Consider the following 230,686-nt stretch of genomic DNA (forward strand, 5'->3'; position numbering starts at 1 on the left):
AGGTGGTCTTGTCGGGAGCGATCATGCCCGCGCGCGCGCCGGCCTCGATCGACATGTTGCAGATGGTCATCCGGGCCTCCATCGAGAGCTTCTCGATGGCGGAGCCGCGGTACTCGAGCACGTAACCCTGACCGCCGCCGGTGCCGATCTTCGCGATGATCGCCAGGATCAGGTCCTTGGCGGTTACGTCGGCCGGCAGTTCGCCCTCGACCGTGATCGCCATGGTCTTCGGGGGTGCCATCGGCAGCGTCTGGGTGGCCAGGACGTGCTCCACCTGCGACGTACCGATGCCGAAGGCCAGCGCGCCGAACGCGCCGTGCGTGGAGGTGTGGCTGTCGCCGCAGACCACGGTGGTGCCGGGCTGGGTCAGGCCCAGCTGCGGTCCCACCACGTGGACGACGCCCTGCTCGACGTCGCCGAGCGGGTGCAGCCGTACGCCGAAGTCCGCGCAGTTCTTGCGCAGCGTCTCCAGCTGGACCCGGGAGACCGGGTCCGCGATCGGCTTGTCGATGTCGAGGGTCGGGGTGTTGTGGTCCTCGGTGGCGATGGTGAGGTCGAGCCGCCGTACCTGGCGGCCGCTCTTGCGGAGGCCGTCGAAGGCCTGCGGGCTGGTCACCTCGTGCAGCAGGTGCAGATCGATGAAGAGGAGATCCGGCTCGCCCTCGGCGCGCCTGACGACATGGTCGTCCCAGACCTTCTCCGCAAGTGTCCTACCCATCGCTTTCCCTTCGGCCGGCGTCTTCGCCGGCCCATCTAGAGATTCGGATCGCCCTCGCCTCGACCCCCGTACGGGGCGGTGACTGCGGGCCGTTGTGCGGCCTCCCCCACAGATTCGCAAGTTCCGGGAAAAATTGAACTTGCGTTTCACAGAGTGAGACGCGAGTATCGACGCATGGACAACTCTAGTGGCGTCGGCGTTCTCGACAAGGCAGCTCTGGTACTGAGCGCTCTGGAGTCCGGTCCGGCCACCCTCGCCGGGCTGGTCGCGGCGACCGGGCTCGCACGACCCACGGCACACCGGCTCGCCGTGGCACTGGAACACCACCGGATGGTGGCGAGGGACATGCAGGGCCGGTTCATCCTGGGCCCGCGGCTGTCGGAACTGTCCGCCGCGGCGGGCGAGGACCGGCTGCTGGCCACGGCGGGCCCCGTGCTCACGCACCTGCGCGACGTGACCGGCGAGAGCGCCCAGCTCTACCGCCGCCAGGGCGACATGCGGATCTGTGTCGCCGCGGCGGAGCGGCTGTCCGGACTGCGGGACACCGTTCCGGTGGGCTCCACGCTCACCATGAAGGCGGGCTCGTCCGCGCAGATCCTGATGGCCTGGGAGGAGCCGGAGCGCCTGCACCGCGGCCTCCAGGGCGCCCGCTTCACCGCGACCGCCCTGTCCGGTGTACGCCGCCGGGGCTGGGCCCAGTCGATCGGCGAGCGCGAGCCGGGTGTGGCGTCGGTGTCGGCGCCGGTGCGCGGCCCGTCCAACCGCGTGGTCGCGGCGGTCTCGGTCTCCGGACCGATCGAGCGGCTGACCCGCCACCCGGGCCGGATGCACGCCCAGGCGGTCATCGACTCGGCAGCGCGCCTCTCGGAGGCACTGCGCCGCTCGGGCGGCTGAGGGCCGCAACAGCCCCGGCCTGGGGAGACCGGGGCGGACTGAGGACCCGGCCCGAGGGAAGAGACCAAGGCGGCTGAGGACCTGCGAGCGGGCCGGTGCGCCGCCCCGCTCATATGCGCTCGGCGTTCTTCTTCCCGGAGTACCGCAACCGCAGCCGCAGCCCGGTGTCCACCGTGCGGATCTCCACCGACTCGCAGAGGCTGCGCATCAGCCACAGCCCGTCGAACGGCCCGGCCCGCACACCGGGCGGCGCGAACCCCGCCCAGGCCGGCGGGGCCGCCGGTCCGGTGGCGAACAGACCCCGGGCGACGATGCCGGGCTCCTCCCAGGCGCACCCCCGCACCTGCCGCCCCGTGGACGAACGGGCAGGCCAGCGCTTCGTCGGCGACGATCTCGGCCATTGCCAGGCGCGCCCCCACGAGGCCGGCCGCCGCGGCGCCGCCGCGCACGAAGGCGCGTAGGGCGGCAGGCGCGGCCGGTCCGTCCAGCCGGTCCACGCTCGGGGGCGGCGGGTCCAGCGGTGCGTCCGCCGCCCCGTACGCGTCCGGATCGACATACGCCGCGCAGGGCAGGATCTCCGTTCCGGCCGCGTGTCCCGGGTGGGTGGCCCGGGCAGCCGCGGCGACGCCTTCGGGGACCAGCCTGGTGTCGTACGGACAGAACATCCAGAGGCCGGCGCCCGCGAGCAGCACCTTCAGCCCGGACTCCATGCGCTTCCACTCCGCGATCCGGCGGGCGGACTTGCCCGCCCACAGGGGCTCGGCGATGAGCCGGGCCCGCCGGCCCGGCACCTCGCGGCGGTTCACGTAGCGCAGGAACGAGGAGACACGCTCCACGGGCCTGCGGCCGAGGTAGGCCGTCTCCGCCGTGCCGAGGCCGTGGGCCCGCGCGCCGAGGACGTCGTGGAGCGGTTCGATGGCGGCGGGCGTGGGCGCGGCAAGCGCCGGCTCCCCCGCCCCCAGCACCTCTCCTGCGATGGGAAGGGCCCCCGCGAGGAACGCCTCGTCGCCGTCGTACGAGGAGGTGTGGTGGGCGAAGCCCGCGCCGTTCGCACCACCGTCGGTCGCCATGGCCGTCTCCCCGGCGCGGACCGGAGGTCTCGTCCCAGTCGGCCGGCGAGATCAGTTCACGCGGATGCGGAGCGGGACCCGCCGGCTCCACCCGGCTTCCCGCAGCACGTGACCGGGCGAACGCCATCAGCAGCCGCAGCCCGCCGAGATCGAGGAACTCCAGCCGGGAAAGGTCGAGTTGGATGCCCCCCGTCGACCTGCTCGACCACTTCCAGGGCGGTACGGAGGTGCCGGTGGCCCTGCGCGTCCACGACACCTTCGATGCGGAGCCCGCCCGGCCGGCGGACCCGGACGACGCATAACTCCGCGGTGCGCACCAGGGGTTCCAAGGCCGGCGCTCCCCGGGTGAGCGGGTGCGAAGGCTGTGCGGTACGCGGCACGGCGCAGTGCTCCGCACGGACCCGGTCCGCCCGTCCGGCATGCGAGAAGGCCCCCCGCGCAGTGCGGGAGGCCTTCTTCGTACGTACCCCCGACCGGATTCGAACCGGCGCTACCGCCTTGAGAGGGCGGCGTGCTAGGCCGCTACACAACGGGGGCCTTGCAGAAATGAGCTCTGCGAGCTGGGCTACCAGGACTCGAACCTAGACTAAGGGAACCAGAAACCCTCGTGCTGCCAATTACACCATAGCCCATGGTGGTTTAGACCAATGCGGTTTAAACAGTACCCCCGACCGGATTCGAACCGGCGCTACCGCCTTGAGAGGGCGGCGTGCTAGGCCGCTACACAACGGGGGCCCTAGCGATCCTCGCGTCATCGCATCCGGGAGCGACCCGAAGGCGATGGAAAGAAAGGATCTGTACCCCCGACCGGATTCGAACCGGCGCTACCGCCTTGAGAGGGCGGCGTGCTAGGCCGCTACACAACGGGGGCCTTGCAGACTGCTGCATGCACTTCAACAGCTCCTGCGAGCTGGGCTACCAGGACTCGAACCTAGACTAACGGAACCAGAAACCGTCGTGCTGCCAATTACACCATAGCCCACCAAAACTCAACCCCCTGGTGGGGGTTTGTTTGGTTTGCGCTTCCCGGCCGGACCTTTCGGCCCTCTCCGGCGGCGCAGAAAGAACATTACCCGAAGGTGGACGGCGCTCCAAAACGGGTATCGCCCCGCAACAGGCCAGGTAGCTGCTCAAGGCCGGTGATCCGGACGAGCTCCGGGCGGCCGCCGACTCCGCCGCGGTCGAGCCAGATGCCCGCCAGGCCGGCGGCGTCGGCGCCCCGGGCGTCGATGTCGGGCTGGTCGCCGACGTACGCCACCTCGTGCGGGGGCAGGTCGAGCGCGTCGCAGGCCGCGTGGAACGCCTCGGCCGCGGGCTTGGAAAAGCCCAGCTCGGCGGCGCACAGCAGCGCCTCGAAGCGGTCACGCACGCCGAGGATCCGCAGCTTGCGGTCCTGGTTGTGGATGCTGGAATTGGACAGCACGGCGTGGCGGTAGTCGTCCGCCAGGACGTCCAGCGTCGGAACGGTGTCGGGGAACAGCTTCCAGGCGGCCTCGTAGTGGGTGACGTACCGCAGGAACCACTCGTCCGCCGCGTCGTCGCTCAGCGGCGTGCCGAGGAAGGACCGGACGCGGTCGCGCCGCTGTTCCTCGAAACCGGCCTCACCGGCGGCGAACCGCGCCCAGTGGAGCTCGGTGAGCTCGCGCCAGCGGTCGAGGGCCTGGTCGACGGAGCCGTACCCGTCCAGCAGGCCCTCGGCCGCGAGGTGATCACGCATGCCTGCGGTGTCGGCGCTCGCGTAGTCGAAGATCGTGTCGTCGATGTCCCAGACCACGGCGCGAATCGGCATGCTCCGACGGTACCCGCGGCACCCGCCCCCGGCCGGGGGTTCGGGGGCGGCCTCCGAGGAACACCGTGCCGATGCCCCGGACCACGGCGCGAACCGGCATGCCCCGACGGCACGCGAAGGGCCCGGAAGCCGGTGCGGCTTCCGGGCCCTTCGTGCGTACGGGCCGCGCTTACGCGGTGAGCTTCGCCAGGGCCGCGTCGATGCGGGCCAGGGTCTTCTCCTTGCCCAGGATCTCCAGGGACTCGAAGAGCGGCAGGCCGACCGTGCGGCCGGTGACCGCGACGCGGACCGGGGCCTGGGCCTTGCCGAGCTTCAGGCCGTGGGCCTCGCCGGCGGCCAGGACTGCCTCCTTGAGGGACTCGGGGCTGGTCCAGTCGGCCGCTTCGAGGTTGGCGCGGGCGGTGGTGAGGAGCGGGACCGGCTCGCCCTTCATCGCCTTCGCCCACGACGCCTCGTCCTCGACCGGCTCGTCGAGGAAGAGGAAGTCGACGTTGGCGGTGATGTCGGAGAGGACCGTCACGCGGGTCTGGGCGTGCGGGGCGATCGCCTCGAAGGCCGCCCGGTCGAAGGACTCGGGCTTCCAGTTGGCGTACGGCGCCTTCAGCCACGGCTCGCAGGCCGCGATGAAGTCCGGTAGCGACAGCTTGCGCAGGTGTTCCGCGTTGATGTGCTCGCACTTCTTCAGGTCGAAGCGCGCCGGATTGGCGTTGACGTCCTTGACGTCGAAGGCGGCGACCATCTCCTCGATCGTGAAGATGTCGCGGTCCTCGGCGATGGACCAGCCGAGGAGGGAGAGGTAGTTCAGCAGGCCCGCGGGGAGGAAGCCGCGCTCGCGGTAGAGGTTGAGGGACGCCTCGGGGTCGCGCTTGGAGAGCTTCTTGTTGCCCTCGCCCATGACGTACGGAAGGTGCCCGAACTGCGGGATCTCCTTGGCGACGCCCAGTTCGATCAGCGCCTTGTAGAGCGCGATCTGGCGCGGGGTGGAGGACAGCAGGTCCTCGCCGCGCAGGACGTGGGTGATCTCCATCAGCGCGTCGTCGACCGGATTGACGAGCGTGTAGAGGGGGGCGCCGTTGGCGCGGACGATGCCGTAGTCCGGGACGTTGTCCGGGTTGAAGGTCAGCTCGCCGCGGACCAGGTCCGTGAAGGTGATCGGCTCGTCGGGCATCCGGAAGCGCACGACGGCCTCGCGGCCCTCGGCCTTGTACCGCTCGATGCGCTCGGCGCTGAGGTTGCGGCAGGTGCCGTCGTAGCCGGACGGCTTGCCGGCCGCGCGGGCGGCGTCGCGGCGGACCTCCAGCTCCAGGGCGGTGCAGAAGCACTCGTACGCGTAACCGCCCGCCATGAGCTTCTGGGCGACGTCCTTGTAGATGTCCATCCGCTGCGACTGGCGGTACGGGGCGTGCGGGCCGCCGACCCCGGGGCCCTCGTCCCAGTCGAGGCCCAGCCAGCGCAGCGAGTCGAGCAGCTGGTTGTACGACTCCTCGGAGTCGCGGGCGGCGTCGGTGTCCTCGATGCGGAAGACCATCGTGCCGCCGTTGTGCCGGGCGAACGCCCAGTTGAACAGGGCGGTGCGGACCAGGCCCACGTGGGGGTTGCCGGTCGGCGAGGGACAGAAACGTACACGTACGGGTGCGCTAGCCACGCTTGATCACCTTGTTGGTGAGAGTGCCGATGCCTTCGATGGTGACGGCGACTTCGTCGCCGACGTTCAGGGGTCCGACTCCGGCCGGGGTCCCCGTGAGGATGACGTCGCCCGGGAGCAGCGTCATGGCCTCGGAGATGTGCACGACCAGGTCCTCGACGGAGCGGATCATGTCGCTCGTGCGTCCGAGCTGGCGCTGCCGGCCGTTGACCGTGCACTGGATGGCGAGATCGCCGGGGTCGAGATCGGTCTCCACCCAGGGGCCGAGCGGGCACGAGGTGTCGAAGCCCTTGGCCCTGGCCCACTGCTTCTCGCGCTGCTGGACGTCGCGTGCGGTGACGTCGTTGGCGCAGGTGTAGCCGAGGACGACGTCCTTGACGCGCTCGCGCGGGACCTCACGGCACATGCGGCCGATGACCACGGCCAGTTCGGCCTCGTGGTGCAGCTCGCTGGAGAAGGAGGGGTACGCGATGTCGTCACCCGGGCCGGTCACGGAGGTGGACGGCTTGAAGAAGGTGAGGGGCGCGTCCGGACGGCCCTGATCGTCGAAGACGGCGTTGCCCAGTTCCGCCGCGTGCTCCGCGTAGTTGCGGCCGACGGCCACGACCTTGCTGGGGAGCACGGGCGGCAGGAGCCGGACCTTGCTCAGCGGGACCTTGACGCCGGAGAGCTCGAAGTCGGCGTACGGGATGCCCTTGATGATGTCGAGGACGAGATCTGCCTCTGCGCCTGGGGCGCTGGGACCCTCAACCGCGCCGAAGGCGACATTGCCGTCGATGGAGAACCTGGCGATGCGCACGGGATGCTGCCGCCCCTTACTTGCTGGCTGGCCGGAGACTGACGCTCCAGGCTAACGCGGCCGAGGGGCCCCGCCTCCCGTGTCGCCGCCGCGTCCGGCTAGGCGGCGGGGGCTTCCATGAGGATGGTCCGGCGCGGGTTGGCGGTCTCGGAGGGGAGCTCGACGGGGTGCTCCGGCCGCTCGGCCGTCTGCAGGTCCGTGGCGTCCTCGAGGTGCGCCAGCGTGGTGCGGCGCGGGTTGGCGGTGCTGCGGAACATCGTCGTGGTGTTCATCTGCTGTTCAAGCCTTGTCGGTAGGGGCGCCCGTCGGCCGGGCGCGGTGATTGTCGGATTCGCCATCCCTGCAAAGCGTCAGGCTAAACACCCGCTTCCCCGTCAAAGATGTGAAGCAGACGGGAACAGTGTGTGAGTTTCCTCACGAGATGGCAGGCATATCGATCATTTCGGGCGGGACTTTCGGGCCAAGGAAACGGACATTGCGCCACTGAAGGCATCATTCCGCTCCTGATCATCAGGACTGGGACACCCACCACCCCCAAGCATCTCACTCCCTTTTGCCCCCTTTCGACCCGAACTGTTTCTACACCTTGTCACGCATCCCTCACGCCGTGTCACGCCGGTCGCGGCCCGACACGCGGGCCTTGTTGGAGATCCGGCACTGTGCTGGAATTCCCCGGACCGCCGCGAGATTCCAGCCGGCGCGCAGGGCGCACAACGCAGCGCCGAGTGGCGGTGGGAAGGGGAGAAGCGCCGGTCACTCACGACCACCCATGGGGCCGTTCGGTGCCCCACGACTCGACACCGTTCCGCCGTTCACGCGGAGGAACGCCTGGTCCAGAGGTTGCGACGCTAGTGCAGGGACGTTTCAAGAGGGATGGCAGCGCTGCGGCGGAGCAGGAGCCACGCGGGACCGACCGCGGATCCTCGCCCCAGCACGCCCAGAAGCACGCGTCGGCCGCGGCCGGCGACGGTGGCGGCGACCGCGGCGCGCGTACCGCGGCCAAGGGCGGCGGTGAGCAGGCGGCTCAGGCGGCTCCCGTGAGAGCCAAGGAGCCCACTTCCACGGGCTCGCGAATAGCCCTGCGCAACTGGCGCATCAGCACCCGTCTGGTCTCCCTGCTGGCCCTGCCGGTGGTCGCGGCGACCACGCTCGGCGGTCTGCGCATCAACGAGTCCATGAACGACATGGAGCAGCTGGAGCACATGCAGCTGCTGACCGACATGACCAAGCAGGCGACCGAGCTCGCCGCCGCGCTCCAGGAGGAGCGCGACAAGTCGGCCGGTCCGCTCGCCAACGGCACCAGCCCCGCCGACTTCAAGGTGAAGGGTCCCCGGGACAAGACCGACCGGGCCAGGGACGCGTTCATCGCCGGTACGAACAACATCGAGACGGAAGGCGACGAGAGCCTCCGGAGCATCCGCGTCAGCCTCCGGGACATCGCGGGCCGGCTGAACTCCATTCGCCAGATCCGTGAGGACGCGTACCAGAAGACGTCCAACTCGCAGACGGTCAACAACTACAGCCAGCTGATCACCTCGCTGCTGAGCCTCTCCCAGGACATGGCGCAGGCCACCTCCAACCCGGAGATGATCAAGCGGACGCGCGCCCTGGCGGCCTTCTCCTCCGCCAAGGAGTACGCCTCCATCCAGCGCGCGATCATCGCCGCGGCGCTGCCGGCCAACAACCGGGAGACGGGCAAGCTCAACGAGGGCGACCGCCTCTTCGCCAAGTCCGCGATGGAGAGCGAGGACGCGGCGCGCAATTCGTTCGCCTCCGTCTACGTGGGCGACGCCGAGGAACTGACCGCACCGCTGGACACCGGCAAGCCCGACATCGAGGCCGCCGACAAGTACGCGCACCGGATTCTGCAGACGTCGGGCGGGCTCAGGCGTGAGCTCCCGCGTTCGTACATGGACTGGACGGACGCGGACTCCAACAAGATCCAGGCCATGAAGCAGATCGAGACCACGCTCCTCAACGAGATGGAGCAGAAGGCTCGTGAGCTGCGCGACGAGTCGCAGCAGGACGCCATCCTCAACGGTGCGCTGATCCTGCTCGTCCTCGGTGTCTCGCTCGTCGGCGCGTTCGTCGTGGCCCGCTCCATGATCCGCTCGCTGCGCCGGCTCCAGGACACCGCCACCCGGGTCGCCCAGGACCGTCTCCCCGAGCTCGTCAAGCAGCTCTCCGAGGCCGACCCGCAGGACGTCGACACGTCCGTGGAGTCCGTCGGCGTGCACTCGCGCGACGAGATCGGCAAGGTGGCCGCGGCCTTCGACGACGTGCACCGCGAGGCGGTCCGCCTCGCCGCCGAGCAGGCGCTGCTGCGAGGCAACGTCAACGCGATGTTCACCAACCTGTCGCGGCGTTCGCAGGGCCTCATCCAGCGTCAGCTCTCGCTCATCTCCGAGCTGGAGTCGCGCGAGGCCGACCCCGACCAGCTTTCCTCGCTCTTCAAGCTCGACCACCTCGCGACCCGCATGCGCCGCAACGGCGAGAACCTGCTCGTTCTCGCCGGTGAAGAGCCCGGCCGCCGCTGGACCCGGCCCGTGCCGCTCGTCGACGTCCTGCGTGCCGCCGCGTCCGAGGTGGAGCAGTACGAGCGCATCGAGCTGTCCTCGGTGCCGGGCACCGAGGTCGCGGGACGCGTCGTCAACGACCTCGTGCACCTCCTCGCCGAGCTGTTGGAGAACGCCACGTCGTTCTCCTCTCCGCAGACCAAGGTCCGCGTCACCGGTCACGCGCTGCCCGACGGGCGGGTGCTCGTCGAGATCCACGACACCGGCATCGGCCTGTCGCCGGAGGACCTCGCCGCGATCAACGAGCGGCTCGCCTCGCCGCCCACCGTGGACGTCTCGGTCTCGCGCCGCATGGGTCTGTTCGTGGTCGGCCGCCTGTCCCTGCGGCACGGCATCCGCATCCAGCTGCGTCCCTCCGACTCCGGTGGCACGACCGCGCTGGTCATGCTGCCCGTCGATGTCGCCCAGGGCGGCAAGCAGGCTCCGACCAAGACCGGCGCGGCGGCCCAGCCGCAGGTGCCCTCCGGCCCCGGCGGCCGTGGGCCGGCCGACGGCGCCCGTCCCGGTCCCGCCGGCGGCTCCGCCCCGGCGGGACGGCTGCCCGCCGGTTCCGGTGGTGACGCGCGCGGCCAGGTCGCGGGCTCCGGTCCGCGTGCGGCACTGCCCGGGCGCGACGGGGGCCAGGGTCCCGGTCAGGGCCGGCAGCCCGGCTCCGCTCCGGGCCGGTCCGGTCAGGGCGGCGGTCTTTCCGGTGCCTTCGGCGGCAGCCGGCAGGCCGGCAACCGCGAGCGTCCCGGCGTACGCCGGAACGCCTTCCAGAAGGGCGACCCCGCCCAGGGCGGTCAGGGGGCGGTGCGCAGCAGCCGCCGTCCCGTGGCGGCCAGGGCCAGCGTGCCGAACTGCCCGGCTCCGCCGCCCCGCAGCGTCCGCAGACCACCAGCTGGGGCACCGACCAGCCGCGCGGTCACGAGGAAGCCGCGGACCGGCAGGGCCCCGGCTCGACCGCCGAGTTCCAGCGGCCGGACTTCGACGGACCGCCGCCCGCCTCCACGGGCCTGTTCGAGCGTTCCGACGTACGCGGTCCCGTGAACCAGCAGGCGACCGGGCAGTACGAGCGTCCCGGCGCCCGCGGCGCGCAGGACCCCGCGTCCACAAGCCAGTTCGCCGGGCCCGGGGCGAACGCCCCGCAGGGCAGCGGCCCGGCCGGCCAGTACCAGCGGACCGAGCTCCAGGCTCCGCAGGACCCCGCGTCCACCGCGCAGTTCGCCGCACCGGACTTCGGTGCCCCGCAGCAGGCCGGCCCGGCGGGCTACGGCGGCCAGATCCAGCCGCACGGCCAGGGGCAGCACCCGGACCAGGGCGGGCCCCAGGGCCTCGGCCCGGTGGCGCCGCGCCGGCACGGCCGCGAGAACACGGGGAACCCCGCGAACCCCGGCGGCGCGCCGCGTCCGCCCGTCGCGAGCGTGCCTCCGCAGCAGCCGCAGCACGAGCTGCCGCCCGCCCCCGGGCCCAGCGACGAACGTACGCCGCTCTTCGACACGCTCGAGTCGAACTGGTTCCAGCAGGGCGAGCAGCAGCAGGCTCCCGCCGTGCCCCAGCAGCAGTCCGGGCGGCCGGCGCAGCAGTCCTCTGCCGCGCACGCCGCCACCCCTCCGATGCCGCAGCGCGCCCAGGCGCGTGACACGGGTGCCGCGAGCAGCACCACCAACGGTACGAACGCCACCAACGGCGCCGCCTGGCGCACCTCGCCGAACGACGAACTCGTAAAGCAGGCCGAGCGGGTCAAGAAGCCCGCAGCCGGCGGTGTCACGACCTCGGGTCTGCCGCGTCGCGTCCCGCGCGCCAATCTGGTGCCGGGCACCGCGCAGCAGCAGAACCACCAGACCGGTCCGCAGGTCTCGCGTGCGCCTGACGACGTACGCGGCCGGCTGACCAATCTTCGTCGGGGTATCCAGCAGGGTCGCCAGGCCGGCAGCAACGGCTCGACGACCGGCAGCTTCACCATTGACCCCACTCACCAGCAGGAGCGTTAGTTGAGTCCGATAAGCCAGGCGGCGCAGAATCTGAACTGGTTGATCACCAACTTCGTGGACAACACCCCAGGGGTGTCCCACACGGTGGTGGTCTCCGCCGACGGACTCCTTCTGGCGATGTCCGAAGGCTTCCCGCGCGACCGTGCCGACCAGCTGGCGGCCGTGGCCTCCGGCCTGACCTCGCTGACCGCGGGGGCGTCCCGGATCTTCGAGGGCGGGGCTGTGACCCAGACCGTCGTCGAGATGGAGCGCGGCTTCCTCTTCCTGATGTCCGTGTCCGACGGCTCCTCGCTGGCCGTACTCGCCCACCCCGACTGCGACATCGGCCTCGTCGGCTACGAGATGGCGCTGCTGGTCGACCGGGCCGGCAGCGTCCTCACCCCGGACCTCCGTGCGGAGCTTCAGGGCAGTCTTCTCCACTAGACCGCGCACCGCAGATATTGCCGAGAACAGACCGTAAAGGCCGCGCACAGCCCCCCACCCCGGCCCCGTCAGACCGCAGGCTCATTCCCTGTTGTCATGCCCGGAGGATCGATCCATGACCCCGCCCCCCGCCTCTCGTGATCCGTACGGGACGCGTTACGACGCGTCGTACGACCAGGAGGGCGACCAGCCGCTGGTACGTCCGTACGCGATGACCGGCGGCCGGACCCGGCCGCGCTACCAGCTCGCCATCGAGGCACTGGTCAGCACCACCGCCGATCCCGCACACCTGTCCACGCTGCTCCCCGAGCATCAGCGGATCTGCCACCTGTGCCGTGAGGTCAAGTCGGTGGCGGAGGTGTCGGCACTGCTGTCGATGCCGCTCGGCGTCGCCCGGATCCTCGTCGCCGACCTGGCGGAGGCCGGCATGGTGGCGATCCACCAGCCGGGCAATGGAGAGGCCGGCGGCACGCCGGACGTCACGCTGCTGGAAAGGGTGCTCAGTGGACTTCGCCAGCTCTAGCGGCGGGACGGCCCGCGCCACGACTTCCGCGAAGATCGTGGTGGCGGGCGGCTTCGGCGTGGGCAAGACCACGTTCGTCGGAGCCGTCTCGGAGATCGACCCGCTGCGCACCGAGGCCGTGATGACCAGCGCGAGCGCCGGCATCGACGACCTCACGCACACCGGTGGCAAGACCACCACCACGGTGGCCATGGACTTCGGCCGCATCACCCTGGACCAGGACCTGATCCTGTACCTCTTCGGTACGCCCGGTCAGGACCGCTTCTGGTTCATGTGGGACGACCTGGTGCGCGGCGCGATCGGCGCCGTGGTGCTGGTGGACACCCGCCGTCTCGCCGACTGCTTCCCCGCCGTCGACTACTTCGAGAACAGCGGGCTGCCGTTCGTCATCGCCCTCAACGGCTTCGAGGGGCATCAGCCGTACACCCCCGACGAGGTGCGCGAGGCCCTGCAGATCGGCCCGGGCACCCCGATCCTCACCACCGACGCCCGCCACCGCGCGGACGCCAAGAGCGCGCTGATCACGCTCGTCGAACACGCCCTGATGGCGCGACTCAAGTAGTCCGTGCTATACGGCAGTTGTCGTGACGGCGCCCGGGGCGGATTGTGTCCTTCGACACTCTCCGCCCCGGTGTTCATAACGTTTCGAAAGAGAATTGCCCCGCCACGGCCACCGCGCGCGTTCGCGCGGTGCCGCTGCGCTCACATTGACTCCGCCATTTGACGCCGCTCGTTCTTTTTGACCGTTTTATCTGAGGCTTACACCACTCGGAATGGCCGGTTCTCGCTGTTTGGAAGGCAGCCGCTTGCCGTGCTGGAATTCGTCGAACTCCCGAGTAGTACGGCCCTGAACGAGAAAAACGGCACAGCGTAGGTGTCGGCGCCGAGAGGTTGTTGGTCGAGTGAGGCGTAGCAAGACGAGCTCCGCACAGCAGCAGGCGCGGGGCAACTTCACCCCGCCGCCGCGAACAGCGACGTCGCCCGCGGCCTCGCCCACCGCCCCTGCCGCCCCCGCGAGCGGCGACAGCAGCGGCAGCGGCCGGTTTTCGCCGCGCAACTGGCGCGTGCCCACCAAGCTGAACGCGATCCTGCTCATACCCGTGCTGGTCGGTCTCGTCATGGGCGGCTTCCAGGTCAAGGGGTCGATCGACACCTGGCAGGAAGCCCAGGACGCCGAGAAGACCGCGCTCCTGGTGCGCGCCGCCTCCGAGTACGGCCAGGCGCTGCTCAACGAGCGCGACCTGACCGCCGCCCCGCTCCTCCAGGGCAGGCGCACCAGCTCCGAGGTCACCGAGGTCCGCGCCGCGACCGACGCCGCCGCGAAGAAGTTCCACGCGGCCACCAAGAACCTCCCCGAGGGCCAGGGCCTCGAACGCCGCCTCGACCTCTTCGCGAAGGAGGAGCCCAAGCTCCCCGCGCTGCGCAAGGCCGCGTACACCCAGGCCTTCGACCCGGTGAAGACCGAAGAGGGCTACACCGCCGTTCAGCACTCCCTCATGGAGCTGTCGAACGAGCTCGGCCTGGGCACCGGCAACATCACCGCCTACGGCCGTACGGTCTACGCCATCCAGCTCGCCAAGGCCGCCGGGTCGCTCCAGCGCTCCATCGGCACGCACCTCCTGGTCCGCCCGAGCGGTGACCCGGAGAAGTTCGCACAGCAGACGGTCGCCTTCAACTCGTACAACTACCTGGAGCAGATCGCCCTCGGCGAGTACGTCTCCGGTGGTACGCAGGAGGACACCGACAAGCTCGAGCGGGTCATGAAGGAGAAGGCGGAGGACGGCGCCAAGAAGCTCGCCGCCGCCAAGCACCAGGCCGACCAGGCCGGCGTCCCCTTCAAGGCTCCGCCGAGCAAGGGCGGTTCGGTCCTCGACGGCATGGCCGAGCAGATCGGCAAGGGCAGACCGGCCGGTCTGAAGGAGAAGGGCGTCACGCCCGAGTTCTGGATGGCCGCCGCCACCGCCAAGTTCGATGGCTACAGCGAGATCGAGACCGACCTCGTCGACAAGGCCGTGAACGAGGCCGCCACGATCTCGTCCGACGCCAGGACCGACGCCATCGTCAACGGTCTCGTCGTGATCATCGCGCTGCTCGCCTCGGTCCTCCTGGCCGGCATGATGGCCCGTCAGATGAGCAGTGCGATGAGCCGGCTGCGGACCGCCGCCTTCGGCATCGCCGAGCAGCGCCTGCCGATGCTGGTCGACCAGCTCTCCCGTGCGGAGCCGGGCCGCGTCGACACCCGCGTGGAGCCGATCCCGATCACCACGCACGACGAGATCGGCGAGGTCGCCCGCGCCTTCGACCAGGTGCACCGCGAGGCCGTCCGGCTCGCCGCCGAGCAGGCCATGCTGCGGGGCAACATCAACGCGATCTTCACCAACCTCTCGCAGCGCAACCAGTCCCTGATCGAGGGCCAGCTGACCCTGATCACGCACCTGGAGAACAACGAGGCCGACCCGGACCAGCTGGAGAACCTCTTCAAGCTGGACCACCTCGCGACCCGTATGCGCCGCAACGGCGAGAACCTCCTCATCCTCGCGGGTGAGGAGCCCGGCCGCCGCTGGAACCAGCCGGTCCCGCTGGTCGACGTGCTCCGCGCGGCCTCCTCCGAGGTGGAGTCGTACGAGCGCATCGAGCTCAGCGGCGTACCGGAATCGGAGATCCACGGCCAGGCCGTGACCGACCTCGTGCACCTGCTGGCGGAGCTGCTGGAGAACGCCACCACGTTCTCGTCGCCGCAGACGAAGGTGCGCGTCACCGCGACCCGGCTGCCCGACGGCCGCGTCATGATCGAGATCCACGACAAGGGCATCGGCCTCACCGCCGAGGACTTCGCGGACATCAACCACAAGCTGGCGAACCCGCCGACCGTGGACGCCGCCGTCTCGCAGCGCATGGGCCTGTTCGTGGTCGGCCGCCTCGCGGACCGGCACAGCATCCGTGTCCAGTTGCGCCCCTCGGGCGAGCAGGCCGGCACCACGTCGCTGGTCATGCTGCCGGACGCCATCACCCACGGTGGCGGTGGCGACGCGCTGCCGCAGGACGCCTTCACGGTCTCCTCGATCATTCCCGAGCAGCAGCAGGCGTTCGAGAGCGCCCCGATGCGCACCGCGGCCGAACTCGGCTTCGACGATTCGCGTTACGGCTCCGAGGAGCCGGACGAGGCGCAGCTGGACCCGGTGGGCCGCTCGTTGATACGCGAGGAGCGGCGTGCCCAGTTGGGGGCACAGGTCACCGGTGACCGTCCGCTGTTCCGTGACGAGGTACCGCAGCAGGCGTCGTACGAGGACCCGCAGCAGCAGTACGAGCAGCAGCCCCAGCAGCCGGTGTACGGCCAGCAGGGGTATGACGACTACCCGGCTTACCAGACGTATCCGGAAGCCGAGTACCAGGAGCCCGCAGCACCGCAGGCGGCGTACGAAGAGGGGTACGATTCCGCTTCCCACCAGGGGAACTGGCAGGATCAGGGCTCTTACAACGGTACGTACGAACAGGAATTCGGATCGGAACCGGAATCTGCTCAGGACGCTCCCGCGAACGGCCGGGAACGCGTAGGCTTCGACCGTCCGGGTACCGCCCCGGCCCCCGCCCACGAGTTGACCGACGCGGGCCTTCCGCGGCGCGGCGGCCAGCAGCACTGGCAGCCCACCGAGGAGCCGGCCGGGCAGTCCGCCGGGCAGGAAGCCGCGCAGCAGCAGGGCGCGGACGGGAAGGGCGGCACCGAAGAGTGGCGTTCGTCGAACGACGAGCGCTGGCAGCGGGCGGAGAAGCTCCGTGAGCCCAAGGCGGGCGGAGTCACCTCCTCCGGTCTCCCCCGGCGGGTGCCCAAGGCCAACCTGGTCGAGGGAACCGCGGAGCAGACCCCGCAGGGCGGCCCCCAGGTCTCCCGCGCTCCCGAGGACGTACGGGGCAGGTTGAGCAACCTGCGCCGCGGCGTCCAGCAGGGGCGGAACGCGGGAACGGACACGAACACAGCGGCCACTTACGATCAGCACGGTGGCCATGGCAACACCTACAACCAGGAGCGTTAGTGTGAGCCCGATGAGCCAGGCGGCGCAGAATCTGAACTGGTTGATCACCAACTTCGTGGACAACACCCCCGGGGTGTCCCACACGGTGGTGGTCTCCGCCGACGGACTCCTGCTGGCAATGTCCGAGGGCTTTCCCCGGGACCGCGCCGACCAGCTGGCGGCCGTGGCCTCCGGCCTGACCTCGCTGACGGCGGGTGCCTCCCGGATCTTCGAGGGCGGCGCGGTCAACCAGACCGTGGTGGAGATGGAGCGCGGCTTCCTCTTCCTGATGTCGATCTCGGACGGTTCCTCGCTGGCCGTACTGGCCCACCCGGAAGCCGACATCGGCCTCGTGGGCTACGAGATGGCCCTCCTGGTGGACAGGGCCGGCAGTGTCCTCACTCCGGACCTGCGCGCCGAGCTGCAAGGAAGTCTTCTCAACTAACAGACAGACAATGCGCTGTGGCGGCCCCGGGCTTTAGGGTGCGGGGATGTAGCTCCACAGCAACGGGTGCCCGGCAGTCGGAGGAGGAAACGTGGCAACACCCCCGGACGGTTCTTCGGCCAACTGGCCTTACGGCCAGGGCCAGGGCCAGAATCAGGGTGACACCTCGCAGAACAGGTTCAACTTCCCCTCCGCACCGAGCCGGGCCCAGCCGTACGAGCCGCCGCAGCCGCCGCAGCAGCGGCAGCCGCGCCCCCAGTCGGCACAGTCGAGGCGGGCCCCCGCGCCCGCCGTCACCCAGGCGAACCACAATCCGCTGGTTCGTCCGTACGCCATGACCGGCGGCCGCACCAGGCCGCGCTACCAGCTCGCCATCGAGGCACTGGTCAGCACCACGGCGGACCCGTCACGTCTGCAAGGGCAACTGCCCGAGCATCAGCGGATCTGCCACCTGTGCCGGGAGATCAAGTCGGTTGCCGAGATCTCGGCGCTTCTCACCATCCCCCTCGGGGTTGCCCGGATCCTCGTCGCCGACTTGGCAGAGGCCGGACTTGTAGCCATTCACCAGCCCGGCGGCGACGAGTCCGCCGGCGGTCAGCCAGACGTGACACTGCTCGAAAGGGTGCTCAGTGGACTTCGCAAGCTCTAGCAGCGGAGCAGCCCGCTCCACAACCTCCGCGAAGATCGTGGTGGCGGGCGGCTTCGGCGTGGGCAAGACCACGTTCGTCGGAGCCGTCTCGGAGATCAACCCGCTGCGCACCGAGGCCGTCATGACGTCCGCATCGGCGGGCATCGACGACCTCACGCACACCGGAGACAAGACCACCACCACGGTGGCCATGGACTTCGGCCGCATCACCCTGGACCAGGACCTGATCCTGTACCTCTTCGGTACGCCCGGTCAGGACCGCTTCTGGTTCATGTGGGACGACCTGGTGCGCGGCGCGATCGGCGCCGTGGTGCTGGTGGACACCCGCCGTCTCGCCGACTGCTTCCCCGCCGTCGACTACTTCGAGAACAGCGGGCTGCCATTCGTCATCGCCCTCAACGGCTTCGACGGCCACCAGCCGTACAACCCCGACGAGGTGCGCGAGGCCCTGCAGATCGGCCCCGACACCCCGATCCTCACCACCGACGCCCGCCACCGCGCGGACGCCAAGAGCGCGCTGATCACGCTCGTCGAACACGCCCTGATGGCGCGGCTCCGGTAGGACCGAGGACCGGCGTACGTACGAGAAGGGCCCCCGCCACTTCGAGGAGTGGACGGGGGCCTTCGTCGTACGCGCCGGGAGAGCGGTGGGGCTCAGCCCTGCCAGCTGTGCGGGGCGCGGAAGCCCGGGGTGCGCTCCAGGCGGCGCCAGCCGGCCGTGGAGCGGCCGTGGTGGACCGGGGCCGCTTCGGAGCGGCCCGCGGCGCGGGCCATCAGGATCGCGGTGATCGCGGCCAGCTCCTCGGGCTCGGCGTGGCCCTTCTCGACGCGCAGCAAGGATTCGTTCATGGGGACTCTCCGTCTTCTTCGCAGGGTTACTGCGGGGGTTGCCGTGCTTGCGCGACGGCAGGTCGGCGTGCTTGTTGCGGAGCATCGCGAGGGAGGCGATCAGCACCTCGCGGGTCTCGGCCGGGTCGATGACGTCGTCGACCAGACCGCGCTCGGCGGCGTAGTACGGGTGCATCAGCTCCGCCTTGTACTCCTTGACCATGCGGGCGCGCATGGCCTCGGGGTCCTCGGCCTCGGCGATCTGCTTGCGGAAGATGACGTTGGCGGCGCCCTCCGCGCCCATCACCGCGATCTCGTTGGTGGGCCAGGCGTAGGTGAGGTCGGCACCGATGGACTGGGAGTCCATGACGATGTACGCACCTCCGTAGGCCTTGCGCAGGATCAGGGAGATCCGGGGCACCGTGGCGTTGCAGTACGCGTAGAGCAGCTTCGCGCCGTGGCGGATGATCCCACCGTGCTCCTGGTCGACGCCCGGGAGGAAGCCGGGTACGTCCAACAGGGTGACGATGGGGATGTTGAACGCGTCGCACATCTGCACGAAGCGCGCGGCCTTCTCGCTGGCCTCGATGTCGAGGACACCGGCCAGGGACTGCGGCTGGTTGGCGACGATGCCGACCACCTGGCCGTCGAGGCGGGCCAGCGCGCAGAGGATGTTGGTGGCCCAGCGCTCGTGGATCTCGAGGAAGTCGCCGTCGTCGACGAGCTCCTCGATGACCTTGCGCATGTCGTACGGGCGGTTGCCGTCGGCCGGGACCAGGTCCAGGAGCACGTCGGAGCGGCGGTCCGCCGGGTCCTGGGACTCGGCCGCCGGCGGGTTCTCGCGGTTGTTGGAGGGCAGCATCGAGATCAGGTAGCGGACCTCGGCGATGCAGGTCTCCTCGTCGTCGTACGCGAAGTGCGCGACACCCGAGGTCTCGGCGTGCACGTCGGCGCCGCCGAGGCCGTTCTGGGTGATCTCCTCGCCGGTCACGGCGCGGACGACGTCCGGGCCGGTGATGAACATCTGCGAGGTCTCGCGGACCATGAAGACGAAGTCGGTGAGGGCGGGGCTGTACGCCGCGCCGCCCGCGCACGGGCCGAGCATCACCGAGATCTGCGGGATGACCCCGGAGGCGCGGGTGTTGCGCTGGAAGATGCCGCCGTAGCCGGCGAGGGCGGAGACGCCCTCCTGGATGCGGGCGCCGGCACCGTCGTTGAGGGAGACCAGGGGGGCACCGGCCGAGATGGCCATGTCCATGATCTTGTGGATCTTGGTGGCGTGGGCCTCGCCCAGTGCGCCGCCGAAGATGCGGAAGTCGTGGGCGTAGACGAAGACCGTGCGGCCCTCGACCGTGCCCCAGCCGGTGATGACACCGTCGGTGTACGGCTTCTTGGCCTCCAGGCCGAACCCGGTCGCCCGGTGCCGGCGCAGCTGCTCGACCTCCTTGAACGTGCCGGGGTCGAGCAGCAGCTCGATGCGCTCACGGGCGGTCAGCTTGCCCTTGGCGTGCTGGGCTTCGGTCGCCCGCTCACTGGGGCCGCGGCGGGCCTGCTCGCGCAGCGCGAGCAGCTCGGCCACCCGGCCACGGGCGTCGGTGGGCTCGCGCGGCGTCTCGTCCAAAACGGTCATGTACTGACCCTACGAAGGCGCACAAGGAAAACAGGCCGTCGACTCTTCACAGTCTCCGGCCCGTTCTCCTGTCACCACCGGACAGAACCATCCGCCCATGCGGCCTAAGCACCAGCCGAGAGCCGTCGCGGATTGTGGAGGTCCGACAAGGCCCCCCCTGCCGTCAGCTGAGAGTCACCTCACAGCGGTGGGTCGCTCCGGCCGTGCCGGGCGTGATGCGGAGCCTCAGCGTACGGCCGGTGGACAGCACTTCGACGCCGGGGTCCTTCGTGACGACGCGGACGCCGCGGCGCTCCCAGGCGACCTCCAGCGGCCGACCGGTGCGCGCCGGTTCGCTGACCGCGAGCGTGGCGGTGCGTCGCCTGCGGCGTACGAGCACGCTCGCCGGGGCGGTCGCCGTCAGCCGCTCCGCCGTGCCCGGCTGCCAGAAGTTGGCGGCCGTGACGCCCAGGGAGCGGACGGCCACCGCCTGGACGGCGCGGGTGTTGGCGAGCACCTTCAGCCAGTCGCGGTCGGCCGAGCGGGCGGCCACGGTGCGTCGGGAGGCTCCCGGCATCAGGAGGTAGGTGTACGACGCGTCCACCGGGTCGGTGCCGTGGTCGAGCCAGAGGGTCTGGTAGCGGCGGGTCCGGCGCTCGGTGGTGCTGGTGGTGTTGATGTCGTTCCAGGAGCCGGTGCGGTCCTCGCGCAGGGTCTTCAGGTCCGCGCCGCCGGGGAAGACCCAGCCGCCGTGTCCTTCGAGGTGGGCCCAGCGGGGAGTGGCGTGGCCGGTGTCGACGGTGAGCGGGTTCGTACCGCCTTCACCGAGCATGCGGTTGTCGACGACCGTCTCGGCGGGTACGCCGTCGGTGGAGGTGATGCCGGCACCGAGGCACACGACCGCATCGGCCAGGCAGAACCACGACGTGCGGGCTTCGAGGGTGGAGCCGAGGCCCTTGAGGTGCTGGCCCACGGCGGCGAACTCGCCGTCGGTGGTGCCGCCGACCCATGAGACCGCGGGCTTCGGGGCGCCCCATTCGCCGCCCGCCCGGTCGGCGAGCCGCTTGGTGGACACGGTGGTTCCGGGGAGGCGGTAGAAGTTGACGGTGGGCCAGAACCAGTCGGTGTACTGGTCGTTGGCCCTCTCCCCCGGCCACCAGTAGAGCATTCCGGCGCCGGTGTGCCAGCCGCGCGGGTTCTCCCCGTTGCCGCACTCGTAGTACGAGATCCGCTCCGAGGCCATCGAGATGCCGGCCGCCCAGCCGGGGCGCCGGTGCACGGCCCGGTCCATGGAGGCGAAGAGCTTGTGCGCGACGGGCTCGGGGGCGGCTGCCACGGGAGAGGCGGCGACGGCGTGCAGCCGGGAGAGGTCGGCGACGCCGAACCGGGGTGCGGTGAGCAGGGGCGTCGTACGGTCGCGCTCGATCCAGCCCTTGACCAGGGCGGTCCAGCGGCGCCGTTCCGCTTCGGACGCGCCGCCGGCGAGCAGCGGGACGGCGGCGATGAGTCCCTGGCCGTGGAAGTGGTCGCTGCGCATGACCTTGCGGTCGTCGCTCTTGAGGTAACCCCGGCTGATGGCACGGCCGTTGACGCTGTCCATCATCAGGCCGTTGTAGATGAGGGGTGCGTAGGCGTTCTCGACGGAGTCGAGGATGATCTGGCGGTTCGGGTCGGTGACGGCCCAGGTGGAGCCGGCGAGGAGGGTGAAGAGGCGGCCGAGGCCGTCGAGCATGACCTGTCCGTACGTTCCCGAGTAGGCGACCCAGGTGTGCTGGACGAAGGAGCCGTCGGCGTACAGGCCGTCTCCCTTGGTCACGTACGGGAAGACGGGCGAGAGGGCGTCGCGGGCGAGGGCGATCTTCGCCGGGCTGCGGCCGATGACGCCGCGCAGGGCCACGGAGCGGCAGAGGTCGACGCGGTTGGCGCCGGTGCTCGTGCCGGAGTAGTTCTCCAGTACGGCGTCGGGGACGAAGTGGTCGACGGCGGCGCAGGCGGCCTGGCGCCGGGAGTCGGTGAGCTCGTCGTGGAGGGCGGCGACGATGTCCATGAGGAGGCGGGGGCTGCCGATCTGCCACTCCCACCAGTTGCCGTAGCGGGTGGTGGAGGGGTGGTAGATCCTGGCGGAGAGGTGGTCGAGGCCCTTGACGATGTCGGCGAGGAGGGCGGCGTCGGCGGTGAGGCCGGTGCCGGGCTGGAGGTAGGCCTGGGTCATGGTCCACAGGCGGCTGTAGCTCTGGGTGATGCCGGCGGGCGGGTCGAAGGGGTGACCGGGCCACAGGGAATCGCCGGCCGGGGCCATGGCGGTGCGGAAACCCGCGGCGAGACGGCCGGTCTCCGCGAGGCGCGAGGCGTACGGCTCGGCGGCCGGGTCGAATCCGGTGCCGAGCGAGAGCTCGGCCCAGCGCAGGCGGAGCGTCTCGTACTCGTCGGTGCCGTCCGCCGCTCGCGCGGGGCCGGGGCCGGCGAGGGCCAGGCCGAGTGCGGTGGCGGAGGTGGTGGCGAGGAAGGCACGGCGGGACCAGGCGGGCGGGAGCGGCACGGGGCCTCCGGAGCTGGAGTGGTTCAGACCTGTGCCCGCTGGTGTAGCACGGCGCTCCGGAAGCAATCAATGGGCGTGCGAACACCGGGGGAAAGCGCTTGCCCTGAGGCGGGTGGGGCCCGGGGCCGTGGATGCGGCGGGAGGGGCGTGGGCGGGCAACCCGGAGCCGTAGGCGGGGCGCCGGAGGTCGTGGGCGCGGCACTTTTCCACTGTGGCGCTGTGCGGCTCCGCTCCGGACCCCGTCCTCCGGTCGCCGGAAGGGCTCGACGTGAGTCCTTCCGGCGACCGGGGTCCCGCCCGCTCCGGGGGCCGGCCGGATCAGCCCGCGCAGTGGAAGCGCGCGTTCCCCCAGTCCGCGTGGTCGTTGCCCGGGCCGTCGCCGCCGTCCCCGGTCAGCAGGTCGACGTACTTCGCCCCCGTCACGTCGGCCGTCAGCGGCCACGCGCGGTCCGCCGCCCGCAGCACCGGCGACTTCACCCTCTCCGTACCGTCGGCGGCGACACTGAACTGCACGCTGCCGCGCGTCCCCTGGGAGTCGTCCTGGCCCACCTGCGCGGTGAAGGACGTGCACTTCCCGCCCAGGTAATAGCGGATCCTCCCGGGCGACGCGGTGCCGAGGCCCTTAGCGAACACGGTGCCGTCGACCGTCAGCGGCTTGCCGTCCCCGGCCCCCGTCTCCCCGTTGGACATGTCGCGCTCGGCCGGCCCCCAGCCGTTCTCCATCGACACCCAGTCCAGGTCACTGGCGTACGCGCCGGCCGTCGGCGGGGGCGGCAGCGTACGCACGGAAGCCGTCGCCCCGAGCTTCCGCGTTTCGCCGCCCACGGTGTACACCGCCTCCGCACCGAGGCTGTACGCCCGGTACTCGGCGTCCACCGGCGGCGTCACCTGCCAGGTCGCCGTGGCCTTCGCGCCCGGCGCGACCGAGGCGAACCCGGCCGCGTCCGCGGGCTCGGTCCGCCAGCCCTCCGGCAGGGCCAGGTCCACCTCGACGCCGGTGGCCGGCGCCGGCCCGAAGTTGGTGAAGACCGCCTCGACCTCGTTCTTCTGCCCGGGTTCGAGGGCCTCCCGGGCGGATGCCAGCGAGAGCGTTCCGCAGGCGGCCTTCCGCGTCGCGGGCCCGAGGTCGGTCACCGTGAAGCCGTCGAGGACGAAGTCCGCCCCGTCCGGCGCGCCGGCCTTCTTGCGCAGCCCGGTCCAGGTGTCGCCGCAGCCCGCCGTGACGGTCTCGGAGAGGTGGGCCGTCGCGGTCTCGGCCCCGACGGGCGTACGCCGCGTCTCCACCGAGGCCGGTACGCCGTCGGCGCCGATCCGGTCGTACCCGGTCACCCACTCGTACGCGTCCGCGTGGCTCGACTGGTAGTCGAACTCGACCCGGTAGCTGCGCCCCTCCTTCAGCGGGACGGTGCCGGGTCCGGTCCGGTAGACGAGGCCGGTGTTCTCGTCGTGGGACTTGAGGGACTCCGAGCCGCTCACCACGTCGTCGATGCGCTTCTTGTTCCAGCCGGCCTGGGTGTACGGGGCGTGCTTCTGCGCGACATGGGTGCGAGGGTCGGTGTCACCGCCCGCGTCACCCTTGAAGAAGGGGCCCCAGCCCTGGTCGACGGCCTCGAAGTCGTCGTGCACGAGCGTGCCCGGCTTCGTCGCGGGCGCGTTCGCGACGAGTCTCACGTCGTCGATGCGGACCCTCGCCGCACCGCCCTTCGCCGTACCGCTGTTCGCCGCCTCGACCCGGACGACCGTGGCGCCGTCCGCGGGCGCGGTGAAGTTGACCTTGGCGCGCTGGAAGTACGTACCGTGCCAGTCGTTGGCGGCGGTCCGCTCCTTGGCGGTGGACCGCTCGATCACGGTCTGCTCGCCGCCCGCGGAGAGGGTCGTACGCCGCTCCTCGCCCGGCTCGACCTCCAGCCAGGCGGACGCGGTGTAGCGCGCGCCGGGGCTGAGACCGACGACGCGCTGCTCCACGGCGGCCGTGCCCGTACCGCTCAGCTCCGCGCTGTTGCGCCCCTGGCTGTCGGTGTCGCGTTCGACGGTGCCCGTCTTCTTCCAGCCGTCGAGCCCGGCGTCGTTGAAGCCGGGGTCGTCGATCCCGGTGCCCTCGCCCCAGGCGGCGTCACGCGCCTGGGGCGTGCGGCCCTGCGGGTAGAGGACGTACGCCTGCCCCGCAGCGGCGTCGAGCGTCACCTTGCCGTCGTCCGCGCGGATCGTCTCGGTCTCGGTCCGGCCGTTGTCGGTGAGCCGGTGGACGGTGAAGGCGCCGGTCTTCCGGTACTTCTCCGGCAGCTCCCAGGTGCTGGCGCCACCCTGCTTGTTGTAGTGGTAGAGCTTCTTGCCCCGCCACGGCAGCAGGTACCTGTCCCCGTCGAGGACCTTCGCGCCGCCGACCGTGAACGTCCGCCTGCCGTTCTCGACGGTGCCGCGCACGCCGCCGCTGAAGTCGACGGTGTTCCCGGCCTTGTCCCAGCGCTGGATGTCGTGGTGCTGGAGGAACTTGGCGGGCAGGTTCTTCTGCCAGATGTTGGCGGAGAACGTGTTCCAGTCGGTCTCGCCGGTCCAGCCCTCGAAGTCCTCCAGGGCGCTCTGGCCGAGGACGGGGTCGTCGTTCCAGACGTCCTTCTCGCCGTTGCGGATGAAGCGGATGATCTGTGAGTTGAGGCCCTTGTTGGTGGCTCCGCCGTAGCTCAGGTCGTTGGCCCAGTGCGACCAGAGCGACGTGCGCTCGAACTTGTCGGCCCATTCGGTGGCGACGTTCCAGCCCTGCGCCCGGACCTGTTCCATCGTCTTGTCGGCGATCCAGCCGTGGGTGTAGTAGACGTCGATGTAGAGCAGGCTGAGGTTGGGGTCGGTCTCGTCGCGCAGCTGCTGGAACCTGCGTGCCATGTCACCGCTGTTGATGTCGCGGCGCTGATCGATGTAATAGCTCTGGTTGAGCCAGTTCCAGCCGGGCGCGTTCTTGTCGACCAGGGCTTCGCTGAAGGCCCTGGCCTCCGGGTACGCTTCGGTCTGGTTGACGTGGACGCCGAAGGTGGCGCCCCACTTCTTGCCGGCCTTGAGCAGCTTGTTGAGGTCGGTGAGGCCGCCGGCGCGCTTGTTGTAGTTGCCGCCGTAGTCGGGGTGCGCCGAGTCGTGCCCCTCCGACCCGTACCCCTTGAGCAGGGCCAGCTGTCCGAGGCCGTCCGTCGCCAGCGACACCCGCTTGACGTCGTCGAGGGTACGGAGGAAGGGGTGCGTGGCCTGGCTGGCGAAGTTGAAGGGGATGTGCGTGACGACGCGGTCCGGCGTGTGCCCGCTGCCCGGTGCCTTGACCCCGATGTCGCGGAAGGCGACGGCGCCGTCCTGCCAGTCGACTTTCCCGTCGCCGTTCGCGTCGGGCGTCACGACGACCTTGGCCCACGGCAGCTCCTTGTCGGGGGCGGGTGCGCCGGCGCCCCGGTAGGTCCACTGCCCGGACCACACGCCGACGCGCACGCTGCCGTCGGCGGCCTTCCGCGCCCGGTGCCAGAAGCGGGCGTCGTCGCCGTTGGTCGGGCCGCTCGGCCTGTCGTACGAGGAGTTCGACTCGACGGCCGCGGCGAGCGCGTCCGTGTTGACGATGGCGTACGAGGCCCCGACGGGCGCGGCGTCGGCCGTCGCCCCGTCCGTCACCTTGGCGAAGACGTCGGCGGTCCTCGTCGAGTCGGGGTCGAGCCGGGTGAAGGCGGTCTCGGCGCCGGTGTCCGTGGAACCGACCGACACGAGGTCGTGCCCGGGGATGTCGAGGGTCCCGACGCGGAACGCCTCGGTGTCCCGCACCGCCGTCACCTCGAACGTCGTGGCCCGCCCGGTGACGGACAGCTCCGCGTCGATCTCGACGCCCGCCAGTGCGGGGAAGACGAGGGTGTACGCGGCGCTGTCGGCGTCGGCGGCCGGCTCGCCGCCCTTGACCTCGACGGCGTACGCCCTGCCGTCGAGCGTGACGTCGGTGACCGGCCGCGTACTGCCGAGGAGCCGGGCGCCGCCCGCCCGGTCCGTGTAGGAGAGGACCCGCGGGAAGTCCTTGGCCACGGCGACCGAGAGCTGCGCGGAGCCGATGACGATGCCGGCGGCCGGGGCGGTGTCGGCGGGGACTACGGCCGACGCCGTGGGGGCGGGTCCGGCCAGGGCGAGTACGGCGGACGAGGTGGCTGCGAGAGCGCACGCCGCTCTGAGTCTTCGTGGCATGAGGGGCATGAGGACTGAGTAGCCCCGCGGCCTCGGCAGCGTCAACGGAGTGGAACGCTCCGGGCAGCGGCAGTCCAAGAACCGCTGCCCGGAAGTCCAAGTGGCTCAGCAGCCGCCGCAGTTGTAGTACGTCACGTCCCAGTGGTTGCCCTCGTCGGCGTAGATGTTCCCGGACCCGGACTTCCACTGCGGGGCCCCGTCACCGCGGACACCGATGTAGGTGAAGGTGTTCTTGATGTAGTTCCCGACGCACGTGTACTTGGCGTAGTCGAGCTTGTAGCCGTTCCAGTGGGAGTACGTGCCGCCGGCGTGCCCGGTCTCGGTGCCGCCGGTGATGTTGAGCGCGCAGCCGCTGGCGCTCTTGAGGGTCTGCGCGCCCTTCGCGGACGCGAGGTTGAGCTGCTCGAACGACGTACAGGTCGGGTTGTTGCGGTCCGAGCAGCCGCCGGACGACGACCAGGTGATCCCGGACGAGCGGAACATCGAGGTCGCGGTGGAGTGGCTGATCTTGGTGACGGCGTGTGCGTCGGTCGCGCCGCTGACGACGCCGAAGCCGGGCGCGAAGAACGCGCCGAGCACGAGGGCGAAGGTGCTGAGGACGGAGCGGATTCTCACGGGTTTTCCTCCTGCTGGTGACCGTGGTGGACCTGGGGCCGTACGGGACAGCTGTGCAGGTGGAGCAAGGAGATGGTGCCCGAGTTCTACGCGCGTCCGCCAGAGGGCCTCACTCCCAGATGTTGAAAGTTGAACGACATGGGGTTACAGTCAAACTCGTTGAAGGTTAAACAACCGGATCGCACATCACCCGAGGAGGAGCCATGGCTCTGTTCAACCGCAGGAATACCACCCCCGCCCCGGCCGCGTCCGCGGCCACCGCCACCCTCGCGGTGGACCCGGCCCTGGCCGCCCTGACCGGCGAGTACACCATCGACCCGGCGCACAGCAGCATCGGCTTCACGGTCCGCCACGCCATGGTGACCAACGTCCGCGGCAGCTTCGCCGACCACGAGGGCACGCTGAGCCTGAACGGCTCCGACCCCTCCCGGTCCACCGCGTCGATCGACGTCAGGATCGCCGGCATCGACACCGGCATCGACGACCGCGACGGCCACCTGCGCAGCGCCGACTTCTTCGACGCGGAGCGGTTCCCCCTCATGTCCTTCCGCTCCACGTCGGCGCAGCAGCTCGGCGGTGACGCCTACCGGATCGTCGGCGACCTGACCATCAAGGACGTCACCAGGCCGCTCGCCATCGACCTGGAGTTCAACGGCTCCGCGACGGACGTGTACGGCAACGAGCGCGTCGGCTTCGAGGGCGGCGCGGAGATCCTGCGCTCCGACTGGAACCTGACCTGGAACGCGGCGCTTGAGACGGGCGGCGTGATGGTCAGCGACAAGGTCAAGCTGACCTTCGACATCTCCGCGATCAAGAACGCGGCCCCGCAGTCCTGACCCGGCCGTCAGGAAGTACGGGCAACCTCTTGACTCGTGCGAAAACAGGAGGAAAATCCTTAATACACCAGAAAACCGGAGCGAGCCGCACGGTCGACGGAGACGTTCGTCGACTTGCGTGACGACCCACTCGCAGGCTCTGGCCAGGCCCCCGGCAGATCCTCCCGGGTGTCGGAGTTCTCAGCGACGGCTGAAGCTCACGGCAACGGGACGGACTACCGGGGACTGCATGTGTTCAGGCCCTTCTCCTTCGCTCCTTCTGGTCCCTGGCCCTTCGCTCTTTCCGGCCTTTGCGCCCACGGCCCTTCGCGCCCACGGGAAACACACCGGCGGCCGACCGCGCACCGGCCTGCACGGCGAAGCCGCTGTCCGGCCGCATTCTCACCCCGCCCCGCTCGCGGCGGTTCCCCCGTACCCGGGGGCGCCGCCGCAGTGGTGCGCGGCAACCGATGCCGGGTGAGGCCGGGCCTCCTCCGGCGTCCGCTTCCGGGCGCGGTCACGATGCGTCAGCGGTCACCGAGTACCGTTCAGAAACCGCTGAGCACCGTCAAGGGCCGCCGCCGTCAGAAACCGCCGCCGCCGAAGTCGCCACCACCGCCGAAGTCACCACCACCGCCGAAGTCACCGGCGTTGAAGTCGCCGCCCGAGAAGTCGCCCCCCTCGTAACCGCCGAAGCCCGGGTCGGCGTAGGCGGGGGTGGAGAGCATCGAGCCGAGCATCGTGCCCATCAGCAGGCCGGGCAGGAGGCCGCCGCCGTAGTAGCCGCCTATCCACGGGGTGTACACCGGTCCCGCCTCCCAGTACGGGCGGCGGCCGTCCGCCGTGTCGACCATGCGCGACATCGGGTCCTGGCCCTCGGCCAGCCGGGCCGCGTCCGCCGCGCAGACCGGCACCCTGCGCGCGACGCCACCGGCCGGGGCCCAGTCGGCGTCGGCCGTGGAGGGGCCGTGGCGCGGGTCGAAGAAGCAGGGCGGGCGGCGTTCGGGAAGCGGCCTGCCCTCGCGGCGAGCGGCGAGCACGGCGAGCGCGAAGCGGCCGTCCTCCAGCGCCTCGGTGACGCCGCGGACGTCGTCGGCCCTCGTCGCCTTCGCCATGACCGACTTGGCCTTCTCGTACGCGTCCAGGGCGCGTTCGTAGTCGGCGCGCATCGCGTCGTCGGCGCCCGGTTCGGCGGGGTGGAAGTCGAGGCGGTCGAGCTCCTCGCCGAACGCGGTGATGTCCTCGTCGACCACCACGCGCACCTTCTCCAGCGCGGCCCGCTCCTGCGCCGTACGCCGCTGGCGGTTGCGCCGCGACAGCAGCAGCACACCGGCGCAGCCGGCGGCGAGCACCAGGCCGAACGTCACGAGCCCGACGACGGACGACGGCCCCTGGGCGCCTTCCCAGGTGTCGGGGACGCCGCCCCTGGCCTGTTCGACGGCGTCGTCGACGAAGGTGTTCAGCTGGGTGACGGCGTCGATGCCGCCCGCCGGCTCGACGGAGGCCGTGAGGTTGGCGACCGCCTGGCGCGACATCACGGCGCGGTCGGCGCCCGCGTCGAAGGCGTCGCCGAGCCTGACGGCGTAGACCCCGGTGATCCCGGTCTGGGTCCGCAGGTCGGCCAGCAGACCGTCCTCGGGGAACTCCGCGCTCTGCGGAAGTACGGCGACGAAGACCGGCTTTCCGGCGTCGAGGATCTTCTCCTCCAGCGCCTCGGCCTCACGGGGCGGCAGCTGGTCACGGGCGCGCGGATCGACGTATACGGGCGACGCGCGCAGCGAATCCGCCACGGTGTCCAGTCCCGTGGCGGCCTGCGCGCCCGGCGCCACGGCGAGTACGGCGGCCGCCAGTGAGAGCAGCAGCCCGGACAAGGTGGAGAACAGTCGTGTCCTCATGCTTAAAATCTACCCGAATAGGTGGATTTTAAGATAGATGTGTTCTGGCTGCGGGTGGCTCCCGGGGGAGCCACCCGCAGCTTCGTTCCCCTGCTCGCCCCGGTTCTACTCCGCGGGCTCGACGCCCGCCTTCAGGAGGCCGTACGTGTACGCGTCCTCCAGGGCCTGCCAGGACGCCGCGATCACGTTCTCGCCGACGCCGACCGTGGACCAGTCGCCCTCGCCGTCGCCCGTGGTGATCAGCACGCGGGTCGTGGACTCCGTGCCGTGCTTGCCTTCCAGGATGCGGACCTTGTAGTCGACCAGCTCCAGCTTGGCGAGCTGCGGGTAGATGCGCTCCAGGCCGACGCGCAGGGCGCGGTCGAGGGCATTGACCGGGCCGTTGCCCTCCGCCGTGGCGACGATGCGCTCGCCCTTGGCCCACAGCTTCACCGTGGCCTCGTTGGCGTGGATGCCGTCGGGGCGGTCCTCGACGATGGCCCGCCACGACTCCGTACGGAAGTAGCTGACGGCGTGGCCCCCGGCCTCCTCGCGCAGGAGGAGCTCGAAGGAGGCGTCGGCCGCTTCGTACGTGTAGCCCTTGAGCTCGCGCTCCTTGACACGCGCCACGACGCGGCCGACCAGTTCGCGGTCGCCGCCCAGGTCGACGCCGAGCTCCTTGCCCTTGAGCTCGATGGAGGCGCGGCCCGCCATGTCGGAGACGAGCATCCGGATGCGGTTGCCGACCAGGCCCGGGTCGATGTGCTGGTAGAGGTCGGGGTCGACCTTGATGGCGGAGGCGTGCAGGCCCGCCTTGTGCGCGAAGGCGGAGACACCGACGTACGGCTGGTGGGTGGAGGGCGTGAGGTTGACGACCTCGGCGATGGCGTGCGAGATGCGGGTCATCTCGGCGAGCGCGCCGGGCGGGAGCACCTGCTTGCCGTACTTCAGCTCCAGGGCCGCGACCACCGGGAAGAGGTTGGCGTTGCCGACGCGCTCGCCGTAGCCGTTGGCGGTGCACTGCACGTGGGTGGCGCCCGCGTCGACGGCGGCGAGGGTGTTGGCGACGGCGCAGCCCGTGTCGTCCTGGGCGTGGATGCCCAGGCGCGCGCCGGTGTCGGCGAGGACGGTGGCGACGACGGCCTGGATCTGGGCGGGGAGCATGCCGCCGTTGGTGTCGCAGAGGATGACGACGTCGGCGCCGGCCTCCGAGGCCGCCCGTACGACCGACTTGGCGTACTCGGGGTTGGCGCGGTAACCGTCGAAGAAGTGCTCGCAGTCGACGAAGACGCGGCGGCCCTGGGCACGGAGGTGCGAGACGGTGTCGCGGACCATCGCGATGTTCTCGTCGAGCGTGGTGCGCAGGGCGAGTTCGACGTGACGGTCGTGGGACTTGGCCACCAGGGTGACGACGGGGGCGCCCGAGTCCAGGAGGGCCGTGACCTGCGGGTCGTCCTCGGCCCTGGCACCGGGACGGCGGGTCGCGCCGAAGGCCACGAGCTGCGCGTTCCTGAAGGTGATCTCGGTCTTGGCGCGGGCGAAGAACTCGGTGTCGCGCGGGTTGGCGCCGGGCCAGCCGCCCTCGATGAAGCCCACGCCGAAGTCGTCCAGGTGCCGGGCGATGGTCAGCTTGTCGGCGACCGTCAGGTTGATGCCTTCGCGCTGGGCGCCGTCGCGCAGCGTGGTGTCGAAGACGTGGAAACTGTCGTCGGGGCCTGAGGTGGTCATGACTGTCTGGACTCCTGTCGAGTGGAAGGACTGGCTCCACTTGCCCCCGTTGTCGCGCGCGCCTCGCCCCGGCCGTGATGGGGCCGGGAAACGAAAAAACCCCTCGCGGGTGCGAGAGGTCTGCGCGCGGGTCTGGGGCACGGTGGCCGCGCCGTACGGGGTGGTACGGGGCGGTCACTGGGGACCGGCGCGCCTGTTGCCCATAATCATGGCGAACGAGAACACGGGGGCAGTCTCGCATGTCTCCCCCGGCGTGGTACCCCCGTCTCACCATGCGGGCGGGCGGGTCCACGTGAGCGGCGTGGTCGGTGGAGCCGTGTGTTCAGTGAGGTGGTGTGTTCAGCGGAGCGTTTCGTCGAGGAACTCGCCGATCTGGGCGAGGACCTGGGACCGCTCCGAGCCCGGCAGCCCCATCGCCACATGCGTGCTGAAGCCGTCGAGCAGCGCCCGTATCCGGGTCGCGAAGCGGTCGGCGTCGGCCACCGTGCGCAGTTCGCCGCGCGAGGCGCCCTCGACGAGCAGGGCCACCAGGTCCCGGTGCCAGGACAGCTCGATGTCGAGGAGGCGGGCGCGGGCCTCCTCGTCGACGGCGTGCGAACGGTTCCATAGTTCGAGCCACAGCGCCCAGTGCGGATCGCGGGGCCCCGACGGCACGTACAAATCGACGTACGCGTCGAGGCGCTCGCGGACCGGGACCTGCCGGGCGAGGGCGGCCCTGCGGTCCATGCCGAGCTGCTCCTCGCTCCATTCGAGCGTCTGGAGGAGCAGCTCGTCCTTGCTGCGGAAGTAGTAGAGGAGGTGCCCGCTGCTCATCCCCACCTCACGGCCGAGTCCGGCCATGGTCAGCCGCTCCAGCCCGTGCTCGGCGATGCTCGCCATGGCCGCGGCGAGCATCGTCTCGCGGGGCGGGGCGGCGTTGCGCCGACGGGACGCCGGCTTGGCGGAATCGGACGCGGACCCGGTCATGAGGCGTGGGCGTTCACATTGAGCACTCGTATGTTCTACCCGATCAGCTGCCCGCCGCGGGCTGCTGCTGGGTGATGCAGTGGATACCGCCCCCGCCGGCGAAGATCTCGCGGGCGTCGACCAGCGTGACCGTACGGTCGGGGAAGAGGCCGCGGAAGATCTCGGCCGCCTCCTCGTCGCGCGGGTCGTCGAAGGCGCACAGGACGACGCCGCCGTTGCAGAGGTAGTGGTTGATGTACGAGTAGTCGACCCACTCGCCGTCCACCCGCACGGTCGTCGGTGCGGGTACCTCGACGACCTCGAGGGGGCGGCCCTTGGCGTCCGTCTGCGAGCGGAGGAGTTCGACGTTCGCCTTGCAGGGCTCATGGTCGGGGTGGGACGGGTCCGGCTGGGTGTGGACGAGGACGACGCCGGGCGCGGCGAAGGCGGCGACGATGTCGACGTGGCCGAGGGTGCCGTAGCCGTACGGCGGGTAGTCGGTTGTCAGGCCGCGCGGCAGCCAGATCGCCCTGGTCGTGCCGAGCTTGGCGTGGATCTCGGCCTCGACCTGCTCGCGCGTCCACTGGGGGTTGCGCTCGGGGCCGAGCTGGACGGTCTCGGTGAGCAGGACCGTGCCCTCGCCGTCGACGTGGATGCCGCCGCCCTCGTTGACGAGCGGGGAGGAGAGCGTGGGCACGCCCGTGAGATCGGCGACCATGCCGGCGATCTTCGCGTCGTGCTCCCAGGTCGCCCAGTCCTGGGCGCCCCAGCCGTTGAACACCCAGTCCACGGCTGCCAGTTCGCCGCTCTCGTCGTCCTTGACGAAGGTCGGGCCGATGTCACGCATCCAGGCGTCGTCGAGCTCGCGCTCGACGAGCTCGACGTCCGGGCCGAGCAGTTCGCGGGCGCCGGCCGCCTGGCCGGGGCCGACGACCATGGTGACCGGCTCGTAGGCGCGTACGGCGCGGGCGACGCTCGCCCAGGCCGCGCGCGAGGCGGCGAGCTCCTCCTCGTTCGAGAAGGTGGTGTTGGGGCCGGGCCACGCCATCCAGGTGCGCTCGTGCGGGGCCCACTCGGCGGGCATACGGAAAGCCATGAGGAGGGTCCTTACAGGAAGTAGAGACGGTTGAGGGAGACGGAGTCGGCGGGTTCTGAGCGGATCGGGTCGCCGTCGAGCGTGACGAGTCCGCTGTGTCCGTCCACCCCGACCTCTCCGATACGGGAGTTCAGGCGCAGGTCGGCGGGGCCGATGCCGCGCGTGCCGCGCACGGCGACGCGGCGCCGGCGCGTCGGCACCAGGTCGTTGCCCTGGTCGAGGGCGGCCTGCGCGACGAAGGCCGCCGAGAGGTCGGCGGGCGTCGCGCCGTACGCGCCGAAGAGGGGTCCGAGGACCAGCGGCTCGCAGGTGTCGGTCGCGGCGTTCGGGTCGCCCGTGACGCCGTACGCCGGGAAACCCGACTTCAGGACCATCTGCGGCTTCGCGCCGAAGTACTGGGGCCGCCACAGCACGATGTCGGCCATCTTGCCGACCTCGATCGAGCCGATCTCGTGGGCGAGGCCGTGGGCGATGGCGGGGTTGATGGTGAGCTTGGCCATGTAGCGCAGGACGCGCGCGTTGTCGTCGTGGGGGCCGTCGCCCTCCATCGGGCCGAGCTCCGCCTTCATCTTCCCGGCCATCTGGAACGTACGGCGCACGGTCTCGCCCGCGCGCCCCATGCCCTGCGCGTCGGACGATGTGATGCCGATCGCGCCCAGGTCGTGCAGGACGTCCTCGGCGCCCATCGTCCCGGCGCGGATGCGGTCGCGCGCCATGGCGGCGTCGCCGGGCAGATCGGTCTTGAGGTCGTGTACGGAGACGATCATCCCGTAGTGCTCGGCGACCGCGTCCCGCCCGAAGGGGAGGGTGGGGTTGGTGGACGAGCCGATGACGTTCCGCACCCCGGCCATCTTCAGCACGTTGGGGACGTGCCCGCCGCCGCAGCCCTCGATGTGGAAGGCGTGGATCGTACGGCCTTCGAGGACGGAGAGGGTGTCCTCGACCGACAGGCACTCGTTCAGGCCGTCGCTGTGCAGGGCGACCTGAACGTCGTGCTCCTCGGCGACGCGCAGCGCGGTGTCCAGGGCACGGGTGTGCGCGCCCATGTCCTCGTGCACCTTGAAGCCGGAAGCCCCGCCCTCGGCGAGCGCCTCGACCAGCGGCGCGGCGTCGGAGGACGAACCGCGCGCCAGGAAGCCGATGTTGACCGGCCAGGCGTCGAAGGCGCCGAAGGCGTGGCGCAGGGCCCAGGGCGAGTTCACGCCGACGCCCCAGACGGGGCCGAACTCCTGGCCGATGATCGTCGTCACACCGGCGGCGAGCGATGCCTCCATGATGCGCGGCGACAGCAGGTGGACGTGTGTGTCGATCGAGCCCGCCGTCGCGATCAGGCCCTCGCCCGACACGATCGACGTACCGGTGCCGACGACGACGTCCACGCCGTCGAGGGTGTCCGGGTTGCCGGCCCGCCCGATGGCGTGGATCCGGCCTTCCCTGATGCCGATCGACACCTTGCGGATGCCCTGCGCCACGTCGATGACCAGCACGTTGCTGATGACGACGTCGCAGGTCTCGCGCACGGCGGCGGCCTTGAGGTGCAGCCCGTCGCGGGCGGTCTTGCCGAAGCCCGCGAGGAACTCCTCGCCCGGCTTCTGCGCGTCCGACTCGACGCGCACGGTCAGCCCGGAGTCGCCGAGCCTGACCCGGTCCCCGGCGCGGGGGCCGTGCACGGCGGCGTACTCGTGCGGATCGATGCTCATGCCTCAGCTCCTCCTTCGGGCCGTGCTCCCAGATAGCCGCAGGCCGCCGCGGCGCGCAGGGCCTCTCCCTTCGCGCCGGGCGCGTCCAGCGGGCCGTCGACCAGGCCCGCGAAACCGATCGCGATCCGGTCGCCGCCGATCGGGACGAGGCCGACCTCGGCCTCGCCGCCCGGATCGAAGCGGACGGAGGACCCGGCCGGCACGCACAGCCGCATGCCGTACGCCGCCGAGCGGTCGAAGTCGAGGCGCGGGTTGGCCTCGAAGAAGTGGAAGTGGGAGGTGACGCTGACGGGGACGGCCGCCGTGTTGCGTACGGTCAGCCGCACCGCCGGCTCCGGCTCCGCGTCGGCGGGGCCGGGCAGGGCCGCGCCCGGGGCGTCGTCGCCCAGGGTCGCGCCGCCGCCGATCGGGGACGGCACGACCGCGAGCCGGGAGCCGTCGTCGAAGACGGCCTCCACATGCACCTCGGTCACCACGTCGGCGACGCCCGGCAGCACGTCGTCGGGGCCGAGTACGGACCGCGCCGCCCCGATCGCCTCCGCCAGCCGCCGCCCGTCGCGGGCCGCCTCGCACACCGTGTCCGCGATGAGCGCGGTCGCCTCCGGCACGTTGAGCCGCAGGCCGCGCGCCCGGCGCGCCCGCGCCAGCTCGGCGGCTCCGAACAGCAGCAGCCGGTCGCGTTCCGTCGGGGTCAGTCGCACGCCGCCACACCTCCCAAAATTTAGAACTTCACTCTAACCATCAGGCCAGCACGTCCGAAACGTTGACGCACCACCTTGAGCTAAGTCACATTGAACAGCACTCAAAACTTTGTTGTCCGGCGGACCGGTAGACCCAGCCATGCCGATAGAACAGCGCGGAGTCGACACCATCCCGGACGAGGAGCGCACCAGTGGGCCGCGCGACCTCGTCTCCCTCCTTCTCGGCTCCAATCTCTGCCTGGGCGTCATCGTCTTCGGCTGGCTGCCGCCGTCCTTCGGCCTGGGCCTGTGGCCGTCGGTGACCTCGATCATCGTCGGCACCCTGGCCGGCATCGCGGTCACCGCACCGCTGGCGCTGATCTCACTGCGCACGGCGACGAACCTCTCCACCTCCAGCGGCGCCCAGTTCGGCGTACGCGGCCGTCTCGTCGGCTCGGTCGTCGGCCTGCTGCTCTCGCTCGGCTACACGGCGCTCACGCTGTGGATCGGCGGCGACGTGATGGTCGGGACCCTCTCCCGGCTCACCGGCCTGCCGGACGGCGGGGCCTCCCGCGCCCTGATGTACACCCTGCTCGCGGGCGCCACGGTCGTCGCGGCGGTGTACGGCTACTCGCTGCTGCTGCGGCTCAGCAAGGTGCTGTCCGTCGGCATGGTGGTCCTGCTGCTGGCCGGCGTGTACGCCTACGCGGGCGACTTCACCACGGCCGCGCCCCCGGACACGCCGTACCTGCTCGGCTCCTTCTGGCCCACCTGGCTGCTCGCGGCCGTCGCCGCCGGGCTGAGCGGCCCGGTCGCCTTCATCACCCTCCTCGGCGACTACACGCGGTACATCTCGCCGCGCCGCCACACCTCGCGCAAGGTCTTCCGGGCCACCTGTCTGGGCCTGCTCCTCGGCCTCCTCGTCCCGCAGCTCTTCGGTACGTACACCGCGCTCGCCGCCCGCGCCGGCCTCGACTACGCCGGACCGCTCGTCGACGCCGCACCCGTCTGGTACCTGGCGCCGCTGCTCCTGGCGGCCTCGGCCGGATCCGTCGGCAACGCCGGCCTGATGCTGTACTCGATGGGCCTGGACCTGGACGCGATCGTGCCGAAGGCCACCCGCACCCGGGCCACCGTGATCGCCGCGGCCGTCGCGACCGCCTTCGTGTTCGGGGGCTCCTTCGCCTGGTCCGTGCAGTCCGCGATGACGTCCTTCGTCCTGCTGCTGACGGCCGTCGGCACCCCGTGGGCGGTCATCTCCCTCATCGGGTACGTGCGCTGCGGCGGCCAGTACGACGCGGACGCCCTCCAGGTCTTCAACCGCCGGGCCAGGGGCGGCGTCTACTGGTACCGGTCCGGCTGGAACGTCCGGGCCACGGCCTCCTGGGCGCTGGGCGCCGCGGTCGGTCTCGCGGCGGTCTCCACGACGGTGTACGAGGGCCCGCTGCTGGCCCTCACCGGCGGCGTGGACTGCAGCTTCATCCTCTCGGGGCTGGTGGGCGGCCTCGCGTACACGGCACTGACGGCGAAGGGGCGGGAGGCCGTGCGCACCGGAGCGGAGCCCGCGGCCGGGAGCGACACGCCCACCCCCGTGCGAGGGCCCGTGTAGGGAGCGGTGGTACGCGTGAGGCCGCGCCCGGCAGGCGTGCCGGGCGCGGCCTCACGTACGTACCGCCACGGGCGGCGTCAGCCCAGTTCGTGCGTCCAGCCGTGGGTGTCCTCGGCCTTGCCCGTCTGGATGGCGAGCAGCGCCTCGCGCAGCTCCATCGTCACCCTGCCCGGCTGCCCGTCCCCCTGGACCCACTCCGCGCCCTCGGACTTCACCGAGCCGACCGGCGTGATGGCCGCGGCGGTGCCGCAGGCGAAGACCTCGGTGAGGGTGCCGTTCTCGGTGTCGCGCTTCCAGTCGTCCGTGGAGATCCGGCCCTCCGCGGTCTCGTAGCCGAGGTCGCGGGCGAGCTGGAGCAGCGAGTCGCGGGTGATGCCGGCGAGGAGGGAGCCGGTGAGCTCCGGGGTGACGATCCTGGGCTTCTCGCCGGACGCGCCCCCGTACACGAAGTACAGGTTCATGCCGCCCATCTCCTCGACCCACTTGTGCTCCAGCGCGTCCAGCCAGACCACCTGGTCGCAGCCCTGCTGGGCCGCTTCGGCCTGGGCGAGGAGCGAGGCCGCGTAGTTACCGCCGGTCTTGGCGAAGCCCATGCCGCCGGGGACGGCGCGGACGTAGTTCTCGGAGAGCCAGACCGAGACCGGCTTCACACCGCCGGGGAAGTAGGCGCCGGCGGGCGACGCGATGACGATGAAGAGGTACTCGTTGGCCGGCCTCACACCGAGCCCGACCTCATTGGCGATCATGAACGGGCGCAGGTAGAGGGAGGCCTCGCCGCCGTGCGCCGGAACCCATGCCTTGTCCTGCTGGACCAGCGCGTCACAGGCCGCGATGAACGTCTCGACGGGCAGTTCCGGCATCGCCAGGCGGCGTGCGGAGATCTGGAAGCGCTTGGCGTTCGCGTCGGGGCGGAAGGTGGTGACCGTGCCGTCGGGCCGGCGGAAGGCCTTCAGGCCCTCGAAGATCTCCTGCGCGTAGTGCAGGGTCATGTTGGCCGGGTCGATCGACAGCGGCGCGTACGGCGTGAGCTGCGCGTCGTGCCAGCCACGGCCCTCGGTCCACCGGATGGTGACCATGTGGTCGGTGAAGTGGCGGCCGAATCCGGGGTTGGCCAGGACCGCCTCGCGCTCCGCGTCGGACAGCGGGTGCGAGGAGGGCTTGAGCTCGATCGTGGGCGTCGTCATGAGTGCGTGTCCTTCACCGGTTGTGTGTGGTGGACCGCGCTCACGCCTCTAGTAGGACGTCCGAGCTTCCCCTCATACCGCGGCCCCGCGTTCGATTATCGCCCGCGGGAGTACGTGGATGAAACGGCGTGCAGTGCGGCCCGGGATTGATGGTCCCACCCGGCCGCGGCAAAGCACAGCCGCCGGGTGTCTGTGACCCGGCGGCTGTGGGAGGAGTCCGTCGGGTCAGCCCGCTACGCGTACCGCGAGCGCGTCACCGATCTCGTCGGTCGTACGGACCGTGCCGCCGTCGCGCTCCGCGAGGTCGGTGGAGACGGCCGCCTCGATGCGACCGGCCTCGGCCTCGAAGCCGAGGTGGCGCAGGAGGAGGGCGACGGAGAGGACGGTGGCCGTCGGGTCGGCCTTGCCCTGGCCCGCGATGTCGGGCGCGGAGCCGTGGACGGGCTCGAACATCGACGGGAAGGCGCCCGTCGGGTTGATGTTGCCGGAGGCCGCCAGGCCGATGCCGCCGGTCACGGCGGCGGCGAGGTCGGTGAGGATGTCGCCGAAGAGGTTGTCGGTGACGATGACGTCGAAGCGCTCCGGCTGGGTGACGAAGAAGATCGTCGCGGCGTCGACGTGCAGGTAGTCGGTGGTGACCTCGGGGTACTCCCGGCCGACCTTGTCGAAGATGTTCTTCCACATGTGGCCGGCGTACACGAGGACGTTGTTCTTGTGGACCAGCGTCAGCTTCTTGCGCGGGCGGGCGTTGGCCCGCTCGTACGCGTCGCGCACGACGCGCTCGACGCCGTACGCCGTGTTCAGGCTGACCTCGGTCGCGACCTCGTGCTCCGTACCGGTGCGGATGGAGCCGCCGTTGCCGGTGTACGGGCCCTCGGTGCCCTCGCGCACGACGACGAAGTCGATGTCGGGGCGGCCGGCCAGCGGCGTGGCGGTGTTCGGGAACAGCTTCGACGGACGCAGGTTGATGAAGTGGTCGAAGGCGAACCGCAGTTTGAGCAGCAGCCCGCGCTCCAGGACGCCGGACGGCACGGACGGGTCGCCGATGGCGCCGAGCAGGATGGCGTCGTGCTGCTTGAGGGAGTCGAGCTCCGCGTCCGGGAGGGTCTCTCCGGTGCGGTGCCAGCGCTGAGCGCCGAGGTCGTACTCCTTGGTCTGCAGCTTCACGTCCTGCGGAAGGACGGCGTTGAGGACCTTGAGCCCTTGGGCCACGACCTCCTGGCCGATGCCGTCACCAGGGATCACTGCGAGATTGAGGCTGCGAGACATGTCGGCACCCTACTCCCGCGTCCCACCCCCTGACACCGAGTGTCCGCCATTCGGACTCATCGTCCTGACAGATTCTGTTCACCCCCCGTACCGGCCGGAGTTGGCCGCCCCTGGGAAGTTCTCCCGCATGGCTGACCTCCCCCGCACCGGCATACCCGAGCAGCTCGCGCGCCGCATGAGCATGCCGGAGCAGCACGCATACCTGCGTACGAAGCTGTCCCGCCGGCGGATGATCACCTCGTCGGCCGCCACGGTGGGCGGAGCCGCCCTGCTCGGCGGCGCGAGCCCGGCGTACCCCGTCTCCCCCGCCACCACCCCTGTCACCACCGCGCTCGCCGCCCGCGTCGACGGGTCGCTCGTCGCGCCCTTCGGCCGCCACCTCGCCTTCGGCGCCGACCCGAGGACGCAGATGCGGATCTCCTGGCAGGTGCCCTTCGCGGTCGGACGCCCCTATGTGCGCGTGGGGCTGAAGCCGTGGGAGCTGAGCCGGAAGATCGAGGCGGAGGTGCGCGCCCTGCACACGCCGTCGCTGTCGCCCAAGCTCCCCGCGGTGGACCAGTTCTACCTGCATGCGGGGCTCGACGGGCTGAGGCCGGGAACGACGTACTACTACGGGGTCGGGCACGACGGGTTCGACCCGGCCGACGCGTGCCGGCTGTCGACGGTCGGGTCGTTCCGCACGGCGCCCGCACGGCCGGAGACCTTCGTCTTCACGGCCTTCGGCGACCAGGGGGTCGGCTACGACGCCCTCGCCAACGACCAGTTGATCCTCGGGCAGAACCCCTCCTTCCACCTGCACGCGGGTGACATCTGCTACGCGGACAGCAGCGGGCGGGGCAGGGAGTCGGACACCTACGACGCGCGCGTGTGGGACCAGTTCCTGGCGCAGACCGAGTCCGTGGCCTCGCGGGTGCCGTGGATGGTGACCACCGGCAACCACGACATGGAGGCCTGGTACTCCCCCAACGGCTACGGCGGCCAGTCCGCCCGCTGGTCACTGCCGGACAACGGGCCGGACGCGGCGAACGCCCCCGGCATCTACTCCTTCACGTACGGCAACGTCGGCGTCGTGGCGCTGGACGCGAACGACGTGTCGTACGAGATCCCCGCCAACCGGGGCTACACGGACGGCGCGCAGAGCGCCTGGCTCGACCGGCGGCTGGGCGAGCTGCGGCGGCAGGCCGGCATCGACTTCGTCGTGGTGTTCTTCCACCACTGCGTGTACTCGACGTCCACCCACGCCTCGGACGGCGGGGTGCGCGACGCGTGGCTGGCGCTCTTCGCCAAGCACCAGGTCGACCTGGTGATCAACGGGCACAACCACGTGTACGAGCGGACCGACGCCATCAGGGACGGCGAGGTCGGCAGACCGGTCCCGGTCGGGTCCTCCACCGACCCGACGCGGGACGGGACCGTGTACGTCACGGCGGGCGGCGCGGGCAAGGACTTGTACGGGTTCGGGCCGGGCGTACGGGACAGCTACGAGGGCAATGTCCACGACCACGACCACATCGTGAGCTTCCACTGGACCACGTCACGCATCCCGGACCCGGACACGGTGGAGTGGTCGCGGGTGCGGTACACCGGCTTCTCGTTCCTCGCGGTGGAGGCCGAGGCCGGTGCGTCACCGAAGCTGAAGGTCTCCGCGCTCGCCGAATCGGGTGAGCGCGTCGACTACTTCGAGATCCGGCGCGGCCGCTAGCCGGGCCACGGCGCCGTGCGGCGCGCGCCGGCGGCTCAGTGGCCGGTGGCGCCGCCGTTGTCGCGGCGGTCGAGGGCGCGCTGGAGGGCGGCGGCGGCCTGCTTGCGGTCGGTCTCGTTCGAGCGGGGGGTGTGGCGGACGCGGTGGACGGTCTCGGCCATGATGATCGACTCCTTGAGATCAGAATGATTTCAGGGCGCCGGAATGGGCGGGGAGCAGATGCCGCAGGGGTTACCTGCATGGGGCACGGGCTCGCGACCGCCGTTCGCTGATGGAGCGAGACGTTCGGCTTCTTCCAAGCTAAGCGAGGCCGGGCTGTCTGTCTCCACAATTACTCGGACTTCCTACTATCTGAGACGCGCTCATGACGGCAACACTCTGGGCCCGGCACATCGCCGGTCCCGGCCCGCCCTCCGGGGGCTGCTCGCGCGGCCGCTGTCCCCGCTCCCGCCCCGCAAGACCTGGGCGGGCGTACTGGGCGCCGCCGCCGCGACCGCCCTCGCGCTGGCGCTCGTCGGCGCCTTCCCGCCGCTGCTCCGGGCGGTCGTCCTGGCCGGCTGCGTCCTCGGTGACCTGCTCGAATCCATGGTCAAGCGCGAGACGGGGGTCAAGGACGCGGGGAGCTGGCTGCCCGGCTTCGGCGGTCTGCTGGACCGTATCGACTCCCTGCTCGTGGCCCTGCTGCTCGCGATGGTGGTGTCCCTGTGACGACCCCGGCCCCTGCCGCCCCTGCCCGCACGGAGCTTCCCTCCCGCCTCGCGGCCGCCGCGCGCCGCGCCCTGTGGTGGTGTGCCCCCCCCTGACCGGCGGCGTCGAGCGGCGCGGCGCGCTCCCGCGCGGCGGCTGCGTCGTCGTCGCCAGCCACTCCTCGCACGCCGACACCGCCGCCCTGCTGGCCGCGCTCGACGCCCGTCACACCCCGGCGATCGGGGCGGCGGCGGACTACTGGTTCGCGTCGCCCTGGCGCAGCCGGATCTGCGCCCGCCTCGCGGCCGGCTTCCCGGTCCGCCGCAGGGGCGGCGGCCTGGACGACCTGCTGTCGACGGCCGGCCGGCTGCGGGCGGGCCGTGCCGTGGTCCTCTTCCCCGAGGGCACGCGCGGGCCCGGCGGCGAGGTCGGCGCGTTCCACCGGGGAGCGCTGCTCCTCGCCGAACGGGCGGGCGTACCCGTCGTACCGGTCGGCATCGCGGGTACGGACCGCCTCCTCCCCAAGCACGGCCGCCTCCGCTCCTCCCTGGTCCGGGTCCGCGTCGGTGCCCCGCTCCCCTCCTCCGCCACTCCCGGGGAGGCGTGCGCGGCGGTCGCGGCACTCACCGCCCGCACGCACGCCGAGCCCCTGTGCGACTCGGCGGCGCGCCGCCGGGTGGCCGCGGTCGCCGCCTCCCGGTGGGCCCTGCCGTTCGCCTTCGCGTGGGCGTGCGCGGAGGCACTGAGCTGGCCGCTGATGCCGGAGCTCTTCCTCGCGGTCGTCCGCGTGGCCGCCCCGCGCGCCGCGTTCCGACTCTCGGCGACGGCGCTCGCGGGAAGCCTGGCCGGCGGTCTGCTGGCCCTTCAGCCGGCGGGCGCGGGCGTCCACCTGCCGGCCCCGCTCACCACGGACCGCATGCGGGCCGGGGTGCGTCACGGGCTGGCCGCCGAGTCCGCGGCGGACGTCCGCCACCAGCCCTGGAACGGCGTCCCCACCGGTTCCGCCGCCCGCTTCGGGGCACACGCACTCCGACGAAGGAGGCGAAGACATGAGCGCATGGGCACTCACCCGGCGCGGCAGGCGCACGGCCCGCCGGGCGTCGGACAGTTCAGCCTTGGAGGCCGCCGCGCGCTGGGGATTCGCGGCGCGCGGAGTGCTCTACGTACTGGTCGGCGTACTGGCGCTCCGGATCGCGTTCGGCCAGGGCACGCAGGAGGCCGACCGAGGAGGCGCGCTCGCCGAGGTGGCCGCCCGGCCGCTGGGCTCGTTCCTGCTCTGGGCGCTGGGCATCGGGCTGGTCGGCATGGCGCTGTGGCGGCTCTCCGAAGTCTTCTTCGGCGCGGCGGGACCCGACGGCCACAAGCCCCGCAAGCGCCTGCTGTCCCTGGCGCGTTTCCTCTTCTACGGCTTCGTGGCGTACACCGTGCTGTCGTTCGCGGCGGGCTCCAGGGGCAGCGGCAGCGGATCCAGCGACAAGCAGTCGGACGACGTGACGGCCAGGGCCATGGAACTCCCGGCCGGCCAGTGGATCGTGGGCCTCGCCGGCCTGGCCATCGCGGTCTCGGGCGTGTGGATCGCGTCCCGCGCCGCCCTGCGCAAGTACCACAAGCACCTGAAGATGGGCGAGCTGCGGGGCCGCACCCGCCGGGCCGTGGACGTCGCCGGTGTGGCGGGCGGCGTCGCGCGGGGCGCGGTCTTCGCCGTGCTCGGCGGCTTCGCCGTCAAGGCGGCGGTCGACTACGAGCCCGACAAGGCCAAGGGCATCGACGACACCCTCCGCTCCTTCGCCGACACCCCGGTGGGGCCGTGGCTGCTGGCCCTGATAGCCGTGGGCCTGGCCCTGTTCGGTGTCTTCTCCTTCGCGATGGCCCGCTGGCGCAGGATCTGACACCCGGCGGACACGGAACCGCCCCCGTCCGGCGTGAGGCCTGGGCGGGGGCGGAGTTCCGCGGGGCGCGCGACCAGGGGGCCGCGCGCCGGGGGCGGTCAGCCCTGGTGCGGGTAGGTGTAGTCGGTCGGCGGGACCAGGGTCTCCTTGATGGCCCGGGTCAGGGTCCAGCGCTGGAGGTTCTGGGGCGCGCCCGCCTTGTCGTTGGTGCCGGACGCGCGGCCGCCGCCGAAGGGCTGCTGGCCGACGACGGCGCCGGTCGACTTGTCGTTGATGTAGAAGTTGCCCGCCGCGTAGCGGAGCTTGTCCATCGTGTACGCCGCGGCCGCGCGGTCGTTGGAGATGACGGCGCCGGTCAGCGCGTAGTCGGACGCCGACTCCATCTGCTCCAGCATGGCGTCGTACTTCTCGTCCTCGTAGACGTGGACCGCGAGGATCGGGCCGAAGTACTCGGTCGTGAAGACCTCGTTCTCCGGGTCCGTGCAGGCGATGACCGTCGGGCGGACGAAGTAGCCGACCGAGTCGTCGTACGTACCGCCCGCGACGATCGTGCAGGTCGGGTCGGCGGCGGCGCGGTCGATCGCGGCCTTGTTCTTGGCGAACGAACGCTCGTCGATGACGGCACCGATGAAGTTCGACAGGTCGGTGACGTCGCCCATGGCGATGGAGTCGACCTCGGCCGCGAACTCCTCCTTGAAGCCGCCGTTCCAGATCGAGGCCGGGACGTACGCACGCGAGGACGCGGAGCACTTCTGGCCCTGGTATTCGAAGGAACCGCGGGTCAGCGCGGTCTTCAGGACGGAGCGGTCGGCGCTCGGGTGCGCGACGACGAAGTCCTTGCCGCCGGTCTCGCCGACGAGACGCGGGTACGTGCGGTACTTCTCGATGTTGTTGCCGACCGTCTTCCAGAGGTACTGGAAGGTCTTGGTCGAGCCGGTGAAGTGGATGCCGGCCAGGTCGCGGTGGTTGAGGGCGACCTCGGAGACCTCGATGCCGTCACCGGTGACCAGGTTGATGACGCCCTTGGGCAGACCGGCCTCCTCCAGGAGCTGCATCAGCAGCACGGCGGCGTGCGTCTGCGTCGGGGACGGCTTCCAGACCACGACGTTGCCCATCAGGGCGGGAGCGGTCGGCAGGTTGCCCGCGATGGCGGTGAAGTTGAAGGGCGTGATCGCGTAGACGAAGCCCTCCAGCGGACGGTGGTCCAGCCGGTTCCACACACCCGGGGCGTTCGCCGGCGGCTGCTCGGCGAGCAGGTCGCGGGCGTACTTGACGTTGAAGCGCCAGAAGTCGACGAGCTCGCACGGGGTGTCGATCTCGGCCTGCTGGGCGGTCTTCGACTGGCCGAGCATGGTCGAGGCGGCGAGCGTCTCGCGCCACGGGCCCGACAGCAGCTCGGCGGCGCGCAGGATGATCGCGGCGCGGTCGTCGAAGGACATCGCGCGCCACGCCGGAGCGGCGGCCAGCGCGGCGTCGATCGCGTCCCTGGCGTCCTGCTGCGTGGCGTGGGCGGCGGTGCCGAGGACGGCCTTGTGGTTGTGCGGCTGTACGACGTCGAAACGCTCGCCGCCGCCCATCCGCTTCTCACCGTTGATCGTCATCGGGAGGTCGACGGGGTTCTCGGCCAGCTCCTTGAGCTTGGCTTCGAGGCGCGCGCGCTCCGGCGAACCCGGGGCGTAGGTGTGCACCGGCTCGTTGACCGGGGCGGGGACCTGGGTCACAGCGTCCATGAGTTCCTTGACTCCTTTGTGAGGGGTGGAAGGGCTCGGCCCTTGGGTCAGCCTGGGTCAGTTCTTGGTGATCATCGAGCGGACGAAGAACAGCAGGTTGGCCGGCTTCTCCGCGAGGCGCCGCATGAAGTAGCCGTACCAGTCGGTGCCGTACGCGGTGTACACACGCATCCGGTGGCCCTCCGCCGCGAGCCGCACGTGCTCCTCGCTGCGGATCCCGTACAGCATCTGGAACTCGTACTCATCCAGTTTGCGCCCCGCGCGCCGCGCGAGCTCCTGGCTGACGGCGATCAGCCGCGGGTCGTGCGACCCGATCATCGGGTACCCGTCGCCCGCCATGAGGATCTTCAGGATCCGGACGTACGCCTTGTCGATCTCGGCCTTGTCCTGGAACGCGACGGTGGCGGGCTCCTTGTAGGCACCCTTCACGATACGGACGCGGCTGCCGTTCGCGGCGAGGCGGCGCGCGTCGTCCTCGGTGCGGAACAGGTAGGCCTGGATCACGCAGCCGGTCTGCGGGAAGTCCTTCCGCAGCTCTTCGTGGATGGCGAACATCGAGTCGAGGGTGGTGTGGTCCTCGGCGTCCAGCGTGACCGTGGTGCCGATCGCGGCGGCGGCCTCGACGACCGGGCGGACGTTGGCGAGCGCCAGCTCGTGGCCGCCCTCCAGCGCCTGGCCGAACATCGACAGCTTCACGGACATCTCGGCCCGCTCGCCCAGCCCCAGGCCCTTGAGGTGCTCGGCCAGCTCCAGGTACGCGTCGCGGGCGGCGAAGGCCTGCTCGCGCGTGGTGATGTCCTCGCCCACGACGTCCAGGGTGACTTCCAGCCCCTTGCCGGCGGCGTCCCGGACGATCGGAATGACCTGCTCGACCGTCTCGCCGGCGATGAAGCGGCCGACGACCTGCTTGGTCCCCGGAGCCGCCGACACGAAACGGCGCATTTTGTCGCTGCGCGAAGCGGCGAGGATCACGGGACCCAGCACGGGGCACCTCCACGGAAAAGACTTCGAAGGGGCCGTGACCGGCGAAGACCGGCACGACACGGATAACCACCGTGAAATCTAGGGATCGCTCGAATCCTGAACCATCGACAGCTGTCACGCATCCCCGGCCCTTACCTCATACAAATGTCTGAAAGGGTGCGAGAATAAGAAGCGTGAAAGGCGATTACCAGGACCTGGTCGACGAGATCTCGGCGCTGCTCGGCGCACCCGCGACACTGGAGGACCGAGATTTCCGGCTGATCGCGTTCGGCGCCCACGACAGCGACAGCGATTTCGACGAGACCACCCTGGACCCGGTCCGCACGCGCTCGATCCTCACCCGCCGCTCGACGGCCGAGGTGCGCGCCTGGTTCGAGAAGTTCGGCATCGCCACGGCGGAAAGCCCGGTGTACATCCCCGCCGACCCCGCGGCCGGGGTACTGCGCGGCCGGCTCTGCCTTCCCGTACGGCACCGGGGCACGGTCCACGGTTACGTGTGGCTGCTCGCCGGGGGCGACGGCCCGCCGGCGCCCGTGCCGGCCTCGGCGATGGCGGTCTGCGCCCGGATCGGGGCGCTCCTGGCGGACGAGGCCCGCGCCCGCGCCGACCTCGGCCCGTACCTGCTGACCCTGCTCGCCTCGGAGTCCGCCGAGAGCCGGGCCTCCGCGCGGGCCTCGCTGGGCGCGGCGCTGGGCGACGGCGGCCCGTACGCCCTGCTGTGCGCCGCGCCCTGGGCGCAGCCCGTTCCTGGTGTGCGCACCGTCCCGGGCGCGGCCGCCCTCGGCCTGCTCCCGGTGCCCGGCCCGGCCGGCCCGCGCCTCGCCGTCCTGATCAGGATCCGTACGCAGACCGACCTCTCCCCCGCCCGCCTGGCGGCCGGAAACCTGCTCGCCGCGGCGAGCCCGGTCGTCGGCATCGGCAATCCCGTGCACGCACTGGACGAGTTGCCCGGAGCCTGGCGGGAAGCCTCGGCCGCGGCTCGCGCGGCGCTGGCGCGGCCCCGTCTCGGACCGGTCGCGGAGTGGTCGGGGATCGGTCCGTACCGCCTGCTGGCCGCGCTCCCCGACAGCGGGCCCGGCCACCCCGTCGACCCTGCCGTACGCCCGCTGCTGGAACCCGCGCACGCCGAACTCGCCCGTACCGCCGAAGTGTTCCTGGACTGCGCGGGCCAGGCGGGCCGCACCGCGAGCACGCTGAACATCCACCGCCAGACGCTCTACTACCGCCTGTCACGCGTGGAGCAGCTCACCGGCCTCGACCTCCACGACGGCGAGGACCGGCTGCTGCTGCACATGTCCCTCAAGGCCGCACGCCTGTGACGCTCTCCGGGAACGGAGAGCCGGCCGGCCTCCACGCACCGGTGCCCGGGACGCGGATGCCCTTCCCGTACGACGTCGTACGGGAAGGGCATCCGTGCGTCCCGGGCACCGGGGACGGACCGGACCGGAGCCGGGTCAGTCCGAGAGGTTCACGAAGCGGGCCGAGGAGGCGCCGATCTCGTTGGCGATCTCGGTGAGGACGGCCGGCGGGACGGTGTCGTCCACGGAGAGGACGGCCAGTGCCTCGCCGCCCTGGTCCGCGCGGGAGACCTGCATGCCCGCGATGTTCAGACCGGCCTCGCCGAGGATGCGGCCCACCGTGCCGACGACGCCCGGGCGGTCCTGGTAGCGCAGGACGACCATGTGGTCGGCCAGGGTCAGGTCGATGTCGTGCTCGCCGATGCCGACGATCTTCTGGAGGTGCTTGGGGCCCGCCAGCGTGCCGGAGACCGAGACCTCCTCACCGCCGGAGAGCGTGCCGCGCACGGTGACGACGTTCTTGTGGTCCGGGGACTCCGAGCTCGTCGTGAGGCGGACCTCCACGCCACGCTCCTGGGCGAAGAGCGGCGCGTTGACGTAGGAGACGGTCTCGTCCACCACGTCCTCGAACACGCCCTTCAGCGCGGAGAGTTCCAGCACCTTGACGTCGTACTGCGTGATCTCGCCGTACACCTCGACGTCGAGGCGCACCGCGACCTCGCCCGCGAGCGCGGTGAACATCCGGCCGAGCTTCTCGGCGAGCGGCAGGCCGGGGCGTACGTCCTCGGCGATGACACCGCCCTGGACGTTGACCGCGTCCGGCACGAGCTCACCGGCGAGCGCGAGGCGCACGGACTTGGCGACCGCGATACCCGCCTTCTCCTGGGCCTCGTCGGTGGAGGCGCCGAGGTGCGGCGTGCAGACGACCTGGTCGAGCTCGAACAGCGGGGAGTCGGTGCAAGGCTCCTTCGCGTACACGTCGAGGCCCGCACCGGCGACCCGGCCCTCCTTGAGGGCCGAGTACAGCGCCGCCTCGTCGACGATGCCACCGCGGGCGGCGTTGACGATGCGCACCTCGGGCTTGACCTTGTGGAGCGCTTCGTCGCCGATGAGACCGAGCGTCTCGGGGGTCTTGGGGAGGTGGACGGTGATGAAGTCCGACACCGCGAGCAGCTCGTCGAGCGAGAGCAGCTTGACGCCCATCTGGGCGGCGCGCGCGGGCTGCACGTAGGGGTCGTACGCGACGATCTTCATGCCGAAGGCCGACATGCGCTGCGCGACCAGGACACCGATGCGGCCGAGGCCGACGACGCCCAGGGTCTTCTCGCTCAGCTCGACGCCCGTGTACTTCGAGCGCTTCCACTCGCCGTTCTTCAGGGCGGTGTTGGCCTGCGGGATGTTGCGCGCGGTGGCGACGAGCAGGCCGCAGGCGAGCTCGGCGGCGGTGACGATGTTGGACGTCGGCGCGTTGACGACCATCACGCCGGCCTTGGTGGCGGAGGAGACATCGACGTTGTCGAGGCCGACGCCGGCACGGGCGACGACGCGGAGCTTCTTCGCCGCGGCGATGGCCTCGGCGTCGACCTTGGTGGCGGAGCGGACGAGAATCGCGTCCACGTCGGCGATGGCCGGCAGGAGCTCTGCCCGGTCGGCGCCGTTGCAGTGCCGGATCTCGAAGTCCGGGCCCAGGGCGTCGACTGTGGCCGGCGACAGCTCTTCAGCGATGAGTACGACAGGTTTCGAGCTCACGTGAGTCCTCACTGGTCCTTTGCGGACGGCCGTCCCGACGGCCGCAGGCGGTGGAGGGGCTAGCCGCGTGGAAGACGCACGACGCTGTGGGCCTGACGCGTGTATGTACGAAGCAGTCTAGTGGCGCCGGGCACGTGGTCTTCCGCCTCGGCGGAATGATCACCCGTCCGTGGCTGGACGTTCTGTCCAGTTGTGCACGAAGGGCCGCGGCGATACGCCGCGGCCCCCGTGTCCGAGACTTACGCCTCGTCGTTGTCGACCCAGCTCATGAGCTTGCGGAGCTCCTTGCCGGTGGTCTCCAGCAGGTGCTCGGAGTCCTGCGTCTTGTACTCGTTGTACTTCTTCAGACCGCCGTGGTACTCGTCCATCCAGTTCTTGGCGAACGTGCCGTCCTGGATCTCGGCGAGGACCTTCTTCATCTCGGCCTTGGTCTGGTCGGTGATGATGCGGGGGCCGGTGATGTAGTCGCCCCACTCGGCGGTCTCGGAGACCGACCAGCGCATCTTCTCCAGGCCGCCCTCGTACATGAGGTCCACGATGAGCTTCAGCTCGTGCAGGCACTCGAAGTACGCGATCTCCGGCTGGTAACCGGCCTCGACCAGGGTCTCGAAGCCCGCCTTCACGAGCGCCGACGCACCGCCGCAGAGCACGGCCTGCTCACCGAACAGGTCGGTCTCGGTCTCCTCGGTGAAGGTCGTCTTGATGACGCCCGCGCGGGTGCCGCCGATGGCCTTGGCGTACGAGAGCGCCAGCGCGAAGGCGTTGCCGGTGGCGTCCTGCTCGACGGCGGCGATCGCCGGAACGCCGCGGCCTTCCTCGTACTGACGGCGGACCAGGTGACCCGGGCCCTTGGGGGCGACGAGGGCGACGTCGACGCCGGCCGGGGCCTTGATGAAGCCGAAGCGGACGTTGAAGCCGTGGGCGAAGAACAGCGCGTCGCCGTCCTTGAGGTTGTCCTTGACGGACTCCTCGTAGACCTGGGCCTGGATCGGGTCCGGGATGAGGATCATGATGACGTCGGCCTCGGCGGCGGCCTCGGTCGGCGTGACCACGCGCAGGCCCTGCTCCTCGGCCTTCGCCTTGGACTTGGAGCCCTCGTGCAGACCGACGCGGACGTCGACACCCGAGTCACGGAGCGACAGCGCGTGGGCGTGGCCCTGGCTGCCGTAACCGATCACCGCGACCTTGCGGCCCTGGATGATGGACAGGTCGGCATCGTCGTCGTAGAACAGCTCGGCCACTGGGATTCTCCTTGTGTGCTGGTGGTGCGTCCCACCGTACGGCGGGGTGCGGAATGAAAGATTTTGGGTCTCGCCATGCGAACAGCGGGACCGGATGCCGGTCAGGCCGAGCGGTCGAGGGCCCGCAGGCTGCGGTCCGTGATCGACCGGGAGCCGCGCCCTATGGCGATCGTCCCCGACTGGACCAGTTCCTTGATGCCGAACTGCTCCAGCATCTTGAGCATCGCTTCGAGCTTGTCGGCGCCGCCCGTCGCCTCGATCGTCACGGCCTCCGGGGAGACGTCGACGGTCTTGGCACGGAACAGCTGGACGATCTCGACGATCTGCGAGCGGGTCTCGTTGTCGGCCCGCACCTTCACGAGGACGAGTTCACGCTGGATCGCGGCGCCCGGCTCCAGTTCGACGATCTTCAGTACGTTGACGAGCTTGTTCAGCTGCTTCGTCACCTGCTCCAGCGGCAGGGCCTCGATCACGTTCACCACGATGGTGATGCGCGAGATCTCGGGGTGCTCGGTGGTGCCGACCGCGAGGGAGTCGATGTTGAACCCGCGGCGGGAGAACAGGGCCGTGATCCGGGCGAGGACGCCCGGCTTGTTCTCGACCAGGACGGAGAGGGTGTGCTTGGACATGGCGTTGGATCTCTCTCTCGTCTGGTCAGTCGTCTTCGTTGTCGCCGAAGTCGGGGCGGACCCCGCGGGCGGCCATGACCTCGTCGTTGGAGGTGCCCGCGGCCACCATCGGCCACACCATGGCGTCCTCGTGCACGATGAAGTCGATCACGACCGGACGGTCGTTGACGGCGTTGGCCTCGGCGATGACCCTGTCGAGGTCGGCCGGGTCCTCACAGCGGATCGCGTGGCAGCCCATGGCCTCGGACAGCTTCACGAAGTCCGGGACGCGGGTGCCCGCGCTGGGCTGCTTGCCGTCGGCGCCCGGACCGCTGTGCAGCACGGTGTTGGAGTAGCGCTGGTTGTAGAAGAGGGTCTGCCACTGGCGGACCATCCCGAGCGCGCCGTTGTTGATGATCGCGACCTTGATCGGGATGTTGTTGAGCGCGCAGGTGGTGAGTTCCTGGTTGGTCATCTGGAAGCAGCCGTCGCCGTCGATGGCCCAGACCGTACGCTCCGGCATACCGGCCTTGGCACCCATGGCGGCCGGGACGGCGTACCCCATCGTGCCCGCGCCGCCGGAGTTGAGCCAGGTGGCGGGCTGCTCGTACTGGATGAAGTGCGAGGCCCACATCTGGTGCTGACCGACGCCCGCGGCGTAGATGGTGCCCTCGGGGGCGAGCTGGCCGATGCGCTGGATGACCTGCTGCGGGGAGAGCTGGCCGTTCTCCGGCAGGTCGTAGCCGAGCGGGTAGGTGTCCCGCCAGCGGTTGAGGTCGTGCCACCAGGCTTCGTAGTCGCCGGTGTTGCCCTCGGTGTGCTCGGCCTGGACGGCCTGGACGAGGTCGGCGATGACCTCGCGGGCGTCACCGACGATCGGCACGTCCGCGGCCCGGTTCTTGCCGATCTCGGCCGGGTCGATGTCGGCGTGGACGATCTTGGCGTACGGGGCGAAGCTGTCCAGCTTGCCGGTGACGCGGTCGTCGAAGCGGGCTCCGAGGGCGACGATCAGGTCGGCCCGCTGCAGCGCGGTGACGGCGGTGACCGCTCCGTGCATGCCCGGCATTCCCACGTGCAGCGGGTGGCTGTCGGGGAAGGAGCCCAGCGCCATCAGGGTGGTGGTGACGGGGGCGCCGGTGAGCTCGGCGAGGACCTTCAGCTCCGCGGTGGCGTTCGCCTTCATGACGCCGCCGCCGACGTACAGCACGGGCCGCTTGGCCTGGACGATCAGCTTGGCGGCCTCGCGGATCTGCTTGGCGTGCGGCTTGGTCACCGGACGGTAGCCGGGCAGGTCCTGGCTGGGCGGCCAGCTGAACGTGGTCTTCGCCTGGAGGGCGTCCTTGGCGATGTCGACCAGGACCGGGCCCGGGCGGCCCGTCGAGGCGATGTGGAAGGCCTCGGCGATGGTGCGCGGGATGTCCTCGGCCCTGGTGACCAGGAAGTTGTGCTTGGTGATCGGCATCGTGATGCCGACGATGTCCGCCTCCTGGAAGGCGTCCGTGCCGATCGCCTTGGAGGCGACCTGGCCGGTGATCGCGACCATGGGGACGGAGTCCATGTGGGCGTCGGCGATCGGCGTGACCAGGTTCGTGGCGCCGGGCCCCGAAGTGGCCATGCAGACGCCGACCTTGCCGGTGGCCTGTGCGTAACCGGTCGCCGCGTGGCCCGCGCCCTGCTCGTGGCGGACCAGGACGTGGCGGACCTTCGTGGAGTCCATCAGCGGGTCGTACGCCGGCAGGATGGCGCCGCCGGGAATGCCGAATACCGTGTCGGCGCCCACTTCCTCGAGAGAACGGATGAGCGACTGGGCGCCCGTCACGTACTCGACAGCGGTGGCGTGGTTTCCGCCGTTGCGGGGCCGCGGCTGCGGATGGTGGGCCCCGGAGGCCTGCTCGGTCATCGGCATTCTCTTCTCGAAGCTGAGGGTTTTACGAGGGTTTGGGGAGTGCCAGTGCAACAAAAAACCCCCCGTGCCGTGAGGCAAGCGAGGGGAGCGCGCCGGTGCGGTCCGCAGAGCTGCATGTGCGTGCTCTGCTTCAGCCGACGCGCTTTCCAAGTACGAGAATTCGGGTGCGCATGGCACTGACCCTCCCCCCGGCGCCCGGTGCCTGTCAAGCAGGTGGGACGGGCGTCTCACTATTTGAGCGCATTGGAGGACGTGTGATCGTTTCGCTTCCGTTCCCGCCCGCATGACGTACGGGAAGTGATCCTCCCGGTCCACCCGCGAGGACGGGCAGCGCCTCCTTGCCCGGTACGGGGAACTGCCCGCGCACGAGCGCCCGCCGCAGCCGGTACTCGTCGAGCGGCCCCGAGAAGGCCATCCCCTGCGCGTGTGTGCATCCCATGGCGCGCAGGGCGAGGACCTGCTCCGGCACGTCCACGCCGTCCGCCACGGACTGCATCCCCAGGTCGCAGGCGATCCGCAGCAGCCCGCTGGTGATCTTGTGCAGCCGTGCCGACTCGACGACCCCCTCGACCAGTCCGCGGTCCAGCTTCAGTACGTCGACGGGGAGCCGGCGCAGCGCGTTGATGGCGGCGTACCCGCTGCCGAACCCGTCCAGCGCGATCCGCACCCCGAGCCTGCGCAGCGCCACCAGGCGCCGCTCCAGCTCCTCGAAGGAGATCCGGGGGTCGCTGTCGGCCAGCTCGATGATCAGCGAGCCCGAGGGCAGGCCGTGCCGGGTGAGGAGGGCCTCGATGGAGTCGAGCGGCAGGGACTTGTCCACCAGCCTGCGGGCCGAGAGCCGTACCGTCACGGGCACCTCGTGACCCGCCCGGTTGCGCTCCGCCGCCTGCTCGACCGCCTCTTCGAGGAGCCACCGGCCGAGCTCGGCGGTGCGGACGCTCTCCTGGGCGTCGCCGGTGTCGGTCACCCTGAGGAACTCGGCGGGCGTGAAGAGGATGCCCTGTGTGGAGCGCCAGCGGGCCTGGGCGGCGACGGAGACCACCCGGCCGGTGGTGAGGCTCACCACCGGCTGGTGGAGCAGCGCGAACTCGCCGTCGTGGAGCGCGGTGCGCAGCCGGGTGGCCTGTTCGGTCCTGCGGATCACCTCGGCCTGCATCTGCGGCGCGTACAGCTCGACCCGGTCCTTGCCGCCGGCCTTCGCCCGGTACATGGCGAGGTCGGCGTTGCGCATGAGGTCGGTGTGGGTGACGCCGGCCTCGGCGAAGGCGATACCGATGGACGCGGCGACACGCACCTCGTTGCCGTCGATCCGGTACGGCTGCGAGAGCGTGAGGCGCAGCCGCTCGGCGATCTCGTGGACCTGGCACTCGCGGGTGGCCTGGTCCCTGGTCCCCTCGCCGAGGATGAGGGCGGCGAACTCGTCTCCGCCGAGCCGGGCCGCGGTGTCCCCCGACCGCACGGATTCCTGTAGGCGGCGGGCCGCCTGGATCAGCAGCTCGTCGCCGGCCTGGTGGCCGAGGCGGTCGTTCACCCCCTTGAAGCCGTCGAGGTCGATGTAGAGCACGGCGGTGCCGGGATCGCAGGGGCGGCGGCCGCCGAGGGTCTGGCGGACGCGCGCGGTGAACAGGGCGCGGTTGGGCAGGTCGGTGAGCGGGTCGTGTTCGGCGTTGTGCTGGAGCTGGGCCTGGAGGCGGACTCTTTCGGTCACGTCCCGGCTGTTGAAGATCAGGCCTACCTGGTGCCGGTTGACGGTGGACTCGACATTGAGCCACTCCCCCGTGCCCGACCTGAAGCGGCATTCGATGCGGGTGGTCGGCTCCTGGGCGGGGGACGCGGCCAGGAAACGGCGCACCTCGTGGACGACTCCGCCCAGATCCTCCGGGTGGATGAGCGAGGCGAGTTCGGATCCGATGAGCTCCTCGGCCTCGCGTCCGTAGACGCCGGAGGCGGCCGGGCTGACGTAACGCAGCACCCCGGTGGGTGCGGCGATCATGATCACATCGCTCGACCCCTGCACCAGCGAGCGGAAGTGGTTCTCCTTCTGCGCCAGTTCCTGGGTGAGGGAGATGTTGTCGACGAGCATGATGCCCTGGCGCACGACCAGGGCGAGCACGACCGTGCAGCCGGTGAAGATCACCACACGGTCCACGCGGCGGCCGTCGACGACGTTGTAGAGGATTCCCAGGGTGCAGACGGCGGCGGCGAGGTACGGCGTGAGGGCGGACAGTGAGCCGCTGATGGGACGGCTGCCCGGATTGCGCGTGCCCCGGTGGTACGGAGCGCTCTGACCCCGCCGCGCCGCGCGGCGTGCGCCCCAGGGCGCGTAGGCGAGGAGCAGCGAGCCGGCGAACCAGCCGGCGTCGAGGAGCTGGCCCGAGCGGTAGTTCTCGCGCAGCAGGGGCGAGGTGAACAGCGCGTCGCACAACACGGTCATGGCGAGGGCGGCTATCGCGGTGTTGACCGCCGTGCGGTTGGCGCTGGAGCGCCGGAAGTGCAGCGCGAGCACCATGCTGACCAGCACGATGTCGAGCAGCGGGTAGGCGAGGGAGAGCGCGGCGTGGGCCACGCTCTCGGCCTGGAAATGCGCGGTGTGCGCGAGGGCCAGGCTCCAGGAGAGCGTGAGCAGCGAGCCGCCGATGAGCCAGGAGTCGAGCGCGAGGCACACCCAGCCGGCCCGGGTGACGGGGCGTTTGGCCAGGACGAGCAGGCCGACGATGGCCGGCGGGCCGAAGCAGAGGAAGAAGAAGTCGGCGGCCGAGGGCGAGGGGACCTCACGGCCCAGCACCACTTCGTACCAGCCCCAGACGGCGTTCCCGCAGGCCGCCATCGCGGAGGAGACCGCGAACAGCAGCCAGGCGGGCCGGAAGCGGCTCTCTCGTGCGCGTGCGTAGAGGAAACAGGAGACCGCCGCGACCAGGGCGGCGGCGGCGAGGCCGAAGTCGCCCATGATGAGCGCGACCCGGGCGGACCCCCAGCCGAGGGCCGCGCCGATGGCGTAGGCCCCGCAGACGAGGGCGAGCGCGAGCCGGCAGAGCAGGCCCGCTCCGCTGCCGGGCCCCTGGTACCGGGCGAGGAGCGCTCCGGGGGCGCTCACCGGGCCGCCCTGACGCGCGGCGCCCCGGGTGCCGCAGGTGCGGGAAGCACCTGCGGGCCGTGCCCGTCCGCCGGATCGTACGAGGGTTGTCGTCGGTGGCCCTGCCGCGTCGGATCGGTGGTCCATTCGCCGTGCATCGCCCGTCGCCCCCCTCACAGTCCGGTCGCTCCCCAGCGCCGTGACATCGCGCGGCGCAGCCCCTTGGTCCGGACGATACACCAGTCTCGTCACTCAGGGACATAGGCCCCCTACGCTCTGTGACTACCAGTGGAGTTGGCGGCACACGGTGCGTCCGGGTGACTTCGGAACGTGTTCGCGAGCCGGTGTCAGTAAGTGGTGAGGACGATGTTGCGCAGCGGTTCACCGGCGGCGAACCGGGTCAGCTGGTCGGCCATCAGGCGCTTGGCGCGGGGCATGAACGCCGAGGTGCTGCCGCCGACATGGGGGCTGATGAGGACGCCGGGCGCGTGCCAGAGGGGATGACCTGCGGGAAGGGGCTCGGGGTCGGTGACGTCGAGGGCGGCGCGCAGCCGGCCCGATTCGAGCTCGGCGAGGAGAGCCTTGGTGTCGACGACGGGACCCCGGGCGACGTTCACGAGCAGCGCTCCGTCCTTCATGCGGGACAGGAAGCCGGCGTTCACCAGCCCCTGGGTCTCCTCGGTGAGCGGGGTGGAGAGAATCACGACGTCCGCCCCGGGCAGCAGTCCGGGGAGGTCGGCCAGTGGGTGCACGGGGCCGCGCTCCGTTGTACGGGCGGAGCGCGCGACGCGCGCCACCCGCGCACACTCGAAAGGCGTGAGCCGGTCCTCGATGGCGGCGCCGATGGAGCCGTAACCGACGATGAGGACGGACTTGTCGGCGAGCGCGGGGTAGAAGCCGGCCCGCCACTCCTCCTTGTCCTGGCCGTGCACGAAGCCGGGGATGCCGCGCAGCGAGGCGAGGACCAGGGCGAGGGTGAGCTCGGCGGTGCTGGCCTCGTGGACACCGCGGGCGTTGCACAGGTGCACGCCCGCGTGCAGGTCGGCGAGGCCGGGCTGGACGTGGTCTATGCCCGCGGAGAGCGTCTGGACGGCGCGCAGGGACGTCATCGCGGCGAGCGGGCGCACCGCGATCTCGGGGCCCTTCATGTAGGGGACCACGTAGAAGGCGCAGTCGGCGGGGTCGGCGGGAAAGTCCTGGCCACCGTCCCAGAAGCGGTAGTCGAAGCCCTCGGGGAGCCCTTCGATCCCGGCGGCGGGGACGGGGAGCCATACGTCTGAAGTCATGGTCAGGAGGCTATGCGAAGGACCGGGAGGCACAGAGGTTAGTTTTGGGAGCGGCAGAGGGAGGGGTACGGGGAGTTGGAGCGCAGGACAATCGGTGCGGCAGCGCTCGAAGTGGGCGCGATCGGACTCGGATGCATGCCGATGAGCTGGGCGTACACCGGTTCGCAGCAGCGCGGGGACCGGTCGCTCCGTACCGTGCACGCGGCGCTCGACCAGGGGACGAGCCTGCTCGACACGGCCGACATGTACGGGCCGTTCACCAATGAGCTGCTGCTGGGACGGGTGCTCAGGGAGCGGCGCGCCGATGCCTTCGTCTCGACCAAGTGCGGGCTGCTCGTGGGTGATCAGCACATCGTCGCCAATGGGCGGCCGGGGTACGTACGGCGGGCCTGTGACGCCTCTCTGCGGCGGCTGCAGACCGATGTGATCGACCTCTACCAGCTGCACCGGCCGGATCCGGAGGTACCGGTCGAGGAGACCTGGGGTGCGATGGCGGACCTGGTCCGGGCGGGGAAGGTGCGGGCGCTCGGGATATGCGCGGTGGGGGCGCGGGCGTCGCGGCGTTCCGGGGCGCGGATGCACGACGAAACGATTCGTCAGCTGGAGCGCGTGCAGCAGGTCTTTCCGGTGAGCGCGGTGGAGGCCGAACTCTCGGTGTGGTCGCCGGAGGCGCTGGCGGCGCTGCTGCCGTGGTGCGAGGCGCGGGGCGTCGGTTTTCTGGCCGCCATGCCGCTGGGCAACGGCTTCCTGACGGGGACGCTCAAACCGGGGCAGGGTTTCGAGCCGGACGACGTACGGGCCAGGCATCCGCGGTTCACCGCCGAGATGATGGCGGCGAACCAGCCGGTGGTGGCGGGTCTGCGGCGGGTCGCCGGGCGGCACGGCGCGACCCCGGCGCAGGTGGCGCTGGCGTGGGTGCTGGCGTGCGGGCGCCATGTGGTGCCGGTGCCGGGGACCAAGCGGGAGCGGTGGGCGGTACAGAACGCGAGGGCGGCGACGCTGCGGCTCACGGCGGAGGACCTCGCGGAGATAGCGGCCCTGCCGTCGGCGCGGGGTTCGTGGGACTGACCCGGCCGGTCCGGCCGGGAGCGGAACCTGTGGGACGGCAGCGGTGTATGAAGGGTGGGAGCCTCCGCCGGTGACGACTGCCGGCCGTCGAAGGGATGCGTAACGTGCAACGTCCTGCTGTGACAGCTGTAGTGGCTGCAGCCGTTCTCCTGCTCGCGGCGGGGTGTTCCGGCCCGGACGAGAACGCGCCGGGCGGCCGGAGGGGTTCCGCACCGGCTTCCGAGGCCCCGGACGGCGGGTCCGCGTCACCGTCGGGCGACGCGGCCGGTTCCGGGTCCCGCGCCGAGCCGCCGCCCGCCAAGGGGTCGGTCAAGGTGGTGAGCACCCTCACCGAGGACCTCGAGTCGCCCTGGGGGCTGGCCCCGCTGCCGGACGGCGACCTGCTGGTCTCCTCGCGCGACGAGGGGACCATCACGCGGATCGACGGCGAGAGCGGCAAGAAGACGGAGGTCGGCTCGGTGGCGGGAGTCGCGCCGGAGGGGGAGGGCGGGCTCATGGGCCTGGCCGTCTCACCGTCCTTCGCCTCGGACCACATGGTCTACGCGTACTTCACCACCGCGTCCGACAACCGCATCGCCCGCCTGGCGTACGACGAGGAGAAGCCCGCCGGGCAGCAGCTGGGCGCCCCGGACACCATCCTCAGAGGCATCCCGAAGGGCACGGTCCACAACGGCGGACGGATCGCCTTCGGCCCGGACAAGATGCTCTACGCCGGGACGGGGGAGACGGGTGACACGGGACTGGCGCAGGACAAGGAGTCGCTGGGCGGCAAGATCCTGCGGATGACCCCGGACGGTGATCCGGTGCACGGCAATCCGGACGCGGACTCGGTCGTCTACTCCTACGGGCACCGCAATGTGCAGGGCCTGGCCTGGGACAGCGAGAAGCGGCTGTGGGCCGCCGAGTTCGGCCAGAACACCTGGGACGAGCTCAACCAGATCCGGCCGGGCCGGAACTACGGGTGGCCGGAGGCCGAGGGCAAGGGCGGCAAGGAGGGATTCGTCGACCCGGTCGCGCAGTGGAAGACGTCCGAGGCATCGCCGAGCGGTATCGCGTACGCCGCGGGCTCGGTCTGGATGGCGGGCCTGCGCGGCGAGCGGCTGTGGCGGATTCCGCTGGACGGTACGGAGCCGGTGGCCGGCCCTCAGCCGTTCCTGGAGGAGAAGTACGGCCGGCTGCGCACGGTGGTGGCGGCCGGCGGCGACAAGCTGTGGCTCGTCACGAACGAGACGGACACCCGGGGCACACCGGGGCCGGGCGACGACCGGATCCTGAACCTGGAGGTGAAGTAGCCCCTGGAACGGAGCCGGTCGGCCCGGCCGCCGCGAGCACGCTCGTCATCCGGCACCCGTCACCCGTCACCCGGCCGGTGCGTCGGCCCGTTCCGGTGCGTCGGCTGCGTCGGTGAAGAGCCGCAGGCGGTGAGCCATCGCGGCGGCCTCGCCCCGGCCGGAGACGCCCAGTTTGGCCAGGATGTGGGAGACGTGGACGCTCGCCGTCTTGGGTGAGATGTAGAGCTCTTCGGCGATCTGCCGGTTGCTGCGGCCGGCCGCGACCAGGCGCAGTACGTCCTGTTCGCGGGGGGTCAGGCCCAGCGACTCGGCCGGGCTCGCGGTCAGCTCCGGGGCTTCGGGGGCCCGGGTCAGCGAGAGGCGGGCGCGCTGGGCGAGCAGTGCGACGCTCTCGCCGAGCGGACGGGCGCCCAGGTACTCCGCCGCGGCCCGGACCAGCCGGAGCAGCTCGGTGGCCCGCTCGCGTTCGCCGGCGTTCGGTTCGCGGAGGCTCACCGCACCGCTCCGGGCGTCGCCGCCGCCCGTGACGGAGGCCGCGAGCAGGGACTCCGCCCAGCGCAGGCGGACACGGGCCAGGTCGTACGGGCGCTCCAGGGGCTCGAACGCGGTGACGACACCGGCCCAGTCGTCGGGGGTGGCACGGCCCTCGGCCCGGCACAGCTCGGCGCAAACCCAGTGTTGGTACGCGCACCAGAGCGGCGTCGGCGTGGCCAGCCGCTTCGTTCCGGAGCGGATCAGCTCCAGGGCCTCGGCCCGGCCCGCGTCCGCCGCCGGGAGGCCGCGCGCGTCCGTCTCGGCGGCGGCGGCTTCGGCCAGCAGGAACCAGGCGTAGCGGTGCGTGCCGAGCGGGAAACCCGCCGAGACGGTCTGCGCCAGTGCCGCGCGGACGTCCAGGATGCGGCCGCGGGCGGCGGCGATGGTCAGCTCGACCTTGTGCAGCGGGAGGTCGTGCTGGGGCATCGGGTCGTGGCTGCCGAAGTACGCGCGGGCGGCCGCCGACTGCTCGCCGGCCTCGGTCAGTTCGCCGCGGGCCCGCGCCACGTCGGCCCGTATCCAGGCGGCGCCGCCGCGGGGCTTGGTGCTGGGCACGGAGGCGCGCTCGATGCCCACGGCGTGCTCGACCGCCTCGCTCCAGCGCCCGAGGGAGGCGAGCGACTCGGCGAGGTTTCCGCGGACCCAGGCTTCGTTGTCCGCGAGGCCGTACTTCCGGGAGAAGGCGAGACCTTCTTCCGCGACGGCGACCGCCTCCCGGGAGCGCCCCACGGACTCCAGGTGGGAGGGGAGGTTGACATAGACGCGGCCCGCCACGCTGGCCAGGCCCTGCCGGGCCGCCTGCTCCTTGACGGCGTACAGCACGGCGAGTCCGCCTTCGACGTCACCCGAGTCGACCATCAGACCGCCCAGCGTGGTCCGCGCGGTGAGTTCGATGTCTCGGGCGCCGACCATGCGCGCGTACTCCACGGCCTGTTCGGCGGCGACCAGAGTCTCCGGACCGGGCTCGTGCAGCATGCCCCAGCCCGCCACCTGGGCCAGCACCTCCGCGTGGACGGCGGACGGCGGCAGCCCGCGCACGAGGTCCCGCGCGGTGGCCAGTTCGGACCAGCCGTCGCCCCGCGCGAGGTTCGACACCATCCTGGCGCGCTGGACCCAGAACCAGGCTTCGCGCAGGGGGTCGTCCTCGCCCTCCAGGATCCGCAGCGCCTTCTTCGCGATCTTGAGCGCCCGTTCGCGCTCACCGCCGAACCGGCCGGCGACGGTGGCCTCCGCCATGAGGTCGAGGTAGCGCAGGGGCGTGGTCGCGGGGTCGCAGCCGCAGGGCGGGTAGACCCCGGCGTAGTCGAGGGGGCGCAGCACCGCGCGGACGTCGGCGGGGGCGTCGTCCCACAGCTCCATGGCGCGCTCCAGGAGGCGCAGTTGTTCGGCGTAGGCGTGGCGGTGGCGCGCCTCGACGGAGGCCTTCAGTACGGCGGGAAGCGCCTTGGCCGCGTCGTGCGCGGCATACCAGTAGCTGGCGAGACGCGTGGCGTACTCGTCGGCCGGCACGAGCGCGGGGTCTGCTTCCAGCGCTTCGGCGTACCGCCGGTTGAGGCGGGAGCGCTCGCCGGGCAGCAGGTCGTCGCTGAGCGCCTCGCGGACCAGGGAGTGCCGGAAGCGGTAGCCGTCGCCGTCCGGCGTCGCGAGGAGCAGGTTGGCGCCCACGGCGGCCCGCAGCGCCTCGATCAGCTCGTCCTCGGGGAGCCGGGCGACGGCGAGCAGCAGCCGGTACTCGACGGTGGAACCGCCCTCGGCAACGATCCTGGCGACCTTCTGAGCGTCGTCGGGCAGCGCTTCGACCCGTACGAGCAGGATGTCGCGCAGGGAGTCGCTCAGGCCCGCGGTGCAGCCGGTCCCGATGCAGCAGGCCAGTTCCTCGACGAAGAACGCGTTGCCGTCGGAGCGGGTGAAGACCTCTTCGACCAGAGCCGCTTCCGGTTCGGTGGCGAGGATGCCGGTCAGCTGGCGGTGCACTTCCGAGCGGTTGAAGCGGGCCAGCTCGATGCGCCGGACGGTGCGCAGCCGGTCGAGTTCGGCGAGGAGGGGGCGCAGCGGGTGGCGGCGGTGGATGTCGTCCGCGCGGTAGGTGCCGATGACGACGAGGCGCCCGCGCCGCAGCGTGCGGAAGAGGTAGGCGAGGAGGTGGCGGGTGGAGGTGTCGGCCCAGTGCAGGTCCTCCAGGACGAGGACGACCGTACGGTCCGCGGTGATGCGCTCCAGGAGGCGGACGGTCAGCTCGAAGAGGCGCGCCATGCCGTCTTCGCTGTGCTGGTCGCGGGCGGTCTCGCCGAGTTCGGGCAGCAGCCGGGCCAGTTCGTCCTCCTGGCCGGCGGCCGCGGCGGCGACCTCGTCGGGGAGCCTGCGCCGCAGAGTGCGCAGTGCGGTGGAGAACGGCGCGAACGGCAGCCCGTCGGCGCCGATCTCGACGCAGCCGCCCACCGCGACGACGACGTCCTGCCGGCAGGCCGCCGCGAAGAACTCCTCGACGAGGCGGGTTTTGCCCACCCCGGCCTCACCGCCCACGAGCAGCGCCTGCGGCTCGCCCGCGGTGGCGCGGGCGAGCGCATCGGTGAGCTGGGCCAGTTCGCCGGCGCGGCCGACGAACACCGGGCTGACGGACCTGGTTTCCACACCGCTGAGCATCGCACAGGGGTCCGACAAGGCGGGACCCGTTTCGGCACTCGCGGAAGGCGTGATCGTCATCCCGTGTCCTTCACGCCGTCACGCCGTCACGCGGCCCGCGCGAAGCGGTTGCGCAGTGAACTCACCGGCCCTTCCGGTGTGTTCTCCCCGGACGCGCGGGCGGCCCGCCGGCCGGCCCTGAGGGCGGCCCGCCGGGCCTTGGCGGCCTGATGTACGAGGCGTTCGGCGGCGGCCCGGCGCATCAGTTCGGCCGCGTACTGCTGCTGGAGCTCGTGCTGGAACATCGGGTTCTCCCTGGAGAGCGGGGTGTCGGGATCGCTTTCCGCGATGTCTCGACTTTCGCCTCCCAGGGGGTTCCGGCACATCGGGAGAGTGCCGCATCTTGGCGGCACGAAGGGCCTTAGGGGCGTACGCGCAGGTGTACGTACGCCCCTAAGGCCCCTGGTGCGGATGCCCTACTGGCCTGCTCCGGCGCCCGTTTCCGCCACCGGCGGCACAGGCATGGCGGCGAAGAGGTCGAAGTACATCCCGGCGGAGACGAGCAGTCCGAGGACGCCGAGGGCGAAGCCCGCCCAGGCGAAGGAGCGGACCCAGCCGAAGTGGTGGGTGCTGCCGGGCGTACCGAATGCCGGGCGGACCAGCACCACGACCGCGACGACCAGGGCGAGCAGTGCGAAGCCGCCGTTGACGAGGGCGGTCATGTGCCAGCCGTTGCCGTACAGCGCGGCGACCTGGTCGGCGGGGCTGTCGGTCTGCGTGGTCCCCAGCTGGCCGATGAGCGTCTGGCGCTCGGCGGCGACACGGCTGGTCCAGGTGCCGGTGAGGGCGGCGAAGCCGAGCACGGTGGAGACCACCGCGGCGGCGCCGGCGCCGGAGGAGACGCGCGGAGCCTTGTCCGAGGCGTCCGCGTCATCGTTCTCGTTGTTCTCGTTGTTCTCGTCGTCGGCGGCGGGGTCGTTCCCGTCGCCGGCGACGGCATCGGCGTTCTCGGCGTCAGCAGCCTTACTGGTCTCTTCTGCGGCGATCTTCTCGTCGCCCTTCGCGGGCGCGTCTGCGGCGGCGGCTTCGTCGGACTCGGTACGGGCTGTGACTGTCATACGCCGCACGCTAGGCGCCGTTTCTGAGAGCCCCCTTAACGCGCCTCGCGCCACTCCCCCGCCAGCACCGACCAGATCTCCACGTCGTGCCGCACCCCCTGGTGGGGGGAGCTTTCGCGCAGTACGCCGTCCCGTGTCATCCCCAGCCGCTTCGCGACATTGACGCTCGCGGTGTTCGCGGAGGACGCCCTCCACTCGACGCGGTGCATTCCGCGCTCGTCCACCGCCCAGTCGATCAGCACCCGCGCGGCGCGCGTGACCAGGCCGCGGCCCACCGCGGACTCCTCCAGCCAGCAGCCCACCTCGCAGTTGCCCGACGCGGCGTCGAAGATCCGGAAGAGGACCCCGCCGACGAGCGTGCCTTCGCGCCAGATGCCGTAGATCCGGCCGGTGTCGGCGGCCTGCTTGTCGGCGTACGACTGGAGGAAGGACCGCGCCGAATCGAGGTCCGTGGCGGCCGCCGCCAGCCCGATGTACCGGCCGATGTACTCGCGCCCACGGTCCATGTGGGCCAGGTACTCCTCGGCCCGCCACGGTTCCAGGGGGCGCAGTTCGGCGTCGTCACCCAGCGGTATCGCGAACATCCTGCTCCTTGCCGACTAGGGCACGAGCTGCTGGGAGTCCTCCGACTCGCCCGTGCGCTGTGCGTCGATCCTTTCATGCGCGACGCCGCGCTCGGGGGGTTCGATGCTGATACCCGGCAGCCACCGGTCGAGCCGGCGCGGCAGCCACCAGTTGGCGCCGCCCAGCATGTGCATCAGAGCGGGCACCAGGAGCGTACGGAGGACGAACGCGTCCAGGGCGACCGCCGCCGCCAGCGCGATGCCGAACATCGCGATCACGCGGTCGCCGCTGAGCACGAAGGCCAGGAAGACCGAAATCATGATCACGGCAGCGGAGTTGATCACGCGGCTGGTCTCGGCGAGGCCGACGCGCACCGCCCGCCGGTTGTCGCCGGTCTCCAGCCACTCCTCGTACATCCGGCTGACCAGGAAGACCTGGTAGTCCATCGAGAGCCCGAAGAGCACCGACACCATGATCACCGGCAGGAACGGCTCGATCGGTCCCGCGCTGCCGAGGCCGAGCAGCTCGCTCCCCCAGCCCCACTGGAAGACGGCCACGACGACTCCGAAGGAGGAGGCGACGGCGAGCACGTTCATCAGCGCGGCCTTGAGCGGGATGCCGATGCTGCGGAAGGCGAGCAGCAGCAGGACGCAGCCGAGCGCGATCACGGAGCCTACGAAGAGCGGCAGCTTGCCGACGATGACCTCGGCGAAGTCGTCGTAGCTCGCGGTCACCCCGCCGACGTACACGTCGAGCGACGTGCCCTGCTGGGCCTGGGGCAGGACGCTGTCGCGCAGCCGGTCGACGAGTTCGCTGGTGTCCTGCGACTGCGGCGACGACTGCGGTACCACGGTGAGGGCCGCCGTGTCGCCGCTGCCGTTGTACGTGACCGGGCTGACGGACGCGACGCCTTCGGTGGCGCGCACGGTGCCTTCCAGGGCGTCCATGGCGGCACGGTCGGCGGCGCCGTCGACTTCGGTGACGAGCGTCAGCGGGCCGTTGCTGCCGGGACCGAAGCCTTCGGCGAGCAGGTCGTACGCCGCGCGGGTCGTCGTGGACGCCGGGTTGTTGCCCTGGTCGGACGTTCCCAGGCGGAGCGAGAGCGTCGGCAGCGCGAGGACCAGCATGACGACCGCGGCGACGGCGCCCAGCAGCTTGGGCCGGCGCTCGACGAAGGCGGACCAGCGGGCGGCGAAGCCGGTGGGAAGTTCGGGCTGCGGGCCGTGCTCAGCGAGCTGCCTGCGCTCGCGGCGGCTGAGCGCCCTCGTGCCGATGAGGGAGAGCAGGGCGGGCAGCAGGGTCACCGAGGCGGCGACGGTGAGGACGACGGTGAGCGAGGCGGCGATCGCGACGCCGTCGAGGAAGGACAGCCGCAATATCAGCATGCCGAGGAGGGCGATGCAGACGGTGGCGCCCGCGAAGACGACCGCGCGGCCGGTCGTGGCGACCGCGTTCACCGCCGCCTCGGTGACGGACAGGCCGCGGCGCAGTCCCCTGCGGTGCCGGGTGACGATGAACAGGGCGTAGTCGATGCCGACGCCGAGCCCGACCAGCATGCCGAGCATCGGCGCGAAGTCGGCGACCGTCATGACGTGGCCGAGCAGCACTGTGCCCGCGTACGCGGTGCCGACGCTGACCAGGGCGGTGGCGATGGGCAGCAGGCTGGCGGCGAGCGAGCCGAACGCGACGAAGAGGACGACGGCCGCGACCACGACCCCGACGATCTCGCTGACGTGCCCGGTCGACGTCTCGGTGAGGGCGACGGCGCTGCCGCCGAGCTCCACCTGGAGTTCGGCGGTCTCCGCGTCCCTGGCGGTGTCCACGACGGCCTTGGCCTGCCGTTCGAGAACGTCGTCGGCCTGCGCGTCGAAGGTGACGGTGGCGTAGGCGGTGTGCCCGTCGGCGCTGGTCCGGCCCGCGCCCTCGCGCTCGTACGGGCTGACGACGGTCGCGACGCCGGGGAGTTCCTCGATGGCGTCGAGCGTCCGCGTCATCGACTGCTCGACTCCGGCGGCCTGGACGGTGGTGCGGCCCGCGGTGTGCCAGACGACGGTGTTGCCGTCACCTCCCCCGCCGTCGAATCCGGCGTCCAGGAGGGCGGTGGCGCGGCCCGACGGGGTGCCGGGCACCTCGTAGTCGTTGGTGTAGGCCGAACCGGCGACGCCTGCGGCTCCGGCCACGGTGCCGAGCGCGAGCAGCCACAGCAGGACTGCGGCGAAACGGTGCCTGACGCACCACCGTGCGATTGCTGCCAACGGACTGGCTCCCTGGGGTTCGTGGCTCTTCACAGGGAACAACAGCCCGCAAAGACCTCATGACCTACGCCCAGCCACTCTGACACCTAAAACTGATTAATTGTCCCTTTCGTGTGCTTACTCACATGCGCCGGCCGGCACGCCGCGCGCGGGAGGCCGGGCCGCGGCCCCGGGCTCCCGCGCACCACCCGGCGCTTCAGCCCGAAACGCTCGCACGCCCGTTCTCGATGTGCCCCATGAGGCGCCTGCGGAAAGCGTCATCACCCGTAACGGTGATGTCCAGGTCGTACCAGCCGTGCGCGTCGGCGGCCGAGTGCACCACGGTGCGGCTGCGGCCCGGCTTCACCGTGACCTCGCGGGGACGCCTCTCGTCGAGGTCGGCCTCGTCGGCGTACGCGAGCGTCCGCACGGTGAAGGTCAGCGGCTCCCCGCCCCGGTTGACGAGGGTGAGATGCAGATCACGGTCGCGTGCGTCGAGGTACGAGGAGACCTCGGCGGCGCCCGCCTCCGTACCGGCGAACTCGCGGCGGAAGCCGTTCGGCCCGGTGATCGTGAAGCGGTAGGCGTCCTTGGCGAGGGGGACGTCCCACCGCGCCGTGCCCTTTACGTCCCGGTGCTGCGGGACGGCGAACTCACCGGCGTACGGGTAGAGGGCGAAGTGCGCGCTCGCGCGCCCCGTGTTGCTGAGCGTGACCTTGAAGACGCCGCCCTCGGCCTTGCCGTGGGCGTCCGGCTGGTACGGCAGCGGGCGCGCGGGGCGCGTCCCCTCCTCCTGCGCGGGCATGTGCTGCTCCAGCGGGGGCACGGGCCGCCAGCGCCCCGTGAACGGCGGAATCGCCCCCGGCCGCTCCACCTCGGGCTGCCGGCGTCCGCGCTTGAAGTCGAACGCGGAGGTCAGGTCGCCGGTGACGGTCCGGCGCCAGGGCGTGATGTTGGGCTCCTCGACGCCCGTCCACCGCTCCAGGAAGCGGATCACGGAGGTGTGGTCGAAGACCTCGGAGCAGACGTACCCGCCGACGGTCCACGGCGAGACCACCAGCATCGGGACCCGGATGCCGAGCCCGGTCGGGCGGCCCTGCCACCGCTCGTCGGTGTTGTCCGCGGGCGGGACGGGCGGCGGGACGTGATCGAAGAAGCCGTCGTTCTCGTCGTAGTTGATCAGCACGACGGTGTGCCGCCAGACGTCCGGGTGCGAGGCGAGCGCGTCCAGCACCTGGTAGACGAGCGAGGCGCTGGCGACCGGCGACGAGGAGCCGGGGTGCTCGGAGTCGACCGCCGAGGGCACCAGGTACGACACCTCGGGCAGCCTGCCCGCCGCCACGTCGGCCCGGAAGTGACCGGCGAGCCCGCCCGTCTCGACGCGCCGCAGTCCGCGCTCGAAGAGCGAGCGCTCCTCGCCGCTCAGTGTGGCCACGCCCTCGTCCAGTGCGGCGAGCAGCCGCTCGCGCTCGGCGGTGTCGTCCGTGTCGCGGACCTTGGCGTAGAAGGCCTCCATGTAGGTGAAGCCGCCGGGGGCCTTCGCGAGCGCCTTGCGGGCGATCTTCTTGAAGGTCGTGAAGAACTCGATGTTGTTGTCGGTGAAGTTCTCCCACTCCGTGTACGTCTTCCAGCTGCGGCCCGCCTTCTCCAGCCGCTCCGCGTACGTCGGCCACGGGTAGCCGGGATGGCTGCCCTCGGCGTACGCCGCGTTGGTGACGGCCCGGCTGCCGTCGGCCTCGAAACCGGTCCAGCCGCTCCACAGGTGGTTGCGGTTCGGGCTCGTGGACGTGTGGATCGACGAGTGGTAGGCGTCGCAGATGGTGAACGTGTCCGCGAGCTCGTAGTGCATCGGCAGGTCGCGGCGGTCGTAGTACGCCATGGTGGCGCCGGTCTTGGCCGACACCCAGCCGTCCATCCAGCCCTGGTTCCAGGCCTTGGCGCCGCCGCCCCAGGAGTGGTCGAGGTCGCCTATGTACTGGAGGTCCTTCTTCTGCGCCTCGGCCGCGTCCCGTACGGGGAAGGGCAGGACGGTGCGCAGCGGCCCGGGCTGCTCGAAGACCGGCTTCCCCGACGGGAGCTCCACGGCGTTGCGGTCGCCGAAGCCCCGTACCCCGCGCAGGGTCCCGAAGTAGTGGTCGAAGGACCGGTTCTCCTGCATCAGGACGACCACGTGCCGGACGGCGCTCAGCCCGCCGGACGGCGGCTCCGCGGCCAGCGCGGCCTGGAGCGACGGAGGCAGCACGGACCCCGCGGCGGCCGCGCCGAGCGCGCCTCCGCCGAGTGCGAACAGCCGTCGCCGTGAAATGTCAGTGGCCAATTGATCCTCCCGAGTCAGGTGTGACGGCGGGGACGCTAATCACCTTCCGTGGCGGAAGGAAGGCCTGCGGACGGCGCACCGGTGAACGTCCTCGGCGCCCGGCCGCGCCACCGGCCGGGCGCGGGCGCGCGGAAGGGGCGGCGCACCGGTCCTCACCGGTGCGCCGCCCCTTCTCACCTGCGTACGGGCCGGGAACGTCAGCCCTCGACGCCCGGCTTCTCCAGGCTGTGCTCCGTTATTCCTTCGGGGCAAGCCGCTCAAGAACCAGCTCACGCACGCGCGCCGCGTCCGCCTGGCCCCGGGTGGCCTTCATGACCGCGCCGACCAGGGCGCCGGCCGCCGCGACCTTGCCGCTGCGGATCTTGTCCGCGATCCCGGCGTTGGCGGCGATCGCCTCGTCCACGGCCGTGGACAGCGCGCCCTCGTCCGAGACGACCTTCAGGCCGCGCTTCTCGACGACGTCGTCCGGGCCGCCCTCGCCCGCGAGGACGCCCTCGATGACCTGGCGGGCCAGCTTGTCGTTGAGCGAGCCCTCCTTCACCAGGGCGGTGACGCGGGCGACCTGCTCGGGCGTGATCGGCAGCGACGCGAGGTCGCGGCCCGACTCGTTGGCGTTGCGGGCCAGCTCGCCCATCCACCACTTGCGCGCCGAGGCGGCGTCCGCGCCGGCCTCGATCGTGGCGACGATCGGGTCGATGGCGCCGGCGTTCAGGATCGACTGCATGTCGTGCTCGCTGACGCCCCACTCCTCACGGAGGCGGTTGCGGCGTACCCGCGGCAGCTCGGGCAGCCCCTCGCGGAGCTCCTCGACCCACTCGCGGGAGGGGGCCACGGGGACCAGGTCGGGCTCCGGGAAGTACCGGTAGTCCTCGGCGTTGTCCTTGATGCGGCCGGCCGTGGTGGAGCCGTCCTCCTCGTGGAAGTGCCGGGTCTCCTGCACGATCGTGCCGCCGGAGGAGAGCACCGCGGCGTGCCGCTGGATCTCGAAGCGGGCGGCGCGCTCGACCGAGCGCAGCGAGTTGACGTTCTTCGTCTCGGAGCGCGTACCGAACTCCTCGCGGCCGTGCGGCCGCAGCGAGAGGTTCACGTCGCAGCGCATCTGGCCCTGCTCCATGCGCGCCTCGGAGACGCCGAGCGCCTTGATGAGCTCGCGGAGCTCGGCGACGTACGCCTTCGCGACCTCGGGGGCGCGCTCGCCCGCGCCCTCGATCGGCTTGGTGACGATCTCGATGAGCGGGATGCCGGCCCGGTTGTAGTCCAGCAGGGAGTGGGACGCGCCGTGGATACGGCCTGTCGCGCCGCCGACGTGCAGCGACTTGCCGGTGTCTTCCTCCATGTGGGCGCGCTCGATCTGCACCCGGAAGATCTCGCCGTCCTCCAGCTGGACGTCCAGGTAGCCGTTGAAGGCGATCGGCTCGTCGTACTGGGAGGTCTGGAAGTTCTTCGGCATGTCCGGATAGAAGTAGTTCTTCCGGGCGAAGCGGCACCACTCGGCGATCTCGCAGTTGAGCGCGAGGCCGATCTTGACGGCCGACTCGACGCCGATCGCGTTGACGACCGGGAGCGAGCCGGGCAGACCCAGGCAGGTGGGGCAGGTCTGCGAGTTGGCGTCCGCGCCCAGCTCCGTGGAGCAGCCGCAGAACATCTTCGTCTTTGTGCCGAGCTCGACATGGACCTCCAGGCCCATGACGGGGTCGTAGGACGCGAGGGCGTCCTCGTACGACACCAGTTCAGTGACGGTCACGGTGAAACTTTCCCTCTCAGCCCAGCAGAACGTCGTCGTCGCCGAGGCGCTTCAGCTCGCGGTAGAGCAGAGCGACACCGGTGGCGATGGCGGCAGCGGAGAAAACGGCGTCGACGAGCCGGAGCGTGTCGTTCTCGAAGCGGGCCTGCTTGGCCTGCTTGAGCACTCCGAGCGCGCCGAAGGCCGTCGTGCCGATCGACAGATACAAACCGGTCTTGGACTTCTTGAAGCCCTTGGCCTTGGTCATTGCACTCACAGCGACGGTGCCTCCTCGAGCAGCGGGTGGCCCCACTTTTCCACGAAGGCCGTCTCGACGGCGGCGCCGACCTTGTAGAGACGGTCGTCCTTCATGGCCGGGGCGATGATCTGCAGGCCGACCGGCATGCCGTCCTCGGGCGCGAGGCCGCAGGGCAGCGACATGGCGGCGTTGCCGGCCAGGTTGGTCGGGATCGTGCACAGGTCCGCGAGGTACATCGCCATCGGGTCGTCGGCGCGCTCGCCGATCGGGAAGGCGGTGGTGGGCGTGGTCGGCGAGACGATCACGTCGACCTTCTCGAAGGCCTTCTCGAAGTCCTGCGTGATGAGCGTGCGGACCTTCTGGGCGGATCCGTAGTACGCGTCGTAGTAGCCGGAGCTGAGCGCGTACGTACCGAGGATGATCCGGCGCTTGACCTCGTCGCCGAAGCCGGCCTCACGGGTGAGGGCGGTGACCTCCTCGGCGGACTTCGTGCCGTCGTCGCCGACCCGCAGGCCGTAGCGCATGGCGTCGAAGCGGGCCAGGTTGGAGGACGCCTCGGAGGGGGCGATGAGGTAGTACGCGGAGAGGGCGAGGTCGAAGGACGGGCAGTCCAGTTCCACGATCTCGGCGCCGAGCCCGCGCATCAGCTCGACGGACTCGTCGAAGCGCTGGAGGACACCGGCCTGGTAGCCCTCGCCGCGGAACTGCTTGACGACGCCGACGCGCAGACCGGCGACGGAGCCGCTCCGGGCGGCCTCGACGACCGGCGGGACCGGGGCGTCGATGGAGGTCGAGTCGAGCGGGTCGTGCCCGGCGATGACCTCGTGCAGGAGCGCGGCGTCCAGGACCGTACGGGCGCAGGGGCCGCCCTGGTCGAGGGAGGACGAGAACGCGACCATGCCGTAGCGGGAGACGCCGCCGTACGTCGGCTTGACGCCGACGGTGCCGGTGACGGCCGCGGGCTGGCGGATGGAGCCGCCGGTGTCCGTGCCGATGGCCAGTGGCGCCTCGTACGACGCGAGGGCGGCGGCGGAGCCGCCTCCGGAGCCGCCGGGGATCTTGGTCAGGTCCCAGGGGTTGCCGGTCGGGCCGTACGCGCTGTTCTCGGTGGAGGACCCCATGGCGAACTCGTCCATGTTGGTCTTGCCGAGGATGACGACGCCGGCCGCCTTGAGCTTCCTGGTCAGCGTGGCGTCGTACGGCGGGATCCAGCCTTCGAGGATCTTCGAACCGACCGTGGTCGGAACGCCCTCGGTGGTGAAGATGTCCTTGAGCGCGAGCGGCACGCCGGCCAGCGGGCCGAGCTTCTCGCCGTTCTCCCGCTTCGCGTCGACGGCGCGCGCCTGGGCCAGGGCCCCCTCGCGGTCGACGTGCAGGAAGGCGTTCACCTTCTCGTCGACGGCGTCGATACGGGCCAGGTGGGCCTCGGTCACCTCGACGGCCGTGAGCTCGCCCGAAGCGATCTTCGATGCGGTCTCGGCTGCGGTGAGCTTGATGATGTGCGTGTGGTCCGTCATGACTGTTTAGTCCTCCCCCAGGATCTGCGGCACCTTGAAACGCTGCTGCTCCTGGGCGGGGGCACCGGAGAGGGCCTGCTCCGGGGTGAGCGACGGACGGACCTCGTCCGCGCGCATGACGTTGGTCAGCGGCAGCGGGTGGGAGGTCGGCGGTACGTCTTGGTCGGCGACCTCGGAGACGCGGGCGACCGCGCCGATGATGTCGTCGAGCTGACCGGCGAAGTGATCGAGTTCTTCGCCCTTCAGCTCCAGACGCGCCAGCCGTGCGAGGTGGGCGACCTCCTCGCGCGTGATGCCAGGCATGCAGCGATCCTCAGGGGTGAGTGTGTGGGTTTTGGCCCAATCCTATGGGTCGCGGGCCCCTGCCCACGAAACGGATTCCCTGCGGATGCCGTGCGGGGCTCGCCCGGAGCCCGTACGGAGCCGTGCGGATGTCCCGCGGCCGCCCCGCGAGTGGCTCCGGGGCCTACTGCACCGGCTGGCCGGACGGGGAGGGGGACGGGTGGTCCGCCTCTTCCAGGGCCGCCGTCGCCGCGGCGATCCTGTCCAGGTCCACCTGCCGGTGCCAGCCCCGCTCGCCGCGCGCCAGCAGCCACGCCGTCGCCTCGTCCGGCGGCATCGCCGCCGCCACCAGCCAGCCCTGCACCGCGTCGCAGCCCAGGTCCCGCAGCCGCTCCCACGTCTCGTCGTCCTCGACGCCCTCCGCCACCACCAGCAGGCCCAGCGAGTGCGCCAGGTCGACCGTGCAGCGGACGATCTCGGCGTCCTCGTTGTCGACCGCGAGCCGGGCCACGAACGACCGGTCGATCTTGAGCTCGCTCACCGGGAGCCGGCGAAGGTGGACCAGGGAGGAGTAGCCCGTACCGAAGTCGTCCAGGGACATCTTCACGCCGTGCCCGGTCAGCCCGGCCAGCGTGTCGGCCGCCCGCTGCGGATCCTCCAGCAGCACGTGCTCCGTTATCTCCAGCTGGAGGGAGCCGGCGGGGACACCGTGCCGGGCCAGCCGCGCCGCCACCGCGCCGGCGAACCCGGGCGTGTGCACGTCGCGCGGCGACACGTTCACCGCCACCGGGGTGTTCAGCCCCTGCTTCCGCCAGCGCGCGACCTGCGCGAGCGCGGTCTCCAGGACGTACTCCGTCAGGTGCGGCATCAGGCCCGAAGACTCCGCGATGGCGATGAACTCGTCCGGGGGGACCCGCCCCCGCTCCGGGTGCACCCATCGGACCAGCGCTTCGAGGCCGGCCACCTGCCCGTCGAAGCGGACCTTCGGCTGGTAGTGGAGCTCGACCTCGCTCGCGTCCAGCGCGCGCCGCAGGTCGCCCAGCAGGCCGAGCCGGTCGGGTGTGTTGCTGTCGCGCTTGGACTCGTAGACCTCGACGCCCGTACGGTCCCGCTTGGCCTGGTACATCGCCACGTCGGCCCGGCGCAGCAGCCCTTCCGCGTCCAGCGCGTGGTCGGGGAAGACGGCGACCCCCGCACTGGCCTCCAGAACGAGCGTCAGTCCGTCCAGATCGAGCGGCGAGGAGAGCTCGGCCACCAGGTGCCTGGCGACGCGCTGCGCGCTGGTCGTCGAATCGGCGGTCGGGAGCAGGACCGCGAACTCGTCGCCGCCGAGCCGCGCGGCCTCCGCCCCGCGCGGCAGCGCCAGCCGCAGCCTGTCGGCTATCTGCAGCAGCAGCCGGTCGCCCGCCAGATGGCCGAGCGTGTCGTTGACCGCCCTGAAGCGGTCGAGGTCTATCAGGACGAGAGCGGTTCTGGTGCCGGTGTTCTCGGCCTCCTCCAGCGCGGGCCAGGTCCGCTCCAGCAGCCACTGCCGGTTGGGCAGTCCGGTCAGCGGGTCCCGTAACTGCTCCTCCGCCCTCGCCCTGGCTATCCACAGGGTGGAGTCCAGGGCGATCAGCGGTACGGCGAACAGCGGCAGCAGAACGGGCAGCGCCACCGCGATCACACAGATCAGCGGTGCGATGCCGAGCAGGGCGACCGCGACGAGCCCCTGCCGGTACAGGGCCGTCCGGGCGACCGACGGCAGCCGCCCGCTCCTCGGCGCCAGCGCGTACCAGAGCAGGACGCGCGTGAGGGCGAGATACGCCAGGGCGGCCAGGGCGACCTCCGGGACCGCCCCCATCCCCCACTCCAGCGGATTCCAGGGCCTCTCGACGGTCGGTACGTCGCCGAACACGGCCAGCACGAGCGCCGCGGCGCCTATGCCCAGGATGTCCACCGCGCCGTGCAGCAGCCCCTGCCGCCAGCGGTGCCTGCGGGCCATGCCGACCAGCACCACCACGGCCAGGCTGACCAGCCCGGCGGGCACCCAGCCGTACAGCAGCAGGACGGCGAGGGTGAGCGCGGCACCGGAGCCCGTGCCGCCCCACCACCGGTCGCGGCCGAGGGCGACCAGGTGGCCGACGATGACTCCGGTGAGCAGCGCGAGGGACCAGCCCACGTCGCCGCCGGGGAACAGCGCGCGGTCTCCCGTCACGGCGCCGAAGACCCCGGTGGCAAGGACGAGGGCGGCCAGTGTCACGACGGCGGCGGGCAGCACCCTCGGGGCGCCTGCCCACCGCCGCAGCCGTGAGGCCGGGTCGGCGCTCTCGGTCTGTTTCATTGCGTCCCTCTCACAGCCGGCGGTGCCCGTGCCACGTATGGCCCCGTTGTCATGCCACCACGACAAAAGCCCTTCCCCAAGCCCTTCCTGAGCACTTCACGAGCAGGGGACACCTCGTCGCAGCCGCGCACGACAGGCGCACGTCTCAACACTAGGCCGCAGAAGGCTCTCGCGGGCAGCGGTCCACCGCTGTTGCCCGAATGCGACCCAGCCGCCCTTGTCCGTCTGCTATGCGCCGAACGGGTGATCCCGGCTGCGGTTCTTCCCCTCTCACCGGCCCTTTCCCCGCCCGGCGCCGCGCCTACTCCTCGACGGGCACAGCTGCTTCACGGGCCGCTTCCGGACCCTGGGCCAAAAGGACGGCGAATCCCTCTTCGTCGAGGACCGGCACCTTCAACTGCATGGCCTTGTCGTACTTCGAGCCGGGGCTGTCACCGACCACCACGAACCCGGTCTTCTTCGAGACAGATCCCGTCACTTTCGCGCCGAGGCTCTGGAGCGCCTCTTTTGCGCCATCCCGCGTGTGGTTCTGCAGGGTCCCGGTCACCACGACCGTGAGGCCCTCCAGCGGGCGGGGCCCCTGGTCCTCGCCGGCGCCCTCCTCCTCCATCCGTACCCCGGCCGCCCGCCACTTGCGCAGGATCTCCCGGTGCCAGTCCTCTTCGAACCACTGTTTGAGCGAGGCGGCGATGGTGGGTCCGACGCCCTCCACGGCGGCCAGTTCCTCCTGTGTCGCCTGCTCGATCCGCTCCAGCGAGCGGAACTCACGGGCCAGCGCCTCCGCCGCGACCGGTCCCACGTGGCGGACGGAGAGCCCGGTGATGATCCGGGCCAGCGGCCGCTCCTTCGCCGCCTCGATGTTCTTCAGCATGGCGAGGGTGTTCTTCTTCGGCTCGCCCTCCTGGTTGGCGAAGAACGTCACTATCTTCTCCTCGCCCGTCTTCGGGTCCCGCTTGGGAAGACCCGAATCCTGGTCCAGGACATACGACTTGATGGGCAGCAGCTGCTCGACCCTCAGGTCGAAGAGGTCGCCCTCGTCGCGCAGCGGCGGCTCGGCCGGCTCCAGCGGCCGGGTGAGCGCGGCCGCCGCGACGTACCCGAAGTTCTCGATGTCCAGGCACTTGCGGCCGGCCAGGTAGAACAGCCGCTCCCGCAACTGCGCCGGGCAGGAACGGGCGTTGGGGCAGCGGAGGTCGATGTCGCCCTCCTTCATGGCCTTCAGCGGCGTACCGCACTCGGGGCACTGGGACGGCATCACGAACTCCCGCTCGCTGCCGTCCCGCAGGTCGACCACGGGCCCCAGGATTTCGGGGATGACGTCCCCCGCCTTGCGCAGCACCACCGTGTCCCCGATGCGCACACCCTTGGCCTTCACCACTTCCTGGTTGTGCAGGGTGGCGAACTCGACCTCGGAACCGGCGACCGTGACCGGCTCCACCTGGGCGTACGGCGTCACACGGCCCGTACGCCCCACGCCGACGCGGATGTCGACCAGCTTGGTGTTGACCTCCTCCGGCGCGTACTTCCAGGCGATGGCCCAGCGCGGCGCCCGCGAGGTCGAGCCGAGCCGCCCCTGGAGCCGGATCTCGTCGAGCTTGACGACGACGCCGTCGATCTCGTGCTCCACGGAGTGCCGGTTCTCGCCGAAGTACGCGACGAACTCCCGTACGCCCGCGAGGTCCTTGACGACCTTGTTGTGCCGCGCGACCGGCAGGCCCCATTCGCGCAGCAGCTCGTACGCCTGCGACAGGCGGTCGATGTCGAAGCCCTCACGGGCCCCGATGCCGTGCACCACCATGTGCAGCGGACGGCCCGCGGTGACCTTGGGGTCCTTCTGCCGCAGCGAACCCGCCGCCGCGTTGCGCGGGTTGGCGAAGGGCTTGTCCTGCGCCGCCACCAGCCGCGCGTTCAGCTCCTGGAACTTCTCCATCGGGAAGTAGACCTCGCCGCGGATCTCGACCAGGTCCGGGACACGGTCGCCCCTCAGCCGCTCCGGAACGCCCGCGATCGTACGGACGTTGGGCGTGATGTCCTCGCCCGTGCGCCCGTCGCCCCGGGTCGCGGCCCGGGTCAGCCGCCCCTTCTCGTACGTCAGGTTGACCGCGAGGCCGTCCACCTTCAGCTCGCACAGCAGGTGGTACGGCACGGCGCCCAGCTCGGCCGCCACGCGCTCGCCCCAGGCCGTGAGCTCCTCGTCGTCGAAGGCGTTGTCGAGGGAGAGCATGCGCTCGCGGTGCTGGACCGCCGTGAACTCCGTCGCGTACGCCCCCGCGACCTTCTGGGTCGGCGAGTCGGGCGTACGCAGCTCCGGATACTCGTCCTCCAGCGCCTCCAGCGTCCGCAGCAGCTTGTCGAACGCGGCGTCGCTGACGACCGGCTGGTCCTTCACGTAGTACCGGAAGCGGTGCTCCTCGATCTGCTCGGCGAGGTGTGCGTGCCGCTCCCGTGCCTCTGCGGGTACCGCCGCCGCGTGCTGTTCGCCAGCCACCGTCTTGTCCTTCCGTTCCCGATGCCCGTCACTCAGGGTTGTCCGCGAGTGATCTCGCCGCCCGGGCGCAGTGCGCGAGCGCCGCGCGCGCATACGCGGGAGAAGCCCCCGCGAGCCCGCACGACGGAGTGATCACCAGGGACTCGGCAAGAGTCCCCGGATTCAGCCCCAGCCTGCGCCACAGCGTCCTGACACCCATGACGCTACCGGCCGGGTCCGACAACGCGGTGTCGGTGCCCGGCACGATTCCGGCGAACAGCCGCGTACCGCCTTCCACCGCCTCGCCGATCGCCTCCTCGTCACGCTCGGTGAGCAGCGAGAAGTCGAACGAGACCCCGGCGGCGCCGGCCCGGCGCAGCAGGGCGAACGGTACGTCCGGCGCGCAGGAGTGGACCACCACGGGCCCCCGGCGGCCCCGGTCACGTCCCGCAGCGTCCCCTCGACGACCTGGCGATCCACCGCCCGGTACGTCCGGTACCCGCTCGCGGTCCTGACCTGCCCGCGCAGTACGGCCGTCAGCGACGGCTCGTCGAGCTGGAGCACCACCTGGGCGCCCGGCACCCGCCGCCGCACCTCCGTCAGGTGTGCCCGCACCCCCTCGGCCAGCGATTCCGTGAGGTCCCGGACCGCGCCCGGGTCGCCCAGGGCCGCCTCGCCGCCGCGCAGCTCCAGCCCCGCCGCCAGCGTCCACGGGCCGACGGCCTGCACCTTGAGCGGCCCCGTGTACCCCTGCGTGAACTCCTCCAGCGCGTCGAGGTCCTCCCCGAGCCAGGACCGCGCCCGCCGTGTGTCGCGCCCCGGCCGGTCGCTGAACCGCCAGCCGCTGGGTTCGAGGTGGACGTACATCTCGACGAGCATCCCGGCGGTCCGCCCGATCATGTCGGCCCCGGGGCCGCGCGCGGGCAGCTCCGCCAGGTGCGGGAAGTCCTCGAAGCTGCCCGTGACGGTCTTCGCGGCCTCCCGGGCGTCCCCGCCGGGCATCGAACCGACGCCGGTCGCCGGGCCCCACGCGTACGCGTCCGTGTGGTCGGTGGTCCCGCTCATCGGCCCGGCCGCACCGTCAGGTCGTTGACCTCCGCGTCGCGCGGCAGGTCGAGTGCCATGAGGATCGTCGTCGCGACCGACTCGGGGTCGATCCACCGCGAGGGGTCGTACTCCTTGCCCTCCTGGTGGTGGACCCTCTCCTGCATGGCGCTCGCGGTGCGTCCCGGATAGACCGAGGTGACGCGCACGCCGTTGTCGTGCTCCTCGTGGCGCAGCGCGTCGGCGAGGGCCTTCAGGCCGTGCTTGCTCGCGGCGTACGCACCCCACTGGGCGTGCGCGGCGAGGCCCGCGCCCGAGTTGACGAAGACCACGTGGCCCTTGTCGAGCCGGAGTTGGGGCAGGAAGAGCCGGGTCAGCTCGGCCGGGGAGATCAGGTTCACGTTCAGCTGACTGTGCCAGGCGCGGGTGCCGAGGTCGCCGATCCCGCCGAGGTCGACGACGCCCGCGATGTGCAGGAGCGAGTCCACCCGCTCCGGCATCGGCTGGTGGGAGAACGCCCAGGAGAGCCGGTCGGGGTTGGAGAGGTCGCCGACGAGCGTACGGGCGCCGGGGAGGCCCTCCGCGAGCTGCTTGGCGCGGCCCGCGTCGCGGGCCATCAGGACGACGTCGTCGCCGCGCTCGTGCAGGCGGCGGGCGACGGCGGCGCCGATGCCCGAGCCCGCTCCGGTGATCACATGTGTAGCCATAGGGCCCATGCTCGCATCACCGCACCCCGGCGCCCTCGGCGGCAGCCGCTGATGTCGCCGCCTCGAGGTAGGCCAGTGCCGCCACGCCGTCCTCGGCGAAGAAGACCAGGTCGGTGAGGGGAAGGGGCAGGAAGCCCTCCTCGTCCATCCGCTGGAACTGCTGCTTGAGGCCATCGTAGAAGCCCGCCGTGTTGAGCAGCACCACCGGCTTGGTGTGCAGGCCGTGCTTCTTCAGCTCCAGTATTTCGGTGGCCTCGTCCAGGGTGCCGGTGCCGCCGACCATGACGACGACCGCGTCGGACTTGGAGAGCAGCAGCGCCTTGCGCTCGGCGAGGTCCTTGGCGATCACCATCTCGTCGGCGTTCCTGCGCGCCGCGGCGCGCAGGAACTCCACCGAAACGCCCACGAGCCGCCCGCCCCCTTCCTGCACACCGTCCGCGACGACCTTCATCAGACCGGCTTCCGAACCGCCCCACACCAGGGTGTGGCCGCCCTTGCCGATCAGTTCGGCGAATTCGCGGGCGGGGCGCGTGTAGCGCTCGTCGAGGTCGGCGGCGGAGAGGAAGACGCAGATGTTCATCCCCCCAAAGTACGGGCCGCCTCCGGCACCGGGACGCCGGGGCGGTCCGCGGAAGTTTTTCCGCGTGCACCGATGAGTTCCGGTGAGCCGCCCGGTCACCCTCTTCATGACCAAAGTGATTTCGCGTGACGGGACTCCCCTCGCCTATGAAGTGCGTGGCGGGGGTGAGCCGTTGATCCTGGTGGGCGGTGCCTTCAGCACGGGCACCGCCGAGGCGCCGCTGGCGGCGTTGCTCGCGCCGCACTTCAGGGTGGTCACGTACGACAGGCGCGGTCGTGGCGGCAGCGGCGACACCGCCCCCTACGCGGTCGCGCGCGAGGTCGAGGATCTGGCGGCCCTCGTCGAGGAGCAGCGCGGACCCGTGTCGGTGTACGGCATGTCGTCGGGCGGGGCCCTGGTCCTGGAGGCGGCGGCGAGCGGCGTGCCGTTCGACCGGATCGCGGTGTACGAACCCCCCTTCACCGTCGTCGGGCCGGAGGACAGGATCGCGAAGGCGCGGTACGCGGCGCGGCTTCGCGCACTGCTTTCGGCGGGGGACCGCGGGGGCGCCGCCGAGCTCTTCCTGTCGGTGGTCGGCATGCCGCCCGAGGTCGTCGCGCAGGTGCGCAGGGCGCCGATGTGGCCGGAGCTGGAGGCGGTGGCGCCGACTCTGGCGTACGACGACGCGGTGACGGGCGACGGCACGGTGCCGGCCGGGCGGCTGGCGTCCGTCAGGGCGCCGGTGCTCGTCGTCGACGGCGGGGCGAGCCCGTACGTGATGCGCGAGGCGGCCCGTCAGGTGGCGGGAGCGGTGCGGTGCGGCCGCCACCGCACACTGACGGGTCAGGTCCACGACGTCGCACCGCAGGTGCTGGCGCCGGTACTGCGGGAGTTCTTCGCGGCGTGACGGCGTGGAGGACTCCGCCCCGGGCCCCCTGCTCCTCGCTCCCCTGCCGCCGGAGAGGCCGGAGCCGCCGCTCAGGCCAGGGCCGTCGCCCGCGCCGTCGTCGCGATGGTCGCCGAGCCGACCACGCGCGTGCCGTCGTACAGCACGATCGCCTGGCCGGGTGCGACGCCGCGCACCGGCTCGGCGAAGGTGACGCGCAGCTCGCCGTCGACCAGCTCCGCGGTGACCTCGGTCTCGTCGCCGTGCGCGCGCAGCTGGGCCGTGTACGTGCCGCTGCCGGCCGGGGCCGTGCCGCACCAGCGGGGCCTGATGGCCGTGAGGGCGGTGACGTCGAGGGCCTCGACCGGGCCCACCGTCACCGTGTTGTTCACCGGGGAGATGTCCAGGACGTAGCGCGGCTTGCCGTCGGGGGCGGGGTGGCCGATGCGCAGGCCCTTGCGCTGGCCGATGGTGAAGCCGAAGGCGCCCTCGTGAGTGCCGACCTTGGTGCCCGACTCGTCGACGATGTCGCCCTCGGCCGAGCCGAGGCGGTTCGCCAGGAAGCCCTGGGTGTCGCCGTCCGCGATGAAGCAGATGTCGTGGCTGTCGGGCTTCTTCGCGACCGCCAGGCCCCGGCGCTCGGCCTCCGCGCGGATCTCGTCCTTGGTGGTGAGGGTGTCGCCGAGCGGGAACATCGCGTGCGCCAGCTGCCGCTCGTCGAGGACCCCGAGGACGTACGACTGGTCCTTGGCCATGTCGGAGGCGCGGTGGAGCTCGCGGCTGCCGTCCTCGTTCAGTACGACGGTCGCGTAGTGGCCGGTGGCCACCGCGTCGAAGCCGAGCGCGAGCGCCTTGTCGAGCAGCGCCGCGAACTTGATCTTCTCGTTGCAGCGCAGGCAGGGGTTGGGGGTGCGCCCCGCCTCGTACTCGGCGACGAAGTCCTCGACGACGTCCTCGCGGAAGCGCTCGGCGAGGTCCCAGACGTAGAACGGGATGCCGATGACGTCGGCGGCCCGGCGCGCGTCGCGCGAGTCCTCGATGGTGCAGCAGCCGCGCGCGCCGGTGCGGAACGACTGCGGGTTGGCGGACAGGGCGAGGTGTACGCCGGTCACGTCGTGCCCGGCCTCGGCGGCTCGGGCGGCGGCAACGGCGGAGTCGACCCCGCCGGACATGGCGGCGAGGACACGGAGGCGGCGCGGGGTCTCAGTCATAGCTCTCCCAGGGTAGACGGAACCACCGACAGGGCCGAAAGCGTTATCAGGCTCATGGGACACAAGAGGCCGGCAGGCACGGGCAGAGGGCCGAGCAGACGCACCCTGCTCATCGGGGGTGGTGCGGCCGTGGTGGGCGGGACGGCCGCCGTGTTCGGGGAGGAACTGTCCCGGCTGTGGTGGCTCGTGCCGGGCGTCGACAAGCAGCGCACGGAGGGAGAGGTGGATCACAAGGGCGCCCGGTGGGTGGCGGCGTCGGCCGCGAACCTGCGGACCGCCGACCGGCCCGCCGACTACTCCATCGACCGGATCGTGATCCATGTGACGCAGGGCAGCTTCGCTTCGGCCGTGCGCGTCTTCAAGGACCCGCTGCACGCGGCGGCCGCGCACTACATCGTGCGCGCGAAGGACGGGCACATCACGCAGATGGCGCGGGAGCTCGACGTCGCCTTCCACGCCGGGAACCGCTCGTACAACGAACGGAGCGTCGGCATCGAGCACGAGGGCTTCGTCGACCGGCCGGAGGACTTCACCGACGTGATGTACCGGTCGTCGGCCCGCCTCGCCGCCGGGATATGCCGGCGGTACGGGATACCCGCCGACCGGGAGCACATCATCGGCCACGTCGAGGTGCCGGGCACCGACCACACGGATCCGGGCCCGCACTGGGACTGGGACCGCTACCTGCGGCTGGTACGGGAGGAGCTGGCGGGCGGCCCGCCCGTCAAGGCGTAGCCGTCCGTCACCCGTCACGGCGCAGCCGGCCGTCAGGACGCGGCCGGGGCCCGGCAGCCGTCAGACGAGCCCTGCCGTGCGCGCCCGCTCGACCGCCGGGCCGATCGCGTCCGCCACCGCCGTCACGTCCTCGGCGGTCGAGGTGTGCCCGAGCGAGAAGCGGAGCGTGCCGCGGGCCAGGTCGGGGTCGGTCCCGGTGGCCAGCAGGACGTGACTGGGCTGGGCGACTCCGGCCGTACAGGCGGACCCGGTGGAGCACTCGATGCCCTGCGCGTCGAGGAGGAGGAGCAGGGAGTCGCCCTCGCAGCCGGGGAAGGTGAAGTGGGCGTTGGCCGGCAGCCGACCGCCCGGGGACGGATCGCCGCCGAGGACCGCTTCCGGCACCGCGGCGCGCACGGCCGCGACCAGGTCGTCGCGCAGGCCGCCGATCTCGCGGGCGAACCACTCGCGCCGCTCGGCCGCGATCCGGCCGGCCACCGCGAAGGCGGCGACGGCCGGGACGTCGAGGGTGCCGGAGCGTACGTGCCGCTCCTGGCCGCCGCCGTGCAGCACGGGCACGGGGGTGTACTCACGGCCGAGCAGCAGCGCGCCGATGCCGTACGGGCCACCGATCTTGTGCCCGGACACGGTCATCGCGGCGAGTCCGGAGGCGGCGAAGTCGACCTCCAGCTGCCCGAACGCCTGCACCGCGTCGGCATGCAGCGGCACTTCGAACCCGGCTGCCACGTCGGCCAGTTCACGGACCGGCATGACGGTGCCGATCTCGTTGTTGGCCCACATCACGGTGGCCAGGGCGACATCGGACGGGTCGCGTGCGATGGCGGCGCGGAGCGCTTCCGGGTGGACCCGTCCGTACGCGTCCACGGGCAGGTACTCGACGGTCGCGCCCTCGTGCTCGCCCAGCCAGTGGACGGCGTCCAGCACCGCGTGGTGCTCGACGGGGCTGGCCAGGACGCGGGTCCTGCGCGGGTCGGCGTCCCGCCGCGCCCAGTACAGGCCCTTGACGGCGAGGTTGTCGGCCTCGGTGCCGCCCGCGGTGAGGACCACCTCGCTGGGCCGGGCGCCGAGGGACTCGGCGAGCGTCTCGCGGGCCTCCTCGACGGTACGCCGCGCCCGTCGGCCGGCGGCGTGCAGGGACGAGGCGTTGCCGGTGACGGCGAGCTGGGCGGTCATCGCCCCGACCGCTTCCGGAAGCATCGGGGTGGTCGCGGCGTGGTCGAGGTAGGCCATGGTGCACTCGATTCTACGAGCCCGCCGGCCGTCCCCCGGCCCCGCCCTCGTCCCGTCGCGCCCGGTCAGCCGCCGAGGGACCAGGACACGGTGCCGTCGGCCGAGGCGAGGACGGCGAGGACCACCAGGTCGGCCGCCCCGAGGCCGAGGCCGAGCAGCGCCCTGCCCCGGCGTCCGGTGCCCCGCCGCAGGGCCAGGGAGGCCAGGACCATGGCGGCGGGCCCGAGGAAGATGTTGAAGACGAGCAGCCCGACGAGGCCGAGGACGAACGAGGCGACGGCCGTCCCGTCGGGGTCCCGCGTGCCGGTCCGGGCGCGCGCGGAAGCGGAGGCGGAGGCGGATGCGGTGAACTCCATGGCGTGCTCAGCTCCTTCGGACGGACCGTCGCGCGTGACGCTCACGGGCGGCGAAGACCAGCAGCCAGAGACCGATGAGTCCGGCGGCGACGAGAGACGCCGGGACCGGCACGTGCGCCACCGATCCCACCAGCACCCCCAGCAACAGCAGAGCCGCTACGAGGACGAACACGTGAACCCCTCCTGAGAGTACGGTTGTTCACTGACTACCCAGTCTAGGCTTCCCCCCGGGGCTTCCGGCAATAGAGAACAGTTGTTTACTGAATGCCATGAGTCACACCGCCGGCATCCGTCAGGCCCAGAAGCAGAAGACCCGCCGGTCCCTCATGGAGGCGGCCCTCGTCCTGCTGGAGGACCAGAGCCTGAGCAGTCTCGGCCTGCGCGAGGTCACCCGGGCGGTCGGTCTCGCCCCGACCGCCTTCTACCGGCACTTCCGTGACACGGCGGACCTCGGCGTCGCACTCGTGGACGAGGCTCTCGGCAGCCTGCACGTGGTGATCCGCGCGACCCTCGCCGCGACCGGCGACAGCGCCGAGCGCATCGACGGCGCGGTCGGCCTCATCGCCCGCCACGTCCACGCGTACCCCGCCCACGTCCGCTTCATCGCCCGCGAACGCCACGGCGGCGTGGCGCGGGTGCGGGCCGCGATAGGCGGGCAACTGGGCCTGTTCGCGGACGAGGTGGCGGCCTGGCTGCGCACGCAGCCCGATTCCGCGGGCTGGAGCGAGGAGGACCTGCGGATGCTCGCGCACGTCTACGTCGACCACATGGTGATGACCGCGTCCGCGTTCCTGGAGGCCGAGCCGCACGGGGACGAGCGTGTCGAGGCCGCCGCCTCCCTCGCCCGCCGTCAGCTGCGCCTGGTCAGTCTGGGCCGCCGCCACTGGCTGGACTGACGCCGGGCGGGGGCCCGGCGCCACCCCCGCCCCCGCTTCCGTTCCCGTCCCCGTACAACTCCGCGACCGCCGCCGACGCCCTGGCCAGTTCCGCGCGCACCTCCGGGGGCGAAAGCACCTCCACGCGCTCCCCGAAGGCCAGCAGCGAGCGGGCCTCGGGGAGTGAGCCGAAGACCAGGTCCACCGCCGCCCACTCCCCGTCCAGCGGCTGCGGCCGCGCCGCGAGGTGCGAGGCGTGGACGCGTACGAACAGCTCCAGCCGGGACAGCGTCACCCTCGCCCGCACCCGCACCGCCGTGGGCCGCTCCTCCACCCGGCGCCGCAGCACCTGCCAGACGTCGGCCAGTTCCACGCCGGGCCGCCGCCGCACGGGCTCGTCGGTGGACGTGGCCGCGTGCACGCGGTCGGCGCGGTAGAGCGCGGGGCTGCCCTCGTGGTCCGCGACGAGGTACCAGACGCCCGCCTTGACCACGAGTCCGTACGGGTCGACGGTGTACGTCCGCACCCGGCCCGTTCCGCCGTGCCGGTAGCTCAGGCGCAGTCGGCTGTCCGCGAAGACCGCGCCCTGGAGCTCCGCCAGGTCGGCCTCGGGCGGTGGCGCGCCCCGCCAGCGCAGCGGGTCGACGAGGATGCGCCGGCTGGTCAGTTCCGCGGCGGGGCGGTGCGGCTCGGGCAGTGCGGCCATCACCTTGCGCAGCGCGGATTCGAGCGCCTCGCCGAGTCCGAGCGCGGTGTGGGCGCCCTGCGCGGCCAGGACGAACAGGGCCCGCGACTCGTCACCGGTCAACCCCGTCACATCGGTGCGGAAGCCGGGCAGCAGCGCGATCCCGCCGTGCCGCCCGCGCTCCGCGTACACCGGGACGCCCGACGCCGACAGCGACTCGACGTCCCGGTAGATGGTGCGTACGGAGACTTCCAGCCGCTCGGCCAGCTCGGCGGCCGGGATCAGCCCCCTGGTCCGGAGCAGCAGGAGTATCGACAGCAGCCGTTCTGATTTCACGGCGCCCATCCTGCTCGAAGAGGCCCGCCCGGGGGCCGGGAATCAGCCGCGGGGCGCCCGCGCCAGCTGCCGGGACTGGGCGACGAGCCGGTCCGCGCTGTCCCAGACCTCCGCGTCCTCCTCCAGGAAGCCGCCCGCGAGGTTGCGGGTGGTGATGCAGACGCGCAGCGGTCCGGGAGCGGGGCGGCAGCGTATGTGGGTGGTGAGCTCGACGGTCGGCGTCCAGCCCTTGAGGCCCAGCTCGAACGAGGTCGGCGGCAGGGCGTCGACCGCGAGCAGCAGCGAGAGCGGGTCGGCGTCACGGCCGTCGGCGAGGCCGAACCAGCCGCGCATCTCGCCCTTGCCGGAGGGTGCGCCGACGGCCCAGCCGGCGGTGGCGGGGTCGATCCTGACGTCGAGCCGGCCGGTGATGGCCGAACTCCCCGGGATGACGACGGACCCGGCGTCCGCGCCCAGGCAGTGCTCGTACGGCGGCATGGCCGGCGGCTTCGCGGCCGTGCGGACGTCGTCGGGCAGGGCGTCGAGGTCGCCGTACGAGGCGAGGACGCGGATCCGCTCGACCTCGGTGCCGTCCTCGGCGTACTGGAAGAGGGATGCCTGGCCGGTGGAGAGGGTGCGCCCGGCGCGGACGGTCTGCGTGCGGACGACCGCTCTGCCCGGCACGGAGGGGGTCAGGTAGTGCGCGGAGACGGTGAACGGGTCGGGGTGCGGCAGGGCGTCGCCGAGCGCCCGGCCGAGCAGGGCGAGGAGGTAGCCGCCGTTGACGGCGAGGAGGATCGTCCAGCCCTCGGAGAGCTCCGCGTCGTAGACGCCCGGTTCGTCCGGTGCGCGCGAGGAGAGGGCGGTGTCACGGTCGAACTCGCTGTCTCCGATGGATGCCTGTGCCATGGCATGCACCGTACACCGATACATTACTAAGCGGTAGCTTCAGATTTTTCCTCGGCCTTAGCCGAGTTCCGGTGCCAGGCGCGCGGCGCCCGCCAGTGGAAGCGCAGCGCCAGCAGGCGCAGCAGGAAGGCCGCGACGACGGCGACCGCGCTGGTCACCGCGTTCAGTGCGTCGAAGCGTATGAACAGGGCGACCATCGAAGCTCCGACGATCGCGGGGACGGCGTACAGATCACGGTCCCAGCGCAGCAGCGAGGGCACCTCGTTGGCGAGGACGTCCCGCAGGACGCCGCCGCCGACGGCGGTCGCCAGGCCCAGGGCGGCCGAAGCGGTCAGGCCGAGCCCGTGGTCGTACGCCTTGGTGGTGCCCGTGACGCAGAACAGCCCGAGCCCGGCCGCGTCGAAGGCCATCACCGAGCCCTGGATGCGTTCCACCTCGGGGTGGAGGAAGAAGACCAGGGCGGCCGCGATCAGCGGGGTGGTGAAGTACCCCAGGTCGGTGAAGGCGGCCGGCGGCACCGCGCCGATGATCAGGTCGCGGAGCAGCCCCCCGCCCAGCGCGGTGACCTCTGCGAGCACCACGATGCCGAAGACGTCGAAGTTCTTGCGGACGGCGAGCAGGGCGCCGGAGATCGCGAAGACGAAGATCCCGACGAGGTCGAGCGCATGCTGGACGGAGGGCGTGAAGAGTTCCTGGAACACCGGGCAATTGTGCCGGTTCTATTCCTTGCCGGTGTCCTCCGTGTCCGCGGGTCCGGCTTCGCCCCCGGTTTCGCCCGCCGCCTTCGCCGCCGCCGCGGGTGGCGTGACGTCGACGAGCGCGATCGCCTCGCGCGCCGTGTCGAGCACGACGGACGACTCCGGCGCCTGGTCGGGCGCGTTCTCCGGGTGGTGGCAGGCCACCTGGTGACCGGTCTTCAGAGCCATCAGCGGCGGCTCCTCCGTCTTGCAGATCTCGGTCGCCTTCCAGCACCGCGTGTGGAAGCGGCAGCCCGAGGGCGGCGAGATCGGCGAGGGCACGTCGCCCTTGAGCAGGATGCGCTCGCGCTTGTGCTTGCTGCGCGGGTCGGGCACCGGGACGGCCGAGAGCAGGGCCTTCGAATACGGGTGCATGGGCGACTCGTACAGTGCCTTGCGGTCCGCCAGCTCGACGATCTTTCCGAGGTACATCACGGCGATGCGGTCCGAGACGTGCCGGATGACCGACAGGTCGTGCGCGATGATCACGTACGTCAACCCGAGCTCGTCCTGGAGGTCGTCCAGCAGGTTCACCACCTGCGCCTGGATCGACACGTCCAGCGCCGACACCGGCTCGTCGGCGACGACCAGCTTCGGCTTGAGCGCGAGCGCCCGCGCGATGCCGATGCGCTGGCGCTGCCCGCCGGAGAACTCGTGCGGATAGCGGTTGTAGTGCTCCGGGTTGAGGCCCACCAGCTCCAGCAGCCGCTGGACCTCCCGCTTCACCCCGCCCTCGGGCGTGATGTCCTGCAGTTTGAAGGGCGCGCTGATGATCGTGCCGACCGTGTGGCGCGGGTTCAGCGAGGAGTACGGGTCCTGGAAGATCATCTGTACGTCGCGGCGCAGCGGACGCATCTGTCCGGTGCCGAGGTGGGTGATGTCCCGGCCCTCGAACTCGATCTTCCCGCTGGTGGGCTCCAGCAGGCGCGTGATCAGCCGGCCCATCGTCGACTTGCCGCAGCCCGACTCGCCGACCACACCCAGGGTCTCCCCCGGGCGCACGTCGAAATCGAGACCGTCGACGGCCTGGACCGCGCCGACCTGGCGCTGGAGCAGGCCCTTCCTGATGGGGAAGTGCTTCACCAGGCCGCCGACCCTCAGCAGGGGCTCGGGGGACGGCGGCGGCGAGGAGGACGCCTGCTCCGAGATCGTCACTTCGGGATCCTTCGTCTCGCTCACAGCTTCGGCGCAATCTCTTCGGCCCAGATCCGGGCCCGGTCCTCGGCCGCCATGTGGCACGCGGAGTAGTGCCGTGCGGATTCCTGTCCGGACAGCACCTTGAGTTCCGGCCGCTCGGTGCGGGTGATCCCGCCCTTGGGCACGTCCGCGTACGGGCAGCGCGGGTGGAAGGCGCAGCCGCTGGGGATGTTGATCAGGCTGGGCGGCGAACCCTTGACCGGGATGAGGCGCTCGGTCTGGTCGCGGTCGATGCGCGGCATCGAACCCAGCAGGCCCCAGGTGTACGGGTGCTGGGGCTCGTAGAAGACCTTCTCCGCGGGACCGCGCTCGACGCACCGGCCCCCGTACATCACCAGGAGGTCGTCCGCGAGTTCGGCGACGACGCCCAGGTCGTGCGTGATGATGATGACCGCCGAGCCGAACTCCTTCTGCAGGTCCCGGATCAGGTCGAGGATCTGCGCCTGGACGGTGACGTCCAGGGCGGTGGTCGGCTCGTCGGCGATGAGCAGTTCGGGGTTGTTGACCAGCGCCATCGCGATCATCGCGCGCTGGCGCATACCGCCGGAGAACTCGTGCGGGTAGCCGTCGAACCGCTTGTCGGGCTGCGGGATGCCGACCCGGTCGAGCAGTTCGATCGCGCGCCGCTTGGCGGCCTTCTTGTCGACCTTGTTGTGGATGCGGTAGGCCTCCACGATCTGGTGGCCGATCGTGTAGTACGGGTGCAGCGCGGACAGCGGGTCCTGGAAGATCATCGAGATCTCGCGGCCGCGCAGCTTGCGTACGTCGTCGGGGTCGGCGGACAGCAGTTCCTTGCCGTCCAGCCAGATCTCGCCGGAGATCTGCGCCTTGCGCCGGCCGTACTGGCCGACGGTGTGCAGGCCCATGATGCCGAGCGAGGTCACCGACTTGCCGGATCCGGACTCGCCCACGATGCCGAGGGTCTTGCCCTTCTCCAGCTGGAAGGAGAGGCCGTCCACCGACTTGACGAGACCGTCGTCGGTGGGGAAGTGCACCTTGAGGTCGCGCACGTCGAGGAAGGCGTCCGGCTGCGGGGAGCCGGTGCGTACGGGCTCCCCGACCGCACCGGTCTTCGTCAAGGGGGCTCCAGGGGCCTCCCCCGGGACAGGCACAGTGGTCACGAGAGCCTCACTCGGGGGTCGATCACGGAGTACAGGATGTCCACGACGAGGTTCGCGAGCACGACGGCCGCGGCGGCGATGAGCGTGACACCCAGGATGAGCGGAAGGTCGAAGTCGCCGATCGCCTTGACGGCCGCCTGGCCGAGGCCCGGGAGGCTGAAGGCGGTCTCGGTGAGGATCGCGCCGCCGACCAGGGCGCCGAGGTCCATGCCGAGGATGGTGAGGATCGGCGTCATCGTCGAGCGCAGCGCGTGCTTGCCGACGACGACCGGTTCGCTCAGGCCCTTGGCCCGGGCGGTACGGATGTAGTCCTCGCCCAGGACCTCCAGCATGGTGGCGCGGGTGAGCCGGGCGTACATCGCGGCGTACAGGAAGGCGAGGGTCACCCACGGGAGCACCAGGCCGCTGAACCAGCCGAGCGGGTCCTGCGCGATGTCCACGTACTCGGCGTCGAACCAGCCGAGCTGGGTGCGGAAGATCGCCAGGGAGAGCAGCGCGGTGAAGTAGATCGGCAGCGACACACCGGCCAGCGCGATGGTCATCGCCGCACGGTCGATCGCGGTGCCCCGCTTGAGGGCGGAGATGATGCCGGTCGTGACACCGACGATGACCCACAGCACGCACGCACCGGCCGCCAGGGACAGCGTCACGGGGAGCCGCTCGGTCAGTACGGGCCAGATCTCCTGCTCGGTACGGAAGGAGTAACCGAAGCACGGCGCGTCGCAGTGGAACGACGAGCCGCCGCCGGTGTAGTCGCGGCCGACGAAGATTCCGCTGATGAAGTTCCAGAACTGCACCAGGATGGGATCGCCGAGGCCGAGCTTCTCCCGGACGCCTTCGACCGCGCCCGGGTCCGCCTGCTTGCCGATGAACATCGCGGCGGGGTCGCTGCCGGTCAGTTTCGGGATCACGTAGAAGATGCCGAAGGTCACGAGAGTGACCACGAGCAGCATCACGACGACGGCGGTCAGCCGCCGGATGAGGTATGCGAGCACTACGGTCGGCCCGGCGGCGGCCCGGGGATCCGGTGAGGGGTCCCCGGGCCGCCGCACGCGGCCATCACCTGCCCTTCGGGCTTAGCGGCGGGTGTGCCGGCGGAGCGAACGGACGGTCACTTGACGCCGATGGAGGCGTAGTCGTAACGGCCGTTGTAGGAGTCGGCCGTGTAGACGTTGGTCAGCCGCGAGCTGCGCCAGATCACGTTCTTCTCGAAGGTGAAGGGCAGGTAGACCGCGGCCTCGGAGACCTTCTCGTTGATCTGCTTGTAGAACTCGGCGGCCTTGTCCGGGTCCGTCTCCAGCAGCGCCTTGTCGAACAGGGCGTCGATCGCCTTGTCCTTCATCATCGAGAAGTTGTTGTTGCCGCTGTCGAGGATGAAGCGGCTGTCGACCAGCGGCTGCGAGAAGCCCTGACCGGACGGGAAGTCGGCACCCCAGCCCATGATGATGATGCCGTAGTTCTTCTTCTCGACGTTCTTGGGAGCGCCGATGATGCCGGAGGTCTGCGCACCGTCGTACTGGTCGATCTGCGCCTTGATGCCGACCTTCTCCAGGGACGCCTGCATCGACTCGGCGGTGGCGATCTCCTGCGGCTTGTTGTTGCGGACCGCGATCGTGGTCTCGAAGCCGTTCGGCTTGCCGCAGGCCTTGAGCTCTTCCTTGGCCTTCGCGACGTTGCCCGTGGTGTCCTTGAGGACGTTGTACGGGTCGTACTTCGGGTCGGCGCCCTTGATGCTCGGCGGCAGCATGTTGGTGGCGATGTCGCCGCCCGCCATCGGGCCGCCGCGAGCGGTCTGCAGCGACTTGTGGTCGGCGCCGTAGATGACTGCCTTGCGGCAGTGGATGTTGTCCATCGGCTTGACCGTCTGCGGGAACACCGCGTACCGGATGAAGCCGGTCTGCGGGTTGTCGACGTTGGCCTTGTGGTCGCGCAGCGCCTTGGTACGGCCGGCCGGGCTGATGCCGGTGGCGTTGATGTCGACGTCGTAGTCGCCCTCGATCAGGCGGTTGTCCATGTCGTCGGCGTTGGTGACGAGCTTGAGCGAGACCTTGTCCGGCAGCGCCTTGCGGACGGTGTCGGTCTCCTTCTTCCAGTTGGGGTTGCGGCTCAGCTCCATGCCCTTGTTGGGGGTGTAGGAGTCGATCTTGTACGGGCCGTTGGAGAAGGGCTTCAGGCCGTACTTCTCGACCGTGTCCTTGTCCTGGCGGACCGGCGTGGCGGCCGGCATGGCCAGCATCTGGAGGAAGTCGCCGTTGGGCTTCGGGAGCTTGAAGACGATGGTCTTGTCGTCCGGTGTCTCGATGGCCTTCAGGCCGAGCTTGTCGGCCGACTTGTCCTTGTACGGACCCTTGTACTCCTTCTTCGGGTCCAGGACCTGCTGGAGGTAGATCGGGCCGCCGGAGATCTTGTCCTGGGCCCAGATGCGCTCGATGCCGTACTTGACGTCCTTGGAGGTGACGGGCTTGCCGTCCTCCCAGGTGACGCCGTCCTTCAGCGTGAAGGTGTACGTCTTCTTGTCCGCGGAGACCTTGCCCGTGTCGGTCGCCATGTCGGCGACGAGCTCGGTGGACTCGGTGCCCGGAGAAGGTTTGAAGGTGATCAGCTGGCGCGTGTAGTAACGGGCGAAGTCCCACATGAAGCCGTAGTAACCGCGCTGCGGGTCCCAGGAGTCGGCGTCCTGCGTGCCGATGAACTTGATCGTGCCGCCCTTCTTGTCCGAGGCGTTCGCGATCTTGCCGACGGCCGCGTTGAAGCCGGGGGCCTTGCCGCCGCCGTCGGCCCCGTCGTCCTTGCCACCGCCGCCACAGGCCGCGGTACCGACGAGCGCGGCGACGACGAGCACCGCACTTGCGGCGAGCCGTCGCCTGGAAGAACTGTTGGCTGTCACGATCAGCAACCTCCGTGAGAGTGCCGGCCCTTGAGGGGACCGACGGTTGTGGTGGCCTCCTGACACATCGGCAGGGGCGGCGCGTAGGGCGTGTGCGGGTGATACGGGACGAACGGTCAGCGGGAACCCTTCGGGTCCAGCGCGTCGCGCACGCCGTCGCCGAAGAGGTTGAAGGCCAGCACGGTGACGAAGATGGCCACGCCGGGCGCGATCATGAACATCGGATCCGCCTCGTAGTACTCCTTGGCCTTGGAGAGCATCTGCCCCCAGGAGGCGGTGGGCGGCTTGACTCCGGCGCCCAGGAAGCTCAGGGCGGCCTCGCTGAGGACGTTGGTCGGGATCATCAGCGTCGTGTAGACGGTGATCGGCGCGACCAGGTTGGGCAGCAGCTCCTTGAACAGGATGTACGTCCGGCCCGCGCCGAGGCTGCGAGCCGCCTCGACGTACTCGCGCTCCCGGAGGGAGAGTGTCTGGCCCCGGACGATCCGGCCGACGTACGGCCACCCGAAGAAGCCGATGACGACGATGAGCGCGCCGATGCGCACACCGGAACCGCTGAACCCCCAGAGGGAGTTGGGCAGTACCGAGACCAGCGCGATGATGAAGAGGAGCTGCGGGAAGGCCAGCAGTACGTCCATCACGCGGCTGATCGCCGCGTCGACCCAGCCGCCGAAGTAACCGGCGATGATCCCGAAGACCGTGCCGAGCGCGACGGCGAAGAGGGCCGCGAGGAAGGCGACCAGCAGCGAGATCCGGGCCCCGTAGACGAGGCGGCTGAACACGTCGCGGCCGTTGACCGGTTCGACTCCCAGCAGGAAGTCGGAGCTCATGCCGCCCCAGCTGCCGATCGGCGTGCCGAACAGCGGGTCGATCTTGTCCTCGTGGAAGTCGTTCGGCGGGTGGCCGAACGCGCTGACGATCAAAGGCGCGAACACCGCGACCAGGATCAGGAACAACACGACGACGCCGCCGGCCAGCGCGACCTTGTCGCGCTTCAGACGCACCCATGCGATCTTCCAGGGCGAGCGGCCTTCGATGGCTTTCGCCGGGACATCGGCCGCGACGTCAACGGCCGCGGTCTCCGCCGCGCTCGTGTCGTGCAGTGGTGCCGTCATCGTGGTGGGGACCCCTCTCGGCTCGGCCGACGGTGGTCGGCCCGCGCCCGCCGCTGTAGCGGCTTGTTCGCATCGCAGGTGCAAGTGGTGCAGAAGGTGGTCGTACAAACGCATGTGACACAGGGAAAGCGGGCCGTACACAAGACCGACGTTCCTTGTTGCGGGAGTCTTCAACGAGCTCGCGATCACCCGCCAGACCTGGCGGGGAATGGATGCGCAACCGTGATGTGGCCTGCGGGCTTCCGTTATCCGAACATCTTGATCGGCTCAGCGGACCACAAGCACCCTTACGCACCAGACCGGACATGCCGCCCAACGGCCTCTATGAACTACCGAATTGGGTTGTACGCACAATCGGTGGGACGGGCGGGCCGGTCAGTGAGACGGGCGGGGCGAGCGCGTTCAGTAGGCGCGCGGCGCCGGGTAGCCGTAACCACCCTGCGGGGCGGAGGAGGGCGCGGCGGGAGCCTGCGCCTCGCGGTCGTAGAACGGGCGGGCGTTGGCGCGCAGCCACATGGCGACCGGGTCGTACGCGTCGGACATCGCGACGGTGGAGACGGGCAGCCCCTCGGGGACCGCGCCGACCGACTGCCGCATCATCGCGCGCACCGCGTCGACGGACTGCGGGCTCGTGTCGTAGAGGTCGAGTCCGATGGCCAGGTACGGCGCCCCGAGCGCCGGCTGCACCCAGGCGCGGCGCAGGGTGCGGACCGCGGGCGTACGGTGGGCGTTCTGCGTGAGCAGGGCGTAGAACTGGGGGATCTCGACGGCGGGTTCGGACAGCCGCAGCGGTCCGGCGGGCATCCGGTCGAGCCCCGTGGCGATACGCCGCAGATCGAGCCACGGGATGCCGACGCCGCCGCCGGGAGCGTGCGGGTTCAGCCAGATGCCCCAGCGGTCGGGGAAGAGCGCGCGGGCGACGTCCTGGCCCGTGACCACTTCGTACGCCCGGCTCCAGCCGCTCGCGGCGAGCTCCTGGGCGGAGGTGACGCACGGCGCGTAACCGAGTCCGTCGACCTCCATGTTTCCGTACTGGGCGTCGGGGGAGCCCGCCTGGCCGTGCCAGAGCAGCATCCAGACCCGGCCGCCGGCCGGGTCGGCGAGGGCGCGCAGCAGCGCCTCGTACGCGTCGTACCGCCCGGGGGTCACCTGGCGCAGCATGTGCTCGACCTGCCCGGCCGCCGCAGTGCCTGACGCGCTCACCCTGGGTCCCGCCCCTCTTCGATCCACCGTGTTGCACCAGCTTAAGCGGCAGCACCGACACAGAGCACGAGTCAGGCGCGCGTGTAGAAGGGCCGCACCTTCTCCAGCATCCAGCCCGCGACCGGGTCCTGCGCCACGTCCAGCAGGAGCAGGTTGACCGGCCAGGGCACCTGGACCCGGCCGAGCGCCCGGCCGAGCGCGTCCATCGGGGCGTTCGGGTCGGCACCCTCCCAGGTCGCCAGCTGCACGCCGACGAACAGCGCCGGGGACTCGCCCTCGATACTGGCGAGCGCCCGGCGGGCGGTCACCACCACACCGCTCTCCTCGAACTCACCGGCCGCGGCGGAGAGGAAGTCGACCGGCTCCTCCTGCCAGTCCGGTTCGAAGAGCCGCACCCTGCCCCCGGTGGCCGGCCCGTCCAGCGGCGTACGGCCGGCCCGGCAGAGCTCGGCGACGGCGGGCGGCGGCAGCGGCACGCCGACCGCGCCGTCCGGGTTCACGGCGATGCCGAGCTGCGGGGGCAGACCGCGGGCGAACTCGCGGGCGGGCGCCACGGCGAAGGACATGTGGGGCCCGGCGCACCGGCGCAGCTGCTCCTCGGAGCTGTACACGGGGACGTACGCCTCGCCGTGGAGGTCCAGGGTGGGCAGGTCGAGATTCGGGGAGTCGGGCCCGCCGCCGTTCGGCAGCGGCACCCACACCTGGCTGCGCCCCAGCACCTCGACGATGCGGGCGCCCGCGGCGGGGGCGCCGAGCGAGGCGGCCAGCACCTCTTCGAGCTCGTTGCCGGGCCAGCCGCCTCCGCCGTGCGGGTGGGCGGGCAGGGGGATGTCTGGGTAGTCCACGGGCACGACCCTAACGCGGCGCCGGCGGTACCCCGAGGGGCTGTTCCCCTAACCGGAACCGCGTCCCGGCCGGGAAGCCGATCCCCGTCAGCGCCCCCGCCGCGTCCCGGTCCAGCAGCACCGCCGACGCGCAGCCGGCCGGGAGTCTGCCGCCCTCCGCCTCCCGGACCAGCCGGCCCACCGCCCGCCGGTGCCGGGCGAACGCGTAGCCCGAGACCCCGCGGCCCCGCTCCTCCTGACCGGCCCGCGCCACCTGCGGCGTCACGTCGAGCAGCACCAGGTGCAGGGCGACGCCCCGCCGGCGGGCGTCGCGCGCCAGCCAGCGCCGCACCCAGGCGAGCGTGCCGCAGTCGTGGACCACGACGCTCCCGCCGGACCGCAGGGCGCGCCGCAGCCCGCCGTAGTGAGCGGCCCGCACGAGGGGGCGGTAGAGCGCGTACGGCAGCAGGCGCGGCATGCGCGCCTCCCACCGCTCGCGGACGTCCTGCGAGTCGATGCGGTGCACCCCCTCCGTCGCCGTACGCCGGATGAGGGTGCTCTTGCCGCTGCCGGGCAGCCCTGAGACGACCACGACGTCACCGGCCGCGAAGGCCAGCGTCCGCGGGCTGCGCCCGGCCCGCTCGCGCAGGTCGCGGACGGTGGGCACCGGCCGGCGGGCGCTCTCTCCGGCCTGCACGCCCTGCGGTGCGGGCACCGTGCCGTGCGTGGTGCCCGCGGTCGTCACGTACGCACCGGGCCGCTGCAACGTCATCGCACTCCCCCTGTCAGGTGTCCCCGCCCTTTTCCCCACCCTTGCCCAAGAAGTGTAAAGAAAAGGTAATGCGTCACAAGTGATTTGCGTCTGTGCCGAGGTGCCGCCCGGCCGTCCCGTCGGCGGAGGATGCGTGCAATGATGTGCGCGCCAACTCCATACCGGCCGCTTGAATCCGCGCGGGAGAGTCCGAAGCACGCAGAAGCACTCCAGGAGTGCCCGGTGCCCAGGACGCCGAAGGAGCAAGTCCCTCCCTTGAATCTCTCAGGCCCCGTACCGCGCGGGCGAGGCATATCTGAAAAGCGGGCCGCCGTGTCGCGGCTCCACCCAAGGTGCAAGCCGGGACTCTCCCGGTGAACCTCTCAGGTTCCGATGACAGATGGGGAGGATTGTCCTCACCTGTCATGCCCTGCCCTGGGAGCCCCACACATGAGCAACGCCCCCCGTCACACCGCCCTCGACGCGACTCATCGTTCGCTGGGCGCGACCATGACCGACTTCGCGGGCTGGGACATGCCGCTGCGGTACGCCAGCGAGCGCGACGAGCACAACGCCGTACGGACCCGCGCGGGCCTCTTCGACCTCTCCCACATGGGCGAGATCACCGTCACCGGCCCCCAGGCCGTGAACGCCCTCGACTACGCGCTCGTCGGCAACATCGGCACGATCGGCGTCGGCCGCGCCCGCTACACCATGATCTGCCAGGAGGACGGCGGGATCCTCGACGACCTGATCGTGTACCGGCTGGCCGAAACCGAGTACATGGTGGTGGCCAACGCCGGAAACGCCCAGACCGTCCTCGACGCGGTCACCGGGCGGGCGGCCGGATTCGACGCCGTCGTACGGGACGACCGTGACGCGTACGCCCTGATCGCCGTCCAGGGCCCCGAGTCCCCCGGGATCCTGAAGTCCGTCACCGACGCCGACCTCGACGGCCTGAAGTACTACGCCGGTCTGCCCGGCACCGTCGCCGGCGTCCCCGCCCTCATCGCCCGTACCGGCTACACCGGCGAGGACGGTTTCGAGCTGTTCGTGGCCCCGGCCGACGCCGAGAAGCTGTGGCAGGCGCTGACGGACGCGGGCAAGGACGCCGGCCTCGTCCCCGCCGGCCTCTCCTGCCGCGACACGCTGCGCCTCGAAGCGGGCATGCCGCTGTACGGGCACGAGCTGACCACCGCGCTGACCCCCTTCGACGCGGGTCTCGGCCGGGTCGTGAAGTTCGAGAAGGAGGGCGACTTCGTCGGCCGCGCCGCGCTCGAGGCCGCCGCCGAGCGCGCCGAGACCGCGCCGCCGCGCAGGCTGGTCGGCCTGGTCGCCGAGGGCCGCCGCGTCCCGCGCGCCGGTTTCCCCGTGGTCGCCGACGGCAAGGTCGTCGGCGAGGTCACCTCGGGCGCCCCGTCCCCGACGCTCGGCAGGCCGATCGCCATGGCGTACGTCGACGCCGCGCACGCGGCGCCCGGCACCTCCGGCGTCGGCGTCGACATCCGCGGTACGCATGAGCCGTACGAGGTCGTCGCGCTGCCGTTCTACAAGCGCCGGAAGTGACCCCCCGCACAACCTTCCCGTTCACCAGCACTCCCCCGCGTACAGGAGAATTCAGGTCATGAGCAACCCCCAGCAGCTGCGTTACAGCAAGGAGCACGAGTGGCTGTCGACCGCCGAGGACGGCGTCGCGACGGTCGGTATCACGGAGTTCGCGGCCAACGCGCTCGGTGACGTCGTCTACGCCCAGCTCCCGGAGGTCGGCGACACGGTGACCGCGGGCGAGACCTGCGGCGAGCTGGAGTCGACCAAGTCGGTCAGCGACCTGTACTCCCCGGTGACCGGTGAGGTCGTCGAGTCCAACCAGGACGTCGTGGACGACCCGTCGCTGGTGAATTCCGCCCCCTTCGAGGGCGGCTGGCTCTTCAAGGTGCGCGTCGCGGAGGAGCCGGCCGACCTGCTCTCCGCCGACGAGTACGACGCCTTCTCCTCCGGCAACTAAGACCTCGAACGGGACCGTGATGACGCTTCTCAACACTCCCCTCCATGAGCTCGACCCGGACGTCGCCGCCGCCGTCGACGCCGAGCTGCTCCGCCAGCAGTCCACCCTCGAAATGATCGCCTCGGAGAACTTCGCTCCGGTCGCGGTCATGGAGGCGCAGGGCTCCGTCCTCACCAACAAGTACGCCGAGGGCTACCCGGGCCGCCGCTACTACGGCGGCTGCGAGCACGTCGACGTGGTCGAGCAGATCGCCATCGACCGCATCAAGGCGCTCTTCGGCGCCGAGCACGCGAACGTACAGCCGCACTCGGGCGCCCAGGCCAACGCGGCGGCGATGTTCGCGCTGCTGAAGCCCGGCGACACGATCATGGGCCTGAACCTGGCCCACGGCGGTCACCTGACCCACGGCATGAAGATCAACTTCTCCGGCAAGCTCTACGACGTGGTCGCTTACCACGTGGACGACGCCACCGGCGAGGTCGACATGGCCGAGGTCGAGCGCCTCGCCAAGGAGTCCAAGCCGAAGCTGATCGTGGCCGGCTGGTCCGCGTACCCGCGTCAGCTGGACTTCGCCGCCTTCCGCCGCATCGCGGACGAGGTCGGCGCGTACCTCATGGTCGACATGGCGCACTTCGCCGGCCTGGTCGCCGCGGGCCTGCACCCCAACCCGGTGCCGCACGCCCACGTCGTCACCACGACCACGCACAAGACCCTCGGCGGCCCGCGCGGCGGAGTCATCCTCTCCACCGCCGAGCTCGCCAAGAAGATCAACTCGGCGGTCTTCCCCGGTCAGCAGGGCGGCCCGCTGGAGCACGTCATCGCCGCCAAGGCCGTGTCCTTCAAGGTGGCCGCGAGCGAGGAGTTCAAGGAGCGCCAGCAGCGCACCCTGGACGGCGCCCGCGTCCTGGCCGAGCGTCTGGTGCAGCCCGACGTCACCGAGCACGGCGTGTCCGTCCTCACCGGCGGCACGGACGTCCACCTGGTCCTCGTCGACCTGCGGAACTCCGAGCTCGACGGCCAGCAGGCCGAGGACCGTCTCCACGGTCTCGGCATCACGGTCAACCGCAACGCCATCCCGAACGACCCCCGGCCCCCGATGGTCACCTCGGGTCTGCGGATCGGTACGCCGGCCCTGGCCACCCGCGGTTTCCAGGCCGAGGACTTCGCCGAGGTCGCGGACATCATCGCCGAAGCGCTGAAGCCGTCGTACGACGCCGAGGCCCTGTCCGCCCGGGTGACCGCCCTGGCCGGCAAGCACCCGCTTTACCCTGGTCTGAAGTAGTTACGTACGGCACAGACTGAAATTCGGGGCACCGCGCACACTGAACAGTGAGTGCGGTGCCCCGCACCTTGTACCCGCCATTGATCATCTGCACCACCCCCGGCAGACAACGGCGTCTACCCACCCTTAGGAGTCCCCCGTGGCCATCTCGGTCTTCGACCTGTTCTCGATCGGCATCGGACCCTCCAGCTCTCATACGGTCGGGCCGATGCGCGCCGCCCGGCTCTTCGCGGGGCGCCTCAAGAACGACGGCCTGATGGCCCACACCACCTCGATACGCGCCGAGCTGTTCGGCTCGCTCGGGGCGACCGGTCACGGCCACGGCACCCCGAAGGCCGTGCTGCTCGGCCTGGAGGGGAACTCCCCGCGCACGGTCGACGTCGAGACCGCCGACGACCGGGTCGAGCGGATCAAGGCGGACCGGCGCATCAATCTGCTCGGTGCGCACGAGATCGGCTTCGACTTCGACGAGGACCTGGTCCTGCACCGCCGCAAGGCCCTCCCGTACCACGCCAACGGCATGACCCTGTGGGCGTACGACGCCCAGGGCGCGCCGCTGCTGGAGAAGACGTACTACTCGGTGGGCGGTGGTTTCGTCGTCGACGAGGACGCGGTCGGCGAGGACCGGATCAAGCTCGACGACACCGCGCTGAAGTACCCCTTCCGCACCGGTGACGAGCTGCTGCGCCTGGCCCGGGAGACCGGCCTGTCGATCTCCGCCCTGATGCTGGAGAACGAGAAGGCCTGGCGGACGGAGCCCGAGATCCGCGAGGGGCTGCTGGAGATCTGGCGGGCCATGCAGGACTGCGTCGCGCGCGGCATGTCCCAGGAGGGCATCCTGCCCGGCGGTCTGAAGGTACGCCGGCGCGCCGCGAACACCGCCCGCAAGCTTCGCTCCGAGGGCGACCCGCTGGCCCTGTCGATGGAGTGGATCACGCTCTACGCGATGGCGGTCAACGAGGAGAACGCCGCGGGCGGCCGCGTCGTCACCGCCCCGACGAACGGCGCCGCCGGCATCATCCCAGCCGTTTTGCACTACTACATGAACTTCGTACCGGGCGCGGACGAGGAGGGCGTGGTCCGCTTCCTGCTCTCCGCGGGCGCGATCGGCATGCTCTTCAAGGAGAACGCCTCGATCTCCGGCGCCGAGGTCGGCTGCCAGGGCGAGGTCGGCTCCGCCTGCTCGATGGCGGCCGGCGCGCTGGCCGAGGTCCTCGGCGGCACCCCCGAGCAGGTCGAGAACGCGGCCGAGATCGGCATGGAGCACAACCTGGGCCTGACCTGCGACCCGGTCGGCGGCCTGGTCCAGATCCCGTGCATCGAGCGCAACGGCATGGCGGCGGTCAAGGCCGTCACCGCGGCGAAGATGGCGATGCGGGGCGACGGCAGCCACAAGGTCTCCCTGGACAAGGTCATCAAGACCATGAAGGAGACCGGCGCGGACATGTCCGTGAAGTACAAGGAGACGGCCCGGGGCGGGCTCGCGGTGAACATCATCGAGTGCTGATGCCATAGGCCCTGACCAGCGCGTTTCCTTCTTTCAGCGCTGTCAGGGCCTTCCTCGCTTATCTGGCGGAAAGTCCCCGAAACCTCCCCGAGACAGACGTGAAAGTCCCTGAAAAGTCCCTGGGATGTCCCTGTAGGACTTGGCTGATCGCCGTTGCGGTAGGCCAACTTCCAGGCTGATCTGGCGCTCTTGCGGCCGACTCAGGTAGTGGTGCAGTGGGTACACGCCAGGTAGCGAAACCTACGCATTACGAGTTGTCCGGTCTCGCTCCGCGAGCATCCGCCACCGTCCGCCCCTCGCACCGAACGGCTGGACAGGCGCCTACTCGCACCCATGCGGGCGGCGGCGCACGCTCCCGGGCGGAGCAGGTACCGAGACCACGGTGCTGCTGGTCTCGGCCTCTAACCGCCGTGTCCCAATCGCTAAAGACAGAGAGCTGCAACCCGATTGCTTCTGGAGCCAGTAGGGAGGAAAATCGCTCTACTCAAGTGTGGACGTCATGGGGAAGGTGCCGTCTCAGTAGGGTGGGGGACATGGGGACGGATCGTCGCACTTTTGGATCTTGGCGCCTTCGAGGTGGCCGCTACGAGCAACAGGGTTTGCCCGTTGAGGTCTTGGCAGAGTTCGCCAGGTATGAGCGTCTCGTGGTCGACGTGGCACGCGGGTTGTACAAGCAGCGACACGCCACGCGACAGAGGGTGCCTAGGGGTTTCGCGTCCTCTTTCTCTCTCCGCCTTTCGGACATCCAGGCCGGAAGCGTGGTGCCCATTCTTGAGCGTGCCACCAATGAGACTGACACCCTCTTCGATGAGGACTCAGGCATCTTCGACGAGGCACGCATCCTAATTCAAGACACTTTGCGCTCTATCCAGTCCGGATCCGGCATTCCGCGAACCTTCCCGCCGCACGCACTTCGCGAATTCTCACGATTCGGACGCAGCTTGCAGGATGACGAATCAATCGTCTTCGACAGTGGCAGCCCATCCGAAGTGATCTACTCGCAATCAGTCCGCCGATTGATTCACGAGAAGGCGCGCCTTGAGCGATTCGAGATTGAAACGCTCATCGCAGGGCAGGTCATCGGAGTAAACGCAGAAAAGGGCACATTCGATTTCCGCCTATCTAGCGGGAAACAAGTACTGGGGCGCTTCTCCTCCGACGACATCGTCGTGGACCTTAAGCAATACCTAGATCGATCAACAATGGCCCCCACGGTCTCCGTTAACGCCGTAGCAATTCAGTCACTAGATGGCGACTATATCGAGATTCAGGACATTCTGTCGATCGAACCGGTTCTGCCACCTGAGTGGTCAGAACGTCTCCTGACATTGCAGAATTTCGAAAATGGCTGGCTCGATGGCATCGGCAAGGAAGTAAGCAGAAAACTACTGCGCCAAGTCGAGTCCATTCTCCTTGAACTCCTTGATGCACAGGTCGAGCGCCCATACATTTACCCGACCGAGGAGGGCGGAGTCCAGCTAGAGTGGCCTTTCACCCGAGGTGAGGTCACGCTAGTAATTCTCCCAGAGGAAAAGGTGGACGTATATGCCTTTTCGAAGGAAGACGATACTGACAGCATTAAGACGTTCCACTGGCGGAACCTGGAAAGCATCACAGAATTCGTGACCGGGGGGATCACCCAGTATGGCGACTGACGGCCCAAATCTTCGGCCCGGCGAGCTTGAAATATCGACCCAGGACGAGAAACTTTGGCGCCAAGTGAATCCTAGCTGGGTCCACGACGGCCGGGTCAGTAGCCAACTCTTTCGACCCACACCTAAGGATACCGGTGAAGTATCGGTGACAAGGTCATCATTGGTCACCCCTGAAGCAGCGCACCAGCATCACACCGGGACGTTGGGTTACGCCTCGGTCGGCGTTTTCTGTGTAGAGGTAGGCGAAGTTAACGAAGCCGGCCTAAGAGTCATTGACGATGCCCAAGTTGACGACGGAGAAACCCGCCCACCTGCCCATGCGTACGTCGATTACAAACTGATTGATTCGAAGAAACTCCAGCAGAGGCGCGCCAGCATTCTTCGCGATAAAGCCGAAAAGCACGGGTGGCAATACGGACCCATGAAGCATTAGAACTTCAAGGGCCGCGCCAATTGCCACACCATCTGGGTCACCCTGCGAATTCCTCGAAGCCGCGGTTAGATGGCGCCGAGGCGCGCTGCGCGACCCACCCGAGAACACGCGGCCCCACTCAGCGGCGGACACCCTGCTGTCCACCGCTCTGCACGCCCGCTACACACCTGTCCACCGATTGTCCACCGGCGGCAGTCAGGGCGCCCCGGCAAGGGTGGGCGACGGTCACCGATTAATCTTGGAAAGCACAAAACCCCAGGTCACGGCGAGTGAGTCCTGGGGTTTCGCTGAGCCACCTTCGGGACGAACCCGAGACCTACGCATTACGAGACCATGAGCGATCATGTCGCGTGGTGCCCCGTCGTGCTGTCCGGTGACGTTTTGCCTGATTAGAGCATGTGCGATTGGTTGGCCCGTGCTACCACGTGATGCACGGTCCAAAGGCGTCTGTCCACCGGTTGTCCACCGGTGGGTCTGCCACCGGGCCGCCAGGTGGACTCCCGCTGGGCTGCCAGCGAAGCTGTCGACGAGCGGGAACGACGAGCAAAGGTCATTGTCGGACCTCCACAGCCCTGAACAGGCAGCTGCACTTCAATCACTCGCCCTCGCGGATGTAGGTCACCCCGAACGCCTTGACCTGGCGGTATTCCTGGAGCCTGGTAGCGAGGTCGAATGCATCACCAGTGAGGTACTGGAAGATGTCGAGGCCGCGGCCGAGCAGGATCTTCCAGCCAGTGTCTGTGACGATCGAGCGGTCGTGGATCGTGTTGGCGAACGAGACGTCGAGGTTGATGCCGCCGGCTGCTGCGCCCTGCTTAACCTTGAGCAGGAACTCAAGTTGTTTACGGACCTTGTCCTCGCCGTCGCTGCTCTCTGAGGTGATGAGCTTGACGTTGACCTCGTCGGCGGCGTCCTTGACGGCGGCGATCCCCTCGATGAGTTCCATGAGGTTGCGGGCTTGGTGGAACTGGCGAATGTAAGGGTCTGTGATCGTAATCTGCCCAGCTCCGCGCAGGTACGGGGTGAGCAGCGTGTCGAACGAGACGCCGCGCTGGTTTTCCTGGAACTCACGGTGCCCCTCGAACAGCGGAGCCACCACGGCCTGCGCGTGCTCATCCGGAGTCCCATCCTGGACTGCGGGCGCCGCCGCGCCCGCCGTCGGTTCGATCACGCCCTCAGCAGCCCCATAACCTTCGCGGCGCTCGCGGTGGTAGTACGCCGGGTATTCGTCCTCCTCCAGAGTCGAGACCGTGTGCCAGGCTCCGCTTCTGTCCAGGTACCCGAACTTGACGTCGGCCATCGTCGAGTCGATCCGCAGGATCTGATCCTTGACTCGCTTGCGCCCCTCGATCGCGAACCGCAGGATCTCCTCGATCTCCTCGGGCGCTGCCTCCCCGTGCGGGTAGAGGATCTTCATCAGCCCGGAGAACGTTTTGTGGATCCCGTCGCGGTCACGCGTCGAGATGTCAGACGAGAGCGAGAAGTGTTGCTGGTAGCGGTCCGAGTAGTCCTGGGAGCGCATCGACTTGAGCACTTCGGCGATGTAGTCGACGACGAACCCGTAGCCGTTCGAGAACATCTCCCCGCGGATGGTGTCGACCTCCCACCCGGGGATGTAGTGGTGCAGCCGGTCGAGGTAGGCGGAGTCGTGGTAGCTCTCGGGCAGTTCGTCGAACAGGTCGGAGTGTTTGAGCATGTACGGCACGGTGTGCGAGGTGTTTCCGACGAATACCATCGACGCCTCAGCACCGAGCGTCTCGACACCGCGTGAGAACGACTTGTTCGCCATGTAGTTCTTCATGATGTCGACGAGCGCCCTGTCGGTGCGCTTCTTCTTGCCCGCGAACTCGTCGAACGCGACAACATCCCAGTAGCCGACCAGGCCGATGCGCCCGTTGGCGTTGTTGACGAACAGCTTCGGCACGGTGACCTCGCCACCGGAGATGAGCATGCCGTGGGGCGAGAACTCTGAGAAGAGGTGGGACTTGCCGGTGCCCTTGGGGCCAAGCTCGACGAGATTGTAGTTTCGCTCGACGAACGGGATGAGCCGCACGAGCTGGATGAGCTTGGCCCTCCTCCCGAACAACTCGGGATTGAACCCGATGGACTGCACGAGCAGGTCGATCCACTCGTCGGTGGTGAACTCGCGCCGAGCCGCCAGGTAGCCCTCGATGTCGAAGTTCGACAGCTGGATGGGCTTGATCGAACCGAGAATCCATGGCACAACCCGCGGGTCGGCACTGTGGAAGTACTCGATGTCGCTGATGCACCAGACTCCTCCGACGAGCAGCTTCGGGTGCGCCTTGATCGTGGCCGGCTCGACAAGCACGCCCTTGATGCCGAGGTTGGCGAACTCAGCCTGATAGACGTCGTCCTTCTCGTTGAGCGTGGCCGTGACCTTGTCGATGACGCGGTGCCGCCCCCGCTCGCGGATCGTGGACTTCACCAGCTCGGACTGGTTCCGGTGCACATAGTGGTCCGCCAAAATCTTGCGCACCGTGTCAATGCCCGCCTGGATGGTGGCCTCGTCATCGGATGCCGCGTACTGCCCGAGCAGGTACTCCAGCACGTAGGACGGCACGATGGCGTTGCCTTTGACGGCCTTGACCAAATCCTTGCGCACGACGGCGCCCGGGAAGTGAACCGTTCCGGGTTCGGTAGAGACTCGATTCCGTGAAAGGATTGAGTCATGGCACGTCCCTCCTCTTATCCCGTTGAGCTGCGCAAACGAGCGGTCCGTATGGTCGCCGAGGTCCGTGGTGACTATCCGAACGAGTCGGCCGCGCTGCGGGCGGTCGCCCAGAAACTCGGGATCGGTTCGGCCGAGACCCTGCGGAACTGGGTGAAGCGGGACGAGGTCGACTCCGGGCGGCGTCCGGGGACGACCACGGAGGAGTCCGCGCAGGTCAAGGCGATGAAGAAGGAGATTGCCGAGCTGAAGCGGGCGAACGACATCCTGAAGGCTGCGGCGTCTTTCTTCGCGGCCGAGCTCGACCGGCCACACACTCGCTCGTAGCGTTCATCGACGAGCACCGGGCCCGCTTCGGCGGTGTCGAGCCCATCTGCCGCGTGCTCACCGAGCACGATTGCAAGATCGCCCCCTCCACCTATTACGCCCACCACAAACGACTCCAGGCCCCGTCCGCTCGCACGGTCCGCGATGCGGAGCTGAAGCCGCTCATCCGGCAGGTCTTCGAGGCCAACTACCGTGTCTACGGGGCCAGGAAGGTCTGGCGCGAGCTGCACCGCCAGGGTCACGTCGTGGCCCGGTGCACGGTCGAACGCCTGATGCGCGAGCTCGGCGTCACCGGTGCCGTGCGCGGGAAGAAGGTCATCACCACGATGGCGGACAGCTCCGTCGAGCGGGCGCCGGACCTGCTGGACCGCAAGTTCGTCGCACCGGCCCCGAACCGCTGCTGGGTCGCCGACTTCACCCACGTCAGCACCTGGTCGGGAGTGGTCTACGTCGCGTTCGTCGTGGACACCTTCTCCCGCCGGATCGTAGGCTGGGCCGCCGCCCTGTCGAAGGAGACACGGCTCGTCCTGAATGCCCGGACATGGCCCTGTGGCAACGCGACCGCGACGAACAGCCGTATCAGCGGGGCGAGTTGATACATCATTCCGATGCCGGGTCGCAATATACGAGTTTCCGGCTCGCCGAGCACCTGGACGCCGCCGGCATCGCGGCCTCGATCGGCTCGGTCGGCGATGCCTACGACAACGCCCTCATGGAGAGCACGATCGGCCTGTTCAAAACCGAGCTCGTCAAGCCTCGACGTCCATGGAAGACCCTTTCCCAGGTCGAACTCGCCACCGCCGAGTGGATCGAGTGGTACTGCCATCGCCGACTCCACGGTGAGATCGGGCACATCCCACCAGTCGAATACGAGACCAACTACTACCTCACGACCGCGGAACCCCAGGTCACAACCACAATCTGAAGTCTCCACAGAACCCGGAACGGTTCAGCCGAGTACCTCGGTATCTCACCCAACACGTTGTACGTCTGGCGACACCGCCGACAGGGGCCTCCCAGCTTCCGCATGGGACGGCGCGTGATGTACCGGATCACGGCGCTCGACGAGTGGGTCCGCGATCAGGAGCGAGCGGACTCCCGCTCCAACCGCGCCCTCGACCCGCTGAGCCGGAAGCCGCAACGGCGCTCGAAGGCCATGCAGTAGCGCGGTGGCTTACGCGTCCGGCCTCCCCGAGAAGAAGTTCTCCGCACGGGGATTGGATCGTGCCGCAGATCGCGTTAACACCGACCAGCTCATGATCACGCACCACTGGAGGGCCCCGTCATGGCGGGTTACATAGAAGACCGATGGCTGAAGAAGCGCCCCGACAAGCTGACCGGGAAGCGGGAGCGGACCGCGATCTACGGCACCGGGAAGCGCTACCGAGTGAAGGGGATTCCCGGCATCCAGGACCGGTCGTTCCACACCAGCGAGGACGCGAAGCAGTGGCTCGCCAGCGCCAAGACGGACTCCAGCCGTGGTGAGTTCGTCGATCCCCGCAAGGGCGAGATACTTGTCGCCGACTACATCGCCGAGTACTGGTGGGCGGGCCGCTCCGACGAACCCTCGACGGCGGACCCGATGCGCAGCCGCATCTGGAACCACATCATCCCGTTGGTGGGCGACTACGCCCTGCGTGAGATCGACGCGTCCGCTCTACGGACTTTCAAGGCAGCACTACTCACGAGGGTCGAAGAGTCGACGGCAGAGGTGATCTGGGGACACCTGTCCTCGATCCTCGGCAGCGCCGTCGACGACCAGCGTCTGCTGCGCAACCCGATGAAGGCGAAGAACAGCGTCAAGCCCCCACGAGCAATCGACAGCAAGGCCAAGGCGTGGTCACGTGAGGTCGTCGACGCCGTCCGCGCGGAGTTGCAGGACCGCTACCAGATCGCGGTCGATCTCGGCATCGGCCTCGGGCTGCGCCAAGGCGAAGCGTTCGGTCTCGCCGAAGAGGACTTCGACTTCGCGGCTGGAGTCGTCCACATCCGCCGCCAGCTCAGGTGGGACATCAAAGGCCGCCCCTACTTCTCGCTCCCCAAGGGGCGCAAGACCCGCGAGGTCCCCCTGCCGGCCAACCTCGCCCTCCGGGCCCGAGCTCACTTCCGCCGGTTCCCGTCGACTTCCTGCACGTTGCCCTGGCGGAACCCGGAGGCCCCGACCACCGCGCTCGAGGAGCGCCAGCGGAAGCCGATCACGGTCGAACTGATCCTCACCTCGTCGCACGGCAATCGCATCTACTACCGCACCTGGAACGACCGCAGCTGGAAGCGTGCGCTCGCCGCCGCCGGGCTGATCAAGCCCGTGGGCGAGAAGGTACGGCACGACGGCAACCGGGTTCGCCGGGTCCTGCTCTACGCCGCCCCACGCGAGGACATGTTCCACGTCCTCCGCCACACCTACGCGAGCGTGCAGCTGGAGGCCGGCGAGTCGGTCGTCAGCCTGTCCAAGTGGCTCGGGCACTCGACACCGAAGGTCACCCTCGACCACTACGCTCACTTCATGCCCGGTGCGGGGCAGCGAGGGATCGCCGCGATGGACGCCTGGCTGCGGGACCCCTCCCGTCCGAAAGTCCCTGAGAAGTCCCTGATGGCATGCAGGGCAGCTCATCTACCCCCGAACATGCAGGTCAAAGGCATAGTGCGACAGGGTGCGGACATGTCGGTGAAGAAGTACAAGGGGACCGCGCGGGGCGGGCTCGCGGTGAACATCATCGAGTGCTGAGGTTCGAGGCCCTGACCAGCACGTTCGTTCTTTCGGCGCTGCCAGGGCCTTCCCCGCTAGCACAGGTCCACGGCGGCAGGCAGCGCGAGCAGCTTCTCGCGCGCCAGCCCGCGGGACGCATCGTCGCGCTTGATGTCGCCCGGTCTCCGTCTCCCTCCACGAAGGCACCATCGCCGCCCTCAAGGCACGCACCGCCAAGCACGGCATGTCCGCCTACGTCGAAGCCCTCATCCAGCGACAACTCGAACGTGACCGGCTGCGCGTACTCAGTGCCGGTCGATGGCACCGTCGACTGCGTACCGATCGCCACTCGCCACGCTCCTCACTCCGCCCGGTCCAAGCCTGAAGGAAGGAGTGTGCGCCCACGGGGCAGAGGTCCGAGCGACGCCACTCGCCAGGCCGCCCCGCTGGGGAGTGGCTGGGGAGTTTCGAGGCCGTTCGGGAAGTTCCCGGGGAGCTCCAGCCGCGCAAGCCAGAAAGCCCGTGAAAGACCTCGAAAGAGGCAACGTCGCCGGTCAGCGCCACACCATGAGTCGGCAGCTCAGCTCAGAGCCCCGGACTCGGGCCTGCACGGCGTAGGTACCGAGATCATCGGCCTCGACGATGCCTGGAAGCGAGCCACCCTCGCGCAAGGAAGTGACATGGCGGGTCGCTGTGACTTCGGTGAGCATCTCGCCAGGCCAACCTCTCGGTCCAGGTCAGGAGGATTCGGCAAGAAGGCGGTTGACCAGAGTGGTGAGCTGGGCCGGGGTCTTGGCCCGGGCGAACTCGTCATCCTCGATGGCCACCCCGAACACGCGCTCCAGCCTGCTCAGCGTCTCCAGCAGAGCCAGGGAGTCGTAGCCCAGGACGGCGAATTCGAGGTCCTCGGGACGGTCGGTGGCCTCGACCGGCTCGCCCTCGCCGGCGCAGTCCCGGATGATCTCCATGAGCTCGTCGGTCGTCAGCTGCTTCATGATCGCCTGTTCTTCTGTCACTTGTGGGAGGCGGCCCGGCCGGACCGGCGCGGGCCCGTCACGACGAGGGCCGAGTTGAATCCGCCCTGGCCTCGGGCGAGGATCAGCGCCGTGGCGAGCGGAGCCCGGCGCGCCGTCGTCACCAGGTCGAGGGTGTACGCGCGCAGCGGTCGCGCGACGTTGACGGTCGGGGGGATGACGCCCTCGCGCAGCGCCAACAGGGCCGTGGCCACGTCGAGTGCGGGGCCGCCGGCGCTGAGGCGGCCGGTCATGGTCTTGGGCGCGGTCACCGGGACCCCGTGGGGGCCGAAGAGCACGCGCAGCGCGTCGGCCTCGATGGCGTCCTCCTCCGGGGCGCCCGCCGCGTCGGCGAAGACGACGTCGACCTCCTCGGGGCGGAGCTCCGCGTCGTCGAGGGCGGCCCGCGCCGCCCGCACCAGGTTCGAGGGGCGTCCCGAACCGGGCGGCGGGTCGAAGGTGGCCGCGTAGCCCGTCAGCCGCCCGTAGTGGCGGCCGGCCCCGCGGTCCCGGGCGGCCTCCTCGTCCTCCAGGACGAACAGGGCGCCGCCCTGCCCCGGCACGTACCCGCCCGCGTCGGCGGCGAAGGGACGGTAGGCACGGGTGGGATCGGACTCCTCGCTCATCCTGTCGGTGCTGACGTGGGCCACCCAGCCCCAGGGGCAGGGGGATCCGTCCACGGCCCCGGCGAGGACCATCGGCTGTCCCCGGCGGAGCTGGCGGCGGGCCTGCCCGAGAGCGTCGAGTCCGCCGGCCTGTTCGGTGACCAGGGCACCCGCCGGGCCGCGCAGCCCGTGCCGGATGGAGATCTGGCCGGTGTTGACGGCGTAGAACCAGGCGAAGGACTGGTAGGCGCTGACGTGTTCGGGGCCGCTGCCCCAGAGCTTCTGCAGCTCCCGGTGGCCGAATTCGAAGCCGCCCGCCGAGGCCGCGGTGACGACTCCCGCTCCGAACTCCGGCAGCCGGGCGGGGTCGACCTCGGCGTCGGCCAGGGCCCAGTCGGAGGCGACCAGGGCCATCCGCGTCATGTCGTCGGTCTGGGGCAGGAGGCGGCTGGGCAGATGGTCCTCCGGTACGAAGCCCGCCACCTCGCCGGCCAGCCGGCTGGGGTAGCGCTCGGCGTCGAAGCGTGTGACGGGGCCGATCGCCGAGGCGCCGCGCAGGGTGTTGGTCCAGTGCTCGGCGTGGCCCAGGCCGGTCGGGGCCATCACCCCCATCCCGGTGACGACCGTGTCCGCGCTCACGCGGCCGACCGTCCACGCGCGTCGGGCCCGGACAGCACCATGGCGCTCTGGAAGCCGCCGAATCCGCTGCCGACCGTGAGGACGTTCTCCACCGGCAGGGGACGGGCTTCCAGGGGTACGTAGTCGAGGTCGCACTCCGGGTCGGGCTCGCGCAGGTTGGCCGTCGGCGGGACCACGTCGTGGCGGATCGCGAGGGCGCAGGCGGCGATCTCCAGGGAGCCGATGGCACCCAGGGAGTGGCCGATCATCGACTTGATGCTGCTGACCGGCGTCCTGCGGGCGTCCTCGCCGAGGCTGCGCTTGAAGGCAGCGGTCTCGTGGCGGTCGTTCTGCTTGGTGCCCGAGCCGTGGGCGTTGACGTAGTCGATCGCGGACGGTTCCGTACGGGCCTCGGTGAGCGCGACCCGGATCGCCTCCGCCATCTCCAGCCCGTCGGGCCGCAGACCGGTCATGTGGAAGGCGTTGCTGCGGCTGGCGAATCCGGTGATCTCGGCGTACACCTCGGCACCCCGGCGGAGGGCGTGCTCCCTTTCCTCCAGGACGAAGACCGCGGCCCCCTCGCCGAGGACGAAGCCCCGGCGGGTGCGGTCGAAGGGCCGGGAGGCCTCGGCCGGGCGGTCGTTGTCGGGGCTCGTGGCCTTAATGGCGTCGAAACAGGCCACGGTGATGGGCGAGATGGGCGCCTCGGTGGCGCCGGCCACCATCACGTCGACCGCCCCCTCCACGATCAGATCGGCGGCCCGGCCCACCGCGTCCAGGCCGGAGGTGCACCCCGTGGAGACGAGCGAGACAGGTCCTTCCGCCGCGATGCGGTCGTGGGCGACCTCGGCGGCGATGGAGCTGGGTACGAAGTAGTCGAAGAGGTGCGGTACGGCGTAGGTGTGGTCGACCAGCCACTTGCCGCCGCTGTCGCTGACGACCGCGTACTCGTTCTCGAGACTCGTGGTGCAGCCGACGGCACTGCCGATGACCACTCCGATCCGGGAGCCGTCCAGGGCCTCGCGGTCGATCCCGCTGTCCTCGATGCTTTCCCGTGCGGCGACGACCGCGAATTGCGCGGCGCGGTCCATACGGCGAATCTGCCGGGGTGTGAGCCCTTCCGCCGAGGGATCGAAATCACATTCCGCGGCTATTCGGGAACGGTAGGCGGTGGCGTCGAACGCGGTGATGGTGCGGGTGGCGGTGCGGCCGGACGTCAGAAGGTCCCAGAACGGCTTCACCCCGATGGCACCCGGGGCCACGATTCCTATTCCCGTGATGACCGCACGGCGATTAATTGCCGTTTTCATCCGCCTCCCCCTCCACCGGAGCCTTCGGCCCCACACATGACGGAGCACGGCCCCGTGTCGGCTTCAACAGAAATGTCCACGGAGCGAGGGTGCGCGGAATGCCTCGCATTCAGCTCAATGGCGCGTCGAGGGGCATGGAGAGCCTTGACACGGGCGACGGAAGGGTGTCGGACGGGCCGGGCGAGGGGGCCGGTGCGACGCGCCTCCGTTCGAATCCCGCTGGAGGAACACTCGAACCGAGGACTCGGCCGGCCTCGGCCACCCCTCCGACCGGGCACTCTGCCCCGGCTCCGGCGTGCGACGGGACGTACCTCGACCAGACCGCGAGCACCTTGGGCGGGTTAACGGCGCGCGGCGCGTGGCGGGAAGAGGTACCCGGGCGCATCGGCCTCCGGCATACGCCCCAGGCCTCGACACGCCAGTTGGAAGGGTGAATACCAGTCGAACGCGAGATCGACGGAAGGGTCGAATATCCGCCACTCGGAGACGAACACGGCTTTCGGGAACTTTTCCCAGAGGCCGTGAGTCCGGGTTTCGCAAAATGGACATTCCGGCCGGGATATCGGTGATGCTCCCGGACCCCGGGCGCCCGCAGGAGGACATTGACCAGTCGATTTCAAGGATCTACCGTGAAGTCGAGGTAATCACAGCCGACGGCGAAGTGCGCGCGCACTACCGCACGCGGAGCACGGCACCGTGGCGGGAGGCGATGCGAAAGAGACAGCAGGAGCGCGATTACCGCGCGCCTCCCACCCACATTGACGCGATCAAGGGCCCCTTTTCTTCGTCCCCATCCCATTCCCACGCCGGCGCGCCCCAGACCGAAGCACCGCGGGCAGACGTGGAGAGCACGACAGGCTACGCAGGAATTACTGAAACGGGAGGAAACATCTTGGAGTTCCGGCTTTTGGGTCCCGTCGAAATTCTCTGGCAGGGTCGCAACATCATGCCAACCGCGCCCAAGCCGCGCCAGGTCATCTCGCTGCTCGTGCTGCGGCACAACACCGTGGTGCAGGCCTCGGAGCTGATCGACGAGTTATGGCCCGAACTCCCGCCCCCGAGCGCGGTGACCACCCTGCAGACATACATCTACAAGTTCCGCAAACTCCTGCTGAAGCAGGGGCTCGGAAGCCTGCTCCAGACCCAGCCGGGTGGGTACAGCCTGACCATCCCGGCGTCAAGCCTGGACGTCAGCAAATTCGAGGAGCAGGCCGAGGAAGGACAGAAGCTTCTCCAACAGGGCGACTCCGCCGGCGCGTCGGAGAGCTTCGGTCGCGCCCTGGCCCTCTGGCGCGGGCCCGCGCTCGCCGACGTCGAGACCGGGGGACGGCTCTTCTCGTACGTGACCCGCCTGGAGGAGCTGCGCTTCCGCATCCTCGAACTGCGGATCGAGGTCGACCTGGAGACCGGCCGGCATCGTGAACTCATCAGCGAGCTCAAGTCGTTGGTACTGGCTCACCCGCTCCATGAGCACCTGCACGGGCTGCTGATGCTGGCCCTGCACCGGTCCGGCCGTCGGCACGAGGCGCTGGAGGTGTACCAGAGCCTGCGCCAGAAGATGATCGACGAGCTGGGCCTGGAACCGGGCAAGGAACTCGCGCGCCTGCAGCACACCCTGCTCTCCGACTCCCCCGCCGAACCCCTGGAGCCCCCGCGGCGGCCACGGCCCCAACCCGCCCCGTCCCACGCCCCTTCCCGCGCGCCTTCTCCCGTCCCGGACATGGACCCGGCACCGGCGGTCGGCTCCCCGCCGCCGCCCCCGGTTCCGGTCCCCGTACCCGAGCCCATGCCCTCCCTCATCTTCGGGCCCGGCCCGCTGGCCCCCCACCAGGCCCCGCCCGTTCCCGGCGCCGCCGACGGCCCCGAACTCCGGGAGTCGATCGGGACACCGGCCCAGCTGCCCGCCGGACTCGCGGGACTGGTCGGCCGGCACGACGTACTGAAAGAGCTGGAGGCGGCGCTGCGCGAGCCCGACGGACCGGGCGCCGACGGCACGGCGGCGCGCATCGGCGTGGTGACCGGACCTCCGGGGGTCGGCAAGAGCGCGGTGGCCGTCCATCTGGCGCACATGCTCCGCCCGCGCTTCACCGACGGGCAGCTCTACGCGGACCTGCGCGGTTCCTGTCCCGGTCCGCGCGACCCCGCCGAGGTGCTCCGCGGCTTCCTGCGGGCCCTGGAGGTTCCGACCTCGCGGATGCCGGAGAGTCTGGAGGAGTGCGGGGCGCTGTTCCGGTCCCGTACGGCAGGCCGCCGCGTGCTGGTCCTACTGGACGACGTGGCGAACTCGGCCCAGATTCGACACCTGCTGCCCGCCGATCCCCGCTGCGCGCTGCTGGTCACCGGCCGCCGGAGGATGACCGCGCTGGTCGAGGCGGAGCGCGTCGAACTGTGCCCGCCGCCCCTGGAGGAGGCCCTGGAGATCCTCTCGGTCCTCGCGGGCAGGCAGCGCGTGGAGCGGGAACCGGAGGCCGCGCAGCGGATCGTCGAGGTGCTGGGCCGCCATCCGCTGGCCCTGCGCTGCGTCGGCGGCCGGCTGGCGGCCCGGCCGGGCCTCTCGCTGATGGCGCTGGCCGACCGGCTCGACGCGACGCCGCGGATCCTCGACGTGGCCCGGCTGGGCGAGCTGGACGTACGGTCCCGGTTCGACGCGAGCTACACCGGGCTCACCCATGCCGAGCAGGGGGTCTTCCGGCTGCTCAGCATGATGGGCGAGACGCCCTTCTCCCCGGCCCAGGCCGCGGAGCTGCTGAGCCGGCCGGCGCGGGAACTGGAGGCCGTCCTGGAGGTCCTCGCGGACAACCACCTGCTGGCCACGGACCGTTGTGGCGAGGGAGTCGGCCGCTACGTTTTCGACCGCCTGACCCGGGCGTACGCCAAGGAGCGGCTGGAGGAGACGCTCGCCCCGGCGTCCGTGGTCGAGGAGGTGTGCGCCAGGTGAGCGCGCGGCACGGCCCAGCCGGTGTCGAGACGTCCTCCACGGACGGCTGACAGGCTCGCCGCCACCCGTCCGCGGCCGCCGGACGGACACGACGAGACGAGGGTGGTCCTGCCCATGCCGAACGAGGAACAGAGTTCCGACGCTGTCGACGAAGCCGGTACGGCCGGCGCCTCCGGGCACGATCCCGAGGTGACCTTCGTGAACAGGTTCACCGTGCTCGGGACGGCCGAGGAGTTCGAGGAGGTGTTCGCCCGGACCTCCGCCTTCATGGCGCGGCAGCCCGGCTTCGTCCGGCACAGCCTCTTGCGGGAGGTGGACGATCCGGCCGGCTATGTGAACCTGGCTGTGTGGACGGACCAGGCGTCGTTCCAACGGGCCGTACGTCTCCCGGAGTTCGCCCCGCACGCCGCCGCACTGCGGGCCCTCAGCCGGAGCGTGAACGGGCTGTTCACGGCCCGGCTGTCGGTGACGGCCGCCGACGCGGGGCACTGACGGCGGCGGCGCGCCCGGGGCGTGCGGTCAGGACAGGGTCTTGAGGACGTCGCGCAGAGCCTCGATGACCCTGTCCTGCGCGTCCGTGGTCAGGGAGGGGTACATGGGCAGCGAGAAGATCTCGCGGGCCAGCCGTTCGGTGACGGGCAGGGAGCCCTCCCGGTAGCCCAGGTGCGCGAAGCCGGTCATCGTGTGGATCGGCCAGGGGTAGCTGATGTTGAGCTCGATGTCGCGCTCCCGGAGGGCCTCGATGATCTCGTCCCGGCGTGGGTGGCGCACGACATGCACGTAGTAGACGTGCTCGTTGCCCGGGGCGGTCTCGGGGAGGACCAGGTCGGTGTCGGCGAGCCCCTCGGCGTAGCGCCGGGCCACCTCGCGGCGGGCCGCCACGTAGTCGTCGAGCCGTCGGAGTTTGCGGCGGAGGATCTCGGCCTGCACCTCGTCCAGCCGGCTGTTGTGGCCGGGCAGGGCGGTGACGTAGTACCGCTCCTCCATGCCGTAGTAGCGCAGCCGTCGCAGCGCGCCGTCCACCTCCGCGTCGGATGTGACGACGGCGCCGCCGTCGCCATAGGCCCCGAGGACCTTCGTCGGGTAGAAGGAGAAGGCGGCGGCCTTGCCCATGGTCCCGGCGATCCGGCCGTGGTGGCGGGCGCCGTGCGCCTGGGCGCAGTCCTCGAGGACGGCAAGGCCGTGCCTCGCGGCCAGTTCCTCCAGCGGGGCCATGTCGACGCACTGGCCGTAGAGGTGGACGGGGAGCAGGCAGCGGGTGCGCGGGGTGATGGCGGCCGCCACCTGGGGGACGTCCATGAGGTAGTCCTCGCCGACGTCCACGAAGACCGGAGTCGCGCCGGTGCCGGCGATGGCGACCACGGTCGGGGCCGCGGTGTTGGAGACGGTGATCACCTCGTCGCCCGGTCCCACGCCGAGCGCCTCCAGGCCGAGTTTGACGGCGTTGGTGCCGTTGTCCACGCCGACACAGTGCGGGGCTCCGTGCCGGGCGGCGAACTCCTCCTCGAACGACCGGACGCTGTCGGCGAGGACGAGGCGGCCGGAGCCGAAGACGGTGTCGACCGCGTCGAGAATCTCCTCGCGTTCTGCCGCGTACTCGTCCAGATATCCCCAGACACGAATGGTCACAGGCGTTCTCCATTTCCGCTCGGATGGGCACCGAGTTCAGCGGATACCGCTCGTATCCACCTCGATTGCACCTCGACGCCGGATTCTCGTCCTTGTGGCTCCGGATATCACGTGGATAGCATCGCCACCATGAAAGGAATCATTTTGGCCGGGGGCACGGGAAGCCGGTTGTATCCGATCACACTGGCCGTTTCCAAACAGCTCTTACCGGTCGGCGACAAGCCGATGATCTACTACCCCCTCTCGGTGCTGATGCTGGCCGACATCCGGGACATCCTGATCATCTCCACCCCGCACGACCTCCCTCAGTTCCGCCGACTACTGGGCGACGGAAGCCAGTTGGGTCTCCGGATCGACTACACGGAGCAGCCCAAGCCGAACGGGATCGCGGAGGCCTTCGTCATCGGCGCCGACCACATCGGCGACGATTCCGTGGCGCTGGTGCTCGGCGACAACATATTTCATGGGCATTCCTTCTCCGAGGTGCTCCGGCAGGAGCGGGAGAATTTACAGGGCTGCCTTCTGTTCGGTTACAAGGTACATGATCCCGAACGGTACGGAGTGGGTGAGACCGACGCGAACGGAATGCTGATCTCGATCGAGGAGAAACCGTCCCGGCCCCGCTCCAACCGCGCGATCACCGGCCTCTATTTCTACGACAACGACGTCGTCGCGCGGGCCGCTGAACTGCGTCCTTCGGCGCGTGGCGAGTTGGAGATCACCGACCTGAACCGCCTGTACATGGAGCGCGGAAGGGCCCGGCTGCGGGAACTCGGCCGGGGCTTCGCCTGGCTGGACACCGGGACCCCCGAGTCCCTGCTACAGGCGGCGCAGTACGTCCAGACCCTGGAGGAGCGGCAGGGGGTGCGGATCGCGTGTGTCGAGGAGGTGGCGCTGCGGAAGGGGTTCATCGCTCCGGAGGACGGTCACCGGCTGGGCGCGCGGCTGGGCAACTCGGCGTACGGCCGCTATGTGATGACGATCGCCGACGAGCTCGCCACGGCCGTGTGAGCGGTTCCCGGGCGGCGCGCGCCCGGGAACCGCGGGGGCCGGAGCCTCGCGGCTCCCGGCGTCTCAGCCGCGGCGCGCGACGAAGAGGCCGCGCGCCGTCCACTCCGGCCTGAGGTACTCCGCCGGGCAGCCGGCGTCCGCGAAGGCGGCCAGGTACTCCTCGCGCGTGAAGAGGGTGAGGATGTCGACCTCGGTGAACTCCCTGATGCCCCCTGCCTCGCCGATCACGAACCGGACCTCCATGCGCGTGGTCCGGCCCTCGCGGGTCGAGTGCGAGATCCGGGCGACCGTCCGGTGCTCGTCGCTCGCCAGGTCGCCGGCCACGTAGCCGTCGAGGAACCGCTCGGGGAACCACCACGGTTCGACGACGAGTACCCCGCCGGGCCGCAGATGGCGGGCCATGGTGGCGACCGCCGCCCGCATGTCCGCGAGACTCCGCAGGTAGCCGATGGCGGTGAAGAGGCAGACCACGGCGTCGAAGCTCCGCCCGAGGTCGAACGCGCGCATGTCGCCCTGGTGCAGGGGCACGCCGGGGAGCCTGCCCGTAGCGCGCTCCAGCATCGCCGCGGAGAGTTCCAGGCCTTCGGTGTGCCCGAAGAAACCGTCGAAGGTCTCCAGGTGGGCGCCGGTGCCGCAGGCGACGTCCAGCAGGGAGTCCGCCGCGGGCAGGCGTTCCCTGATCAGCCGGCTGGTCTCGGCGGCTTCCTCGGCCCAGTCCTTGCCGCGGGAGCGGTAGACCAACTCGTAGACCTCCGCCAGGTCGTGACCGAACATCGGCCTCCTTCGGGTGCGGGCCCGGGATCGGGCGGCAGGGACCCGCGACGGACGCGCGGGCCGGTGGGGCTCATACGTCGACGAGTGCGACCGCGCGGGTCCAGCCCGCGCCCGCGCCGGCAATCTTCACGGGGAAGCAGGAGACCTGGAAGCCGTCCGCGCCGGGCAACGCCTCCAGGTTGGCCAGCCGTTCGATCTGGCAGTATTCGCGGTCCCTGCCGATCATGTGCGCGGGCCAGAGCACCGAGCGGTCCCCGGTGGCCCGGTAGCGGGCGATGATGTCGCCGAAGGGGGCGTCCAGGCTGAACGCGTCCGTGCCGATGACCCGGACGCCCAGGTCGAGCAGCAGGTGGACAGCGGGTCCGTCGAGGCCGGCGAAGTCGGTGAAGTACCGCTGAGTGCCCCGGTGGCGCTGTGCGCCGGTGTGCAGCAGGACGATGTCCAGCGGGTCCGGGGCGCGGCCGACGCGGGCGAACTCCTTCTCCAGCCGGTCCGCGCCGATCACGCCCGTCGGAGCGTCGGTGAGGTCGAGCACCATGCCGGGGCGCAGGAACCAGTCCAGCGGCATGGCGTCGATGTGCCGTGGCACGCCGTCGCCGTAGCCAGCCCGGGACCCGTAGTGGGAGGGCGCGTCCACATGGGTGCCGGTGTGGGTGGTGAGGGTGAGGCGGTCGAGGGAGAGGAACTCGCCGTCGGGCAGCTCGTCGGGGTCGAAGTCGATGCCGAAGTGGGTGCGCATCTCCTCGCTCATGTGCAGGGCGCCCTCGCGGGGCGTGAGGACGTGGTGCTCCACGGGGTCGGGTTCCCAGAGCGCCGCGTCCACCGGCGAGGACAGGTCGACGATCCTCACATCGCACCTCCAGGGGCTCGGGGCGGCCGTCAGGGTGGGCATCCTCCCGACCGGGGCCGGAACAACGGTGGAGCCGTACTGGAGTCGGGGACCGGTTCGGGTACGAGCCCGGCTCCAAGGGGGCGCGCGAGCATCTGCGGCAGCGACCCGCGACCCCGCGGGCGAGGAGGGAGATCCCTGATGGAGACCGTCGGCCCCCCGTACGCGTCGCTCGGCCCGGACGCGTCGCTCAGCGCCGGCATCCAGCGGTTCCACGCCCGGCAGATGCAGCTGCTGGACTCGGGTGAGGCCGAAGCGTGGGCCGCCACCTTCACCGAGGACGGCCTGTTCGCGCCGCCCTCCCTGCCCGAGCCGATCCACGGACGCGCCGCCCTCGCGGCCGGGGTCCGCAAGGCGCACGAGGAGCTGGCCGCCGAGGGCGAGGCGCGCCGGCACCTGCTGACCACGGCGGCGGTGGGCGACCCAGAGCCGGACGGCTCGGTGCGGGTGCGCTCGTACGTACAGGTGGTGGCGACGCGCCGGGACGAGGCGCCGAAGCTGATGCTCATGTGCGTGTGCGAGGACGTCCTGGTCGTCGAGGACGGGGAATGGCGGGTGCGCGAGCGGTACGTGACCCGCGACGACCGGCCCTGACGACGGCGCGAGGCCCGGCGGACGTCTCCGTGACGTCCGCCGGGCCTCGCGCGTACCGCGTCCCCGCTCCCCTGCCCTCCTCCGAGCGCTCAGCGGACGGAGTCGGCCGAGACGATCACCGGTTTGGGGAAGGGAAGGACGAACCGGCCGCCCGCGCGCAGGAAGTTTGCCTCCTTGCGGAGGATCTCCTCCGCGTAGTTCCACGCCAGCATCAGGTAGACGTCGGGCGGGTCGGCCCTGGCGTCCTCGGGGCTGCGCACCGGGATGTGCGTCCCGGGCAGCACCTTGCCCTGCTTCAGCGAGGTGGTGTCGGTGCAGTAGGCCACCTCGGCCGGCCCCAGGCCGCAGATGTTGAGGATCGTGGTGCCCTTGGCCGAGGCTCCGTAGCCGGCCACCCGGTTGCCCTCCGCGACCAGGGAGCGGACCAGGGCCGGAAGCTCCTCGCGGATGGTCCGCACGCCCCGGGCGAACTCCCGGTAGCCGGCGTCGCTCCCGAGCTCGGCCCGCTCCTCCGCCTCGATCAGGGTGGAGACGGCGTCCGTGACGGGGCGCCCCGCCTCGGGCCTGCCGACCAGGACCAGGAGCGAGCCGCCGTGGACCGGCAGCCGTTTCACGTCGAAGAGGCTCAGGCCGTGGCGGGTGAAGAGCGTGTCCAGGGTGCGCACCAGGAAGTACGACAGGTGCTCGTGGTAGATGGTGTCGAAGGCGAGCTTCTCCAGAAGGTCCACCGCGTAGGGGACTTCGATGGCGAAGACCCCGTCGGGGGCGAGCAGGGCGTGCACGCCGGCGAGCACCCCGGCCAGGTCGTCGATGTGGGCGAAGACATGCCGGCCGAGAATGAGGCGCGCGGGGCCGTGGGAGCGGCGGACCACCTCGGCGGTGGCGGCGGTGAAGAACTCGGGGAGCGTCGGTGTCCCGCGCTCGTTGGCGACGGCCGCCAAGTTCCGGGCCGGGTCGACGCCGAGCACCCGGGCGCCCTCCCGGGCGAAGGCGGCCAGCTGCTGGCCGGTGTTGCTGCCGAGCTCCACCACGAGGTCGCCGGGGGCGAGCCCGCCGCGTTCCCGGCAGGTGGCGGCGACGAACTCCATGTGGCGGGTGATGGTCTCGGAGTCCGAGGTGACGTAGCTGTAACTCCGGTACAGGACCTCGGGGTCGACGACGTGGGTGACGCTCATCAGCCGGCAGGAGCGACAGGAGATCACGCCCAGCGGGTAGGCGGGTTCGTCCTCGTAGGAGGCGGCCGGTGTCAGGAAGGCGTTGGCCAGCGGCACCTCGCCGAAGGAGGCGATCTCCTGCCAGTCGGAGGCGCCGCACACCCGGCAGCCGGTGACCGGTCGTACGTTCCCCTCGTGGTCGGCGGCGGCGTTCATGTCCGGACCTTCCTCTCCGCGGTCGGCGCCGGTTCTCCCGGCATCAGCAGGCTCTGCAGGCAGGCCACCAAGCTGCGGGCCTGGATGTTGAGGTAGTGACTGTGGCGCAGCAGCTCGACGAGCTGGTGCGCGGTCATCCACCGGTAGTCGGGATCGTCGGGCGGGACGTCGAGGTCGGTGTCGACGATCAGATAGCGGTTGCGCGCGTGGTGGAAGCGTCCGCCCTCCTCCGAGAGGACGGAGTGGAACCGGACCCGCGCGGGGTCCGGATGCTCCACCTCGTCGAGGAAGCGCGGCCGGGCGCTCCTCGGCAGGTGTGCGTAGGAGGCGGGGGTGCACTGGACGGTGGGCGCCAGTTCGACGACGTCCATGTACCCCGCCTCGACCCGGGCGTTCATCAGGACGTGCAGGACCCCGTCGATGGACCGGGTCAGGAAGGCGACGACGCCGGTGCCGTGCGGTTCGATCATCGGCTGGGACCAGCGGGCCACCTCCCGGCCGCCGGCCTCCACCCGTACGCCGATCACGTCGAAGAAGGCACCGGTGGTGTGGGAGATCCGCTCCGGGGTGCGGTGCCAGCCGGGCAGGCCGGCCAGCGAGACGCGGCGGACACGGACCTCGGTGCGGGTGCGGGCCTCGGTGATCCAGCTGAGGACGGCGCCCATGGGGTGCCGGGCCTCGGCGTACGGGTCGCAGGAGCGGAAGAGGGCCGCCCGGAAGGCGTCGGCGGGCGGCCCGAACTCCCGGGCCAGCTCCTCGTGGGCGAACGGCAGGCAGGACAGGACGGTACGGGCGTCCATGTTGACCAGGTCGTCCTCGGCGAGGAGGCGGTGGAGCTGGCCGAGAGTCAGCCAGCGGAAGCCGTCGTGGACCTCCACGTCCCTGTTGACCTCGACAACCATGTTCCGGTTGCGTTTGTGGTGGAAGGCCGATCCCTGTTCGGACTGGCGTACGTCGACGAGCGGGCCGCGCGGGCCCGGGTCCCGGAACCGGTCCAGGTAGGGCACGGGACGGCCGCCGTGGACGCGGGTGTAGTTGCTGCGGGTGGCCTGCACGGTCGGGGAGATCTGCACGCCGTTGGCGTTGCCCGGTTCGACCTTGGCCTGCATCAAGCAGTGCAGGACCCCGTCGAACTCCTTGACCAGGATGCCCAGGACGCCGACCTCGGGCTGGTTGATGATGGGCTGGCTCCAGGCCGGGACGGCCCCGGCCGGCATCCGTACCTCCAGGCCCTCCACAGTGAAGAAGCCGCCGGTGTGGTGGCGCAGGTTGCCGGTGCCCGGGTCGGTCTCCCAGCCGTCCAGCTCGTCGAGCGGGACCCGTTCCACCCGGGTGAAGGCGCGTTCACCGGCCTCGGCGTACCAGTCGTGGAACGTGGAGTGCGCGGTGAGTCCGCCCTCCCGGGCGTACGCCGAGGCGGCGAAGCGGAGGGGTGTGGCGGCGCGCGGCGGGGCAAAGCCGCGCGGCCGGCGCGCGGGGTGCGTGGTGGCTTCGGTCATGGCTGCTCCACAGAGTGGTCCGGGCCTGAGGCGTCCCACATGTCCTTGATCGATTTGGGCAGGTCCACCGTCGGCCACCAGCCCAGCAGCCGGGCCGCGCGGCCGAGGTCGGCCAGGGTCCAGTCGCCGCCCCGGGAGTCGACGGGCGCGGTGCGCAGCCGGACCGCTCCGGGCGGCAGGCCGGCCGCCGCGATGAGCAGGTCGAGCAGGTGGGACATGGGGACAGCCTCGCCGCGACCCACGTTGATGATCTGTCCGGCCACGGGGGCGGTGGCGGCCGCGAGGACGGCCCCGGCCAGGTCCCGTACGTCGAGGAAGTCACGGCGGGCGTCGGCGACGGTCAGCTCGGCCGGCCGGTCGGGCGTGGCGGCGTGCAGCCGGCGGACGGCCGCGCCGAGGAAGCCGACGTCCATCGCGTCCGGACCGCAGAGGTTGACGGCGCGCAGCACCACCCCGTCCACGAGTCCGTCGCGGGTGGCCCGGAGCACGGCCTCGCCGCCGGCGAGTTTGGTGCGCGCGTATGCGGAGACGGGGCGTGGCACGCGCGTCTCGTCGGCGGCGATGCCGGCGGGGAGCGGGCCGTACTCGTGGACGGACCCGATCTGCACCAGGCGGAGCGGCCTCGGTGCCCGGGCGAGCGCGGCGAGCAGGTTCTCGACGAGGAGGACGTGGGCGCGCTCGTTCTCCGTCTCCCCGGTGACCCAGCCGCCGGCCGCGTTGACCACGGTGTCCACACCCGCCTCGGCGAGCAGGCCGGCGAGTACGGCGGGGTCGGCGGCGGCCGCGTCGAGGGCGAGGAACCGGCCGCCGGCCCGGCCGGGGGGCCGGCGGCGCGCCACCTCGACGACCGGCCGGCCGGCCCGGGCGAACGCGGCGGTCACCGCGCGGCCCACGCAGCCCGTCGCGCCGAACACGGCGACGGCGGGCTCGCGTTCGGCGGTCACCGGGCCGGGCCGCCGCACAACGCCCGCTCGATCTCCAGGCACCTGCGGTACTCGGGGAGCGTGCCGGACTTTTCGGCCGTCTCCAGGGTGGGCGCGGCCCGGTCGCGCTCGGACATGACCGGGTCGATGTCCGTCGGCAGCGGCAGGTCGAGGGCCGGGTCGAAGACGGAGAGGGCCAGCTCGTTCTCCGGTACGTACTCGCCGGAGAGCATGTACGACATCACGGTGTCGTCCTCCAGCGCCACGAAGGCGTGGGCCACCCCCACCGGGAAGTAGACCGCCCGGAAGTCCTCCTGGTCGAGCAGGACGGCCTCCGAGCGGCCGTAGGTGGGCGAGCCGACCCGGACGTCGATGACGATGTCCAGGGCACGGCCACGGGCGCAGTAGACGTACTTGGCGATGCCCGGGGGCGTGAGGGTGTAGTGGGCGCCTCGGATCGATCCGCGTCGGGAGCGGCTGTGGTTGGTCTGGGCCACGGGGAACAGGGGGTGGCCGAGGGTCTGTCGGGCGGCGGTCTCCTGGAAGGGGGAGACGAAGAGCCCCCGTTCGTCGGTGAAGACCTTCGGGCGGAACTCGAACGCGCCGTCCACGGCGAGCTGTCGCGACTGCATGACACCGTCCTCGTTGCTGGTGGTGGTGCCGGCGTTACCGGCGGCGTTCTGTGGTCAGAGAATGCGGACCTCGGGCACGTACACGATCCAGCGCCCCCCGGACTCGCGGAAAAGCCGCTCCTTGGCCATGATCTCCTCGGCGTGGTTCCAGGCGAAGAGGAGCGCGTAGTCCGGGTAGGGGTCGGCGAGCGTCTCGGTGGGGCGGACCGGGATGTGCGAGCCGGGCATGAGCTTCCCGTGCTTGGCCGGGGTCACGTCGCAGACCCAGTCGATCGACTCGGGTCCGATGCCGCAGAAGTTGGTCACCGTGGCGCTCTTGGCGGTGGCGCCGTAGCCGACGATCCGCTTGCCGTCGGCGCGCAACTCCCGCAGGAGGCCGGTCAGATCGGTGCGGATGCGTTCGACCCCCGCGGCGAAGGCGTGGAAGACCTCGGGGGTGCCGATCCCCCTGCGGTCCTCCTCGGCGAGCAGCGCCGCCACGGCGGGGCTGGGAGTGCCCCGGCCGGCCCGCTTCAGGATGTAGCGGAGCTCGCCGCCGTGCACCGGGAGCCGCTCGACGTCGACGACCTCGAAGCCGAAGCGGGCGGCGGCGGTCTGGACCGAGCCCACGGTGAAGAAGTAGAAGTGCTCGTCGTAGATCTGGTCGAACGAGGTGCGTTCGAGGATGTCGCCGAGGTAGGGATCCTCGAAGACGAAGGCGCCGTCCGGGGCCAGCAGGGTGTCGAGACCTCGGAAGACGGAGTCGAGGTAGGGGATGTGGCAGATGGTGTTGGCCGAGTAGATAAGGTCGGCCGGGCCGTCGGCCGCCACGATCTCGGCGGCCGTCGCCTCCTCGAAGAACTCGGTGCGGACCCGTACCCCCTGCTGGCGGGCGAGTTCGGCGACACCGCCGGATGGCTCGACCCCGAGGTGGCGGATGCCCTCCTTGGCCAGGGCCCGCAGCATCACCCCGTCGTTGCAGCCGATCTCCACGACGAAGGGGTCGGGGCCTCGCAGGTGTTCGCGGGAGAGCCGGCCCGCGGTCTGCTCGAAGTGGCGGCGCATGTGGACCGAGCCGGACGAGTGGTAGGGGTAGGCCTCGTGGAACATCCGGTCCCGGGGCACCTCGTCCAGGAGCTGGGTCATGCCGCAGGACTCGCAGATGCCGATGGCGAGCCGGTAGAAGTACTCCTCGTCGACGCGGGCGGGGTCCACAAACGCGTCGGAGAGTGGTTGGCGCCCGAAGTCGAAGAACTGACGGACGGGTCCTCCACAGACACGGCACATGGGGCCTTCCTCGGGGTTCATAGGGTCCGGGTCGCTGACGACGACCGGACGTTGCCTTGGCGGGCGGCGGGGAACCGGAGTACGCCGCCGGTGATCGGGGATCGGAGCTGGCGGACCATCTCGCCGGTCCGGACCAGTTCGGGCAGGTCGGCGGCGAGGGCCCGCAGGGCGGCCTCGGCCACCAGGCGCGCTGCCGGGCCGACGAGGCCGCCGAGGTGGCCGTCGTCCGGGAGGGGGTGCCGGTCGTGGGCGGTCCGGTGGATGTCGAAGCGGTCCGGATCGCGGTGGTGGCGCGGATCGCGGTGGGCCGCCTCGATCAGCAGGACGACTTCCTCCCCGCCGCCACCGGGGTCCCGGCGAGTCCCAGGTCCTGGCGCGCGTACAGGCGGTGCAGGCGGATGGGGGGCGCGTACCGCAGGGTCTCCGCGACGACGGCGGGCGCGAGGTCGGGGTCCTTCCGGAGCGCCTTCCACTGGTCGGGGTGGTCGAGGAGGAGGGCGGTCGCGTCGGCGATCAGCGTGGTGGCGACGTCGACGCCGACCAGGGCCAGCAGGGCGCACACGGTCAGGGCGTCGGCGGGCGCGGCCCGACCTTCGGTGGCCGGGAGGGTCGTGAGCCAGCCGGCGAGGGCGTGCCCGCCGGGGGTGCCGAGGGCGCTGGGGGTGTCCGCCGCCGCGATCGTCTCGGCGAGCAGGGCGTGGAGTTCCGGGAGCGCGGCGCGGTACCGGCGGGCCGTGTCCAGACGTGGCGGGCAGAGCGTCGCGTCCAGGACGCCGCCGAGCTGTGCCGACAGCTCGGCGAACCGGGCGGCCCGGTGCTCCGGGAGACCGAGCAAGGTGCGCGCGGCCTCCACGGTGGCGGGCCGGACCAGGTCGTCCAGCAGGTCGAACCGCTCCCCCACCGCGGACGCCCGGCTCCGGTAGGCCCGTACGGCCGCCGCACGCCAGGGGCGCAGCGCCCGCTCGCCGAGCACGGGGTCGGCCCATCGCCGCAGCCGCTCGTACTCCTCCCGGTCCAGCGCGACCGGGAGTTCGGCCAGCGGAAGCGCCTCCCGCAGGGTCGGCACGTCCCAGGGCGCGGGTTCGCCGGCCGGATCGCCGTGCGGCTCTCCGTGCGCGGTGCCGGGGGGCCGCGGTGTGAGGCGCCGGTCGGCCAGCGCGGCGGAGACCACCGCGCGGTCGGCCGTTACCCATGCCTCGGCGCTGCTCCAGTACAGGGAGCCCCGGGCGCGGACGCTCCGGCCGAGTTCGGCCCGGTCGTCTCCTGCCGCGCGGAGGAGCAGCGCGTACGGGTCACCTTTGGTGCCCAGGATCCATTGGACGCCGCGCAGGGTCAGCAGTACGCGCCCCAACGCCCCGTCGGTCATGCTCGCCACCATGGGAAGGACGCTAGGCAGGCGTCCTCGACCACCCCTCGACTTCCCGTGGCTCGGACCGGACCGGCCGTCGAGCCGGCCACGAGGCGCGCATGGCACCCGCGCCCTAGGGTGACGCGGTCATGGACATCATCGGCAAGGGTTTCATCGCCCGGCATCTGTGGCCGTTGCGCGAGGCGCATCCCGGGGTGACGGTGCTGGCGGCGGGCGTTCCGCGCCAGCATCTGCCGGACTCCGAGCACGAGCGGGAGGCGGCACTCGTACGCGAGACGGTCGCGCGCTGCCGGCGCCGGGGCGAACTTCTGGTCTTCTTCTCCACGGTGAGCATGTACGGCGGCCCGGGCTGCCGTGGCCGCGAGGACGATCCGCTCGTCCCGACCACGCGTTACGGCCGGCACAAGTTCGCTCTGGAGTCCGTGGTCCGGGAGTCGGGCGTGGCCCATCTGGTCCTGCGCCTGTCCTATGTGCTGGGGCCGCACGGGCCGGGGTTCCGGCTGGTGCCCGCCCTGGTGTCGCAGGTGCGTGCGGGGCGGGTCCGGGTCCACCCGGGGGCCCGGCGCGATCTGCTGCACGTGTCGGACTTCGTCACTCTGGTCGACGGGCTGCTGGCCTCCGGGGTCCGTGACGAGACCGTGAACGTGGCCTCCGGCGACTGTGTGGACGTCCGGGAGATCGTCGCCCATCTCCAGCTGCGGCTGGGGCTTGAGGCCGTGGAGGAGGTGGTGGGCGGCGGTGAGAGTGCCTTCTCGCACTGCCCGTCGGTGGCGAAGTTGCGGAGTCTGGTGCCGGCGCCGGCCGCTGCGGTCTTCGGGCCCGGTTATCACCGGCGCGCCTTGGACCGCTATCTGCGGGAGACGGGCGACTGACCGGTTCCGAGAGAGGGGGCAGTGGCTTTCCAACGGTCGTCGAACCGCTGCGGACATCATCGGGACCGTCCCGATCGCACCGGGCGACCGGAGTCGAGTGAAGGAAGCGGGGAACGCGATGGCGACGCACCACAGGGACCGGGCGGTCACGGCGGATCTGCGCGACCCGAGGACGTCCTCGGGCGGAGCGCTGCTCGATCTGCTGACCGGTCACCTTCCGCGGATGCGGGACGGGGCCCGGCAGCACGACCGGGACGGGACCTTCCCGGTCGAGGCGTTCGAGGGGCTGCGCACGAGCGGGGTGCTCGGGGCCACTGTGCCGACGGAGCTCGGCGGGCTGGGCGTCGCCTCGTTGCACGACGTCGCTCTGGCCCTGGCGACGGTGGCCGAGGCGGACGCGTCCACCGCGCTCGCACTGCACATGCAGCTCAGCCGGGGGCTGACCCTCACCCACGAGTGGCTGTACGCGGACGACCGGGCGCGGGCGCTGGCCGAGCGGCTGCTGCGGGGCATGGGCTCGGGCGAGGCGGTGGTGTGCACGACGGTGAAGGACGCCGGCGGGGGCCGGGTGGTCACCCGCCTGCGGCCGGCGCCGGACGGCGGCTGGCTGCTGTCGGGGCGCAAGACCCTGGCGAGCATGGCACCGATCGCGACCGACTTCGTCATCTCGGCCCGCGTGGACGTGGCGGGGGTGACGCGGTCGGCCGCCGCCGTCCTGCCGCGCTGGACCCCGGGGCTGACCGTCCTCGACAACTGGGACGGGCTCGGCATGCGGGCCTCGGGCAGCGTGGACATCCTGCTCGAGGACTGCCCGATCGGGGTCGAGGACGTGTTCCTGCGCGGGCCGGTCGGGGAAGTGAACGACGCGGCGCTGGCCGGGCAGACGGTCAGTTCGATCACGATGCTGGGGATCTACGTGGGTGTGGCCCAGGCCGCCCGGGACCTGGTGGTGTCCGAGCTCACCCGGCGGGGCGGGTTGCCCTCGGCGGGCGTGCGCACCCTGCTGGCGGAGATCGAGTCCCGGTTGTACGCGCTGCGGACCACGGTGGGGGGCACGCTCTCGGTGGCGGACCACCTGGCGTACGAGTTCGACGGTGATCCGGTGGAACGCGGCCGACGCATGATGTTCGACTTCCAGCGCGCCAAGCTGATGGTGAACCGGCTGGCGCCGGAGATCGTCTCCGACTCTCTGTCGGTGATCGGCGGCGCGTCCTACTCGGGGTCCCATCCGCTGGCCCGGCTCTACCGGGACGTCAGGGCGGGCGCGTTCATGCACCCGTTCACCTACCCCGACGCGGTGGACTGGCTCTCCCACGCGACGCTCGGCGGCGCGAAGGAGTGAGGAGGGGCGTGCCGAAGGGAGGGGGAGGACCGGGGTGACCCGGTCCTCCCCCTCCCTTGTCGTCCGGTGGCTTCCGGCGGAGCTACGTCAGGCGCCCTGACCACGGGCGTGGGCGACGGCGTGCTCCATGGTGGTCGTGCTGTTACGGCTCAGGGCGTTCCGCACGAACGCGCGGGCGTCGGCGAGGGAGGCGTCCGGTCCCAGGACGGTCGGGACGGCCTCCTCGTTGAGAACCACGGTGTGGACGGAGGTGATCCGTGCGCCCCGCGCGTCCTCCTGGAACAGCCACCGTCCGGTGTGGGCCGTCATCAGGGCGGGGGTGCGCAGCTGCTTGTAGACGATCCGGTCGTGGGGGAAGCAGATGCGGACGGAGCCCGTGGTGTGGGTGGATCCGTCCGGTGACCGGGTCTCCATCTCAAGGGTCTGCACTCCGGGGACGTCCTCCGTCATGGCGGTGTCGGCCACGTGCGGGAGCCGCTCGGGCCAGAGGTCCGCCTCGTTGACGAAGGCGTAGGCGTCCTTGATGCCGCCGCCGGTGAGTTCGACCGTGTCCTCGAAGGTCAGGACCAGGTCGGCGCGGGCCTCGGCCTGTTCGGCCGCGGTGCGCAGCGCGGCCAGCTCGGCGCCGCTGTTGCCGTCGACGGCCCGCTCAATCCAGGCCGTCTTCTCGGGGTCGTCGGCGACGGCCCGGAAGTCGTGGAGCAGCCGTACCCGGCTCTCGGTGGCGGAGATCTCCTCGACGATCCACTCACCGCCCATGGCGGCCACGGGCGGCTGGGAGACCTCCTGCCGGAAGCGGACGCTGAGCCGGTCGTGGTCGAGGAGCCGGCGCGAGGTCCAGGTCTTGACCTCGTCGTTGGCGGTGGCCCAGATCCGGATGCGCTCCTCGGTCTCGCTCCGCTCGACGTGTTCGACGTGCACGGTGGGCGGAAAGGTCTCGGGCCAGCGGCCGACGTCGACGATCAGGTCGAAGACGCGGCGCGCCGGCGCGGCCACCGCGATCGTGTGCTCGGTGTGGTGGGTTCGGGACTGTGACATGGTCCTCCGTCCGGCTCCGCTCGGGGTGAGCGGAGCCAGCTTGGGTGCCGCCTCTCGTCGGAGACTCGACGACAACTCGGCACGGGGGGTGCCCGGTCCGCCGGGGGTGGGGCGGTCAGCCGGCCGGCGGACGGGCCGGCGGGCGGACGCCCAGCGCGTGGTGGAACAGGTCGAGCGGGTCCCAGCGTTCCTTGACCCGGCGCAGCCGCTCGTACTGACCGCGGTGGTAGAGGGTGCTCCAGGGCACGCCGGAGGTGTTCCACCGCGGGTCGGCGAGATCGGTGTCGGGGTAGTTGACGTAGGCGCCGCCGTTGGCCGCGTTCGGCACCGGGACTCCGCCGGTGTCGGCATGGAGTTCGCGGTAGAGGCCCCGGACCCATGCCAGTTGGCGCTCGGTCTGCTCCTCCTCGCCCCAGAGGGTCTCGTGCACGGCGCTGAAGAGGCAGTCCCGGTGGGGCATGGCGGTGACCTCCGGGGCGACCGCGTTGATCCGTCCGCCGAGGAAGGTGAGGTAGACGGCGGCGGTGGCGAACTCCTCGCCGCCCCGTCCGAGATGGTCGTGGAGCACACCGATCTGGCGGTCGTTCCAGGGTTGCCGCAGCAGCGTGGACTTCGACTTGAACCGGGCCCCGCCGGGCCATTGCACGCCTCCGAGGACCGACTTCAGCCACGGTGTGGTGGCCGTGGCCGTCGTGTGCGGGACTCCGGCCGCAGCCGTCAGCTCGGCGACGAAGGCGTCCAGGAGTTCCTCCGACCGCGGTCGGTCGACGTCGAGCGCGGCGTCCACCGTGATCCGCCCGTTCGTCCGGTGGCCCAGAGTGAGCCCGCTCGACAGCTCCGCGTAGGGCGAGTCGAGTCCGGCGTGCCGTCGGTGCCACTCCCCGTGGGCGCGCAGGAGCCGGGTGAAGGCCTCCCGGTCCAGGTCCTGCCACTGCCAGCCGACGGAGACCGAGCGCACGGCGGCGGGCGGCCTGGGCAGCAGGTCGCCCGGGGCTCCGGCGGCGCCGGGCGAGCGGAACAGATAGCGGGTGACGACGCCGAAGTTGCCTCCGCCACCGCCGGTGTGGGCCCACCACAGCTCGCGCTCGGCGCCGGTCGAGTCTCGGGTGACGGTGACCTGTCGAGCCCTGCCCGACCGGTCGGCGACGACCACCTCGACCCCGTACAGGTGGTCGACGACCAGCCCGTACCGCCGGGAGAGCGCCCCGTACCCGCCGCCGGCGACATGGCCCCCGACTCCGACCGCCGGACAACCGCCGCCGGGCAGGGTCACGCCCCACCCGAGATAGAAGGTCCGGTAGACCCGCCCGAGCGTGGCGCCGGACTCGACGGCGTAGACCCGACGCTCCGGGTCGTAGGAGACGGCCGCCATCTCTGAGACGTCGATCAGGGCCCGTACGGCGGGGTCGTCCACGAAGTTCTCGAAGCAGTGTCCGCCGCTGCGGACCGCGATCCGCCTGCCCGCGCGGGCCGCCTCCTCCACCGCCCGGACCACCTGGTCGGCCGAGCCGACCAGGTGCACCACGTCCGGGGAGCCCGTGAACCGGCCGTTGTACCCACGCCTGGTGAGCTCGACGTACCGGGGATCGTCCGGCCCGAGCACGACCGGGCCCAGGGCCGGCGGGCCCGTGACGGCAGGCGGGCCGGCCGGTGGGGCACCGGGTGGGCCGGCCGGGGACGCGGCGGCGGCCGGGCCACCGAGGAGCGCGGCGCTCCCGGAGGCAGCCGAGAGCCCCAGCATTCGTCTGCGTGTGAGTCGTACCAAGAGGGACACCGACCTTCCCGTCCGGCCCGCGGCCGTTCGCCATGTCGGCGGCCAGCCTGGAGGCGGTCCCTGGCAGGTCGCTGGCAGGTCGGTGGAGAGGCGCTGGTACGCGCCGCGGCGCCCCGTTCGAAGGGCGGATCGAAGGGCGGATCGAAACCGTCAAGGAAGCTGACAAAGACGTGATTAACGCTTCTAAGCTCGAAGAAGTCAAGGGCCCAGAGCATCTGCCCTTCCCTCAACCTGCCCGGGACCGAGCCGGCCGGTCCCCGCGCAGCCCGTAACCCCGTGACACCCCTCCATGAACCTCTACGGGAGAACCCATGATCCACACCCGCGGGCTCACCCGCAGTTTCCGCGCCAAGGGAGAGACCGTCGAAGCCGTGCGCGGTCTCGACCTCGACATCGAAGCCGGCTCCGTGGTCGCCTTCCTCGGGCCGAACGGCGCCGGCAAGACCACCAGTCTGCGGATGCTGACCACCCTGCTTCCGCCGTCCTCGGGCACCGCCGTCGTCGCCGGCCACGACGTCGTGGCCGACCCCGCCGCCGTACGCCACCGCATCGGCTACCTCGGCCAGGGAAACAGCGCGGGCAGCAACTTCCGGGTCGCCGACGAACTCGTCACCCAGGGCCGCGCCTACGGTCTCGGCCGCGCCGAGTCCCGCGCGCGGGCCGAGCGCCTGCTCACCGCCCTCGAACTGGAGGGCCTGGCCCAGCGGACGGTCGGCACCCTGTCGGGCGGCCAGCGCCGCCGCCTGGACATCGCCATGGCCCTGGTCCACGAGCCGGAACTGCTCTTCCTCGACGAGCCCACCACCGGACTCGACCCGCACAGCCGCGCCAACATCTGGGAACACGTGCTGCGGCTGCACAAGGAGCTCGGCACCACCGTCGTCTTCACCAGCCACTACCTGGAGGAGGCCGACCTCTGGGCCGAACGGGTGATGGTCGTCGACCACGGCCGGGTGATCGCCGACGGCTCCCCGGAGCAGCTCAAGGCCGACCTGGCCGGAGACCGCATCACCGTGGGGACCGCCGACCGCGCCGACGCGGACCGGGCCGTCGAACTCGCCCGCGCCCTGCCCACCGTCCACGAGGTGACCGCCGAAGGAACCGAGGTGCGGGTGCGCGCACCGCACGGCGACACCCAACTTCCGCTCCTGCTGCGAAACCTGGAGACGGCCGGGGTACGGGCGATCACCGCCCGGCTCACCCGCCCCACCCTCGACGACGTCTTCCTCTCCCTCACCGGCCGCACCCTGCGGGAGAGCTCCGACGCCACCGCCCCGACCACCACGCACGACGGAGCCTGACCATGAAGGTGATCACCGACACCCGGACCGCGTTCGCCCGCGAACTGGGGCCCGAGCTGCGGCAGCCCGCGGGGCTCCTCTTCACGATGATGCTGCCCTTCCTCTTCCTCGCCCTCTTCGCGCCCCTGCTCACGGACATGGGCGCCGGCGGGGGCACGGGCACGGGCTCCCCCTGGCAGTGGTTCGTGCCCGGCATGCTCGTCCTGCTCGGCCTCTCCGCCACCGCGGGGGCCGGCGCCTCGCTCCTCAACGAGATGTCCTCGGGCGCCTTCGAGCGGATGCTCGTCACCCCGCTCAACCGGGCCTCGATGCTCGTCGGCCGGGCCCTCAAGGAAGTCGTCGTCCTGCTGGCACAGGCCGTGCTGATCCTCGTCCTGCTGCTGCCGACCGACTTCCGGCTGCACCCGCTCGGCGCCCTGGCCGGACTGGCGCTGCTGACCGTCTTCGGCGTCGGGATCGGGGCCCTCTCCTTCACCCTCGCGCTCCACTCCCGCAAGCAGCAGACCCTGTTCTACGGGGTCCAGCAGGTGATCTTCTTCCCGCTGCTGCTGCTCTCCGGGGTCCTGCTGCCCATCACCGAGGCCTCCGCGCCGGCCTGGCTCTACGTCCTCAGCCGGATCAACCCCGTGACCTACGTGGTCGAGGCCGAACGCACCCTGTTCGACGGTCGGTTCGCCGAGGCGGGCGTCCTGTACGGGATCGTCGCGGCGGCGGCCATCGCAGTCCTGGGGGTCGTCGCGGGCATCCGCGGCATGCGCAACGCCACCGTGTGACGCGACGCCCGCGCACCCGGCCCTCTCGAACGACCGGAAGGAGCACCCCACCCGTGACCGCCGAAGCCGTTCCGGCCGTCCGGCCCCCCGGCCCGCGCACCGTGGACGTGTGGCTCGACCCCGCCTGCCCGTACACCTGGCTCACCTCCCGCTGGTTGCAGGAGGCGGCCCGGGTGCGCCCGCTCCACCTGCGCCGGCACCTGATGAGCCTGGCCATCCTCAACGAGGGGTCCGACGACGATCCCGAGGGAGATCCCACGGGGTTCCTCATGGTGCCGGTGCGGATCGGCACGGCCGTCCTACACCACCACGGGCAGGAGGCGCTGGCCCGCTTCCACGCCGCCCTCTGGGCAGACTCGGGCACCGGCGGGGACGCCGGAAGGAGCAAGAAATGGATCAACGATCCGGCCGACGCCCTGGCCGACGCCGGGCTGCCGGCCGACCTGGCGGCGGCCGGCGGCTCGACCGCGTACGACGGGGAGCTGCGGTCCTCGCACGCCGAGGCCGTGCGGCTCCTCGGCCCGCGCCCCGGGACGCCGGTCGTCGCGGTGACGGACCCGGCGGAGCCGGGCCTCCCTCCGCTGGCCTTCTTCGGGCCGGTCCTGTCCCGCCTGCCGCGCGGGGAGGAAGCGGGACGGCTGTGGGACGGGACGCTGCTGGTGGCGGGCACCCCCGGCTTCCACGAGCTCAAGGGGACGCCCGCCGACCCGGATCCGGACGTGCGCCGAGGAGACGATCCGATGTGACGGGACCGGGTCGGCGGGTCGGCGGGTCGGCGGGTCGGCGGTGAACGGGCAGACCGAGGTGCGCGGTTGCCGCCCGTGACCGGCCTTGATCAGTAGTTGCCGAGGCCTCCGCAGACGTTGAGGGCCTGGGCGGTGATCGACGCGGCCGTGTCGCCGATCAGATAGCCGACCAGGCCCGCCACCTCCTGGGGGGCGGTGTACCGGCCCAACGGGATTTTCGCCTCGAAGCGTTCGAGCACCGCCTCGGGGGTGGTGTCCCACGCCACCGCGTACCCGGCGCGGACCCGCTCGGCCATGGGCGTCTCGACGTACCCCGGGCAGACCGCGTTGACGGTGACGCCGGTCTTGGCCAGTTCGAGGCCCAGCGCCTTGGTGAAGCCGACGACACCGTGCTTGGAGGCCGAGTAAGGGGCGCCGAGCACCACACCCTGCTTGCCGCCGGTGGACGCGATGTTGACGATCCGGCCCCAGCCGCGCTCGAGCATGCCTCCGGCGGTCAGGGCGGCCCGGGTCACCCGGAGCACGCTGTGGAGGTTGGTGTCCATGACGTCGAGCCACAGCTCGTCCGTGAGCTCGGCGGTGGGCCCGCCCCCGCTGCGGCCCGCGTTGTTGACGAGGACGTCGACCGAGCCGTACCGGTCGACCGCGGCGCGTACGAAGGCGTTCACCTGCTCGGTGGAGCGCACGTCGCAGGCCTGCCCGTCGGCGTCCACGCCTTCCTCGCGCAGCAGTTTGACGGTCTGCGCGACCGCGTCGGCGTCACGGGCGCAGAGAAAGATCCGCAGCCCGTCCCGGCCCAGCGATCGCGCCACGGCGAGGCCGATACCGCTGGTCGCCCCGGTGACGACGGCGACCCGTCCTTCGGTGCCGGTCATGGTCCCTCCCGGATCGTGACATCGAGTGTGCGTACGCGGCACGAGGGTGGCAACGGGCGCTCGACATGCGCTGGACGGCCCGTGTCGACCGCGGTTCGAGCCGTCCGTCAGGACGGCCCGGAAACGTCGGCGGGTCCGTGCCCGCCGCAGGACAGGACAGCGGCACCGAAGGGCTCGGTGCCCTGACGAGAAGCGAAGGAGAAGCGAGATGACCGTTCTGGTGACGGGTGCCACGGGGAACGTGGGCCGGCACGTGGTGACGGGGCTGCTGGCGGCGGGCGTACGGGTGCGGGCGATGACCCGTGCCCCGGAGAAGGCGGCGCTGCCGGCCGGGGTGGAGGTGGTCCGCGGCGACCTGGCCGATCCGGCGAGCCTGGACGCGGCCCTCGCCGGCGTCGACCGGGTGTACCTCTTCCCCCTGCCCGGCACCGCCGAGGAGTTCACCGCGCGGGCGGCGACGGCGGGCGTACGGCGGATCGTCGTGCTCTCCTCGGTGTCGGCCGAGTACGCCGACGGCGACTACAGCGGCGACCACCACACCGCGGTGGAACGCGCCGTGGAGGCGTCCGGCCTGGAGTGGACGCACGTCAGGCCCGGCGAGTTCATGGCCAACGTGCTGAGCTGGTGGGCCCCTTCGATCCGGGCCGAGAACGTGGTCCGCGCACCGTTCGGAGGCACCCGCAGCGCCCCCGTCCACGAGGCCGACATCGCCGACGTGGCGCTGGCCGCGCTGCTGGAGGACGGGCACGTGGGCAAGGCGTATTCCTTCGCCGGGCCCCAGTCCCTGACCAAGTACGAGCAGGTGCGCGACCTCGGCGAGGCCCTCGGCCGCGCGATCCGCTTCGACGAGCTGACGGTGGACGGGGCCCGCGCCCTGTGGCTCGGGCAGGGCATGCCGGCGGAGGCCGTGGACTGGCTGCTCCAGGACCCGGTGGACGTGCCGGTGGGGCCGACCGCCGAACAGGTCACGGGACGGCCCGCCCGTACCTTCGCCCAGTGGGTGGCCGACCACCGCGCGGACTTCTAGGCCGCGTCCGAAGGCGCCTCGCCGGTGGCGGCGTTCAGTGGCGGTTGAGCGGGTTTCCAGGAGACCCGCAGACGGTGTCCGTGACCCTCTCCGTGGACCGATGGGAACGCCGTCATGGTGGATGCCGCACAGAACGCAGTGATCCGACGACTGATCCGAGCCGGAGCCGGCTCCGACGACGAGATCGACGCCCTGCTCAAGGACGTCGGTCTGGCCGAGGTGGCGCGCGTCCTCGTCGAGGAGGTGCTCTTCCGCTGCCCGGAGCCGGCCAACACCGCCTCCGTCGACGTGGCCCTGGACGTCACGCACGGCGGGGAACGGCACGGCGTCGCGCTGCGCATGGTGCGCGACGAGCCGATCCGGGTCGTCGAGGACGACTCCGCGCGGGTGCGCTCTCGGGTGACCTTCACCGCCGCGGGGCTGGTCCGCCGGCTCTTCGGGCCGGCGGACTCCCCGCGCACCGGGGACTTCCGCAACTCCTTCGTGCCCACGCCCGAGGACCCGGAGCAGGTGCGCGAACTCCTCGCCGAGATGAACACCGTGCTGCGCGCGGCGTCCCAGGCCACGGCCACGCTGATGGCCGGCTGCACGGGGCGCTGCCCCGATCTGGGCGAGCTGTCCATCCGCTACGGCTCGGACAAGTGGGCCAGTTTCCACTGGTACACCGCCCACTACGAGCGCCACTTCGCCCCGTACCGGGACCGGCCGGTGCGTGTCCTGGAGATCGGGATCGGCGGCTTCGACGACGACCTCGGCGGCGGCTCGCTGAAGATGTGGAAGCGGTACTTCCCCCGGGGCACCGTCTTCGGCCTGGACATCTACGACAAGACCGCGCTGACCGAGCCCCGGCTCACGGCGCTCGTCGGCGACCAGAACGACCCGGAGTACCTGACCGCGTTGGCGCGGGACCACGGACCGTTCGACATCGTCATCGACGACGGCAGTCATGTGAACGAGCACGTGCGGACCTCGTTCCGGGCCCTGTTCCCGTACGTGCGCCCCGGCGGCCTCTACGTGATCGAGGACCTGCAGACCGCCTACTTCACCGACTTCGGCGGCAGCGCGGGTGGAGTCGCCGGCCCCGACACCTCGCTCGGGCTGGTCAAGGGGCTGATCGACGACCTTCACCACCGGGAGCACCGGGATCCCGCGGTCACCCGTCCCACCCCGACCCAGAGCACGGTCACCGGCGTGCACGCGTACCACAACATCGTCTTCGTGGAGAAGGGGACCAACGGCGAGGACACCCTGCCGGCGTGGATGGACGCCGACGTGTGGACCGCCCTCGGCGCCAAGTGACCCGGCGCCGAGCGAGACGAAGGGAATCGATCGTGCGCGTTCTGTTCACCGTGTCCTCGTGGCCCACCCAGTACGCGGCCATGGTGCCCCTGGGCTGGGCCCTCCAGGCGGCGGGCCACGAGGTCCGGGTGCTGTGCGCACCCGGGCAGGCTGCCGCCGTGGGCCGGGCCGGGCTGGTGCCCGTCCCGGTCCTCGGGGGGATGGAGGAGGTCCTGCGGCTGCGCCTGCAATACCACGCGGAGGCGGTGGCGGGGATCTGGCCGTACCCGTGGCTGCCTCCGCACCCGCTGACCGGTGAACGCGTCGACCACCTCGACGCGTTCGACACCGCTCGCTTCGAGCGGGAGATCGCTCCGGAGCTGGCGGACTCGGCCGCCCGGAGCTTCGACGCGGCCGTGGCGTACGCCCGGGACTGGGGGCCGCGGCTGGTCCTGCACGATCCCGGGAGCCTTGAGGGGCTGCTCGTGGCGAAGGTGCTGGAGGTTCCGGCGGCGCTGTGTCTGTGGGGCCCGGCGAGCCCGCACGACCCCGACCACATGCGGATCCTCCCCACCGATCACAGCGGCGCGTTCCCCCGGTACGGTCTGGGCACGTTCGACGTGAGCATGATCGAGCGGGTGGTGGACCCCAACCCGCCGTCGCTGAAGGTGCCGGTCGAGGCCGAACGGCTGCCCGTCCGCTACGTCCCGTACAACGGCGCCGGTCCTGCCCCGGCGTGGACCGCCCGGCCGCCGGAGGGTCGCCGGGTCTGTGTGACCTGGTCCACCGCCCTGTCCACGGTCTCCGGGCCCGACTCCTATCTGCTCCCGCGGATCGTCGCCGCCCTCGACGGCCTGGACGCCGAGGTCGTGCTGACCGCGACGGCGCGAGACGTGGCCGCGCTCGGCGACGTGCCCGCCTCGGTCCGGGTGGTGGAGAACCTGCCGCTGGCCGCCGTGTTGCCGGGGTGTGACGCCGTCGTGCACCACGGGGGCAGCGGCAGCGCGCTGACCGCTCTGTGGGCGGGGGTGCCGCAGTTCGTCGCGACTTTCGCGGCGGAGCAGCAGGTGACCGGGGAGCGGGTGGCCGCCACCGGTGCGGCGCTGCACACGCCCGGGCACCTGGCGGACGAGGCGACGATACGGGCCGGTGTCGAGCGGCTGATCGAGGACGGCGCCCACCGGGCGGCGGCCGTTCGGCTCCGAGAGGAGGTCGCGGAGGCGCCGTCACCGGCGGCGCTCGCCACGGAACTGGTCGCATCGGCGATGGGCGGCTGAGCCCGGCGACCGGGCGACCGGCGCCGGCCACGGCGGCCGGGCCTCGCTGGTCCGCTTCGCTGCTCGGGCGTCGAGAAGCTTGCGAGGGCCGCTGCCGATGCTGCCGGACATGACCACGCGAACCGAGGGAATCGACAGCGCGGAGCCGTCCGGGGACGGCTTCGCGCGCGGGATCGTCATCACCGGCGGCGGCACCGGCATCGGCCGGGCCACGGCCCGCGCCTTCGCCGAGCGGGGCGACCGGGTGCTCGTCGTCGGCCGCACCGAGGCCACCGTGGCCGAGACCGCCGGCGGGCACCCGAGCATCACGGCTCTGGTCGCCGACGTCACCGCGCCGGACGCACCCGACCGGATCGTCGGGACGGCCCTGGACGTCCTCGGCCGGCTCGACGTCCTGGTGAACAACGCGGCCGCGATGGGATACCGCCCGCTGGCCGCCCTGGACCGGGCGGAGGCCGAACGGCAGCTCCACACCAACCTCCTGGCCCCGATCCTGCTCACCCGGGCCGCGCTGGAGCCCCTGGCGCAGCGGTCCGGCACCGTGGTGAACATCGGCTCCTCCGGGGCGGTCGGCCTGCGGTCCTGGCCGGACAACGGCCTGTACGGGGCCGCGAAGGCCGCCCTGGACTTCCTCACCCGCACCTGGGCCGTCGAGCTGGCCCCGCGCGGCATCCGGGTCGTGGGACTCGCTCCCGGCGTGACCGACATCGCCGGACCCGGCGGGCCCGAACGGAGCGGCGCCGACCCGGAGTACGCGGCCTTCCTGAGGGAGATCGCCCACCGGACCCCGAGCGGCCGGGTCGGCCGCCCCGAGGAGATGGCCTGGTGGATCGTCCAGCTCACCCGGCCGGAGGCCGCCTACGCCAACGGGACGGTGGTTCCGGTGGACGGCGGGCTCTCCCTCACCTGATCCCGTCCGTCGACCGACGCCGTACGTCCGAGAGGGAGCACCGATGCGCGTCCTGTTCCAGCCGTTCGCCGCCGCCACCCATGTGGCCGCTCAGGTCCCGCTCGCGTGGGCGCTGCGCGCGGCCGGTCACGAGATCCGCGTCGCGACCCAGCCGGACGTGGCCGAGGACATCGCCCGGGCCGGTCTGACGGCGGTGCCGGTCGGCGATCCCCTGCACGTGGCGGCCAAGATGAACCCGGACGACACGGACCTGGTGGACGAGCTGCGCGACGACGCCTGGCTGCGGGTCCTCGATCCGGGCGAGCTACGCCCCGAGCGGCTGACTCCGGAGCATCTGCACGGGGTGTTCGCGGCGTGGACGCCGCTGGTGCATCGGAACACGGTGCCGGACCGCATGATCGACGACCTGGTCGCGTACGCCCGGGACTGGCGGCCCGACCTGATCGTCTGGGACACCATGAGCTACGCCGGTCCGGTCGCCGCCCGCGCCTCCGGCGCCGCGCACGCCCGGCTGATGTTCGGGCTCGACCTGGTGGGCCTGTTGCGCGAGCGCTACCGGGACGTCCTCGACCGGCTGCCCGCGGAGCTGCGGGACGATCCGCTGGAGGAGTGGCTGGGGCACGTCCTGGAGCGGCACGGTCTGGAAGGCCCCGGCCGGGGGTTCGACGAGGAGCTGGTGGTGGGCCAGTGGACCGTCGACCCGGTCCCCACCTCCCTCGCCCTGCCCCTCCACGTCCCCCGCGTCCCGGTGCGGTACGTGCCGTACAACGGCACCGCGGTCGTGCCCGGTTGGCTGGACGAGACTCCCGGCAGGCGCCGGATCTGTCTGACCCTCGGCGTCTCCTTCCGGGAGGTGGTCGGCGAGGACCAGGCCTCGGTCGGGGAGCTGCTGGCGGCGGTGGCCGATCTGGACGTCGAGGTGGTGGCCACGCTCAACGCCGAACAGCTCGCCGCGTTGGGCCCGCTGCCGCCGAACGTACGGGCGGTCGACTTCGTACCGCTGAACGAGCTGTTGCCGAGCTGCTCGGCGATCATCCACCACGGCGGGGCCGGTACGTTCCTGACCGCCCTGGCCCACGGCATACCCCAGGTCGTGGTCCCGGCCCGCATGTGGTGCAACACCCCGCGAGCGAAGCGGGCCCGGGCGGCCGGGGTGGCGCTGGCCTGCCCGCCGGAGGAGCTGACGGCCGGCCGGCTGCGCGCGATGGTGACGCGGGTGCTCGACGACGGGTCGTTCGCGCGGAACGCGGCCCGGGTCCGCGCCGAGATGCTCGGGACGCCGACGCCCGGGGAGATCGTCCCGACCCTGGAACGGCTGGTCGCCGCGCATCGGTCTCCCGGGCGGCGCGGCGCCTCATGACATACCGTCGGACGGAGAAGATCACGGTCTCCGCACGGTCGAGGTGAATCCCTGGTGAGGACCCACATCCCCTATCTCTTAGCCGTGGCGAGCACGGTGGCGACGCGTCGGGTCGACGAGCGGCTGACCGACTACGACCTGACTGTGCGTCAGTACGGCCTGCTCACCCAGCTCGCGCTGGAACCCGAGCTGACGATGGCGGAACTGGCCCGCCAGCTCGGCATCGCCCGGCAGTCGGTGCACCAACTGGTCAACGAGCTCGTGGAGGCGGGCCATGTGCGTCGCCGCCCCGGCGCCGACGACCGCTCGCGCCGGCTGGAGATCACCGACACGGCGCAGTATCTGCTGACCCGGATCGACGGGCCGCTGGAGCGGGTGGAGGCGGAGCTGCTCGGCGATCTCAGCCCGGAGGAGGCCGAGACCCTGCGGCGGCTCCTCCAGCGCGTCCTGGCGCACGCCACCGACGACGAGGCCTGGCTGCCGGCCCGCTGACGGCGGCTCGACGCCCCCGACGGGGCACCAACGAGAGTCGAGGCCCGGTCGAGACCCGGCCCCTAGCCTCGCCGCCATGCGTGTGCTGTTTGTGACCCTGGCCGCCCGTCCCCACTTCTACGTCCAGGTGCCGCTGGCCTGGGCCCTGCGTGCCGCCGGCCACGAGGTGCGCGTCGCCAGCCAGCCCGATCTGCTGGACGCCATCACCGCGGCCGGGCTGCCCGCGACCCCGGTGGGACCCCCGCTGGCCCAGGACGAGTCCGTGGAGGAGCTGCGGCGTCGGCAGGAGAAGGCGGCCGAGCGGCTGACAGAGCCGCCCGACGCCCAGGAGCTGATGCGGATGGCGGAGGACCGGCCCGAGCGGCTGACCCCCGACTTCCTGGACGGCCTCTTCACGGTGATGACCTCGGCCATCTTCCAGAACTTCGCGGCCGAGGAGACCGTGGACGACCTGGTCGCGCTGACCCGTCGATGGCGGCCCGACCTGGTGGTCTGGGACACGCTCATGATGGGCGGGTCGATCGCCGCCCATGCCTGCGGGGCGGCGCACGCGCGTCTCCTCTACGGGCTCGACCTGGTGGGCACCATGCGGGAGCGGCACCTGACGTCGCTCGCCGCGCGGCCCGAGGAGCTGCGCGAGGACCCACTCGCCGAGTGGCTGGAGTGGACGGCGGCCCGGTACGGCGGCGGGTTCAGCGAGGATTTGGTGACCGGCCAGTGGACCGTCGACCCCACCCCTGCCTCGCTGCGTCCGCCCACGGAGCTGCCGTGGGTCCCCGTCCGGCACGTCCCGTACAACGGGCGGGCGGTGCTGCCGGAGTGGCTGCGCGAGCCGCCCGCCCGGCGCCGGGTCTGCCTCACCCTCGGCCTCTCCTTCCGTGAGGTGATGGGCGGTGACCAGGCGTCCGTGCCGGCCCTCCTGGAGGCGCTGGGCGAGCTGGACGCGGAGGTGGTGGCGACCCTGGACGGCGGGCAGCTGGCCAAGGTCGGCCGCGTGCCCGACAACGTACGGGCGGTGGACTTCGTGCCGTTGGACGCGCTGCTGCCGTCGTGCTCGGCGATCGTGCACCAGGGCGGGTTCGGTACCTCGCAGAACGCGCTGGTGCACGGCGTCCCGCAGGTCGTCGTCCCCAACGACCTGTGGGACATCCACCCTCGGGCGGAGCTGATCGAGCGGTCGGGGGCGGGAGTGCGGCCTTCCGGGGCCGGTCCGCTCACCCCGGAGGAGCTGCGCGAGCTGGTGACGCGGGTGCTGGACGAGCCGTCGTTCGCGCGGAACGCGGCGCGGTTGCGGGAGGAGGTCCGGGCCATGCCCACGCCCGCCGAGCTGGTTCCGGTGCTGGAGGAGCTGACCGCGCGTCACCGGTCGGCCGGCTGAACCGGCGACGTACCGGTCGGGCGCGCCGGTCAGATGTGCCGGTCAGATGTGTCGGTCCAGGGCTTCGGCCAGGGCCTCGCGCCAGGGCCGCGGCGCCGGGATGCCGGCCTCGCGCCAGCGGTCGTGTCCGAGGACGGTGTACGTGGGCCGGGGGGCCCGCCCGCCGAAGGCGGCGCCGGGGACCGGCCGCACCCGGTCGGGGTCGGCACCGACGAGCCGGAACACCTCGCGCGCCAGCTCGTACCAGGTGGCCCGGCCCGCGTTGGTGGCGTGGAAGATCCCGCGCGCCCCCGGGGCGTGTCCGAGGGCGAGCAGGAGCCGCGCCACGTCCGCCGCCCACGTCGGCTGCCCCACCTGGTCGGCCACGACGTCCACGGGGCCGCCGGCCCGCGCCCTCTCGGTCATGGCGCGGACGAAGCTGGGCCCGTGTGCCCCGTGGAGCCAGGCGGTGCGGACCACCGCGCCACGGTCCGGCAGCAGGCCGAGGACGGCCCGCTCGCCCGCCCGCTTGCTCCGCCCGTAGGCGTTGCGGGGGGCCGTGGGGTGGTCCTCGGCGTACGGGGACCTGGCATCGCCGGAGAAGACGTAGTCGGTGGAGAGGTGCAGCAGGCGGGTGTCGTGGCGGGCGCAGAGGGCGGCCAGGTGTCGGGGGCCGTCCCCGTTGACGCGGAGGGCCCCGTCCTCGTCGGTCTCGGCGGCCTCCACGGCCGTGTAGGCGGCGCAGTTGACCAGGAGGTCGGGGCGGTGCCGGGCGAAGACCTCGGCGACCGCACCCGGGTCGGTGATGTCCAGCGCGCGCCGGTCAAGGCCGACCGCGTCCGCGCCCTCGGCCGCCAGGGCCTTCGTGACCTCGTGGCCGAGGAGCCCGCCCGCGCCGGTGACCAGCCACCTCATCGCGGGGTCCGGTCCGGGGTGGCCGCCGGGCCGCGCAGCTGGCGTTTGAGCGGCCCCCACCAGTCCCGGTTGTCGCGGTACCAGGCGACGGTGGCGGCGAGGCCGTCGGCGAAGGCGTACCTGGGACGGTAGCCCAGTTCGGCGCGGGCCTTGCCGTCGTCCAGGGCGTAGCGCAGGTCGTGGCCCTTGCGGTCGGGCACGCGCCGGACCCGGCTCCAGTCGGCCCCGCAGGCGTCGAGGAGCAGCCCGGTCAGTTCACGGTTGGTCAGTTCGGTGCCGCCGCCGAGGTGGTAGACCTCGCCCGCGCGGCCACGGGTGCGGACCAGGTCGACTCCGGCACAGTGGTCCTCGACGTGCACCCACTCACGCACGTTCGTGCCTTCGCCGTAGAGCGGGACCGGCTCGCCGTCCAGCAGGTTGGTGACGAAGAGCGGGATCAGTTTCTCAGGGAACTGGCGGGGCCCGTAGTTGTTGGAGCAGCGGGTGACGCGGACGTCGAGGCCGTGGGTGCGGTGCTGGGCCAGGGCCAGCACGTCGGAGGCGGCCTTGGAGGCCGCGTAGGGGGAGTTGGGGCTCAGCGGGCTGTCCTCGGTCCAGGCGCCCTCGTCGACGGAGCCGTAGACCTCGTCGGTGGAGACATGAACGAAGGGGCCGACGCCGTGGCGGAGGGCCGCGTCGAGGAGTGTCTGGGTGCCGAGGACGTTGGTACGGACGAAGGGCTCCGCTCCCTCGATGGAGCGGTCCACGTGCGATTCCGCGGCGAAGTGCACCACCTGGTCGGCCTCGGCCATCAGGCGGTCGACCAGCGCGGGGTCGCAGATGTCCCCGTGGACGAACTCCAGTCGGGGATGGGACGCGTCGAGGTTGTCGAGGGTGCTCGCGTAGGTGAGCCGGTCCAGCACGGTGACGCCGACGGCCGGATCGTCGGACAGCAGTTTGCGGACGTAGGCCGAGCCGATGAAGCCGGCCGCTCCGGTGACCAGGAGATTCACGGGGTCAAGGCTGCCCCGCCCCGTTCGAGCATCCGACGAGGGGCCCTGGTCACGGCCGGCCGGCCGCTCCACCCGTCGTCGACGAGTCGGTGACCGGTTCGGCCGAGACTCGGGCGCGTCGAGACCCCGAGCATTGGAGGAACGATGGCGCTGTTCGCCGTCCTTGCGACCCAGTCCCCGACCGGAATCCCCGCCGACGAGTTCCGGCGTCGGCTGCCCGAAGGCTTCGCGTACATCACCGGGCTGGTCGACAAGGGAGTGATCCGGCACAACTGGATCCGGGTCGGCGCCTCCGGCGGCCTGCTGATCTACGAGGTCGACTCGCACGAGGAGTTGAACAGCCTGCTGTACGGGAACCCTCTGAGCCCGCACCTCCGCTTCGAGGTGATCCCCTTGGCGGAGCTCGGCGGCTTCGACCCCAGGGCCTTCGAGAAGCCGGCTGCCTGAGGCAGCTCGTCAGTCGGTCACCAGCGCCCGGGCGAGGCCACGGTAGAAGGCCATGACCCCGGGTTCCTTCGGGGAGAGATGGCCGCGCTCGGCGAAACGGGAGCCGACCACTCGCTGGACCGCCTCCATGCCGAGCCGGTCCTCCCGGTTGACCACCGCGGCGCCCTCCTCATTCTGCTCGCGGAGCGCGTCGCGGTCCTGACCGTCGAGCGCCGAGGGGTGCATGAGCACGCCGCCGCGGACCTCGATCCGGTCGACGGTCAGCGGGATCATGGTGATCCAGACGACCGAGTCGCCGAAGGCCGCGAGGCTGCCGCAGGGGAAGACCACGCAGTTGTACATGGTGGCGCGCTGTTCGTCGGAGAGCGGCAGCACCGTGGCCGCGAGCGGTTCGCGGAAGGGGCTCAGGAGCCGGGTCACCCAGCGGGATTCGGCGCGCACCTCCATTGCTCCGCCCGGTGGGGTGATGAGTGCCACGGTGGTGGGGTGGAGTCCCATGGCGTGGTAGTTCTCGTGGGCGTTCTGGACCGCGATCTTCCAGTTGCAGTGCCATTCCTCGGTCCAGCCGGCGATCCGCGTCATCTCCGGCAGCCGGTACGCGTCGAGTTCCTCGCCGATCCGCCGCAGGTGCGGGGCCAACGGCTCGGCGGACGCGTCGGGGTTGACGAAGACGAACCCCCGCCACTCCTCCACCGCCGGCGCCGGCCGGTGCGGGCCGAGGGCGGACCGGCCCCGCAGGGTCCCGTCCTCGGCCCGGGTCACGGTGACGGGCCGGCCGGCCGGCGCGAGGGTCACGGACGCGCCCGGCGCGGCGAGATCGTCGACATGGGCGGCAAGGAGCCAGGACCGTCCGAAGACCCGTTCCCGTTCCGCCTCCCACAGCTCCGGCGAGGTGAAGGCCGCAGGGGGCACGCTCAGCTCGGGGGCGTCGTCGTCCAGGTACCGCCCCAGCTCCGCCATGATCTCCGCGAGCCTCATGCTCCTCGCCGTTCCTTTCCGTACCGGGCCGTCAGCCGCTCGATCTCGGCGACGGCCTCGTTGGGTGTCGGCATCTCCTCGGTCTCCCGCCGCAGCCGCCGCGCGTGCTCGGCGAACGACGGATCCTCCAGCACGCGCGCGACCTTCTCGCGGAAGCGCTCGGGGGTGAACTCGCGCAGCGGGAGCGCGAGAAGGTTGCCCTGCTTCTCGTACGCCGCGCCCATCGACTCGGTGACCCACTCCCATCCCGTGAGGAGGAGCTGGGGTACGCCGTGGAACTCGGCCGTGGCCTTGGTCTGGTAGCCGCCGTGGTGCACGACCGCCGCGCAGGTCGGCAGCAGGTCGTGCATCGGGACGTGGTCCACCACGCGCACGGTGTCCGGGAGCGGCGGCAGATGGGCGCGCTGCCGTTCGGAGAGCGCGGCGACGACCTCCACGTCCATCCCTGCGAGGGCGTCCAGCATGCCGACGAGGATCGTGTCCAGGTCCCACAGGTCGTAGCCGCTGTCGATGCTCACCCCGAGAGTGAGGCAGACCCGGGGCCGGTCCGGCGGCTCGCGGAGCCAGGCCGGCACGACCGACCGCCCGTTGTACGGGATGTAGCGGGCGGGGACGGTGGGCACGCCCACGTCCTCGCGGAGACTCGCCGGGCGGGTGTCGACGGTCCATTGGCCCGTGAGCACGGATTCGTCGAACCGGACGCCGGCGCCCAGGCGTTCCAGGGTCCAGTCCAGCCATTCCGCCGTGGGGTCCTCGCGGTGTTCGGGCGGCTGCTCGGCGGCGAGCCGCAGGAAGGTCCGCCGGGTACCGAGCTGCATGGCCAGTTCCGGTCCGGAGACCAGGCGGGCGTGGGCCGCGCCGACGGCGAGCGCCGTGATCGGACCGGCCAGACAGAGCGTCTCCCAGATGACCAGGTCGGGCCGCCAGTGGCGGGCGAAGGCCACCAGCTCGTCGATCATCGTATCCGAGTTCAGGCGGGAGTTGAGGGCGGGCACGATGACGCTCTCGTAGCCGAGCTGCTCCTCCCAGGTCTCCTCGTGCTCCGGGTCCCGGTTTTGGTCGGCGGTGCCGAAGTGGGCGATGCCCTCCCGGTGGAACTCCCCGAGACCCTCGTACCACGGCGGACTCTCGATCGGGACGGCGGTGATCCCGGTCCGGGTGACGGTCTCCACCACGCCGGGGACGCAGGCGGCGCGCACCTCGTGGCCGGCGGTCCGCAGTGCCCAGGCCAGCGGGGCGAGCAGCTGGAAGTGGCTGCCTTCCAGCGACGTGAACAGGACCCTCATCGCTCTGCTCCTCTCCTCGGCGTCGGCGCCGCCGTCACCCGTACGGGGATCCGGGCCGGGCCGCGGGTCAGCGGTGCCCGGGGCCTGCGCACCGCGGGGGCCGTGGAGCGGAGTTCGGCGGTCCGGTCCCGCAGGGCCGCGAGCACGGCCTCGGCCAGGGCGCGGTGGAACGGGGCCAGGGCGCGGTGGGCGGGCACCGCCTCCGCTCCGGTCCCGCCGTCGAGCAGGACCGCGATCCGCTCTCCAGAGGCGACGCGGGCCCCGGCGAGCTCCAGATCGGCGCTCGCCTCAAGGGCGGCGATCCACGTGGGCGGTTCCGCGCGCAGGACCTCCTTGACCGTCGGCCCGACCTCGTGCACCGGCGGGAGGGACCGGGCCGCCAGGGCGGTGCGGGCGACGAGGTCGGCGCCGGTGCGGGCGGCGATCGTGACCGTCGCCGGGCCCGTCGCGCCGGGGGCGACGTCGAGGAGGGAGCGCAGCGTGTCGAGGGCCGGGGCCAGGCGCCGGGCGGTGTCGAGGCGCTGCGGGCACACCACCGCGTCCTGGACCGTCCCGCAGGCCGCGACGGCCTCGGCGAACCGGCCGCGCTCGGGCTCGGGGATCGCGCACACCTCGGCGAGCGCGCCCGTCGCCAGGGGCTCGGCCAAGTCGGCGACCAGATCGAACTCCGGCCCCGCCGCGTCCAGCAGCCGGGCGCACAGCGGGCCGACGTCCGGGGCGTCCACGGCGGTGACACCGGCCTCCCCCGGCAGCGCCGGGACGTGTGCGACGGCGGGATGGGCGAGCAGGGCCGCGACGGTGGCCGGGTCGGCGGTGACCCAGGGGCCCGGCCCCGAGCGCCACAGCCGCCCGGCGGCCCGAACGCGGGCGCGCAGCGGGCCCGGGTCGTCGTCGATGTCGCAGAGCAGGGCGGCGTACGGGTCGCCCTTGAGCCGGTGGAGCCAGAGCGTCCCGTACTCCCGCTGCAGCCGCTCCCCCAGCTCCGCGAGGGCCGTGGTCACGGGGTGGTGCCGGGGTCGGCGGCGATCAGGGGGAAGTCGTCCCCGTCGACGGGCGCGCCCGGTGTCAGGTGGGCCACCGGATGGTCCTGTACCCCGGGCCGGTAGGTGGCGTCGGAGTCCATGTAGACGGACGCGAAGGCGAGCCGACGCTCGCCGTCGGTGTTGACCCCGGCCATGTGCACGGTGCGGAAGTCGTGGAGGACCACGTCGCCCGCGCGCATCGGGACCGAGACCCGGGGGCTGAACGGGTACGCGGGCCAGACCTCCTCCATCGGCCGGTAGTCCTGGAAGTCGGCCAAGTGGACCTGACGGTGTTCGGGCGCGCGCCGGTGCGAACCGGGGACGTAGATCAGACAGCCCCGGTCGACGGGCACGTCGACCAGGGGGATCCACGCGGTCAGCGTCCGGGTCAGGCCCGCGAGCGGCAGTCCGGGTTCGTCGTCGTGGACGACGGTGGGCAGGTGGACATGGGGGTCCTTCTTGAGCACGTCGGTGCCGTAGAGCCGCAGCGGCCCGCCGGCCAGTCCTTCGGCGATCCGGGTGACCACGGGGTGCAGGGCGAGGCGGCGCAGCTCGGGATGCTTGCGCCAGGCCGCCTCGACGTAGTGGACCTGGGTCTCGTCCTCGGAGGCACCCCAGGTCGCGGGGCCCTCCTTGGCCAGGAGTTCCTCGGCGGCGGCCCGGAAGTCGGTCACCTCGTCGGCGGAGAGCACCGACCGGAGGTGGACGAATCCCTGGTCGCGGTAGCGGCGGAGGGTCTCCTCGGTGGGCAGGCCGCTCTCGGTCAGATCTGCGGATGTCAGCATGTGATCGTCTTCCTCGCTCGTGTGGGAGGGCTTTCACCCGATGGATGCGACGAGTCGGCCGACCGTCTCGGCCGGGGTGGGCATCGCGAGCAGTTCCTCCTTGACCTGCCGGGCGTTCACGCGCAGCCGCACGTCGTCGAGCAGCGTCCTGCACTCGGCGGCGCCGAGAGTCCCGGGCTCCGCCACGATCCCGATGCCGCGGGCGGGCAGCAGGTCCGCGCCGGTCTGCTGGTAGGAGCCGCGCGGGATGACGCACTGCGGGAGGCCGGCGGCGGCGGCCGTCAGCATGGTTCCGCTGCCGCCGTGGTGGATGATCGCCTCGCAGCCGTCCAGGAGGAGGTCGAGCGGGGCCCAGTCGACCAGGCGGACGTTGGGCGGGACATCTTTCAGCAGCTCAGGGTCGCCACCGCCGAGGGTCAGGACGAACTCGGCGTCCAGGCCCCTGGCCGCCTCCATGAGCGGACCGAGGATCGCGATGCCGCCCCATTGGGCCTCGATGGTGCCGAGGGTGACGGCGATGCGCGGTCCGCGTGCGGGTTCCCTCAGCCAGTCGGGCAGGACGGCCCCGCCGTTGTAGGGCACGTGGCGCAGCGGCCGGGCCTCGGGGGTGCGGCGGTCCTCGGGGAGCAGGGCGGTGAGGCTCGGCGGGAGGGTGGTGAGGGGCAGGGTGGCCGGGGGTTCGTCGGTGACGCCGTGGCGGGCCCAGTGGGGTTCCATGCCGGCCCGTAGCAGGGTGCGCAGGCGGGCACCGCTGTCGTACGAGCCGAGACGGGGCTCGATCAGCGGGACGCGCAGCGCGGCGGCGAGGAGCCGGCCGGCGCCCTGGAGGGGCGGTGCGACGACCAGGTCGGGGGCCCAGTCGCGGGCCGCCGCCAGGGCACCGTCCACCATGACGCCGGACACCCTGGCGAAGAGCGTCGCCAGTTCGGCGTCCTCTGGGTCCTCGGCGAACATCGGGTGGTCGGCCGTGCCGTCGGCCGCCCCGGGCTCCTGCGGCATGTACACGGGCAGGTAGTCCATGCCGGGGGTGACGTCCACGACGTCGAAGCCCGCCTCGGCAGCGGCCAGGCTGAGCCCACCCGTGGCGTACCGGACGCGGTGGCCGGCCGCGCGGAAGGCCTGAGCGAGGGGGATGGTCGGGAAGAGGTGGCCGAGGCCCGGAGAGGTCACGAACAGGACGCGCATGCTGCCCCCAGCCAAAAGTCGTCGGACGGGTCGTCAAGGGGTCCGGAGCGCCGCGGCGACGGCCCCGTCCCGTGGTCCTGCGGTACGGGTCTCACGGGGCGACCCCGAGAAAGAGGCCCCGGCCGGAGTGCGGGCCGGGGACGTACTCGACGGCGAGGCCGGCCGCGCGGAACGCGGTCTCGTAGGCTTCGCGGGTGAACAGGGAGATGTGGTGGGTCTCGGTGAAGTGCCGGGCGCCGTCCCGGGCGTCGGCCACCACGTAGTGGACGTCCATCCGGGACGCGGTCCCCTCGCGGGCAGAGTGCGAGACTCGGGCCACCGTCCGGCCCGCCGCGGTCGTCACGTCCGCCGACACATGTCCGTCGAGGTAGGTCTCGGGAAACCACCAGGGATCCACCGCCACCACCCCCTTCGCGTTCAGGTGGCGGGCGAACGCGGCCAGGACCGCGTGGAGTTCGTCCTCGGTGGTCGCGTAGCCGATGGAGCCGAACATGCAGGTGACCACGTCGAACCGGCCGTCGAGGTCGAAGGCGCGCATGTCGCCGACGTGAACGGGGACGTCCGGCAGCGCGCGGCGCGCGGCGTGGACCATCGGCTCGGACAGTTCGATCCCCGCGACGCGGTCGAAGAGTTCGGCGAAGTGGCGCAGATGTGCTCCGGTGCCGCAGGCGACGTCGAGCAGGGAGCTCGCGTCCGGCCGCAGCCGACGCACGCGACGGGTCAACTCCCCTGCCTCGGCTCCGTAGTCCTTGCCGCGGCTCTCGTGGATCAGATCGTGGATCTCGGTGAGGTCAGCGCCGTACATGGACGGATCGTCGGAAGGCCGGCTGGAGAAACCGCCCAGGACGGGTGGAGGCGGTGCTGTGTCGGCTCGATCGGGCGGCGACCGTTTCCCCAGCGCGCGCGGTCACCGTCGGCCGGACGGGATCGAAGAGGGACCGAGCCGGACCTGCGCGGGACCCGGACGAAGGGAGGGCCGACGTGGACGTCGGGGAGATCGTGGCGGAGCTGGAGCGCTATCTGGGGCCGGACGCGGAGGCGTTGAGCATGCCGCCGACGGCCTTCACCTCACCGGAGTTGTGGGAGGCGGAGCGGGAGCGGGTGTTCGGGCGTTCCTGGGTGCTCGTGGCTCACGCGGACGAGCTCGCGGAGTCCGGGGCGTACGTGGCGCTCTCGGTGGCGGGCGAGCCGGTCGTGGTCGTCCGGGGCGAGGACGGGGTGCTGCGCGGGCTGTCGCCGGTGTGCCGGCACCGGTTGATGCCGGTGGTGGAGGAGGGTTCGGGTCGCACGGACGTGTTCACCTGTCCGTACCACCTGTGGCGGTACGGACTGGACGGCCGTCTGGTCGGCGCCACCCACATGAAGCGGAATCCGGCCTTCGATCCGGCCACGTGCCGGCTGCCTCGGTTCGCGGTGGAGGAGTGGCGGGGATTCGTCTTCGTGAACCTCGACGCCTCGGCCGAGCCACTGGGGCCGCACCTGCGGCGGATCGACGAGGACCTGGCCAACTACCGGCTGCCGGAGCTGACCCAGGTCGCCGGGTGGACCGAGGAATGGCACTGCAACTGGAAGATCGCCGTCGAGAACGCGCACGAGAACTACCACGTCATGGGCTTCCACCCGGAGACCCTCCAGCCGACCACACCGGGCGGTGCGGAGACGACCGTCCGCGCGGACTCGCCGTGGGCCGACAGCATGCGGGTCCGGTACTCGACGCCGCTGGAGCCGGTGATCCTGGACCTCACGGAGGAGGAGCGGGCCCATCTGTACGGCTTCTTCGTCTTCCCCTCGGGCAGCCTGGCCGCCTCGGGCGACATGGTGATCTGGCTCAGCCTCATCCCGTCGGCGATCGACCGCACCCTGGTCCGGGGCGGGGTGTTGATGCCCTCGGCCATGATCGAGGGCCAGGACCGCGAGGCCGTCCGCAGGGAGGCCGAAGCCTACGCCGCCGTGATCAACGGCGAGGACCGGCGCGGCCTGCAGGCGGTCCAGCGCGGAGCCGGCTCGCGCTTCGCCGAGCGGAGCCACCTCTCCCCCAAGGAACCCGGTGTGCTCCTCTTCTACCGCTCCCTGGCCCGCGCGTTGATCCGCGACGACGCCGACTGGCCCGGCGAACTCTGAACGAGCGGACCTGGAAGCCCGCCCTCGCCGCCGGCGTGCTCAAGGTCGTGGGCGAGAAGGTCCAGCACTACGGCGGGCGGGGCCGCAGGTACACCCGTCTTCGAGCTGTCCCGCTCGAACATGTTCCACGTCCTGCGGCACACCTACGCCAGCGTGCGGCTGGAGGCCGGGGAGTCCGTCGTCAGCCTGTCGACGTGGCTGGAGCAAGGTCCAGCACAAAATCCCTCAGAAGTCCCTGCTGGCCGGTTGGACGACGCAACTGACCATCAATCCGCAGGTCAAGGACATGATCAGCGTGGCGGGCAACGTGAAGGTGAAGTACAAGGAGACGGCGCGCGGCGGTCTGGCGGTCAACATCATCGAGTGCTGAGACAGCGCCCGAGCAGGGCCCCTCATCCCGCCCCCGGGTTCCGGCCTTGGCCGTGCGCCCGGCCGGCGCGGGTCCCGTCACGGCGAGGGTGAGTAATACTCTCCTTATGTCCTCACGTATTACGCGCATCCGGCGGGCCACCGCCCGGGACGCGAAGCGGCTCACCGCTCTCGTGCGGACTTCCCGCGCCTACGAGGGTCCGTACGCCCCGATGGTCGCCGGGTACCGGGTCGGGCCCGACTACATCGAGACGCACCGGGTCTTCGTGGCCGTCGGCCCCGACGACCGGGTGCTCGGGTTCTACGCCCTCGTGCTCGACCCGCCGGAGCTCGACCTGATGTTCGTCGCCGACTCCGCCCAGGGGCTGGGCATCGGCCGCCTGCTCGTCGCGCACATGCTCGGCGAGGCGCGCGGCGCGGGGGCCGCCGACGTGCGCGTGGTCGCGCACCCGCCCGCCGAGGGGTTCTACCTCAGCGTGGGCGGCGAGCGGACCGGAACCGAACCCGCCAACCCGCCCGCGGTGATGTGGGATCGACCGGAGTTCACCATTCCGGTCAACTGACGTCCTCCGCGTGCGGGCTTTGTTCCAGTCGCGCGGCCATTCGGAGGACCCACGGGAACCGAGCGGGCCGCGCAACCGTTGGCGGGATGGGCAAAGAGATCGTCAAAGGGCGCGGCCCGCGCCGGATTGAGCAGGGATCTTCATGGGTGTCAGTCTCTCCAAGGGCGGCAACGTCTCGCTCTCCAAGGAGGCCCCCGGCCTGACCGCTGTCACGGTGGGCCTGGGTTGGGACGTACGCAGCACGACCGGGACCGACTTCGACCTCGACGCCAGCGCCCTGCTGCTCGATGTCAACAACAAGGTCGTCTCGGACCAGCACTTCGTCTTCTTCAACAACCTCAAGAGCCCCGACGGCTCCGTGGAGCACACCGGTGACAACCTCACCGGTGAGGGCGAGGGAGACGACGAGCAGATCAAGGTCAGCCTCTCGACGGTTCCCGCGGAGGTCGACAAGATCGTCTTCCCGGTGTCGATCCACGAGGGCGAGAGCCGTGGCCAGAGCTTCGGCCAGGTGCGCAACGCCTTCATCCGGGTCGTCAACCAGGCGGACAACAACGAGCTCGCCCGTTACGACCTCTCGGAGGACGCCTCGACCGAGACGGCCATGGTCTTCGGCGAGCTGTACCGCAACGGCGCGGAGTGGAAGTTCCGTGCCGTCGGCCAGGGGTACGCCTCGGGCCTGCGCGGCATCGCGACGGACTTCGGCGTCAACATCTGACAGGCCGCCTCAGGGCTGTCCGCGCCGGCATCCGGCCCGGGCAGCCCGCTCCGGCGCGTACGGCGCCTTCCCACCAGTCCGACCAGTCGGTACGTTCCTGGAGACCCGGAAACCCGGAGACCGGGAAACCGACTGCCGCCTGGAGGGCCCGATGAGCCAGCCCACGCCCCAGCCCCAGCCCATGTCTGTACCTGCACCTGTACCGCAGATCCACGGCCACTGCGACGACCGGTTCACCGCCGTGCGCACCGCGTTCGAGGAGAATTTCCGGGAACGCGGCGAACTGGGCGCGGCCGTGACCGTGCGGGCCGGCGGGGAGACCGTGGTCGACCTGTGGGGCGGCTGGGCCGACGCCGCGCACAGCCGGCCGTGGGAGCGGGACACCGTGGTCAACGTGTGGTCGACGACCAAGGGCCCGACGGCCTTGTGCGCCCACCTCCTGGCCGACCGCGGGCTGCTCGACCTCGACGCCCCGGTGGCCTCGTACTGGCCGGAGTTCGCCACCGCCGGCAAGCAGGACGTTCCCGTACGCCACCTCCTGTCGCACCGCGCGGGGCTGGCCGGGCTGCGCGAGCCGCACACCCTCTCCGAGCTCTACGACTGGGAGCTGACCTGCGCGCGGCTGGCGGCGACCGAGCCCTGGTGGGAGCCGGGCACGCGGTCCGGCTACCACGCGATCACGTACGGCTTCCTCGTGGGCGAGGTGATCCGGCGCGTCACGGGCCTGCTGCCGGGCGAGTTCCTGCACCGGGAGGTCACCGGGCCGCTCGGCATCGACTTCACCGTGGGCCTGCCGGAGAAGGAGTCCGGCCGGGCCGCCGAGCTGGTGCATTCCCGGACCGGGCCCACCGAGGAGGAGGCGGCGCTGTTCGCCGCCCTGGAGCCGGTCGCCCGCGCGGCCCTGCTCAACCCGGGCACCGGCGCGGCCCAGGCCAACACCCCCGAGTGGCGGGCCGCCGAGATCCCCGCCGCCAACGGCCACGGCACGGCCCGCGCCGTGGCCGCCCTGTACGGGATATTCGCCGAACGCGGCCGCTGCGGCGAGCACCGCGTACTGTCCCCCGAGGCCGCCGAACGGGTCCGCGAGGGGCAGGGCAGCTGTCGGGACCTGGTGCTCGGTCCGGGTTTCGGCCGCGAAACGGAAGCCTGCCTGGGCCTGTGGCTGAGCGGTCCGGACGGCTCGTACGGGCCGAACCCGCGAGCCTTCGGCCACGACGGCTTCGGCGGGTCCTGTGGGCTCGCCGACCCCGAGGCGGGCATCGCCATGGGGTACGTCATGAACCGCATGGGCCCCCACATCGCCGACGACCCGCGCAAGATGGCGCTGGTGGAAGCCGTGTACAGCGCCCGGTGACCACCGGCCCCCGCCCGGTGAACGCCGACCCGCGCCCGGTGACCGGCGGCGCGACCCCACCGTGACGTTAGATTAGGGATGGTGACGGTACGGGAGCACGGCAGTGCGACACGGCAACGAGAGGTCACCGGGCGTGGACAGCAAGCACATGCGGATCGGCGAGGTCGCCGCCAGGACCGGGCTGTCCCTGCGGACCATCCGGCATTACGAGGAGACCGGACTGGTCACACCGTCCGCGCGCTCCCAGGGCGGCTTCCGCCTCTACACCGAGGCCGACGCCGCGCGCCTGATGGTCGTACGCCGCATGAAGCCGCTCGGTTTCACGCTGGACCAGATGCGGGACCTGCTGGACGCCACCGACCGGCTGGACGCGCCGGAGCCGCCGGCGGCGGAGGTGCGTGAGGCGCTGCTGGAGCGCGTACGGGGTTACGAGCGGGCCGCCGCCGAGCGTGTGAGCGATCTGCGGCGGCAGTTGGAGCGGGCCGAGGAGTTCGCCCGGACGCTGCGCGAGCGCACCTCGCGGGTGGAGCGGGTGTAGCCGAACTAACACCGGCATTCTTTATGCAACTTGTTGCACAACATGTCCCGGGTGGACTACATATTGCCGCATGAGCATGAGTCCGACGACTGAGACCGCGTACCCGCACCTGCTGAGCCCCCTCGACCTGGGCTTCACGACCCTGCCCAACCGCGTGCTGATGGGTTCGATGCACGTCGGGCTCGAAGAGGCCGAGCGCGGCTTCGAGCGGATGGCCGAGTTCTACGCGGCCCGGGCGCGCGGCGGCGTCGGCCTCATGGTCACCGGCGGCATCGCCCCCAACGACCGCGGCCGCCCCTACCCCGGCGGCGCCAAGCTGACCACTCCCGAGGAGGCGGCGCAGCACCGGCAGGTGACCGACGCCGTACACCGCGAGGGCGGCAGGATCGCGATGCAGATCCTGCACTTCGGGCGGTACGCCTACCACCCCGACCTCGTCGCCCCCAGCGCGATCCAGGCCCCCATCAGCCCGTACACCCCGAACGCCCTGACCGACGCCGAGGTCGAGGAGACCGTCGAGGACTTCGTCCGCACGGCGGTCCTCGCCAAGTCGGCGGGGTACGACGGCGTGGAGATCATGGGGTCCGAGGGCTACCTGATCAACGAGTTCATCGCCGCCCACACCAACCACCGAGACGACCGGTGGGGCGGCTCGTACGAGAACCGCATGCGCTTCCCCGTGGAGATCGTCCGCCGGGTGCGCGAGCACGTCGGCCCCGACTTCATCCTCATCTACCGGCTCTCGATGCTCGACCTGGTCCCCGGCGGCTCCTCTCTCGACGAGGTCATCACGCTCGCCCGCGAGGTCGAGGCGGCCGGCGCGACCATCATCAACACCGGCATCGGCTGGCACGAGGCCCGCATCCCCACCATCGCGACCTCCGTGCCGCGCGGCGCGTACGCCTGGGTGACCAAGCGCGTCATGGGCTCGGTGGGCATCCCGCTGGTGACGACCAACCGCATCAACACCCCCGAACTGGCCGAGGAACTGCTCGCCGACGGCTGCGCCGACATGGTGTCGCTCGCTCGCCCCTTCCTCGCCGATCCCGACTTCGTCGCCAAGGCCACCGCCGGGCGCGCCGACGCCATCAACACCTGCATCGGCTGCAACCAGGCCTGCCTGGACCACACCTTCAGCGGGCTCATCACGTCCTGCCTGGTCAACCCCCGCGCCTGCCACGAGACCGAGCTGGTCCTGACCCCCACCCGCCGCCGCAAGCGCGTCGCCGTCGTCGGCGCCGGCCCCGCCGGGCTCGCCTGCGCGGTGACGGCGGCCGAGCGCGGCCACGCCGTGACGCTGTACGACGCCTCCGACGTGATCGGCGGCCAGCTCAACATCGCGCGCAGGGTGCCCGGCAAGGAGGAGTTCGACGAGACGCTGCGCTACTTCCGCAACCAGCTCGACGAGCACGGCGTCGAGGTCCTCCTCGGTACGCGCGCCACCGCCGAGTCCCTGACCGCCGCCGGTTACGACGAGATCGTGCTGGCCACCGGCGTCACCCCGCGCGTCCCGGACATCGAGGGCATCGACCACCCCAGCGTCATCAACTACCTCGACCTCCTGCGCGACGACGCCAAGGCGGGCGAGCGCGTCGCGGTCATCGGCGCGGGCGGCATCGGCTTCGACGTGGCCGAGTTCCTCACCGACACGTCCACGGGCGCCGACGACGCGGCGAGCCTCAGCCCCGCGGTCTTCTTCGCGCAGTGGGGCGTCGACACGGAGTACGGCGCGCGCGGCGGGCTGCGGACCCCGGTCCGCGCCCCGCGGACCCGCACGGTCCACCTGATCCAGCGCAAGGCCACCAAGGTCGGCGCCGGTCTCGGCAAGACCACCGGCTGGATCCACCGCACCGAGCTCAAGCACCGCGGCGTCACGATGGTCGCAGGCGCGGCGTACGACCGTATCGACGACGAGGGACTGCACGTCACGGTCGACGGCGAGCAGCGGCTGATCCCCGTCGACACGGTCGTCCTGTGCACCGGGCAGGAGCCGCGCCGCGAGCTGTACGACGCGCTGCACGCCGCCGGGCTGCCCGTGCACCTCATCGGCGGCGCCGATGTCGCCGCCGAGCTGGACGCCAAGCGCGCGATCCGGCAGGGAACGGAGCTCGCGGCCACCCTGTGACCGGCCGCCCGCCCGTACCTAGGATGCGCTCATGTCCCTCCCGCACGCCATCCTCACCGCCCTGCTCGAAAAGCCTTCGTCCGGGCTGGAGCTGACCCGCAGGTTCGACAAGTCCATCGGCTACTTCTGGTCCGCCACGCACCAGCAGATCTACCGCGAGCTGGGCAGGCTGGAGGAGGCCGGCGCGATCCGGGCCCTGCCGCGGCCGGAGCAGCCGACGCGGGGACAGAAGAAGGAGTACGAGGTCCTGCCGGCCGGGCGCGACGAACTGGCCGCGTGGGTGGGGAGGATCGAGGACCCCAAGCCGATCCGTGACGCCCTCCTGCTGCGCCTGCGCGCGGCGGGGGTGGTGGGCACGCAGGGCCTGGAGGCCGAAGTGCGGCGCCATCTGGAGCTCCACCGGGCGCAGTCGGCGGAGTACCGGGCGATCGAGGAGCGCGACTTCGGCGACGGCAGGGGCAGCGAGGGCGACCGGCTGCGGCATCTGGTCCTGCGGGCCGGGATCGACCTGGAGAACTTCTGGCTCGGCTGGCTCGAAGCGGCGCGGGCCGAACTCGCGGACATGGGCGCGGACGCCGCCGCGGATGCGCGTACGGGCCCGGAACCCGCCCCCTGAGCGGGGACGGGGCTCCGGGCCCGTACGGTGCGGCGGTGTCAGCCCTTGTTCTGGGACGCCCAGAACTCGTCGAAGGTGAGCTTGCCGTCACCGTCGGAGTCGTGGGAGTTGATCACGGCCTGGGCCACCGTCTCGGTGACGTAGGGGTCACCGAGCTGCGCCATGACGCTCTTGTACTCGACCGCCGAGATCGTCCCGTCCCCGTTGATGTCGTACCGCTCGAAAGCCTTGCGCGCCGACTCGATGTCCGCCAATGGACCCACCCCTTCTGGTGCTGATCAGAACCCGCACAGATTATCGGGCCGGTGGACGGCCCCGGCGGGCACCCGCCCCCGGCCCGGCCCCGGAGACGCCGGTGTCCCCGCCTTCACCGCGCACTCGGTGGTCTTCACGGACGAGGACCCCGGCTGGGTACGGTCCGCCCCGGCCGCCACCCGCTGCGATCCGACAGCGGCTTCGACGGACCCGGCCCTCCCCATGGCCCTGATGAAGCACACGGGCCGCGGGATGAACGACACCGTCGACCTGCCGACCTGCGCCGACGCTCTGCCGGGCGCCTCCGGTGCTGGAACTGCGCGCCATCGGCGACCCGGATCCTCCGAGGGTGGCCCGTGCCCTGAGGTTTTGGCACGACGTACGGGCCTGGCGGACCGACGGCGTACTGGTCCTCGGCCGGGCCCCGGGAGCCGCCGGCCCTGACCGCCCGCCATGCGACGCCGGACCCGGTCGTCCGGGCGCAGCAGCCGCCGGGCAACGCCCGCAGCCCGCGCACCTTTCAGCGGGCGGGGTACCGCCCGGCGGGCTCGGAGGCGTTGCCGGTGGCCCCCCGAGTGATTCGACGTAAAACCATTCCGGCCGGTGGAGAGTTCACTTTCCGCCCCGGAGTGCCTAGTTCCGGCCAATACCGGGGCCGCTTCCGTAACGCTCCGCCATCGGAGGATAACTTCATGGCGTCGTCGCCACACCAGGAGCACAGGGCTCCCCGGGACTAGCGGCGGCCAAGGGCGTTTCCCTCAGTGGCCATGACAGCTGACGCATTCACCGGGGACTCTCCGGGCAATGGCGATCCGGCAGTGCCGTGTACGGAATGGTCTTCCTTCCGGCGGGGCGACGCACTGTGCGAGGAGCGCTCCTGGCTGCGCGGCCAGGAGCCGGTGGCGTGGGTACGCACCTCCACCGGTGACGGCGTCTGGCTGGTGAGCAGCTACCCGTCGGCCAGACAGGTCCTGGAGGACGCGCGGTTCGGCCCCGTCGGCACGGCCGCTTCCCTCGTGCCGCACGGGGGCGCCGGGCTGCGCGGTGCGGTGATGAGGGGGCTCAACCCGCGTGCGGACGAAGAGTCGCACAGCCGGCTGCGCGACACGGCGGACAGGCTCATCGACGACCTGATGGCCTGGGGGCCACCGGTGGATCTCAGGGCGGGGTTCGCCGATCCCTTCGCGGCGGCGCTGCGCTGCAAGGTGCTCGGGGTGCCGTCCGATGACTGGCCGCGGCTGACGTCGGGCCTGGACATCGCGTTCATGGCCAGTGCGCACCCCTTCGAGGGCGTGCGGCCCGACTGGTACAAGGACGCCGGTTACATGGCGGAGCGGCTGAACGCTCCCGCCTCCGAACGCTCCGGCCTGCTGGGGCAGTTGGCGGCGCTGCGCGAGGGTCCGGAGCCGGCGTGCCCGACGGACGGGACGCTCGCCGCCGTCGCCTCCTCCCTGTTCGGCGCGGGCGCGGTCTCCACGTCCACCTTCCTGGTCATGGCGGTACTCACGCTGCTCCGGCACCCCGAACCGATCGGGCGCCTGCGCGGCCGCCCCGAGCGGACGGGCCGCGCCGTCGACGAACTCCTGCGCCGGAACCTGTCGGCCGCCGACGGTGTGCGCCGCATCGCCCTCGCCGACGTACACCTCGGCGACGTGCTCGTCCGCCGGGGCGAACCGGTCGTCGTCCTCGTCGAGGGCGCCGACTTCGGCCTGGGGGCATTCGAGGCCCCCCGGGGCCTGAACCCCGGCCGCGGGCGCAACCCGTACCTCGCCTTCGGCGGGGGCCGGCACCTGTGCCCGGCGTCCGCGCTGGGGCGCGTCCACGCCGAGACCGCGCTCGCCGCGCTCGTGGACCGGATGCCGGGGCTGGGGCTCGCCGTTCCGGCGGAACGACTGGTGTGGCGTACGGGGTTCATGCGGCGCCTGCCGGAGAGGCTGCCGGTGCTCTGGTAGGCACGGTGCGGTGTGCGCCCCCGACTCCGGCCCGGACATCCCGCTCCGTGTCGGCCACGTCAGTCCCGTCGGCCGCGTCAGCGGAAGATGCCGGTGTGGCCCAGAGAGTAGCGGCCCGGCTGCGGGTACACCGCGAGGCCGTGCGGGCCGCCGCCGACCGGGATGCGGGCGAGCTGCTTGCCGGTGACGGTGTCGATCGCGTACACCTCGGAGTCGTAACGCCCGGACAGCCACAGCACCTTGCCGTCGGCCGAGACGCCGCCCATGTCGGGGCTGCCGCCGTCGGGCAGGTTCCACTTCTTGGTCAGCCTGTCCTTCGTGAAGTCGAAGACGGAGACGGACCCCTCGCCGCGGTTGGAGACGTACATCTCCTTGGAGTCCCGCGAGACGTAGAGACCATGGCAGCCCTTGCCCGTCGGCAGCAGCCTGGGGGTGGTGAACTTCTTGCCGTCCAGGACCCACATGCCGTGCGCCATCATGTCGGCGATGTAGAACGTCTTGCCGTCGGGCGAGATCTTCACGTCCTGCGGCATCGCGCCCGCGAACGGGAGCTTCTGCTGGCCGACGACCTTCATCTTCTCGGTGTCGACCTTGAGCAGTTCGCCGGAGAACTCGCAGGAGACGATGAAGTACCGGCCGTCGGCGGAGAAGTCCGCGTGGTTGACGCCCGCGCAGGTGACCGGCACGGTCTTGACCCGGTCCATGGTGTGCGGGTCGCGGAAGACCAGTTCGCGGTCCATCGACGCCATGACGACGGCGTACTTGCCGTTGGGCGTGAAGTAGAGGTTGTACGGGTCGTGCACCTCCACCGGTTTACCCACGGCGCCCGTCGCCGGGTTGATCGGGGTGAGGGTGTGGCCGCGGTTGTTGTTGACCCACAGGGTCTTCATGTCCCAGGACGGGACGACGTGCTGCGGCTGGACGCCGACCGGGATCGTCTTGATGACCTTGTACGTCCTGGGGTCGATCACCGACACCGTGTTGGAGTTGGTGTTGGGGACGTAGACCCGGGACGGGAAGTCCTTGACGACCGGCGACAGCCGGTTCGGCCGGTCCGCGGCGTAGACGTCCTTCGGGTCGAGCACCGGCGGCATCCCCGGCAGCCCGGGGGGCGTGGTCTTCTTCGCCTTGACGGGCGGCGCGGCGCCCTTGGTGCCGAGCGCTTCGGCCCTGTCCTTCGGGTCGGAGTCGGCGCAGCCCGCGAGGGCGGCCAGGAGAGCGCCGGCGAGCAGCGCGGTCGTACGTCGAATGATCGTCGTCATCGGGTCAGCAGCTCCGTGGTGGTCACCGTGCACAGCACGCTGCGGCATGTCAGTGTCACGCGCCCCATTTAAGGGGCAATGAAGGCAGAAGGTAATGATTGAGCCAATTCAGAGCCCAGCGGGTCGCCAACCACGAAAAGCTTTTCGTTCTTGCCGGGTAATGATTCACTCGCCCTGGCTTATATTTATGCACCCATTGCCAGGCGAGTGGCCCAACTCACCTACGATTCAGGCCACTCCTGTCCGACCTTACGGACCTTTGCCCGATTATGAGCTTTTGGCACCGTGCTCACCTGTCTGCCATAGTCGGTGCCACGACCCCCATCGACCCGGGCACAGGTCGTCATCACAAGCCGCCGTGGATCACACCCCCTCGTTCCACGGCGCTCCACAGAAGCCCCCGAAGCGTCGCACCCCGACCCGCAGGGGGCTTCCGTGCATCCGGGGCGGGCCTCAGCGCTGTTCGGCGGTGCGGTCGCAGACACGCATCTCGAACCAGGTGGTCTTGCCGCGCGGCAGCAGATCCACCCCCCACCGGTCGGAGAGCTTGTCGACGAGGAAGAGCCCGCGGCCACTGGTGTCGAGTTCGTGCAAGGGCATCAGGCAGGGCAGCCCCCGCGACGGATCACGCACCTCGATCCTGAGCCAGCCCCTGCGGCGCAGCATGCGCAGCCCGAAGGTGCGGGCGCCGGTGTGCCGCACGGCGTTGCCCACGAGCTCCGAGACGAGCAGCACCGCGTACTCCGTGGTCTGCGGGGAGAGTCCCCACTGGCGGAACACCACGCAGTGCGTGAGCCGCCGGGCCGTGGCGGCCGACTCCGGGCGGGAGGGCAGCCGCACTTCCCCATCCGTCGGATTACCGAACAACTCCACGGCCTGGAACGCCTGTTCGTCCTCCACCGCCGACGTCCGCCGTGCGGCGGCCGCACTTGCGCGCGACCGCGGTTGCTCCACATCCTCCAGCCCCGCCATGCCCCCCATCATGACCGCCCGAGAGGCCGCCCGCGGCCGTTCCCGTGGATTCGACCCACCCGCACCACCCTGCCCGGGGGTGCGCTTTGGCATATGCCCTTGGGGGCACATGCCTTACCGCACCCCTTCCGACCTGCGGCGACGCGGTGCTTATGTCTGATCACCGGGCAATCGGAGCAAGGCTGCCCCCGGGCTCGTCAGGACCGGACCGATCCGCCCGGGAGGAGTACGCGCCAACTGGACAACCGTCAGAGGAACTTGGCCTTTCCGGGTCCCTCCTCGACGAAACTGCGCATACCGCGCTCACGGTCCTCGGTCGCGAACAGCCCGGCGAACCAGTTCCGTTCGACGGTCAGCCCGGTCTCCAGGTCCGTCTCCAGCCCCGCGTCTACGCACTCCTTCGCCGCGCGCAGCGCCAGCGCGGGCCCCTGCGCGAGCTTCGCCGCCCACGCGTGCGCCTGCTCGTACACCTCGGCCGCCGGCACCACCCGGTCGACCAGGCCGATCGCCAGCGCCTCGTCCGCCCGCACCTGGCGCCCCGTGAAGATCAGGTCCTTGGCCCTGGACGGGCCGACCAGCCGCGCGAGCCGCTGCGTGCCGCCCGCACCCGGGATCAGGCCGAGGAGGATCTCGGGCTGGCCGAGCTTGGCGTTGTCCCCGGCGACACGGAAGTCGGCGCACAGGGCGAGCTCGCAGCCGCCGCCCAGCGCGTAGCCGGTGACCGCGGCGACCACGGGCTTGGGAATGCGGGCGACGGCGGTGAAGGCGTCCTGGAGGCCCTTGGACCGTACGACCATCGCCGCGTGGTCCATCGCCTGCATCTCCTTGATGTCCGCGCCGGCCGCGAACACCTTCTCGCCGCCGTAGAGGACCACGGCGCGCACGTCCTCGCGCCGGGCCGCCTCCTCGGCGAGCTCGCGCAGCCGGTCCTGGGTGGCGATGTCCAGCGCGTTCATCGGGGGGCGTGCCAGGCGGATGGTGCCGACGCCCTCGGAGACTTCGAGATTCACAGTCATACGAGCGAGGTTAGCCCCCGTTAACGGCAACGGACCCCGTGCTGTGGACGACAGCACGGGGCCCGTGGATACGGCGTGTGTTACTTCTTCCACTCCGCCCAGGACATGTTCCAGCCGTTGAGGCCGTTGTCCGGCTGGATCTGCTTGTCGTGGGAGTTCTTCACGACGACCACGTCACCGAGGATCGAGTTGTCGAAGAACCAGGCCGCCGGGGCCTGCTTGTCCCACCCGCCCCGCACGTCCCGCAGACCCACGCACCCGTGGCTGACGTTGGCCGACCCGAAGGTGCCCGCGCTCGCCCAGTAGTTGCCGTGGATGAAGGTGCCGGAGGTCGACAGGCGCATCGCGTGCGGCACGTCCTTGATGTCGTACTCGCCGCCGAAGCCGACGGTGGCGCCGTTCATGCGCGTCACCTCGTACTTCTCACTGATCACCATCTGGCCGTTGTACGTCGTCGACGACGGGGCGCCCGCGGTGATCGGGATGGTCTTGAGGACCTTGCCGTCGCGCTTGACCGTCATCGTGTGCGCCGCCGCGTCCACGACGCTGACCTGGCTGCGGCCGACCGTGAACTTCACGGTCTTCGCCTGCTTGCCGTACACCCCGGGCCGGCCCTCGACACCGTCGAGGTTCAGCTTCAGCGTGACCTTGGTGCCCGCGGCCCAGTACTTCTCGGGACGGAAGTCGAGGCGGTCGTTGCCGAACCAGTGGCCCTCGACCGGCACCGAGGGCTCCGCCGTCACCTTCACGGCCTTCTCGACGTCCTCGGGCGCGGTGATGCCGCGGCTGAAGCGCAGCGAGACCGGCATCCCCACACCGACCGTCGAGCCGTCCTCGGGCGTGAAGTGGGCGACGAAGGTGTTCTTCGGCACGAGCGTGGTGAAGGTGGTGTCCTTCGCGGACTCGCGGCCCTCGGAGTCCTTCGCGATCGCGTGGACCTTGTACTTGGTCGCGGCGGCGAGGTGGTGTGCCGGCTCCCAGACGGTGCCGTCCTTGCCGATCTTCCCCTCGACCTCGTTGCCCTTGGTGTCCTCGACCCTGACGGACGTCAGCCTGCCCTTGTCCGCGCCGATCTTCAGGGCCCCGCTGGTGGCGACGTTCTCCGCCTCGTCCTTGGGCGTGACCGTCACCACCGCCTGCGACGCGCTGGTGTCCCCGGCCTTCGCCGATCCGCCCTCGCCTCCGCCCTTGCCACCGGAGTCACTGCTTCCGCCGCACGCCGTCACCAGCAGCAGGACGGCGCCCAGCAGCAGAGCCAGCAGCCCCCGGCCCCCGTGCCGGGACGCGCGCCCCCGCAGCGCTCCGGTCGATATCCCCGATATCTGCTGCCTGTTCAATTCGGTGTTCTCCCCTCGCACGGCCTGGCCCCAGCCACGGCCCGCACCCCCACGCGCAGCAACAGCGCGCACGAGAAAAGGTAATCACACCGGGCGTGTCACGGACTCCCCCTGTATGTCACCGTTCAGTTCCAAGTGCCCGGGGGCCGGTACGGACCCGCGCAGGTCAGCGAGGGTCACCGGAGAGCGGACCCGGCCTTCCAGCGGGTCCAGTCCATGTTCCAGCCGCCGAGGCCGTTGTCGGGGGCGACCTTCCGGTCGCGGGAGTTCACCACTTCCACCACGTCCCCGACGAGCGTGCGGTCGAAGAACCAGCCGCCCGGGGTGTCCGGGCTGCCGCCCTTCACATCGCGCAGCCCGATGCATCCGTGGCTCGTGTTGACCGACCCGAACGTCTCCGGCGGGGCCCAGTAGTTCCCGTGCAGGAAGGTCCCCGAATCCGTCAGCCGCATCGCGTGCGGAACGTCCGGGATGTCGTACTCGCCGCCGAAGCCGACGGTCCTGCCGTCCATCCGCGTCACGTCGTACAGCTCCGTGACGACCATCTTCCCGTTGTACGTCGTGCTCTTAAGCGCCCCGGCGCTGACCGGCACCTTCGCCAACACCCTGCCGCCGCGCCGTACCACCATGGTGTGCTGCTCCGCGTCCACCGTCGACACCTGGGAGCGGCCGACCGTGAAACCGACGGCCTTGTGCTGGATGCCGAACACGCCGGGCGCCGCCTCGACGTCGCGCAGCCGCAGGTCCACGCCGACGCGGGTGCCGGGCTTCCAGTAGTCGCGCGGCCTGAAGTCGAGGCGCTGGGCTCCGAACCAGTGGCCGGCCACCTCCACCGGCGGCTGCGAGGTCACCCTGATCGCGCGCTCGACGGCGGCCCGGTCGGCGACGGGCCGGTTGAAGGAGAAAGAAACGATCATGCCGGTGCCGACGGTGGACCGGTTCTCCGGTTTGAAGTAGCCGATGAAGCGGTGTTCGGGGACGACCGTCGTGAACGAGGTGTGCCGGGCGGAGCGCCGGCCGCGGCCGTCGACGGCGACCGCGTCGACCGTGTACTTGGCGGCCAGCCGCAGCGGTCCGCCGTCCGGCCGCCAGCTCCGCCCGTCGGCCGAGATCCGGCCCGTGACCTCCTGCTGGTCGGCGTCCTCGACCCGTACGACCCCGACCCGCTCCAGCCGCCCGTCGGCGACGCTCACTTCGATGCGGCCGTCGGCCCTGATGTCCTTCGCCCCGTTCTCGGGAACGATCCGGATGGCGTCCTGGGGCGAACGCGGCTTTCCGCCGAACACCGGTTCGCCGCCGGCCGTGCAGCCCGCGAGTCCGGTGATCAGCCCTGCCCCTGCCAGTACGGCGGCCAGGGCCGCCCGTGCGCGTCTCACTGCGTCTCTCACGTCCGACCCAACGATCTTCCCCCTGCGGTGGAAACGTGAGTACGACCTCTGTTGCGGGCAGAACAGGTGGGAGGACCACGCGAGGCAGCCGCGGCCGGGACGCCGCGGGGCCTCATCGATCCGTCGGTCCCAACGAGCCGCGGGAGGCTTACAGGTGTCCAGCGCACCCGAGCAGGAGGCAGTTCAGGAGGCGGTGCGGGAGCCGGGGGACGACGGCCGGCCCGCCCCCGCCCCGGTCGCGGTCAACGGGCGGCGCCCCGGCCACGGCGCGGGCGGGCCACCCGTGTGGCCGGGCGCACCGACCCCCCTGGGGGCACGTTTCCGCGTCGGCCCCGACGGGGTCGCCGGCACCAACTTCGCGCTGTGGGCGGGCGGGGCCGAAGCCGTCGAGGTGTGCCTCTTCGACGAGGACGGCACCGAGACGCGGTGCCGGCTGACCGAGCTGACGCACGAGATCTGGCACGGCTTCGTACCGGGCGTCCGCGCGGGGCAGCGCTACGGCTTCCGCGTGCACGGCCGCTGGGACCCGTGGACCGGCGCCCGCTGGAACCACGCGAAGCTGCTCCTCGACCCGTACGCGCGGGCCGTCGACGCGCCGCCGGGAAAGGAGTACAGCACGCTGCCCGGTGAGGTGTACGGGCACGTCAGGGACTGGCCGCAGCAGCACGTCGCGGACACCGTGCGCGACGACCGGGACTCGGCGCCGTACGTCCCCAAGGGCGTGGTCGTCCACGACGACGCGCCCGACGACGACTGGACGGACGACCGGCGGCCCAAGACGCCGTGGGCGGACTCCGTCATCTACGAGCTGCACGTGCGCGGCTTCACCAAGCTGCACCCGGGCATCCCCGAGGAACTGCGCGGTACGTACGCCGGACTCGCGCACCCGGCGGCGGTGGAGCACCTCCGGCGGCTGGGCGTGACGGCGGTGGAGCTGCTGCCGGTGCACCAGTTCGCCCATGAGGACCACCTGTTGCGGCGGGGCCTGCACAACTACTGGGGCTACAACTCCATCGGGTACTTCGCGCCGCACGCCGCCTACGCGGCGACGGGGACGGCCGGGCAGCAGGTCTGCGAGTTCAAGGCGATGGTGCGGGCGCTGCACGCCGCCGGCATCGAGGTGATCCTCGACGTGGTCTACAACCACACGGCGGAGGCGGGCGAGCTGGGGCCGACGCTGTCGCTGCGCGGCATCGACAACCGCGGCTACTACCGCCTCCAGAACGATCCCAGGCGCTACGCCGACTACACGGGCTGCGGGAACACCCTGCACGTCGTGCAGCCGCACGTCCTGCGGCTGATCACGGACTCGCTCAGGTACTGGGTCACCGAGATGGGCGTGGACGGCTTCCGCTTCGACCTCGCGGCGGCGCTCGCGCGCTCGATGCACGACGTCGACATGCTGTCGCCGTTCCTCGCGGTGATCGCGCAGGACCCGGTGCTGCGGCGCGTGAAGCTGATCGCCGAGCCGTGGGACGTGGGCAGCGGCGGCTACCAGGTGGGCGCCTTCCCCCCTCTCTGGACGGAGTGGAACGACCGCTACCGGGACGCCGTGCGGGACTTCTGGCGGGGCGCGCTGCCGGATGTGCGGGACCTGGGGTACCGGCTGTCGGGGTCGAGCGATCTGTACGCGTGGGGCGGCCGACGCCCGTACGCCTCGGTCAACTTCGTCACCGCGCACGACGGCTTCACGCTGCGGGACCTCGTGTCGTACCACCACAAGCACAACGCGGAGAACGGCGAGGGCAACCGGGACGGGACGAACGACAACCGTTCGTGGAACTGCGGCGCCGAGGGCGAGACGGACGACGCCGGGGTGAACGAGCTGCGCAGGCGGCAGCTGCGCAACCTGGTGACGACGCTGCTGCTGTCGACGGGGGTGCCGATGCTCGTCGCGGGCGACGAGATGGGGCGCACGCAGGGCGGCAACAACAACGCGTACTGCCAGGACAACGAGGTCAGCTGGATCGACTGGTCGCTCCTGGGGGAACCCGGCTGGCGGGAGCTCTTCGGGCTGACGTCCCGTCTGCTGAGGCTGCGCCACGCGCATCCGGTGCTGCGCCGCCGCGCCTTCTTCTCGGGCAGGGCCCAGGCGGCGGACGGGCTGCGCGACCTGGCGTGGTTCACCCCGCGCGGCGAGGAGATGACGGAACAGGACTGGTACGCCCCGGCGTCGACCCTGGGGATGTACCTGTCGGGCCGCGACATCCCGGGCCGTGACGCGCGCGGCGCGAAAATCACGGACGACAGCTTTCTCGCCATTCTGCACGCGGGGCACCGCCCGGCGGACTTCCTACTGCCCGGCCCGCCGTGGGCACGTACGTACGAACTGGTCGTCGACACGTCACGGGAGAGCCAGGAGAGCCCTCCGGGGACGGTCCGCGCGGGCGGCGAGGTGATCACCGCGGCGGCCAGATCGGTGCTCTTGCTGAAGGCGCGTACGGCGTAAAACCACTGAGCGGTGTCAGTGGCGAACCGTACGCTCGATCCTGATGACCGGAACGGACGCACCCTCCAAGGAACGATCGGCCGTACGTTCGCTGCTGCGCCTGTGGCCCTACGTACGGCCGGTGCGAGCACGCCTGGCCTGCGCGGCCCTCGTCGCGGTGCTGGCCTCCTGCCTCGGGCTGGTCATCCCGCTCGTCCTGAAGTGGATCGTGGACGGCCCGGTCGCGGACCGGGACCCGGGCGGGGTGTGGCTCGGGGCGCTGTACCTGCTGCTGCTCGGGCTCACGGAGGCGGCGCTCTTCGGGCTGAGGCGGTGGCTGGTGGCGCGGCCGCTGGCGGGGGTGGAGGCGGCGATGCGGGGCGATCTGTACCGGCATCTGCAACGGCTTCCGGTGGCCTTCCACGACCGGTGGCCGTCGGGGCAGTTGCTGTCGCGCGGGACCACGGACTTGATGCTGCTGCGGATGTTCCTGGCGTTCCCGCTGACGTTCCTGCTGGTCAATGGGGTGACGATCCTGGTGGGGGTCGTCATTCTGCTGCTCCAGCAGTGGTCGCTGGGGCTGGTGCTGCTGGCGCCCGTGATCCCGCTGGTGGTGCTGTGCTCGGTCTTCGAGGCGAAGTACTCGCTGGTCGCGCGGCGCTCGCAGGACCAGGTCGGCGACCTGACGACCGTCGTCGAGGAGAGCGTGCTCGGCATCCGCGTCATCAAGGGGTTCGGGCACAACCGCAGCCAGGCCCACGCCTTCCGGGAGCTGTCGCTGACGCTCCGGGGCACCGAGCTGGCCAAGGCCCGGCTGCTCGCGGGGATCTGGGCGACGATCACCGCCCTGCCGGAACTGGCCGTCGGGGCCGCGCTGGTTCTCGGGACGGTGCAGGTCGCCGACGGCGTGCTGTCGGCGGGCACGCTGGTGGCGTTCCTCTCCACGGCGCTGGCGCTGCGCTGGCCGGTGGAGTCGATCGGCTTCCTGCTCGCGATCAGCCAGGACGCGGCGACGGCGACCCAACGGTACTTCGAGGTGATGGACGCGCGGGAGGAGACGGAGGGGGCGGAAGAGGCCGAGGAGGACGGGCCCTCCTCCGGCGTGGCCCCGGGTGCGGCCCCGGCCCCCGGCCCGGTGGCTCCCGGGCGCGGGATCGTCTTCGACGGGGTCGAGTTCCGGTACCCCGACGCGCCCGAAGGGGCTCCGCCCGTCCTCGCGCACATCGATCTGCACGTACGGCCGGGCGAGACCATGGCCCTCGTCGGAGCCACCGGCAGCGGCAAGACCACGCTCACCACGCTCGTACCACGGCTGCACGAGGTGACGGGCGGGCGGATCACACTCGACGGGACGGACATCACGGCCATGCCGCGCGAGCGGCTGCGGGAGCTGGTGTCCGTCGCCTTCGAGGAGCCCACGCTGTTCTCGGCGAGCGTCGGGGAGAACGTACTGATGGGGGCGGGGCGGGGCGCGGGCGAGGCCGATCTGGCGCGCGCGCTGGACACCGCCCAGGCCGGTTTCGTGCACCGGCTGCCCCAGGGCACGGCCACGCAGGTCGGCGAGCAGGGCCTGAGCCTGTCCGGCGGGCAGCGGCAGCGGCTCGCGCTGGCCAGGGCGGTGGTGGGCAGACCACGCTTCCTCGTGCTCGACGATCCGCTGTCGGCGCTCGACGTGCACACGGAAGCCCTGGTGGAGGCGGCGCTGCGGCGCGTGCTGGAGGACACCACCGCGCTCGTCGTCGCGCACCGGCCGTCGACCGTGCTGCTCGCCGACCGGGTGGCGCTGCTGTCCGGCGGCCGCATCACGGCCGTGGGCACCCACCACGAACTGCTGCGCGCCAGTGACGAGTACGCCTGGCTGATGTCGGGGGCCGAAGCCGGCGGGAAGAAGGACGACGGGGAGGGCGCATGACGACCACCGCGGACAACCGCTCCGCCGCCGGCACCGGGCCGGAGCCCGAGCCCGGCGCCGGCCCCGGCTCCGGCGCGCAGGGCGGCGACCTCTTCGACCGCGACGCGCTGCCCGCGCCCGAGGGCGCGACGCTCGCGCTGCTGCGCTCGCTGCTGCGGCCCCGGCGCGCCAGGGTCGCAGCCGCCGCGCTGATCCTGCTGCTCCAGCTGGCGGCGGTGCAGGCGGGCCCGCTGCTCGTCGCGTACGCCATCGACCGCGGCGTACCGGCCCTGCGGCGCGACGACTTCGGGCCCCTGGCCGCCGTCGCGGCCGGCTACCTGCTGTGCTCGGTGGGCGCGGGCGCCCTGCAGTACGCCTTCGTCCGGGTCTCCGCCCGTGTCAACCAGGACGTGCTCCTCGACCTGCGCGGCAGGATCTTCCGGCACGCGCAGGCACTGAGCGTCGACTTCCACGAGCGGTACACGTCGGGGCGGCTGATCTCCCGGTCGACGACCGACGTGGAGTCGCTGCGGCAGCTGCTCGGCGAAGGCCTCCAGGAGCTGATCGGCGTCGTCCTCTCCTCGGTCTTCATCTGCGCGCTGCTGCTCTACCTCGACGTGGGGATCGGCGGGCTCGCGGTGGGGTCGTTCGTACCGCTGTACCTGCTCGTCCGTCGCTACCGCAGGCGTGTCGCCGTCGTCTTCGGCAAGCGGTCGACGGCGATCGCCGCCGTCATCGTGAAGTTCGCGGAGACGATGAACGGGATCCGGCCGGTGCGGGCGTTCCGGCGCGAACGGACGAACGACGCGCAGTTCCGCGTGCTCAACCACCGTCACGAGCGGACGAACGGCGACGGCCTGCTGGAGATGGCCCAGTACGTCGTCGGCTCGCGGCTGGTCGCCAACACGGCGGTCGCCTCGATGGTCCTGTGGGGCGCCTACCAGGTCGCCGGCGGCGGCCTGGAGCTCGGCGTCCTCGCCGCTTCCGTGCTCTACCTGCGGCGACTGTACGACCCGATCGACCGGCTCGGGATGTTCCTGAACTCCTACCAGTCCGCGGCCGCCTCCCTGGAGAAGATCGCGGGCCTGCTCTCCCAGGTCCCGGCCGTCCCCGAGCCCGCCGAGCCGCGGAAGCTGCCCGCGCCCGCCGGTGGCGGACCGGGCCGCGAGGTCGTCTTCGACGGCGTCGGCTTCGCCTACCGCACCGGCGGCGAGGTCCTTCCGCGCTTCAGCCTGACCCTGGCGGCCGGCCGGACGGTCGCCGTCGTCGGCTCGACGGGCGCGGGCAAGTCGACGCTCGCCAAGCTGCTGGCACGCTTCTACGACCCGACCGAGGGCCGCATCCTGCTCGACGGCACCGACCTGCGCGACCTCGCCCTGCCGGAGCTGCGGCGTGGGGTGGTGATGGTGACCCAGGAGGCGTTCCTGTTCTCCGGCACGGTCGCCGAGAACATCGCCGTCGGCCGCCCCGACGCCACCCGCGAGGACATCGAGCGGGCCGCGGAGGTGATCGGTGCGCACGACTTCATCAGCGGTCTGCCGGAGGGGTACGACACCGACGTACGCAAGCGGGGCGGCCGGATCTCGGCGGGGCAGCGGCAGCTGGTGGCCTTCGCCCGCGCGCTGCTCGCCGACCCCGCGGTGCTGATCCTCGACGAGGCGACGTCGTCCCTGGACATCCCGGGCGAGCGGGCGGTGCAGCGCGCGATGAACACGGTGCTGCGCGGGCGTACGGCCGTGGTGATCGCGCACCGGCTGTCGACGGTGGAGGTCGCCGACCGGGTGCTGGTCATGGAGCACGGCCGCATCGTCGAGGACGGCTCCCCCGCCGGACTCATCGGCGGCACGGGACGTTTCGCGGACCTGCACCGGGCCTGGCGCGACAGCCTGGCCTGACGGCGGCCGGGGCGGGCGCGTACGCCGCGCTCCGGCACGCGTGGCACGGCCGCGGGCACCGGTCGCGGCGGCCGTTCACAGCCGGCCCGCCTTCGCCCGCCTCTCCAGGTACTCCTCGAACGTCACCGTCCCGACGGCCCGGTCGGGGGCCAGGTGGCCGCCCGCGCGGTACGCCCGGAACGCCTTGCCCGGCAGCCGCACCGGCACGAGCCGCCGACGCCGCCCCGCCGCGCGCAGCGCCGACGCGGCCAGGTCGCGGGCGTCGCGCACCTCGGGGCCGCCCATGTCCGGCACCCGCCCGGCCGGCGCGCTCCGGGCGAGCTCCGCGAGCCGCCCGGCGACCTCCGTGACCTCGACGGGCTGGAAGCGCAGGCCGGCCGGCACCAGTGTCACCGGCAGGCGCCGCTGGGCGAGCGTCATGGTGGCCACCAGGTCGTGGAACTGCGTGGCGCGCAGGATCGTCCAGGGCAGCCCGGACCCCTCGACGAGCCGCTCCGCGGCGAGCTTCGCGTCGTAGGAGAAGAAGGGCACCCGGTCCACGCCCACGATCGAGATGTAGACCAGGTGCGGGCCGCCGGCCCGCCGGGCGGCGTCGATCAGCCGCCGGGTCGTCGCCACGTCGTTGCGGGCGTTCGTGGCGCAGTGCACGATCGTCTCCGCGCCCTCCACCGCGGCGCCGAGCCCCTTGCCCGAGGCGAGGTCGCAGACCGCCCACGTGTACGGCCTGTCGTCGTCCGCCCGCCGCGGGCGGCGGCTCATCACCCGTACGGCCGCGCCCTCCGCCAGCAGCCGGTCCACCAGGGGGCGCCCCAGTGTGCCGGTGCCGCCCGTCACCAAAGTCGGTCCGTCCATCGCCGCGTTCCCGCCCCTCCGGAGTGCGCTGAAACCGGTCAGTCCGCAACATCATCGCGCGACCGGCCCCGGTCCGGCACCGGACCCCGGCGGCGTTGCGGCGACATCCCGCGAAACGTCCGCTGAACGGACACGGTTCTTCGGGCAGCGGACGATTTCCGGCCAACTTGTTGACACGCTCCTGACAGACAGCCCCCGTTCCTGCCACTCTTCCCCCGTTCCGCGCTCCACCTTGCTCCGCACGGCTCCGCCCGGGCAGCCCACCCCAAGCCGCCCGACACCCCCCTTGCAGAAGGAGTTCGCGTGAGATCCACGACTGGACGACGTGCCACCGCGACCGGCGCGCTGCTGACCGCGGCGGCACTGCTCACCGTCGGCGTACAGGCCGGCACCGCAGCGGCCGACGATCCTCGGACCACCGCCCCGAAAACCGCCGCGGCCGGGAAGGCCGACCCCGGCGCCCTGCCCGCGAAGCTCTCCCCCGCCCAGCGCGCGGAGCTGATACGCGAGGCCAACGCCACCAAGGCGGCCACCGCCAAGGACCTCGGCCTCGGCGCCAAGGAGAAGCTCGCCGTACGCGACGTCGTCCAGGACCGCGACGGGACCACCCACACGCGGTACGAGCGCACCTACGACGGACTCCCGGTCCTGGGCGGCGACTTGATCGTCGCCGAGACGAGGGCGGGGAAGACCGAGGGCGTGACCAAGGCGTCCAAGGCCCGGCTCACGTCGGTCGACACGAGCGCCGAGGTCACGCCGGCCGCCGCCGAGAAGCAGGCGCTGGGCGCCGCGAAGGCCGAGGGCTCGAAGAAGACCGGGGCCGACCGCGCCCCGCGCAAGGTGGTGTGGATGGGGCAGGGCGAGCCCACGCTGGCGTACGAGACGGTCGTCGGCGGCCTGCAGCACGACGGCACCCCGAACGAGCTGCACGTCGTCACCGACGCCTCCACCGGCAAGAAGATCTTCGAGTGGCAGGCCATCCACAACGGCACCGGCAACACCCAGTACAGCGGCCAGGTGACGGTGGGCTCCGCCCCGTCGTACACGCTGACCGACACCGGGCGCGGCAGCCACAAGACGTACAACCTCAACCGGGGTACGTCGGGCACCGGCACGCTCTTCTCGGGGCCGGACGACGTCTGGGGCGACGGCACTCCGCAGAACGCCGAGACCGCGGGCGCGGACGCGGCGTACGGAGCGGGCCTGACGTGGGACTACTTCAAGAACGTGCACGGCCGCAGCGGTATCCGCGGTGACGGTGTCGGCGCGTACTCCCGGGTCCACTACGGCAACGCGTACGTCAACGCCTTCTGGTCGGACGCGTGCTTCTGCATGACGTACGGCGACGGCGCGAACAACACCAAACCGCTCACCTCGATCGACGTGGCCGCGCACGAGATGACGCACGGCATCACCTCCAACACCGCCGGCCTCGTCTACAGCGGCGAGTCGGGCGGCCTCAACGAGGCCACCTCCGACATCTTCGCCGCAGCCGTCGAGTTCGCCGCCAACAACCCCAAGGACGTCGGCGACTACCTGGTCGGCGAGAAGATCGACATCCGGGGCAACGGCACGCCGCTGCGCTACATGGACAAGCCGAGCAGGGACGGCTCGTCCAAGGACGCCTGGTACTCGGGCATCGGCTCCATCGACGTCCACTACTCCTCGGGCCCGGCGAACCACTGGTTCTACCTGCTCTCCGAGGGCAGCGGCGCCAAGACCGTCAACGGCGTCAGCTACGACTCGCCGACCTCCGACGGCCTGCCGGTGACCGGCATCGGCCGGGAGAAGGCCGCGCAGATCTGGTTCAAGGCGCTCACCACCAAGTTCGGTTCGTCGACCAACTACGCGGGTGCCCGCACCGGCACCCTCGCGGTCGCCGGTGAGCTGTACGGCACCACCAGCGCCGAGTACAAGGCCGTCGCCGACGCCTGGGCGGGCGTCAACGTCGGGGCCCGTCCCGGCGGCGGCGGCCCGGGCACCGGCACGTCCTTCGAGAACACCGCCGATGTCGCCATCCCGGACAACGGCGCGGCCGTCACCTCGTCGGTCACCTCCACCAAGACGGGCGCGGCGCCCAGCAATCTCCAGGTCGGCGTGGACATCGTCCACACCTGGCGCGGCGACCTGGTCGTCGACCTGCTCGCCCCGGACGGCACGGCGTACCGCCTGAAGGGCTCCAGCTCGTCGGACTCCGCGGACAACGTCAAGGAGACGTACACGGTCAACGCGTCCTCCGAGACGGCGAACGGCGTCTGGAAGCTCAGGGTCCAGGACGTGGCCAGTCAGGACACCGGCTACATCAGCGGCTTCAAGCTGACGTTCCCGTAACACCCCGCGAAGGCCCGCGGAGCACCGCGGAGGAGCCCTGCGGGAACGGATGTCCGTTCCCGCAGGGCTCCTCCCTGTGCCTGGCGGGCCTGCCGGATGCGTCAGCGCATCAGTACGCCCGCACCCTCCCCCGTCGCTCCGGTCGGCAGCGCCACCAGGCCCAGGTCCGCGCTGTGCGGCAGCAGGCGGTGGGACGGCAGTATCCGGACCGTGTAACCGAAGGGGCCCGTGCGGTCGAGGGTCAGGGGGCCCTCGTACATCCAACGGCCCTCCAGGTCCGGACCGCCCGCCGGCTTCAGCGGGAAGGTCTGGCCGTCGCCGATCGCGTCGTCCGGGTCGACCCGGCCCGCGACCGCCTGCACCTCCACGTCGTCCGGACCGAGCCGGCCCAGGGCCACGCGTACGCGCAGGCCGAGCGTCGAGCCGAGCTCCGCCGTGCCGTTGACGGCGGTGGCCGCCACGGCTTCGACGTGGTCGACCGCGACCTGCGGCCACGCGGCGCGCACCCGCGCCTTCCACGCCGCCAGTTCGCGGGCCGCGTCCGGGGCCAGCGCCCGGTGCGCCTCGGCGGCCGGGGCGTACAGCCGCTCGACGTACTCCCGCACCATCCGCCCCGCCAGCACCTTCGGACCGAGCGTGGCCAGGGTCTGACGGACCATTTCGATCCAGCGGCCGGGCAGCCCGTCCGGGCCCCGGTCGTAGAAGCGCGGCGCGACGCGCTGCTCGATCAGCTCGTACAGCGCGTTGGCCTCCAGGTCGTCGCGCCGGTCCACGTCGGTGACCACGCCGTCGGCGGTCGGGATGGCCCAGCCGAAGTCCGGCTCGAACCACTCGTCCCACCAGCCGTCGAGCACCGACAGGTTGAGGCAGCCGTTGAGCGCGGCCTTCATCCCGCTCGTGCCGCACGCCTCCAGCGGGCGCAGCGGGTTGTTCAGCCAGACGTCGCAGCCCGGGTAGAGCTTCTTCGCCATGCCCATGCCGTAGTCGGGCAGGAAGACGATCCGGTGACGCACGCGCGGGTCGTCCGCGAACCTCACCAGCTCCTGCACCAGCCGCTTCCCGCCGTCGTCCGCCGGGTGCGCCTTGCCCGCCACCACGATCTGCACCGGCCGCTGGGGGTGCAGCAGCATGTCCATCAGCCGGTCGCGGTCGCGCAGCATCAGGGTGAGCCGTTTGTACGAGGGGACACGCCGGGCGAAGCCGATGGTCAGGACGTCCGGGTCCAGCGCGGCGTCGGTCCACCCGAGCTCCGCGTCCACGGCGCCGCGCTGGCGCCACGAGGCGCGCAGCCGCTCCCGCACCTCCTGGACCAGTTGCTGGCGCAGGGTGCGCCGCAGGTCCCAGATCTCGGCGTCCGCGATGTCGCCGACGGCGTCCCACCGCTGGGACCCGCCGACCGACAGGGCGTCCTCGATACGGCCCCCGCCGATCTGCCGCGCCCCCAGGCGCATGACTTCCGGGGCGACCCAGGTGGGTGCGTGCACCCCGTTGGTGACCGAGGTGATCGGCACCTCCTGGGGGTCGAATCCCGGCCACAGGCCGGAGAACATCCGGCGGCTGACCGCGCCGTGGAGGGCGGAGACGCCGTTGGCGCGCTGGGCGAGCCGCAGGCCCATCACGGCCATGTTGAAGAGGTTCGGCTCGCCGCCGGGGTAGGTCTCCATGCCGAGCTGGAGAACGCGTCCGACGTCGACGCCCGGCAGTTCGCCCGAGTCCCCGAAGTGGTGCGCGACGAGTTCGCGGTCGAAGCGGTCGATGCCGGCCGGCACGGGCGTGTGCGTGGTGAAGACGGTCCCGGCCCGTACCGCCTCCAGGGCGGCGTCGAACTCCACCCCTTCGTCCGCCAGCTCCCGGATCCGCTCCAGGCCGAGGAAGCCCGCGTGCCCCTCGTTGGTGTGGAACACCTCGGGGGTGGGGTGGCCGGTCAGGCGGCAGTACGAGCGGACCGCCCGCACCCCGCCGATGCCGAGCAGCATCTCCTGGAGCAGCCGGTGCTCGCTGCCGCCGCCGTACAGCCGGTCGGTGACGTCGCGCTCCCCCGCCGCGTTCTCCTCGACGTCCGAGTCGAGCATCAGCAGCGGTACGCGCCCGACCTGCGCCTGCCAGATGTGGGCCCGCAGCGCCCGCCCGCCGGGCAGGGTGAGCGCGACCTGGCTGGGGGTGCCGTCGGCCTCCCGGAGCAGGGACACGGGCAACTCGTTCGGGTCGAGCAGCGGGTACTGCTCCTGCTGCCAGCCGTCCCGGGACAGGCTCTGCCTGAAGTATCCGTGCCGGTAGAGCAGCCCGACCCCGATGAGCGGTACGCCCAGGTCGCTGGCTGCCTTCAGGTGGTCGCCGGCGAGGATGCCGAGGCCGCCCGAGTACTGCGGGAGGGCCGCCGTGACCCCGAACTCGGGTGAGAAGTAGGCGACGGCGGCCGGTAGCTGGGGAGTGGGTGACTGCGACTGGTACCAGCGCGGTCCGCGCAGGTACTCGTCCAGGTCGTCGGCGGCGGCGGTCAGTCTGGTCAGGAAATGCCGGTCCTCGGCCAGCTCGGCCAGCCGCCCGGCAGGCACGGCCCCGAGCAGCCGTACGGGATCACCCCCAGCGGCCGCCCAGCCTTCGGGGTCCACGGCCTGGAACAGCTCGCGGGTCTCGGTGTGCCACGACCACCGCAGATTGCGGGCCAGGTCGCTCAGGGGTCGGAGGGGTTCGGGAAGAACGGGGCGCACGGTGAATCGACGAATGGCCTTCACGTGTTCCACCTTCGCAGGGGACGTACGAACCGGGTCGGACGCACGGCGGTGTGTGTCCGGCCTTTCCCTCCAGAAGGTAGTGCCACACCACCCTCCTCAGCCACGGCGCACGGTGGGCGTGGAGGATCAGTGCAGGGCGTGCACCGGCACGTCGTACGGCGAGCCGAGGTTGACCGTGGCCGGGTCGAACGCCCCGGTGGCCGCGTACTTGGCGGAGACGGCCGCCAGCTCGTGCGCCGGGATCACCTCGTCGATGTCCGTGAAACCACCGGGTGCCCGTTCGTGCGCCAGACTGATGACGGCCTCGGGGCCGAGCTGCCGGTTGGCCCGCTGGAGCCCGGTCATCGCGGGCCTGCGCTCCGCCTCGTACGCCGCCAGCGCCTCGGCCGGATCGGCGTGCAGGGTCAGGGCGAGGGCGAGGGCACGGGCGTCGACGACGGACTGGGTCGCGCCGTTCGACCCGACCGGGTACATGGCGTGGGCGGCGTCGCCGATCAGTGTCGTACGGCCGTGGCTCCAGCGTTCCAGGGGTTCGATGTCCACCATGGGGTATTCGAACGCGTTGTCGGAGGCCCGCAGCACCTCGGGGACGCTGACACCGTCGAACTCCCAGCCTTCGTAGTGGTGGAGGAACCTGGTCGGCGGGACCGGTCTGTTCCAGTCACCGCGCACGGCGCCGTCGATGGAGTCAGCGGGTCTCACCAGAGCCCAGTTGACCAGCACTTCACCGGTGCCGGCGGCCGGTCCGGTCAGCGGGTAGACCACGGCTTTCTGCCGGTCGGAGCCCGCGACGAACATGAAGGGCCGGACCCGCTCGGCGGGCATCCGCGAGACGCCGCGCCACACGAGCAGACCGTTCCACTCCGGCGCGCCCCCGTCCGGACTGAGCGCGGCGCGGACGGCGGAGCGGATGCCGTCGGCGCCGATCAGTACGTCGGGCTCCAGGGTGGTGTGCCCGTGAGGCCCGCCGCCCCGGTGCTCCAGCCGCACGCGGGCCCGGCCGTCGGGCAGGGTGGTCAGCCCGGACACCCGTACGCCGGTGACAAGGGCGTCCGCGCCCAGCCGGTCCCGTACGGCATCGACCAGCGTCCGCTGCAGGTGCGCGCGGTGGACGGAGAGCTGGGGCCAGCGGTAACCGGCGTCGAGACCGCGCCGCTCGCGGGAGATCAGGCCGCCGCCGCAGTGGTAGTAGCGCAGTTCACGGGTGCGTACGGCCTCCCGGTCGAGGGTGTCGAGCAGCCCGAGCGCGTCGAGTTCGCGCACCGCGTTGGGCAGGATGTTCAGCCCGGCGCCGACCGGCTGGATCACGCGGGCCGCCTCCGCCACGGTGATCCGGTCGAAGCCGGCCGCGTGCAGGCTCAGTGCGGCGGTGAGTCCGGCTATGCCGCCGCCGGCGATCAGGATGTGCGTCATGGGCGGGTGGTCCTTCGGATGCTCGGAGCGCGACGGCTCGACGGGAGGGGCGCCGCCGGGGCACGGCCCGTCCAGCCGGGCCTCTTCGCCGTACGCCCCGCGCGTCGTGATGCCGATGTGACGCGCACAGAAGATCTTGAGGATACGCAGCGCTCCGGCGGGGGAGACGGCGGAGGCCGGGGGCGGCTCGCGCAGGTCCGGGAGGAGGGTCCCATCGTTCCCTTCGCGGACCATGCGGCCGGCCAACTCGGCCTCCTGCGCGCGGGGTTGAGGAGGGCCACTCAGCACACGGCCCGAACGCTGAACATCCGCCCGCGCGGGACGCCCCGCCCGAGGGCCGGGCGCCGGGGACCGGTTCACGCGGCTCGGCCCGTTCGCTCCCGGCCCGGCAACCGCGTCCGCCCGGAGCTCGGGTGACGTGGCGGCAGAAACCTGCCCGGTACGCCGACGGCGGGCGCGGCGGCGCTCCACCCGGCCGGCCGCCCGCGGGCGCCTCCGGCGGAAGCGGTCGCAGCCCTGGCCGTGAAGACGGTCCGAGGCCAGGTCACGGGCGCGGGCCCCGGCTCGCCGAGCCGCCCGCGCCAGGTGGACAACCGACCCGAACGGCACAACCCGCATCCGGCGGAAGGACGGTCCCGCCCGAACGGAAGGGGCCGTTTCTCGTCCGCGCTGTTATAGAGCCGCATTACGCGGCAGTAGTTAACAAAGCGCCGGATTGCGCACCCGAGGTACGAGGGAAGGCTCCTCCGGTACACACGCCCGCGCACCCAAAGTCGGTCCACCCGAGTGAACGTGGACAGGAGCGGTGATGCCCGCACCCCGCCAGTCGCCAACGGAGCGGCTAAAAAGGACAGACCCCAAGAAAGCCCCCGACCGCGAGCCGCGCCCGCCCGCGGCCGCACAGCCACCAGGTGAGCCAATGATCGGTCGCATTCCTGTCCTGGACGTACGTCCCGCCGTCGACTGCGGCAGAAGGCCCGCCAAGGCGGTGGCCGGTGAGACGTTCGAAGTCACCGCCACCGTCTTCCGCGAGGGCCACGACGCCGTCGCCGCCAATGTCGTCCTGCGCGACCCGGCGGGCCGGGAGGGCTCCTGGACCCCGATGCGCGAACTCGCGCCGGGGACCGACCGGTGGGGGGCGCGCGTGACACCCGCCGCCGAGGGGCAGTGGACGTACGCCGTGGAGGCCTGGTCCGATCCCGTGACCACCTGGCGCCACAACGCCCGGATCAAGATTCCGGCCGGCCAGGACACCGAGCTCGTCCTCGCGGAGGGTGCGGAGCTGTACGAGCGCGCCGCGTCCGGCGTGCCCAAGAAGGACGGGCGCGAGGCCGTCCTGGCCGCCGTCGACGCGCTGCGCGACACCACGATCCCTCCCTCGGCCCGGCTCGCCGCCGCGCTCGAACCCGAGGCGGACGCGGCGCTCGCCCGTCACCCGCTGCGCGAGCTGGTCACGTCCTCACCGCGGATGCCGCTGCTCGTCGAGCGCGAGCGCGCCCTCTTCGGCTCCTGGTACGAGTTCTTCCCGCGCTCGGAGGGCGCCCGTACCGACACGAAGGGCAAGCAGGTCAGCGGCACGTTCAGGACGGCCGCCGAACGGCTGCCCGCCGTCGCCGCGATGGGCTTCGACGTGGTCTACCTGCCGCCCATTCACCCGATCGGCGTCACCCACCGCAAGGGCCCCAACAACACCCTGTCGGCGTCCGCCACGGACGTCGGTGTGCCCTGGGCGATCGGTTCGGCGGACGGCGGCCACGACGCGATCCACCCCGACCTCGGCACGTTCGAGGACTTCGACGACTTCGTCGCCCGCGCCCGGGACCTGCGCCTGGAGATCGCGCTGGACTTCGCGCTGCAGTGCTCACCCGACCACCCCTGGGTCACCGAGCACCCCGAGTGGTTCCACCACCGCGCCGACGGCTCGATCGCGTACGCCGAGAACCCGCCGAAGAAGTACCAGGACATCTACCCGATCGCGTTCGACGCCGACATGCCGGGGCTGGTCCGCGAGACGCTGAGAGTGCTGCGGCTGTGGATGGGCCACGGCGTGCGGATCTTCCGCGTCGACAATCCGCACACCAAGCCGGTGGTCTTCTGGGAGAAGGTCATCGCGGACATCAACCGCACCGACCCCGACGTGATCTTCCTGGCCGAGGCCTTCACCCGTCCCGCGATGATGCACACCCTCGGCGCGATCGGCTTCCAGCAGTCGTACACGTACTTCACCTGGCGCACCACCAAGCAGGAGCTGACCGAGTACCTCACGGAGCTGACCGGCGACGCCGCCGCGTACATGCGCCCGAACTTCTTCGTGAACACCCCGGACATCCTGCACGCCTACCTCCAGCACGGCGGCCGTCCGGCCTTCGAGGTGCGGGCGGTGCTCGCCGCCACGCTGGCGCCCACGTGGGGCGTGTACGCGGGCTTCGAGCTGTGCGAGGGCACACCGGTCCGGGAGGGCAGCGAGGAGTACCTCGACTCGGAGAAGTACCAGCTGCGGCCGCGCGACTGGGAGGGAGCGGAGCGCGAGGGCCGCACCATCGCCCCGCTGATCACCACCCTCAACCGGGTGCGCCGCCGCCACCCCGCCCTTCAGCAACTGCGTGACCTGCACTTCCACCACGCCGACAACGACGCGGTCATCGTCTACTCGAAGCGCTCGGGTTCGAACACCGTTGTGGTGGTCGTCAACCTCGACCCGCACCACACCCAGGAAGCCACGGTCTCGTTGGACATGCCGGAACTCGGCCTCGAATGGTCCGATTCCGTCCCGGTGCGCGACGAGCTCACCGGCGAGACCTATCACTGGGGCAGGGCCAACTATGTGCGCCTAGAGCCGGGCCGTACGCCCGCGCACATCGTCGTCCTGCGACCGTCCCCGCCGATCGGAGGGTCACCCACATCATGATCGTCAACGAGCCCGTCCACGACACCTTCGAGGACACACCCGCCAAGGACCGCGATCCCGAGTGGTTCAAGCGCGCCGTGTTCTACGAGGTGCTCGTCCGATCCTTCCAGGACAGCAATGGAGACGGCGTAGGTGACCTCAAGGGCATCACCGCCAAACTGGACTACCTCCAGTGGCTGGGCATCGACTGCCTCTGGCTGCCGCCGTTCTTCAAGTCCCCGCTGCGCGACGGAGGTTACGACGTCTCGGACTACACGTCCGTGCTCCCCGAGTTCGGCGACCTCGCCGACTTCGTGGAGTTCGTCGACGCCGCGCACCAGCGCGGCATGCGCGTGATCATCGACTTCGTCATGAACCACACCAGCGACCAGCACCCGTGGTTCCAGGAGTCCCGTTCCGATCCGGACGGGCCCTACGGCGACTACTACGTCTGGGCCGACGACGACAAGCAGTACCAGGACGCCCGGATCATCTTCGTCGACACGGAGACCTCCAACTGGACCTTCGACCCGGTCCGCAAGCAGTACTTCTGGCACCGCTTCTTCTCCCACCAGCCGGACCTCAACTACGAGAACCCGGCCGTGCAGGAGGAGATGATCTCCGCCCTGCGCTTCTGGCTCGACCTCGGCATCGACGGCTTCCGCCTCGACGCCGTGCCCTACCTCTACCAGGAGGAGGGCACGAACTGCGAGAACCTGCCCCGTACCCACGAGTTCCTGAAGCGGGTCCGCAAGGAGATCGACGCGTCCTACCCGGACACCGTGATCCTCGCCGAGGCCAACCAGTGGCCGGAAGACGTCGTCGACTACTTCGGCGACTACAAGGCCGGCGGCGACGAGTGCCACATGGCGTTCCACTTCCCCGTGATGCCGCGCATCTTCATGGCCGTACGCCGCGAATCCCGGTACCCGGTCTCGGAAGTCCTGGCCAAGACCCCGGCCATCCCGTCCAACTGCCAGTGGGGCATCTTCCTGCGCAACCACGACGAGCTGACCCTCGAAATGGTCACGGACGAAGAGCGCGACTACATGTACGCGGAGTACGCCAAGGACCCGCGGATGCGCGCCAACATCGGCATCCGGCGGCGGCTGGCCCCGCTCCTCGACAACGACCGCAACCAGATCGAGCTGTTCACGGCTCTGCTCCTCTCCCTCCCCGGTTCGCCGATCCTGTACTACGGCGACGAGATCGGGATGGGCGACAACATCTGGCTGGGCGACCGGGACGCCGTACGCACCCCCATGCAGTGGACGCCCGACCGCAACGCCGGCTTCTCGTCCTGCGACCCGGGGCGCCTCTTCCTCCCCACGATCATGGACCCGGTCTACGGGTACCAGGTCACCAACGTCGAGGCGGCGATGACCTCGCCCTCCTCGCTGCTGCACTGGACGCGGCGGATGATCGAGATCCGCAAGCAGAACCCTGCGTTCGGCCTCGGCTCGTACACCGAGCTGCCGTCGACCAACCCGGCCGTGATCGCGTTCCTGCGCGAGTACAAGGACGACCTGGTGCTGTGCGTTCACAACTTCTCGCGGTTCCCGCAGCCGACGGAACTGGACCTTCGGACCTTCAACGGACGGCATCCGGTCGAGCTGATCGGCGGGGTGCGTTTCCCCGCCATCGGCGAATGGCCGTATCTGCTGACCCTCGCAGGTCACGGCTTCTACTGGTTCCGGCTGCGCAAGGACGCGTCCCCGCTACCGGCCAAGCGCGGCTGAAGTCCCGTCCGGGTCGGGGCGGTTTCCACTGCCCCGCCCTGGGCACTCTCCCTCTCGTATCGGGTCCGTACGGACGATCCCCGACCCGACACTTCCCGCGTTTCGACTGCGGGGAGAACCCCACGCACCGCCCGGACAGCTACGGTCGCAATCCGGGACACTCTGCGCATCCTGTGGTGTGCCCGGGGAAAGGACGCGATGCCATGTCGGAGGCTGCATCCACCCGGAGTACGGCCGCCCGCCGCGCCACTCCTCCAGCCCCACCCCCGGCGCTGCTCCCCTCGCTGGCGCCGCTGCTCCATGAATGGCTGCCCAGGCAGCGGTGGTTCGCGGGCAAAGGGCGCCCGGTCACCGGGTTCTCGCTGGTCGCTGCCACGGAGTTGCTGCCCGTCCAGGGAAGTCCCGGGCTGCTGCATCTGCTCCTGAGCGTCCAGCAGCCCGTCGCAGCGTCACCCGGCCCACCGGCGCCGCCGACCGCCGACTGCTATCAACTGCTGCTCGGCGTACGGCCCGCGCTGCCGCCGCGCCTCGCGCCGGCTCTCGTCGGGCACGTCCAGGAGGGGCCTCTGGCCGGACTCACCGTCTACGACGCGCTCCTGGACCCGCGTCTCGCCGGTCTGCTCCTCGAACGGCTGCGTACCGCCGGTGCGCCGGGAGCGCTGCGCTTCGGCCGTGACCCGTCGGCCGTCATCCCGCCCGGGCTCGTTCCCAGGCCACTTGGCGCCGAGCAGTCCAACTCCTCACTGGTCTACGGAGATTCGTTCATCCTCAAAGTGTTCCGCCGGGTCAGTCCCGGCTCCAACCCCGACCTGGAGCTGCCGCTCGCGCTCGCCCGCAAGGGCTGCGAGCGGGTGCCGGCGCCGATCGCCTGGTACGAGGCCGCCAACGCCGACAACCCGTACGAGCCGTACACCCTCGGGGTCCTGCAGCCCTTCCTGCACGGTTCCGAGGACGGCTGGCAGCGCGCGCTGCGGTCCCTCGCCACCGGCGACGACTTCACCGCCGACGCGCAGGCACTGGGGCGGGCCACCGCCGAGGTGCACACCGCGCTCGCCGGCGCCCTGCCGACGACGACCCTGCGCAGGCAGCAGACGGAGCTGCTGGCGGCGGCGATGACCGAGCGGCTCGACGCGGCGGCGCAGGCGGTGCCCGCGCTGGTCCCGTACGTCCCCGCGCTGCGCACCGCGTTCGACGCGTTCGCGGCGCTGGGACGGGCGGGGCGGGCGTGGCCGGCCCAGCGCGTCCACGGCGACCTGCACCTGGGCCAGACGCTGCGCGCACCAAGCGGCGAGTGGTCGGTGATCGACTTCGAGGGCGAGCCGTCGCGCCCGCTCGCGGAGCGGCGGCGCCCGCAGCCGGTCGTACGCGACGTGGCGGGCATGCTGCGGTCCTTCGACTACGCGGCCCGCTCCCACCGGCCGTGGGACGCGGACTGGGCGACGCGGTGCCGCGAGGCGTTCTGCACCGGGTACGCGAAGTCGTCGGGGGCCGATCCGCGCGACGAGCCGGAGCTGCTCCGGGCGTACGAGACGGACAAGGCCGTGTACGAGGTCCTCTACGAGGCCAGGCACCGGCCCGAGTGGCTCCCGGTCCCCCTGGCGGCCGTCCAGCGCCTGGCCTCGGCGACCCCGGTGGCCCGTGCCGCCCGCCACCGCCCGGAGGCCACCGCGCACCGCACCACCGGCCCGCCCCCGGGCACGGCCAGGCACGGAGGCTCCACCCGGCCCCCGGGGGCGCCCCCGCACAGTGGTCCCGCCCCGTCCTCGGACACCGTCGGCCACCGCGCGCCCGAACCGCCCCCGGACACCGGCCGCACCCCGGGGCCGACGCCATGACCCACCGCGCACCCGGGGCGGCGGATCTCTCCCTCCCCCGCCCCGTGTCTTCGTGAAGCGCCCTTCGACCACCCTCCCCCCGTTCACCGAACCCGACCGGATCCTCCCGAGGAGGCCGCACCCGTGACCCCCCGTCCACCGTCCCGCAAGTCCGCCGACACCCCGAACGTGCCCGACGCGCCCACGCTGCCCGACGTCGTACAGCCCGACGCCGCGCCGGCGGTACCGCCCCGGAAGCGTGCCAGGCCCGTCAGGGCCCCGAAGCAGGCCGAGGCCACCGAGCCGTCGCAGGCCCCGCAGCCCCTGGCGGCCGCCGAGACCCCGCAGCCGCGCAAGCCCGCCAGGGCCACCAAGGCCACCAAGGCCACCAAGCCGCTGAAGACGGCCAAGGCCGCCAAGAGCGCCACGTCACCGCAGACCCCGGAGCCCGCGGCCGCCGCCGGGCCGCCCGACTCCGCGGCCAAGGCCGCACAGGACGCCGAGGCCGGCCGCGGCGCCCGCGGGCGTGCGAAGCCGGAGACCGCCGCGGCGCCCGCGGCCAAGCCGGCCAGGGCCACCAGGTCGCGGCGGGCCCCGCAGCCCGGCGCCGCGGACGGGCCGCCCGACTCCGCGCCGAAGGCGGCGCGGGACGCCGAGGCCGCCGGGCGCACGAAGCCGCGGCCGGGCCCCCTGGCGCTCGACGACAGCGAGCGGGGCCGGCTGCTCGCCGGGGACCACCACGACCCGCACGGCGTCCTCGGCGCCCACCCGCTCCGGGGCGGAGCCACCGGCGTCGTCCTGCGCGCGCTGCGGCCCTGCGCCCGGGCCGTCACCGTGCTCGCCGCCGGCCACCGCACCCCGCTGCACGACGACGGCGACGGGTTCTTCTCCGGCGTGCTGCCGCTGGACGCCGTACCGCCGGAGTACACGCTCCTCGTCACGTACGACGACAACGAGCTGGAGGTGCAGGACCCGTACCGCTTCCTGCCCGCCCTCGGCGAGCTCGACCTGTACCTGATCGGCGAGGGCCGCCACGAGGAGCTGTGGCGGGCGCTCGGCGCGCAGCCGATGGTCCACCAGGGGGTGACCGGCACCCGCTTCACCGTCTGGGCGCCGAACGCCCGGGGCGTACGGGTCGTGGGCGACTTCAACTTCTGGGACGGCACCGGGTTCCCGATGCGCTGCCTGGGCTCGTCCGGCGTCTGGGAGCTGTTCGTGCCCGGCGTCGGCGAGGGCGCGCTCTACAAGTTCGAGATCATGCGCCCCGACGGCAGCCACACGATGCGCGCCGACCCGATGGCCCGGCGCACCGAGGTCCCGCCCGCCAACGCTTCGATCGTGACGGCCCCGCACCACGTCTGGGGCGACCAGGAGTGGATGGCCCACCGCGCCGACCGGCCGGTGCATCAGGCGCCGTTCTCGGTCTACGAAGTCCATCTCGCGTCCTGGCGGCCCGGCCTGTCGTACCGCGAACTCGCCGAGCAGCTCCCCGCGTACGTGTCCGACCTCGGTTTCACCCACGTCGAGCTGATGCCGGTCGCCGAGCACCCCTTCGGCGGATCGTGGGGCTACCAGGTCACCGGCCTGTACGCGCCGACGGCCCGCATGGGCACGCCCGACGACTTCCGTTACCTGGTCGACGCGCTGCACCGGGCCGGCATCGGCGTCATCATGGACTGGGTCCCGGCCCACTTCCCGAAGGACGACTGGGCGCTGGCGCGGTTCGACGGACCCCACCTGTACGAGCACGAGGACTGGCGGCGCGCCGAGCACCCCGACTGGGGCACGCTCGAATTCGACTACGGGCGCCCCGAGGTGCGCAACTTCCTGGTCGCCAACGCCACGTACTGGTGCGAGGAGTTCCACATCGACGGTCTGCGCGTCGACGCGGTCGCCTCGATGCTCTACCTCGACTACTCGCGCGAGGAGGGTCAGTGGGCGCCGAACGAGTTCGGGGGCCGCGACAACCCGGACGCCGTCGCCTTCCTCCAGGAGATGAACGCGACCGTCTACCGCCGCAACCCCGGCGTCGTGACGATCGCCGAGGAGTCCACCGCCTGGGAGGGCGTCACCCGCCCCACCGACAGCGGCGGCCTGGGCTTCGGCCTGAAGTGGAACATGGGGTGGATGCACGACTCGCTGGTGTACATCAGCAAGGAGCCGGTGCACCGCAAGTACCACCACAACGAGATGACGTTCTCGATGGTGTACGCGTACAGCGAGAACTACGTCCTGCCGATCTCGCACGACGAGGTGGTGCACGGCAAGCAGGCCCTGGTGAGCAAGATGCCGGGCGACTGGTGGCAGCAGCGCGCCAACCACCGCGCGTACCTCGGCTACATGTGGGCGCACCCCGGCAAGCAGCTCCTCTTCATGGGGCAGGAGTTCGCGCAGGGGGCGGAGTGGTCGGAGGGCCACGGCCCCGACTGGTGGCTGCTGGACCCGTCGTACTCGGCGGAGCCGGACCACCGCGGCGTGCGTGACCTGGTCCGCGACCTGAACCAGGTCTACACCGCCACGCCGGCCCTGTGGGAGCTGGACACCGTCCCCGACGGCTTCGCGTGGGTGGCGGGCGACGCCGCCGAGGACAACGTCTTCGCGTTCCTGCGCTTCGACGCCCAGAGCGGTCCGCTGCTGGCCGTGTCCAACTTCTCGCCGGTCGTACGGCAGGAGTACCGGCTCGGCGTCCCGGACCTCATCCCGGCCTGGACGGAGGTCCTGAACACGGACGAGGACCGGTACGGCGGCAGCGGCGTGCGCAACACGGAGCCGGTCAAGCCCGAGCCGGCCGGGGCGCACGGGCACCGGTCGAGTCTGCAGCTGACGCTGCCGCCGCTGGCGACGGTGTGGCTCAAGCCGGCCTGACGTCATTCACGCGGCACGCGATTCACGCACGAGCCCTTCCCGGAGGCATGCGGGGAGGGCTCCCGTGTGGACGACGGCGAGGTGCTGGGTGGCCCGGGTCAGGGCCACGTACAGGTCGTTGGCGCCGCGCGGCGACCCGTCGAGGATCCGTCCGGGCTCGACGACGACCACCGTGTCGAACTCCAGGCCCTTCGCCTGCCGCGGGTCGAGGAGCACGACGGACCGCGTAAGGTCGGGTGCGGCGCCGTGCGCGGCGCCGGGGAGTGCGGCGGCCAGCGCCCCGTGCAGCTCGCGGGGGGCCACGACGGCCAGCCGCCCCTCCTCCGGCGCCTCGTCCGCGACCGTTTCGGCGACGGTACGGGCGAGGGCGTCCGGCTCGGTGGCGTGTGCCCGGGGGCGTACACCGGTGGAGCGGACGGAGCCCGGCGGCTCGAAGGCCGGGTCCTGGGCCCGCCGCACACCGGCCGCGACCTCCATGATCTCGGCCGGGGTGCGGTAGTTGGCCCCGAGCCGGGTGTGGGCCCACCGGTCGCCGACGTACGGGCCGAGGATCTGCTGCCAGGAGTCGCAGCCCGCCGCGTCCCCGGTCTGGGCGGGGTCGCCGACCAGGGTCATCGAGCGCGTCGGGGAGCGCCGCATCAGCAGCCGCCAGGCCATCGCGGACAGCTCCTGCGCCTCGTCGACGATGATGTGGCCGAAGGCCCAGGTGCGGTCGGCGGCGGCGCGCTCGGCGGTGCTGCGGTGGTCGGCCTCCTCGTGGCGCTCGGCCATCCGCTCGGCGTCGACGATGTCGTGGGCGCCCAGGACCTCGGACGCGTCCTCGTCGATGTCCTCCTTGTCCTCGAACTCGTAGGTGCGGGAGGCGTACGCCATGTCCAGCACCCCCTGGGCGTAGGCGATGCGCTGCTGCCGCTCGGCCTCCTCGGCCGCCCGCGCGGCCGAGTCGTCCTCGCCGAGCAGTTCGGCCGCCTCGTCGAGGAGCGGTACGTCGGCGGGCGTCCACGCGCCGCCGTCACGCCGGATCAGCCGGGCGTCGGCGTCGGGGAGGTGGACAGGGTCGGCGAGGAAGTCGGCGACCAGCTGCTGCGGGGTGAGCGGCGGCCACAGCGCGTCGATGGCCTCGTGCACCTCGCCGCTGAGCGCGACGGCCTTGCCGAGCTGGGCGATGTCGTCGGGCCCGAGGAAGTTGGGACCGCCGTACGGGTCGTAGCCGATCCGGTCGGCGAGCTGCTCGGTGAGCGCGTCGATGATCCGGAAGGCGAAGTGGGGGCGGGCGAGGTTGTGCGGCAGCCCGGTGCGGCGGGCGGCGGCCCGGGCGTCCTCCGCCATCGCCCGGTCCAGCACCAGCGTGCCGTCGTCGTGCTCGATCTCGACGGCCGGGTCGGGCACGGTCTGCCGACCCCGTACGAAGCGGGCGAGGGCATCCGCCATGGCGGCCCGGCCCTTGACCTCGGCCGCCCCGGCGGTGTCGGTTCCGGTGGCGGTGACGCCCGGGAAGAGCTCGCCCACGGTCGCCAGCAGCACCCCGGTCTCGCCGAGCGAGGGCAGTACTTCGCCGATGTAGGAGAGGAAGGCCGGGTTGGGCCCGACGATCAGCACACCGCGGCGGGCGAGCAGGTCCCGGTACGCGTACAGCAGGTACGCCGCGCGGTGCAGCGCGACGACGGTCTTGCCGGTTCCGGGGCCGCCCTCGACGACGAGGACGCCCTGGTGGGACGCGCGGATGATGCGGTCCTGCTCGGCCTGGATGGTCTGCACGATGTCGTGCATCCGCCCCGAGCGCGCCGCGTCCAGCGCGGCGAGCAGCACGGTGTCCGCCGCGGCGCCCTCGTGGCCGGTGCGGGTGGTGTCGGTGAGGTCCAGGATCTCGTCGTGCAGCGCGGTGACGGTGCGGCCCTCGGTGGTGATGTGGCGCCGGCGGCGCAGTCCCATCGGGGAATGCCCGGTCGCGAGATAGAAGGGACGGGCGATCTCGGCCCGCCAGTCGACGACGAGAGGCGTGCGCTCCGCATCGTTCTGCCGGATTCCGATACGGCCCATGTGGTACTGGCGTCCGTCCTGGAAGTCGAGCCGCCCGAAACAGAGCCCGCTCTCCTCCGCATTGAATGCGGCGAGCAGCCCGGACTGTTCGGCCACCAGTACATCGCGCTCAAGTTTCGCCTGGTGGCCCGTTCCCACCTGCGTCAATGCCGACTCGACGGTGGCCTCGGCCTCTTCGCGCAGGTCATCGAGGCGCGCGTAGAGCCCGGTGATGAATTCCTGTTCCTTCTGAAATTCCTCGGTTGACAATTGAGCTCCCAACAAGCTAAGCTGTGTTCATACGGCACCTCTGTGACCCATTTCGAACGAGGTCGCAGAAACGCCCAATATACGCAGCGAAATACCCCGGGTGTCAATTCCCCGGGGTATTTCTTTTGCCTGCGGCAGCCTGTCGCCCGCCGGGCCCGGTCACCTGTCCGCGTCCGCCAGTTCCTGGAGGAGCTTCCGCTTGGGGCGGGCACCGACCATCTGCTTCACGGGCTCGCCGTCGCGGAAGACGATGAGCGTCGGCGTCGACAGCACGCCGTACCGGATCGCCGTACCGGGATTGAGGTCCACGTCCAGCTGGACGACCTTGAGGCGGTCGGCCTCCTCCCGGGCCACCTCGCCCAGTACGGGCGCGAGCCGGCGGCACGGGCCGCACCAGTCGGCCGTGAACTGCACGAGGACGGGCCGGCCGGACTTCAGCACGTCGTCGTCGAAGGTCGCGTCCGTCACCGTGTCCACACCCGCTGCTCGCACCATCGAAGTCTCCTCAGTCCGTCAGTCCGTCAGTCCGTCAGTCAGTTCGCAGCGCGGCTGGGGGCCGCCCGGCAGCGTGGCTCCGGCTTCGAGCTCGGCGCGGGCGAGCTGGGCGCCCACCTGGGTGCGTACGGTCCGCAACTGTCCGATCAGCGTGTCGAGTTCGGACAGCTTGCGCCGGTACACGTCCAGCGAGGCCGGGCAGGAGTCCCCCGCCGGGTGGCCCGCCCGCAGGCAGTCCACGAAGGGGCGGGTCTCCTCCAGGCCGAACCCGAAGTCCTGAAGGGTCCGGATCTGCTGGAGGAGCCGCAGGTCGTCCTCGTCGTACGTGCGGTAGCCGTTGACCGCGCGCCGGGCGGGGAGGAGCCCGCGGGACTCGTAGTAGCGCAGCGCCCGGGTGGTCGTCCCCGCCCGCTCCGCCAGCTCGCCGATTCGCATGCCCCCGACGGTAATCCTTGACGTCGGCGTCAAGGCAAGGGAGGAGACCGGGGCTCAGCCCTTGAGCTTGAGCACCTCGATCGTGCTCACCCAGTCGTCCGCGCCGTGCCCCTCGGCGACCGCACGGTCGGCGACGGCCTTGATCGCCTCCAGCTGGCCCGTGTCGAGGCCGCGGTCCCGCGACATGTGCAGGAGGTGGTCGACGCTCGCGGTCATCATGCTCAGGTTGGCCTGCTCGCCGTCGTAGTTCCCCGCGTCGATCGCGGCCGCCATGCCGGCCGCGATGTCCGGCAGGATCGCGGTGATGGAGTTCAGGTACGGGGCGAGGGCCGTGGCGGCGACCTTGTCCTCCCGGGCCAGGGCGAAGGCGTGCACCAGGCCCGACATGCTCGCGTAGAAGAGGTCCAGCATCGACAGGTCGTACACGGCGGCGAGCCCGTGGTCCCCACCCAGGTAGGCACTCCGGCCGGCCAGCTCCTCGAGGACACTCTGGTACTTCTCGAACACCGGCCGCTCGCCGGCGTAGAGGATCAGCGCCTCCGGCCCGCCGACGAGCTGGGTCGGCACCATCACCGCCCCGTCCAGATACGCGATGCCGCGCTCGCCCGCCCAGGCCGCCGCCGTGCGGGCTCGCTCCGGGGAGTCCGAGGTGAGGTTGACCAGGACGCGGCCCGCGAGGGCGTCGGCGAGCGGTTCGAGGATCGCCTGCGAGGCGTCGTAGTCGACGACGCAGACGACGGTCAGCCCGCTCGCCCGGACGGCTTCTTCGGCGGTGGCGGCGAGGACCGCACCGCGTGCGACGAGGTCGTCGCCCTTCCCCTCGGAGCGGTTCCAGACGGTGGTGGGACGGCCGGCGTCCAGGAAGGCGCCGGCGAGTGCGCGGCCCATGGAGCCGAGGCCGATGACGGTTACGGGAGCAGGGTGGTCGGAAGTCATGACCACCATGCTTCGGCGCCACCGACCGACCGACAAGTACCGACTTTAAAGTCCGATACCCACCGGAAGGTAAGCGTCGAGGTCAACGGGCAGAGCTCCCGTCCCGGGTGCGGCGGCCTCGGCAATTGCGGGTGCCGTGCGGGCCGTTGTTCCGCTGCTCGGCCGTCCGGCCGGCACGGAAAGGGTTCCGTACCGGCCGGGCCGCTCCTGTCGCGTCGTCGCGTCACACGCCCGCCGCCGCCTTTTCGTCGTTCCTCGCCTCCGGCACGTCCGGCACGTCGCCGTGCGCGTCGTCGAGCAGCGTCTTCTCGTCGAACGGCAGCAGACCGGCCAGCACCTGGTCGACCCGCTCCTTGTCGACCTCCTTCGTCCACGTGCCGACCAGCACCGTCGCCACCGCGTTGCCCGCGAAGTTCGTCAGGGCGCGCGCCTCGCTCATGAAGCGGTCGATGCCGACGATCAGGCCGACGCCGTCGACCAGTTCCGGGCGGTGCGACTGGAGGCCGCCGGCCAGGGTGGCCAGTCCGGCCCCGCTGACACCCGCCGCGCCCTTCGACGCGACGAGGAGGAAGAGGAGGAGCGGGATCTGCTCCCCGACCGACATCGGGTCGCCCATGGCCTCGGCGATGAAGAGCGAGGCCATGGTCATGTAGATCATGGTGCCGTCGAGGTTGAAGGAGTAGCCGGTCGGAACGGTGATGCCGACCACCGGCTTGCTGATGCCCAGGTGCTCCATCTTCGCGATGAGCCGCGGGAGGGCGGACTCGGAGGAGGAGGTGGACAGGATCAGCAGGAACTCACGGCCCAGGTACTTGAAGAACGTGAGGATGTTGAGGCCCGCGACGATGCGCAGCAGCGCGGCGAGCACGATGAAGACGAAGAGGAAACAGGTGACGTAGAACCCCAGCATCAGCACGGCGAGGCTCTTCAGGGCGTCCAGGCCGGCCGAGCCGGTGACGGCCGCGATCGCGCCGAAGGCACCGATCGGCGCCGCCCACATCACCATGCCCAGGATGCGGAAGACGAGCCGCTGGATGTGCTCGACACCGCGCAGGACGGGCTGGCCGGCCGAGCCCATGGCCTGCAGCGCGAAGCCGGCGAGCAGCGCCACGAGGAGGGTCTGGAGGACCTCGCCCGTGGTGAAGGCGGAGACGAACGTGGTCGGGATGATCCCGAGCACGAATTCGACCGTGTCCTTGGCCTCGGCCGCGGCCTGGCCCTGTCCCGCCTCCTTGATCGCTTCGGTCACCGCCAGGCTGTCACCGGGGTGCAGCACGTTGCCGACGATCAGGCCGATGGCGAGCGCGACCAGCGACATCACCGTGAAGTAGCCGAGTGCGATACCACCCACGGCGCCGACCTTGGCGGCCTTGCGGACCGAGCCGATGCCCAGCACGATCGTGCAGAAGATGATCGGGGAAATCATCATCTTGATCAGATTGACGAAGCCGGTGCCGAGTGGCTTGAGCTCGACGGCCACACCGGGAGCGGCGAAGCCCACCGCGACGCCGAGTACCACGGCAACGATCACGGCGATGTACAGATAGTGCGTACGGTCCCGTCTTGCGGCTGTGCCTGCCACGGGGTCCTCCTCGTATCGTCCTGCGGCGCCCACGTCCCGATGGGTCCCGGCGACTATCCATCACCCCTGTGACGCCAGTCACCCTTACGTGCATTACGTTCATGGGTTTTCGGCCAGGCACACTTGCGGCATGCGCATCCCCCGCCCACGCAGCCTGGCCGGCCAGCTCTTCGCGATGCAGGTCGTGCTGGTGGCGGTGATCGTCGCGGGGTGTGCGGTCTTCGCGTACGTCTCGGACCGGTCCCAGGCCGAGGAGACCGCGCGGCGGCAGGTCTTCGCCACCGCCACCGCCGTCGCGAAGTCCCCCGCGGTGGCCGAGGCGGCCCGCTCGGACCACCCGACCGGGCTCCTCCAGCCGTACACCGAGGCGCTCCGCAAGGAGGCCGGCGTCACCTTCGTCACGATCATGGCGCCGGACGGCACGCGCTGGACGCATCCGGAGGCGCAGGAGATCGGCAGGGCGTACCTGGGGCACACGGGGCCCGCCCTGGCGGGCCGCACCTTCGACGAGACGTACGTGGGAGTGCTGGGGCGGTCGGTGCGTGTGGTGGCGCCGGTACGGGACACCGAGGCCCGCGGCGGGCGGATCATCGGGCTCGTCAGCGCGGGCATCACCATCGAGACCATCAGCGCGCAGGTGCGGCAGCAGGTGGCGACGCTGTTCGGCATGGCGTCGGGCGCGCTCGCCCTGGGCGGCGTCGGCACGTACGTCATCAACGCCCGGCTGCGGCGGCACACGCACGGCATGAACGCCCGCGAGCTGAGCCGCATGCACGACTACCACGAGGCGGCGCTGCACGCGGTGCGCGAGGGCCTGCTGATACTGGACGGGCGTCAGCGCATCGCGCTGATCAACGACGGCGGGCGCGAACTGCTCGGCCTCGGGCCCGACGCGGTCGGCCGCCCGGTGGCCGAAACGGACCTCCCCGAGCCGCTCACGGCCGCACTGCTGGCCCCCGGGCCGCGCGTCGACGAGGTGCACCTGACGGCGGACCGGGTGATCGTCGTCAACACCTCGCCGGTCAGCGGCGGGGAGCGGCGTGGCACGGTCGTGACCCTGCGCGATCACACCGAACTCCAGGCGCTGTCCGGCGAGCTGGACTCGGAGCGCGGCTTCACGCAGGCGCTGCGCTCGCAGGCGCACGAGGCGGCGAACCGCCTGCACACGGTCGTCTCCCTCATCGAACTCGGCCGCGTGGACGAGGCGGTGGAGTTCGCCACGGCGGAGCTGGAGCTGGCCCAGACCCTCACCGACCAGGTCGTCGGCGCGGTCGGCGAGCCGGTGCTCGCGGCGCTGCTGCTGGGCAAGGCGGCCCAGGCGAACGAACGGGGCGTGGCGCTGCTGCTGGACGAGGACAGCCGGATCGACGACGGCCTCCTGCCGGGCACGCTCCCGGCCCGTGACCTGGTGACGATCCTGGGCAACCTGATCGACAACGCGGTGGACGCGGCGCAGGGCAGCGAGGGTGCGCGGGTCACGGTGACGGCCCGCACCGACCGGGGCCGCGAGCTGCTGCTGCGGGTCGAGGACACCGGGTCGGGTGTCGACCCGGCCGCCGCGGACGCGGTCTTCGCCCGCGGCTGGTCGACGAAGAGCCCGGGGCGGGGGCTGGGGCTGGCGCTGGTGCGCCAGGCGGTGCACCGGGGCGGCGGCACGGTGGCGCTGACCGAAGCTCACGGGGGCGGCGCGCGGTTCACGGTACGGCTGCCGCTGCGCGCGACGGTGACGGAGGGGACGGCGGAGGAGGCACGGGTACGGGTATGACGCGGCAGACCTCCTCCCTTCCCGCCCTTCCTTCCACCGCTCCGCCCTTCCCCGCCTCCCCTTTCACCGTCCCTCCCTCCCCCGCCCCGCAACCGGAGACGGCCCCATGAACCCGACCCCCATCCGCGTCCTCGTCGTCGAGGACGACCCCGTCGCCGCCGACGCCCACGCGCTGTACGTCGGCCGCGTGCCCGGTTTCGCCGTGGCCGGGGTCGCCCACTCCCGGGCGGAGGCGGTGCGGGCGCTCGACCGGGAACCCGTCGGCCTGCTCCTCCTCGACCTCTACCTGCCCGACGGGCACGGCCTCCAGCTCGTACGTTCGCTGCGCGGCGCCGGCCACACCGCCGACGTCATCGCCGTCACCTCGGCCCGCGACCTGGCCGTCGTACGCGAAGGCGTGTCCCTCGGCGTCGTCCAGTACGTCCTGAAGCCCTTCACCTTCGCCACCCTGCGCGACCGCCTCACCCGCTACGCCGAGTTCCGGGCGGCGGCCGGTGAGGCCAGCGGCCAGGACGAGGTGGACCGGGCGCTCGCCGCCCTGCGCACCCCCCAGCCCGCCGCCCTTCCCAAGGGGCTCAGCGCCCCGACGCTGGAGGCGGTCACCCGTACCCTGCGCGACGCACCGGACGGCATCACCGCGACCACGGCCGCCGCCGCGGTCGGGATCTCGCGGATCACCGCCCGCCGCTACCTGGAGCACCTGGTCGTGACGGGCCGCGCCGAGCGCAGTCCGCAGTACGGGCAGGTCGGCCGCCCGGAGCTGTACTACCGGTGGACCGCCATGCGCTGAACAACCGCACCGGTCCCCTTCGGGCGGGATCGTAGGACGTTCCTACGATTTGTGATCTTGTGGGAACACACCGTAGTCGCCGCGCCCTCGCCCCCGTACGGTGTGCGCGTGCACCCCTCCCCGCCTTTCAACGCCCCCGCCGCGCGCCGTCTGCGCGAGGCCCTGGGGATGGCACCCGGCCACGTCGCCTACGGGCTGCGTGCGCAGTACGGGCTGAACATCGGCCCCGACCTGGTCACCGCCTGGGAGCGCGGGCTGCGCGTGCCCGGTTCGCAGGAGATCACCGCGCTCGCCGGAGTCCTGTGGTGTTCGGTCGGCGACCTGCTCGCCGCCCCCGCCACGCTGCGCGAGCACCGGATGGCGCGGGGCCTCGGGGTGCCCGACCTGGCACGGCTGGTGGGCCTGGACCAGGAGGCGTACCGGCGGATGGAGGACGCGGGGCACTGGCGCGGCAACGAACGGCAGTCGGCGGCGCTCGCCGAGGTGCTCGGCCTCTCGGCGGAGGAGTTCCTCACGGCGACGGGCCGCGACCAGGAGCTGGCGCAGGTGCTGCGCAGCGCGGTGACGACGCGCTGGCAGGCGTACGTACGCCCGACGGCGAAGCTGGTCCCCCTGGAGCGGAGGCAGGTGGAGGACGTGCTCCAGCGGCTGCACGCCGACTACCAGTCGCGGATGGTGGCGACGCTGAGCTGGGGCGGCGGCGATTCGGGGGACGGTGCGGCGGGCCGGGAGTTCCTGGACGAGATCGTCAGCCGTTTCTGGCAGCTGACGCGCTGAGGGGCGGGTCGAACCGGAAGATCTGCGTCGTCGCGTCCGCCGCGCACTTCGTCTGCACCACCTCGGCCCAGAGCTCGTCCGACGGCCCCTCCTCGGCTCCGAGGCACAGACCGGTGTGCAGGGGCCGGATCCGGTAGCCCTCGACGGGGCTGCCGACCGGATCCAGCCGGAAGGTCTCCGCCCCGTCGCGCTTGCCGCAGTAGTCGTTCTCCAGCGAGGCCCCAGCGTGGCGGGCCGACCCCTGGACGCCCATGCAGCCCTCGCCGTACTCGGGGTGCAGGGTGGCGATGCGCCAGGTGGCGCCGCCGCGCGGCACGGGCGTGAAGCGCGGGGTCGCGCTCTCGCAGGGCCCCTGGAAGAGGTGCCCGGTGGATCCGGCCCGTTCGGTCAGACAGAGCGAGGACTTCCCGACCCGGACGATCCGCTCCCCCGCGGCCGGTGCACCCTGCGCCCCGCCGTCGGCAGCGCCGCCCGTCCTGCCGTCGGCGCCGCCGGCGCCCGACGCGTACAGCCCGGCCGCCACCGCCGCCGCGATCAGCGCGAGCACGACCGGCACCACCACCACGGCCGGGCACCGCCGCCGCGCCCCGCCGGAACCCGCGTCCCCGCCGTGCGCGTCCTCGACGCCCTCGCTCCCGCCGACCGCCCTCCCGGGGCCGGTGCCCGGCAGCGCGACGGCCGGGGACCCGGTGGCCGTCCGGGGCGCGGCGGCGGCCGGAGGCGGGATGGCCGGAGGCGCGGGCCGCGGCTCGCGGAGGGAGCGGGTGGGGCGGGTGGAGAGCTCCTTGCGGACCTTCAGCCAGCTCTCGACCGTCCCGGGGCCGCAGCCGCACGCCCGTACGTACGCCGCCACCAGTTCCTCGCGGGGCAGCGTCGTGCGCGCCAGCATGTTGGCGACCGTGGAGCGCGGCAGTACGTCACCGGCGGCCTCCGCCCGCACCGTCAGCTCCCGGTAGGTGAGACCCGACCAGTCCTTGAGCGCGCGGAGCGCGGCGATGAGCTCGCCGGCGTTCCGTATCCCGTACGGATCCGGGGACCCCTCGTCGTCGGACATGCGCGTTCCTGCCTCTCCCGCCCCGCCGGACAGAGTTGGGACATGTCCGGGACAAGGAAAAGACTTGTTGAAAGGGGCGCGCAACTCAAGAGTGGAAACCGGCTGCTCCAGCCGGAGAGCAGCCGAGCGGCCCTGGTCGTCCACGGGGGAGTCGACCAGGGCCGCTCGGCGCACGAAGCGGGCAAAGCAGGTGAAGCGCGTGAACCGGGTGGAGGCGCGGCTAGAAGACGGATTCCGCCTCGTACATCCGCTTCTCCGGCACCGTCTTCAGTTCCTCGACGCCCGCGGCCAGCGGCACCATCGTGATCTCGGTGCCGGTCAGCGCCGTCATCCTGCCGAAGTCGCCCCGGTGCACCGCCTCCACCGCGTGCCAGCCGAAGCGGGTCGCGAGGACACGGTCGTACGCCGTCGGGGTGCCGCCGCGCTGGACGTGGCCGAGGATGACCGGCCGGGCCTCCTTGCCGAGCCGCTTCTCCAGCTCGCTCGCGAGCCGGTTGCCGATGCCGGTGAAGCGCTCGTGCCCGAACTGGTCGATGGCGCCCTTCTCGTACGGCATGGAGCCCTCGGCCGGACGCGCGCCTTCCGCGATGCACACGACCGCGAACTTCTTTCCGCGCGCGAAGCGCTCCTCGACCATCTTCACCAGGTCGTCGACCTCGAAGGGGCGCTCGGGCAGACAGATGCCGTGCGCGCCGCCCGCCATCCCGGACTCCAGCGCGATCCACCCCGCGTGCCGGCCCATGACCTCGACGACCATGACGCGCTGGTGCGACTCGGCGGTGGTCTTGAGCCGGTCTATGGCCTCGGTCGCGACACCGACGGCCGTGTCGAAGCCGAAGGTGCGGTCGGTGCCGTTGATGTCGTTGTCGATGGTCTTGGGTACGCCGACGACCGGCATCCCCGCGTCCGACAGCATCCGGGACGCGGTGAGCGTGCCCTCGCCGCCGATCGGGATCAGCGCGTCGATGCCGGTGCGCTCCGACAGCTCCTGCCAGTTCTCGGCCGCTTCGCGCAGCCGGTTGCGCTCCAGACGCGCGGAACCCAGGATCGTACCGCCGCGGGAGAGGATGCCACTGACGGCGTTGAGGTCGAGCGGGCGGTAGTGGCCGTCGAGCAGGCCCTTGAAACCGTCCTCGAACCCGATGACTTCGTCGCCGTGACCTGCCACGGCACGGTGCACGACCGACCGGATCACTGCGTTCAGCCCCGGGCAGTCTCCGCCTGCGGTGAGAACTCCGATACGCATCGTGCTGTGTCTCCTGCTCGCTAGTGGTACACGTGAGCCAGAACCCGATTGTTTCACGGCTCGCATGGGCTCCGCGCTTCCGGCTACTCCGGTCACAAGGCCCGGACAGGGCCTCGCCGGAGCCGCCGCGCGGCCGCCGCGAAGTCCGTGCGGGGCCTTCGCTCCCGGGCCTCACAGGCCCCTTGCCCGGCGGGCGCCCTATCCACCCTCACAGGTATTGTCAAGAGGGCAAGACCACCCTAACTGGACGGAGAGCACACGTGACGCGCAGCGTGTACGTGACCGGGATCGACCGGGGAGACGGCCGGCAGGTCATCGAGCTGGGAGTCATGGAGCTCCTGACGCGCCAGGTGGACCGGGTGGGCGTGTTCCGCCCCCTGGTCCACGACGGGCCGGACCGGCTCTTCGACCTGCTGCGCGCCCGGTACCGGCTGACGCAGGACCCGGCGACCGGATACGGAATGTACTACCAGGAGGCGGCGGCCCTTCAGGCCGAGAAGGGCACCGACGAGCTGGTGTCCCGCATCGTCGACCGCTTCCACCGGGTGGCGCGGGACTACGAGGTCGTCCTGGTGCTCGGTACGGACTTCGCCGACACCCAGCTGCCCGACGAGCTGGCCCTGAACGCCCGCCTCGCCAACGAGTTCGGCGCCTCGGTCATCCCGGTGGTCGGCGGCAGGAAGCAGCCCGCCGACGCGGTGCGCGCCGAGACCCGCAACGCGTACCGCGCGTACGAGGCCCTGGGCTGCCAGGTCCTCGCGATGGTGGCCAACCGCGTCGCCCCGGTCGACCGCGCGGAGGTCGCCGAGCGCCTGAAGACCCGTCTCCCGGTGCCCTGCTACGTCCTGCCGGACGAGCCCGCGCTGTCCGCCCCCACGGTCGCCCAGATCACCCACGCCCTCGGCGGCAAGGTGCTGCTCGGCGACGACTCGGGCCTGGCGCGCGACGCCCTGGACTTCGTCTTCGGCGGCGCGATGCTGCCGAACTTCCTGAACGCCCTGACCCCCGGCTGCCTCGTCGTGACCCCCGGCGACCGCGCCGACCTGGTGGTGGGCGCGCTCGCCGCGCACAGCGCCGGGACCCCTCCCATAGCGGGCGTACTCCTCACCCTCGACGAGCGCCCCGGCGCCGAGGTCCTCACCCTCGCCTCGCGCCTCGCGCCCGGCACCCCGGTGGTCTCGGTGGCCGGCGGTTCCTTCCCCACCGCGGGCGAGCTCTTCGCCCTGGAGGGCAAGCTCAACGCCGCCACCCCCCGCAAGGCGGAGACCGCGCTCGGCCTCTTCGAACGGTACGTCGACACCGCCGACCTGCTGGCGCGGATGTCGGTGGCCCGCAGCGGCCGCGTGACCCCGATGATGTTCGAGCACGAGCTGCTGGAGCGGGCCCGGTCCAACCGCCGCCGCGTCGTGCTGCCCGAGGGCACCGAGGAGCGCGTGCTGCGCGCCGCCGACGTGCTGCTGCGCCGCGACGTGTGCGACCTGACGCTGCTCGGCGACGTCGACATCCTGCGCAAGAAGGCCGCCGACCTGGGCATCGACCTCACGAAGACCCAGCTCATCGACCCGCAGACCTCCGAGCTGCGCGGCCGTTTCGCGGAGTCGTACGCGATGCTGCGCGCCCACAAGGGCGTCAGCGTGGAGCTGGCGTACGACGTGGTGGCCGACGTCAACTACTTCGGCACGATGATGGTCCACGAGGGCCTGGCCGACGGCATGGTGTCGGGCTCGGTGCACTCCACCGCCGCGACCATCCGTCCCGCCTTCGAGATCATCAAGACCAAGCCGGACGCCAAGATCGTCTCGTCGGTCTTCTTCATGCTGCTCGCCGACAAGGCCCTCGTGTACGGCGACTGCGCGGTCAACCCGGACCCGGACGCCGTGCAGCTCGCGGACATCGCCGTCCAGTCGGCGGCCACGGCCGCGAAGTTCGGCGTGGCCCCGCGGATCGCGATGCTGTCGTACTCGACCGGCAGCTCCGGCACCGGCGCGGACGTCGACAAGGTGCGCGAGGCCACCGAGCTGGTGCGCGCCACCCGTCCCGACCTGCTGGTCGAGGGGCCGATCCAGTACGACGCCGCGGTCGAGCCGTCCGTGGCCGCCACCAAGCTGCCCGGCTCCGAGGTCGCGGGCCAGGCGTCGGTGCTGATCTTCCCGGACCTGAACACCGGCAACAACACCTACAAGGCCGTCCAGCGCTCGGCCGGCGCCGTCGCCGTCGGCCCGGTCCTCCAGGGCCTGAACAAGCCGGTCAACGACCTCTCGCGCGGCGCCCTGGTCCAGGACATCGTCAACACGGTCGCCATCACGGCGATCCAGGCCCAGGGCGAGACCGCATGACACCCGCGTCCGCCCCTCCGAACCCTCCGGCCCCTCCGGCCCCTCCGAGCCCAGAAAGCACCGCACCCGTGACTGCTGCCACGCGCGTCCTCGTCCTCAACTCCGGTTCCTCGTCGGTGAAGTACCAGCTGCTCGACATGCGCGACAGCACGCGTCTCGCCGTCGGCCTGGTCGAGCGGATCGGTGAGGAGACCTCGCGCCTGGTGCACACCCCGCTGACCGGAGACGGCGGCGACGAGAAGCGCGAGCGCACCGGCCCGATCGCCGACCACGCGGCCGCGCTGGAGGCAGTCGCCGGGGAACTGTCGCGCGACGGGCTCGGCGTGGACTCCCCCGCGCTGGCCGCCATCGGCCACCGGGTGGTGCACGGCGGGCTGAAGTTCAGCGAGCCGACCGTGATCACCGACGAGGTGCTGAAGGAGATCGAGCGGCTCGTCCCGGTCGCCCCGCTGCACAACCCGGCGAACATCACCGGCATCCGCACGGCACAGTCGCTGCGCCCCGACCTGCCGCAGGTCGCCGTCTTCGACACGGCCTTCCACACGACGATGCCGGAGTACGCGGCCCGGTACGCGATCGACGTCGAGACCGCCGACGCCCACCGCATCCGTCGCTACGGCTTCCACGGCACCTCGCACGCGTACGTCTCCCACGAGACGGCCAGGCTGCTGGGCAAGGACCCGTCCGAGGTCAACGTCATCGTGCTGCACCTGGGCAACGGGGCCTCGGCGACCGCCGTGCGGGGCGGGCAGTGCGTGGACACCTCGATGGGGCTGACGCCCTTGGAGGGGCTCGTGATGGGTACGCGCTCCGGTGACATCGATCCGGCGGTGACGTTCCACCTCATGCGGGTCGCCGGGATGTCCGCCGACGAGATCGACGTACTGCTCAACACGAAGAGCGGTCTGGTCGGCCTGTGCGGTGACAACGACATGCGGGAGATACGCCGCCGTATCGACGAGGGCGACGAGCGGGCGCAGCTGGCTTTCGATATCTACATCCACCGGCTGAAGAAGTACATCGGTGCTTATTACGCCGTTCTGGGCCGGGTCGACGCGGTGGCGTTCACGGCGGGAGTCGGCGAGAACGCGGCGCCGGTACGCGCGGCCGCTATCGCGGGACTGGAGGAAATGGGCCTGGCGGTGGACGCTGATCTCAACGCCGTACGGGCGGATTCGGCACGGGTGATCTCGCCGGAGTACGCCCGGGTCGCGGTCGCCGTCGTACCGACCGACGAAGAATTGGAAATCGCCCGGCAGACGTATGCATTGGTCAACGCCTGAGCGGCCTCCCGCCCATTTGTACATTCCACCAGACGGAATATTCCGCAGCGAAACAAACCGATAGGATCCGCCTCATGCGCCGTTCCAAAATCGTTTGCACACTGGGTCCCGCCGTCGACTCCCACGACCAGCTTGTGGCTCTGATCGAGGCAGGCATGAGCGTGGCCCGCTTCAACTTCAGCCACGGCACCCACGCCGAGCACCAGGGCCGGTACGACCTGGTCCGCAAGGCCGCCGAAGAGACCGGCCGCGCGGTGGGCGTGCTCGCCGACCTCCAGGGCCCGAAGATCCGGCTGGCGAAGTTCGCCGAGGGGCCGGTCGAACTGGTCCGCGGGGACGAGTTCGTCATCACCGCCGAGGACGTCCCGGGCGACAAGTCGATCTGCGGCACGACCTACAAGGGTCTGCCCGGCGACGTCTCCAAGGGCGACCCGATCCTGATCAACGACGGCAACGTCGAGCTCAAGGTCACCACGGTCGAGGGCCCGCGGGTCCACACCATCGTGATCGAGGGCGGTGTGGTCTCCGACCACAAGGGCATCAACCTGCCCGGTGCGGCGGTCAACGTCCCGGCCCTGTCGGAGAAGGACGTCGAGGACCTGCGCTTCGCCCTGCGGATGGGCTGCGACATGGTCGCGCTGTCCTTCGTGCGCGACGCCGACGACATCAAGGACGTCCACAAGGTGATGGACGAGGAGGGCCGCCGGGTCCCCGTCATCGCCAAGGTCGAGAAGCCGCAGGCCGTCGAGCACATGGAGGGCGTCGTCATGGCGTTCGACGGTGTGATGGTCGCCCGCGGTGACCTGGCCGTCGAGTATCCGCTCGAGAAGGTCCCGATGGTGCAGAAGCGCCTCATCGAGCTGTGCCGCCGCAACGCCAAGCCGGTGATCGTCGCGACCCAGATGATGGAGTCGATGATCACCAACTCGCGTCCGACGCGCGCCGAGGCGTCCGACGTGGCCAACGCGATCCTGGACGGGGCCGACGCGGTCATGCTGTCCGCGGAGTCCTCGGTCGGGGCGTACCCGATCGAGACGGTCAAGACGATGTCGAAGATCGTCGTCGCGGCCGAGGAGGAGCTGCTCTCCAAGGGCCTCCAGCCGCTGGTCCCCGGCAAGAAGCCCCGTACGCAGGGCGGTTCGGTCGCCCGCGCGGCCGCCGAGATCGCGGACTTCCTGAACGGCAAGGCACTGGTCGCCTTCACCAAGTCCGGCGACACGGCCCGCCGGCTCTCGCGCTACCGCGCGGCGCAGCCGATCCTGGCCTTCACCACCGACGTCGGTACCCGCAACCAGCTCGCGCTCAGCTGGGGCGTCGAGTCCTTCGTCGTCCCGCACGTGGACAACACCGACGCGATGGTGGAGCTGGTGGACGCCGAGCTGCTCAAGCTCCAGCGCTACAACAACGGTGACACCATGGTCATCACCGCCGGTTCGCCCCCCGGCATCCCCGGCACCACCAACATGGTCCGGGTGCACCACCTGGGCGGCGGCGAGCGCGACTGACGCCGACCGCTTCCGCTTCCGCGGTCGGTACGTGAACGGCGGTGGCCCGCCCCCGGATCGAGACGATCCGGGGGCGGGCCACCGCCGTTGCCGCTGCTGTCGCTGCCGGCCGCGCTGTCAGCCGGTGAGGAAGTTGTGCAGGCCGGGGATCGTGAGGGTGCCGCCGAACTGGCCGGCCTGGGTCACCCTGACGTCCGTGAACATGGCGATCGGGATGTTCAGCGGGGGCGGGGTCTGTGGACTGAACGTGACCGGGACGAGGCCGAAGAGGTTGCCCTTCAGCTCCTCCGTGTACATGGTGACCGTGGATTCGCGGAGGGTCGACGTGGAGCCCTTCGCGGCTTGCGCGTGCATCGTGGTGCCGCCCGGCCCGACGACCTTCTGGTGCAGGTCCTTGATGTCGGTCTCCACCGCGGTGAACTTCAGGACCTTCTTGATCTTGCCGCTGCCGGTCCTGACCTCGACGATGCCCTGGTAGTCGAGCCCGCGCAGGGTGAGCATCGAACTCTCCAGGACCCACGGGTCGTCCGGCAGGGCCGGGATCCCCTGCTCCAGTTCGGCGTTCGCGAGCGCCTCGGGGTCCGCCGTCGGGCAGGGGAAGGGCTCCTTGCCGCCGGCGTCCGCGACGGGGTCCTCGGTCGCGCCGTCCGCGGCGCCGTCGGTACCTTCCGCGCCCTTCGCGTCGTTCGCGCTGTCCTTGACCTCGTCGCCGAGTTCCTCGACCTTCACGCCCGCCTTGTCCGCCGCGTCCTTGATGGCGTCCTTGGTCCTGTCGGCCGCGTCGTCCACCGGCTTCTCGGCGGCCGGGTCCTTCGGCCCACTCGCCTCCGGCTTGTCGGCGCCGGGCCCGGCGGTCGCGCTCCCGCCGGTGGCGGGCTTCGACCCGGACGGCTCGGGAGCGGCGGTTTCCTTGTCCGGCCCGTCGAGTACGTCCTGGATCGCGTCGCCCACACCCAGCGGGTCGAGCGGGTTCCCGGTTTCGCTCGGCGTCGGTGTCGGGGCAGGCGTCACGGCCTTGCCCGCCTCCGGCTCCTCGGCCGGCGCGGTGGTGCTCGCGCTCGCCGACGGCGTCTCGCCCGGCTTCGGGGTTTCCGTCTCCGCGGGCTCGTCCGACGTCGCATCCGGGCTGGGCGTGGCCGTCGGTGACGAGGGCGCGTCCGAAGGGGACTCGGACACGGAGGCTTCCGGGGCGGGAGCCTTTGAGGCGGAGGCTTCCGGGTCGGGAGCGTCCGACCGGGTTACGCAGGGGCCCGGGGCGAACGGGTTCGTCACCTGGTCGTCGGCGAGGGCCGGCTTGGGGGTGAGCGCCATGCCGACGAACACCGCCGTGGGCATCGCGGCCAGGGCCATCGCCTTGCCCGCGGGTATCTGCAACTTCGTCAGGAGCGACTTCCTGGGGGCCGCGTGACGCGGTCCCTTCCTCTCACGGGTCCCGTCCCGGCCGGCCGCGGACAGCTCCGCCTCGTCACCCCGCACTGTTCCTCCCGCCATTGGCGTCAACAGATGTGCCGGTCGCGTACGAGCCGTCCCGGCCGGCTCCGAGGTCGGGGTGCACGGAGCCGGCCGCTTCGCTGTCCGGGGCCGGCCACTCGTCGGGCGCCTCGGCCGGCACGGGCTTCGCCGGCTCGCCCGGAGCCCACGAGATCGACAGCGCTCCACCGATCATGGCCAGCAGAAAGCCCACCACCAGGCCACCGAAGTTGGACACCGGAAGGGACACCAGCGCCAGCAGGATCGACGCGATACCGGCGAACACCCGCACGATGTGGTGGAACCACATCGTCAGTCCCAGGGTGATCAGCAGTACGCCGATGATCAGCGAACCCGCGCCCGCTGTGGTGGCCATCGTCAGCGTGAGATGGCCGAGCGTGACATCGGCGTAGGGGACGTAGGCGATCGGTACGCCCCCGAGCAGCGTGAGCAGCCCCGCCCAGAACGGCCGGGCCCCCCGCCAGGCGCGGAAGCGGAGCCGCCAGTAGGTGAATCCGCGGGAACCTGTGGACTCAGTGCTCATGAAAACAGCTCCCTGAAACGATGTTGCCATGAAGAGAAGGCGGGAACGGGGCGGGCCGGGCGGCCTCAACGGGCCGCCCGGCCCGCCCCCACCGGAGTGCTCAGCCCTTGTAGCACTCGGCCTTGTCACCCGCGGAGAGCCGCAGGCTCAGACCGTTGAGCGTGAACGTTCCGGCCGTGGTGGCCCACGCCTTCTGCTCCACGTTGTTCAGCACAGCGCGGTCCGCCTGCTGGGCGAAACCGTTCTCCTGGATCCTGTCGCCCGGCTTGATCGCAGGACCCCGGCCTCCCTCGCCCGCCGGCTTGGCCGTGTCCTTCGCCGCGACACCGATGTCGATGTTCGTGAACGTCGCATCCGCGTCGAGCTCGGCGATGTCGAGGTACAGCTGCTTGGCGGTGACGGGTTTGCCCCCGCCACCCGCCTCGAGCCGCATCGTGACCTTGCCGAGGAGAGGCACGTCCGTCACGACGGACTGGCACATTTCGGTGATCTTGGCGTTCTGGAACGCCGAGATCGCGACCGGGCGCAGCACCTTCTTGTCGCCCGTCATTTCCGCGTAGCCCGCGTCGATGCCGCCGTACTGCGCGAAGCCGGTTCCGTCGACCTGCTTGGCCTTGACCTTGAACTGCTGGCCGGAAACGCTGAACGAAGCCGCCAACGCACCCTGCGCGAGAGCGACGCCTATCGCGGCCGTCGCGGCCACACTCGGCACCATGACGACGGCGAACCGCCTCCATCTGGTACCACCACGAACTGCAGACTCCATGACTTTCCTCCTTCTCGGACGTACATCTCCTGTACGGGCAGGGGCCCGCAGGGGGATGGGAGAAGTGCTACGTCCTCGGGAAGGAGAGCGCCCGCGCCGGAAGCGTGAAACGGCATCCGGCACACCGGCGATCACCCCCGAGCGACAACCACTGGCCACGCGTTCGCGCAACCTGCTGGACAGGCCCCGCCGTTGTCCGGCAGAGACCCCCCTGTCCACGGCCGACGCCACTGGCCGCCGGCCGGCCCGGTGGGGACCCATGGGACCGCGGCCCCGATTGGCTGTCGGGCGGTGCGGTGTTGGACCGAGCGTGGCCGATCGTGGTGCATTCGAAGCCGGTGCACAAGTGGTTCGTTACTCACTAGTAACGGACGTATAACCGAAGCGCGACCGCCCGGCACCGTCGGGCCACGGACCGTGCCCTCGAGTGACGGCGAAAACGCGGTGATTGTCGCCCAGAACCGGGCAGACCGACGTGATGGACTTACTGCAAGTAACAGCGGCCGCGATTACCAAGTTTCGGTAAAACGCGGCCGCCCCTTGTCACTGTGTCGGCAAATCAACGATGGCCGCCCCAAGGGCGCCACCGGTCAGAACAGCACCCTCGCCAGGGCCGTCCGCGCCGCCGTCACGCGCGGGTCGTCGCCGCCGATCACCTCGAAGAGTTCGAGCAGCCGCACCCGCGCGGCGTCACGGTCGTCACCGGCCGTGCGGCGCACGGTGTCGATCAGGCGCCCGAAGGCGTCCTCCACATGGCCGCCGACCAGGTCCAGATCGGCCGCGGCGGCCTGCGCGGCCACGTCGGACGGACTCTCGGCCGCGGTCTTGCGCACCTGCTGCGGGTCGAGACCCTGGACGCGCGAGAGGAGTTCGGCCTGCGCGAGGCCCAGCTTGGCCTCGGTGTTGGCGGGGTCGTCCACGAGCACGTTCTTGTACGCCTGGGCCGCGCCGGCGAAGTCGTTCGCGTCCAGCGCCCGTACGGCCGCTTCGAGCAGCGCGTCGTACGGACCGGCAGGCTCCTCGGCCACTTCGGCCGGGACTTCGCCCGCGCCCGCCGCCGGGTCGACGGCGATGCCGGTCAGGCCGAAGCGCTCCTCCGCGACCTGGACCAGCTGGTCCAGCGTCGCGCGGATCTGCGCCTCGGGGGCCGCGCCCTGGAAGAGCGGCAGCGCCTGTCCGACGACCACCGCGAAGACGGCCGGGATCCCCTGGATCCCGAACTGCTGCATCAGCATCTGGTTGGCGTCGACGTCCACCTTGGCGAGGACGAAACGGCCGTTGTACTCGCGGGTGAGGCGCTCGAGGAGCGGGCCGAGCTGCTTGCACGGCTCGCACCACTCGGCCCAGAAGTCGATGACGACCGGGACTTCGGTGGAGCGCTGGAGGACATCGCGCTCGAAGCCGGCCTCGTCGACATCGGTCACCAGACTCGACGGGGCGACGGCTCCGCCGCCCCCACCGCTCCTGGCGGCCTCGGCGCGTGCCTGCTCCGCCTTCTGCCGGGCTTCGCCGGCCGCCTTCACCGCGGCGAGATCGACGACGCCGCTCATGGACATGTTCCTAGGCTGCATGCGTACATCCTCCCCCTTTCGCGCGCGGTAAGGAAAAACTCGTGGCTGTCGCGCTGTCCGTACGTGCCGGCACGGCCGCCGAAGGGCCACCGGATGCGTGAACCGCGCCCGTCCGCAGCCCCCCGCCGGATTGCGAGGCGTACGGACGAACACGGTTCGAGGTCCCGAGGAGGACCGGGTTCGGCGCGGGGTCCCCACCCTTGCGCCAGCGGTTGTCGCTCTTTCGCTACAGGTCGTAGCGTAACTCGGAAACCCGGCCGCCCCGGCGCCGACGGCGGTGATCTCCCTCACCAGGGCCCTCCGCCGCCCTGCCTACCGACCGGTATGGTCACGCCCATGTCACCCAGCCACACTCCCCCCTCCCGTGCCGGCCGCCCGCGCAGCGTCGAGGCCCACGCCGCGATCCTCGATGCGACCAGGGCCGCGCTGGTGGAGCTGGGCTGGTCGAAGCTGACGATGGGCGACGTGGCGAGCCGGGCCGGTGTCGCCAAGACGACGCTGTACCGCCGCTGGGCGAACAGGAGCGAACTGGTCGTGGACGCGGTGGCCGTCCTCTTCGACGAGCTCCGGCTCCCCGACCGCGGATCCCTGATGGCCGATGTCGAGGGTGTGGTGCTCCAGTTCGCGGCGCTGCTCGACCGGCCCGAGACGAAGACGGCGCTGATGGCGGTGGTCGCGGAGTCGACGCGCGACGAGGCGCTGCGGGAACGCATCCGCTCGGCGATCGTCGAGCGCCAGAAGCACCTCGTGCTGGTGGGCCGGGAACGCGCGCAGGCCCGCGGCGAGCTGCCGTACGAGGACGACCCCGCCCAGGCGGCCCGTAACGTGGACATGATCTTCGACGTCATCGCCGGCGCCGTCGTCCACCGGGCTCTGGTGAGCGCGGAACCGGTGGACACCCAGTGGGCGCGCAACTTCTCCCTGCTGCTGGTGAGCGGCCTGGCGGCGGGCCCGGGCGCTCCCCCGCCCCCCGGGGGTCCAGCGGCCCGGCCTGACGGCCGGCACCGGGGGCACCACGGCCGGGCCGGCGCCACGGCGCCTGCCGCCGGCGCCCCTTCCCTTCCGCCGGACGCAACGGCCCGGGGCCGCCTTGTCGCTCACCCCACGGGGCAGGGCCTCACTTCCCGCAGATCGCGGCGTCGACGGCCCGCGTCACCGCGTCGCCGGACTCCCTGTTCATCGCGCGACGTGATTGAACCCGAGGGTGACCGCACGACCCTTCGTGTCGACTCCGCCGGCGGTGGTGAACCCGGGAGTCCCGCCACCGCGCCCCGGAGGAAGAGGCCGGCCGGAATCCGGCCGGCCTCCACGCCCTCCACCGCTCTCAGAACCCCGGCGGCTCCGTGTAGACCCCCCACTCGTCCCGCAGTACGCCGCAGATCTCGCCCAACGTCGCTTCCGCCCGTACCGCCGTCAGCATCGGCTCGATCATGTTCGAGCCGTCCCGCGCCGCCGCCAGCATCGCGTCCAGCGACCGGCGGACCTTCGCCTCGTCCCGCGCCGCCCTGCGCTCCGCCAGGGTGTTCACCTGCGCGCGCTCCACCTCGTGGCTGACCCGCAGGATCTCCAGGTCGCCCGTCACCGAGCCGTGGTGGCAGTTCACGCCCACCACCCGCTTGTCGCCCTTCTCCACCGACCGCTGGTACTGGAACGCCGACTCGGCGATCTCGCCCGTGAACCAGCCGTCCTCGATCCCGCGCAGGATGCCCGACGTGATCGGGCCGATCGGGTGCTGCCCGTCCGGGTGCGCCCGAAGGCCCCGCTCCTTGATCCGGTCGAAGATCTTCTCCGCGTCCGCCTCGATGCGGTCCGTCAGCTGCTCGATGTACCACGAGCCGCCCAGCGGATCCGCGACGTTGGCGACGCCCGTCTCCTCCATCAGCACCTGCTGCGTGCGCAGCGCGATCTCCGCCGCCTGCTCGCTCGGCAGCGCGAGCGTCTCGTCCAGGGCGTTGGTGTGGAGGGAGTTCGTGCCGCCGAGGACCGCCGCCAGCGCCTCGACCGCCGTACGCACCACGTTGTTGTACGGCTGCTGCGCGGTCAGCGAGACGCCGGCCGTCTGCGTGTGGAACCGCAGCCACTGCGCCTTGTCCGTCCGCGCGCCGTACACCTCCTTCATCCACCGCGCCCAGATCCGCCGCGCCGCGCGGAACTTCGCGATCTCCTCGAAGAAGTCGACGTGCGCGTCGAAGAAGAAGGACAGGCCGGGGGCGAAGTGGTCCACGTCCATGCCCCGGGACAGGCCCAGCTCGACGTAGCCGAAGCCGTCCGCCAGCGTGTACGCGAGTTCCTGCGCGGCCGTCGCGCCCGCCTCGCGGATGTGGTAGCCGGAGACCGACAGCGGCTTGTACGCCGGGATGGAGCGCGCGCAGTGCTCCATCAGGTCGCCGATCAGGCGCAGGTGCGGCTCCGGCTGGAAGAGCCACTCCTTCTGCGCGATGTACTCCTTGAAGATGTCGGTCTGGAGCGTGCCGTTCAGCACGGCCGGGTCGACGCCCTGGCGTTCCGCCGCGACGAGGTACATGCAGAAGACGGGGACGGCCGGGCCGCTGATCGTCATGGACGTCGTGACGTCGCCGAGCGGGATGTCCTTGAACAGGACCTCCATGTCGGCTGCGGAGTCGATGGCGACACCGCAGTGGCCGACCTCGCCGAGCGACTTGGGCTCGTCGGAGTCCCGTCCCATCAGCGTCGGCATGTCGAAGGCCACGGAGAGGCCGCCGCCGCCGTTGGCCAGGATCATCTTGTAGCGCTCGTTGGTCTGCTCGGCGTTGCCGAAGCCGGCGAACTGGCGGATGGTCCAGGTCCGGCCGCGGTAGCCGGTCGGGTGCAGGCCGCGGGTGAAGGGGTACTCCCCGGGCCAGCCGATCCGCTCGAAGCCTTCGTAGGCGTCGCCGGGGCGTGGCCCGTACACGGGGTCGACCGGGTCTCCGGAGAGCGTGGTGAAGTCCGCGTCACGTTTGCGGGCCTTGTCGTAACGGGCCTGCCAGCGACGGCGGCCTTCCTCGATCGCTTCAGCGTCCATACCTCGAATTTACTAGGACGTCCTAGTAAATGTCGATGGCCCACCGCCACAAGCCGCGCCTGTGGCGGTGGAAGGGCTGCGCGGGTTACGCCTTGGCCGTGGCCGGGCGCGCGTCCGTGATCAGCGAGCGGGCCTCGCGGGTGATCTTCGGCTCGACGAAGAACGAGGCGAACGGGATGCAGCCGGCCGCCAGCACCCACAGCAGCTTGCCGAACGGCCACTTCGCCTTGGTGCCGAGGTCGAAGGCGAAGACGACGTAGACGATGAACAGCACACCGTGGATCTGCGAGATCAGCATGGTGTCGCCCACCTGGAACCCGTACTTGGCGATGATCGCCACGGTGAACACCAGCAGCCATACGGCGGTGATGTACGCCATCACCCGGTATCGGGACAGCACATTGGACTTCATGGCATCGAGCGTAACCGGGCACAAGGGGAGATCTTCGCGCGGGTCGCCGCCCCGCAGCCGCCCCTACTTCTCCTCGAAGTCGTGCGCCGCCACCCGCAGCGGCCGCAGCATCGCGAAGATCTCCGCGCACTCCTCCGCGTCGTACGCGCCGAGTCCGAAGTCCATCGCCATCAGGTCGCGGGTCGCCGCCTCCACCACCTCGCGGCCCTTCCCGGTGATCGAGGCGAGCGTGCCGCGCCCGTCGTTCGGGTTCGGCCGCTTGGCGACGAGACCGGACCTCACCAGCCGGTCGACGGTGTTCGTGACGGACGTCGGGTGGACCATCAGCCGCTCGCCGATCTTGGACATCGGCAGCTCGCCCTCCTTGGAGAAGGTGAGCAGCACCAGCGCCTCGTAGCGTGCGAAGGTCAGTCCGTACGGCTTGACGACGGCGTCGACCTCGGCGAGCAGGATCTGGTGCGCGCGCATGATCGAGGTGATCGCGGCCATCGAGGGGACCGGTCCCCAGCGCTGCCGCCAGAGTTCGTCGGCTCTGGCGATGGGGTCGAACGGAAGGCTGAGCGGCTTCGGCACGGCATCGACCTTACCGGCCGGTCACATGGTGAACATCCCCGTCTCGCGCTTCGGTCGCTTCCGGTTCTCCGCACCCCCGGCACGCCGGACCTCCGCCAGCAGCGCCCGCCTGGCCACCGTGCCCGCCGCCCCGAACCCGGTGGGGGGCGCGCTCCGCGGTTCGACGCCGCGCGGAGCGCGCCCGCCCCGCGGCGCCACGACCGTCAGGTGTCCTACGAGCGGACACCGCCGGGCATCGCACCGTCCGGGGTGCCGCAGGGATCCGGGCGCGCAGGGGAACAGTCCCGCAGGCTCCCACGCCGCACCCGTGCTCCCGCCTCCGCCGGTGTCGCAACCAGGGGAATTATGGGCACTATGCAACGATTGCCCGGTCCGTATCGTCGCCCAGTCGAACCGTCCAAGGGGGCTGGATGTCCGGCCGCAGACCGACCCGTCCGCTCACCGCCGCGACCGTCGCCTTCCTCGCGCTCACCGCCGTCGGCTGCTTCTCCGACGGCGGTTCCGGGCCGGGGGCCGGGCGGCAGCCGGAGAAGGCCGCCGCGGCCCGGAACCAGGGGCAGGACCGGGACCCGTCCCCGTACTGGGTCGACCCGAAGAGCGACGCCGCCCGTCAGGTCGGGGCGTGGGAGGCCCAGGGCCGCGGCGCCGACGCGGACGTTCTGCGGCGCATCTCCGAGCGGCCCGTCGCCGACTGGCCGGACGGGAACGACCCGGCCCCCGGCATCAGGCGGGCCGTGCGGGGCGCCGCCGAGGACGGCCGGACCCTCGTACTCGTCGCGTACAACATCCCGCACCGCGACTGCGGCCAGCACTCCGCCGGCGGCGCCGCCGACGCCGACACCTACCGCCGCTGGATCGGGTCGTTCGCCGACAGCATCGGCACCGCCCCGGCCATCGTGGTCCTGGAGCCGGACGCCGTACCGCACATCGTGGACGGCTGCACCCCGGCCGAGGAGCACGACGAGCGCACCGCGCTGCTCTCCGAGGCGGTCGACCGGCTGAAGCGGCAGCCGAAGACCAAGGTCTACCTGGACGCGGGCAACCCGGCCTGGATCGACGACCCCGGCAAGCTGGTCGAGCCCCTCAAGCGGGCCGGCGTGGACCGGGCCGACGGCGTCTCCCTCAACGTCTCCAACTTCCAGAAGGACGACACCGTCGAGGCATTCGGCAACCGGCTGTCCGGCCTCCTCGGCGGCGCCCACTTCGTGATCGACAGCAGCCGCAACGGAAACGGCCCGCTCTCCGGCAGCCGCGCCGACGCCTGGTGCAACCCGGCGGGCCGCGCCCTCGGTACGCCGCCGACCGACCGCACCGGCGACCCGCTGCTGGACGCGTTCCTGTGGATCAAGCGGCCGGGCGAATCGGACGGCGAGTGCCGGGGCGGCCCGGCGGCGGGCACCTGGTGGCCGGACTACGCCCTGGGGCTGGCCCGCCGCGCGAAGGCCTGAGCGGCCCTCATGTCACGTGGAGCCACTTCGCCTCCGACGGCGTCCCCTCGCCGTCCGTGACGAAGAGCATGTACCAACCGGGCGGCACCAGCGTCCTGTCGTCCGGCACTTCCACCGTCACCTCGCCCCTGCCCCTCTCCAGGCCCAGTTCGATCGAGCGCTGCTCGACGTCCGTGGTGTGCGTGACCGCGCTCGGCCGCATCAGTCTGGCCCGTTCGATCCGCTCCGGATGCGCGGTCTTGAACGTCGCCTTCCCGGAGGCGGCCGGCTCGCGCGGCCCGGCCCCCAGCACCGGACGCAGCGCCTTGTCCCGGTAGAGGTACGGCGGCGTGTAGACCTCCATCCGCTGTTCGAACTTGCCGAGCTTGGTGTTGTCCTTGTCGCCGAAGAGGGAGTCGGAGCCGAAGGTGACGACCCGGCCGTCCGGCAGCAGCAGCGCCTCGGAGTGGTAGTTGCGGCCCACCGTCGGCTCGGCCGCCTCCTTGAAGGCGTTCGCCTTCGGGTCGTAGAACTGCGCCTTGAGGATGTTGCTGGCGCCGCGCCCCCGGTAGTCCCGCGATCCGCCGCTGGTGAAGACGGTGTCGTCCGGCATGATCACGCTGTTCAGGTACCGCGTGCCCTGGGGAAGCCGGGGCCCGGACTCGAAGACCGGGTTCTGCTCGTTCAGGTCGATGATCGCCGTACGGCCCGTCGCCTTGTCGGACTCGCCGACTCCGCCGCCGCCGAGGATCATCACTCTCTGATCCTGCGCGGGCGGCAGGACCAGCGAGGCCGCGGTCTCGGTCTGGTCGAGGTCCGTGAGGCCGCCGACCTTCTTGAAGGTGTTCTTCTTCAGGTCCCAGATGCCGGGGTCGCGGCCCTTCTCGGCCGGTCCGTAGCCCGCGTTCGCGCCGGAGTAGAAGAGCTTGCCGCCCTTGGTGAGGAAGAGCGCGGGGTACGTCGGGAAGTACCGGAAGGGCGCCTTCGACCACTTCTTCGTCTTCGGGTCGTAGTACTCGTTGTCGCCGGAGAGGATCGCGCCGACGTCGTCGAGACCGGAGACGGCGAGCACCCTGCCGTCCTGGAGGGTGACCAGCGTCGGGTACCAGCGGGCTTCCTTCATCGGGTCGACGGGGATGTACTTCTCCGCCCTCGGGTCGAACTCGTACGCCGCCCTGATCCCCTGGAAGTCCTGCTTGTCCATGGTGATCGCCTCGGCGAGGCCGTACGCGTTGTCGGCGTCCTCGCCCTTCAGCCCCTCGATCTCGTACTGCGCGGACTCCTTGGTGACGGCCTGCGGCCCCTCCTTCAGCGCCTCGACGAAGACCCGGGCCTCGGCCGCGGTGACCTTGGTCTTCCAGGGCAGCATGCGCCCGCCCTTGGCGTACGAGATCTTGAACTCGCGCTTGGCCTTCGGCACGGTCACGTCGAACTTCGACACGTACACGACTCCCGAGGGCGAGCGGAAGCGGGTGCCCTTCTTGAAGGTGACGGGCTTGTCGGGGTTCTCGTTCTTGACGCGCATCCCGCCGCCGGCCCGCATGACCTCGTCGCCCAGCACCTCGTAGCGCGCGGTGCCGCCCGCCACCAGCAGCCGCCCGTCGGGCAACTGGGAGTGTCCGGCGCAGAAGAAGTCCTCGGGGGTCGGGACCATCTTGAAGGAGCCGTCCCCGGGGTCCCACAGGACCGTCTCGAAGGTGCCCTCGTCGAACTTCTTCTGCTCGTTGCCCGAGCCCGCGATGACCAGCACCTTGCCGGTGTGGAGCAGAGCGGCGTGGATCGCGTTCGTACGGTACTTCTCGGGGATGTCGACGGTGGACCAGGAACCGTACTTCGCCTTGTAGGCGGGCTGGGCGATCTTGTACGCGTGGTACTTCTCCTCCGCGAAGGACAGCGCCGCCGGGGCGTTGAGTCCCGCGAGCACCACGACGGCCCCGCTGCCCATCAGCGTCTTCTTGAACTTCTTCGTAGGCCGGTAGGCCATGGCTTCAGTTCCCTCCGGTCGTCGTGGCGAACGCGGGCTCCGGCTCCTCGCCCGGCACCGTGCTGCCGCCGGCTTCCTTCGCGGTCCTCGCACCGCTGAGGACCGCGCGCTCCCGGGCCGAGGTCCAGCACCACACACCGACCGGCGAGAGCGCGACGACCAGCGCCAGTACGGCCCAGGTGCGCATCGCCGCGTGGGTGTGGCCGAGGACCACGGACGCGATCAGCGAGGCGACCAGCACGGCGGCCCAGGACAGGTGGATGCGGAAGGTCAGCAGCCGGTCGGGGCTCACCGCACCGCCCTTGGGCGTGACCACGAACCTGCCGTGCGTGCGCAGCACCGCCGAGCCCAGCGACTTGGCGTAGATCGGTGCGCAGAGGGCGGACATCGCCATGCCGGCGAGGCCGCCGGAGCCTTCGGGCTCGTGCGGCGAGACGTTGTGGCGGCGGTTCCACAGGTACAGCCCGATCTGGAGGGCGGCGGCGTCGCTGTAGAGCATCAGCCAGACCGAGGACGAGACCTCGGTGCCGGACGCGCCGAACCACAGGAACAGGACGCAGCTGAGGATGCCGAGCAGCCAGTTGACGGCGGTCATCGGGTAGTAGACGAGCATCAGCGTGTACGTGAGCAGCCGGCCCGGCGGCACCCTGAAGGGCGCCTTCCAGTACTGCTTGAACAGCGTCTCGTACGTCCCGCGCGACCACCGCAGCTGCTGCGTGAAGAAGTCGGTCCAGGCGGTCGGGCCCTCGCCGACGGCCAGGACGTCCGGGGTGTAGACGGACCGCCAGAAGCGTCCCGTCTCCGGGTTCTTCCTGCGGTGGATCTCGAAGCCGGTGGCCATGTCCTCGGTGATCGAGTCGTACAGGCCGCCGACCTGCTTCAGCGCCCTGACGCGCACGACGTTGTTGGTGCCGACGAACATCGGGGCGCCGTAGCGGTTGCCCGCGCGCTGGATCAGGGCGTGGAACAGGAACTGCTGCGACTCCGCGGCCTTGGTGACGCAGGAGGTGTAGTTGCCGTACACCTGCGGGCCGATGACGAAGGCGATGTCCGGGTCGCGGAAGTAACCGAGCATCCGCTCCAGGTAGTTGGGGAGCGGGACGTGGTCGGTGTCGACGGAGGCGATGAAGTCGTAGGCGTCGCCGTGCATGGCGATCCAGGCGTTGTAGTTGCCGTGCTTGGTCCTCGCCCGGTGCGGGCCCTTCCTGGTGTTCCACTCGGGTACGCCGCTGCGGCTGAAGTGCCGTACGCCCAGCCGGGCGCAGAGCGCCTTCGCCTGTTCGTCGTCGCCCTCGTCGAGGAGCCAGATGTCGAGCGGCCCCGCGTGCCGGAGCCCGACCGCGCCTTCGAGCGTGGCCCGCACCATGGACAGTGCCTCCTTGCCCGGTACGTACGTCGTGAGGAACGCCACCCGGGTCCCCGGCTCGGGGGTCACCGGCACCGGGTCCCTGGCGACCATCGTGGCGTGCGCGATCGACACCACGTTGACCAGCATGAAGAACATGATCAGACCGATCGAGGCCAGCATCACCGTGTCCAGGTGGACCAGCCAGCGGTCGCCGCCCTCACGTTCGGTCCAGTGCGTCGGCCAGACGAGGTAGACCAGCAGGAGCGCCGAGAGGAGCGGTGCCAGAGTCATCAGCAGCACCGCGCGTATTCGGTGCGGCTCCTGCGCCATCAGGCTTCGGTACTGCACCCGGTACGCGCCGGCGCCCGGCTCCGTCAGCGGTCCGGCAAGCCTGCTGTAGGTCTCGTAGTCATAGCTCTCCGGCCGCACCGCGCCTCCAGCAGTCGAGCGTGTTCCGTAACCCCACACAAAGGGACACGGGGCGGTGTGTCGAACCGGGTCGTCCGAGCGGGCGGTTTTATCATCCGGCCGCGCACGGCGGGCACCTGGAACACGCACGACGAAGCCCCCGGCCGCCGTGTGGCGGCCGGGGGCTGTCGGCGGAGCCGGATCAGGCACCCAGGTGGCGCTCCACCGTTTCGACCTTGGACGTCAGACCGTCGGTGACACCGGGCCGGATGTCGGCCTTCAGGACGAGCGACACGCGGGGCGCACGGGCCTCGACGGCGGCGACGGCGCGCTTGACGACGTCCATCACCTCGTCCCACTCGCCCTCGACGGAGGTGAACATCGCGTCGGTGCGGTTCGGCAGTCCGGACTCGCGGACCACGCGGACCGCGTCGGCGACGTACTCGCCCACGTCCTCGCCCACGCCCAGCGGGGTGACGGAGAAGGCGACGATCATGCGCCGACCACGCCTTCCTTGCGGGCGCGGGTGGCGATGACCGCGTCCTCGGCCTCGCGCTTGAGGCGCTTGTCGGCGAAGAAGCCGCCGGTCGGGAGGACCGACATGACGAAGTAGAAGGCCGCGGTCCCCAGCGACCACTTGGTCCGGTTCCAGGCGTCGGCCCAGAAGAGGACGTACAGGACGAAGAGCAGACCGTGGATCGCGCCCATGACGGGGACCGCGTTGAATTCCGTGGTGCGCTTGAGCACCGAGCAGACGAGCAGCAGCAGGAAGGAGACCGCCTCGGGTGCGGACACCAGGCGGAGGCGGCGGAGTGCGGAAGCGGTCTTGATGTCCACGGAGGGGCAACCTTCGTCGTCGCGGGAACGGGTCGTCGATCTTGTGAATGCACGCACAAGCTCGTTCCCATTGTGGCAGCCCGCTTTGCCACCCCTTTGTCAGGGTCGGGCTCGCGGGTACCGTCGTCCCGTGGCTCAGTTCCGACTTCAAGGCAGCAAGGTGCTCGCCGTCGACATGACCGGCGACGCCGTCAAAGCGAAGAACGGCTCGATGGTCGCGTACGACGGCCGGATGGCCTTCAAGAAGATGTCCGGCGGCGGTGAGGGCATGCGCGGCATGGTGACCCGGCGCCTCACCGGTGAGCAGATGACCGTGATGGAGGTGAAGGGCCACGGCACGTGCTGGTTCGCCGACCGCGCGAGCGAGATCAACCTCGTCTCGCTGCGCGGCGAGAAGCTGTACGTCGAATCCAGCAACCTCCTCTGCGCGGACGCGGGCCTGCGCACCGGCACCTCCTTCACCGGGCTGCGCGGCGGCGCGACCGGGGGCGGACTGTTCACCACGACGGTGGAGGGCACCGGGCAGGCGGCGATCATGTCGGACGGCCCGGCGGTCGTCCTGCGCGTCTCCTCCCAGTACCCGCTCCAGGTCGACCCCGGGGCGTACATCGCGCACCAGGGCGACCTCCGGCAGCACTTCCAGTCCGGCGTGAACTTCCGTACGTTCATCGGCGAGGGCTCGGGCGAGGCGTTCCAGATCCGGTTCGAGGGCGAGGGCCTCGTCTACGTGCAGCCCAGCGAGCGCAACACCGTCGGGGGCGACGTCTGATGCCGTTCCGCGAGATCAACTCCAGGATGGTCGAGGCACGGGTCACGCCCGGCCAGAAGATGTTCAGCCAGCGCGGCGCGATGCTCGCGTACCGGGGCGACGTCTCCTTCACGCCGAACATGCAGGGCGGCCAGGGCGGCGTGATGTCCATGATCGGCCGGCGCGTCGCCGACGAAGCCACGCCCCTCATGACGGTCGAGGGCTCGGGCACGGTGCTGTTCGGCCACGGCGGTCACCACATCCAGGTGATCAACCTGGCCGGCGACACCCTCTACGTCGAGGCGGACCGTCTCCTGGCCTTCGACGGCACCCTCACCCAGGGCACGATGTTCATGGGCTCGCAGGGCGGCGTCATGGGCATGGTGCGCGGCCAGGTGACCGGCCAGGGCCTGTTCACGACGACCCTCAGGGGCCACGGCGCGGTGGCGGTCATGGCGCACGGCGGAGTGATCGAGATCCCCGTCACGCCCCAGCGGCCGGTGCACGTCGACCCGCAGGCGTACGTCGCGCACCACGGCGACGTGCGCAACAAGCTCTCCACCGCACTGGGCTGGCGCGACATGGTGGGCCGCGGCTCGGGCGAGGCGTTCCAGCTGGAGCTGTCCGGCCAGGGCGCGGTGTACGTACAGGCCTCGGAGGAGAAGCTGTGACCGGCCCCGTGATCTTCGACCCGCACACCCTCCCCTCCGACGACAACGTCACCCCCTACACCTTCTGCGTGGAGCTCAAGGGGAGCCAGTGGTTCCTCCAGAAGGGCAAGATGATCGCCTATTACGGGCGCATCGACTTCAACGGCATCGGCCACGGCCGCTTCGACCGCCTCGTGCGCACCAGCTTCCACTCGCCACTGCACGCGAGCGACTGGGTGGTGGCGGAGGGCCAGGGCAAGATGCTGCTCGCGGACCGCGCGTTCGACGTCAACTCCTTCGACCTCGACGACGGCAACCTCACCATCCGCTCCGGCAACCTTCTGGCGTACGAGCCGACGCTCGCCCTGAAGCAGTCGATCGTCCCGGGCTTCCTCACCCTCATCGGCACCGGCAAGTTCGTGGCGGCCTCCAACGGCCCGGTCGTCTTCATGGAGCCGCCGATCCGTGTGGACCCGCAGGCCCTGGTCGGCTGGGCGGACTGCCCGTCCCCCTGCCACCACTACGACCACGGCTACATGACCGGCGTGATGGGCGGAATCAGGTCACTGACCGGCATCGGCGGCACGTCGGGCGAGGAGCACCAGTTCGAGTTCGCGGGGGCCGGCACGGTCCTGCTCCAGTCCACCGAACTCCTCATGGCCGAGCAGGCCACGGGCACCGTACCGACGGAGCCGGGAGTGCCCGGCGGCCACGGTGCGGGGCAGGGCCGGTCCGGCGGCGCACCGCGCCTTCCCGGTCAGCTGGGGGACCTCCAACGTCGCTTCGGCCTGTGAGCGGTAGTCTGCGGAGTGTGACGTCGAACGTCTGCGCCCTTGTCACGTACGGGCGTCACATTCCGTGACTTCGTCAAGAATTCAACTTCTTAGGTAGAATCCATACATGGAGACCGAGACGGCCACCCCCTGGCTGACCGATGCCGAACAGTGCGCCTGGCGTACCTACCTGGACGCCAACCGGCTGCTGACCTACCAGCTCGAAAAGGATCTTCAGCCGTACGGGCTGACCATCAACGACTACGAGATCCTGGTCAACCTCTCCGAGTCCGACGAGCGCCGGCTGCGGATGAGCGACCTCGCGGCAGCGACCCTCCAGTCCAAGAGCCGGCTCTCCCACCAGATCACCCGCATGGAGAGCGCGGGACTGGTCCGCAGGGAGAACTGCGAGTCCGACCGCCGCGGCCTGTACGCCGTACTGACCGACCAGGGCAGCGCGACCATGAAGCAGGTCTCTCCGCACCACGTGGAGTCCGTGCGCCGGCACTTCATCGACATGCTCTCCCCCGAGGCGCTCGCCCAGATGAAGGCCGCCCTGACTCCGGTGGTCGAGCAGTTGCGCGGCCGACGAGGAAAGGTCTAGGCGGCCGGCAGACGCAGCGTGAAGAGAGCGCCGCCACGCTTTCCCTCACCCACGGACAGCGAGCCGCCGTGCCGCGCCGCGACATCGCGCGCGATCGCCAGACCGAGCCCCGCGCCACCGTCGTCGCGGGTGCGCGCGTCGTCCAGCCGTACGAACCGCTCGAAGATCCGTTCGCGCTCCGCCACCGGAACCCCCGCCCCGTCGTCGGCGACCCCGACCACCACCGCGCCGCGCTCACCCCGCACGGAGACCTCGACGAAACTCCTCGCGTGGCGCTGCGCGTTGTCGAGCAGATTGCCGAGCACCCGCGCCAGCTGCCCGCGCGAACCGGCGACTTCGAACGCCCCCTCGCCCACGACCGCCACCGGCACCCGGTCGGCCCGCTGCGAGACCTCTTCCCTCACCAGCGCCCCCATGTCGACGCGCCCCGGACCCGGCCGCTCCCCCGCGTCCAGCCGGGCGAGCAGCAGCAGGTCGGCGGCCAGCCCCTGAAGCCGCACGGTGTCCCCCACCGCGCCCTCCACGTCGAGCAGCTCCGGGTGGGCCGCGCCCACTTCCAGCTGCGTCCGCAGCGAAGCGATCGGGCTCCGCAGCTCGTGCGAGGCATCGGCGACGAACCGCCGCTGCCGCTCCACCGAAGCCTCCAGCGCCGCGAGCGTCTCATTGGTCGTCACGGCCAGCCGCGCCACCTCGTCGTGCGTGTCGGGCTCCGGCACCCGCCGCGACAGGTCCTCGGAGGCAGTGATCGCGGCCATCTCCCGCCTGATCCCCTCCACGGGCCGCAGGGACCGCCGCGTCACGAGCCAGGTCACCCCGCCCACCACCACGAGCAGCACCGGCAGACCGATCAGCATGGCCTCCCGCACCGTGCCGACGGCGTCCTGCTCGGTGGCCAGCGGCGCACCGGCGTACACCGTGACGGTCTGTCCCCGGGGCGTCGTCGCCTCGACGGCCGCGAACCGGTAGTCGGCCCGGTCGCCGTCCACGGTCGCGCTCCCCGACGACAGCCGGGGGTCGTCGCCCGAGACCTCTCCCCGCCCGGGATCTTCGGCGTCGTCGCTTTTCCCCGTACCGCCCCCGACCCTGACCTCGGGGCTCCCGGCCCCCTCGATCGCCTCCAGGTCCTCGCTCACGGCCACCACCCCCCCGTCCTCCCCCACCACCTGCACCGGACGGTCGTCGGGCCACTCCACCTCCCCGTACGGACGCCCCACGGCCACCTGCGAGGCCACGTTCTGGGCGTCGACCTCGGCCTGGAGGTCGGCCTGGTCGATCAGATTGGCCCGCAGCACCAGCAGCACGGCCAGCCCGGCGGCCACCAGTGCCACCGCGACGACCACGGTCGCCCCGAGCGCCGCCCTGGCCCGTACGGACCCGAAGAGCCGCCTCATCCCGCCACCAGCCGGTATCCGGCGCCGCGCACCGTCTGGATCCGCCCGGCGCCCAGCTTCCGGCGCAGGGCGCTCACGTACACCTCGACGATGTTCGGGTCGCCTTCGTACGCGAAGTCCCACACGTGCTCCAGGATCTGCGCCTTGCTGACGACCTCACCGGCCCGCACGGCGAACTGCTCCAGCACCGCGAACTCCTTCGTGGTGAGCACGACCTCTTCCTCCCCGGCATACACGTGCCGGCCGGCGGTATCCATCCGCAGATCCCCCACCACGACCACCGGCGAAGCCCCGGCACTCGCCCGCCGCCGCAGCAGCGCCTTGACCCGGGCGACGAGCACCACGTACGAGAACGGCTTCGTCAAATAGTCGTCAGCGCCCGTGTCGAGCCCCTCCGCCTCGTCGTACTCCCCGTCCTTGGCGGTCAGCATCAGGATCGGCACGTCGTTCCCCGCGGCCCGCAGCGCCGCACACACCCGGTACCCGTTCATGCCGGGCAGCATGATGTCCAGGATGACGAGGTCGTACGAGCCCTCTCCGGCCCGGTGCAACCCTTCGAGCCCGTCGTGCACCACGTCCACGGCGAAGCCCTCGGCGGTGAGCCCCTTGGCCAGGGCCACCGCGAGCCGCCTCTCGTCCTCCACGATCAACAAGCGCATGCGCCAAGGTTCGCAAACCGAACCTGAAGACGCCTTCAGCCGGCTTCAGGTGCCCTTCAGCATCACTCAGCCAGGTTGGTCCCCATAGCAACCGACCGCTCTGGAGGAACCCTCATGAAGCGCAAGCTCGTCATCGCCACCGCCGCCACCGCCCTGCTCCTCGGCGGCACCGCGACCGCGTTCGCCACGTCGGACGACGACGCGAAGCCGGCGCCGGCCACGAGCACGATCACCCTCGACGAGGCGACGGCGGCGGCCGTGAAGTCCACGCCGGGCACGGTCACCGGCGCCGAGCTGGACGACGACGCCCCGGTCTGGGAGATCGACGTCTTCGGCAAGGACACCAAGTGGCACGACGTGGAGGTGGACACCAAGAGCGCGAAGGTGATCCACGTCCACACCGGGGACGACGACGACCGCGCCCCGAAGGACGCGAAGGTCACCATGCGCGAGGCCGTGGCGGCAGCCCTCAAGGCCCAGCCGGGCACGCTGACGTCCATCGACCTGGACGACAGCGCCTGGGAAGCCGAGGTCCAGTCCAAGGACGGCAAGCAGCACGAGCTGAACGTCGACGCCACCACAGCCAAGGTGACCCCGGACCGGGACGACGCGGACCAGGACGACGCGGACGACGACAACGACTCCGACTGACACCGGCCGCCCGCAGACCGCCCACCGGCGCGGGGGCGGCGCCCAGGACGCGCTGCGCTGATCCCGGGGGCAGCCCCCGGGGTGCGCGGTGCCCGCGGACCACCACCCACCGGACGCCGGGGGGCGGGCCGCGCAGGGGGTGGTGTTCGGGACGTAAAACATGATGCGCGCGCAGGACGCGGGCTTCGCACAAGGCACCGCCCCGCGGCTGGATCACGCAGTCCCGAACGCCACCCCCCGCAGCACCGCCCCACACCGCCTACGCCTCGGTAATCCCCGCCACCAGTTCGTCCGCCGCCGCGTAGGGATCCAGCTCCCCCGCCACGATCCGCTCCGCCAGCACTCCCAGCCGCCGGTCGCCCCGCAGGTCGCCGATCCGCTCCCGCAGCGCGGTGACCGCGATCGTCTCGACCTCGTGGGCCGCCCGCTTCGCCCGCCGCTCCGCCAGCACCCCGTGCTCCTCCATCCACGCCCGGTGCTTCTCCAGAGCCTCGACGACCTCGTCGACACCCTCGCCCCGCGCCGCCACCGTCTTCACGATCGGCGGCCGCCAGTCCCCGGGCCCCCGGGACTCCCCGAGCCCCAGCATGTGGTTGAGCTCCCGCGCAGTCGCGTCGGCCCCGTCCCGGTCGGCCTTGTTCACGACGTACACGTCACCGATCTCCAGGATCCCCGCCTTCGCGGCCTGGATCCCGTCCCCCATCCCCGGCGCCAGCAGCACCACGGACGTGTCCGCCTGCGAGGCGATCTCCACCTCCGACTGCCCGACACCCACCGTCTCGACCAGCACCACGTCGCAGCCCGCCGCGTCCAGCACCCGAATGGCCTGCGGCGCGGCCCAGGCCAGTCCGCCCAGGTGCCCCCGGGTGGCCATCGACCGGATGTAGACCCCCGGATCCGACGCGTGCTCCGACATCCGCACCCGGTCGCCCAGCAGCGCGCCGCCGCTGAACGGCGACGACGGGTCCACCGCCAGCACTCCGACCCGCTTGCCGGTACGCCGGTACGCCGACACGAGCGCCGACGTGGAAGTCGACTTGCCGACTCCCGGCGACCCCGTGAGCCCCACCACGTACGCACCGCCGGCGAGCGGAGCCAGCGCCGCCATCACCTCACGCAGTTGCGGGGACGCCCCCTCGACCAGCGAGATCAGCCGGGCGACGGCCCGGGGCCGGCCCTCTCGCGCCTGAGCCACCAGCCCGGGGACGTCCTGCATCACAATTCCGCTCCTTGAATCGGCGAACCGGCCTGCCTGCGAAGGCCTGCCTGCGAAGGCGTACCTGCAAAAGGGTTACTTGCCCGCGACCTTGATGATCAGCGCATCACCCTGACCACCACCACCGCACAGCGCGGCGGCACCGACGCCCCCGCCCCGTCGCTTCAGTTCGAGCGCCAGGTGCAGCACGACCCGCGCGCCGGACATTCCGATGGGGTGTCCCAGGGCGATCGCACCACCGTTGACGTTCACCTTTTCCGAGGAAATTCCGAGGTCCTTCATTGACTGGACCGCAACCGCGGCGAAGGCCTCGTTGATCTCCACGAGGTCAAGGTCCTCGACCCCGATCCCCTCCTTGCCGAGCGCGTGCGCGATGGCGTTGGAAGGCTGCGACTGGAGCGAGTTGTCGGGCCCGGCGACGTTCCCGTGGGCCCCGATCTCGGCGATCCACTCCAGCCCGAGCTCCTCCGCCCTGGCCTTGCTCATGACCACCACAGCCGCCGCGCCGTCCGAAATCTGCGAAGCGGTCCCGGCGGTGATCGTGCCGTCCTTGGCGAAAGCGGGACGCAGCTTGCCCAGCGACTCGACGGTCGTCTCGGGCCGGATTCCCTCGTCCTTC

General features: G+C 71.2%; 183 protein-coding genes, 5 tRNA genes, 7 pseudogenes and 1 riboswitch (2 of these 196 running past the window's edge). Of the genes and pseudogenes, 76 read left to right on the forward strand and 119 right to left on the reverse strand.

Going from position 1 to position 230,686, the window contains the following annotated elements; all coding sequences use genetic code 11:
• A protein-coding gene (leuC, locus tag BN1555_RS08715; protein ID WP_093798841.1) for a 3-isopropylmalate dehydratase large subunit crosses the window boundary here: on the reverse strand, nt 1–718 show its 5' portion. The gene continues 707 nt to the left of window position 1, outside the view; the window shows 718 of its 1,425 coding nt (coding positions 1–718); it begins with the start codon at nt 716–718; the stop codon falls past the left edge of the window.
• 174 nt (nt 719–892) lie between these two features.
• On the opposite strand from leuC, the gene ndgR reads away from it, so the two are divergent.
• A complete protein-coding gene (gene ndgR, locus BN1555_RS08720; protein WP_028813744.1) occupies nt 893–1,612 on the forward strand; it encodes an IclR family transcriptional regulator NdgR in 720 nt (239 codons plus the stop codon).
• A gap of 109 nt (nt 1,613–1,721) precedes the next feature.
• On the opposite strand, the gene BN1555_RS38460 is transcribed toward ndgR, so the two are convergent.
• The 11 genes and pseudogenes from BN1555_RS38460 to BN1555_RS38905 form a co-directional block, all read right to left on the reverse strand.
• On the reverse strand, nt 1,722–1,955 hold the full coding sequence (locus tag BN1555_RS38460) for a hypothetical protein (RefSeq protein ID WP_141662831.1): 234 nt from the start codon (nt 1,953–1,955) through the stop codon (nt 1,722–1,724).
• Nucleotides 1,956–2,220: 265 nt separating this feature from the next.
• Nucleotides 2,221–2,682, reverse strand: a pseudogene (locus BN1555_RS41595) (MEDS domain-containing protein); the annotation flags it as partial.
• A gap of 464 nt (nt 2,683–3,146) precedes the next feature.
• Nucleotides 3,147–3,219: transfer RNA gene (locus BN1555_RS08735), tRNA-Glu, on the reverse strand.
• A 23-nt stretch (nt 3,220–3,242) separates the two neighbouring features.
• A tRNA-Gln gene (locus tag BN1555_RS08740) sits at nt 3,243–3,314 on the reverse strand.
• 30 nt (nt 3,315–3,344) lie between these two features.
• Nucleotides 3,345–3,417, reverse strand: a tRNA-Glu gene (locus BN1555_RS08745).
• Between the two features lie 63 nt (nt 3,418–3,480).
• Nucleotides 3,481–3,553, reverse strand: a tRNA-Glu gene (locus BN1555_RS08750).
• A 39-nt stretch (nt 3,554–3,592) separates the two neighbouring features.
• A tRNA-Gln gene (locus tag BN1555_RS08755) sits at nt 3,593–3,664 on the reverse strand.
• 87 nt (nt 3,665–3,751) lie between these two features.
• Entirely contained in the window at nt 3,752–4,471 is a 720-nt protein-coding gene (locus BN1555_RS08760; protein ID WP_093798843.1) for an HAD family hydrolase, read from the reverse strand.
• A 169-nt stretch (nt 4,472–4,640) separates the two neighbouring features.
• Nucleotides 4,641–6,116, reverse strand: coding sequence for a glutamate--tRNA ligase (gene gltX, locus BN1555_RS08765; RefSeq protein WP_093798844.1), 1,476 nt, complete (start codon nt 6,114–6,116; stop codon nt 4,641–4,643).
• The gene (locus tag BN1555_RS08770) at nt 6,109–6,915 is read right to left on the reverse strand and encodes a fumarylacetoacetate hydrolase family protein (protein WP_093798845.1); all 807 of its coding nucleotides are present in this window, start codon (nt 6,913–6,915) and stop codon (nt 6,109–6,111) included. The genes gltX and BN1555_RS08770 overlap by 8 nt, the downstream gene beginning before the upstream one ends.
• A gap of 98 nt (nt 6,916–7,013) precedes the next feature.
• Nucleotides 7,014–7,187 carry a hypothetical protein gene (locus BN1555_RS38905; protein WP_093798846.1) on the reverse strand — a complete coding sequence of 58 codons (174 nt, stop codon included), beginning with the start codon at nt 7,185–7,187 and terminating at the stop codon, nt 7,014–7,016.
• 765 nt (nt 7,188–7,952) lie between these two features.
• Here BN1555_RS38905 and BN1555_RS08780 point away from each other — a divergent pair.
• The 9 genes from BN1555_RS08780 to BN1555_RS08815 all read left to right on the forward strand — a co-directional run bounded on the left by BN1555_RS08780 (nt 7,953) and on the right by BN1555_RS08815 (nt 18,076).
• Nucleotides 7,953–10,520: a sensor histidine kinase gene (locus BN1555_RS08780; protein ID WP_255305943.1), complete on the forward strand. Its 2,568-nt coding sequence runs from the start codon at nt 7,953–7,955 to the stop codon at nt 10,518–10,520.
• Nucleotides 10,517–11,464: a hypothetical protein gene (locus BN1555_RS40235; protein ID WP_255306483.1), complete on the forward strand. Its 948-nt coding sequence runs from the start codon at nt 10,517–10,519 to the stop codon at nt 11,462–11,464. The genes BN1555_RS08780 and BN1555_RS40235 overlap by 4 nt, the downstream gene beginning before the upstream one ends.
• Complete coding sequence (locus tag BN1555_RS08785; protein ID WP_093798847.1) at nt 11,465–11,887, forward strand: roadblock/LC7 domain-containing protein; 423 nt, start codon at nt 11,465–11,467, stop codon at nt 11,885–11,887.
• 115 nt (nt 11,888–12,002) lie between these two features.
• Entirely contained in the window at nt 12,003–12,410 is a 408-nt protein-coding gene (locus tag BN1555_RS08790) for a DUF742 domain-containing protein (protein WP_093798848.1), read from the forward strand.
• Nucleotides 12,391–12,972, forward strand: a complete 582-nt coding sequence (locus BN1555_RS08795) for a GTP-binding protein (RefSeq protein WP_093798849.1) — start codon at nt 12,391–12,393, stop codon at nt 12,970–12,972. Before BN1555_RS08790 ends, BN1555_RS08795 begins: the two co-directional genes overlap by 20 nt.
• A 340-nt stretch (nt 12,973–13,312) precedes the next feature.
• The gene (locus BN1555_RS08800; protein WP_093798850.1) at nt 13,313–16,441 is read left to right on the forward strand and encodes a sensor histidine kinase; all 3,129 of its coding nucleotides are present in this window, start codon (nt 13,313–13,315) and stop codon (nt 16,439–16,441) included.
• A gap of 10 nt (nt 16,442–16,451) precedes the next feature.
• On the forward strand, nt 16,452–16,865 hold the full coding sequence (locus tag BN1555_RS08805) for a roadblock/LC7 domain-containing protein (protein WP_037649449.1): 414 nt from the start codon (nt 16,452–16,454) through the stop codon (nt 16,863–16,865).
• A 91-nt stretch (nt 16,866–16,956) separates the two neighbouring features.
• Entirely contained in the window at nt 16,957–17,514 is a 558-nt protein-coding gene (locus tag BN1555_RS08810) for a DUF742 domain-containing protein (RefSeq protein ID WP_093798851.1), read from the forward strand.
• Complete coding sequence (locus tag BN1555_RS08815; RefSeq protein WP_028813754.1) at nt 17,495–18,076, forward strand: GTP-binding protein; 582 nt, start codon at nt 17,495–17,497, stop codon at nt 18,074–18,076. The genes BN1555_RS08810 and BN1555_RS08815 overlap by 20 nt, the downstream gene beginning before the upstream one ends.
• Before the next feature lie 92 nt (nt 18,077–18,168).
• Here the strand turns inward: BN1555_RS08815 and BN1555_RS08820 are convergent, their stop codons facing one another.
• From BN1555_RS08820 to BN1555_RS08840, 5 genes and pseudogenes are all read right to left on the reverse strand, one after another.
• Complete coding sequence (locus tag BN1555_RS08820; RefSeq protein WP_093798852.1) at nt 18,169–18,363, reverse strand: acyl-CoA carboxylase subunit epsilon; 195 nt, start codon at nt 18,361–18,363, stop codon at nt 18,169–18,171.
• A 34-nt stretch (nt 18,364–18,397) separates the two neighbouring features.
• A pseudogene (locus BN1555_RS08825) lies at nt 18,398–19,972 on the reverse strand (acyl-CoA carboxylase subunit beta); the annotation flags it as partial.
• A gap of 163 nt (nt 19,973–20,135) precedes the next feature.
• On the reverse strand, nt 20,136–22,424 hold the full coding sequence (locus tag BN1555_RS08830; protein WP_093803284.1) for a polysaccharide lyase 8 family protein: 2,289 nt from the start codon (nt 22,422–22,424) through the stop codon (nt 20,136–20,138).
• Between the two features lie 384 nt (nt 22,425–22,808).
• Nucleotides 22,809–26,690 carry an endo-alpha-N-acetylgalactosaminidase family protein gene (locus BN1555_RS08835; protein ID WP_093803285.1) on the reverse strand — a complete coding sequence of 1,294 codons (3,882 nt, stop codon included), beginning with the start codon at nt 26,688–26,690 and terminating at the stop codon, nt 22,809–22,811.
• A gap of 105 nt (nt 26,691–26,795) precedes the next feature.
• Nucleotides 26,796–27,305, reverse strand: coding sequence for a hypothetical protein (locus BN1555_RS08840; RefSeq protein WP_093798853.1), 510 nt, complete (start codon nt 27,303–27,305; stop codon nt 26,796–26,798).
• 203 nt (nt 27,306–27,508) lie between these two features.
• Between BN1555_RS08840 and BN1555_RS08845 the strand changes: the two genes are divergently transcribed.
• The gene (locus tag BN1555_RS08845; protein WP_093798854.1) at nt 27,509–28,141 is read left to right on the forward strand and encodes a YceI family protein; all 633 of its coding nucleotides are present in this window, start codon (nt 27,509–27,511) and stop codon (nt 28,139–28,141) included.
• A 563-nt stretch (nt 28,142–28,704) separates the two neighbouring features.
• On the opposite strand, the gene BN1555_RS08850 is transcribed toward BN1555_RS08845, so the two are convergent.
• The 6 genes from BN1555_RS08850 to ureA all read right to left on the reverse strand — a co-directional run bounded on the left by BN1555_RS08850 (nt 28,705) and on the right by ureA (nt 36,164).
• Nucleotides 28,705–30,015, reverse strand: coding sequence for a hypothetical protein (locus tag BN1555_RS08850; protein ID WP_093798855.1), 1,311 nt, complete (start codon nt 30,013–30,015; stop codon nt 28,705–28,707).
• Nucleotides 30,016–30,120: 105 nt separating this feature from the next.
• The gene (gene cimA / locus BN1555_RS08855; RefSeq protein WP_093798856.1) at nt 30,121–31,722 is read right to left on the reverse strand and encodes a citramalate synthase; all 1,602 of its coding nucleotides are present in this window, start codon (nt 31,720–31,722) and stop codon (nt 30,121–30,123) included.
• Nucleotides 31,723–32,061: 339 nt separating this feature from the next.
• Nucleotides 32,062–32,688, reverse strand: a complete 627-nt coding sequence (locus BN1555_RS08860; protein WP_093798857.1) for a TetR/AcrR family transcriptional regulator — start codon at nt 32,686–32,688, stop codon at nt 32,062–32,064.
• Nucleotides 32,689–32,731: 43 nt separating this feature from the next.
• Complete coding sequence (locus tag BN1555_RS08865) at nt 32,732–33,763, reverse strand: agmatine deiminase family protein (protein ID WP_093798858.1); 1,032 nt, start codon at nt 33,761–33,763, stop codon at nt 32,732–32,734.
• Between the two features lie 11 nt (nt 33,764–33,774).
• Nucleotides 33,775–35,463 carry an urease subunit alpha gene (locus BN1555_RS08870; protein ID WP_093798859.1) on the reverse strand — a complete coding sequence of 563 codons (1,689 nt, stop codon included), beginning with the start codon at nt 35,461–35,463 and terminating at the stop codon, nt 33,775–33,777.
• Nucleotides 35,460–36,164 carry an urease subunit gamma gene (gene ureA, locus BN1555_RS08875; protein ID WP_093798860.1) on the reverse strand — a complete coding sequence of 235 codons (705 nt, stop codon included), beginning with the start codon at nt 36,162–36,164 and terminating at the stop codon, nt 35,460–35,462. The genes BN1555_RS08870 and ureA overlap by 4 nt, the downstream gene beginning before the upstream one ends.
• Before the next feature lie 139 nt (nt 36,165–36,303).
• Here ureA and BN1555_RS08880 point away from each other — a divergent pair, with 139 nt between their 5' ends.
• Nucleotides 36,304–37,752, forward strand: coding sequence for a cytosine permease (locus tag BN1555_RS08880; RefSeq protein WP_093798861.1), 1,449 nt, complete (start codon nt 36,304–36,306; stop codon nt 37,750–37,752).
• 77 nt (nt 37,753–37,829) lie between these two features.
• Here the strand turns inward: BN1555_RS08880 and BN1555_RS08885 are convergent, their stop codons facing one another.
• Nucleotides 37,830–38,936 (reverse strand): branched-chain amino acid aminotransferase, encoded by a 1,107-nt coding sequence (locus tag BN1555_RS08885; protein WP_093798862.1) that lies wholly within the window; start codon nt 38,934–38,936, stop codon nt 37,830–37,832.
• A gap of 225 nt (nt 38,937–39,161) precedes the next feature.
• A complete protein-coding gene (locus BN1555_RS08890; RefSeq protein ID WP_093798863.1) occupies nt 39,162–40,205 on the reverse strand; it encodes a 3-isopropylmalate dehydrogenase in 1,044 nt (347 codons plus the stop codon).
• Nucleotides 40,206–40,332: 127 nt separating this feature from the next.
• Here BN1555_RS08890 and BN1555_RS08895 point away from each other — a divergent pair, with 127 nt between their 5' ends.
• The gene (locus BN1555_RS08895) at nt 40,333–41,907 is read left to right on the forward strand and encodes a fibronectin type III domain-containing protein (RefSeq protein WP_218058182.1); all 1,575 of its coding nucleotides are present in this window, start codon (nt 40,333–40,335) and stop codon (nt 41,905–41,907) included.
• Nucleotides 41,908–41,942: 35 nt separating this feature from the next.
• On the opposite strand, the gene BN1555_RS40240 is transcribed toward BN1555_RS08895, so the two are convergent.
• Entirely contained in the window at nt 41,943–42,068 is a 126-nt protein-coding gene (locus BN1555_RS40240) for a hypothetical protein (protein WP_093798864.1), read from the reverse strand.
• Nucleotides 42,069–42,111: 43 nt separating this feature from the next.
• Here BN1555_RS40240 and BN1555_RS41295 point away from each other — a divergent pair, with 43 nt between their 5' ends.
• The 3 genes and pseudogenes from BN1555_RS41295 (at nt 42,112) to BN1555_RS08915 (ending at nt 44,483) form a co-directional block, all read left to right on the forward strand.
• The gene (locus BN1555_RS41295) at nt 42,112–42,615 is read left to right on the forward strand and encodes a phosphatidate cytidylyltransferase (RefSeq protein WP_304364345.1); all 504 of its coding nucleotides are present in this window, start codon (nt 42,112–42,114) and stop codon (nt 42,613–42,615) included.
• A gap of 79 nt (nt 42,616–42,694) precedes the next feature.
• Nucleotides 42,695–43,033 (forward strand): annotated as a pseudogene (locus BN1555_RS40245) (1-acyl-sn-glycerol-3-phosphate acyltransferase); the annotation flags it as partial.
• A 610-nt stretch (nt 43,034–43,643) separates the two neighbouring features.
• Nucleotides 43,644–44,483 carry a DUF1206 domain-containing protein gene (locus tag BN1555_RS08915; RefSeq protein WP_093798865.1) on the forward strand — a complete coding sequence of 280 codons (840 nt, stop codon included), beginning with the start codon at nt 43,644–43,646 and terminating at the stop codon, nt 44,481–44,483.
• 98 nt (nt 44,484–44,581) lie between these two features.
• Here the strand turns inward: BN1555_RS08915 and pruA are convergent, their stop codons facing one another.
• On the reverse strand, nt 44,582–46,213 hold the full coding sequence (pruA, locus tag BN1555_RS08920; protein WP_093798866.1) for an L-glutamate gamma-semialdehyde dehydrogenase: 1,632 nt from the start codon (nt 46,211–46,213) through the stop codon (nt 44,582–44,584).
• Between the two features lie 57 nt (nt 46,214–46,270).
• A complete protein-coding gene (locus tag BN1555_RS08925) occupies nt 46,271–47,197 on the reverse strand; it encodes a proline dehydrogenase family protein (protein ID WP_093798867.1) in 927 nt (308 codons plus the stop codon).
• A 173-nt stretch (nt 47,198–47,370) separates the two neighbouring features.
• Here BN1555_RS08925 and BN1555_RS08930 point away from each other — a divergent pair, with 173 nt between their 5' ends.
• Nucleotides 47,371–48,516 carry a PucR family transcriptional regulator gene (locus BN1555_RS08930; RefSeq protein WP_093798868.1) on the forward strand — a complete coding sequence of 382 codons (1,146 nt, stop codon included), beginning with the start codon at nt 47,371–47,373 and terminating at the stop codon, nt 48,514–48,516.
• A 135-nt stretch (nt 48,517–48,651) separates the two neighbouring features.
• Here the strand turns inward: BN1555_RS08930 and serA are convergent, their stop codons facing one another.
• From serA to BN1555_RS08960, 6 genes are all read right to left on the reverse strand, one after another.
• Complete coding sequence (gene serA, locus BN1555_RS08935; RefSeq protein WP_093798869.1) at nt 48,652–50,244, reverse strand: phosphoglycerate dehydrogenase; 1,593 nt, start codon at nt 50,242–50,244, stop codon at nt 48,652–48,654.
• 239 nt (nt 50,245–50,483) lie between these two features.
• The gene (ilvC, locus tag BN1555_RS08940) at nt 50,484–51,485 is read right to left on the reverse strand and encodes a ketol-acid reductoisomerase (RefSeq protein ID WP_093798870.1); all 1,002 of its coding nucleotides are present in this window, start codon (nt 51,483–51,485) and stop codon (nt 50,484–50,486) included.
• Nucleotides 51,486–51,586: 101 nt separating this feature from the next.
• Complete coding sequence (gene ilvN, locus BN1555_RS08945; protein ID WP_069933100.1) at nt 51,587–52,114, reverse strand: acetolactate synthase small subunit; 528 nt, start codon at nt 52,112–52,114, stop codon at nt 51,587–51,589.
• A gap of 25 nt (nt 52,115–52,139) precedes the next feature.
• Nucleotides 52,140–53,999 (reverse strand): acetolactate synthase large subunit, encoded by a 1,860-nt coding sequence (locus BN1555_RS08950; RefSeq protein WP_176709998.1) that lies wholly within the window; start codon nt 53,997–53,999, stop codon nt 52,140–52,142.
• Between the two features lie 205 nt (nt 54,000–54,204).
• Nucleotides 54,205–57,093 (reverse strand): putative bifunctional diguanylate cyclase/phosphodiesterase, encoded by a 2,889-nt coding sequence (locus BN1555_RS08955; RefSeq protein WP_093798872.1) that lies wholly within the window; start codon nt 57,091–57,093, stop codon nt 54,205–54,207.
• 326 nt (nt 57,094–57,419) lie between these two features.
• On the reverse strand, nt 57,420–58,358 hold the full coding sequence (locus tag BN1555_RS08960) for a 2-hydroxyacid dehydrogenase (protein ID WP_093798873.1): 939 nt from the start codon (nt 58,356–58,358) through the stop codon (nt 57,420–57,422).
• Nucleotides 58,359–58,433: 75 nt separating this feature from the next.
• Between BN1555_RS08960 and BN1555_RS08965 the strand changes: the two genes are divergently transcribed.
• Nucleotides 58,434–59,426, forward strand: coding sequence for an aldo/keto reductase (locus BN1555_RS08965; RefSeq protein ID WP_093798874.1), 993 nt, complete (start codon nt 58,434–58,436; stop codon nt 59,424–59,426).
• A gap of 95 nt (nt 59,427–59,521) precedes the next feature.
• Entirely contained in the window at nt 59,522–60,718 is a 1,197-nt protein-coding gene (locus BN1555_RS08970; protein WP_176709999.1) for a PQQ-dependent sugar dehydrogenase, read from the forward strand.
• A gap of 66 nt (nt 60,719–60,784) precedes the next feature.
• Here the strand turns inward: BN1555_RS08970 and BN1555_RS08975 are convergent, their stop codons facing one another.
• The 15 genes and pseudogenes from BN1555_RS08975 to BN1555_RS09045 form a co-directional block, all read right to left on the reverse strand.
• Nucleotides 60,785–63,895, reverse strand: coding sequence for a helix-turn-helix transcriptional regulator (locus BN1555_RS08975; RefSeq protein WP_093798876.1), 3,111 nt, complete (start codon nt 63,893–63,895; stop codon nt 60,785–60,787).
• A gap of 86 nt (nt 63,896–63,981) precedes the next feature.
• Nucleotides 63,982–64,179, reverse strand: coding sequence for a hypothetical protein (locus tag BN1555_RS08980; protein WP_093798877.1), 198 nt, complete (start codon nt 64,177–64,179; stop codon nt 63,982–63,984).
• A 171-nt stretch (nt 64,180–64,350) separates the two neighbouring features.
• Complete coding sequence (locus tag BN1555_RS08985) at nt 64,351–64,992, reverse strand: hypothetical protein (protein WP_255305945.1); 642 nt, start codon at nt 64,990–64,992, stop codon at nt 64,351–64,353.
• Between the two features lie 35 nt (nt 64,993–65,027).
• A complete protein-coding gene (locus BN1555_RS08990) occupies nt 65,028–65,576 on the reverse strand; it encodes a GNAT family N-acetyltransferase (protein WP_093798879.1) in 549 nt (182 codons plus the stop codon).
• Nucleotides 65,577–65,591: 15 nt separating this feature from the next.
• Nucleotides 65,592–67,811, reverse strand: coding sequence for an MMPL family transporter (locus BN1555_RS08995; RefSeq protein ID WP_093798880.1), 2,220 nt, complete (start codon nt 67,809–67,811; stop codon nt 65,592–65,594).
• 196 nt (nt 67,812–68,007) lie between these two features.
• The gene (locus tag BN1555_RS09000; RefSeq protein ID WP_093798881.1) at nt 68,008–70,107 is read right to left on the reverse strand and encodes a phosphocholine-specific phospholipase C; all 2,100 of its coding nucleotides are present in this window, start codon (nt 70,105–70,107) and stop codon (nt 68,008–68,010) included.
• A 235-nt stretch (nt 70,108–70,342) separates the two neighbouring features.
• Entirely contained in the window at nt 70,343–71,851 is a 1,509-nt protein-coding gene (gene gatB, locus BN1555_RS09005; protein ID WP_093798882.1) for an Asp-tRNA(Asn)/Glu-tRNA(Gln) amidotransferase subunit GatB, read from the reverse strand.
• A gap of 16 nt (nt 71,852–71,867) precedes the next feature.
• The gene (locus BN1555_RS09010; protein WP_093798883.1) at nt 71,868–72,098 is read right to left on the reverse strand and encodes a hypothetical protein; all 231 of its coding nucleotides are present in this window, start codon (nt 72,096–72,098) and stop codon (nt 71,868–71,870) included.
• A 5-nt stretch (nt 72,099–72,103) separates the two neighbouring features.
• Complete coding sequence (gene gatA / locus BN1555_RS09015) at nt 72,104–73,606, reverse strand: Asp-tRNA(Asn)/Glu-tRNA(Gln) amidotransferase subunit GatA (RefSeq protein WP_093798884.1); 1,503 nt, start codon at nt 73,604–73,606, stop codon at nt 72,104–72,106.
• Between the two features lie 6 nt (nt 73,607–73,612).
• Nucleotides 73,613–73,909, reverse strand: a complete 297-nt coding sequence (gatC, locus tag BN1555_RS09020) for an Asp-tRNA(Asn)/Glu-tRNA(Gln) amidotransferase subunit GatC (RefSeq protein WP_015036350.1) — start codon at nt 73,907–73,909, stop codon at nt 73,613–73,615.
• A 163-nt stretch (nt 73,910–74,072) separates the two neighbouring features.
• Nucleotides 74,073–76,211 carry a putative bifunctional diguanylate cyclase/phosphodiesterase gene (locus BN1555_RS09025; protein ID WP_093798885.1) on the reverse strand — a complete coding sequence of 713 codons (2,139 nt, stop codon included), beginning with the start codon at nt 76,209–76,211 and terminating at the stop codon, nt 74,073–74,075.
• Between the two features lie 301 nt (nt 76,212–76,512).
• Entirely contained in the window at nt 76,513–78,699 is a 2,187-nt protein-coding gene (ligA, locus tag BN1555_RS09030; protein ID WP_255305946.1) for an NAD-dependent DNA ligase LigA, read from the reverse strand.
• A gap of 28 nt (nt 78,700–78,727) precedes the next feature.
• A pseudogene (locus BN1555_RS09035) lies at nt 78,728–79,743 on the reverse strand (methionine synthase).
• Nucleotides 79,740–80,429, reverse strand: a complete 690-nt coding sequence (locus tag BN1555_RS09040; RefSeq protein WP_093798887.1) for an SDR family oxidoreductase — start codon at nt 80,427–80,429, stop codon at nt 79,740–79,742. Before BN1555_RS09040 ends, BN1555_RS09035 begins: the two are co-directional and overlap by 4 nt.
• A 16-nt stretch (nt 80,430–80,445) precedes the next feature.
• A complete protein-coding gene (locus tag BN1555_RS09045; RefSeq protein ID WP_093798888.1) occupies nt 80,446–81,009 on the reverse strand; it encodes an LOG family protein in 564 nt (187 codons plus the stop codon).
• A 106-nt stretch (nt 81,010–81,115) separates the two neighbouring features.
• On the opposite strand from BN1555_RS09045, the gene BN1555_RS09050 reads away from it, so the two are divergent.
• On the forward strand, nt 81,116–81,895 hold the full coding sequence (locus BN1555_RS09050; protein ID WP_093803287.1) for an alpha/beta fold hydrolase: 780 nt from the start codon (nt 81,116–81,118) through the stop codon (nt 81,893–81,895).
• 71 nt (nt 81,896–81,966) lie between these two features.
• On the opposite strand, the gene mnmA is transcribed toward BN1555_RS09050, so the two are convergent.
• Nucleotides 81,967–83,085 (reverse strand): tRNA 2-thiouridine(34) synthase MnmA, encoded by a 1,119-nt coding sequence (gene mnmA, locus BN1555_RS09055; RefSeq protein ID WP_093798889.1) that lies wholly within the window; start codon nt 83,083–83,085, stop codon nt 81,967–81,969.
• Between the two features lie 54 nt (nt 83,086–83,139).
• Between mnmA and BN1555_RS09060 the strand changes: the two genes are divergently transcribed.
• Nucleotides 83,140–83,820: an N-acetylmuramoyl-L-alanine amidase gene (locus BN1555_RS09060; protein ID WP_093798890.1), complete on the forward strand. Its 681-nt coding sequence runs from the start codon at nt 83,140–83,142 to the stop codon at nt 83,818–83,820.
• A gap of 60 nt (nt 83,821–83,880) precedes the next feature.
• Here the strand turns inward: BN1555_RS09060 and BN1555_RS09065 are convergent, their stop codons facing one another.
• The 3 genes from BN1555_RS09065 to BN1555_RS38910 all read right to left on the reverse strand — a co-directional run bounded on the left by BN1555_RS09065 (nt 83,881) and on the right by BN1555_RS38910 (nt 85,578).
• Nucleotides 83,881–85,050, reverse strand: coding sequence for a cysteine desulfurase family protein (locus BN1555_RS09065; RefSeq protein ID WP_093798891.1), 1,170 nt, complete (start codon nt 85,048–85,050; stop codon nt 83,881–83,883).
• A 65-nt stretch (nt 85,051–85,115) separates the two neighbouring features.
• Entirely contained in the window at nt 85,116–85,406 is a 291-nt protein-coding gene (locus BN1555_RS09070; RefSeq protein ID WP_093798892.1) for a DUF4190 domain-containing protein, read from the reverse strand.
• A 7-nt stretch (nt 85,407–85,413) separates the two neighbouring features.
• On the reverse strand, nt 85,414–85,578 hold the full coding sequence (locus BN1555_RS38910) for a hypothetical protein (RefSeq protein ID WP_093798893.1): 165 nt from the start codon (nt 85,576–85,578) through the stop codon (nt 85,414–85,416).
• Nucleotides 85,579–85,675: 97 nt separating this feature from the next.
• Here BN1555_RS38910 and BN1555_RS09080 point away from each other — a divergent pair, with 97 nt between their 5' ends.
• Nucleotides 85,676–86,302: a TetR family transcriptional regulator gene (locus BN1555_RS09080; RefSeq protein WP_093798894.1), complete on the forward strand. Its 627-nt coding sequence runs from the start codon at nt 85,676–85,678 to the stop codon at nt 86,300–86,302.
• Here BN1555_RS09080 and BN1555_RS09085 read toward each other — a convergent pair.
• From BN1555_RS09085 to BN1555_RS09135, 11 genes are all read right to left on the reverse strand, one after another.
• Nucleotides 86,271–87,302: a helix-turn-helix transcriptional regulator gene (locus tag BN1555_RS09085; protein WP_093798895.1), complete on the reverse strand. Its 1,032-nt coding sequence runs from the start codon at nt 87,300–87,302 to the stop codon at nt 86,271–86,273. The two genes, BN1555_RS09080 and BN1555_RS09085, sit on opposite strands and share 32 nt — an antisense overlap.
• 42 nt (nt 87,303–87,344) lie before the next feature.
• Nucleotides 87,345–88,190 carry a thioesterase family protein gene (locus BN1555_RS09090; RefSeq protein ID WP_093803289.1) on the reverse strand — a complete coding sequence of 282 codons (846 nt, stop codon included), beginning with the start codon at nt 88,188–88,190 and terminating at the stop codon, nt 87,345–87,347.
• A gap of 26 nt (nt 88,191–88,216) precedes the next feature.
• A complete protein-coding gene (locus BN1555_RS09095) occupies nt 88,217–88,891 on the reverse strand; it encodes a trimeric intracellular cation channel family protein (protein ID WP_093798896.1) in 675 nt (224 codons plus the stop codon).
• A gap of 18 nt (nt 88,892–88,909) precedes the next feature.
• Entirely contained in the window at nt 88,910–90,082 is a 1,173-nt protein-coding gene (locus BN1555_RS09100; protein WP_255305949.1) for an ABC transporter ATP-binding protein, read from the reverse strand.
• Nucleotides 90,083–90,102: 20 nt separating this feature from the next.
• On the reverse strand, nt 90,103–91,203 hold the full coding sequence (locus tag BN1555_RS09105) for an ABC transporter ATP-binding protein (RefSeq protein ID WP_093798898.1): 1,101 nt from the start codon (nt 91,201–91,203) through the stop codon (nt 90,103–90,105).
• Nucleotides 91,204–91,241: 38 nt separating this feature from the next.
• Nucleotides 91,242–92,240 (reverse strand): ABC transporter permease, encoded by a 999-nt coding sequence (locus BN1555_RS09110; RefSeq protein ID WP_093798899.1) that lies wholly within the window; start codon nt 92,238–92,240, stop codon nt 91,242–91,244.
• Nucleotides 92,241–92,356: 116 nt separating this feature from the next.
• The gene (locus BN1555_RS09115; protein WP_176710000.1) at nt 92,357–94,132 is read right to left on the reverse strand and encodes an ABC transporter substrate-binding protein; all 1,776 of its coding nucleotides are present in this window, start codon (nt 94,130–94,132) and stop codon (nt 92,357–92,359) included.
• Nucleotides 94,133–94,248: 116 nt separating this feature from the next.
• Nucleotides 94,249–95,247 carry an ABC transporter permease gene (locus BN1555_RS09120; protein WP_093798900.1) on the reverse strand — a complete coding sequence of 333 codons (999 nt, stop codon included), beginning with the start codon at nt 95,245–95,247 and terminating at the stop codon, nt 94,249–94,251.
• A gap of 402 nt (nt 95,248–95,649) precedes the next feature.
• A complete protein-coding gene (locus tag BN1555_RS09125; protein ID WP_093798901.1) occupies nt 95,650–96,450 on the reverse strand; it encodes an enhanced serine sensitivity protein SseB C-terminal domain-containing protein in 801 nt (266 codons plus the stop codon).
• A gap of 71 nt (nt 96,451–96,521) precedes the next feature.
• A complete protein-coding gene (locus tag BN1555_RS09130; protein WP_176710001.1) occupies nt 96,522–97,295 on the reverse strand; it encodes an enhanced serine sensitivity protein SseB in 774 nt (257 codons plus the stop codon).
• A gap of 10 nt (nt 97,296–97,305) precedes the next feature.
• Nucleotides 97,306–98,046: an AAA family ATPase gene (locus BN1555_RS09135; protein ID WP_093798902.1), complete on the reverse strand. Its 741-nt coding sequence runs from the start codon at nt 98,044–98,046 to the stop codon at nt 97,306–97,308.
• A 170-nt stretch (nt 98,047–98,216) separates the two neighbouring features.
• A riboswitch (glycine riboswitch) is annotated at nt 98,217–98,335 on the forward strand.
• A 140-nt stretch (nt 98,336–98,475) separates the two neighbouring features.
• Here BN1555_RS09135 and gcvT point away from each other — a divergent pair.
• The 5 genes from gcvT to BN1555_RS09160 all read left to right on the forward strand — a co-directional run bounded on the left by gcvT (nt 98,476) and on the right by BN1555_RS09160 (nt 104,474).
• The gene (gcvT, locus tag BN1555_RS09140) at nt 98,476–99,591 is read left to right on the forward strand and encodes a glycine cleavage system aminomethyltransferase GcvT (RefSeq protein WP_093798903.1); all 1,116 of its coding nucleotides are present in this window, start codon (nt 98,476–98,478) and stop codon (nt 99,589–99,591) included.
• A gap of 58 nt (nt 99,592–99,649) precedes the next feature.
• On the forward strand, nt 99,650–100,030 hold the full coding sequence (gcvH, locus tag BN1555_RS09145) for a glycine cleavage system protein GcvH (protein ID WP_093798904.1): 381 nt from the start codon (nt 99,650–99,652) through the stop codon (nt 100,028–100,030).
• Nucleotides 100,031–100,049: 19 nt separating this feature from the next.
• Entirely contained in the window at nt 100,050–101,312 is a 1,263-nt protein-coding gene (glyA, locus tag BN1555_RS09150; RefSeq protein ID WP_093798905.1) for a serine hydroxymethyltransferase, read from the forward strand.
• Between the two features lie 139 nt (nt 101,313–101,451).
• Nucleotides 101,452–102,819: an L-serine ammonia-lyase gene (locus BN1555_RS09155; RefSeq protein ID WP_093798906.1), complete on the forward strand. Its 1,368-nt coding sequence runs from the start codon at nt 101,452–101,454 to the stop codon at nt 102,817–102,819.
• A 758-nt stretch (nt 102,820–103,577) separates the two neighbouring features.
• Entirely contained in the window at nt 103,578–104,474 is an 897-nt protein-coding gene (locus BN1555_RS09160) for a hypothetical protein (protein ID WP_176710002.1), read from the forward strand.
• Between the two features lie 1,028 nt (nt 104,475–105,502).
• Here BN1555_RS09160 and brxL read toward each other — a convergent pair.
• A complete protein-coding gene (gene brxL / locus BN1555_RS09165) occupies nt 105,503–107,590 on the reverse strand; it encodes a BREX system Lon protease-like protein BrxL (protein ID WP_093803293.1) in 2,088 nt (695 codons plus the stop codon).
• 6 nt (nt 107,591–107,596) lie between these two features.
• On the opposite strand from brxL, the pseudogene BN1555_RS09170 reads away from it, so the two are divergent.
• From BN1555_RS09170 to BN1555_RS09180, 3 genes and pseudogenes are all read left to right on the forward strand, one after another.
• A pseudogene (locus BN1555_RS09170) lies at nt 107,597–108,848 on the forward strand (IS3 family transposase).
• A gap of 39 nt (nt 108,849–108,887) precedes the next feature.
• Nucleotides 108,888–109,088, forward strand: a pseudogene (locus BN1555_RS09175) (helix-turn-helix transcriptional regulator); the annotation flags it as partial.
• Nucleotides 109,089–109,208: 120 nt separating this feature from the next.
• The gene (locus tag BN1555_RS09180) at nt 109,209–110,648 is read left to right on the forward strand and encodes a tyrosine-type recombinase/integrase (protein WP_107081070.1); all 1,440 of its coding nucleotides are present in this window, start codon (nt 109,209–109,211) and stop codon (nt 110,646–110,648) included.
• 698 nt (nt 110,649–111,346) lie between these two features.
• Here the strand turns inward: BN1555_RS09180 and BN1555_RS09185 are convergent.
• From BN1555_RS09185 to BN1555_RS09195, 3 genes are read right to left on the reverse strand one after another with little or no spacing between them, the layout of a single operon-like run.
• Complete coding sequence (locus BN1555_RS09185; protein ID WP_093798909.1) at nt 111,347–111,604, reverse strand: acyl carrier protein; 258 nt, start codon at nt 111,602–111,604, stop codon at nt 111,347–111,349.
• Between the two features lie 17 nt (nt 111,605–111,621).
• Nucleotides 111,622–112,866, reverse strand: a complete 1,245-nt coding sequence (locus BN1555_RS09190; RefSeq protein ID WP_304364346.1) for a ketosynthase chain-length factor — start codon at nt 112,864–112,866, stop codon at nt 111,622–111,624.
• Entirely contained in the window at nt 112,863–114,155 is a 1,293-nt protein-coding gene (locus BN1555_RS09195) for a beta-ketoacyl-[acyl-carrier-protein] synthase family protein (protein ID WP_093798910.1), read from the reverse strand. Before BN1555_RS09195 ends, BN1555_RS09190 begins: the two co-directional genes overlap by 4 nt.
• A gap of 946 nt (nt 114,156–115,101) precedes the next feature.
• On the opposite strand from BN1555_RS09195, the gene BN1555_RS41300 reads away from it, so the two are divergent.
• A complete protein-coding gene (locus BN1555_RS41300) occupies nt 115,102–117,093 on the forward strand; it encodes an AfsR/SARP family transcriptional regulator (protein WP_176710003.1) in 1,992 nt (663 codons plus the stop codon).
• Between the two features lie 114 nt (nt 117,094–117,207).
• The gene (locus tag BN1555_RS09205) at nt 117,208–117,585 is read left to right on the forward strand and encodes an antibiotic biosynthesis monooxygenase family protein (protein WP_093803296.1); all 378 of its coding nucleotides are present in this window, start codon (nt 117,208–117,210) and stop codon (nt 117,583–117,585) included.
• A 27-nt stretch (nt 117,586–117,612) separates the two neighbouring features.
• Here the strand turns inward: BN1555_RS09205 and BN1555_RS09210 are convergent, their stop codons facing one another.
• The gene (locus BN1555_RS09210; RefSeq protein WP_093798912.1) at nt 117,613–118,722 is read right to left on the reverse strand and encodes a DegT/DnrJ/EryC1/StrS family aminotransferase; all 1,110 of its coding nucleotides are present in this window, start codon (nt 118,720–118,722) and stop codon (nt 117,613–117,615) included.
• Nucleotides 118,723–118,851: 129 nt separating this feature from the next.
• Here BN1555_RS09210 and rfbA point away from each other — a divergent pair, with 129 nt between their 5' ends.
• The gene (gene rfbA / locus BN1555_RS09215; protein ID WP_093798913.1) at nt 118,852–119,733 is read left to right on the forward strand and encodes a glucose-1-phosphate thymidylyltransferase RfbA; all 882 of its coding nucleotides are present in this window, start codon (nt 118,852–118,854) and stop codon (nt 119,731–119,733) included.
• A 63-nt stretch (nt 119,734–119,796) separates the two neighbouring features.
• Here rfbA and BN1555_RS09220 read toward each other — a convergent pair whose 3' ends face one another.
• Nucleotides 119,797–120,507, reverse strand: coding sequence for a class I SAM-dependent methyltransferase (locus BN1555_RS09220; protein WP_093798914.1), 711 nt, complete (start codon nt 120,505–120,507; stop codon nt 119,797–119,799).
• Between the two features lie 70 nt (nt 120,508–120,577).
• On the reverse strand, nt 120,578–121,357 hold the full coding sequence (locus BN1555_RS09225; protein WP_093798915.1) for a cyclase family protein: 780 nt from the start codon (nt 121,355–121,357) through the stop codon (nt 120,578–120,580).
• Between the two features lie 180 nt (nt 121,358–121,537).
• Between BN1555_RS09225 and BN1555_RS09230 the strand changes: the two genes are divergently transcribed.
• Nucleotides 121,538–121,990, forward strand: a complete 453-nt coding sequence (locus BN1555_RS09230) for a nuclear transport factor 2 family protein (protein WP_093798916.1) — start codon at nt 121,538–121,540, stop codon at nt 121,988–121,990.
• 89 nt (nt 121,991–122,079) lie between these two features.
• Here the strand turns inward: BN1555_RS09230 and BN1555_RS09235 are convergent, their stop codons facing one another.
• From BN1555_RS09235 to BN1555_RS09260, 6 genes are all read right to left on the reverse strand, one after another.
• Nucleotides 122,080–123,360, reverse strand: coding sequence for a class I SAM-dependent methyltransferase (locus BN1555_RS09235; protein ID WP_093798917.1), 1,281 nt, complete (start codon nt 123,358–123,360; stop codon nt 122,080–122,082).
• Complete coding sequence (locus BN1555_RS09240) at nt 123,357–124,859, reverse strand: NDP-hexose 2,3-dehydratase family protein (RefSeq protein ID WP_093798918.1); 1,503 nt, start codon at nt 124,857–124,859, stop codon at nt 123,357–123,359. Before BN1555_RS09240 ends, BN1555_RS09235 begins: the two co-directional genes overlap by 4 nt.
• The gene (locus tag BN1555_RS09245; protein WP_093803297.1) at nt 124,856–125,803 is read right to left on the reverse strand and encodes an NAD-dependent epimerase/dehydratase family protein; all 948 of its coding nucleotides are present in this window, start codon (nt 125,801–125,803) and stop codon (nt 124,856–124,858) included. The genes BN1555_RS09240 and BN1555_RS09245 overlap by 4 nt, the downstream gene beginning before the upstream one ends.
• Nucleotides 125,800–126,414 (reverse strand): dTDP-4-dehydrorhamnose 3,5-epimerase family protein, encoded by a 615-nt coding sequence (locus BN1555_RS09250; RefSeq protein WP_093798919.1) that lies wholly within the window; start codon nt 126,412–126,414, stop codon nt 125,800–125,802. Before BN1555_RS09250 ends, BN1555_RS09245 begins: the two co-directional genes overlap by 4 nt.
• 54 nt (nt 126,415–126,468) lie before the next feature.
• Entirely contained in the window at nt 126,469–127,680 is a 1,212-nt protein-coding gene (locus BN1555_RS09255; protein ID WP_093798920.1) for a class I SAM-dependent methyltransferase, read from the reverse strand.
• A gap of 316 nt (nt 127,681–127,996) precedes the next feature.
• Nucleotides 127,997–129,058, reverse strand: coding sequence for a cytochrome P450 family protein (locus BN1555_RS09260; RefSeq protein ID WP_093798921.1), 1,062 nt, complete (start codon nt 129,056–129,058; stop codon nt 127,997–127,999).
• Between the two features lie 119 nt (nt 129,059–129,177).
• Between BN1555_RS09260 and BN1555_RS09265 the strand changes: the two genes are divergently transcribed.
• Both BN1555_RS09265 and BN1555_RS09270 read left to right on the forward strand, forming a co-directional pair.
• Nucleotides 129,178–129,921: an NAD-dependent epimerase/dehydratase family protein gene (locus BN1555_RS09265; RefSeq protein WP_093798922.1), complete on the forward strand. Its 744-nt coding sequence runs from the start codon at nt 129,178–129,180 to the stop codon at nt 129,919–129,921.
• A gap of 118 nt (nt 129,922–130,039) precedes the next feature.
• Nucleotides 130,040–131,263: an acyl-CoA dehydrogenase family protein gene (locus BN1555_RS09270; RefSeq protein ID WP_093798923.1), complete on the forward strand. Its 1,224-nt coding sequence runs from the start codon at nt 130,040–130,042 to the stop codon at nt 131,261–131,263.
• Between the two features lie 87 nt (nt 131,264–131,350).
• Here BN1555_RS09270 and BN1555_RS09275 read toward each other — a convergent pair whose 3' ends face one another.
• Together BN1555_RS09275 and BN1555_RS09280 are read right to left on the reverse strand one after the other, a co-directional pair.
• Nucleotides 131,351–132,301, reverse strand: a complete 951-nt coding sequence (locus tag BN1555_RS09275; protein WP_093798924.1) for an aromatase/cyclase — start codon at nt 132,299–132,301, stop codon at nt 131,351–131,353.
• Between the two features lie 115 nt (nt 132,302–132,416).
• A complete protein-coding gene (locus BN1555_RS09280; protein ID WP_176710005.1) occupies nt 132,417–134,042 on the reverse strand; it encodes an FAD-binding oxidoreductase in 1,626 nt (541 codons plus the stop codon).
• 344 nt (nt 134,043–134,386) lie between these two features.
• On the opposite strand from BN1555_RS09280, the gene BN1555_RS09285 reads away from it, so the two are divergent.
• The 3 genes from BN1555_RS09285 to BN1555_RS09295 are packed head-to-tail and all read left to right on the forward strand — an operon-like array spanning nt 134,387 to nt 136,895.
• A complete protein-coding gene (locus BN1555_RS09285) occupies nt 134,387–135,376 on the forward strand; it encodes an ATP-binding cassette domain-containing protein (protein ID WP_093798925.1) in 990 nt (329 codons plus the stop codon).
• 2 nt (nt 135,377–135,378) lie between these two features.
• Entirely contained in the window at nt 135,379–136,149 is a 771-nt protein-coding gene (locus BN1555_RS09290; protein ID WP_093798926.1) for an ABC transporter permease, read from the forward strand.
• A 53-nt stretch (nt 136,150–136,202) separates the two neighbouring features.
• Nucleotides 136,203–136,895, forward strand: a complete 693-nt coding sequence (locus BN1555_RS09295; RefSeq protein WP_093798927.1) for a mycothiol-dependent nitroreductase Rv2466c family protein — start codon at nt 136,203–136,205, stop codon at nt 136,893–136,895.
• Nucleotides 136,896–136,984: 89 nt separating this feature from the next.
• Here BN1555_RS09295 and BN1555_RS09300 read toward each other — a convergent pair whose 3' ends face one another.
• The gene (locus tag BN1555_RS09300; protein WP_093798928.1) at nt 136,985–137,770 is read right to left on the reverse strand and encodes an SDR family NAD(P)-dependent oxidoreductase; all 786 of its coding nucleotides are present in this window, start codon (nt 137,768–137,770) and stop codon (nt 136,985–136,987) included.
• A gap of 208 nt (nt 137,771–137,978) precedes the next feature.
• On the opposite strand from BN1555_RS09300, the gene BN1555_RS09305 reads away from it, so the two are divergent.
• From BN1555_RS09305 to BN1555_RS09335, 7 genes are all read left to right on the forward strand, one after another.
• Nucleotides 137,979–138,797, forward strand: a complete 819-nt coding sequence (locus tag BN1555_RS09305; RefSeq protein WP_093798929.1) for an NAD(P)H-binding protein — start codon at nt 137,979–137,981, stop codon at nt 138,795–138,797.
• A gap of 114 nt (nt 138,798–138,911) precedes the next feature.
• The gene (locus BN1555_RS09310; RefSeq protein WP_093798930.1) at nt 138,912–140,096 is read left to right on the forward strand and encodes a class I SAM-dependent methyltransferase; all 1,185 of its coding nucleotides are present in this window, start codon (nt 138,912–138,914) and stop codon (nt 140,094–140,096) included.
• Nucleotides 140,097–140,128: 32 nt separating this feature from the next.
• Nucleotides 140,129–141,352 (forward strand): nucleotide disphospho-sugar-binding domain-containing protein, encoded by a 1,224-nt coding sequence (locus BN1555_RS09315; RefSeq protein WP_093798931.1) that lies wholly within the window; start codon nt 140,129–140,131, stop codon nt 141,350–141,352.
• A gap of 109 nt (nt 141,353–141,461) precedes the next feature.
• Nucleotides 141,462–142,262, forward strand: a complete 801-nt coding sequence (locus tag BN1555_RS09320; protein ID WP_093803299.1) for an SDR family NAD(P)-dependent oxidoreductase — start codon at nt 141,462–141,464, stop codon at nt 142,260–142,262.
• A gap of 43 nt (nt 142,263–142,305) precedes the next feature.
• Complete coding sequence (locus BN1555_RS09325; RefSeq protein ID WP_093798932.1) at nt 142,306–143,622, forward strand: activator-dependent family glycosyltransferase; 1,317 nt, start codon at nt 142,306–142,308, stop codon at nt 143,620–143,622.
• Between the two features lie 84 nt (nt 143,623–143,706).
• Entirely contained in the window at nt 143,707–144,114 is a 408-nt protein-coding gene (locus BN1555_RS09330; RefSeq protein ID WP_218058184.1) for a MarR family winged helix-turn-helix transcriptional regulator, read from the forward strand.
• Between the two features lie 76 nt (nt 144,115–144,190).
• Complete coding sequence (locus BN1555_RS09335) at nt 144,191–145,492, forward strand: activator-dependent family glycosyltransferase (protein ID WP_093798934.1); 1,302 nt, start codon at nt 144,191–144,193, stop codon at nt 145,490–145,492.
• Between the two features lie 42 nt (nt 145,493–145,534).
• Here BN1555_RS09335 and rfbD read toward each other — a convergent pair whose 3' ends face one another.
• Together rfbD and rfbB are read right to left on the reverse strand one after the other, a co-directional pair.
• Nucleotides 145,535–146,386, reverse strand: a complete 852-nt coding sequence (gene rfbD / locus BN1555_RS09340; protein ID WP_093798935.1) for a dTDP-4-dehydrorhamnose reductase — start codon at nt 146,384–146,386, stop codon at nt 145,535–145,537.
• Nucleotides 146,383–147,378, reverse strand: a complete 996-nt coding sequence (gene rfbB, locus BN1555_RS09345) for a dTDP-glucose 4,6-dehydratase (RefSeq protein ID WP_093798936.1) — start codon at nt 147,376–147,378, stop codon at nt 146,383–146,385. The genes rfbD and rfbB overlap by 4 nt, the downstream gene beginning before the upstream one ends.
• Before the next feature lie 144 nt (nt 147,379–147,522).
• Here rfbB and BN1555_RS09350 point away from each other — a divergent pair, with 144 nt between their 5' ends.
• Nucleotides 147,523–147,825, forward strand: a complete 303-nt coding sequence (locus tag BN1555_RS09350; RefSeq protein WP_093798937.1) for a muconolactone Delta-isomerase family protein — start codon at nt 147,523–147,525, stop codon at nt 147,823–147,825.
• A gap of 9 nt (nt 147,826–147,834) precedes the next feature.
• On the opposite strand, the gene BN1555_RS09355 is transcribed toward BN1555_RS09350, so the two are convergent.
• From BN1555_RS09355 to BN1555_RS09380, 6 genes are all read right to left on the reverse strand, one after another.
• Nucleotides 147,835–148,803, reverse strand: a complete 969-nt coding sequence (locus BN1555_RS09355) for an SRPBCC family protein (RefSeq protein ID WP_093798938.1) — start codon at nt 148,801–148,803, stop codon at nt 147,835–147,837.
• Nucleotides 148,800–150,089, reverse strand: coding sequence for an activator-dependent family glycosyltransferase (locus BN1555_RS09360; RefSeq protein ID WP_093798939.1), 1,290 nt, complete (start codon nt 150,087–150,089; stop codon nt 148,800–148,802). Before BN1555_RS09360 ends, BN1555_RS09355 begins: the two co-directional genes overlap by 4 nt.
• Nucleotides 150,086–151,090, reverse strand: coding sequence for a cytochrome P450 family protein (locus tag BN1555_RS09365; RefSeq protein WP_093798940.1), 1,005 nt, complete (start codon nt 151,088–151,090; stop codon nt 150,086–150,088). Before BN1555_RS09365 ends, BN1555_RS09360 begins: the two co-directional genes overlap by 4 nt.
• Nucleotides 151,087–151,896 carry a phytanoyl-CoA dioxygenase family protein gene (locus BN1555_RS09370; protein ID WP_093798941.1) on the reverse strand — a complete coding sequence of 270 codons (810 nt, stop codon included), beginning with the start codon at nt 151,894–151,896 and terminating at the stop codon, nt 151,087–151,089. Before BN1555_RS09370 ends, BN1555_RS09365 begins: the two co-directional genes overlap by 4 nt.
• 33 nt (nt 151,897–151,929) lie before the next feature.
• The gene (locus BN1555_RS09375) at nt 151,930–153,081 is read right to left on the reverse strand and encodes a nucleotide disphospho-sugar-binding domain-containing protein (RefSeq protein ID WP_093798942.1); all 1,152 of its coding nucleotides are present in this window, start codon (nt 153,079–153,081) and stop codon (nt 151,930–151,932) included.
• A gap of 91 nt (nt 153,082–153,172) precedes the next feature.
• Nucleotides 153,173–153,886, reverse strand: a complete 714-nt coding sequence (locus BN1555_RS09380) for a class I SAM-dependent methyltransferase (RefSeq protein ID WP_093798943.1) — start codon at nt 153,884–153,886, stop codon at nt 153,173–153,175.
• A gap of 176 nt (nt 153,887–154,062) precedes the next feature.
• On the opposite strand from BN1555_RS09380, the gene BN1555_RS09385 reads away from it, so the two are divergent.
• The 7 genes from BN1555_RS09385 to BN1555_RS09415 all read left to right on the forward strand — a co-directional run bounded on the left by BN1555_RS09385 (nt 154,063) and on the right by BN1555_RS09415 (nt 161,485).
• A complete protein-coding gene (locus tag BN1555_RS09385; protein ID WP_255305951.1) occupies nt 154,063–155,202 on the forward strand; it encodes an aromatic ring-hydroxylating oxygenase subunit alpha in 1,140 nt (379 codons plus the stop codon).
• A gap of 476 nt (nt 155,203–155,678) precedes the next feature.
• Nucleotides 155,679–156,134 (forward strand): GNAT family N-acetyltransferase, encoded by a 456-nt coding sequence (locus BN1555_RS09390; protein WP_093798944.1) that lies wholly within the window; start codon nt 155,679–155,681, stop codon nt 156,132–156,134.
• 142 nt (nt 156,135–156,276) lie between these two features.
• Nucleotides 156,277–156,852, forward strand: coding sequence for a TerD family protein (locus BN1555_RS09395; protein WP_093798945.1), 576 nt, complete (start codon nt 156,277–156,279; stop codon nt 156,850–156,852).
• Nucleotides 156,853–157,033: 181 nt separating this feature from the next.
• Nucleotides 157,034–158,206 carry a serine hydrolase domain-containing protein gene (locus BN1555_RS09400; protein ID WP_093798946.1) on the forward strand — a complete coding sequence of 391 codons (1,173 nt, stop codon included), beginning with the start codon at nt 157,034–157,036 and terminating at the stop codon, nt 158,204–158,206.
• Nucleotides 158,207–158,339: 133 nt separating this feature from the next.
• Nucleotides 158,340–158,744, forward strand: a complete 405-nt coding sequence (locus tag BN1555_RS09405; RefSeq protein WP_093798947.1) for a MerR family transcriptional regulator — start codon at nt 158,340–158,342, stop codon at nt 158,742–158,744.
• 76 nt (nt 158,745–158,820) lie between these two features.
• The gene (locus BN1555_RS09410; RefSeq protein ID WP_093803301.1) at nt 158,821–160,869 is read left to right on the forward strand and encodes an NADPH-dependent 2,4-dienoyl-CoA reductase; all 2,049 of its coding nucleotides are present in this window, start codon (nt 158,821–158,823) and stop codon (nt 160,867–160,869) included.
• A 31-nt stretch (nt 160,870–160,900) separates the two neighbouring features.
• Nucleotides 160,901–161,485 (forward strand): PadR family transcriptional regulator, encoded by a 585-nt coding sequence (locus tag BN1555_RS09415; protein ID WP_093798948.1) that lies wholly within the window; start codon nt 160,901–160,903, stop codon nt 161,483–161,485.
• 38 nt (nt 161,486–161,523) lie between these two features.
• Here BN1555_RS09415 and BN1555_RS09420 read toward each other — a convergent pair whose 3' ends face one another.
• Nucleotides 161,524–161,739: an EF-hand domain-containing protein gene (locus tag BN1555_RS09420; RefSeq protein WP_093798949.1), complete on the reverse strand. Its 216-nt coding sequence runs from the start codon at nt 161,737–161,739 to the stop codon at nt 161,524–161,526.
• 768 nt (nt 161,740–162,507) lie between these two features.
• Between BN1555_RS09420 and BN1555_RS09430 the strand changes: the two genes are divergently transcribed.
• Nucleotides 162,508–163,692 carry a cytochrome P450 family protein gene (locus BN1555_RS09430; protein WP_255305952.1) on the forward strand — a complete coding sequence of 395 codons (1,185 nt, stop codon included), beginning with the start codon at nt 162,508–162,510 and terminating at the stop codon, nt 163,690–163,692.
• A gap of 77 nt (nt 163,693–163,769) precedes the next feature.
• On the opposite strand, the gene BN1555_RS09435 is transcribed toward BN1555_RS09430, so the two are convergent.
• The 5 genes from BN1555_RS09435 to BN1555_RS09455 all read right to left on the reverse strand — a co-directional run bounded on the left by BN1555_RS09435 (nt 163,770) and on the right by BN1555_RS09455 (nt 169,655).
• Entirely contained in the window at nt 163,770–164,954 is a 1,185-nt protein-coding gene (locus tag BN1555_RS09435; RefSeq protein ID WP_093798951.1) for a YncE family protein, read from the reverse strand.
• 453 nt (nt 164,955–165,407) lie between these two features.
• Complete coding sequence (locus BN1555_RS09440) at nt 165,408–165,938, reverse strand: ATP-binding protein (protein ID WP_093798952.1); 531 nt, start codon at nt 165,936–165,938, stop codon at nt 165,408–165,410.
• Between the two features lie 236 nt (nt 165,939–166,174).
• Entirely contained in the window at nt 166,175–166,942 is a 768-nt protein-coding gene (locus tag BN1555_RS09445; RefSeq protein WP_093798953.1) for an enoyl-CoA hydratase/isomerase family protein, read from the reverse strand.
• Between the two features lie 80 nt (nt 166,943–167,022).
• Nucleotides 167,023–168,279, reverse strand: coding sequence for a L,D-transpeptidase (locus tag BN1555_RS09450; RefSeq protein WP_176710006.1), 1,257 nt, complete (start codon nt 168,277–168,279; stop codon nt 167,023–167,025).
• A gap of 176 nt (nt 168,280–168,455) precedes the next feature.
• Nucleotides 168,456–169,655: a L,D-transpeptidase gene (locus BN1555_RS09455; protein WP_255305954.1), complete on the reverse strand. Its 1,200-nt coding sequence runs from the start codon at nt 169,653–169,655 to the stop codon at nt 168,456–168,458.
• Nucleotides 169,656–169,821: 166 nt separating this feature from the next.
• Here BN1555_RS09455 and glgX point away from each other — a divergent pair, with 166 nt between their 5' ends.
• The 3 genes from glgX to BN1555_RS09470 are packed head-to-tail and all read left to right on the forward strand — an operon-like array spanning nt 169,822 to nt 175,881.
• Entirely contained in the window at nt 169,822–172,116 is a 2,295-nt protein-coding gene (gene glgX, locus BN1555_RS09460; RefSeq protein WP_093798956.1) for a glycogen debranching protein GlgX, read from the forward strand.
• A 43-nt stretch (nt 172,117–172,159) separates the two neighbouring features.
• Nucleotides 172,160–174,007 (forward strand): ABC transporter ATP-binding protein, encoded by a 1,848-nt coding sequence (locus BN1555_RS09465; RefSeq protein WP_093798957.1) that lies wholly within the window; start codon nt 172,160–172,162, stop codon nt 174,005–174,007.
• Nucleotides 174,004–175,881, forward strand: coding sequence for an ABC transporter ATP-binding protein (locus tag BN1555_RS09470; protein WP_093798958.1), 1,878 nt, complete (start codon nt 174,004–174,006; stop codon nt 175,879–175,881). The genes BN1555_RS09465 and BN1555_RS09470 overlap by 4 nt, the downstream gene beginning before the upstream one ends.
• Nucleotides 175,882–175,956: 75 nt before the next feature.
• Here the strand turns inward: BN1555_RS09470 and BN1555_RS09475 are convergent, their stop codons facing one another.
• Nucleotides 175,957–176,733, reverse strand: a complete 777-nt coding sequence (locus BN1555_RS09475) for an SDR family oxidoreductase (protein WP_093798959.1) — start codon at nt 176,731–176,733, stop codon at nt 175,957–175,959.
• A gap of 303 nt (nt 176,734–177,036) precedes the next feature.
• Between BN1555_RS09475 and BN1555_RS09480 the strand changes: the two genes are divergently transcribed.
• Nucleotides 177,037–179,064 (forward strand): M4 family metallopeptidase, encoded by a 2,028-nt coding sequence (locus BN1555_RS09480; RefSeq protein ID WP_093798960.1) that lies wholly within the window; start codon nt 177,037–177,039, stop codon nt 179,062–179,064.
• Between the two features lie 101 nt (nt 179,065–179,165).
• On the opposite strand, the gene glgP is transcribed toward BN1555_RS09480, so the two are convergent.
• Together glgP and BN1555_RS09490 are read right to left on the reverse strand one after the other, a co-directional pair.
• Nucleotides 179,166–181,799: an alpha-glucan family phosphorylase gene (gene glgP / locus BN1555_RS09485; RefSeq protein ID WP_093798961.1), complete on the reverse strand. Its 2,634-nt coding sequence runs from the start codon at nt 181,797–181,799 to the stop codon at nt 179,166–179,168.
• 126 nt (nt 181,800–181,925) lie between these two features.
• The gene (locus BN1555_RS09490; RefSeq protein ID WP_093803302.1) at nt 181,926–183,212 is read right to left on the reverse strand and encodes an FAD-dependent monooxygenase; all 1,287 of its coding nucleotides are present in this window, start codon (nt 183,210–183,212) and stop codon (nt 181,926–181,928) included.
• A gap of 919 nt (nt 183,213–184,131) precedes the next feature.
• Here BN1555_RS09490 and BN1555_RS09495 point away from each other — a divergent pair.
• From BN1555_RS09495 to glgB, 4 genes are all read left to right on the forward strand, one after another.
• Nucleotides 184,132–186,120, forward strand: coding sequence for an alpha-1,4-glucan--maltose-1-phosphate maltosyltransferase (locus BN1555_RS09495; protein ID WP_176710007.1), 1,989 nt, complete (start codon nt 184,132–184,134; stop codon nt 186,118–186,120).
• On the forward strand, nt 186,117–187,838 hold the full coding sequence (gene treS, locus BN1555_RS09500; RefSeq protein WP_093798963.1) for a maltose alpha-D-glucosyltransferase: 1,722 nt from the start codon (nt 186,117–186,119) through the stop codon (nt 187,836–187,838). The genes BN1555_RS09495 and treS overlap by 4 nt, the downstream gene beginning before the upstream one ends.
• Before the next feature lie 203 nt (nt 187,839–188,041).
• Nucleotides 188,042–189,673: a maltokinase N-terminal cap-like domain-containing protein gene (locus BN1555_RS09505; RefSeq protein WP_176710008.1), complete on the forward strand. Its 1,632-nt coding sequence runs from the start codon at nt 188,042–188,044 to the stop codon at nt 189,671–189,673.
• 303 nt (nt 189,674–189,976) lie between these two features.
• Nucleotides 189,977–192,517 carry a 1,4-alpha-glucan branching enzyme gene (gene glgB, locus BN1555_RS09510; protein WP_093803303.1) on the forward strand — a complete coding sequence of 847 codons (2,541 nt, stop codon included), beginning with the start codon at nt 189,977–189,979 and terminating at the stop codon, nt 192,515–192,517.
• Nucleotides 192,518–192,523: 6 nt separating this feature from the next.
• Here the strand turns inward: glgB and BN1555_RS09515 are convergent, their stop codons facing one another.
• The 5 genes from BN1555_RS09515 to BN1555_RS09535 form a co-directional block, all read right to left on the reverse strand.
• Nucleotides 192,524–194,806 carry a HelD family protein gene (locus BN1555_RS09515; protein ID WP_093798964.1) on the reverse strand — a complete coding sequence of 761 codons (2,283 nt, stop codon included), beginning with the start codon at nt 194,804–194,806 and terminating at the stop codon, nt 192,524–192,526.
• A 159-nt stretch (nt 194,807–194,965) separates the two neighbouring features.
• Nucleotides 194,966–195,301: a thioredoxin gene (trxA, locus tag BN1555_RS09520; protein WP_093798965.1), complete on the reverse strand. Its 336-nt coding sequence runs from the start codon at nt 195,299–195,301 to the stop codon at nt 194,966–194,968.
• 18 nt (nt 195,302–195,319) lie between these two features.
• Complete coding sequence (locus tag BN1555_RS09525; protein ID WP_093798966.1) at nt 195,320–195,736, reverse strand: MerR family transcriptional regulator; 417 nt, start codon at nt 195,734–195,736, stop codon at nt 195,320–195,322.
• 54 nt (nt 195,737–195,790) lie between these two features.
• On the reverse strand, nt 195,791–196,672 hold the full coding sequence (locus tag BN1555_RS09530) for an NAD(P)-dependent oxidoreductase (RefSeq protein ID WP_255305955.1): 882 nt from the start codon (nt 196,670–196,672) through the stop codon (nt 195,791–195,793).
• 223 nt (nt 196,673–196,895) lie between these two features.
• Entirely contained in the window at nt 196,896–198,254 is a 1,359-nt protein-coding gene (locus BN1555_RS09535; RefSeq protein WP_093798968.1) for a cation:dicarboxylate symporter family transporter, read from the reverse strand.
• Between the two features lie 130 nt (nt 198,255–198,384).
• Here BN1555_RS09535 and BN1555_RS09540 point away from each other — a divergent pair, with 130 nt between their 5' ends.
• The 3 genes from BN1555_RS09540 to BN1555_RS09550 all read left to right on the forward strand — a co-directional run bounded on the left by BN1555_RS09540 (nt 198,385) and on the right by BN1555_RS09550 (nt 201,586).
• Nucleotides 198,385–200,019: a sensor histidine kinase gene (locus BN1555_RS09540; protein WP_093798969.1), complete on the forward strand. Its 1,635-nt coding sequence runs from the start codon at nt 198,385–198,387 to the stop codon at nt 200,017–200,019.
• 106 nt (nt 200,020–200,125) lie between these two features.
• On the forward strand, nt 200,126–200,809 hold the full coding sequence (locus tag BN1555_RS09545) for a response regulator (protein WP_093798970.1): 684 nt from the start codon (nt 200,126–200,128) through the stop codon (nt 200,807–200,809).
• A gap of 51 nt (nt 200,810–200,860) precedes the next feature.
• Complete coding sequence (locus tag BN1555_RS09550) at nt 200,861–201,586, forward strand: helix-turn-helix domain-containing protein (protein WP_255305956.1); 726 nt, start codon at nt 200,861–200,863, stop codon at nt 201,584–201,586.
• Here the strand turns inward: BN1555_RS09550 and BN1555_RS09555 are convergent.
• On the reverse strand, nt 201,558–202,640 hold the full coding sequence (locus tag BN1555_RS09555; protein WP_093798971.1) for an XRE family transcriptional regulator: 1,083 nt from the start codon (nt 202,638–202,640) through the stop codon (nt 201,558–201,560). The genes BN1555_RS09550 and BN1555_RS09555 overlap by 29 nt on opposite strands.
• A gap of 220 nt (nt 202,641–202,860) precedes the next feature.
• The gene (locus tag BN1555_RS09560; protein ID WP_093798972.1) at nt 202,861–203,886 is read right to left on the reverse strand and encodes an ATP-dependent 6-phosphofructokinase; all 1,026 of its coding nucleotides are present in this window, start codon (nt 203,884–203,886) and stop codon (nt 202,861–202,863) included.
• Nucleotides 203,887–204,146: 260 nt separating this feature from the next.
• Here BN1555_RS09560 and pta point away from each other — a divergent pair, with 260 nt between their 5' ends.
• From pta to pyk, 3 genes are all read left to right on the forward strand, one after another.
• Nucleotides 204,147–206,222 (forward strand): phosphate acetyltransferase, encoded by a 2,076-nt coding sequence (gene pta / locus BN1555_RS09565; RefSeq protein WP_093798973.1) that lies wholly within the window; start codon nt 204,147–204,149, stop codon nt 206,220–206,222.
• A 68-nt stretch (nt 206,223–206,290) separates the two neighbouring features.
• On the forward strand, nt 206,291–207,505 hold the full coding sequence (locus tag BN1555_RS09570) for an acetate kinase (RefSeq protein WP_093798974.1): 1,215 nt from the start codon (nt 206,291–206,293) through the stop codon (nt 207,503–207,505).
• 74 nt (nt 207,506–207,579) lie between these two features.
• The gene (gene pyk / locus BN1555_RS09575) at nt 207,580–209,010 is read left to right on the forward strand and encodes a pyruvate kinase (RefSeq protein ID WP_093798975.1); all 1,431 of its coding nucleotides are present in this window, start codon (nt 207,580–207,582) and stop codon (nt 209,008–209,010) included.
• A 117-nt stretch (nt 209,011–209,127) separates the two neighbouring features.
• Here the strand turns inward: pyk and BN1555_RS09580 are convergent, their stop codons facing one another.
• The 4 genes from BN1555_RS09580 to BN1555_RS09600 form a co-directional block, all read right to left on the reverse strand.
• Complete coding sequence (locus tag BN1555_RS09580; protein WP_093798976.1) at nt 209,128–210,486, reverse strand: hypothetical protein; 1,359 nt, start codon at nt 210,484–210,486, stop codon at nt 209,128–209,130.
• Complete coding sequence (locus BN1555_RS09585; RefSeq protein WP_093798977.1) at nt 210,476–211,024, reverse strand: DUF6114 domain-containing protein; 549 nt, start codon at nt 211,022–211,024, stop codon at nt 210,476–210,478. Before BN1555_RS09585 ends, BN1555_RS09580 begins: the two co-directional genes overlap by 11 nt.
• A 100-nt stretch (nt 211,025–211,124) precedes the next feature.
• The gene (locus tag BN1555_RS09590) at nt 211,125–211,790 is read right to left on the reverse strand and encodes a DUF6230 family protein (RefSeq protein WP_093798978.1); all 666 of its coding nucleotides are present in this window, start codon (nt 211,788–211,790) and stop codon (nt 211,125–211,127) included.
• Nucleotides 211,791–212,380: 590 nt separating this feature from the next.
• A complete protein-coding gene (locus BN1555_RS09600) occupies nt 212,381–213,361 on the reverse strand; it encodes a tetratricopeptide repeat protein (protein WP_093798980.1) in 981 nt (326 codons plus the stop codon).
• A gap of 336 nt (nt 213,362–213,697) precedes the next feature.
• Between BN1555_RS09600 and BN1555_RS09605 the strand changes: the two are divergent.
• A pseudogene (locus BN1555_RS09605) lies at nt 213,698–214,306 on the forward strand (TetR/AcrR family transcriptional regulator); the annotation flags it as partial.
• A gap of 379 nt (nt 214,307–214,685) precedes the next feature.
• On the opposite strand, the gene BN1555_RS09610 reads toward BN1555_RS09605, so the two are convergent.
• The 3 genes from BN1555_RS09610 to BN1555_RS09620 form a co-directional block, all read right to left on the reverse strand.
• Nucleotides 214,686–216,386, reverse strand: a complete 1,701-nt coding sequence (locus BN1555_RS09610; RefSeq protein ID WP_093798981.1) for a coenzyme B12-dependent isobutyryl-CoA mutase large subunit — start codon at nt 216,384–216,386, stop codon at nt 214,686–214,688.
• Between the two features lie 85 nt (nt 216,387–216,471).
• A complete protein-coding gene (locus BN1555_RS09615) occupies nt 216,472–216,798 on the reverse strand; it encodes a DUF3817 domain-containing protein (RefSeq protein ID WP_093798982.1) in 327 nt (108 codons plus the stop codon).
• A gap of 63 nt (nt 216,799–216,861) precedes the next feature.
• On the reverse strand, nt 216,862–217,371 hold the full coding sequence (locus tag BN1555_RS09620) for a MarR family winged helix-turn-helix transcriptional regulator (RefSeq protein WP_093798983.1): 510 nt from the start codon (nt 217,369–217,371) through the stop codon (nt 216,862–216,864).
• A 410-nt stretch (nt 217,372–217,781) separates the two neighbouring features.
• Here BN1555_RS09620 and BN1555_RS09625 point away from each other — a divergent pair, with 410 nt between their 5' ends.
• A complete protein-coding gene (locus tag BN1555_RS09625) occupies nt 217,782–218,819 on the forward strand; it encodes a glycoside hydrolase family 6 protein (protein WP_093798984.1) in 1,038 nt (345 codons plus the stop codon).
• A gap of 7 nt (nt 218,820–218,826) precedes the next feature.
• Here the strand turns inward: BN1555_RS09625 and BN1555_RS09630 are convergent, their stop codons facing one another.
• The 4 genes from BN1555_RS09630 to BN1555_RS09645 all read right to left on the reverse strand — a co-directional run bounded on the left by BN1555_RS09630 (nt 218,827) and on the right by BN1555_RS09645 (nt 223,375).
• A complete protein-coding gene (locus BN1555_RS09630; protein WP_093798985.1) occupies nt 218,827–220,782 on the reverse strand; it encodes a radical copper oxidase GlxA in 1,956 nt (651 codons plus the stop codon).
• 4 nt (nt 220,783–220,786) lie between these two features.
• Complete coding sequence (locus tag BN1555_RS09635; RefSeq protein WP_093798986.1) at nt 220,787–222,559, reverse strand: glycosyltransferase family 2 protein; 1,773 nt, start codon at nt 222,557–222,559, stop codon at nt 220,787–220,789.
• 181 nt (nt 222,560–222,740) lie between these two features.
• Entirely contained in the window at nt 222,741–223,034 is a 294-nt protein-coding gene (locus BN1555_RS09640) for an MTH1187 family thiamine-binding protein (protein WP_093798987.1), read from the reverse strand.
• The gene (locus BN1555_RS09645) at nt 223,031–223,375 is read right to left on the reverse strand and encodes a DUF3817 domain-containing protein (RefSeq protein ID WP_093798988.1); all 345 of its coding nucleotides are present in this window, start codon (nt 223,373–223,375) and stop codon (nt 223,031–223,033) included. Before BN1555_RS09645 ends, BN1555_RS09640 begins: the two co-directional genes overlap by 4 nt.
• Before the next feature lie 130 nt (nt 223,376–223,505).
• Here BN1555_RS09645 and BN1555_RS09650 point away from each other — a divergent pair, with 130 nt between their 5' ends.
• The 4 genes from BN1555_RS09650 to BN1555_RS09665 all read left to right on the forward strand — a co-directional run bounded on the left by BN1555_RS09650 (nt 223,506) and on the right by BN1555_RS09665 (nt 226,150).
• Nucleotides 223,506–224,144, forward strand: coding sequence for an AIM24 family protein (locus BN1555_RS09650; RefSeq protein ID WP_093798989.1), 639 nt, complete (start codon nt 223,506–223,508; stop codon nt 224,142–224,144).
• Entirely contained in the window at nt 224,144–224,794 is a 651-nt protein-coding gene (locus tag BN1555_RS09655) for an AIM24 family protein (RefSeq protein WP_093798990.1), read from the forward strand. Before BN1555_RS09650 ends, BN1555_RS09655 begins: the two co-directional genes overlap by 1 nt.
• A complete protein-coding gene (locus BN1555_RS09660) occupies nt 224,791–225,567 on the forward strand; it encodes an AIM24 family protein (protein WP_093798991.1) in 777 nt (258 codons plus the stop codon). The genes BN1555_RS09655 and BN1555_RS09660 overlap by 4 nt, the downstream gene beginning before the upstream one ends.
• 106 nt (nt 225,568–225,673) lie before the next feature.
• Complete coding sequence (locus BN1555_RS09665) at nt 225,674–226,150, forward strand: MarR family winged helix-turn-helix transcriptional regulator (protein WP_093798992.1); 477 nt, start codon at nt 225,674–225,676, stop codon at nt 226,148–226,150.
• Here BN1555_RS09665 and BN1555_RS09670 read toward each other — a convergent pair.
• Complete coding sequence (locus BN1555_RS09670; protein WP_093798993.1) at nt 226,147–227,541, reverse strand: sensor histidine kinase; 1,395 nt, start codon at nt 227,539–227,541, stop codon at nt 226,147–226,149. The two genes, BN1555_RS09665 and BN1555_RS09670, sit on opposite strands and share 4 nt — an antisense overlap.
• Nucleotides 227,538–228,200 (reverse strand): response regulator transcription factor, encoded by a 663-nt coding sequence (locus BN1555_RS09675; RefSeq protein ID WP_093798994.1) that lies wholly within the window; start codon nt 228,198–228,200, stop codon nt 227,538–227,540. Before BN1555_RS09675 ends, BN1555_RS09670 begins: the two co-directional genes overlap by 4 nt.
• A 114-nt stretch (nt 228,201–228,314) precedes the next feature.
• Here BN1555_RS09675 and BN1555_RS09680 point away from each other — a divergent pair, with 114 nt between their 5' ends.
• On the forward strand, nt 228,315–228,851 hold the full coding sequence (locus BN1555_RS09680) for a PepSY domain-containing protein (RefSeq protein WP_093798995.1): 537 nt from the start codon (nt 228,315–228,317) through the stop codon (nt 228,849–228,851).
• A gap of 259 nt (nt 228,852–229,110) precedes the next feature.
• On the opposite strand, the gene meaB is transcribed toward BN1555_RS09680, so the two are convergent.
• Entirely contained in the window at nt 229,111–230,067 is a 957-nt protein-coding gene (meaB, locus tag BN1555_RS09685) for a methylmalonyl Co-A mutase-associated GTPase MeaB (RefSeq protein WP_093798996.1), read from the reverse strand.
• Nucleotides 230,068–230,142: 75 nt separating this feature from the next.
• Nucleotides 230,143–230,686, reverse strand: the end of a protein-coding gene (locus BN1555_RS09690; RefSeq protein WP_093798997.1) for an acetyl-CoA C-acetyltransferase. It continues 659 nt past the right edge of the window; 544 of the gene's 1,203 nt are visible here — the last part of the coding sequence; its start codon lies beyond the right edge, outside the window — the gene reads right to left on this strand; it ends in the stop codon at nt 230,143–230,145.

The organism is Streptomyces sp. Wb2n-11, from assembly GCF_001049855.1.
Taxonomy (GTDB): domain Bacteria; phylum Actinomycetota; class Actinomycetes; order Streptomycetales; family Streptomycetaceae; genus Streptomyces; species Streptomyces altiplanensis.

Excerpts from the sequence above, each read along its gene's own strand:
- BN1555_RS09235 (WP_093798917.1), bottom strand. The coding sequence starts at position 123,360 with ATGAACGCCGCCGCCGACCACGAGGGGAACGTACGACCGGTCACCGGC.
- BN1555_RS09585 (WP_093798977.1), bottom strand. The coding sequence starts at position 211,024 with ATGAGCACTGAGTCCACAGGTTCCCGCGGATTCACCTACTGGCGGCTC.
- BN1555_RS09080 (WP_093798894.1), top strand. The coding sequence starts at position 85,676 with ATGAGTCACACCGCCGGCATCCGTCAGGCCCAGAAGCAGAAGACCCGC.
- BN1555_RS09010 (WP_093798883.1), bottom strand. The coding sequence starts at position 72,098 with ATGACCAAGGCCAAGGGCTTCAAGAAGTCCAAGACCGGTTTGTATCTG.
- BN1555_RS41295 (WP_304364345.1), top strand. The coding sequence starts at position 42,112 with ATGGGCGGGGAGCAGATGCCGCAGGGGTTACCTGCATGGGGCACGGGC.
- cimA (WP_093798856.1), bottom strand. The coding sequence starts at position 31,722 with ATGACCACCTCAGGCCCCGACGACAGTTTCCACGTCTTCGACACCACG.
- BN1555_RS09665 (WP_093798992.1), top strand. The coding sequence starts at position 225,674 with ATGGAGACCGAGACGGCCACCCCCTGGCTGACCGATGCCGAACAGTGC.
- BN1555_RS09040 (WP_093798887.1), bottom strand. The coding sequence starts at position 80,429 with ATGGCTACACATGTGATCACCGGAGCGGGCTCGGGCATCGGCGCCGCC.
- BN1555_RS09415 (WP_093798948.1), top strand. The coding sequence starts at position 160,901 with ATGTCCCTCCCGCACGCCATCCTCACCGCCCTGCTCGAAAAGCCTTCG.
- BN1555_RS08915 (WP_093798865.1), top strand. The coding sequence starts at position 43,644 with ATGAGCGCATGGGCACTCACCCGGCGCGGCAGGCGCACGGCCCGCCGG.
- BN1555_RS09335 (WP_093798934.1), top strand. The coding sequence starts at position 144,191 with ATGCGTGTGCTGTTTGTGACCCTGGCCGCCCGTCCCCACTTCTACGTC.
- BN1555_RS09070 (WP_093798892.1), bottom strand. The coding sequence starts at position 85,406 with ATGGAGTTCACCGCATCCGCCTCCGCCTCCGCTTCCGCGCGCGCCCGG.
- BN1555_RS09630 (WP_093798985.1), bottom strand. The coding sequence starts at position 220,782 with ATGGCCTACCGGCCTACGAAGAAGTTCAAGAAGACGCTGATGGGCAGC.
- BN1555_RS09325 (WP_093798932.1), top strand. The coding sequence starts at position 142,306 with ATGCGCGTCCTGTTCCAGCCGTTCGCCGCCGCCACCCATGTGGCCGCT.
- BN1555_RS09410 (WP_093803301.1), top strand. The coding sequence starts at position 158,821 with ATGAGTCCGACGACTGAGACCGCGTACCCGCACCTGCTGAGCCCCCTC.
- BN1555_RS09390 (WP_093798944.1), top strand. The coding sequence starts at position 155,679 with ATGTCCTCACGTATTACGCGCATCCGGCGGGCCACCGCCCGGGACGCG.
- BN1555_RS09090 (WP_093803289.1), bottom strand. The coding sequence starts at position 88,190 with ATGGCACAGGCATCCATCGGAGACAGCGAGTTCGACCGTGACACCGCC.
- BN1555_RS09240 (WP_093798918.1), bottom strand. The coding sequence starts at position 124,859 with ATGACCGAAGCCACCACGCACCCCGCGCGCCGGCCGCGCGGCTTTGCC.
- meaB (WP_093798996.1), bottom strand. The coding sequence starts at position 230,067 with ATGCAGGACGTCCCCGGGCTGGTGGCTCAGGCGCGAGAGGGCCGGCCC.
- BN1555_RS09495 (WP_176710007.1), top strand. The coding sequence starts at position 184,132 with ATGATCGGTCGCATTCCTGTCCTGGACGTACGTCCCGCCGTCGACTGC.
- BN1555_RS08790 (WP_093798848.1), top strand. The coding sequence starts at position 12,003 with ATGACCCCGCCCCCCGCCTCTCGTGATCCGTACGGGACGCGTTACGAC.
- BN1555_RS08890 (WP_093798863.1), bottom strand. The coding sequence starts at position 40,205 with ATGTCTCGCAGCCTCAATCTCGCAGTGATCCCTGGTGACGGCATCGGC.
- BN1555_RS09360 (WP_093798939.1), bottom strand. The coding sequence starts at position 150,089 with ATGAGGGTCCTGTTCACGTCGCTGGAAGGCAGCCACTTCCAGCTGCTC.
- BN1555_RS09545 (WP_093798970.1), top strand. The coding sequence starts at position 200,126 with ATGAACCCGACCCCCATCCGCGTCCTCGTCGTCGAGGACGACCCCGTC.
- BN1555_RS08970 (WP_176709999.1), top strand. The coding sequence starts at position 59,522 with ATGCGTAACGTGCAACGTCCTGCTGTGACAGCTGTAGTGGCTGCAGCC.
- BN1555_RS08870 (WP_093798859.1), bottom strand. The coding sequence starts at position 35,463 with ATGAGCATCGATCCGCACGAGTACGCCGCCGTGCACGGCCCCCGCGCC.
- BN1555_RS09465 (WP_093798957.1), top strand. The coding sequence starts at position 172,160 with ATGACCGGAACGGACGCACCCTCCAAGGAACGATCGGCCGTACGTTCG.
- BN1555_RS09625 (WP_093798984.1), top strand. The coding sequence starts at position 217,782 with ATGTCCGGCCGCAGACCGACCCGTCCGCTCACCGCCGCGACCGTCGCC.
- BN1555_RS09675 (WP_093798994.1), bottom strand. The coding sequence starts at position 228,200 with ATGCGCTTGTTGATCGTGGAGGACGAGAGGCGGCTCGCGGTGGCCCTG.
- BN1555_RS09230 (WP_093798916.1), top strand. The coding sequence starts at position 121,538 with ATGGAGACCGTCGGCCCCCCGTACGCGTCGCTCGGCCCGGACGCGTCG.
- BN1555_RS41300 (WP_176710003.1), top strand. The coding sequence starts at position 115,102 with ATGCCAACCGCGCCCAAGCCGCGCCAGGTCATCTCGCTGCTCGTGCTG.
- BN1555_RS08960 (WP_093798873.1), bottom strand. The coding sequence starts at position 58,358 with ATGACTTCAGACGTATGGCTCCCCGTCCCCGCCGCCGGGATCGAAGGG.
- trxA (WP_093798965.1), bottom strand. The coding sequence starts at position 195,301 with ATGGTGCGAGCAGCGGGTGTGGACACGGTGACGGACGCGACCTTCGAC.
- BN1555_RS09490 (WP_093803302.1), bottom strand. The coding sequence starts at position 183,212 with ATGACGCACATCCTGATCGCCGGCGGCGGCATAGCCGGACTCACCGCC.
- BN1555_RS08865 (WP_093798858.1), bottom strand. The coding sequence starts at position 33,763 with ATGGCTTTCCGTATGCCCGCCGAGTGGGCCCCGCACGAGCGCACCTGG.
- BN1555_RS09670 (WP_093798993.1), bottom strand. The coding sequence starts at position 227,541 with ATGAGGCGGCTCTTCGGGTCCGTACGGGCCAGGGCGGCGCTCGGGGCG.
- BN1555_RS09045 (WP_093798888.1), bottom strand. The coding sequence starts at position 81,009 with ATGAACATCTGCGTCTTCCTCTCCGCCGCCGACCTCGACGAGCGCTAC.
- BN1555_RS09640 (WP_093798987.1), bottom strand. The coding sequence starts at position 223,034 with ATGATCGTCGCCTTCTCCGTCACCCCGCTGGGCGTGGGCGAGGACGTG.
- BN1555_RS09275 (WP_093798924.1), bottom strand. The coding sequence starts at position 132,301 with ATGTCACAGTCCCGAACCCACCACACCGAGCACACGATCGCGGTGGCC.
- BN1555_RS09505 (WP_176710008.1), top strand. The coding sequence starts at position 188,042 with ATGTCGGAGGCTGCATCCACCCGGAGTACGGCCGCCCGCCGCGCCACT.
- BN1555_RS09280 (WP_176710005.1), bottom strand. The coding sequence starts at position 134,042 with ATGCTGGGGCTCTCGGCTGCCTCCGGGAGCGCCGCGCTCCTCGGTGGC.
- rfbD (WP_093798935.1), bottom strand. The coding sequence starts at position 146,386 with ATGAGGTGGCTGGTCACCGGCGCGGGCGGGCTCCTCGGCCACGAGGTC.
- BN1555_RS09270 (WP_093798923.1), top strand. The coding sequence starts at position 130,040 with ATGGCGACGCACCACAGGGACCGGGCGGTCACGGCGGATCTGCGCGAC.
- BN1555_RS08845 (WP_093798854.1), top strand. The coding sequence starts at position 27,509 with ATGGCTCTGTTCAACCGCAGGAATACCACCCCCGCCCCGGCCGCGTCC.
- BN1555_RS08895 (WP_218058182.1), top strand. The coding sequence starts at position 40,333 with ATGGCTGACCTCCCCCGCACCGGCATACCCGAGCAGCTCGCGCGCCGC.
- ndgR (WP_028813744.1), top strand. The coding sequence starts at position 893 with ATGGACAACTCTAGTGGCGTCGGCGTTCTCGACAAGGCAGCTCTGGTA.
- BN1555_RS09350 (WP_093798937.1), top strand. The coding sequence starts at position 147,523 with ATGGCGCTGTTCGCCGTCCTTGCGACCCAGTCCCCGACCGGAATCCCC.
- BN1555_RS09600 (WP_093798980.1), bottom strand. The coding sequence starts at position 213,361 with ATGCAGCCTAGGAACATGTCCATGAGCGGCGTCGTCGATCTCGCCGCG.
- BN1555_RS09310 (WP_093798930.1), top strand. The coding sequence starts at position 138,912 with ATGGTGGATGCCGCACAGAACGCAGTGATCCGACGACTGATCCGAGCC.
- BN1555_RS09555 (WP_093798971.1), bottom strand. The coding sequence starts at position 202,640 with ATGTCCGACGACGAGGGGTCCCCGGATCCGTACGGGATACGGAACGCC.
- BN1555_RS09305 (WP_093798929.1), top strand. The coding sequence starts at position 137,979 with ATGACCGTTCTGGTGACGGGTGCCACGGGGAACGTGGGCCGGCACGTG.
- BN1555_RS09610 (WP_093798981.1), bottom strand. The coding sequence starts at position 216,386 with ATGGACGCTGAAGCGATCGAGGAAGGCCGCCGTCGCTGGCAGGCCCGT.
- BN1555_RS09530 (WP_255305955.1), bottom strand. The coding sequence starts at position 196,672 with ATGACTTCCGACCACCCTGCTCCCGTAACCGTCATCGGCCTCGGCTCC.
- BN1555_RS09120 (WP_093798900.1), bottom strand. The coding sequence starts at position 95,247 with ATGACGGCACCACTGCACGACACGAGCGCGGCGGAGACCGCGGCCGTT.
- rfbA (WP_093798913.1), top strand. The coding sequence starts at position 118,852 with ATGAAAGGAATCATTTTGGCCGGGGGCACGGGAAGCCGGTTGTATCCG.
- BN1555_RS09290 (WP_093798926.1), top strand. The coding sequence starts at position 135,379 with ATGAAGGTGATCACCGACACCCGGACCGCGTTCGCCCGCGAACTGGGG.
- BN1555_RS08975 (WP_093798876.1), bottom strand. The coding sequence starts at position 63,895 with ATGCTCAGCGGTGTGGAAACCAGGTCCGTCAGCCCGGTGTTCGTCGGC.
- BN1555_RS09655 (WP_093798990.1), top strand. The coding sequence starts at position 224,144 with ATGCCGTTCCGCGAGATCAACTCCAGGATGGTCGAGGCACGGGTCACG.
- BN1555_RS08950 (WP_176709998.1), bottom strand. The coding sequence starts at position 53,999 with ATGCCGATGACCGAGCAGGCCTCCGGGGCCCACCATCCGCAGCCGCGG.
- BN1555_RS09375 (WP_093798942.1), bottom strand. The coding sequence starts at position 153,081 with ATGCGCGTCCTGTTCGTGACCTCTCCGGGCCTCGGCCACCTCTTCCCG.
- glyA (WP_093798905.1), top strand. The coding sequence starts at position 100,050 with ATGACGCTTCTCAACACTCCCCTCCATGAGCTCGACCCGGACGTCGCC.
- BN1555_RS08835 (WP_093803285.1), bottom strand. The coding sequence starts at position 26,690 with ATGCCACGAAGACTCAGAGCGGCGTGCGCTCTCGCAGCCACCTCGTCC.
- BN1555_RS08880 (WP_093798861.1), top strand. The coding sequence starts at position 36,304 with ATGCCGATAGAACAGCGCGGAGTCGACACCATCCCGGACGAGGAGCGC.
- ilvN (WP_069933100.1), bottom strand. The coding sequence starts at position 52,114 with ATGTCCAAGCACACCCTCTCCGTCCTGGTCGAGAACAAGCCGGGCGTC.
- BN1555_RS09560 (WP_093798972.1), bottom strand. The coding sequence starts at position 203,886 with ATGCGTATCGGAGTTCTCACCGCAGGCGGAGACTGCCCGGGGCTGAAC.
- BN1555_RS09475 (WP_093798959.1), bottom strand. The coding sequence starts at position 176,733 with ATGGACGGACCGACTTTGGTGACGGGCGGCACCGGCACACTGGGGCGC.
- BN1555_RS09615 (WP_093798982.1), bottom strand. The coding sequence starts at position 216,798 with ATGAAGTCCAATGTGCTGTCCCGATACCGGGTGATGGCGTACATCACC.
- BN1555_RS08860 (WP_093798857.1), bottom strand. The coding sequence starts at position 32,688 with ATGACCGGGTCCGCGTCCGATTCCGCCAAGCCGGCGTCCCGTCGGCGC.
- BN1555_RS09220 (WP_093798914.1), bottom strand. The coding sequence starts at position 120,507 with ATGTTCGGTCACGACCTGGCGGAGGTCTACGAGTTGGTCTACCGCTCC.
- BN1555_RS08760 (WP_093798843.1), bottom strand. The coding sequence starts at position 4,471 with ATGCCGATTCGCGCCGTGGTCTGGGACATCGACGACACGATCTTCGAC.
- BN1555_RS08885 (WP_093798862.1), bottom strand. The coding sequence starts at position 38,936 with ATGACGACGCCCACGATCGAGCTCAAGCCCTCCTCGCACCCGCTGTCC.
- pruA (WP_093798866.1), bottom strand. The coding sequence starts at position 46,213 with ATGGACGCTGTGACCCAGGTCCCCGCCCCGGTCAACGAGCCGGTGCAC.
- BN1555_RS08990 (WP_093798879.1), bottom strand. The coding sequence starts at position 65,576 with ATGTTCGCGATACCGCTGGGTGACGACGCCGAACTGCGCCCCCTGGAA.
- BN1555_RS09395 (WP_093798945.1), top strand. The coding sequence starts at position 156,277 with ATGGGTGTCAGTCTCTCCAAGGGCGGCAACGTCTCGCTCTCCAAGGAG.
- BN1555_RS09250 (WP_093798919.1), bottom strand. The coding sequence starts at position 126,414 with ATGCAGTCGCGACAGCTCGCCGTGGACGGCGCGTTCGAGTTCCGCCCG.
- BN1555_RS09590 (WP_093798978.1), bottom strand. The coding sequence starts at position 211,790 with ATGGAGTCTGCAGTTCGTGGTGGTACCAGATGGAGGCGGTTCGCCGTC.
- BN1555_RS09265 (WP_093798922.1), top strand. The coding sequence starts at position 129,178 with ATGGACATCATCGGCAAGGGTTTCATCGCCCGGCATCTGTGGCCGTTG.
- BN1555_RS09050 (WP_093803287.1), top strand. The coding sequence starts at position 81,116 with ATGACCAAAGTGATTTCGCGTGACGGGACTCCCCTCGCCTATGAAGTG.
- BN1555_RS40240 (WP_093798864.1), bottom strand. The coding sequence starts at position 42,068 with ATGGCCGAGACCGTCCACCGCGTCCGCCACACCCCCCGCTCGAACGAG.
- BN1555_RS09205 (WP_093803296.1), top strand. The coding sequence starts at position 117,208 with ATGCCGAACGAGGAACAGAGTTCCGACGCTGTCGACGAAGCCGGTACG.
- BN1555_RS08850 (WP_093798855.1), bottom strand. The coding sequence starts at position 30,015 with ATGAGGACACGACTGTTCTCCACCTTGTCCGGGCTGCTGCTCTCACTG.
- gatA (WP_093798884.1), bottom strand. The coding sequence starts at position 73,606 with ATGACGGACCACACGCACATCATCAAGCTCACCGCAGCCGAGACCGCA.
- BN1555_RS09355 (WP_093798938.1), bottom strand. The coding sequence starts at position 148,803 with ATGAGGCTCGCGGAGATCATGGCGGAGCTGGGGCGGTACCTGGACGAC.
- BN1555_RS09285 (WP_093798925.1), top strand. The coding sequence starts at position 134,387 with ATGATCCACACCCGCGGGCTCACCCGCAGTTTCCGCGCCAAGGGAGAG.
- mnmA (WP_093798889.1), bottom strand. The coding sequence starts at position 83,085 with ATGACTGAGACCCCGCGCCGCCTCCGTGTCCTCGCCGCCATGTCCGGC.
- BN1555_RS09185 (WP_093798909.1), bottom strand. The coding sequence starts at position 111,604 with ATGAAGCAGCTGACGACCGACGAGCTCATGGAGATCATCCGGGACTGC.
- BN1555_RS08980 (WP_093798877.1), bottom strand. The coding sequence starts at position 64,179 with ATGTTCCAGCACGAGCTCCAGCAGCAGTACGCGGCCGAACTGATGCGC.
- pyk (WP_093798975.1), top strand. The coding sequence starts at position 207,580 with ATGCGCCGTTCCAAAATCGTTTGCACACTGGGTCCCGCCGTCGACTCC.
- BN1555_RS09470 (WP_093798958.1), top strand. The coding sequence starts at position 174,004 with ATGACGACCACCGCGGACAACCGCTCCGCCGCCGGCACCGGGCCGGAG.
- BN1555_RS09430 (WP_255305952.1), top strand. The coding sequence starts at position 162,508 with ATGACAGCTGACGCATTCACCGGGGACTCTCCGGGCAATGGCGATCCG.
- BN1555_RS09380 (WP_093798943.1), bottom strand. The coding sequence starts at position 153,886 with ATGTACGGCGCTGACCTCACCGAGATCCACGATCTGATCCACGAGAGC.
- BN1555_RS09180 (WP_107081070.1), top strand. The coding sequence starts at position 109,209 with ATGGCGGGTTACATAGAAGACCGATGGCTGAAGAAGCGCCCCGACAAG.
- BN1555_RS09060 (WP_093798890.1), top strand. The coding sequence starts at position 83,140 with ATGGGACACAAGAGGCCGGCAGGCACGGGCAGAGGGCCGAGCAGACGC.
- BN1555_RS09400 (WP_093798946.1), top strand. The coding sequence starts at position 157,034 with ATGTCTGTACCTGCACCTGTACCGCAGATCCACGGCCACTGCGACGAC.
- BN1555_RS09135 (WP_093798902.1), bottom strand. The coding sequence starts at position 98,046 with ATGACGTTGCAGCGGCCCGGTGCGTACGTGACGACCGCGGGCACCACG.
- BN1555_RS09300 (WP_093798928.1), bottom strand. The coding sequence starts at position 137,770 with ATGACCGGCACCGAAGGACGGGTCGCCGTCGTCACCGGGGCGACCAGC.
- BN1555_RS08805 (WP_037649449.1), top strand. The coding sequence starts at position 16,452 with ATGAGCCAGGCGGCGCAGAATCTGAACTGGTTGATCACCAACTTCGTG.
- BN1555_RS09525 (WP_093798966.1), bottom strand. The coding sequence starts at position 195,736 with ATGCGAATCGGCGAGCTGGCGGAGCGGGCGGGGACGACCACCCGGGCG.
- BN1555_RS09320 (WP_093803299.1), top strand. The coding sequence starts at position 141,462 with ATGACCACGCGAACCGAGGGAATCGACAGCGCGGAGCCGTCCGGGGAC.
- BN1555_RS09435 (WP_093798951.1), bottom strand. The coding sequence starts at position 164,954 with ATGACGACGATCATTCGACGTACGACCGCGCTGCTCGCCGGCGCTCTC.
- BN1555_RS09065 (WP_093798891.1), bottom strand. The coding sequence starts at position 85,050 with ATGGCCTACCTCGACCACGCCGCGACCACCCCGATGCTTCCGGAAGCG.
- gatC (WP_015036350.1), bottom strand. The coding sequence starts at position 73,909 with ATGCCTGGCATCACGCGCGAGGAGGTCGCCCACCTCGCACGGCTGGCG.
- BN1555_RS08985 (WP_255305945.1), bottom strand. The coding sequence starts at position 64,992 with ATGACAGTCACAGCCCGTACCGAGTCCGACGAAGCCGCCGCCGCAGAC.
- BN1555_RS09255 (WP_093798920.1), bottom strand. The coding sequence starts at position 127,680 with ATGTGCCGTGTCTGTGGAGGACCCGTCCGTCAGTTCTTCGACTTCGGG.
- BN1555_RS08820 (WP_093798852.1), bottom strand. The coding sequence starts at position 18,363 with ATGAACGAATCCTTGCTGCGCGTCGAGAAGGGCCACGCCGAGCCCGAG.
- BN1555_RS09680 (WP_093798995.1), top strand. The coding sequence starts at position 228,315 with ATGAAGCGCAAGCTCGTCATCGCCACCGCCGCCACCGCCCTGCTCCTC.
- BN1555_RS09440 (WP_093798952.1), bottom strand. The coding sequence starts at position 165,938 with ATGATGGGGGGCATGGCGGGGCTGGAGGATGTGGAGCAACCGCGGTCG.
- treS (WP_093798963.1), top strand. The coding sequence starts at position 186,117 with ATGATCGTCAACGAGCCCGTCCACGACACCTTCGAGGACACACCCGCC.
- BN1555_RS09370 (WP_093798941.1), bottom strand. The coding sequence starts at position 151,896 with ATGCTGACATCCGCAGATCTGACCGAGAGCGGCCTGCCCACCGAGGAG.
- BN1555_RS09195 (WP_093798910.1), bottom strand. The coding sequence starts at position 114,155 with ATGAAAACGGCAATTAATCGCCGTGCGGTCATCACGGGAATAGGAATC.
- BN1555_RS09025 (WP_093798885.1), bottom strand. The coding sequence starts at position 76,211 with ATGAAACAGACCGAGAGCGCCGACCCGGCCTCACGGCTGCGGCGGTGG.
- BN1555_RS09445 (WP_093798953.1), bottom strand. The coding sequence starts at position 166,942 with ATGACTGTGAATCTCGAAGTCTCCGAGGGCGTCGGCACCATCCGCCTG.
- gcvH (WP_093798904.1), top strand. The coding sequence starts at position 99,650 with ATGAGCAACCCCCAGCAGCTGCGTTACAGCAAGGAGCACGAGTGGCTG.
- BN1555_RS09260 (WP_093798921.1), bottom strand. The coding sequence starts at position 129,058 with ATGGTGGCGAGCATGACCGACGGGGCGTTGGGGCGCGTACTGCTGACC.
- BN1555_RS09540 (WP_093798969.1), top strand. The coding sequence starts at position 198,385 with ATGCGCATCCCCCGCCCACGCAGCCTGGCCGGCCAGCTCTTCGCGATG.
- BN1555_RS38905 (WP_093798846.1), bottom strand. The coding sequence starts at position 7,187 with ATGAACACCACGACGATGTTCCGCAGCACCGCCAACCCGCGCCGCACC.
- gcvT (WP_093798903.1), top strand. The coding sequence starts at position 98,476 with ATGAGCAACGCCCCCCGTCACACCGCCCTCGACGCGACTCATCGTTCG.